Annotated in this window: 221 protein-coding genes, 2 pseudogenes and 2 riboswitches (2 of these 225 cut by a window edge); of the genes and pseudogenes, 117 read left to right on the plus strand and 106 right to left on the minus strand. The window is 63.4% G+C overall.

Going from position 1 to position 227,994, the window contains the following annotated elements; genetic code table 11:
• On the plus strand, positions 1-852 hold the 3' portion of the coding sequence (mutY, locus tag CKW40_RS04075; RefSeq protein ID WP_095198657.1) for an A/G-specific adenine glycosylase. The gene continues 267 nt to the left of window position 1, outside the view; the window shows 852 of its 1,119 coding nt (coding positions 268-1,119); its start codon lies beyond the left edge, outside the window; the stop codon is at positions 850-852.
• Between the two features lie 10 nt (positions 853-862).
• Positions 863-1,501, plus strand: a complete 639-nt coding sequence (locus CKW40_RS04080; protein WP_095198658.1) for an HAD family hydrolase — start codon at positions 863-865, stop codon at positions 1,499-1,501.
• 40 nt (positions 1,502-1,541) lie between these two features.
• Here the strand turns inward: CKW40_RS04080 and CKW40_RS04085 are convergent, their stop codons facing one another.
• On the minus strand, positions 1,542-2,675 hold the full coding sequence (locus CKW40_RS04085; protein ID WP_095198659.1) for a site-specific DNA-methyltransferase: 1,134 nt from the start codon (positions 2,673-2,675) through the stop codon (positions 1,542-1,544).
• Between the two features lie 177 nt (positions 2,676-2,852).
• Between CKW40_RS04085 and CKW40_RS04090 the strand changes: the two genes are divergently transcribed.
• Positions 2,853-3,542 (plus strand): HAD family hydrolase, encoded by a 690-nt coding sequence (locus CKW40_RS04090; RefSeq protein WP_095198660.1) that lies wholly within the window; start codon positions 2,853-2,855, stop codon positions 3,540-3,542.
• Positions 3,543-3,578: 36 nt separating this feature from the next.
• Here CKW40_RS04090 and CKW40_RS04095 read toward each other — a convergent pair whose 3' ends face one another.
• Positions 3,579-4,307, minus strand: coding sequence for a hypothetical protein (locus CKW40_RS04095; RefSeq protein ID WP_095198661.1), 729 nt, complete (start codon positions 4,305-4,307; stop codon positions 3,579-3,581).
• Between the two features lie 130 nt (positions 4,308-4,437).
• On the opposite strand from CKW40_RS04095, the gene thrC reads away from it, so the two are divergent.
• From thrC to CKW40_RS04115, 4 genes are read left to right on the plus strand one after another with little or no spacing between them, the layout of a single operon-like run.
• Positions 4,438-5,835, plus strand: coding sequence for a threonine synthase (gene thrC, locus CKW40_RS04100; RefSeq protein ID WP_095198662.1), 1,398 nt, complete (start codon positions 4,438-4,440; stop codon positions 5,833-5,835).
• A 14-nt stretch (positions 5,836-5,849) separates the two neighbouring features.
• A complete protein-coding gene (locus CKW40_RS04105; RefSeq protein ID WP_095198663.1) occupies positions 5,850-7,142 on the plus strand; it encodes a M16 family metallopeptidase in 1,293 nt (430 codons plus the stop codon).
• Positions 7,143-7,156: 14 nt separating this feature from the next.
• A complete protein-coding gene (locus CKW40_RS04110; RefSeq protein ID WP_095198664.1) occupies positions 7,157-7,753 on the plus strand; it encodes a GNAT family N-acetyltransferase in 597 nt (198 codons plus the stop codon).
• 3 nt (positions 7,754-7,756) lie between these two features.
• Positions 7,757-10,645 carry an EAL domain-containing protein gene (locus CKW40_RS04115; RefSeq protein WP_095198665.1) on the plus strand — a complete coding sequence of 963 codons (2,889 nt, stop codon included), beginning with the start codon at positions 7,757-7,759 and terminating at the stop codon, positions 10,643-10,645.
• Between the two features lie 24 nt (positions 10,646-10,669).
• On the opposite strand, the gene CKW40_RS04120 is transcribed toward CKW40_RS04115, so the two are convergent.
• Positions 10,670-11,278, minus strand: a complete 609-nt coding sequence (locus tag CKW40_RS04120; protein ID WP_027046619.1) for a YqgE/AlgH family protein — start codon at positions 11,276-11,278, stop codon at positions 10,670-10,672.
• Positions 11,279-11,448: 170 nt separating this feature from the next.
• On the opposite strand from CKW40_RS04120, the gene CKW40_RS04125 reads away from it, so the two are divergent.
• The 3 genes from CKW40_RS04125 to CKW40_RS04135 all read left to right on the plus strand — a co-directional run bounded on the left by CKW40_RS04125 (position 11,449) and on the right by CKW40_RS04135 (position 13,390).
• A complete protein-coding gene (locus tag CKW40_RS04125; RefSeq protein ID WP_095198666.1) occupies positions 11,449-12,255 on the plus strand; it encodes a protein-disulfide reductase DsbD domain-containing protein in 807 nt (268 codons plus the stop codon).
• 83 nt (positions 12,256-12,338) lie between these two features.
• The gene (locus CKW40_RS04130) at positions 12,339-12,821 is read left to right on the plus strand and encodes a peroxiredoxin (RefSeq protein ID WP_095198667.1); all 483 of its coding nucleotides are present in this window, start codon (positions 12,339-12,341) and stop codon (positions 12,819-12,821) included.
• Between the two features lie 92 nt (positions 12,822-12,913).
• On the plus strand, positions 12,914-13,390 hold the full coding sequence (locus CKW40_RS04135; protein ID WP_095198668.1) for a DUF2938 domain-containing protein: 477 nt from the start codon (positions 12,914-12,916) through the stop codon (positions 13,388-13,390).
• Between the two features lie 4 nt (positions 13,391-13,394).
• Here CKW40_RS04135 and CKW40_RS04140 read toward each other — a convergent pair whose 3' ends face one another.
• The 13 genes from CKW40_RS04140 to coxB form a co-directional block, all read right to left on the minus strand.
• Positions 13,395-13,979, minus strand: coding sequence for a histidine phosphatase family protein (locus tag CKW40_RS04140; RefSeq protein WP_095199127.1), 585 nt, complete (start codon positions 13,977-13,979; stop codon positions 13,395-13,397).
• 40 nt (positions 13,980-14,019) lie between these two features.
• Positions 14,020-14,553, minus strand: a complete 534-nt coding sequence (gene rnhA, locus CKW40_RS04145; protein WP_095198669.1) for a ribonuclease HI — start codon at positions 14,551-14,553, stop codon at positions 14,020-14,022.
• Positions 14,550-15,527 carry a homoserine kinase gene (locus tag CKW40_RS04150; RefSeq protein ID WP_095198670.1) on the minus strand — a complete coding sequence of 326 codons (978 nt, stop codon included), beginning with the start codon at positions 15,525-15,527 and terminating at the stop codon, positions 14,550-14,552. Before CKW40_RS04150 ends, rnhA begins: the two co-directional genes overlap by 4 nt.
• Positions 15,528-15,532: 5 nt before the next feature.
• Positions 15,533-16,543, minus strand: coding sequence for a 4-hydroxy-3-methylbut-2-enyl diphosphate reductase (gene ispH / locus CKW40_RS04155; protein WP_095198671.1), 1,011 nt, complete (start codon positions 16,541-16,543; stop codon positions 15,533-15,535).
• Between the two features lie 104 nt (positions 16,544-16,647).
• Positions 16,648-17,403, minus strand: coding sequence for an SURF1 family protein (locus CKW40_RS04160; protein ID WP_179297826.1), 756 nt, complete (start codon positions 17,401-17,403; stop codon positions 16,648-16,650).
• A complete protein-coding gene (locus CKW40_RS04165; protein WP_095198673.1) occupies positions 17,400-17,786 on the minus strand; it encodes a DUF983 domain-containing protein in 387 nt (128 codons plus the stop codon). Before CKW40_RS04165 ends, CKW40_RS04160 begins: the two co-directional genes overlap by 4 nt.
• A 21-nt stretch (positions 17,787-17,807) precedes the next feature.
• A complete protein-coding gene (locus CKW40_RS04170; RefSeq protein WP_095199128.1) occupies positions 17,808-18,299 on the minus strand; it encodes a L,D-transpeptidase family protein in 492 nt (163 codons plus the stop codon).
• 103 nt (positions 18,300-18,402) lie between these two features.
• The gene (locus CKW40_RS04175; protein ID WP_095198674.1) at positions 18,403-19,290 is read right to left on the minus strand and encodes a cytochrome c oxidase subunit 3; all 888 of its coding nucleotides are present in this window, start codon (positions 19,288-19,290) and stop codon (positions 18,403-18,405) included.
• 1 nt (position 19,291) lies between these two features.
• Positions 19,292-19,924, minus strand: a complete 633-nt coding sequence (locus tag CKW40_RS04180; protein ID WP_095198675.1) for a cytochrome c oxidase assembly protein — start codon at positions 19,922-19,924, stop codon at positions 19,292-19,294.
• The gene (locus CKW40_RS04185) at positions 19,924-20,088 is read right to left on the minus strand and encodes a cytochrome c oxidase system small membrane protein (RefSeq protein WP_179297827.1); all 165 of its coding nucleotides are present in this window, start codon (positions 20,086-20,088) and stop codon (positions 19,924-19,926) included. Before CKW40_RS04185 ends, CKW40_RS04180 begins: the two co-directional genes overlap by 1 nt.
• Positions 20,085-21,029 (minus strand): heme o synthase, encoded by a 945-nt coding sequence (locus CKW40_RS04190; RefSeq protein ID WP_095198676.1) that lies wholly within the window; start codon positions 21,027-21,029, stop codon positions 20,085-20,087. Before CKW40_RS04190 ends, CKW40_RS04185 begins: the two co-directional genes overlap by 4 nt.
• A gap of 75 nt (positions 21,030-21,104) precedes the next feature.
• Complete coding sequence (gene ctaD / locus CKW40_RS04195; RefSeq protein WP_095198677.1) at positions 21,105-22,757, minus strand: cytochrome c oxidase subunit I; 1,653 nt, start codon at positions 22,755-22,757, stop codon at positions 21,105-21,107.
• Positions 22,758-22,795: 38 nt separating this feature from the next.
• The gene (gene coxB, locus CKW40_RS04200) at positions 22,796-23,680 is read right to left on the minus strand and encodes a cytochrome c oxidase subunit II (RefSeq protein ID WP_095198678.1); all 885 of its coding nucleotides are present in this window, start codon (positions 23,678-23,680) and stop codon (positions 22,796-22,798) included.
• 376 nt (positions 23,681-24,056) lie between these two features.
• Between coxB and CKW40_RS04205 the strand changes: the two genes are divergently transcribed.
• From CKW40_RS04205 to CKW40_RS04230, 6 genes are all read left to right on the plus strand, one after another.
• The gene (locus tag CKW40_RS04205; RefSeq protein WP_095198679.1) at positions 24,057-24,617 is read left to right on the plus strand and encodes an invasion associated locus B family protein; all 561 of its coding nucleotides are present in this window, start codon (positions 24,057-24,059) and stop codon (positions 24,615-24,617) included.
• A gap of 78 nt (positions 24,618-24,695) precedes the next feature.
• Entirely contained in the window at positions 24,696-25,163 is a 468-nt protein-coding gene (locus CKW40_RS04210; RefSeq protein WP_179297829.1) for a YbjN domain-containing protein, read from the plus strand.
• 117 nt (positions 25,164-25,280) lie between these two features.
• Entirely contained in the window at positions 25,281-26,693 is a 1,413-nt protein-coding gene (gene tldD / locus CKW40_RS04215; RefSeq protein WP_095198681.1) for a metalloprotease TldD, read from the plus strand.
• Between the two features lie 76 nt (positions 26,694-26,769).
• Positions 26,770-27,045 (plus strand): AbrB/MazE/SpoVT family DNA-binding domain-containing protein, encoded by a 276-nt coding sequence (locus CKW40_RS04220; RefSeq protein WP_095198682.1) that lies wholly within the window; start codon positions 26,770-26,772, stop codon positions 27,043-27,045.
• Positions 27,032-27,421, plus strand: a complete 390-nt coding sequence (locus tag CKW40_RS04225; protein ID WP_095199130.1) for a type II toxin-antitoxin system VapC family toxin — start codon at positions 27,032-27,034, stop codon at positions 27,419-27,421. Before CKW40_RS04220 ends, CKW40_RS04225 begins: the two co-directional genes overlap by 14 nt.
• A gap of 152 nt (positions 27,422-27,573) precedes the next feature.
• The gene (locus CKW40_RS04230) at positions 27,574-28,278 is read left to right on the plus strand and encodes a transglutaminase-like cysteine peptidase (protein WP_439330967.1); all 705 of its coding nucleotides are present in this window, start codon (positions 27,574-27,576) and stop codon (positions 28,276-28,278) included.
• 214 nt (positions 28,279-28,492) lie between these two features.
• Here CKW40_RS04230 and CKW40_RS04235 read toward each other — a convergent pair whose 3' ends face one another.
• From CKW40_RS04235 to CKW40_RS04250, 4 genes are all read right to left on the minus strand, one after another.
• Positions 28,493-28,765, minus strand: coding sequence for a hypothetical protein (locus CKW40_RS04235; protein ID WP_095198683.1), 273 nt, complete (start codon positions 28,763-28,765; stop codon positions 28,493-28,495).
• Between the two features lie 238 nt (positions 28,766-29,003).
• Positions 29,004-31,481: a caspase family protein gene (locus CKW40_RS04240; protein ID WP_095198684.1), complete on the minus strand. Its 2,478-nt coding sequence runs from the start codon at positions 31,479-31,481 to the stop codon at positions 29,004-29,006.
• Between the two features lie 191 nt (positions 31,482-31,672).
• Positions 31,673-32,908 carry a class I SAM-dependent RNA methyltransferase gene (locus tag CKW40_RS04245; protein WP_095198685.1) on the minus strand — a complete coding sequence of 412 codons (1,236 nt, stop codon included), beginning with the start codon at positions 32,906-32,908 and terminating at the stop codon, positions 31,673-31,675.
• Complete coding sequence (locus CKW40_RS04250; protein ID WP_095198686.1) at positions 32,905-33,669, minus strand: TlyA family RNA methyltransferase; 765 nt, start codon at positions 33,667-33,669, stop codon at positions 32,905-32,907. The genes CKW40_RS04245 and CKW40_RS04250 overlap by 4 nt, the downstream gene beginning before the upstream one ends.
• A 207-nt stretch (positions 33,670-33,876) precedes the next feature.
• Between CKW40_RS04250 and CKW40_RS04255 the strand changes: the two genes are divergently transcribed.
• Positions 33,877-34,278, plus strand: a complete 402-nt coding sequence (locus CKW40_RS04255) for a GFA family protein (protein ID WP_095198687.1) — start codon at positions 33,877-33,879, stop codon at positions 34,276-34,278.
• On the opposite strand, the gene CKW40_RS04260 is transcribed toward CKW40_RS04255, so the two are convergent.
• The 6 genes from CKW40_RS04260 to CKW40_RS04285 form a co-directional block, all read right to left on the minus strand.
• Complete coding sequence (locus CKW40_RS04260) at positions 34,275-34,568, minus strand: hypothetical protein (protein WP_095198688.1); 294 nt, start codon at positions 34,566-34,568, stop codon at positions 34,275-34,277. The two genes, CKW40_RS04255 and CKW40_RS04260, sit on opposite strands and share 4 nt — an antisense overlap.
• Before the next feature lie 173 nt (positions 34,569-34,741).
• Entirely contained in the window at positions 34,742-36,655 is a 1,914-nt protein-coding gene (gene dxs / locus CKW40_RS04265) for a 1-deoxy-D-xylulose-5-phosphate synthase (protein WP_095198689.1), read from the minus strand.
• Between the two features lie 184 nt (positions 36,656-36,839).
• A complete protein-coding gene (locus CKW40_RS04270; protein WP_095198690.1) occupies positions 36,840-37,760 on the minus strand; it encodes a pirin family protein in 921 nt (306 codons plus the stop codon).
• A gap of 40 nt (positions 37,761-37,800) precedes the next feature.
• Positions 37,801-38,067 carry a DUF2277 domain-containing protein gene (locus CKW40_RS04275; RefSeq protein ID WP_027035955.1) on the minus strand — a complete coding sequence of 89 codons (267 nt, stop codon included), beginning with the start codon at positions 38,065-38,067 and terminating at the stop codon, positions 37,801-37,803.
• 98 nt (positions 38,068-38,165) lie between these two features.
• Complete coding sequence (locus CKW40_RS04280; RefSeq protein WP_095199132.1) at positions 38,166-38,417, minus strand: exodeoxyribonuclease VII small subunit; 252 nt, start codon at positions 38,415-38,417, stop codon at positions 38,166-38,168.
• A gap of 3 nt (positions 38,418-38,420) precedes the next feature.
• A complete protein-coding gene (locus CKW40_RS04285; protein WP_095198691.1) occupies positions 38,421-39,347 on the minus strand; it encodes a histone deacetylase family protein in 927 nt (308 codons plus the stop codon).
• Positions 39,348-39,468: 121 nt separating this feature from the next.
• Positions 39,469-39,648: riboswitch (cobalamin riboswitch) on the plus strand.
• Positions 39,649-39,821: 173 nt separating this feature from the next.
• Between CKW40_RS04285 and bluB the strand changes: the two are divergent.
• Positions 39,822-40,331, plus strand: a pseudogene (gene bluB, locus CKW40_RS44550) (5,6-dimethylbenzimidazole synthase); the annotation flags it as partial.
• Between the two features lie 164 nt (positions 40,332-40,495).
• Here the strand turns inward: bluB and CKW40_RS04295 are convergent.
• Positions 40,496-41,479, minus strand: coding sequence for a hypothetical protein (locus CKW40_RS04295; protein WP_244571083.1), 984 nt, complete (start codon positions 41,477-41,479; stop codon positions 40,496-40,498).
• A 151-nt stretch (positions 41,480-41,630) separates the two neighbouring features.
• Between CKW40_RS04295 and CKW40_RS04300 the strand changes: the two genes are divergently transcribed.
• Positions 41,631-42,188, plus strand: a complete 558-nt coding sequence (locus tag CKW40_RS04300) for a DUF4019 domain-containing protein (RefSeq protein ID WP_095198693.1) — start codon at positions 41,631-41,633, stop codon at positions 42,186-42,188.
• A gap of 67 nt (positions 42,189-42,255) precedes the next feature.
• Here the strand turns inward: CKW40_RS04300 and CKW40_RS04305 are convergent, their stop codons facing one another.
• The gene (locus tag CKW40_RS04305; protein WP_095198694.1) at positions 42,256-42,864 is read right to left on the minus strand and encodes a TetR/AcrR family transcriptional regulator; all 609 of its coding nucleotides are present in this window, start codon (positions 42,862-42,864) and stop codon (positions 42,256-42,258) included.
• Positions 42,865-42,983: 119 nt separating this feature from the next.
• Here CKW40_RS04305 and CKW40_RS04310 point away from each other — a divergent pair, with 119 nt between their 5' ends.
• Entirely contained in the window at positions 42,984-44,207 is a 1,224-nt protein-coding gene (locus CKW40_RS04310; protein ID WP_095198695.1) for an MFS transporter, read from the plus strand.
• Between the two features lie 36 nt (positions 44,208-44,243).
• Here CKW40_RS04310 and CKW40_RS04315 read toward each other — a convergent pair whose 3' ends face one another.
• The 3 genes from CKW40_RS04315 to aroC all read right to left on the minus strand — a co-directional run bounded on the left by CKW40_RS04315 (position 44,244) and on the right by aroC (position 47,125).
• Positions 44,244-44,786, minus strand: a complete 543-nt coding sequence (locus CKW40_RS04315; protein ID WP_095198696.1) for a GNAT family N-acetyltransferase — start codon at positions 44,784-44,786, stop codon at positions 44,244-44,246.
• Positions 44,787-44,821: 35 nt separating this feature from the next.
• Complete coding sequence (ribB, locus tag CKW40_RS04320; RefSeq protein WP_019856966.1) at positions 44,822-45,922, minus strand: 3,4-dihydroxy-2-butanone-4-phosphate synthase; 1,101 nt, start codon at positions 45,920-45,922, stop codon at positions 44,822-44,824.
• Positions 45,923-46,009: 87 nt separating this feature from the next.
• The gene (aroC, locus tag CKW40_RS04325) at positions 46,010-47,125 is read right to left on the minus strand and encodes a chorismate synthase (RefSeq protein ID WP_095198697.1); all 1,116 of its coding nucleotides are present in this window, start codon (positions 47,123-47,125) and stop codon (positions 46,010-46,012) included.
• A gap of 184 nt (positions 47,126-47,309) precedes the next feature.
• Here aroC and CKW40_RS04330 point away from each other — a divergent pair, with 184 nt between their 5' ends.
• Positions 47,310-47,570 (plus strand): DUF1344 domain-containing protein, encoded by a 261-nt coding sequence (locus tag CKW40_RS04330; RefSeq protein WP_095198698.1) that lies wholly within the window; start codon positions 47,310-47,312, stop codon positions 47,568-47,570.
• Between the two features lie 82 nt (positions 47,571-47,652).
• Positions 47,653-48,598, plus strand: a protein-coding gene (locus CKW40_RS04335; protein WP_179297830.1) for an IS630 family transposase whose coding sequence is annotated in 2 segments (ribosomal slippage) — positions 47,653-47,991 and positions 47,993-48,598 — 945 coding nt in all. Because the reading frame shifts where the segments join, the coding sequence is not laid out codon by codon here.
• Between the two features lie 137 nt (positions 48,599-48,735).
• Here CKW40_RS04335 and CKW40_RS04340 read toward each other — a convergent pair.
• The 4 genes from CKW40_RS04340 to CKW40_RS04355 form a co-directional block, all read right to left on the minus strand.
• The gene (locus CKW40_RS04340; protein ID WP_095198700.1) at positions 48,736-49,323 is read right to left on the minus strand and encodes a histidine phosphatase family protein; all 588 of its coding nucleotides are present in this window, start codon (positions 49,321-49,323) and stop codon (positions 48,736-48,738) included.
• Positions 49,324-49,375: 52 nt separating this feature from the next.
• Positions 49,376-50,197, minus strand: a complete 822-nt coding sequence (gene fabI, locus CKW40_RS04345) for an enoyl-ACP reductase FabI (protein ID WP_095198701.1) — start codon at positions 50,195-50,197, stop codon at positions 49,376-49,378.
• A 105-nt stretch (positions 50,198-50,302) separates the two neighbouring features.
• On the minus strand, positions 50,303-51,229 hold the full coding sequence (locus tag CKW40_RS04350) for a DnaJ C-terminal domain-containing protein (protein ID WP_095198702.1): 927 nt from the start codon (positions 51,227-51,229) through the stop codon (positions 50,303-50,305).
• 111 nt (positions 51,230-51,340) lie between these two features.
• Complete coding sequence (locus CKW40_RS04355; protein WP_095198703.1) at positions 51,341-51,802, minus strand: RT0821/Lpp0805 family surface protein; 462 nt, start codon at positions 51,800-51,802, stop codon at positions 51,341-51,343.
• Positions 51,803-51,842: 40 nt separating this feature from the next.
• On the opposite strand from CKW40_RS04355, the gene pdxH reads away from it, so the two are divergent.
• A complete protein-coding gene (gene pdxH, locus CKW40_RS04360; protein ID WP_095198704.1) occupies positions 51,843-52,460 on the plus strand; it encodes a pyridoxamine 5'-phosphate oxidase in 618 nt (205 codons plus the stop codon).
• Between the two features lie 69 nt (positions 52,461-52,529).
• On the opposite strand, the gene CKW40_RS04365 is transcribed toward pdxH, so the two are convergent.
• Together CKW40_RS04365 and CKW40_RS04370 are read right to left on the minus strand one after the other, a co-directional pair.
• A complete protein-coding gene (locus CKW40_RS04365; protein ID WP_095198705.1) occupies positions 52,530-53,279 on the minus strand; it encodes a crotonase/enoyl-CoA hydratase family protein in 750 nt (249 codons plus the stop codon).
• A 31-nt stretch (positions 53,280-53,310) separates the two neighbouring features.
• A complete protein-coding gene (locus tag CKW40_RS04370; RefSeq protein ID WP_095198706.1) occupies positions 53,311-55,080 on the minus strand; it encodes an acyl-CoA dehydrogenase family protein in 1,770 nt (589 codons plus the stop codon).
• Positions 55,081-55,294: 214 nt separating this feature from the next.
• On the opposite strand from CKW40_RS04370, the gene CKW40_RS04375 reads away from it, so the two are divergent.
• From CKW40_RS04375 to CKW40_RS04390, 4 genes are all read left to right on the plus strand, one after another.
• Positions 55,295-55,531 carry a hypothetical protein gene (locus tag CKW40_RS04375; protein WP_064983566.1) on the plus strand — a complete coding sequence of 79 codons (237 nt, stop codon included), beginning with the start codon at positions 55,295-55,297 and terminating at the stop codon, positions 55,529-55,531.
• 58 nt (positions 55,532-55,589) lie between these two features.
• Complete coding sequence (locus CKW40_RS04380; protein ID WP_095198707.1) at positions 55,590-55,877, plus strand: type II toxin-antitoxin system TacA family antitoxin; 288 nt, start codon at positions 55,590-55,592, stop codon at positions 55,875-55,877.
• Positions 55,874-56,377 (plus strand): GNAT family N-acetyltransferase, encoded by a 504-nt coding sequence (locus tag CKW40_RS04385; protein ID WP_095198708.1) that lies wholly within the window; start codon positions 55,874-55,876, stop codon positions 56,375-56,377. Before CKW40_RS04380 ends, CKW40_RS04385 begins: the two co-directional genes overlap by 4 nt.
• Positions 56,378-56,499: 122 nt before the next feature.
• Entirely contained in the window at positions 56,500-57,612 is a 1,113-nt protein-coding gene (locus tag CKW40_RS04390; RefSeq protein ID WP_095199133.1) for a glycoside hydrolase family 25 protein, read from the plus strand.
• Positions 57,613-57,629: 17 nt separating this feature from the next.
• Here the strand turns inward: CKW40_RS04390 and purD are convergent, their stop codons facing one another.
• Both purD and CKW40_RS04400 read right to left on the minus strand, forming a co-directional pair.
• Positions 57,630-58,907: a phosphoribosylamine--glycine ligase gene (purD, locus tag CKW40_RS04395; protein WP_095198709.1), complete on the minus strand. Its 1,278-nt coding sequence runs from the start codon at positions 58,905-58,907 to the stop codon at positions 57,630-57,632.
• Positions 58,908-59,062: 155 nt separating this feature from the next.
• Positions 59,063-59,884: a phytanoyl-CoA dioxygenase family protein gene (locus CKW40_RS04400; RefSeq protein WP_095198710.1), complete on the minus strand. Its 822-nt coding sequence runs from the start codon at positions 59,882-59,884 to the stop codon at positions 59,063-59,065.
• A gap of 90 nt (positions 59,885-59,974) precedes the next feature.
• Here CKW40_RS04400 and CKW40_RS04405 point away from each other — a divergent pair, with 90 nt between their 5' ends.
• Both CKW40_RS04405 and ubiA read left to right on the plus strand, forming a co-directional pair.
• A complete protein-coding gene (locus tag CKW40_RS04405; RefSeq protein ID WP_095198711.1) occupies positions 59,975-60,886 on the plus strand; it encodes a LysR family transcriptional regulator in 912 nt (303 codons plus the stop codon).
• A 68-nt stretch (positions 60,887-60,954) separates the two neighbouring features.
• A complete protein-coding gene (gene ubiA / locus CKW40_RS04410; RefSeq protein WP_179297851.1) occupies positions 60,955-61,938 on the plus strand; it encodes a 4-hydroxybenzoate octaprenyltransferase in 984 nt (327 codons plus the stop codon).
• 47 nt (positions 61,939-61,985) lie between these two features.
• Here the strand turns inward: ubiA and CKW40_RS04415 are convergent, their stop codons facing one another.
• From CKW40_RS04415 to CKW40_RS04430, 4 genes are all read right to left on the minus strand, one after another.
• Positions 61,986-62,915: an IS110 family RNA-guided transposase gene (locus CKW40_RS04415; RefSeq protein ID WP_095198713.1), complete on the minus strand. Its 930-nt coding sequence runs from the start codon at positions 62,913-62,915 to the stop codon at positions 61,986-61,988.
• Between the two features lie 407 nt (positions 62,916-63,322).
• Positions 63,323-63,889, minus strand: a complete 567-nt coding sequence (locus CKW40_RS04420) for a DUF6101 family protein (protein WP_095198714.1) — start codon at positions 63,887-63,889, stop codon at positions 63,323-63,325.
• A 184-nt stretch (positions 63,890-64,073) separates the two neighbouring features.
• Positions 64,074-65,504, minus strand: a complete 1,431-nt coding sequence (locus tag CKW40_RS04425; protein ID WP_095198715.1) for an FAD-binding oxidoreductase — start codon at positions 65,502-65,504, stop codon at positions 64,074-64,076.
• 9 nt (positions 65,505-65,513) lie between these two features.
• Positions 65,514-66,488 carry an L-threonylcarbamoyladenylate synthase gene (locus CKW40_RS04430; RefSeq protein WP_179297831.1) on the minus strand — a complete coding sequence of 325 codons (975 nt, stop codon included), beginning with the start codon at positions 66,486-66,488 and terminating at the stop codon, positions 65,514-65,516.
• 175 nt (positions 66,489-66,663) lie between these two features.
• Between CKW40_RS04430 and CKW40_RS04435 the strand changes: the two genes are divergently transcribed.
• Positions 66,664-67,113 carry a hypothetical protein gene (locus CKW40_RS04435; protein WP_095199134.1) on the plus strand — a complete coding sequence of 150 codons (450 nt, stop codon included), beginning with the start codon at positions 66,664-66,666 and terminating at the stop codon, positions 67,111-67,113.
• 179 nt (positions 67,114-67,292) lie between these two features.
• Complete coding sequence (locus CKW40_RS04440) at positions 67,293-67,682, plus strand: hypothetical protein (RefSeq protein ID WP_095199135.1); 390 nt, start codon at positions 67,293-67,295, stop codon at positions 67,680-67,682.
• An 82-nt stretch (positions 67,683-67,764) separates the two neighbouring features.
• On the opposite strand, the gene CKW40_RS04445 is transcribed toward CKW40_RS04440, so the two are convergent.
• Both CKW40_RS04445 and glyS read right to left on the minus strand, forming a co-directional pair.
• Positions 67,765-68,109, minus strand: coding sequence for an ATPase (locus tag CKW40_RS04445; protein WP_095198717.1), 345 nt, complete (start codon positions 68,107-68,109; stop codon positions 67,765-67,767).
• 111 nt (positions 68,110-68,220) lie between these two features.
• Positions 68,221-70,770: a glycine--tRNA ligase subunit beta gene (gene glyS / locus CKW40_RS04450; protein ID WP_095198718.1), complete on the minus strand. Its 2,550-nt coding sequence runs from the start codon at positions 70,768-70,770 to the stop codon at positions 68,221-68,223.
• A 195-nt stretch (positions 70,771-70,965) separates the two neighbouring features.
• On the opposite strand from glyS, the gene CKW40_RS04455 reads away from it, so the two are divergent.
• Positions 70,966-71,145: a hypothetical protein gene (locus CKW40_RS04455; RefSeq protein ID WP_095198719.1), complete on the plus strand. Its 180-nt coding sequence runs from the start codon at positions 70,966-70,968 to the stop codon at positions 71,143-71,145.
• Positions 71,146-71,202: 57 nt separating this feature from the next.
• Here CKW40_RS04455 and CKW40_RS04460 read toward each other — a convergent pair whose 3' ends face one another.
• The gene (locus CKW40_RS04460) at positions 71,203-72,123 is read right to left on the minus strand and encodes a glycine--tRNA ligase subunit alpha (RefSeq protein ID WP_179297852.1); all 921 of its coding nucleotides are present in this window, start codon (positions 72,121-72,123) and stop codon (positions 71,203-71,205) included.
• A gap of 230 nt (positions 72,124-72,353) precedes the next feature.
• On the opposite strand from CKW40_RS04460, the gene CKW40_RS04465 reads away from it, so the two are divergent.
• Entirely contained in the window at positions 72,354-72,815 is a 462-nt protein-coding gene (locus CKW40_RS04465; RefSeq protein ID WP_095198721.1) for a GNAT family N-acetyltransferase, read from the plus strand.
• Between the two features lie 68 nt (positions 72,816-72,883).
• On the opposite strand, the gene CKW40_RS04470 is transcribed toward CKW40_RS04465, so the two are convergent.
• The 5 genes from CKW40_RS04470 to CKW40_RS04490 all read right to left on the minus strand — a co-directional run bounded on the left by CKW40_RS04470 (position 72,884) and on the right by CKW40_RS04490 (position 77,859).
• A complete protein-coding gene (locus CKW40_RS04470; protein ID WP_095198722.1) occupies positions 72,884-74,659 on the minus strand; it encodes a tetratricopeptide repeat protein in 1,776 nt (591 codons plus the stop codon).
• A gap of 183 nt (positions 74,660-74,842) precedes the next feature.
• Complete coding sequence (locus CKW40_RS04475; protein WP_095198723.1) at positions 74,843-75,286, minus strand: DUF1284 domain-containing protein; 444 nt, start codon at positions 75,284-75,286, stop codon at positions 74,843-74,845.
• The gene (locus tag CKW40_RS04480) at positions 75,283-75,876 is read right to left on the minus strand and encodes a biotin transporter BioY (protein ID WP_095198724.1); all 594 of its coding nucleotides are present in this window, start codon (positions 75,874-75,876) and stop codon (positions 75,283-75,285) included. The genes CKW40_RS04475 and CKW40_RS04480 overlap by 4 nt, the downstream gene beginning before the upstream one ends.
• 191 nt (positions 75,877-76,067) lie before the next feature.
• The gene (locus CKW40_RS04485; protein ID WP_095198725.1) at positions 76,068-76,736 is read right to left on the minus strand and encodes a GntR family transcriptional regulator; all 669 of its coding nucleotides are present in this window, start codon (positions 76,734-76,736) and stop codon (positions 76,068-76,070) included.
• Between the two features lie 106 nt (positions 76,737-76,842).
• Positions 76,843-77,859 carry a polyprenyl synthetase family protein gene (locus CKW40_RS04490; protein ID WP_095198726.1) on the minus strand — a complete coding sequence of 339 codons (1,017 nt, stop codon included), beginning with the start codon at positions 77,857-77,859 and terminating at the stop codon, positions 76,843-76,845.
• 203 nt (positions 77,860-78,062) lie between these two features.
• Here CKW40_RS04490 and CKW40_RS04495 point away from each other — a divergent pair, with 203 nt between their 5' ends.
• From CKW40_RS04495 to CKW40_RS04530, 8 genes are all read left to right on the plus strand, one after another.
• Entirely contained in the window at positions 78,063-78,287 is a 225-nt protein-coding gene (locus CKW40_RS04495; protein ID WP_027041409.1) for a putative signal transducing protein, read from the plus strand.
• Positions 78,287-79,087, plus strand: a complete 801-nt coding sequence (locus CKW40_RS04500) for a tRNA1(Val) (adenine(37)-N6)-methyltransferase (protein WP_095198727.1) — start codon at positions 78,287-78,289, stop codon at positions 79,085-79,087. The genes CKW40_RS04495 and CKW40_RS04500 overlap by 1 nt, the downstream gene beginning before the upstream one ends.
• Positions 79,088-79,166: 79 nt before the next feature.
• Positions 79,167-80,027, plus strand: a complete 861-nt coding sequence (locus CKW40_RS04505; protein WP_095198728.1) for a S49 family peptidase — start codon at positions 79,167-79,169, stop codon at positions 80,025-80,027.
• Positions 80,028-80,167: 140 nt separating this feature from the next.
• The gene (locus tag CKW40_RS04510; protein ID WP_013896713.1) at positions 80,168-80,353 is read left to right on the plus strand and encodes a membrane protein; all 186 of its coding nucleotides are present in this window, start codon (positions 80,168-80,170) and stop codon (positions 80,351-80,353) included.
• Between the two features lie 26 nt (positions 80,354-80,379).
• Positions 80,380-81,267, plus strand: coding sequence for a 4-(cytidine 5'-diphospho)-2-C-methyl-D-erythritol kinase (locus tag CKW40_RS04515; RefSeq protein WP_095198729.1), 888 nt, complete (start codon positions 80,380-80,382; stop codon positions 81,265-81,267).
• A gap of 1 nt (position 81,268) precedes the next feature.
• The gene (gene moaB / locus CKW40_RS04520) at positions 81,269-81,823 is read left to right on the plus strand and encodes a molybdenum cofactor biosynthesis protein B (RefSeq protein ID WP_095198730.1); all 555 of its coding nucleotides are present in this window, start codon (positions 81,269-81,271) and stop codon (positions 81,821-81,823) included.
• Between the two features lie 142 nt (positions 81,824-81,965).
• Positions 81,966-82,169 carry a GFA family protein gene (locus tag CKW40_RS04525; RefSeq protein WP_095198731.1) on the plus strand — a complete coding sequence of 68 codons (204 nt, stop codon included), beginning with the start codon at positions 81,966-81,968 and terminating at the stop codon, positions 82,167-82,169.
• Entirely contained in the window at positions 82,145-82,405 is a 261-nt protein-coding gene (locus CKW40_RS04530; RefSeq protein WP_095198732.1) for a hypothetical protein, read from the plus strand. The genes CKW40_RS04525 and CKW40_RS04530 overlap by 25 nt, the downstream gene beginning before the upstream one ends.
• 6 nt (positions 82,406-82,411) lie before the next feature.
• Here the strand turns inward: CKW40_RS04530 and CKW40_RS04535 are convergent, their stop codons facing one another.
• Both CKW40_RS04535 and CKW40_RS04540 read right to left on the minus strand, forming a co-directional pair.
• Positions 82,412-83,386 (minus strand): hypothetical protein, encoded by a 975-nt coding sequence (locus CKW40_RS04535; protein ID WP_095199136.1) that lies wholly within the window; start codon positions 83,384-83,386, stop codon positions 82,412-82,414.
• 146 nt (positions 83,387-83,532) lie between these two features.
• Positions 83,533-84,060, minus strand: coding sequence for a glycosyltransferase (locus CKW40_RS04540; RefSeq protein ID WP_095198733.1), 528 nt, complete (start codon positions 84,058-84,060; stop codon positions 83,533-83,535).
• A gap of 150 nt (positions 84,061-84,210) precedes the next feature.
• Here CKW40_RS04540 and CKW40_RS04545 point away from each other — a divergent pair, with 150 nt between their 5' ends.
• Together CKW40_RS04545 and rnhB are read left to right on the plus strand one after the other, a co-directional pair.
• On the plus strand, positions 84,211-85,365 hold the full coding sequence (locus CKW40_RS04545) for a PA0069 family radical SAM protein (RefSeq protein ID WP_143748255.1): 1,155 nt from the start codon (positions 84,211-84,213) through the stop codon (positions 85,363-85,365).
• Positions 85,366-85,516: 151 nt separating this feature from the next.
• The gene (gene rnhB / locus CKW40_RS04550) at positions 85,517-86,212 is read left to right on the plus strand and encodes a ribonuclease HII (RefSeq protein ID WP_095198735.1); all 696 of its coding nucleotides are present in this window, start codon (positions 85,517-85,519) and stop codon (positions 86,210-86,212) included.
• Positions 86,213-86,471: 259 nt separating this feature from the next.
• On the opposite strand, the gene CKW40_RS04555 is transcribed toward rnhB, so the two are convergent.
• The 6 genes from CKW40_RS04555 to CKW40_RS04580 all read right to left on the minus strand — a co-directional run bounded on the left by CKW40_RS04555 (position 86,472) and on the right by CKW40_RS04580 (position 90,572).
• Positions 86,472-86,963: a F0F1 ATP synthase subunit B gene (locus CKW40_RS04555; RefSeq protein WP_095198736.1), complete on the minus strand. Its 492-nt coding sequence runs from the start codon at positions 86,961-86,963 to the stop codon at positions 86,472-86,474.
• 10 nt (positions 86,964-86,973) lie between these two features.
• Positions 86,974-87,555 (minus strand): F0F1 ATP synthase subunit B, encoded by a 582-nt coding sequence (locus CKW40_RS04560; protein WP_095198737.1) that lies wholly within the window; start codon positions 87,553-87,555, stop codon positions 86,974-86,976.
• 62 nt (positions 87,556-87,617) lie between these two features.
• The gene (locus CKW40_RS04565) at positions 87,618-87,842 is read right to left on the minus strand and encodes a F0F1 ATP synthase subunit C (RefSeq protein WP_010914827.1); all 225 of its coding nucleotides are present in this window, start codon (positions 87,840-87,842) and stop codon (positions 87,618-87,620) included.
• 63 nt (positions 87,843-87,905) lie between these two features.
• Positions 87,906-88,664 carry a F0F1 ATP synthase subunit A gene (locus CKW40_RS04570; RefSeq protein WP_095198738.1) on the minus strand — a complete coding sequence of 253 codons (759 nt, stop codon included), beginning with the start codon at positions 88,662-88,664 and terminating at the stop codon, positions 87,906-87,908.
• Positions 88,665-88,724: 60 nt separating this feature from the next.
• Positions 88,725-89,132 carry an AtpZ/AtpI family protein gene (locus CKW40_RS04575; RefSeq protein WP_095198739.1) on the minus strand — a complete coding sequence of 136 codons (408 nt, stop codon included), beginning with the start codon at positions 89,130-89,132 and terminating at the stop codon, positions 88,725-88,727.
• 255 nt (positions 89,133-89,387) lie between these two features.
• On the minus strand, positions 89,388-90,572 hold the full coding sequence (locus tag CKW40_RS04580; protein WP_095198740.1) for a cell wall hydrolase: 1,185 nt from the start codon (positions 90,570-90,572) through the stop codon (positions 89,388-89,390).
• Between the two features lie 314 nt (positions 90,573-90,886).
• Between CKW40_RS04580 and CKW40_RS04585 the strand changes: the two genes are divergently transcribed.
• Entirely contained in the window at positions 90,887-92,065 is a 1,179-nt protein-coding gene (locus CKW40_RS04585) for an acyltransferase family protein (RefSeq protein ID WP_179297832.1), read from the plus strand.
• Here the strand turns inward: CKW40_RS04585 and CKW40_RS04590 are convergent.
• Positions 92,030-93,364, minus strand: coding sequence for an MFS transporter (locus tag CKW40_RS04590; protein ID WP_095199137.1), 1,335 nt, complete (start codon positions 93,362-93,364; stop codon positions 92,030-92,032). The genes CKW40_RS04585 and CKW40_RS04590 overlap by 36 nt on opposite strands.
• 119 nt (positions 93,365-93,483) lie before the next feature.
• Between CKW40_RS04590 and CKW40_RS04595 the strand changes: the two genes are divergently transcribed.
• The gene (locus CKW40_RS04595) at positions 93,484-94,401 is read left to right on the plus strand and encodes a LysR substrate-binding domain-containing protein (protein ID WP_095198742.1); all 918 of its coding nucleotides are present in this window, start codon (positions 93,484-93,486) and stop codon (positions 94,399-94,401) included.
• A gap of 18 nt (positions 94,402-94,419) precedes the next feature.
• On the opposite strand, the gene der is transcribed toward CKW40_RS04595, so the two are convergent.
• Positions 94,420-95,859 (minus strand): ribosome biogenesis GTPase Der, encoded by a 1,440-nt coding sequence (der, locus tag CKW40_RS04600; protein WP_095198743.1) that lies wholly within the window; start codon positions 95,857-95,859, stop codon positions 94,420-94,422.
• A gap of 63 nt (positions 95,860-95,922) precedes the next feature.
• Positions 95,923-96,588 (minus strand): tetratricopeptide repeat protein, encoded by a 666-nt coding sequence (locus CKW40_RS04605; protein ID WP_095198744.1) that lies wholly within the window; start codon positions 96,586-96,588, stop codon positions 95,923-95,925.
• A gap of 216 nt (positions 96,589-96,804) precedes the next feature.
• Between CKW40_RS04605 and CKW40_RS04610 the strand changes: the two genes are divergently transcribed.
• Complete coding sequence (locus tag CKW40_RS04610; protein ID WP_095198745.1) at positions 96,805-97,806, plus strand: polysaccharide deacetylase family protein; 1,002 nt, start codon at positions 96,805-96,807, stop codon at positions 97,804-97,806.
• A 30-nt stretch (positions 97,807-97,836) separates the two neighbouring features.
• Here the strand turns inward: CKW40_RS04610 and sbmA are convergent, their stop codons facing one another.
• From sbmA to CKW40_RS04625, 3 genes are all read right to left on the minus strand, one after another.
• Positions 97,837-99,096, minus strand: a complete 1,260-nt coding sequence (gene sbmA / locus CKW40_RS04615; RefSeq protein ID WP_095199138.1) for a peptide antibiotic transporter SbmA — start codon at positions 99,094-99,096, stop codon at positions 97,837-97,839.
• Between the two features lie 114 nt (positions 99,097-99,210).
• Positions 99,211-100,368 (minus strand): YbfB/YjiJ family MFS transporter, encoded by a 1,158-nt coding sequence (locus CKW40_RS04620; RefSeq protein ID WP_095198746.1) that lies wholly within the window; start codon positions 100,366-100,368, stop codon positions 99,211-99,213.
• 116 nt (positions 100,369-100,484) lie between these two features.
• On the minus strand, positions 100,485-100,709 hold the full coding sequence (locus tag CKW40_RS04625; protein WP_095198747.1) for a hypothetical protein: 225 nt from the start codon (positions 100,707-100,709) through the stop codon (positions 100,485-100,487).
• A 96-nt stretch (positions 100,710-100,805) separates the two neighbouring features.
• On the opposite strand from CKW40_RS04625, the gene CKW40_RS04630 reads away from it, so the two are divergent.
• From CKW40_RS04630 to CKW40_RS04640, 3 genes are all read left to right on the plus strand, one after another.
• Complete coding sequence (locus tag CKW40_RS04630; protein ID WP_095198748.1) at positions 100,806-101,720, plus strand: LysR substrate-binding domain-containing protein; 915 nt, start codon at positions 100,806-100,808, stop codon at positions 101,718-101,720.
• Positions 101,721-101,905: 185 nt separating this feature from the next.
• Positions 101,906-103,162 carry an aminopeptidase gene (locus tag CKW40_RS04635; RefSeq protein WP_095198749.1) on the plus strand — a complete coding sequence of 419 codons (1,257 nt, stop codon included), beginning with the start codon at positions 101,906-101,908 and terminating at the stop codon, positions 103,160-103,162.
• Between the two features lie 22 nt (positions 103,163-103,184).
• Positions 103,185-103,541: a DUF488 domain-containing protein gene (locus CKW40_RS04640; RefSeq protein ID WP_095198750.1), complete on the plus strand. Its 357-nt coding sequence runs from the start codon at positions 103,185-103,187 to the stop codon at positions 103,539-103,541.
• A gap of 102 nt (positions 103,542-103,643) precedes the next feature.
• On the opposite strand, the gene CKW40_RS04645 is transcribed toward CKW40_RS04640, so the two are convergent.
• The gene (locus CKW40_RS04645; RefSeq protein ID WP_095198751.1) at positions 103,644-103,991 is read right to left on the minus strand and encodes an ArsC family reductase; all 348 of its coding nucleotides are present in this window, start codon (positions 103,989-103,991) and stop codon (positions 103,644-103,646) included.
• 168 nt (positions 103,992-104,159) lie between these two features.
• On the opposite strand from CKW40_RS04645, the gene CKW40_RS04650 reads away from it, so the two are divergent.
• Positions 104,160-104,516 carry an ArsR/SmtB family transcription factor gene (locus CKW40_RS04650; RefSeq protein ID WP_095198752.1) on the plus strand — a complete coding sequence of 119 codons (357 nt, stop codon included), beginning with the start codon at positions 104,160-104,162 and terminating at the stop codon, positions 104,514-104,516.
• The gene (locus CKW40_RS04655; protein ID WP_095198753.1) at positions 104,513-104,992 is read left to right on the plus strand and encodes an SRPBCC family protein; all 480 of its coding nucleotides are present in this window, start codon (positions 104,513-104,515) and stop codon (positions 104,990-104,992) included. The genes CKW40_RS04650 and CKW40_RS04655 overlap by 4 nt, the downstream gene beginning before the upstream one ends.
• A 96-nt stretch (positions 104,993-105,088) precedes the next feature.
• Here CKW40_RS04655 and CKW40_RS04660 read toward each other — a convergent pair whose 3' ends face one another.
• From CKW40_RS04660 to CKW40_RS04690, 7 genes are all read right to left on the minus strand, one after another.
• Positions 105,089-105,442 (minus strand): SnoaL-like domain-containing protein, encoded by a 354-nt coding sequence (locus CKW40_RS04660; protein ID WP_095198754.1) that lies wholly within the window; start codon positions 105,440-105,442, stop codon positions 105,089-105,091.
• A 130-nt stretch (positions 105,443-105,572) separates the two neighbouring features.
• On the minus strand, positions 105,573-106,094 hold the full coding sequence (locus CKW40_RS04665; RefSeq protein WP_244571084.1) for a 2'-5' RNA ligase family protein: 522 nt from the start codon (positions 106,092-106,094) through the stop codon (positions 105,573-105,575).
• Between the two features lie 243 nt (positions 106,095-106,337).
• Positions 106,338-107,423 carry an ABC transporter ATP-binding protein gene (locus CKW40_RS04670; RefSeq protein ID WP_095198756.1) on the minus strand — a complete coding sequence of 362 codons (1,086 nt, stop codon included), beginning with the start codon at positions 107,421-107,423 and terminating at the stop codon, positions 106,338-106,340.
• Positions 107,413-108,015, minus strand: a complete 603-nt coding sequence (locus tag CKW40_RS04675) for a cupin domain-containing protein (RefSeq protein ID WP_095198757.1) — start codon at positions 108,013-108,015, stop codon at positions 107,413-107,415. The genes CKW40_RS04670 and CKW40_RS04675 overlap by 11 nt, the downstream gene beginning before the upstream one ends.
• A 205-nt stretch (positions 108,016-108,220) precedes the next feature.
• Positions 108,221-109,291 carry an ABC transporter substrate-binding protein gene (locus CKW40_RS04680; RefSeq protein ID WP_095198758.1) on the minus strand — a complete coding sequence of 357 codons (1,071 nt, stop codon included), beginning with the start codon at positions 109,289-109,291 and terminating at the stop codon, positions 108,221-108,223.
• A 26-nt stretch (positions 109,292-109,317) separates the two neighbouring features.
• Positions 109,318-110,139 carry an ABC transporter permease gene (locus CKW40_RS04685; RefSeq protein ID WP_095198759.1) on the minus strand — a complete coding sequence of 274 codons (822 nt, stop codon included), beginning with the start codon at positions 110,137-110,139 and terminating at the stop codon, positions 109,318-109,320.
• Positions 110,136-111,020, minus strand: a complete 885-nt coding sequence (locus CKW40_RS04690; protein ID WP_095198760.1) for an ABC transporter permease — start codon at positions 111,018-111,020, stop codon at positions 110,136-110,138. Before CKW40_RS04690 ends, CKW40_RS04685 begins: the two co-directional genes overlap by 4 nt.
• Before the next feature lie 81 nt (positions 111,021-111,101).
• On the opposite strand from CKW40_RS04690, the gene CKW40_RS04695 reads away from it, so the two are divergent.
• The 8 genes from CKW40_RS04695 to CKW40_RS04730 all read left to right on the plus strand — a co-directional run bounded on the left by CKW40_RS04695 (position 111,102) and on the right by CKW40_RS04730 (position 119,408).
• Positions 111,102-111,293 carry a hypothetical protein gene (locus tag CKW40_RS04695; protein WP_143748249.1) on the plus strand — a complete coding sequence of 64 codons (192 nt, stop codon included), beginning with the start codon at positions 111,102-111,104 and terminating at the stop codon, positions 111,291-111,293.
• A 76-nt stretch (positions 111,294-111,369) separates the two neighbouring features.
• Complete coding sequence (locus CKW40_RS04700) at positions 111,370-112,527, plus strand: fumarylacetoacetate hydrolase family protein (protein ID WP_095198762.1); 1,158 nt, start codon at positions 111,370-111,372, stop codon at positions 112,525-112,527.
• Positions 112,528-112,629: 102 nt separating this feature from the next.
• The gene (locus CKW40_RS04705; RefSeq protein WP_095198763.1) at positions 112,630-114,162 is read left to right on the plus strand and encodes a sugar ABC transporter ATP-binding protein; all 1,533 of its coding nucleotides are present in this window, start codon (positions 112,630-112,632) and stop codon (positions 114,160-114,162) included.
• Positions 114,159-115,187, plus strand: a complete 1,029-nt coding sequence (locus CKW40_RS04710) for an ABC transporter permease (protein WP_095198764.1) — start codon at positions 114,159-114,161, stop codon at positions 115,185-115,187. The genes CKW40_RS04705 and CKW40_RS04710 overlap by 4 nt, the downstream gene beginning before the upstream one ends.
• 227 nt (positions 115,188-115,414) lie before the next feature.
• On the plus strand, positions 115,415-116,350 hold the full coding sequence (locus tag CKW40_RS04715) for a substrate-binding domain-containing protein (RefSeq protein WP_032929324.1): 936 nt from the start codon (positions 115,415-115,417) through the stop codon (positions 116,348-116,350).
• Positions 116,351-116,466: 116 nt separating this feature from the next.
• Entirely contained in the window at positions 116,467-117,453 is a 987-nt protein-coding gene (locus CKW40_RS04720) for an ABC transporter permease (protein ID WP_095198765.1), read from the plus strand.
• A gap of 3 nt (positions 117,454-117,456) precedes the next feature.
• Positions 117,457-118,248, plus strand: coding sequence for an ATP-binding cassette domain-containing protein (locus tag CKW40_RS04725; protein WP_095198766.1), 792 nt, complete (start codon positions 117,457-117,459; stop codon positions 118,246-118,248).
• 137 nt (positions 118,249-118,385) lie between these two features.
• Positions 118,386-119,408 carry a LacI family DNA-binding transcriptional regulator gene (locus tag CKW40_RS04730; RefSeq protein ID WP_095198767.1) on the plus strand — a complete coding sequence of 341 codons (1,023 nt, stop codon included), beginning with the start codon at positions 118,386-118,388 and terminating at the stop codon, positions 119,406-119,408.
• Positions 119,409-119,739: 331 nt separating this feature from the next.
• Here the strand turns inward: CKW40_RS04730 and CKW40_RS04740 are convergent, their stop codons facing one another.
• On the minus strand, positions 119,740-120,330 hold the full coding sequence (locus CKW40_RS04740) for a TetR/AcrR family transcriptional regulator (protein ID WP_095199139.1): 591 nt from the start codon (positions 120,328-120,330) through the stop codon (positions 119,740-119,742).
• Between the two features lie 244 nt (positions 120,331-120,574).
• Here CKW40_RS04740 and CKW40_RS04745 point away from each other — a divergent pair, with 244 nt between their 5' ends.
• Genes CKW40_RS04745 through CKW40_RS04755 form a run of 3 tightly spaced genes read left to right on the plus strand, consistent with a single transcriptional unit; the run spans position 120,575 to position 125,163 of the window.
• Positions 120,575-120,826: a hypothetical protein gene (locus CKW40_RS04745; RefSeq protein ID WP_095198768.1), complete on the plus strand. Its 252-nt coding sequence runs from the start codon at positions 120,575-120,577 to the stop codon at positions 120,824-120,826.
• The gene (locus tag CKW40_RS04750; RefSeq protein WP_095198769.1) at positions 120,820-123,996 is read left to right on the plus strand and encodes a multidrug efflux RND transporter permease subunit; all 3,177 of its coding nucleotides are present in this window, start codon (positions 120,820-120,822) and stop codon (positions 123,994-123,996) included. Before CKW40_RS04745 ends, CKW40_RS04750 begins: the two co-directional genes overlap by 7 nt.
• Before the next feature lie 15 nt (positions 123,997-124,011).
• On the plus strand, positions 124,012-125,163 hold the full coding sequence (locus tag CKW40_RS04755; protein WP_095198770.1) for an efflux RND transporter periplasmic adaptor subunit: 1,152 nt from the start codon (positions 124,012-124,014) through the stop codon (positions 125,161-125,163).
• A gap of 64 nt (positions 125,164-125,227) precedes the next feature.
• Here CKW40_RS04755 and CKW40_RS04760 read toward each other — a convergent pair whose 3' ends face one another.
• Positions 125,228-126,136: a LysR substrate-binding domain-containing protein gene (locus CKW40_RS04760; RefSeq protein WP_095198771.1), complete on the minus strand. Its 909-nt coding sequence runs from the start codon at positions 126,134-126,136 to the stop codon at positions 125,228-125,230.
• A 101-nt stretch (positions 126,137-126,237) separates the two neighbouring features.
• Here CKW40_RS04760 and CKW40_RS04765 point away from each other — a divergent pair, with 101 nt between their 5' ends.
• From CKW40_RS04765 to CKW40_RS04805, 9 genes are all read left to right on the plus strand, one after another.
• Entirely contained in the window at positions 126,238-127,026 is a 789-nt protein-coding gene (locus CKW40_RS04765) for a HalD/BesD family halogenase (protein ID WP_095198772.1), read from the plus strand.
• Positions 127,027-127,130: 104 nt separating this feature from the next.
• Positions 127,131-127,823 (plus strand): GntR family transcriptional regulator, encoded by a 693-nt coding sequence (locus tag CKW40_RS04770; RefSeq protein WP_095198773.1) that lies wholly within the window; start codon positions 127,131-127,133, stop codon positions 127,821-127,823.
• A 36-nt stretch (positions 127,824-127,859) separates the two neighbouring features.
• Positions 127,860-128,963, plus strand: a complete 1,104-nt coding sequence (locus tag CKW40_RS04775) for a mandelate racemase/muconate lactonizing enzyme family protein (protein WP_095198774.1) — start codon at positions 127,860-127,862, stop codon at positions 128,961-128,963.
• A 1-nt stretch (position 128,964) separates the two neighbouring features.
• On the plus strand, positions 128,965-130,149 hold the full coding sequence (locus CKW40_RS04780) for a mandelate racemase/muconate lactonizing enzyme family protein (protein WP_095198775.1): 1,185 nt from the start codon (positions 128,965-128,967) through the stop codon (positions 130,147-130,149).
• A gap of 262 nt (positions 130,150-130,411) precedes the next feature.
• Complete coding sequence (locus CKW40_RS04785) at positions 130,412-132,076, plus strand: ABC transporter substrate-binding protein (protein ID WP_095198776.1); 1,665 nt, start codon at positions 130,412-130,414, stop codon at positions 132,074-132,076.
• 135 nt (positions 132,077-132,211) lie between these two features.
• A complete protein-coding gene (locus tag CKW40_RS04790; RefSeq protein WP_095198777.1) occupies positions 132,212-134,572 on the plus strand; it encodes a molybdopterin-dependent oxidoreductase in 2,361 nt (786 codons plus the stop codon).
• Positions 134,573-134,574: 2 nt separating this feature from the next.
• Positions 134,575-135,528, plus strand: a complete 954-nt coding sequence (locus CKW40_RS04795; RefSeq protein ID WP_095198778.1) for an ABC transporter permease — start codon at positions 134,575-134,577, stop codon at positions 135,526-135,528.
• Positions 135,525-136,403, plus strand: a complete 879-nt coding sequence (locus CKW40_RS04800; protein ID WP_095198779.1) for an ABC transporter permease — start codon at positions 135,525-135,527, stop codon at positions 136,401-136,403. The genes CKW40_RS04795 and CKW40_RS04800 overlap by 4 nt, the downstream gene beginning before the upstream one ends.
• Complete coding sequence (locus tag CKW40_RS04805) at positions 136,396-138,438, plus strand: ABC transporter ATP-binding protein (protein ID WP_095198780.1); 2,043 nt, start codon at positions 136,396-136,398, stop codon at positions 138,436-138,438. Before CKW40_RS04800 ends, CKW40_RS04805 begins: the two co-directional genes overlap by 8 nt.
• 18 nt (positions 138,439-138,456) lie before the next feature.
• Here CKW40_RS04805 and CKW40_RS04810 read toward each other — a convergent pair whose 3' ends face one another.
• On the minus strand, positions 138,457-139,359 hold the full coding sequence (locus CKW40_RS04810) for a LysR family transcriptional regulator (RefSeq protein ID WP_095198781.1): 903 nt from the start codon (positions 139,357-139,359) through the stop codon (positions 138,457-138,459).
• 116 nt (positions 139,360-139,475) lie between these two features.
• On the opposite strand from CKW40_RS04810, the gene CKW40_RS04815 reads away from it, so the two are divergent.
• The 6 genes from CKW40_RS04815 (at position 139,476) to CKW40_RS04840 (ending at position 147,552) form a co-directional block, all read left to right on the plus strand.
• A complete protein-coding gene (locus CKW40_RS04815; protein WP_095198782.1) occupies positions 139,476-141,131 on the plus strand; it encodes an ABC transporter substrate-binding protein in 1,656 nt (551 codons plus the stop codon).
• A 246-nt stretch (positions 141,132-141,377) separates the two neighbouring features.
• Positions 141,378-142,175 (plus strand): DUF427 domain-containing protein, encoded by a 798-nt coding sequence (locus CKW40_RS04820; RefSeq protein ID WP_244571085.1) that lies wholly within the window; start codon positions 141,378-141,380, stop codon positions 142,173-142,175.
• A gap of 90 nt (positions 142,176-142,265) precedes the next feature.
• Positions 142,266-143,030, plus strand: coding sequence for an SDR family oxidoreductase (locus CKW40_RS04825; protein WP_095198784.1), 765 nt, complete (start codon positions 142,266-142,268; stop codon positions 143,028-143,030).
• 420 nt (positions 143,031-143,450) lie between these two features.
• Positions 143,451-144,425, plus strand: coding sequence for an ABC transporter substrate-binding protein (locus CKW40_RS04830; RefSeq protein ID WP_095198785.1), 975 nt, complete (start codon positions 143,451-143,453; stop codon positions 144,423-144,425).
• A gap of 77 nt (positions 144,426-144,502) precedes the next feature.
• Entirely contained in the window at positions 144,503-145,576 is a 1,074-nt protein-coding gene (locus CKW40_RS04835; protein WP_095199140.1) for a quaternary amine ABC transporter ATP-binding protein, read from the plus strand.
• Positions 145,573-147,552, plus strand: a complete 1,980-nt coding sequence (locus CKW40_RS04840) for an ABC transporter permease (RefSeq protein ID WP_095198786.1) — start codon at positions 145,573-145,575, stop codon at positions 147,550-147,552. The genes CKW40_RS04835 and CKW40_RS04840 overlap by 4 nt, the downstream gene beginning before the upstream one ends.
• Before the next feature lie 19 nt (positions 147,553-147,571).
• On the opposite strand, the gene CKW40_RS04845 is transcribed toward CKW40_RS04840, so the two are convergent.
• Positions 147,572-148,930, minus strand: coding sequence for a trimethylamine monooxygenase (locus tag CKW40_RS04845; protein ID WP_095198787.1), 1,359 nt, complete (start codon positions 148,928-148,930; stop codon positions 147,572-147,574).
• A gap of 262 nt (positions 148,931-149,192) precedes the next feature.
• On the opposite strand from CKW40_RS04845, the gene CKW40_RS04850 reads away from it, so the two are divergent.
• Positions 149,193-149,906: a helix-turn-helix domain-containing protein gene (locus CKW40_RS04850; RefSeq protein WP_095198788.1), complete on the plus strand. Its 714-nt coding sequence runs from the start codon at positions 149,193-149,195 to the stop codon at positions 149,904-149,906.
• Positions 149,907-150,117: 211 nt separating this feature from the next.
• Here the strand turns inward: CKW40_RS04850 and CKW40_RS04855 are convergent, their stop codons facing one another.
• The 4 genes from CKW40_RS04855 to CKW40_RS04870 form a co-directional block, all read right to left on the minus strand.
• A complete protein-coding gene (locus tag CKW40_RS04855) occupies positions 150,118-151,158 on the minus strand; it encodes a heme-dependent oxidative N-demethylase family protein (protein ID WP_095198789.1) in 1,041 nt (346 codons plus the stop codon).
• Positions 151,159-151,248: 90 nt separating this feature from the next.
• Positions 151,249-152,214 (minus strand): PDR/VanB family oxidoreductase, encoded by a 966-nt coding sequence (locus CKW40_RS04860; protein ID WP_095198790.1) that lies wholly within the window; start codon positions 152,212-152,214, stop codon positions 151,249-151,251.
• The gene (locus tag CKW40_RS04865) at positions 152,211-152,807 is read right to left on the minus strand and encodes a dimethylamine monooxygenase subunit DmmA family protein (RefSeq protein ID WP_095198791.1); all 597 of its coding nucleotides are present in this window, start codon (positions 152,805-152,807) and stop codon (positions 152,211-152,213) included. Before CKW40_RS04865 ends, CKW40_RS04860 begins: the two co-directional genes overlap by 4 nt.
• A gap of 101 nt (positions 152,808-152,908) precedes the next feature.
• Positions 152,909-154,042, minus strand: a complete 1,134-nt coding sequence (locus CKW40_RS04870; RefSeq protein ID WP_095198792.1) for an aminomethyl transferase family protein — start codon at positions 154,040-154,042, stop codon at positions 152,909-152,911.
• Positions 154,043-154,328: 286 nt separating this feature from the next.
• On the opposite strand from CKW40_RS04870, the gene CKW40_RS04875 reads away from it, so the two are divergent.
• The 16 genes from CKW40_RS04875 to CKW40_RS04950 all read left to right on the plus strand — a co-directional run bounded on the left by CKW40_RS04875 (position 154,329) and on the right by CKW40_RS04950 (position 171,744).
• On the plus strand, positions 154,329-154,616 hold the full coding sequence (locus CKW40_RS04875) for a hypothetical protein (RefSeq protein ID WP_095198793.1): 288 nt from the start codon (positions 154,329-154,331) through the stop codon (positions 154,614-154,616).
• 12 nt (positions 154,617-154,628) lie between these two features.
• Entirely contained in the window at positions 154,629-155,006 is a 378-nt protein-coding gene (locus CKW40_RS04880) for a hypothetical protein (RefSeq protein ID WP_019856864.1), read from the plus strand.
• Between the two features lie 33 nt (positions 155,007-155,039).
• Positions 155,040-155,201 carry a hypothetical protein gene (locus CKW40_RS04885; RefSeq protein ID WP_095198794.1) on the plus strand — a complete coding sequence of 54 codons (162 nt, stop codon included), beginning with the start codon at positions 155,040-155,042 and terminating at the stop codon, positions 155,199-155,201.
• A gap of 12 nt (positions 155,202-155,213) precedes the next feature.
• Positions 155,214-156,620: an APC family permease gene (locus CKW40_RS04890; RefSeq protein ID WP_095198795.1), complete on the plus strand. Its 1,407-nt coding sequence runs from the start codon at positions 155,214-155,216 to the stop codon at positions 156,618-156,620.
• Between the two features lie 45 nt (positions 156,621-156,665).
• Positions 156,666-157,355 (plus strand): hypothetical protein, encoded by a 690-nt coding sequence (locus tag CKW40_RS04895; protein WP_179297834.1) that lies wholly within the window; start codon positions 156,666-156,668, stop codon positions 157,353-157,355.
• Positions 157,352-157,681, plus strand: coding sequence for a hypothetical protein (locus tag CKW40_RS04900; protein ID WP_095198796.1), 330 nt, complete (start codon positions 157,352-157,354; stop codon positions 157,679-157,681). Before CKW40_RS04895 ends, CKW40_RS04900 begins: the two co-directional genes overlap by 4 nt.
• Before the next feature lie 85 nt (positions 157,682-157,766).
• Positions 157,767-158,663: a class II glutamine amidotransferase gene (locus tag CKW40_RS04905; RefSeq protein ID WP_095198797.1), complete on the plus strand. Its 897-nt coding sequence runs from the start codon at positions 157,767-157,769 to the stop codon at positions 158,661-158,663.
• Positions 158,664-158,667: 4 nt separating this feature from the next.
• Positions 158,668-159,399 carry a GltB/FmdC/FwdC-like GXGXG domain-containing protein gene (locus CKW40_RS04910; RefSeq protein WP_095198798.1) on the plus strand — a complete coding sequence of 244 codons (732 nt, stop codon included), beginning with the start codon at positions 158,668-158,670 and terminating at the stop codon, positions 159,397-159,399.
• A gap of 6 nt (positions 159,400-159,405) precedes the next feature.
• Positions 159,406-160,734 (plus strand): FMN-binding glutamate synthase family protein, encoded by a 1,329-nt coding sequence (locus CKW40_RS04915; protein ID WP_010914750.1) that lies wholly within the window; start codon positions 159,406-159,408, stop codon positions 160,732-160,734.
• A 34-nt stretch (positions 160,735-160,768) separates the two neighbouring features.
• Complete coding sequence (gene glnT / locus CKW40_RS04920) at positions 160,769-162,076, plus strand: type III glutamate--ammonia ligase (RefSeq protein WP_095198799.1); 1,308 nt, start codon at positions 160,769-160,771, stop codon at positions 162,074-162,076.
• Between the two features lie 36 nt (positions 162,077-162,112).
• On the plus strand, positions 162,113-163,366 hold the full coding sequence (locus tag CKW40_RS04925) for a sarcosine oxidase subunit beta family protein (protein WP_095198800.1): 1,254 nt from the start codon (positions 162,113-162,115) through the stop codon (positions 163,364-163,366).
• A 16-nt stretch (positions 163,367-163,382) separates the two neighbouring features.
• On the plus strand, positions 163,383-163,658 hold the full coding sequence (locus tag CKW40_RS04930; RefSeq protein ID WP_095198801.1) for a sarcosine oxidase subunit delta: 276 nt from the start codon (positions 163,383-163,385) through the stop codon (positions 163,656-163,658).
• The gene (locus CKW40_RS04935) at positions 163,658-166,639 is read left to right on the plus strand and encodes a sarcosine oxidase subunit alpha (protein WP_095198802.1); all 2,982 of its coding nucleotides are present in this window, start codon (positions 163,658-163,660) and stop codon (positions 166,637-166,639) included. Before CKW40_RS04930 ends, CKW40_RS04935 begins: the two co-directional genes overlap by 1 nt.
• The gene (locus tag CKW40_RS04940) at positions 166,632-167,252 is read left to right on the plus strand and encodes a sarcosine oxidase subunit gamma (RefSeq protein WP_095199142.1); all 621 of its coding nucleotides are present in this window, start codon (positions 166,632-166,634) and stop codon (positions 167,250-167,252) included. Before CKW40_RS04935 ends, CKW40_RS04940 begins: the two co-directional genes overlap by 8 nt.
• A gap of 158 nt (positions 167,253-167,410) precedes the next feature.
• The gene (locus CKW40_RS04945) at positions 167,411-169,780 is read left to right on the plus strand and encodes a trimethylamine N-oxide demethylase (RefSeq protein ID WP_095198803.1); all 2,370 of its coding nucleotides are present in this window, start codon (positions 167,411-167,413) and stop codon (positions 169,778-169,780) included.
• Between the two features lie 254 nt (positions 169,781-170,034).
• Entirely contained in the window at positions 170,035-171,744 is a 1,710-nt protein-coding gene (locus CKW40_RS04950; protein WP_095198804.1) for a trimethylamine N-oxide permease, read from the plus strand.
• 74 nt (positions 171,745-171,818) lie between these two features.
• On the opposite strand, the gene CKW40_RS04955 is transcribed toward CKW40_RS04950, so the two are convergent.
• The 5 genes from CKW40_RS04955 to CKW40_RS04975 all read right to left on the minus strand — a co-directional run bounded on the left by CKW40_RS04955 (position 171,819) and on the right by CKW40_RS04975 (position 180,568).
• Positions 171,819-173,174, minus strand: coding sequence for an LLM class flavin-dependent oxidoreductase (locus CKW40_RS04955; protein ID WP_095198805.1), 1,356 nt, complete (start codon positions 173,172-173,174; stop codon positions 171,819-171,821).
• A gap of 189 nt (positions 173,175-173,363) precedes the next feature.
• A complete protein-coding gene (locus CKW40_RS04960; RefSeq protein ID WP_095198806.1) occupies positions 173,364-176,504 on the minus strand; it encodes an efflux RND transporter permease subunit in 3,141 nt (1,046 codons plus the stop codon).
• A gap of 238 nt (positions 176,505-176,742) precedes the next feature.
• On the minus strand, positions 176,743-177,885 hold the full coding sequence (locus CKW40_RS04965) for an efflux RND transporter periplasmic adaptor subunit (protein ID WP_095198807.1): 1,143 nt from the start codon (positions 177,883-177,885) through the stop codon (positions 176,743-176,745).
• Between the two features lie 54 nt (positions 177,886-177,939).
• Positions 177,940-178,548: a TetR/AcrR family transcriptional regulator gene (locus CKW40_RS04970; RefSeq protein ID WP_095198808.1), complete on the minus strand. Its 609-nt coding sequence runs from the start codon at positions 178,546-178,548 to the stop codon at positions 177,940-177,942.
• A 379-nt stretch (positions 178,549-178,927) separates the two neighbouring features.
• Positions 178,928-180,568 carry an acyl-CoA synthetase gene (locus CKW40_RS04975; protein WP_095198809.1) on the minus strand — a complete coding sequence of 547 codons (1,641 nt, stop codon included), beginning with the start codon at positions 180,566-180,568 and terminating at the stop codon, positions 178,928-178,930.
• Between the two features lie 202 nt (positions 180,569-180,770).
• Here CKW40_RS04975 and CKW40_RS04980 point away from each other — a divergent pair, with 202 nt between their 5' ends.
• The 4 genes and pseudogenes from CKW40_RS04980 to CKW40_RS04995 all read left to right on the plus strand — a co-directional run.
• Positions 180,771-181,736: a sugar-binding transcriptional regulator gene (locus CKW40_RS04980; RefSeq protein ID WP_095198810.1), complete on the plus strand. Its 966-nt coding sequence runs from the start codon at positions 180,771-180,773 to the stop codon at positions 181,734-181,736.
• Positions 181,737-181,822: 86 nt separating this feature from the next.
• Entirely contained in the window at positions 181,823-183,877 is a 2,055-nt protein-coding gene (locus CKW40_RS04985) for a bifunctional aldolase/short-chain dehydrogenase (protein ID WP_095198811.1), read from the plus strand.
• A gap of 122 nt (positions 183,878-183,999) precedes the next feature.
• A complete protein-coding gene (locus tag CKW40_RS04990; protein WP_439330968.1) occupies positions 184,000-184,260 on the plus strand; it encodes a type II toxin-antitoxin system ParD family antitoxin in 261 nt (86 codons plus the stop codon).
• A 7-nt stretch (positions 184,261-184,267) separates the two neighbouring features.
• Positions 184,268-184,540: pseudogene (locus tag CKW40_RS04995) on the plus strand (type II toxin-antitoxin system RelE/ParE family toxin); the annotation flags it as partial.
• Between the two features lie 69 nt (positions 184,541-184,609).
• Here CKW40_RS04995 and CKW40_RS05000 read toward each other — a convergent pair.
• The 3 genes from CKW40_RS05000 to CKW40_RS05010 form a co-directional block, all read right to left on the minus strand.
• The gene (locus tag CKW40_RS05000; protein ID WP_095198814.1) at positions 184,610-185,662 is read right to left on the minus strand and encodes a substrate-binding domain-containing protein; all 1,053 of its coding nucleotides are present in this window, start codon (positions 185,660-185,662) and stop codon (positions 184,610-184,612) included.
• A 48-nt stretch (positions 185,663-185,710) separates the two neighbouring features.
• On the minus strand, positions 185,711-186,706 hold the full coding sequence (locus tag CKW40_RS05005) for an ABC transporter permease (RefSeq protein WP_095198815.1): 996 nt from the start codon (positions 186,704-186,706) through the stop codon (positions 185,711-185,713).
• A gap of 81 nt (positions 186,707-186,787) precedes the next feature.
• Entirely contained in the window at positions 186,788-188,299 is a 1,512-nt protein-coding gene (locus CKW40_RS05010) for a sugar ABC transporter ATP-binding protein (RefSeq protein ID WP_095199143.1), read from the minus strand.
• A gap of 136 nt (positions 188,300-188,435) precedes the next feature.
• Here CKW40_RS05010 and mtnK point away from each other — a divergent pair, with 136 nt between their 5' ends.
• Positions 188,436-189,710 (plus strand): S-methyl-5-thioribose kinase, encoded by a 1,275-nt coding sequence (gene mtnK / locus CKW40_RS05015; protein ID WP_095199144.1) that lies wholly within the window; start codon positions 188,436-188,438, stop codon positions 189,708-189,710.
• Positions 189,707-190,801 (plus strand): S-methyl-5-thioribose-1-phosphate isomerase, encoded by a 1,095-nt coding sequence (gene mtnA / locus CKW40_RS05020; protein WP_095198816.1) that lies wholly within the window; start codon positions 189,707-189,709, stop codon positions 190,799-190,801. The genes mtnK and mtnA overlap by 4 nt, the downstream gene beginning before the upstream one ends.
• A 43-nt stretch (positions 190,802-190,844) precedes the next feature.
• Here mtnA and CKW40_RS05025 read toward each other — a convergent pair whose 3' ends face one another.
• The 3 genes from CKW40_RS05025 to nanR form a co-directional block, all read right to left on the minus strand.
• Positions 190,845-191,699: a sugar phosphate isomerase/epimerase family protein gene (locus CKW40_RS05025; RefSeq protein WP_244571086.1), complete on the minus strand. Its 855-nt coding sequence runs from the start codon at positions 191,697-191,699 to the stop codon at positions 190,845-190,847.
• A gap of 6 nt (positions 191,700-191,705) precedes the next feature.
• Entirely contained in the window at positions 191,706-192,551 is an 846-nt protein-coding gene (locus tag CKW40_RS05030) for a phosphogluconate dehydrogenase C-terminal domain-containing protein (protein ID WP_095198817.1), read from the minus strand.
• 265 nt (positions 192,552-192,816) lie between these two features.
• Complete coding sequence (nanR, locus tag CKW40_RS05035) at positions 192,817-193,530, minus strand: transcriptional regulator NanR (RefSeq protein ID WP_095198818.1); 714 nt, start codon at positions 193,528-193,530, stop codon at positions 192,817-192,819.
• 360 nt (positions 193,531-193,890) lie between these two features.
• On the opposite strand from nanR, the gene CKW40_RS05040 reads away from it, so the two are divergent.
• The 10 genes from CKW40_RS05040 to apnL all read left to right on the plus strand — a co-directional run bounded on the left by CKW40_RS05040 (position 193,891) and on the right by apnL (position 206,879).
• Positions 193,891-194,913 carry an ABC transporter substrate-binding protein gene (locus CKW40_RS05040; protein ID WP_095198819.1) on the plus strand — a complete coding sequence of 341 codons (1,023 nt, stop codon included), beginning with the start codon at positions 193,891-193,893 and terminating at the stop codon, positions 194,911-194,913.
• Between the two features lie 68 nt (positions 194,914-194,981).
• The gene (locus CKW40_RS05045) at positions 194,982-197,453 is read left to right on the plus strand and encodes an ATP-binding cassette domain-containing protein (RefSeq protein ID WP_095198820.1); all 2,472 of its coding nucleotides are present in this window, start codon (positions 194,982-194,984) and stop codon (positions 197,451-197,453) included.
• Positions 197,450-198,481, plus strand: a complete 1,032-nt coding sequence (locus tag CKW40_RS05050; protein WP_095198821.1) for an ABC transporter permease — start codon at positions 197,450-197,452, stop codon at positions 198,479-198,481. Before CKW40_RS05045 ends, CKW40_RS05050 begins: the two co-directional genes overlap by 4 nt.
• A gap of 109 nt (positions 198,482-198,590) precedes the next feature.
• Positions 198,591-199,418 (plus strand): phosphogluconate dehydrogenase C-terminal domain-containing protein, encoded by an 828-nt coding sequence (locus tag CKW40_RS05055; RefSeq protein ID WP_095198822.1) that lies wholly within the window; start codon positions 198,591-198,593, stop codon positions 199,416-199,418.
• Positions 199,419-199,717: 299 nt separating this feature from the next.
• Entirely contained in the window at positions 199,718-200,659 is a 942-nt protein-coding gene (locus CKW40_RS05060) for a D-ribose ABC transporter substrate-binding protein (RefSeq protein WP_095199146.1), read from the plus strand.
• Positions 200,660-200,736: 77 nt separating this feature from the next.
• Positions 200,737-201,381 carry a DUF2291 family protein gene (locus tag CKW40_RS05065; protein ID WP_095198823.1) on the plus strand — a complete coding sequence of 215 codons (645 nt, stop codon included), beginning with the start codon at positions 200,737-200,739 and terminating at the stop codon, positions 201,379-201,381.
• Positions 201,378-202,943: a sugar ABC transporter ATP-binding protein gene (locus CKW40_RS05070; protein WP_095198824.1), complete on the plus strand. Its 1,566-nt coding sequence runs from the start codon at positions 201,378-201,380 to the stop codon at positions 202,941-202,943. The genes CKW40_RS05065 and CKW40_RS05070 overlap by 4 nt, the downstream gene beginning before the upstream one ends.
• Entirely contained in the window at positions 202,943-204,007 is a 1,065-nt protein-coding gene (locus tag CKW40_RS05075) for an ABC transporter permease (RefSeq protein WP_095198825.1), read from the plus strand. Before CKW40_RS05070 ends, CKW40_RS05075 begins: the two co-directional genes overlap by 1 nt.
• A 2-nt stretch (positions 204,008-204,009) precedes the next feature.
• On the plus strand, positions 204,010-205,044 hold the full coding sequence (locus tag CKW40_RS05080; RefSeq protein ID WP_095198826.1) for a Gfo/Idh/MocA family protein: 1,035 nt from the start codon (positions 204,010-204,012) through the stop codon (positions 205,042-205,044).
• On the plus strand, positions 205,041-206,879 hold the full coding sequence (apnL, locus tag CKW40_RS05085; RefSeq protein WP_095198827.1) for a D-apionate lactonase: 1,839 nt from the start codon (positions 205,041-205,043) through the stop codon (positions 206,877-206,879). Before CKW40_RS05080 ends, apnL begins: the two co-directional genes overlap by 4 nt.
• Before the next feature lie 4 nt (positions 206,880-206,883).
• On the opposite strand, the gene CKW40_RS05090 is transcribed toward apnL, so the two are convergent.
• The gene (locus CKW40_RS05090) at positions 206,884-207,597 is read right to left on the minus strand and encodes a transcriptional regulator NanR (RefSeq protein WP_095198828.1); all 714 of its coding nucleotides are present in this window, start codon (positions 207,595-207,597) and stop codon (positions 206,884-206,886) included.
• A 177-nt stretch (positions 207,598-207,774) separates the two neighbouring features.
• Between CKW40_RS05090 and oiaX the strand changes: the two genes are divergently transcribed.
• Positions 207,775-209,025 (plus strand): 3-oxo-isoapionate-4-phosphate decarboxylase OiaX, encoded by a 1,251-nt coding sequence (oiaX, locus tag CKW40_RS05095; RefSeq protein ID WP_095198829.1) that lies wholly within the window; start codon positions 207,775-207,777, stop codon positions 209,023-209,025.
• 8 nt (positions 209,026-209,033) lie between these two features.
• Positions 209,034-210,356 carry a four-carbon acid sugar kinase family protein gene (locus CKW40_RS05100; protein ID WP_095199147.1) on the plus strand — a complete coding sequence of 441 codons (1,323 nt, stop codon included), beginning with the start codon at positions 209,034-209,036 and terminating at the stop codon, positions 210,354-210,356.
• Here the strand turns inward: CKW40_RS05100 and CKW40_RS05105 are convergent.
• A complete protein-coding gene (locus CKW40_RS05105; protein ID WP_095198830.1) occupies positions 210,353-210,892 on the minus strand; it encodes an Lrp/AsnC family transcriptional regulator in 540 nt (179 codons plus the stop codon). The genes CKW40_RS05100 and CKW40_RS05105 overlap by 4 nt on opposite strands.
• A gap of 48 nt (positions 210,893-210,940) precedes the next feature.
• Here CKW40_RS05105 and CKW40_RS05110 point away from each other — a divergent pair, with 48 nt between their 5' ends.
• The 4 genes from CKW40_RS05110 to dhaL all read left to right on the plus strand — a co-directional run bounded on the left by CKW40_RS05110 (position 210,941) and on the right by dhaL (position 214,643).
• Entirely contained in the window at positions 210,941-212,116 is a 1,176-nt protein-coding gene (locus CKW40_RS05110; RefSeq protein ID WP_095198831.1) for an MFS transporter, read from the plus strand.
• A gap of 100 nt (positions 212,117-212,216) precedes the next feature.
• Positions 212,217-212,364: riboswitch (FMN riboswitch) on the plus strand.
• Positions 212,365-212,442: 78 nt separating this feature from the next.
• The gene (locus CKW40_RS05115) at positions 212,443-212,916 is read left to right on the plus strand and encodes a 6,7-dimethyl-8-ribityllumazine synthase (RefSeq protein ID WP_095198832.1); all 474 of its coding nucleotides are present in this window, start codon (positions 212,443-212,445) and stop codon (positions 212,914-212,916) included.
• 62 nt (positions 212,917-212,978) lie between these two features.
• Positions 212,979-213,992, plus strand: a complete 1,014-nt coding sequence (locus tag CKW40_RS05120) for a dihydroxyacetone kinase subunit DhaK (RefSeq protein ID WP_179297835.1) — start codon at positions 212,979-212,981, stop codon at positions 213,990-213,992.
• 15 nt (positions 213,993-214,007) lie between these two features.
• Positions 214,008-214,643 carry a dihydroxyacetone kinase subunit DhaL gene (gene dhaL / locus CKW40_RS05125; RefSeq protein ID WP_095198833.1) on the plus strand — a complete coding sequence of 212 codons (636 nt, stop codon included), beginning with the start codon at positions 214,008-214,010 and terminating at the stop codon, positions 214,641-214,643.
• Here dhaL and derI read toward each other — a convergent pair.
• From derI to CKW40_RS05140, 3 genes are read right to left on the minus strand one after another with little or no spacing between them, the layout of a single operon-like run.
• Entirely contained in the window at positions 214,640-215,080 is a 441-nt protein-coding gene (gene derI, locus CKW40_RS05130) for a D-erythrulose-4-phosphate isomerase (protein WP_095198834.1), read from the minus strand. The two genes, dhaL and derI, sit on opposite strands and share 4 nt — an antisense overlap.
• 27 nt (positions 215,081-215,107) lie before the next feature.
• Positions 215,108-215,866, minus strand: a complete 759-nt coding sequence (locus tag CKW40_RS05135) for a triose-phosphate isomerase (protein WP_095198835.1) — start codon at positions 215,864-215,866, stop codon at positions 215,108-215,110.
• Positions 215,867-215,912: 46 nt separating this feature from the next.
• Entirely contained in the window at positions 215,913-216,683 is a 771-nt protein-coding gene (locus tag CKW40_RS05140; protein ID WP_095198836.1) for a DeoR/GlpR family DNA-binding transcription regulator, read from the minus strand.
• Between the two features lie 271 nt (positions 216,684-216,954).
• On the opposite strand from CKW40_RS05140, the gene fba reads away from it, so the two are divergent.
• Positions 216,955-218,019 (plus strand): class II fructose-bisphosphate aldolase, encoded by a 1,065-nt coding sequence (gene fba, locus CKW40_RS05145; RefSeq protein ID WP_095198837.1) that lies wholly within the window; start codon positions 216,955-216,957, stop codon positions 218,017-218,019.
• A gap of 65 nt (positions 218,020-218,084) precedes the next feature.
• On the opposite strand, the gene CKW40_RS05150 is transcribed toward fba, so the two are convergent.
• The 9 genes in view from CKW40_RS05150 to CKW40_RS05190 are tightly spaced (at most 49 nt apart) and all read right to left on the minus strand, a layout consistent with a single transcriptional unit that may run on beyond the window.
• Entirely contained in the window at positions 218,085-219,026 is a 942-nt protein-coding gene (locus CKW40_RS05150) for a sugar phosphate isomerase/epimerase family protein (RefSeq protein WP_095198838.1), read from the minus strand.
• A 49-nt stretch (positions 219,027-219,075) separates the two neighbouring features.
• Complete coding sequence (locus tag CKW40_RS05155; RefSeq protein WP_179297854.1) at positions 219,076-220,134, minus strand: class II aldolase/adducin family protein; 1,059 nt, start codon at positions 220,132-220,134, stop codon at positions 219,076-219,078.
• Complete coding sequence (locus tag CKW40_RS05160) at positions 220,134-221,651, minus strand: glycerol-3-phosphate dehydrogenase (RefSeq protein WP_095198840.1); 1,518 nt, start codon at positions 221,649-221,651, stop codon at positions 220,134-220,136. Before CKW40_RS05160 ends, CKW40_RS05155 begins: the two co-directional genes overlap by 1 nt.
• Before the next feature lie 45 nt (positions 221,652-221,696).
• Positions 221,697-222,737, minus strand: a complete 1,041-nt coding sequence (locus CKW40_RS05165; RefSeq protein WP_095198841.1) for a 2-hydroxyacid dehydrogenase — start codon at positions 222,735-222,737, stop codon at positions 221,697-221,699.
• Positions 222,738-222,747: 10 nt separating this feature from the next.
• Positions 222,748-224,301: an FGGY-family carbohydrate kinase gene (locus CKW40_RS05170; RefSeq protein ID WP_095198842.1), complete on the minus strand. Its 1,554-nt coding sequence runs from the start codon at positions 224,299-224,301 to the stop codon at positions 222,748-222,750.
• Positions 224,301-225,425, minus strand: coding sequence for an ABC transporter ATP-binding protein (locus CKW40_RS05175; protein WP_095198843.1), 1,125 nt, complete (start codon positions 225,423-225,425; stop codon positions 224,301-224,303). Before CKW40_RS05175 ends, CKW40_RS05170 begins: the two co-directional genes overlap by 1 nt.
• Positions 225,422-226,540: an ABC transporter ATP-binding protein gene (locus tag CKW40_RS05180; RefSeq protein ID WP_095198844.1), complete on the minus strand. Its 1,119-nt coding sequence runs from the start codon at positions 226,538-226,540 to the stop codon at positions 225,422-225,424. The genes CKW40_RS05175 and CKW40_RS05180 overlap by 4 nt, the downstream gene beginning before the upstream one ends.
• 2 nt (positions 226,541-226,542) lie before the next feature.
• A complete protein-coding gene (locus tag CKW40_RS05185) occupies positions 226,543-227,400 on the minus strand; it encodes a carbohydrate ABC transporter permease (protein ID WP_095198845.1) in 858 nt (285 codons plus the stop codon).
• An 8-nt stretch (positions 227,401-227,408) separates the two neighbouring features.
• Positions 227,409-227,994 carry the 3' portion of a carbohydrate ABC transporter permease gene (locus CKW40_RS05190; RefSeq protein WP_023777019.1) on the minus strand. Its footprint extends 338 nt past the window's final position, so the window shows 586 of its 924 coding nt (coding positions 339-924); its start codon lies off the right edge, out of view; the stop codon is at positions 227,409-227,411.

Genomic DNA, 227,994 nt, shown 5'->3' on the forward strand with positions numbered 1-227,994 from the left:
GCGCCGACCGAGGACGTGATGAAGGCCTGGGCGGGGCTCGGCTACTATTCCCGCGCACGCAACCTCAAGGCCTGCGCCGATCTGGTGGCGGCGCGTGGCGGCCGGTTTCCCGATACCGAGGCCGGTTTGAGAGACCTGCCCGGCATCGGCGCCTACACCTCGGCGGCCATTACCGCGATCGCTTTCGACCGCCCCGCTGCCGTAGTCGACGGCAATGTCGAACGCGTCATATCGAGGCTGTTTTCGATCACGCCGCCGCTCAGCGAAGCCAAACCCGAGATACGTGCCCATGTCGAAGCCATGGTGCCGGCGGCAAGGCCGGGCGACTTCGCCCAGGCGATGATGGATCTCGGCGCCACGATCTGCACGCCGCGCCGTCCGCGCTGCATGCTGTGCCCGCTGCGGGACGGCTGCAGCGCCGTCGTCTTAGGCGACCCCGAAAATTTCCCGGTGCGGCTGCCAAAGGCCGACAAGCCGCAGCGGCGCGGTGCCGCTTTCGTCGCCGTGCGTGAGGACGGCGCCATTCTTCTGCGCAAACGGCCCGAGAAAGGTTTGCTCGGCGGCATGACCGAGGTGCCGACAACGGCCTGGACGGCGCGGGTGGACGGAGCCACCACGCAGGCGGCAGCACCCTTTCCCGGCGACTGGCGGCGTGCCGGGACAATCACGCATGTCTTCACCCATTTCGCGCTCGAGCTCGAAGTCTTTCACGCCCACATCAAAGGCGATGCGCCGGCAGGGCATTTCTGGTCACCCGCCCGTGAGATTTCAGGGGAGGCTCTGCCCACTGTCATGAAAAAGGCAATCGAGGCTGCGATACCCGGCGCGACGAAAAAGCAACGCCCGCATTGAAAGAGGCTTCATGACCGAGATCCGCCACATCGTTTTCGATATCGGCAAGGTGCTGATCCATTACGATCCCAACATTCCATTCAGCCGCCTCATTCCGGATGCCGAAGAGAGAAAGTGGTTTTTCGACAATGTCTGCACGCATGACTGGAACATCGAGCAGGACCGCGGCCGGACCTGGGAAGAGGCGGAGGCGCTGCTGATCGCGGACCATCCCGATCACGCGGAAAACATCCGCAATTTCCGCCGCCACTGGCACGAAATGGTACCGCACGCCTATGATGACAGCGTCGACATCATGCTCCGCCTGATCGAGAACGGCCACGATGTGACCATGCTGACCAATTTTGCCTCCGACACTTTGGCGGAAGCCCGCAAACGCTTCGATTTTCTTGATCGGCCGCGCGGCGTGACCATCTCCGGCGAGATCGGCAAGATCAAACCGGACCGGGATATTTATGACCATCACGTGGCTGCGTTCGGGCTCGAACCATCGGCGACGCTGTTCATCGACGACAGCCAGAAGAATGTCGACGGCGCCAAGGCAGCGGGCTGGCAATCGGTGCTGTTCACCGATGCCAGGACGCTTCAAGCAGATCTTGAACGCTTTGGAATCAAGGCGCGATCTGAATCGCTTGCGGCGATCCGCTGAGATTTTGATTCAACGCGATACGCGATAATTCGGCAGGGGGTCAGCCCCCTGCCCGCTCCATGCCGAGACGGGCAATGCGGCGCAGTTCGTCGATCGGGGTCAGCCCGCCGCTGCGTTCATAATGCCAGAAGGTCCAGCCGTTGCAGGCGTCCAGGCCCTGCACTTCGGCGCCGATCTTGTGGATCGAGCCAGCGCTGTCGCCGATCGCCACCGTGCCGTCGGCACGCACCTTGGCGGCCCAGCGCTTCTTGGCGTCGTAGAGCGTGGCGCCAGGCGTCATCAGCCCGGTGTCGATCAGGCTGACGAAGGCAACGCGTGGTTCGGCGCGCTTGCCGGTCAGCACCGTCAGATCGGCATCTTCCAGCGGCCGCACCGCATCGATACGCTCGTTGGCGGCGTCGATATAGGCCTGCTCGCGCTCGATGCCGACGAAATGACGGCCGAGGCGTTTGGCGACCGCACCTGTCGTGCCGGAGCCGAAGAAGGGATCGAGCACGATGTCACCCGGCTTGGTCGAGGCCATCATGATGCGGGCGAGCAACGCTTCCGGCTTCTGTGTCGGGTGCAATTTGTCGCCATTGTCGTTCTTCAGCCGCTCGCCGCCGGTGCAGATCGGAAACAGCCAGTCGGAGCGCATCTGGATGTCATCATTGGACGCCTTCAGCGCTTCATAATTGAAGGTGTAGCCCTTGCCCTTCTGGTCACGCGACGCCCAGATCATCGTCTCATGCGCGTTCTGGAAACGGCGGCCGCGGAAATTCGGCATCGGATTGGTCTTGCGCCAGACCACGTCGTTGAGGATCCAAAAGCCCAGATCCTGCATCTTGGCGCCGACGCGGAAGATGTTGTGGTAGGAGCCGATGACCCAGATGGTGCCGTTGGGCTTCAGCACGCGCCGCGCCGCCAAAAGCCAGGCGCGGGTGAAGGCGTCGTAGGCCTCAAAATTTTCGAACTGGTCCCAGTGATCGTCGACCGCGTCGACCTTGGACTGGTCGGGTCGGTGCAGATCGCCCTCGAGCTGCAGATTGTAGGGCGGATCGGCGAAGATGACGTCGACCGATTTTTCCGGCAGGCGGTCGAGCGCTGCAACGCAGTCGCCCTTGAGGATCGTGTCCAGCCATTCGGATTGCTGGGGAGCATGGGAAAGGTCGTCGAGAAGACGCACGGCAGACATTTTTACACCCAGGGCACGCGTTACTGTTTACTCCCCGTTATGGTTACCGATCAGCGTAAATATTCGGTGAAGGTCGAAGGAATCGCTCGCTCCGTTTGCGAAGGCCGGACCGTTGGTGTATGCCGCGCCGCCTGAGCCCATCGCGGCCTTCCTCCATCTTCCTTGTCCCGGATCACCATGCCCCAGCCAGACCTTGTCATCTTCGATTGCGACGGCGTGCTCGTCGATTCCGAAATCATTGCCGCGCGGGTCGAGGCTGAGCTGATAACGCTCGCCGGATATGAAATCTCCGCCGAGGAGGTCGCCGAGACCTATGCGGGCCTGACGTTCAAGGACATCCTGCTGCGGATCGAGGAGAAGTCCAAAATCCCGTTCCAGGCGTCGCTGATCGACCGTGCCGAGGAGCTCGTCGACCGGAAATTGCGCAGCGATGTTCGTGCCATAGAAGGCGTGCGCGAAGCGGTCGCCTCGGTCACGGCGCAACGCTGCGTCTGCTCCAACTCACGCTCGGAGCGGATAGAATTCATGCTGGAGAAGGTGCATCTGCTGCCGTACTTCGCCGGCCGCATCTTCTCGGCGCTGGAAATACCGAGCAAAAAGACCAAGCCTGCGCCGGACGTCTTCCTGCTGGCGGCGGAAAAACTCGGCGCGAACCCGGCCAACACCTTCGTCATCGAGGATTCCGTGCACGGCGTCACCGGCGCCAGGGCAGCCGGCATGCGGGTGATCGGCTTCACCGGCGCCAGCCACAGCTATCCCGGCCATGCCGACGCGCTGACCGAAGCCGGCGCCGAGACAGTGATCCGCCGCTGGGCCGAGCTGAAAAGCGTGATCGCGGCGCTCTCGGAATGGTCGGCCGACGCCTAAGGAACGTGCGCCAAGGCGCACGCTGTCCCTAAAATACTAGTTCGTGGCCGCAGCCTTCTTCCTGTGGGTCTTCTTCGGCTTGTCGGTCGTCGCCTTCGGCGCGGTTTCGTCATAGCCGGCATAGGCCTGATAATCCTGCGCGGTCGGTGCCGGCACGACGACATTGGAATCGGTGAAGACGAACTGGGTGGCGACCGAAGGATCGGTGACCTGGACCTGATACTGGTGAATCTGCGAATAAAGCACATCGGTGCCGTGCATCACCGCCGTGCGGATCGGCATGGTGATGGTGCCGGGTGTGAACTTCGGTCCTGGAACGATCTTGCCGGCGACCGCGATCTTCATCGTCAGCTGGCCGTCGGCGCGGCTGCAATCGCGGGTCACGTCGGCAATCGAGGCCTGGTAAATGATCCTCGCCGAATCGTCGGGCGGAGTGGCAGCGGCGGCGTCAGCCGCGGCCTGGGCAGCCGCATCCGCCTCGGCGTCGCCAGTCTTCTTGAGCTTTGGCTTGGGCTTCTTGACCTCGTTGACATAGGTGTTGAAGAAGGCCGTACCGTCGCGCACCGTCACCCTCGGGCAATAGGCGTTCAGCTGGCTGGCCAGAATCTTGGGATCCTGCGGCGGCGGTGGCGCTGTTGGGTCCTTCTTGCCGAAACCGAGGTTAAGGATGCCATTGTCGCCCGATTGGCAGCCGGCGGCGGCGAGCATAAAGCCGGTGAGCGCAAGACCCGCCAAAAAGCGACCACTTGATGTACGAAACGCCATGAAACTCCCACTTCCCTCTCGTAAAGCTGGTGACGTATATCAACGGCGCGGCAAAAATGCGACTGGAGCCGGCACAGAAATTAACCACCTTGTGGTGAACGGAAAAGCCAAGCGGCAACGGGACTGAGACATGCAATATGTGAGTACGCGCGGGGAAGCACCCGCGCTTGGATTTTCCGATGCCGTGCTGGCGGGGCTGGCCCGCGATGGCGGGCTTTACGTGCCGCGCGAGTGGCCGCAGTTTTCGCCATCCGAGATCCGCGCCATGCGTGGCCTTGCCTATCCCGATCTCGCGATCCGCGTGCTGACGCCGTTCCTTGGCGGTGAAATCGCCGCACCGGTCTTCGAACGCCTGGTGCGCGAAGCCTATGCCACCTTCCGCCACAAAGCCGTCTGCCCGCTGGTGCAGACCTGCTCCAATACCTTCGTCCTCGAACTCTTCCATGGGCCGACGCTGGCGTTCAAGGATGTGGCGATGCAGTTGCTCGCCCGGCTGATGGACCATGTGCTCGCCGAACGCGGCCAGCATGCCACCATCGTCGGCGCCACGTCAGGCGACACCGGCGGCGCGGCGATCGACGCCTTTGCCGGACGCAGCCGCACCGACATCTTCATCCTGTTCCCGCATGGCCGCGTTTCGCCGGTGCAGCAGCGGCAGATGACGACGTCGAAGGCCGAGAACGTCCATGCACTGGCGATCGAAGGCAATTTCGACGACTGCCAGGGCCTGCTCAAGGACATGTTCAACGACCACGCCTTCCGCGACCGGGTGGCGCTGTCGGGGGTCAATTCGATCAACTGGGCGCGCATCATGGCCCAGATCGTCTATTATTTCTCCTCGGCGCTGTCGCTCGGCGCGCCGGACAGGCCGGTGTCCTTCACCGTGCCGACCGGCAATTTCGGCGATATCTTCGCCGGCTACGCCGCCAAGAAGATGGGCCTGCCGATCGAAAGGCTGGTCATCGCCACCAACGACAACGACATATTGGCGCGCACCTTCGCGACCGGCGAATACCGCACCAAGGGCGTCTTTGCGACCACCTCGCCGTCGATGGATATCCAAGTGTCATCGAATTTCGAGCGCCTGCTGTTCGAGGCGTCGAACCGTGACGCTGCGACCGTGCGCCGCTACATGGACGGCCTGAAGCAGTCCGGCGCCTTCACCATAGAAGCCCGCGAAATCAACGGGATGCGGTCCGAATTCGACGCCGGTCGTGCCACCATGGACGAGGTCGCGGCCACCATCCGCTCGACGCTCGCGGCCAGCAACTACCTCCTCGATCCGCACACGGCGGCAGCCGTGCATGTCGCGGCGGGCAAAGCATCGGGCGCGGTGCCGATGGTGGTGCTGGGTACCGCCCATCCGGCAAAATTCCCGGCCGCCGTAGAGGCCGCCAGCGGGGTCTCGCCCGTCCTGCCCGCATGGCTAGGGGGATTGATGACATTTGAGGAAAAATACACGGTACTTCCATCCGACCTGAAAATGGTGGAAGATTACGTCAGCCGCCGCGCGCGGGCGGCGCGTTAGGGAGTACGAGCCATATGGGTGTTGAGGTAAGCCGTCTGTCGAACGGCCTGACAGTCGCCACCGAAACCCTTCCAAGCATCGAATCGGTTGCCCTGGGGGCCTGGGTCAAGTCCGGCGCCCGCAATGAACGTGACGAGGAGCATGGCATGGCCCATCTGCTCGAGCACATGGCGTTCAAGGGTACGAAGCGGCGGACGGCCTTCGAAATCGCCTCGGAAATCGAGGATGTCGGCGGCGAGATCAACGCTGCCACCAGCGTCGAGACCACCTCCTACTATGCAAGGGTGCTCAGCGATGACGTACCGCTGGCAGTGGATATTCTCGCCGACATCCTGCAGGAGTCCGAATTCGACCCGCAGGAACTCGAGCGAGAGCAGCACGTCATCCTGCAGGAGATCGGCGCCGCGCACGATACGCCAGACGATATCGTCTTCGACCGTTTCACCGAGACGGCCTTTCGCCACCAGACCATCGGCCGCTCGATCCTGGGCACGCCGGAAACCGTCAAATCCTTCACTTCGAAGCAATTGCACGATTTCATCGAACGCCAATATGGCGCCGAGCGGATGGTCATCGTGGCTGCTGGCGACATCAAGCACGACAATTTCGTGCGCGAGGTCGAGAAGCAGCTTGGCGGCTTCCGCAGCAAGGCCGACAGCACCATCCCGCAATATGCGCAATATGTCGGTGGCGATTTCCGCGAGGACCGCGACCTGATGGACGCGCAGATCGTGCTGGGCTTCGAGGGCCGCGCCTATCATGTGCGCGACTTCTACGCCTCGCAGGTGCTGTCGATGATCCTTGGCGGCGGCATGTCATCGCGCCTGTTCCAGGAAGTCCGCGAGAAGCGCGGCCTGTGTTATTCGGTCTATGCCTTCCATTGGGGCTTTTCCGACACCGGCATTTTCGGCGTCCACGCCGCGACCGGGCAGAGCGACATCGCCGAACTCGTGCCTGTCATCATCGACGAACTGCAGAAAGCCGGCGAGAACATCCTGCAGGAAGAACTCGACCGCGCGCGCGCCCAGTATCGCGCCGGGTTGATCATGTCCGCCGAAAGCCCGGCCAGCCGCGCCTCGCAGATCGCAAGGCAGCTGCTTTTGTTCGGCAGGCCGATCGCCAAGGAGGAATTGATGGAGCGCCTGTCGGCGCTGACGGTGGAGCGGCTGACCGACCTGTCGTCGCGGATGTTCTCGACCAAGCCGACGCTTACCGCTGTCGGGCCCGTGGGTACGCTGGCACCATATGAGGCGATCCTCGATTCGCTTCCGGGCACGCAGACCACGGCCCGCAGGCTCGCCGTCTAAGTCCCCCAAGCGTCGTGTTCGCGCTCCCTTTCTTTCGCCGTGACCTGCCGGCGCTGAAGGGTGATCTCGTCACGTTGCGCGTGCCATTCACCAATGACTTCCGGGAATGGTCGATATTGCGCGGTGAAAGCCGCGCCTTCCTGGAGCCGTGGGAGCCACGCTGGACTCCCGATGAACTCGACCGCGCGGCATGGCGCCTGCGCATCAGCCGCTACCGCGAAGACTATGCGCAGGGAACGGCGATCGCCTTCTTCATCTTCGAGAAGTCGAGCGGCAAGCTGGCCGGCGGTATCACGCTCGGCAACATACGCCATGGCGTCTCGCAAAGCGGCCATGTCGGCTACTGGATCGGCGAGCGCTTCGGCGGCCGCGGGCTGATGACCGACGCGGTCAAGGTCGTGGCCCGCTTCGCCTTCGATACGCTGAGGTTGCACCGGATCGAGGCGGCCTGTATTCCCGACAATATCAGGTCGATCCGCGTGCTTGAAAAAGCCGGATTCCGGCGCGAAGGACTGTTAAGATCCTATCTGAGGATCAACGGCATCTGGCAGGACCATTACCTCTACGCCCGGATCGCGGACGATCCGCCGGCCGCAGGAACGAAGGACTGATTTTTGACGAATTTCCTGCGAAACGGGCCGCTGTTCGCCTTTGTCCTCGCGGCAATCCTGACGCTGTGCGCGGCTTCGTCGGCCTTTGCCGTCGAACCGATCAAGATTGCCCGCGACGACGTCGCGCTCGACCTGTCGCGCGCCTTCGAGATCTACCGCAACCAGGGCGAAAACTTCCAGGTTTCGACCGCGCCCGGGCCGGACGGCATCGTGCGGCGCATCGAGGTCGAAGCCAATGACGCGCGCTCGACCGGCGACTGGGCGGTGTTCGCGCTGGCCAACACCACCGACCAGCAGCTCGACAGGCTGATCGTCGCGCCGCATTTCCGGTTGGTCAATTCCGGCATCTTCTGGCCCGATCTCGGCGCCACCCGCATTGCCGCGATCACGCCCAGCGAGGGCTTCGCGCTCGACCGCCAGACCAGCCCCGACGCCGACGTGTTCCGGGTGACGCTGAACCCGGGAACGGTGATCACCTTCATCGCCGAACTCGCCTCGCCCAAGCTGCCGCAGGTCTATCTGTGGGAACCGGAGGCCTACAAGGACTCGGTCAACTCCTACACGCTGTTTCGCGGCATCGTCATCGGCATCGCAGGCCTTCTGGCGCTGTTCCTGACCATTCTGTTCGTGGTCAAGGGGACCTCGATGTTCCCGGCGACCGCAGCCCTTGCCTGGGCGGTGCTTGCCTATATCTGCGTCGATTTCGGCTTCCTCAACAAGATCATCGAAATCTCGCCCGGCAATGAGCAGATGTGGCGAGCGGGAACGGAAGTGGCGCTTGCGGCGACCTTCGTGGTGTTCCTGTTCGCCTATCTCAACCTCAATCGATGGCACGGGCATTTCAGCTATGGCGCGCTGGTCTGGATCCTCGGGCTGGTGCTGATTGCCGGCGTCGCCATCGTCGATCCTGCGGTTGCCGCCGGCATCGCCCACATCTCCTTTGCCGCCACCGCGCTGACCGGGCTCGGCCTGATCATCTTCCTCGGGATTCGTGGTTATGACCGCGCCATCATGCTGGTGCCCAGTTGGGTCATGGTGCTGTTGTGGCTATGCGGGTCGTGGATGGCGATCACCGGCATGCTTGACAACGACATCGCCCAGCCGGCGCTCGGCGGCGGGCTGATCCTGATCATCCTGTTGATCGGCTTCACCGTCATGCAGCACGCCTTTGCCGGCGGCGCGCTGCATCAGGGGCTGTTCTCCGACCTCGAACGCCAGGCGCTGGCGGTTGCCGGATCGGGCGACACGGTGTGGGATTGGGACGTGCTGCGTGATCGCGTCGTCACCAAGCCCGATGTCAGCATCCAGCTCGGCCTCGCGCCCAACAGCCTGGGTGGTGCCGCGCGCAACTGGCTGCCGGTGCTGCATGCCGACGACCGCGACACCTTCCGCACGACGCTCGACGTGGTGCTTGAACACCGCCGCGGCCGTGTGTCGCAGAACTTCCGCCTGCGCGGCGCCGACGGGCATTATCACTGGTTTTCGCTGCGCGCGCGGCCTGTCATCGGATCCGACGGCGAGGTCATCCGCTGCGTCGGCACCATGGTCGACGTCACCGAGCAGAAGAAGTCCGAGGAGCGGCTGCTGCACGACGCCGTGCATGACAATCTGACCGGCCTGCCGAACCGCGAATTGTTCATGAATCGGCTGGAAGCGATCATCTCGATCGCCCGCACCGAAGAGAAGGTGCGCCCGACCGTCTTCGTCATCGACATAGACCGCTTCAAGCAGGTCAATGACGGGCTCGGCATCTCGGCCGGTGACACCATACTGCTGACCATAGCGCGCCGCCTGCACCGGCTGTTGAAGCCGAAGGATTCGCTGTCGCGCTTTGCCGGCGACCAGTTCGCGCTGATGCTTTTGTCCGAACAGGACCCTGCCCGCATCGCCGGCGTGGCGGATGCCATCAAGCATGCGATCAACAATCCGATCACCTTCGCCAAGCGCGAGATCGTGCTGACCGCCTCGATCGGCCTGATCACCTGGACCTCGGCGCAGACCTCGGCCGAGGACATGGTCAAGGACGCCGAGCTTGCCATGCATCAGGCCAAGCGCTTTGGTGGCGACCGGATCGAGCCGTTCCGCCCGGCCTTCCGCACCGTCGGCACCGACCGGCTGCAGTTCGAATCCGACCTGCGGCGCGCCATCGAGCGGCGCGAATTCACGCTTGCCTACCAGCCGATCGTGCGGCTGGAAGACGGCAGCGTCGCCGGCTTCGAGGCGCTGCTGCGCTGGGACCATCCGCGCCGCGGCATGATCCCGCCGGCGGATTTCATCCCGGTCGCCGAAAGCTGCGGGCTGATCGTGCAGCTTGGGCTGTTTGCCATGCAACAGGCGGCCGAGGACCTTGCCGGATGGCAAAAGCAGATCGGCGACGCGCCGCTGTCGGTCTCGGTCAACTTGTCCAGCCGCCAGCTCATCCGCCGCGACCTGGTCAGCGATGTCCGCTCCGTCATCGCGCGGGCCAATCTGAAGCCGCGCTGCTTCCGGCTCGAACTCACCGAGTCCCTGGTCATGGACAATCCGGAGCAGACGGCGCATGTGCTGACCAAGCTGAAGCAGCTCGGCATCGGCCTGTCGCTGGACGATTTCGGCACCGGCTATTCCTCGCTGGCCTATCTGACAAGGTTCCCGTTCGACACCATCAAGATCGACAAGAGCTTTGTCGACGACAGCACGCCCAAACGCGCTGTCCTGCTCAAATCCATGGTCAACATGGCGCATGAGCTTGGCCTGTCGGTGGTCGCCGAGGGCATCTCTGACGAACGCGATGCGCTAGAGCTGCGCCAGATGGGCTGCGAATATGTGCAGAGCTTCATGTTCGGCGCGCCGATGCCGGGCGACCAGGTGCTGAAGACGCTGAAGGAGCAGTATCCGCTGACGCAGGCTTAGAGGCCTCCGCGTCGGCTTAATGGGTCAGGCGTGTCCGGCGGCCAGGCTGAGATGGGCGAGATCGATGCCGATCGAGGCGAGGATGCGATCGTATTTGCGCTCGATGTCGGCGTCGAACAGAAGCTCGGGACTGGCCGGGCAGGTCAGCCAGCCATTCTCGGCGATTTCGGTTTCCAGCTGGCCGGCACCCCAGCCGGAATAGCCGAGCGCCATCAGCGCGTGACGCGGGCCGCGGCCCGACGATATGGCGCGCAATATGTCGACCGTCGCCGTCAGGCAGATGTCGTCGGAGACGGTCAGCGACGATTCCACGCGGTAGTCGCCAGAATGTAGGACGAAGCCCCGGCTGCGATCGACAGGGCCGCCATTGCGCACGACGAAATCGCGCGCTTGCGCCGGCAGGCGGATCGCCTCCTGCTCGTTCATGATGCCGAGTTGCACCAGAAGGTCGGGAAACAGCATCTGCTGTGTCTGGTTGATGATCAGGCCCATCGCGCCTTCATCGCTGTGCGCGCAGATGTAGATGACCGAGCGCGTGAAACGGTCGTCCTTCATGCCGGGCATGGCAATCAGGAACTGATCGTCAAGAAAGCCGCGTCCAGCAGCCGTCTTTTTGTGGCGCAACAAATCCATTCAACGAAGGTACCGTGTTTCCCGGGCGCCGAAAAGATGCGCCGCGCCGGATTCGACCAAAGCCCATGGTGCCAGGCCGCCATGGCTTGCCCGCGAAGGTCACGCAAATATGATATCAACAAAGCCGTGAAAACATTGCGAAGCCACGAACGGACGATCAAATCACCGCCATGCAAAGCTTGAAAATCCTGCTGCTCGGCGCCGCCATCGGAACGGCGGCGGTTCTCCCCGCCTCCGCCTCCTCGTCCGCTTGGTACAACAGCGAAGGCGGCAAGGTGCGGTTGGTGACATCAGGCAAACCCGACGAGGCCGGCCGCATCCAGGGCGTTCTCGACATCGCGCTCAAGCCAGGCTGGAAGACCTATTGGCGCGATCCGGGCGACGCCGGTGTGCCGCCGCAGCTCGATGTTTCGGCCAGCACCAACATCGCCGATGCCACGCTCTCGTTTCCGGCACCGCAACGCCACGACGATGGTTATGGCAAATGGGCAGGTTACAACTATCCGATTTCGCTGCCTGTGACCTTCACGCTGGCAACACCGAACCAGCCGGCTGTCATCGATGCCGATATCTTTCTCGGCATTTGCGAGACGATATGCATCCCCGTACAGACACGGCTGACCGTCGACCCCACTTCCGATCCTGACAATGCCGACGACGCCGCCCTGGTGAAGGCGAGTTTCACGGCGTTGCCGGCGCCGGCAAAGCCTGATTTCGGCATCAACGTGCTGCCGGGCGATCACGAGACTCTGGTCGTCGAGGCGAGCTTTCCCGGTGACCCGGAGGCAGCGGATTTCTTCGTTGCCGGCGAGCGGGACTACATGTTCGGCACCCCTTCCCGCAGCGAGAAGGATGGCAAGCTGATCTTCACCGTGCCGATCCTCGACCGCCCTTCGACAACGCCCACGGATGGCGGGCTTCACTACACGCTGACGAGTTCGGCGGGCGCGGTCGAAGGGCTTTTGCCTTTCCCTTGATCCAGCTTGCCCGAACGGTTGCAGGACGCCGCTGAGTTCGCTACGCAAGCATGCATCCTTCCCATTCCCCAAGCGAGGAACTCATGACCATTTCCGTTGGCGACAAGCTGCCCGAGGTAACCTTCAAGACGATGACCGCCGACGGCGCCAAGGCGATCACGTCGGCCGAGATTTTCCCGGGCAAGAAGGTGGTCCTGTTCGGTGTTCCCGGCGCCTTCACGCCGACCTGCAGCAACAACCATCTGCCCGGCTACCTCGAAAACCATGACGCCATCCTGGCGCGTGGCGTCGACACCATCGCCGTCGTTTCGGTCAACGATGTCCATGTCATGGGCGCGTGGGCGCACTTCACCGGCGGCGAAGGCAAGATCCTGTTCCTCGCCGACGGCAGTGGTGATTTCGCCAAAGCGGTCGGGCTCGACAACGACCTTTCCGCAGCCGGCATGGGCCTGCGCTCGAAGCGGTTTTCGATGATCATCGACGACGGCAAGGTCACCGCGGTCAATGTCGAGACCAAGCCCGGCGTCGACGAGTCCGGCGCGGCTCACATTCTCGGACAGCTCTGAGCCTCAACGACGGCGTCGGACGAGGCCGCAACGGCGGGCCTCGCCGACAACCGCTTGCGCTCCAGAACTGCCGGCTTTCGGGGGATCCAGCAATGTTTGACGTCATCTGGCGCGCTACCACAATCGGCATCGGCGCCACGGTGCTGATGGATCTCTGGGCCCTCTTTTTGCATAAAGCCTTCGGCCAGCCACGGCCGAACTGGGGACCTGTCGGTCGCTGGGTCTGGCACCTCACCGACAAGGTCTTTCACAACGATATTGGCGAGGCAGAGCCTTACGCGCATGAAGTGGCGCTCGGCTGGGCGTTTCACTATTTCGTCGGCATCGTCTACGGCATCATCTTGGTCGTGGTGGCCGGTGCGGGCTGGCTTGCCGCGCCAACCTTCCTGCCGGCCTTCATCCTCGGCATCGTCACCGTCGGCGCCGGCTGGTTCCTGCTGGCGCCGGGCATGGGTGCCGGATGGGCAGCCTCGAAGCGGCCCAATCCGATGCAGATCCGGGCGCTCAACCTCGTCTCGCACACGGTGTTCGCGCTCGGACTTTGGGGTACGGCGCTGCTGATCCGCTAAGGGTTCAGGGCTGTTCCGATCTATCGATCGGCCGCCATCCATGCATGACACGGCGCGCGCCGATATCGTAGGCAAAATAGTTGCCCCCTCCCGCCGGCTGATCCGCTTCGCGGCTGATTTCCCGTCCGCTGAGACACAGCAGCAGGAGCGTTCCAACGCCTCCATGGCCAATGATAGCGACGTCGCAGGCCTCATCGCCGTCGAGCACGGCTGTGACCTCGCTCACGATACGGTGCTGGGCGTCGATGGCCCGTTCCCATCCGCGAACGCTTTCATGCGGATTGGCGAAGAACTGGTCCGCGACTGCTTCGAACTCCGGCGGCGGCAAAAAGCCGGTCGCTGAGCGGTCATTCTCATGCATGCGTTGCCTAACCTCGACCGCAAGGCGGAGATGGCTTGCGAGGATCTGAGCGGTTTCTATTGCCTTGCGTTCGGCCGACGAAACGATGCGCCGGATAGATCCGACCCATGGCTGATCGAGCATGGCGACAGCCCTCGCCCGTCCGATATCGGACAGCCCCCATTCCGGCACGGGAATGGCGGCGTCGATCTGAACCTGGGGATGCGTCACATAGTAGAGGATCGGCATGATCAAGGTTCCCGCCTGAGCGCCGACCAGCTGCCGGAAATCAATAGCTCTGGGTCGAACGACGCGCCTTCGTAGCTGGCGGCTGCTTCTGCGGGACATCCGGCTTTGGCGATAACACCGCAGGCTTGAATGAGCCTTTCTTGAACGGTGCCATGCCTTCCCTTGCCAATTCGTCGGCACGCTCGTTCTCTGTATGGCCAGCGTGTCCCTTGACCCAGTTCCAGGTGACCTTGTGGCGCCGGTTGGCCTCATCCAGCGCCTGCCACAGCTCGCCATTCTTGACCGGCTTCTTGTCGGCGGTCTTCCAGCCGTTCTTCTTCCAGCCATGGATCCACTTGGAAATGCCGTCCATGACATATTTGCTGTCGGTGTGAAGCTCGACCGTGCAAGGCTCCTTCAGCGCATTCAGCGCCGAGATGGCGGCCAGCAACTCCATGCGGTTGTTGGTCGTTTCGGCCTCGCCACCGGAAAGCTCCTTAGTGGTGCCGTTGAAGCGCAGGATGGCGCCCCAGCCGCCAGGGCCGGGATTGCCCGAACAGGCGCCGTCGGTGAAAATTTCAACCTGTTTGCTCATGATACCCCGTATTCGGCCAATCCATATTCCGAAGCCGATTTGATTGCCCGATGGAACCGCATCCGCCTGATGTATTCGGTCGGATCGCGTTTCATCACCAGCCCGCCATCGGGAACGGTCAGCCAGTCGTAGAGCCGGGTCAGCATGAAACGCAACGCCGAACCGCGCGCCAGCATCGGCAATGCCGCCTTTTCCTCTCCGCTTAAGGGGCGCACGCTCTGATAGCCGGCGAGCAGGGCCTTGCCCTTGGTGAGGTTGAAGGAAAAGTCCTTCTCGAAACACCAGGCGTTAAGGCAGGTCGCGACATCGTAGGCATAGAGATCGTCACAGGCGAAATAGAAGTCGATCAGGCCGGACAGTTTTTCGCCGAGGAAGAAGACGTTGTCCGGAAAAAGATCGGCGTGGATGATGCCTGCTGGAAGGTCCTTCGGCCAGTTGCGCTCGAAATCGGCGAAGTCGGCGTCGACCTCGGCCGCGAGGCCCGGCTCGACCTCGTTGGCGCGGTCGCGGGCCGCGTTCCAAAGCTTGCGCCAACCGTCGATGGCGAGCGCATTCGGGCGGGTCATCGGAAAATCGGCACCTGCCAGATGCAGGGCGGCCAGCGCCTTGCCGACCTCGGCACAGTGCGTTGCCGTCGGCCGCCGCAGCGAGAGCCCTTCGAGGAAGGTGATGATGACCGCCGGCCGGCCGGCCAGCGTGCCGATGACGCTGCCGTCATGCGCGGTCACCGGCAGCGGGCAGGACACGCCCTTGTTGGCGAGATGGCCCATCAGCCCGAGGAAAAACGGCAGATCCGCCTTGTCGACCCGCTTCTCATAGAGCGTCAGGATGTAGGAGCCGCTGAAGGTGTGCAGCAGGAAGTTGGAGTTTTCCGTGCCCTCGGCGATGCCCTTGTAGGACAGGAGATCGCCGACCGGATAGTGCTTCAGGAAAGCGCCGAGTTCGCCCTCCGCAACGTCGGTATAGACCGCCATCTGCCTTACGCGGCCCCATTGACGAAGGCCATGTCGGCCGGCGTCAGTTCGACATCGCGCAGTACCCGCATGACCGGAAAATCCTCTGTTTCGGTGGCCGTGACGGCCAGGTCGATGGTGACATCGAAGCGCTGGCGGAACGCGTCGATGATCTCGTCGACGATGATCTCCGGCGCCGATGCCCCGGCCGACAGGCCGAGCGTCGAAATGTTGCCGATGTCATTCCACGGAATCTCGGCGGCGCGCTGCACGAGAAGCGACATGGTGGCGCCGGCACGCTCCGCCACTTCGACGAGGCGCCGCGAATTGGAGGAATTGGGGGCGCCGACGATCAGATAGAGATCAGCACCCGGGGCGGTATCCTTGACTGCTTCCTGGCGGTTGGTGGTGGCGTAGCAGATCGATTCCGCTGCCGGCGCCTGCAGGTCGGGAAAGCGGTCCTGCAGCGCACGGATGATGCCGGCGGTGTCCTCGACCGACAATGTGGTCTGGGTAACGAAGCCAAGCGCCTTCGGATCGGCGGGCACCAGCCTGGCGGCATCAGCCTCGGTCTCGATCAGCGTGACCGCGCCTTCCGGCAATTGCCCCATCGTGCCGATCACCTCGGGGTGTCCGGCATGACCGATCAACAGCACATGGCGGCCAAGCCGCTGATGGCGCATCGCCTGCTTGTGGACCTTGGAGACCAGCGGACAAGTGGCGTCGAGGTAGAAAAGGTTGCGCGCCTGGGCATCCGCCGGCACCGACTTCGGCACGCCATGCGCCGAGAAGACGACCGGCGACTGCCGGTGTTCGGCCGGGATTTCGGAAAGCTCCTCGATGAAGACCGCGCCGAGGCTTTGCAGCCCCTCGACGACGTAACGGTTGTGCACGATCTCGTGGCGGACATAGACCGGCTTGCCGTATTTCTTCAGCGCCAGCACGACGATCTGGATGGCGCGGTCAACTCCCGCGCAAAAGCCGCGCGGCTGGCAGAGCCGGATCGTCAGAGGAGGCTTGGCGATTGTCTGAAGCATTGAATCCTGGCCGGTTCGTCAGCGCCGAAATGAGGTGCCTACCCCTGTTCTGTCAAGAGCGAGCCCTGTCAAGGGTGTCGGTAGAAAGGGGGCGTTGCTTGCGTTCATTCCTCTTTCGCGGGACGGCGAAGCCGCAGGATGAGCACGGCGGCGAGTGCCGCGGCAAGCCCATACCAGGTGACAGCATATTGCAGGTGGCTGTTCGGCAGGTCGATGATGGTGACGCCGCCGATCGGCAGACCGCCGGGATTCGGCGTCTTGTCGGCATCGATGAAGATCGGCACCAGCGTGAACCCGGCCGGCAGGCCGGCGCTCGCCGCCATGATGTCGCGGTCCTTCCAGTAGAAGATGTTCTTGGCCACATCATTGTCGGGAAGCATCATCGACGGCTTTGCCGGCAGCGGATTGCGGGCAAGCCCGGTGATGGTGACCCTCCCCGTCACTTGGCCCTTGGCACGCTTGGCCGGGTCTTTCAGATCATAGGGGATGAAGCCGCGATTGATCAGTACGAAGCGGCCGTCATCAAGCGCCAGCGGCGTGTAGACGTTGAAGCCGGCGTCACCTTCCCAGGTCGCATAAAAATGCCGCTCGCCCGAATGCAGGAGCGTGCCGGAGACCGTGACCGGCGTGTAGTCGACGTCGCCGGTCGAGGCGAATTGCTTCTCGACCTCGGTCAGCGGCAGCGGCGCGGAGTGGGTGCGCTGGTCGATGGTCTCCAGGAGACCTTCCTTCCAGTGCAGGCGCTGGACCTGCCAGGTGCCGAGCACCAGCAGGATCGAGAGCAGCACCAAGCCAAGGCCGAGCAGCAATGCCGATCGTGGCCGTGAACGGCCGCCGCTCCTGATGGATGCTTCGCTCATTCGCCGCGGTCCAGCCGGCCTTCGGCCGCCTTGTTGGCATATTGCAAGGTGAGCAGCACGCCCTTGATCAGCCGCAGCGCCGTCAGGCACAGAACCAGGGCCAACGGGATCCAGATCAGCAGATGCAGCCACAGCGGCGGGCTCAGCGTCACTTCGACCCAGAGCGCCAGGCCGACGATGATGAAGCTGATGATCAGGATGACGAAGACCGCCGGTCCGTCGCCGGCATCGGCGAAGGAATAGTCGAGACCGCAATTGACACAGCGTTTGCCGACGGCGAGGAAGCCGGAAAACAGCCGCCCCTCGCCGCAGCGCGGGCAACGGCCATGCAGGCCGGCCGAAATCGGATCGATCGGCGGCCAGATCGCCTTATCTTCAGTCATGGATAGGGCCTTCACTCATCGCTATTGCTCGATCTCAATCGGTATCCCATCGGCCACCATTGTCCAGATTTCGTCCATGTCGGAGTCCGTAACGGCAATGCAGCCGTCGGTCCAGTCGACCAATTGAAGCAGCCAGCCCCACCAGCCGAAACCATTCGGCTGGCCGTGGATCATGATCATGCCGCCGGCATCGACATTGCGCGCCTTCGCCGCCGCCAGATCGTGGGCATTGGGATAGGAGATGTGGATCGATCTGTGCGCGATGCTGTCGGGGTTGCGCCAGTCGAGGATATAGCGCCCCTCGGGCGTGCGCTGATCGCCCTCCTGGTGCTTGTGGCCGATAGGATCCCCGCCGAGCGCAATGCTGTAGCTGCGCAGCACCTTGCCGTCGCCGATCAGTTCCAGTCGCCTTTCCGCCTTGTGGGCACGCACCAGATCGACCTTCTCAGCCGCAAGGGCCGGGAATGCCAGGAAGATGAATGCGCAAATCGCCCAGGGAATTGTCAGCCGCATCGGCAATCGATCGGCGATCATTGCGCCGAAAAGAAGAAGGCGGCCGCGTCGCCGCGGCCGCCCTCCTTGAAATCAAATTGAAATCAAAGTCCCAAAGACTGGATCAGTGGCCTTCGATCACCGCGCCGGCAGATCCCCAGACATAGATCGCAGAGAACAGGAACAGCCAGACCACGTCGACGAAGTGCCAGTACCAGGCGGCGGCCTCGAAGCCGAAATGCTGCTTGGGGGTGAAATCACCCTTCATCGCCCTGACCAGGCAGACCAGCAGGAAGATGGTGCCGATGATGACATGGAAGCCGTGGAAGCCGGTCGCCATGAAGAAGGTGGCGCCGTAGATGGAATCCTTGAAGCCGAACGGAGCGTGGATGTACTCGTAGGCCTGCACCATGGTGAACAGCATGCCGAGGCCGACGGTCAGCACCAGACCGTTGACCAGGCCCTTGCGGTCGCCATGGATGAGCGAATGGTGCGCCCAGGTGACCGTGGTGCCCGACAAGAGCAGGATGATGGTGTTGTAGAGCGGCAGGTGGAAGGGATCGAGAACCTCCATGCCCTTCGGCGGCCAGACACCACCGGTAAATGTGTGGCGCGCGTAGTTCTGGACCTCACCGGCAAAAAGGCTGGCGTCGAAATAGGCCCAGAACCAGGCGACGAAGAACATCACTTCCGAGGCGATGAACATGATCATGCCGTAGCGCAGATGCAGCGACACGACGCGCGTGTGATGGCCCTCATGCGCTTCCTTGATGGTATCCGACCACCAGGCGAACATGGTGTAGAGCACGATCGCAAGACCGATGAAGAACAGCCACGGATTGGCGATGTTGTGGCCGAAGATCGGGAAGGTCCCAAGTTGGGGATTGAGATACCGTATTAGGCAGATGCCGCCGATCGCCATGACCAGCGCCCCTACCGATCCCAGGAAGGGCCACGGGCTCGGGTCGACGAGATGATAGTCGTGTTGTGGTTTTGCGTGCGCGTCTGCCATATCAACCCCCGAGATTTGCTTCGGTATCTGAAATTGTCTTGCTGGTGCCCTGGACCGGCTCCGAGGAGGCGACGGGCTTGTTCTTCTCGACCGGGAACATCGTATAGGACAGCGTGATCGTCTTCACGTCCTTCAGTTCCGGCACATTCACGATATCGGGATCCACATAGAACAGGACCGGCATGTCCAGCGTCTCGCCGGGCTTCAGCGACGTATCGGTGAAGCAGAAGCACTCGACCTTGTTGAAATACGGGCCTGCCAGTTCCGGCTGCACGTTGAAGGTGGCGCGGCCGGTCACGGGGCGATCGAACTTGTTGGTCGCCTGATAATGCGCCTGCACGGTCTCGCCGATCTTCATGGTCATCGAGCGCTGGACCGGCTGGAACTCCCACGGCACGCCGGCAATATTTGCGTCGAAGCGGACGGTGATCTCACGGTCAAGCACGCGGCCGGCATACTGCTTCTCGGCACGTTGCGTCTTGCCGCCATAGCCGGTCGCCTGGCAGAACATCTTGTAGAGCGGCACGGCGGCATAGGCCATGCCGATCATGCCGGTGAAGAAGGCAAGGCAGACCGCCGCGACGATGGCGTTGCTGTTCCTGCCGGCCGGCTTCTTGGAGATCTCGACGCTCATCACATCGTGCCCAGATTGTGGCCGAACTTGACGATCGTGGCGATGTAGAAAATGACGACCAGCACCGCCAGCGCCACGCCGATGGCAACTGAACGGCTGCGCTGAGCCTTCTTCTGGCGCTCGGTCAAGGTGACCGTTTCGAGCTTTTCCTCGACCATGATCATGCCCCACCCATGGCAAGTGCGCGTTCGACGACGCTGTCGGCCAGATAGGCAGCGAAGATGGCGAAGAGATAAAGCAGCGAATAGGCAAACAGCGCCTTGGCCGGCTTCATGACGCGGTCGTCGTCGGCCATGCCGAGCACTTTCCACGCATACCAGACAAAGCCAGCCCCAAGCAGCACGGCGGCCACGCCATAGAAAGGCGTGGTGTAGCCGAGCAGCCATGGCAGCACGCCGACCGGGGCGAGCACCAGCGCATAGGCGAAAATCTGACGGCGGGTCGACGCCTGACCGGCGACATTGGGCATCATCGGGATGCCGGCGCGCCCATAATCCTCGGACTTGAACAGCGCGAGTGCCCAGAAATGCGGCGGCGTCCACAGGAAGATGATCAGGAACAGGACGATGCTTTCGAGGCTGACCGACCCGGTCACCGCGGCCCAGCCGATGACCGGCGGGATCGCACCGGCAGCACCACCGATGACGATGTTCTGCGGCGTCGAGCGCTTCAGCCACATCGTGTAGACGACGGCATAGAAGAAGATGGTGAAGGCCAGCAGCGTCGCCGACAGCCAGTTGACCAGCACGCCGAGCGTCATCACCGACAGCACCGAGAGCACTAGGCCGAAGCTGAGCGCCTCGTGCGGCTGAATGCGGCCGGACGGCACCGGACGGCTGGCCGTCCTGGTCATCACCGCGTCGATGTCGGCGTCGTACCACATGTTGAGCGCACCTGAGGCGCCGGCGCCGATGGCGATGGACAGGATGGCGATCACCGCCAGCAACGGGTTGATGGTCACAGGTGCGGCGACCAGTCCGACAAAGGCGGTGAACACCACCAGCGACATGACGCGCGGCTTCAGCAGGGCGAAGAAATCGCCCGCCGTCGCTTCCGACATGCGGAAGCCCGCTTCGTCAATGCTGGTTTCGTCGACTAGGGCCATGCGTACTTAAGTCCATCATTCCGTTGGCCAAAACCGCCGGCGGACCGGCGGTTTCGTATTCGGGCGGGAGCCGCCTTACTTGATCTTCGGCAGCTGCTCCCACTGGTGGAACGGCGGCGGCGAAGGCAGCTGCCATTCGAGCGTGGTAGCGCCCTCACCCCATGGGTTGGCACCGGCAATCCGCTTCTTCTGGAAGGCTTCGAACACGCCGTAGAGGAAGATCGCCACACCGACGGCCGAGATATAGGAGCCGATCGACGACACATAGTTCCAGCCGGCAAACGCGTCCGGATAGTCGATGGTGCGGCGCGGCATGCCGGCGAGGCCGAGGAAATGCTGCGGGAAGAAGATCAGGTTGACGCCGACGAAGGTGACCCAGAAGTGGGTGTTGGCGATGACAGGCGAGTACATGTAGCCGGTCATCTTGGGGAACCAGTAGTACCAGCCGGCGAAGATCGCGAACACCGCACCCAGCGACAGCACGTAGTGGAAGTGGGCGATGACGAAATAGGTGTCATGCAGCGAGCGGTCGAGGCCGGCATTGGCCAGCTGAACGCCGGTGACGCCACCGATGGTGAACAGGAAGATGAAGCCCAGCGCCCACAGCATCGGCGTCTTGAACGAGATCGACCCGCCCCACATCGTCGCGATCCAGGAGAAGATCTTCACGCCCGTCGGCACCGCGATGACCATGGTGGCGAAGACGAAGTAGCGCTGCGTGTCGAGCGACAGGCCGGTCGTATACATGTGGTGCGCCCACACGATGAAGCCTACAGCGCCGATCGCGACCATGGCGTAGGCCATGCCGAGGTAACCGAAGACAGGCTTCTTCGAGAAGGTCGAGATGACGTGGCTGATAATGCCGAAGCCGGGCAGGATCAGGATGTAGACTTCCGGATGACCGAAGAACCAAAACAAATGCTGGAACAGGATCGGGTCGCCGCCACCATCGGGAGCAAAGAAGGTGGTGCCGAAATTGCGGTCGGTGAGCAGCATGGTGATGCCGCCGGCCAGAACCGGCAACGACAACAGCAGCAGGAAGGCGGTGACCAGCACAGACCAGGCGAACAGCGGCATCTTGTGCAGCGTCATGCCAGGGGCGCGCATGTTGAAGATGGTGGTGATGAAGTTGATGGCGCCGAGGATCGACGAGGCACCGGCGATATGGATCGACAGGATCGCCAGATCCATCGCCGGTCCGGGCTGACCCGAGGTCGACAGCGGCGGATAAAGCGTCCAGCCGCCACCGACGCCATAGGCACCGGGGGCGCTCGGCATGAACATCGAGGTGAGCAGCAGGATGAAGGCCGGCGGCAGCAGCCAGAAGGAGATGTTGTTCATGCGCGGGAACGCCATGTCGGGCGCACCGATCATGATCGGCACCATCCAGTTGGCAAAACCGCCGATCAGCGCCGGCATGACCATGAAGAAGATCATGATCAGCGCATGCGCGGTGGCAAAGGCATTGTACATGCTCTTGCCGCCGTCGATCGCGGCGTCACCGTTCATGCCATAGACCATCTGCGCCAGACCGCTGAAGATCTGAATGCCAGGCTCCTGCAGTTCCATGCGGATGGCAACCGACAGCGCGCCGCCGATGATACCGGCCATGATCGCGAAGATCAGGTAGAGCGTACCGATGTCCTTGTGGTTGGTCGAATAAACCCAACGCACCCAGCCATGATAAGGCTTGTGGTCGTGCCCGTCGTGAGCTGCAGCGTCTGCCATGTTCCGCTCCGTTCCCTAAATCTTGCTAACCCGCGGCATCAATTGCCGGCGGCCGCTACCTTGTTCTGGCCATCGACCTCGGCCATCAGCGTCTTGTTGGCGCCGGGCAGATCGGTCTTGGCCGCAGCCAGCCAGGTCTTGAACTGCGCGTCGGAGACGACGCGGATGGCGATCGGCATGAAGGCGTGGTCCTTGCCGCAGAGCTGCGAGCACTGACCATAATAGAGGCCTTCCTTCTCCGCCTTGAACCAAGTTTCGTTAGTGCGCCCTGGAACGGCGTCGATCTTGATGCCGAAGGACGGCATGGCGAAGGAATGGATCACGTCGGTCGCGGTGACAAGCACGCGCGTCATCGTGTTGACCGGCACCACCAATTCATTGTCGACGGCGAGCAGGCGCGGATAGACCTTGCGATCCTCCTTGCCAGCCTTGGCGCGATCGCCATCCTGGAGGATGGCCGAATTGAAGGTCAGCGTATTGTCGGTCTGGTATTCGTAATCCCAGTTCCACTGGTTGCCGGTCGCCTTCACGGTCAACTTGGCTTCTTCCGGCGGCGTATACTGCGCGGTCAGAAGCTGGAACGAGGGAATGGCGATCAGGAGCAACACGACGACGGGGCCAACCGTCCAGATCACCTCGATCAGCGTGTTGTGGCTGGTCTTCGAAGGAACCGGATTGGCGCTCGCCCGAAACCTTACGATGCAATAGGCGAGGAGGAACAGCACCAGCAAGGTGATGATCACGATGTAAACGAAGGTGTAGTTTCCGAACCACTCGATCTGCCGCATCATGTCGGTCGCAGGCGCCTGGAAGCCCGTTTCCCAGTTGACGGGCTGATCGGCATGGGCGGATGTGCTCGCGAAAAACGCGATGGCAGCCCCAGCACTTGCTAGAAACTTGGCGTTTGCTAGGAAATTTCTCATCGCCCTCTTCGTCTCCCAGTTCCTCGCGGCTGCGCCAACGAGAATAACGAACAATGCCGGGACGGGAATCCCGACAGTCTCAAGGAGGTTCAAACCATACTCTTTTTCCCTCCGCAAGAAAGGAGCGGAGGAAACTGTGCGGCATTTTTGCGCGCAAGCTGACACGGCTGTTCCGGGGCAGCGGCCACGGTGACGAATCGCGTATGTTCGGCAGGTTGCCTGCCTCATGCCGGCGGGGTGCGCGAAGCGTCGTAATTCAGGCGAATTTGGCAGGGAAAAGCGCTGTATTGCCTGTTTCGGGACAGTTCGGCCGTGGTCTCGTCCTTTACTTGGCATTGGCGCGGCTTAAAGTGCCGTGATTCGCAATGGAGCCGTCATGAACTCTTGGCTTTCGAGACTGAGGCATACGAGACTGGGACTTTCGATCACCTTGGCGAAAGCCATTTTTGTCGTTGCCCTGTCCGCGGCCGGTCTGCTGGTCGCCAGTCAGGCCAATGCCGCGCAGCCCAGCGGCACGGTGCGCTCGACGCATGGCGCCTGGTCGATCATCTGCGACACCCCGGCCGGTGCAACTTCTGAACAATGCGTGATGATGCAGAATGTCGTCGCCGAGGATCGTCCGGAGATGGGGCTGTCGGTCGTCGTGCTGCGCACCGCCGACAACAAGGCCGAGATCCTGCGCGTGCTGGCGCCGCTCGGCGTGCTTTTGCCGAACGGGCTCGGCCTCAATGTCGACGGTAAGGACATCGGCCGCGCCTATTTCGTGCGCTGCTTCCAGGATGGCTGCTATGCCGAGGTCATCCTCGAAAAGCCGCTGCTCGACACGCTGAAGACCGGCACGTCGGCGACGTTCATCGTCTTCCAGACGCCTGAAGAAGGCATCGGCATCCCTGTCGACCTCAAGGGTTTTGCCGACGGCTTTGCCGCCCTTCCCTGACAAGCGGGACGCTTGCGAAAAAATCGACCCTGACGCAGAATTCCCATGGGACGCGGGTTTTTGGCGGTGGGGATCATCATGCGCTCGTTTTCATTGCTTCTGTCCGCTGGTCTGATTTTGACCGGCGCGGTTTCCGTTGCGTGGGCGGAAGACACCGAAATCATCACGGCGCCGGATCCGGCCGCAATTCTTGACATTGCCAAGGGTTACGGCTCGGCCAAGCTGGACAAGGACGACGGTGGCGACCCCATGGTCTCCGGCAGGCTCGAGGGTATGAAGTACGTGATCTACTTCTATGGCTGCGAAAACCATGAGAAGTGCAAATCGATCCAGTTTTCCTCGGGCTACACCGACGCGTTCACGGTCGAGCAAGCCAACGAATGGAACAAGAAGTATCGCTGGGTGAAGGCGTTTTCCGGCGACGGTTCCAACTTCAAGATGGATGTCTCCTTCATCGGCGGCATCACCAAGGCCAATCTCGAGGAACAGTTCTCGAACTGGGATTCGATGACCACCAACATCAAGGATTTCATCAACCAGAAGTGACGCCGGCGGCCTGCCGGCGATCGCATTTGCCGTCACGGCGCGTCGGGACGATTGTCTCGGCGCGGCTTCGCGCCTACATCGGGGGAAACAAGCTCTCTTCCCACGAACGGATGCGCCATGAACAGCCTGATCGGCCAATTCGACATTTCAGACGATCGTATCAAGCAGATCGTCGCCGACACCATCAACGGCGCCGACGACGGCGAACTGTTTCTCGAATACAGCGAGAGCGAAGCGCTGATGTTCGACAATGGCCGGCTGAAGACCGCCAACTTCAACACCGACCAGGGTTTTGGCCTGCGCGCGGTCGCGGGTGAAGCCAGCGGCTACGCCCATTCGAGCGACCTGTCCGAGGCCTCGCTGCTGCGCGCGGCCGCTGCCGTCTCGACCGTCAAGGGCGGCTATTCCGGCACGCTTGCCGCCGCACCCGCCCGCACCAACCGCAATCTCTATGGCGACGAGAACCCGATCCCCTCGCCCTCCTTCGAGGCCAAGGCAAAGCTGCTGCAGGAAATCGACGCCTGGCTGCGCGCCGAGGATCCGCGCGTGCGCCAGGTGACGGCCTCGCTCGCCGCGTCCTGGCAGCACGTCGAGATCGTGCGCGCCGACGGCCAGGTGGTGCGCGATATAAGGCCGCTGGTTCGCATCAACGTCTCGGTCGTCGTCGGCGACGGCGACCGCCAGGAAAGCGGCTCCTATGGCATGGGCGGACGCAAGGCGTTCGGCGACTTCCTGATCGAGGACAGTTGGAGGCACGCGGCCAAGGAAGCGCTGCGGCAAGCTCTGGTCAATCTCGAGGCCATCCCCGCCCCGGCCGGCACATTCGACATCGTGCTGTCCAGCGGCTGGCCGGGCGTCATGTTGCACGAAGCCGTCGGACACGGGCTGGAAGGCGACTTCAACCGCAAGAAGACCTCCGCCTTCGCCGGCCTGCTGGGTAGCCAAGTCGCGGCCAAGGGCGTCACCGTCGTCGACGACGGCACCATCCCCGAGCGGCGCGGCTCGCTCACCGTCGACGATGAAGGCACGCCTTCGGCCCGCAACGTGCTGATAGAGGACGGCAAACTGGTGGGCTACATGCAGGACCGGCAGAACGCCCGGCTGATGGGCATGAAAGCAACCGGCAACGGAAGGCGCGAAGGCTATGCGCACCAGCCGATGCCGCGCATGACCAACACCTACATGACATCTGGCGACATGGAGCCGGACGAAATCATCGCATCGGTCAAGAACGGCATCTACGCCGTCTCCTTCGGCGGCGGCCAGGTCGACATCACGTCGGGCAAATTCGTGTTCGGCTGCACCGAGGCCTACATGATCGAGAACGGCAAGGTGACGCAGCCGATCAAGGGCGCGATGCTGATCGGCAACGGGCCTGACGCCATGCACCGCGTCTCGATGGTCGGCAACGACATGAAACTCGACAATGGCATCGGCATGTGCGGCAAGGCCGGACAGGGCGTGCCGGTCGGCGTCGGCCAGCCGCATTTGCGTATGAACCAGATGACGGTGGGCGGCACCCGGGTTTGAGGCAGAGACCCTATAGCCTTGAAATCGGCGTCACTTTCGACTATCTTACGCTTGTCTTACATTGAGGCAAGCGACAATGGCCGGCTCCGAAAAACTCACCACCACCGTCTCGACCAAGGGGCAAGTGATCCTGCCGAGCGCGATCCGCAAACGCAGGGAATGGGGCGCCGGCACCCGCCTGGAGGTCGAAGACACGCCGGCGGGCGTTCTTTTGAAGCCAGCACCTGCCTTCGCCGCAACCCGGCCTCAAGACGTCTTTGGTTTCCTGCCCCATAACGGCAGGCCGAAGACGCTTGAAGACATGGACGCGGGTGTTCTCGCCGAAGCGCGGCGGCGCCATGCTCGCGATTGATACCAATGTTGTCGTTCGGTACCTGACGAACGACCATCCCGAGCAATCCCCGCGCGCCCGGCGCGTCATCGATGACCGACAGGTATTTGTCGCTGTGACGGTTATCCTAGAGGCCGAATGGGTGCTGCGCAGCGCCTACGGCTATGACCAGGCCACTGTCGTCAAAGCTTTGCGGGCGTTCGGCGGCCTTCCCACGGTTGAAATCGAAGACGCGGCAATTGTCTCTTCCGCGCTCGATCTTGTCGAGGCCGGTGTGGATTTCGCGGATGCGCTACACCTCGGCAAGTCCGCGCATTGCACGGGATTTGCGACCTTCGACCGCAAATTGATCAAGACCGCGCAAGCCGCCGGGTTTGGGGACGTGCAAGAAGCATAGTGACGCCGGCCTGTCGCGGTGCCTTGTGCCGGCGCCATGGCGCGTTCGCAGAACGCGAACACGAACATGTTAACGCCTTCTTAAATGTTTAATTGATCGTGCGCCGTCACCACATTACCGTTGATCGGTGCTCTCGTACGGTGGTGTTGCCAGTGCTGCGTTCCCTCGGCATCCTGACTTCCTCGTTCCTGCTTGGTAGTGTTTCGCTGATTGGCGTAACTTCGTTGGATGTCGGTTCGGCTTCAGCGCAATCCACCTTACTCAAGCAGTCGACATTGCTCAGGAAGACGCAACCATCCGCGGATGCCTTGCGCTTCGCCTCGGTTGGAGGACGTACCAGCGTTCCTTACGGCTGGCTCGATTTCTGCCATCGCCGACCAAAAGAGTGCAAGGTGCCCGTTCTGCCGGCCACGAACGTCAAGCTGACCGCGCAGAACCTGCGCATCCTCAAGCGGATAAACCTCAAGGCAAATAACGACATCAAGCCCGTCAGCAATTTCGAGCACTGGGGCACGATGGCGGACCACTGGGATTACCCGGTTGACGGCAAGGGCGACTGCAAGATCTACGCACTCTACAAGCGCAAGCTTCTTCAGGAGGCTGGATTCCCCCGGCAGGCGCTGCTGATGACCGTGGTCCACGATCTTGACAATGAAGGCCACACCATCCTGACGGTGAAAACCGACAAGGGCGATCTCGTCCTCGACAATCTGGTCGACGAAATCAGGCCCTGGAACGCGACCGGCTACTACTTCCTGAAACGCCAGTCGCAGCAGAACCCGAATATCTGGCTGTCGATCAACCAGCGGGGTGGCACGCCGAAGACCGTCACAGATGTTGCCAAACTCGTAGACTGAGAGACTGTCAGGGCCGCAGCGGTCCAGCCGCCACAGATGGTCGGTGCGTTTTCAGCGCTCGGGATGGAAGATCTCGCGACCGTCTCATCCGCCCTTGACCGAGCCTAATAGACCTGGCTTCAGACGGAAGCCCGGTTTCACATTCTTCCGGAACTACCGCCAGCCTCCCCGGCGGGGCTGGCTGGCGGCGAACCTCCGCCGCGAAGGCGGTCGATCAGGTGGGTTTGCCGCCGTTCTTCTTGCAGTCGGCCCGGAATTTCGCGCGCGCTTTGCCGTGCAGCTTCTTGGCATCGGCAAGGGCTGAGCATTGCTTCGAAATAGCGGTTTTCTCCGGCGTCATGGCGGTCGCCTGCGCCTTCTTCATGGGGGCGGCCGTGGTGGCGGCCGGCGCAGTGGTCGTCGTGGCTGCTGTCGTCGCTGCCGCGGCGGCTCCCGTCGCAATGAAACCGGCCACGGCGATAGACGTCAGAACGCTTGCAATCCTCATTATGGTTACTCCCTTGAGGTCCCCCGGCACTGACTGGGTATCAGCGAGCCGGGGCGCCGCGCAATCTTGGCTGTGGCCAACCACGCAGTTGTGATCTGATCGCGGGTTGCCGCAGCGGCCGGCCATGTTTTGCCGCCAGCCCGGCACAGCCGCCTCACCTCACACAACGCGACCGGCGATGCGTTTCAAGCCTTGCGCATGTCGCGACCCAAGCCGGGCCACCTGCGGGCGACATGTACTATTTCTTGCAAGCAGGCTCATTGGGATGCCCGCAAGACGGCTTCTTGACAGCTGGCGGCTGCGGCGGCCTTGGCTGCGCCTGCGGCTGCCGGTGCACCTGCTGGATCTGCTGCTTCGGCTGGGCGTGGAACTCGGGCCTCTGCGGCTTCGGCTGACCCAGCACCTTCAGCTGCGGATTGCCATTGTTGACCTTGAATTTCTGCTGGACATTGCCACCACCGTTTCCGTTGGCGGGCAGCTTGTGGAATTTGGGACCGTTGCCATTGCCCTGTGCCCCATTTCCTTGCCCATTGGCCTGGCCGTTCGTCTGGCCACTGCCCTGACTGTGAAGCTTCTTGAACTTGCCATTGGGCGGATTCTGGCCTGAATTCTGGCCATTCAGCGCCGATGCGTTGTTCGCTCCATTCGCCCCAGGCGTGCCGTTGGCGCCAGGGATCTTGCGGAGCTTCTTGCCAGTCTTGCCGGTACCGTTCTGGCCCTGCCCATTGCCCTGGCCATTGGCCCCGTTTTGCCCATTCACCACCGGGTTGCCGGTCACGGCGTTTCCACCTGTCGTGACCTGCTTGTTCAAGAGCTTCTTAGACTTGTTGTTGGGTAGGATCGGGTTGTTGGGCAGGTTCTGTCCATTCAGCACCGGGTTCCCGGTCACGGCGTTTCCACCTGTCGTGCCCTGCTTGTTCAACAGCTTCTTAGACTTGTTGTTGGGCAGGTTCGGGTTGTTGGGCAGGTTCTGTCCATTCAGCACCGGCTTGCCATTGACGAGCGGCAGCGTCTTGCCGTCGGCGCCGGGCAAGGCATGACCTGTCAGCTTGTCGGCAGGCAAGGTCTTCGACAGCGGCGTGGCACCTCCGGGCTGCTGGCCACCCTGCCCCGGCTTCAGCGGCAGGCCGCCTGGGTTCTGCTTGGACAGCACGGCTTCTTTCTTCTGCAGAAGAGCTGGCAGCGCCACCTTGGTCGCCAGTGCGGCCGCACCCAGGCCCACGGCGCCGGCGGTCAGCTTCTGGCCCGTGGTGAGGCCACCGCCCTGGCTGTTGTTCTCGTTGATCGTCGTGTTGTTGATGATCGTGGTGTTGTGGATGTTGTTGAAGATGACATTGTCCGGCGGTGGGAAGATGTCATGCGGCGGGTTGACCCACGCCGGCACGGGCACAAAGACCGGCGTCGGCAGAAGGAAGATTCCGACTGGCGGCGGCGGTGGCGGCAGTTCGATGAAGTCGCGCGGCCGCGGCGGCAGGAAGATCACCGTCACGGGCGGCGGCGGATCGAAATCGAAATCGGGGTCGTCGAAATAGAGTACGGGACGGTCGACGTAGACGATTTCCTCCTCCGGCGGCGGCGGCACGTCATAGGCGTAGACGGTGAAATCGTCCGGGGGCTCCAGGGCCGCTTCGAAATGCTCGAGCCGGCGGCGGGCATCCCAGGCATGCGGGCCATGCGGGTAGCGCCGGAGATATGACCAGTAGGCTTCCGGCGTGTCCCGTAGCCAGGTTTCGCGCCAAGTGATCGCCTCGCGCCGCGCTGCGATGATGGCGCGCACGCGCTTGGCCATCGGATCGTGCGGATAGGCGCCGACGAAATCCTCATAACCGCGCAGCGTATCGCGATCGAGCGCCGCTACATAAGCGTCGTGGGCATCGAAGTCGCGGATTTCCCTGGTCCGGTTGGCCTGGGATTCGGCCTCCGAAACCTTCGGCGCGGGCGCATCCGGGGCACGATCGAAAAACACGAAGGGCGCGCTGATCTTCGAGGCGTTCCAAGGCACTTCGGCCCCTTGCGTCACTTCGTTGACGCGCAGGCGCGTGCGGTCGAACACATCGTCGAGCGACAGGCCGCCGTCGCGCATCATCTCGGCCAGCGCCTGGGCATAGGCGCCGTACGGGCCCTTGCCTTCCAGCGCGACGGTGCCCGGGGCGGCGTTGAAGGCGATCAGCATGTTCGGGTCGGGATCGACCAGTGCGAGGCCGCCGGCCAGCGGCTGGTTCGTTTGCGGGAATGCATTCGGTCGCGCCGCGTCGAGCACGACGATGTTGACCTTCGTCGGCAGGCCAGCCAGCGACTTGGTGACGTCGGAGAGCCGCATCGCCTGGAGCGGGACGTCGGCTGGATTGGCGATCTGGGCATCGACCGGCAGGAAGTAGTTCTCGCCTTCGAACTGCACACCTTGGCCGGCGAGGTAGACGAAGACGACCGCGTCGGGTCCGGCGGCGGAGACCTTGCCGAGGAAGTCGCGCAGCGCGCCGCGCAGCGACTCCTGATCTACATCACGGGCGCCGACCACATCGAAACCGGCAGCCTGCAAGGTCTGCGCGATCAGTCCGGCGTCGTTGGCGGGTGTCACCAGCGCGCCGGACGGATAGGCAGCGTTGCCGATGACGAAAGCGAGGCGTTTTTGCTGTTGCGCGAGCGCGCCCGTCGCCGAGGCGGCGACGACAAGCAAGAGGACGAATAAACTGAGGAATTTCTGGAGCATCCGCATTTCAGGCCACCATGGGTAAAGAGCCGACGCTGTCGAGGCCCTTCCCCTCCTCCAGCGATCTGGACTAGATGGGCGCAAAGAGGCGGCTTTGCGGCGCGATCTCGGCAGGTTGGGATCGAGTATAGCCCAACTGGCGATTTCAAGGAAAAGTGATCGCTTTCTGTCCGCGCGGCAGTCGAACCGAGATCCGCCTACCGGCGCTTCTTGGGCTTTTCCAGTAGCGCGACAGCCTCGACATGGGGCGACCACAGGAACTGGTCGATCGGCGTCACGCTTTTCAGGGTGTAGCCACCGTCGGTGAGGATGCGCAGGTCGCGCGCCAGCGTCACCGGGTTGCAGGACACCGCGGCAACGAAGGGAACATCCGAGCGGGCGATCTGCTTCGACTGATCCTCGGCACCTGCCCGCGGCGGGTCGAAGACAAGGCCGTCGAAGGCATTCAATTCCTTGAACGTCAGCGGCCGGCGAAACAGGTCGCGGCGTTCGCCCGTCACCCGCTTCAGGCCGGTGGCGAAACGTGCCCCCCGGTCGAGTGCCGAGAGGGCAGCCGCATCGCCTTCCACCGCATGGACTTCCGACTTCGCGGCCAACCGCAAGGCAAAGCTGCCGCAACCGGCGAAAAGATCGGCGACCTTCTTGGCGCGCTTCAGATGTGTGCCGACAATCTCGGCCATGGTCTGTTCGGCGGCCTCGGTCGCCTGCAGGAAGGCGCCAGGCGGCACGGCGACGGCAACGCTGCCGAACATGACCACCGGCTTCCTGGGCTCGATGATGATCTCGTCATCGATGGACAATCTGGCAAAGCCTTGCGCCAGGACAAAATTCGAAGCGATGCGGCGCTGGTGTTCGCCGAGCTTGCCGGACTCATGCACCGCGACGTCGAGGCCGGAACCGGTCACGGTGACCGCCATCCGGAACGATTTGGTGGTGGCGCATATCAAATCGGCCAGCGATCTCAACCGGTCGAGTGCTGCGACGATCTCGGGCAGCGAGATCGGGCATTCGGATATGGAAATGATTTCCGGCGACAGATGACGATTGAAGCCGAGCAGCATGCCGGCATCGCTGCGCCGGGCTGCAAGCACGACACGGCGGCGCGTGTGCGGCGCGCAGGCGACCAGTGCATCGATGTCGCAATCGATGCCCTTCAAGGCATGCACCACCTTCTCGCGTTTCCACTGGCGATAGGCCTCGGCCTCGAAATGCTGGAGGGCACAGCCGCCGCATTCGGTGAAATGGCGGCAGGCGGGTTCGATGCGCAGCGGCGAGGTATCCAGCACCGCCATCAAAGTGGCGCGATCCCTTTCGCGCGCGGCGGTGACGGTCTCGCCGGGCAGCGTGAAGGGAATGAACAGGTCGCCGCTTTCGGTCTCGGCGATGCCGTCGCCCTGGGCGCCAAGCTTTTTGATGGTGAAGCGCGCGCTCATCGATCCTTGATCCCACCGAGCAGGAATTCACGATTGCCGTCGCCGCCTTCGATCGGCGACAGATGCAGGCCGAGCGAGCGCCAGCCGGGAACGGCATCCAGCCAATCCTGCAGCAGGCCGGCGACACGGGCGGCATCGAAGGGATCTTTCAACACACCGCCCTTGCCGATCGCCTCGCGACCCGCCTCGAATTGCGGCTTGACCAGAAAGATCGCGGCGGCACCAGGCTCGGCAATCGCCAGCGCCGGCGGCAGCGCCAGTTTGAGCGAAATGAAGCTGACGTCGGACACGATGAAATCCGGAATGCGGCCGGCAAGATCCGCAGCGGTGAGATCGCGGGCGTTCAGCCCCTCGATGACCGTCACGCGCGGGTCCTTGCCGACATCGGGATGCATCTGGCCATGACCGACATCTATCGCGGTAACGTGGGCAGCGCCGCGTTCCAGAAGCACCTGGGTAAAGCCGCCGGTCGAGGCGCCGATGTCGAGCGCCGCGCGGCCGGCCGGATCGAGGCTAAAGTGGTCGAGCCCGCCGATCAGCTTCAGCGCCGCGCGCGAGACATAGCCCTGCGCCGGATCATCGATGGCAACAAGGCATTGCGGCGAAACGCTCTGACCGGGCTTGCGGGCAATGGTGCCGTCAACCGTCACCGTGCCGCGTTCGACCGCGTCGCGGGCACGCGAGCGGCTGGCAAACAGGCCGCGCTGGACGAGCAGGTCGTCGAGCCGCTGGCGGGTGCTGGCTGGCAGAGGCGAGTTCATCGGCCTTCATGGCGAAAGCCGGCAGCGAAGGCAAGGACATTGGGGCGGAACAAGGAAAGAGCGTCGAGCGCATCAAGCCCCCGTAGCGGCTCGCGTGGAGACGCGTAGCGGCTTGCGTGGAGACGCGTAGCGGCTTGCGTGCATCGCATCGGGTCCGGCAAAATGGTAGTAGGAGAACCTCCATCGTCGCAACGCGGGGGAGAACGAATGCTGACGGGAACCTGCCACTGTGGCGCAACCCACTGGACCCTGGAAGGCGATCCCGGGCCGGTGACGGCTTGCAACTGCACGCTTTGCCGACGCTACGGCACGCTTTGGGCCTATGACTATGTCGACGAACGCATCCGCATTTCCGGACCGATGACCAGCTATACACGCGCCGGAAAGGATACGCCGTCGCTCGAAATCCTGTTCTGCCCGACCTGCGCCTGCGTGCTCGCCTGGCGCGGCTTGCACGCCGGAAAGTCCGGTCGGACACGCATCGCCGTCAACGTGCGGCTGGCGCCGCCCGAGGCCGTCGCCGACCTGCCGATCGACCATTTCGACGGCCTCGACACCTATGACGACCTGCCGCGCGATGGCCGCTGCGTCCGTGATATGTGGTTCTAGAAGATAGTGCGCGACACCTGGCGCTCGACGGCTGGAGACAAACCGTCGTCTCGCTCCCCCGAAGCTTGCTCACGTGGACGCTCAGCTGCAACCGGAGGCGCAGGCGCGGGGTCCGGCACGACCACGAGCTGCGGCACCTGCTTGTAGGAAAAGCCGCCGCGGATGTCCCCCATCTTGCCGGCGACAATGCCCAGCGCCGCTTTTTCGAGATTGCGATCATAGCGCGTCTCGGCGGCGGCCGGCGCGATTATGATGGCCGATAGGGCCACGCCGCACAGAAGCGTCTTCATTCCAATTGTCTCCCTGCCTGACAACTGATCTAGCAGGGCGCCGTTGAAAAACGGCCAAGGGACACGGTAAGCAAAACGCCAAACGGCAGTGTTAACAATGCGTTACGAAATTGAGCCGGCAAACTGATTCAAGCGCTTGAGGTTTTGAGTCAAGCGCTGAGCGCGATTTTAGTTCAGGCGCGCTGGGCGCGAGCCGTATGCCCGAGCGCCGTGAAAACGGTGCGCACGATGCCGGCGGCATCGAGGCCGGCATCGGCGTACATTTTTTCCGGCTTGGCATGGTCGGTGAAGACGTCGGGCAGCACCAGAGGGCGCACTTTCAGGCCGCTTTCCAGCAGGCCTTCATGAGCAAGGAACTGCAGCACATGGCTGGCGAAGCCGCCAATGGCGCCCTCCTCCACCGTCACCAGAACCTCGTGCGAGCGGGCCAGCCGCCGGATCAGATCCTGGTCGAGCGGTTTGGCGAAACGGGCATCGGCAACGGTGGTGGAAAGCCCGGCCGCGCCGAGTTCCTCGGCGGCGATCAGGCAATCCTGCAAGCGCGTGCCGAAGGACAGCAGCGCCACCTTTGTGCCTTCCCGCACGACGCGGCCTTTGCCGATTTCGAGAACCGAGCCACGCTCCGGCATGTCGACGCCGACGCCATTGCCGCGCGGATAGCGGAAGGCGATCGGGCCGCCATCATAGGCTGCCGCGGTGCGCACCATGTGGCGCAGTTCCGCCTCGTCGGCAGCCGCCATCACGACAAAGCCCGGCAGGCTCGCCAGGAAGGTGATGTCGAACGCGCCGCAATGGGTGGCGCCGTCGGCGCCGACGAAGCCGGCACGATCGATGGGAAAGCGCACCGGCAGTTTCTGGATCGCAACGTCATGGACGACCTGGTCGTAGGCGCGCTGCAGGAAGGTCGAATAGATTGCCGCGAACGGCTTGTAGCCTTCCGTCGCAAGACCGGCGGCGAAGGTCACCGCATGCTGTTCGGCGATGCCGACATCGAAGGTCCTTGACGGGAAGACTTCGCCGAACAGGTCCAGCCCCGTGCCGCTCGGCATGGCGGCGGTGACGGCGACGATGCGGTCGTCCTCACGGGCCTCCTGGATCAGGCTTTCGGCGAACACCTTGGTGTAGGCCGGTGCGTTGGCCGGCGCCTTGGCCTGTGCGCCGGTGATGACGTCGAACTTGTTGACGCCGTGATATTTGTCGGCGGCGGCTTCCGCCGGCGCGTAGCCCTTGCCCTTCTGGGTGACGACATGGATCAGCACCGGGCCTTCGCCATTGTCGCGGACGTTTTTGAGCACCGGGATCAGATGTTCGAGATTGTGTCCGTCGATCGGGCCGATGTGATAGAAGCCGAGCTCTTCGAACAGTGTGCCGCCGGTGACATAGCCGCGCGCATGCTCGACCGCGCGGGTGATGGCACGATCGGCGCGCTTGCCGAGATAGGACGTCAACTTCTTGCCGAAGTCGCGCAGGCCGGCATAGGCCTTGCCCGAGGCGAGGCGCGCGAGATAGGCGCTCATGGCACCGGTCGGCGGCGCAATCGACATGTCGTTGTCGTTGAGGATGACGATGAGCCGGGCGTCGAGCGCACCGGCATTGTTCATCGCCTCATAGGCCATGCCGGCCGACATGGCGCCGTCGCCGATGACGGCGATGACATTGTTGCGGCCGCCGGAGAGGTCGCGGGCGGCGGCCATGCCGAGGCCTGCCGAGATCGACGTCGAGGAGTGGGCCGCGCCGAAGGGATCGTACTCGCTCTCGGCACGGCGGGTGAAGCCGGACAGGCCACCTTCCTGACGCAGCGTGCGGATGCGGTCACGCCGGCCGGTCAGGATCTTGTGCGGATAGGCCTGATGGCCGACGTCCCAGATCAGCCGATCATCCGGCGTGTTGAAGACATAATGCAGCGCCACCGTCAGTTCGACGACGCCAAGGCCGGCGCCAAGATGGCCGCCGGTGCGGGACACCGCGTCGACCAGCTCGAGGCGAAGCTCGGACGCCAGTTGCGGCAGCTCGCTCTCGTCAAGCGCGCGCAGATCCGCCGGAATGCGGACCTTGTCGAGAAGCGGCGTATGCGGCGTTGCGTTCACGGGTGCTCAGGCTTTCTGTTTAACGGCGGGATAGGCCGCCGGCCTGTGAAAGTAAATGCGTGTCAGTGACGCGGGCCTGCTGCCAAAAGGTCAGCGCGTCGAAACAGTCTATGCCCGCGCTTTCAAGTCCTTGTTTTCATGCACATCGTGGTCCCGAAACCGGGCCGCTTTTGGGCGACATTCCTTAGTTTTCGGGCAGCGGGATGAACTCTTCCTCATCTCCAGGAACGATATCGAAGCGGCCCGTCTTCCATTCCTGCTTGGCTTGTTCGATGCGCTCCTTGGACGAGGAGACGAAATTCCACCAGATGTAACGCTTCGAGCCGAGCGAAGCGCCGCCGAACAGCATGAAATGCGCACCGGTCTGCGACGATATGATGATCTCGTCACCAGGCCGGAACACCAGCAGCCGTTCAGCCGGGAAGACATCACCCGAAATCGCAACCTCGCCTTCCAGCGTGTAGATGGCGCGCTCCTCCGCATCGGCCGGGATTTTCACGCTGGCGCCAGGCGCCAGCCTAAGGTCGGCGTAGAGCGTCTCGGTGTCGGCCCGTACCGGGGAGCGCAGTCCCTGGAAATCGCCGATGACGATGCGGCCGCGGACGCCTTCGGCGTCGATCTCGGGCAGCCGCAAGGCAGCGGTGTTCTCGAAGACCGGCGCCACTTCCTCCTTGCCATCGGGCAAGGCCAGCCATGTCTGCAGGCCGGAGATCGACATCGGCGCGCCGCGCAACTCCTCGGGCGTGCGCTCGGAATGAACGATGCCGCGGCCGGCGGTCATCAAATTCACGTCGCCGGGCTGGATGACCATTTCGGTGCCGAGGGAGTCGCGATGCCTGATCATGCCGTCGAACAGATAGGTCACCGTCGACAGGCCGATATGCGGATGCGGACGGACATCCATCGCCTGGCCGCCGCGCAGGATCGCCGGTCCCATGCGATCAAAAAAGATGAACGGCCCGACCAGCCGCCGCTTGGCGGTCGGCAGAGCGCGACGGACCTCGAAGCCGCCAATATCTTTGGCGTTCGGGATGACCATCAGCTCGATCTGATCGCTGGCGAAGGCGTCGCCGGCTTCAGGGTCTTTCCCGGGAAAGAAGCTCATGGGCTCTCCTTGTCAGCGGCCGTGGACCGCTTTGGCAGCATCAGGCAAAGCGGATCGCCGCCTTTGCCCGCAGTTTGGCCGCCACCTCTTCGCGATTGCGCGGATGCTGATGGGTTTCGAGTGAATCGAGAAGCTCGCGCGCCGATGCCGCGATGGCCTCGACGGCGTGGTCGAACGCATGCTGGTTCTGTTTCGACGGCCGTGTCGTTCCGCTCAGCTTGCGGACGAACTGAAGGGCTGCGTCGCGCACTTCGTCATTGGTTGCCGGCGGATCAAAATTGAACAGGGTCTTGATGTTTCTGCACATCGCTTCCGTATCTCCTCTTGTCCAGGGCGCCATATCAACGGCGACGAACTCTATCCTCAATCACGATGATGTCCAAAACTCGGTGAATGGCTCGCGCCTCATTCCGCGTCGAGCGGCTCGGTTCCGACTGGCTTGCCGTCGCGCGACAGCCTGATTTTCTCGACCTTGTCCTCGGCGGCCTTCAGCAGCCGGTCGCAATGCGCCTTCAGCGCCTCGCCGCGCTCGTAGATCTTGATCGACTGGTCGAGCGGCACGTCGCCACGCTCCAGATCATCGACGATCTTTTCCAAAGCGTCGAGTGCCTGCTCGAAGCTCATCGCCTTGACGTCTTCGTTGGTTTCACCAGCCATCATTCATCCTTTCATCAGTCGCCCGACATGGGCGGCGACCGAAAATGCCAGTCCCTGCAGATCGTAGCCGCCCTCGAGCAGGCTGACGAGCCGGTTGCCGCTGTGGCGCGCGGCGCGCTGCATCAGCTGGCCGGTCGCCCAGTCGAAATCGTCCTCGGTCAGATTGATCTCGGCCAGCGGGTCACGGTGATGCGCGTCGAAGCCGGCCGAAATGATGATCAGATCGGGCGCGAAATTGTCGAGCGCCGGCAGCACCCGCGACAGGAAAGCATCGCGAAACGCCTCGCCGCCGGTCTGTGGCGCCAGAGGCGCGTTGACGATGTTGCCGGCGCCGGTCTCGTTCTTCGCGCCGGTGCCGGGATAGAGCGGCATCTGGTGCGTCGAGCAATAGAGCACCGAAGGATCGTCCCAGAAGATATCCTGCGTGCCGTTGCCGTGATGGACATCCCAGTCGACGACAGCGACGCGCTCGGCGCCATGCTTCTTCTGCGCATAGCGGGCCGCGATCGCCGCCGTGTTGAAGAAGCAGAAGCCCATGGCCGTGGTCTTTTCGGCATGGTGGCCGGGCGGGCGGGCGGCGACGAAGACATTGTCGGCGCGGCCGGCAAAGACGTCGTCGACGGCAGCGTTGGCGGCGCCGATCGCGGTGATCACCGCCTGCCAGCTCTTTGGGCTGGCGGTGGTGTCAGCATCGATACGGGCAAGGCCCTCTTCGGGAATGGCGGCGCGCACGCGGGCGACGAAATCGGCGGGATGCGCGTAGAGGATGGTCGCTTCATCGCCCTCCGGCGCCTTGACGCGGTCGAGCGCGGCGAAGGCCTCGTCATCGAGCACGCGCTCGATGGCGCGCAAGCGGTCCGGCCGCTCGGGGTGACCGGGCGGGGTGATGTGTTCGAGAAAGATCGGGTGGGTGTAAAGACGGGTTGTCATGCTCCCTATCTAGTGCCCCGGCGCCGCGATGGCCATGCGTTGCCGCTCGATCGCTGGGGAAAATCACGCCTGCGTCCATTGGCGTCGCTGCGGGGATTGGCGCCGCGGCGACTTCGGCGTAAGGTCGCCGCCACTGCCTGGTGCCCGCTGTAAGCGGGAGAATCGGGAACACGGTTGAATTCCGTGGCGTGCCCAACGCTGTAAGGGGGACCGCGCCGGTAAATGCCACTGTCGATGACGGGAAGGCACCGGACGCGGGTTGATCCCGAGCCAGAAGACCGGCCTGGCAGGCATCGTCATCCGCATGGTCAGGCGGCTGGCATCAGAGCGACGTGCGTCCAGTTGGACGCACAAAGTACGCTCTGACGATGTGAAACCATAGCGATCGCAAGGGGACAAGCGATGCCGGAAGATATGACCGCTCCTGTGAGCGACGGATTTGACCAGATGGCGCGTGACGCGGTCTACCGCGCCATGTTCACGCGGCGCGATGTGCGCAGCCATTTCCTGCCCACCGCACTCGACGACGAGGTGTTGGCACGGCTGCTGCTCGCCGCCCATCACGCGCCGTCGGTCGGCTTCATGCAGCCGTGGAATTTCATCGTCATCCGCGATGCCGCCCGACGGGCGCAGGTGCGCGACCTGTTCCTGGCCGCGCGCGAACAGGAACTGCCTGAAATCGAAGAAGAAAGACAGGCGCTCTACCGCAAGCTCAAACTCGAAGGCATCTGCGAAAGCGCCCTCAATGTCTGCATCACCTGCGACCGCCAGCGCTCGCAAGGCTCGCCACTGGGGCGTTGGCACAATCCGGAAATGGATCTCTACAGCACGGTCTGCGCGGTGCAGAATTTCTGGCTGGCGGCGCGCGCCGAAGGCGTCGGCGTCGGCTGGGTCAGCATCATCGAGCCGCAAGCGCTGAAAAGCCTGCTGTCCATTCCCGACCACGTGACACCGATCGCCTATCTCTGTGTCGGCCGGGTTTCCGAGTTCGCGCCCAAACCCGACCTTGAAACACATGGCTGGGGCCGGCGGCTGCCGCTGCCCGAGCTGATCATGAGCGAGATTTTTTGCGGGCAAGGCGAGGCATCGCTTAAATCGGCAGTGGCGTGCCTCAACACCGTTGCTGTCGCGCCCGCATGTCCCGCCGATCAGCGCGTTGCGCCGGCCGTGCCCCAGCGCGAGCCGCCAAAGGAGGCCAGCGCCTTGTCCCTCAATTCCCGGAACTTCGACGACGCCTCGGCCAGCCGGGCATCCCAGGCGGGATCAGGCACCTGGCCGGCGATGGTCTTGAAATAGACCTGCATCAGGCAAGCGATTGCGAAGGGTTCGATGAAGGCCGCCTTGAAGGCCCAGGCGAAGACGATGGCCAGCACGAAGGCCCAGCCGGCGAGTTGCCCGGGCATCATGAATAAAATGGCGGCGGCCGGGGCCAGCATCAGCAGGAAGATGACGAAGGAAACGCCCCACATGATGACCGCCAGCCAGACGGCGTTCTTGACCATGGTCTTGCCGTTCTGGGCGTAGAGCACGACGCCTTGGCGCGCCGTCTCGAAGGGCGAGGACGAATTGATGCGGATGTTGTAGCCGAGGATGATCTCGTCGACATAGGTCAGCGACAGGCGGATCACCGTGTTGATGAAGGAAACAAGGCCGCTCAGGCCCGGAATGGGCAGGAAGGCGGCGATACCGCCGAGCAGGCCGGTGATGGCGCGGATGGCGCCCTTGACCAGTTGATCGACGACGAAAAGGATGTTGGCCTCGGCGAAACGCTCCGTCACGACCTGCCTGGCATAGGCGATCTGGTTCTGGCCGTCGGGGACATCCCGGCCATCGATCAGATGGACCATGACGGCGATATGGCCGGCCTTGACGACATAGAGGATGTATTCGCGGATCCAGTAGACGGCGATCGAGACGACGCCGAAGCCGACCACGCCGCCCCACAGGGCGAAGGACATCGGCCCGTCGGGATCGGTGGAGATATGGCCGACGCCGTAGCCGACCGAAGCACCGGTGCCGGTCGCCACGATGTAGGCCAGCGTGATGCCGAAATAGACGATCATGCGAAAGACAATGAAGGGCCAGGTCCGCATCATGATGGACACCGACCTGCCGATCTCGAAATCCCACATGTCCGAATCTCCCCTCAGAGATGGCTGGGGAGGATGCGCTCACCCCAAGGATTGTCAATCGTGGGCGACCGGTGGTGGGTAGTTTTAGATTATGAGCTATCGACCTTGATGGGTTGCTGCCCGTAAAAGAGGCTGCGAGGACGGCCCGGTGATGCGTACAGCTATAGCTCTTATTGCATTAGCCGTTTCGACTTTGATCGGAGCCCAATCTACACGTTCGCAAGAGTGGACGCCGTCTCAAAGTCTGGTTCTGGATGCGACACGAGCAATTGATCGCTATTTCTCCTTGCTCGACCACGGCGAGCCCAAGCGGGCCTATGAAATGATGAATGATGCCGCCAAGGCGTCAATCCCGCTGACCGCTTTCACTGAGCAAAACGAACGGTTCCATGCTCAGGCTGGTCCGCTGCTGGAGCGGCGATTACTCAAATTCACCTGGTTCAAAGACCCGGCGAACGCTCCCTTTCCGGGCATTTATGCGGCGGTCGATATAGCCACGAGATTTGAGAAGATCGATCGGCACTGTGGATACATAGTGCTCTATCAGCAACCTTCAGGGGGAGCTTTCCAGGTCATGCGCGCCGAAGGCAACTTCATCGACAACGCGACAGCGAATAAAATTGAGACAACCCAGTCAAAATCTGAACTAGACAAGGCATGGGCGGAATTATCGCGCAACTGTCCCAACTTCCCGACGGCCAATCCTTGAGCGTTTAAGCGAGCTGCTTCTTGTATGGCCCACGCATCTAGCTGCTACCACTAAACGCTGGTGAGGTTCAGACCGGTTGCTGAGCCGGTTTTCTAAGCAGGCCCTCGAGCAGTTGCTTGAACGCCGCCACCACCATCTTCGACGTCGCTTTGGGGTCATTCGAATTGGCGATCCGCTGCGCTGCCTGGCTGCTCGCGCCATTAATCAGCCGCGCGGCGGTCTCGGGGTCGACGCCCGGGACGACCACCCCTTCCCCCTGCAGCGCGGTCAGATGATCGGTCATTGAACCAACGCAGGCGCTGGCATTCGGCCATTGCGCCGGATCGCCCAGCACGGCCGGACCGTCCCGGAACATGATGCGCTGGATTTCCGGCTCCAGCGCCATTTCGATATAAGTCGTGCATTCGTCGACGAAGTGTTGCCAGCGGGTCGGCGCTCTCGACGCAACCTCATTCACCCGGGCCGCCATTTCCGCGTCGATTTCAGCGATAACCGCCTGCAGCAGCCCCTTCTTGTCGCCGAAGTGATGATAGAGCGCGCCGCGCGTCAGCCCGGCGGATGCGGTGAAATCATCCATCGAGGCTTCCGCATAGCCTGTCGTGCCGAAAGCCTGGCGGGCCGCGGCGATCAGCTTGGCGCGCGTCTCGGCAATCATTTCCTTGCGGGGTCTGTGCATTTCCGTCTGGCCCTATCCACATACGTCTCGTATGCCAATTGACATACGCCACGTATGATCTATCTATTTCTCATACGCTTCGTATGTAATTGTCAAATCGCCCTTTGTCGAGGAACCCCATGCAAAACCCCTATTCGGAAATCTTCCGCGCCCCTGGAGCCAAGGGCTTTGCAGTCGCCGGCTTCATGGCGCGCCTGCCGATCGCCATGGCTCCGATCGGCATCGTGGCGATGCTGTCGCAGACGCGCGGCGAATACTGGCTGGCGGGCGCTGTCTCGGCGACATTCGCGCTGGCCAACGCCTTCCTGGCACCGCAAATATCAAGGCTGGTCGACCGCCAGGGCCAGACGCGGATCGTCGTGCCCACGACAATCGTCTCCGTGCTCGCATTCATCACGCTGGTTGCGGCCGCCAATCAGGATTGGCCGGTCTGGACGCTGTTCGTGTCGGCGCTGCTGGCGGCGGCCATGCCCAGCATGCCGGCCATGGTGCGCGCGCGCTGGACCGAGCTTTTCCGCGGCCGGCCGGAGATGAACACCGCCTTCGCCTTCGAATCTGCGGCGGATGAACTGGTCTATATCGCCGGCGCATCGCTGTCGGTCGGCCTCAGTGCCGCCCTGTTCCCGGAAGCGGGCATGCTGGCGAGCACATTGTTCCTTGCCTTGGGCTCGACGGCCTTCATCCTGCAGCGATCGACCGAGCCGCAAGTGCGGCGGATAGACCACGGCGCGAGCGGCTCGGCGATCCGCCTGCGGCCGGTGCAGATCATCACCTTCGCCCTGATCTTCATCGGCGCGACCTTCGCGACGACGGAAGTGAGCACCGTCGCGATCACCAAGGAGCTCGGCCAGCCCGGCGCCGCCAGCCTCGTCATCGGCGTCTACGCGCTGGGGTCGTTCGTGCTCGGCATCATTGTCGGCGCGCTCAACCTGAAGGCACCGCTGCAGCGCCAACTCGCCATCGCGGTCGCCCTGGTCGCGCTCGGCACGCTGATGCCGCTCACCGCCAACAGCGTATCGCTTCTGGCGCTGACCGTCTTCATCAGCGGCGTGGCGATCTCGCCGACCTTCATCACGGCCTTCGGGCTGATCGAACGGCATGTGCCGGAAGCGATGCTGACCGAGGGCATCACCTGGGTGACCACCGGGATCGGCATCGGCATGGCGCTGGGCTCCTTCGCTGCCGGCGCGGTGGTGGATGCATTCGGCGCCCAGAACGGGTTCTGGGTCTCGGTGGCATCAGGCACGATCGCGCTCGCCACCGTGCTGCTCGGCCAGCGCATCCTGGCCACTCATAAATGCGAGTTGGATGGGTGCGAGGCGGCTGCCGTTCCCGCGGAATAGCGCGCTCGGCCCCTGCTAGGGGCCGGGCGTTCCGCTCTACGCGGCAGGATCGGAAATACGCACCCAGTGCGGCCGTGCCAGCGCAAAGAGCATTGTTGGGGCGCCGTGCAACATCACCTCCCGCTCGAAGGCAAAGCCGCATTTTTCCAGCACGCGCCGCGATGCCGGGTTGGCGGCGCGGGCGAGGCCAATGACCCGGTCGGCTTGCAGAGGACCGAACGCGGCACTCAGCGCCTGCGTGACCAGTTCCGTGGCATAGCCATGTCCCCAGCTCTGGGGATGAAGATGGTAGGACAGGTTCAGGCCGTCGAAATCCGCCGATACAGTGACGCCGCCGAAGCCGACCGGCTTTCCATCGGCCTCGACCGCCCAGCGGCCGAAGCCATATCTGTCCCAATGGCCGATGTCGCGGGCCAGTCGCGCGGCGCTCTGCTGAGGCGTGTCCGCAACGGGATCGGGGCGATGAGCGACAAGTTCATGGCGCGAGAAGAGATCGACCAGGAAATCCAGATCGGCCTGCGCCGGCCGGCGCAGCAAAAGCCGTCCCCTTTGCTGGCTCAAAGGCAATGACGCGTTCATATCGTCATTTCGCGGCAAAGGGGGCGGTTAGCCCTTCACAGGATCTCGGTCTTGGCGATGTGGATGCCAAAGCCTTCGAGGCCGACATAGTGGCGCTCGCGGGAGGCGATCAGGTTGATCGAAGAAATGCCGAGGTCCTTCAGGATCTGCGCGCCGAGGCCGATTTCGCGCCATTCATTCTCGCGACGGCGGGCCTCTTCGTGATCCTCGCGGTCACCGCTCAGCGGCCGCTTGCGCTCCTGATGCGCGACACCCACCGAACCTTCTCTGAGATAGACGATGACGCCGCGCTTGCGCTCGCCCATCGCCTTCATGATGCCGTCCAGACGATGGCTGGTGCCGAAGACGTCGGTCACCACATCCTCGGAATGCAGCCGCACCGGCACGTCCTCGCCGTCGCGGATATCGCCGAAGACGACGGCGACGTGATGCATCGTGTCCCAGGGCAGCGTGTAGGTGAAGACCTGCGCCTTGCCGCCAAGCGTGTCGATATCGGAGCAGGCGACGCGTTCGACCAGCGTTTCCTTGCGCTGACGGTAGGCGATGAGGTCGGCGACCGAAACCTGCTTGAGACCATGCTCCTCGGCGAAAGCCTGCACTTGCGGGCCTCGCTTGACGGTGCCGTCATCATTGACCAGCTCGGAAATGACGCCGATCGGCGGCAGGCCGGCGAGCTTGCAAAGGTCGACCGCCGCTTCCGTATGGCCCGAACGCATCAGCACGCCGCCTTCGCGCGCGATCAGCGGGAAGATATGGCCGGGGCGGACGAAATCGGAGGCGCCGACATTGCCGTTGGCGAGGTTGCGCACGGTCAGCGTGCGGTCGTCGGCCGAAATGCCTGTCGTCGTGCCGTGCTTGAAATCGACGCTGACGGTGAAAGCGGTGGTGTGGGCGGAATCATTGTCGGCGACCATTGGCTGCAGGTTGAGCCGCTTGGCTTCCTCGCGCGGCATCGGCGTGCAGACGATGCCCGAGGTGTTTCGCACGATGAAGGCCATCTTCTCCGGTGTGCAATGAACAGCGGCGACGATCAGGTCACCCTCGTTCTCGCGCCCGTCATCATCCATGACGACAACGATCTCGCCACGTTCGAAAGCACGGATGGCTTCGACAATCTTCTTCTGGTCGTAAGGCATGGGCGGCTCGCTTTGCTCGCGGGGAATAGGGAGTAGGCAGTAAGGCAGTAGGTAAAGGAGAAAGGCTGTATCGGGCCGGCCTACTGCCTATTCCCTACTGCCTATTCCCTTCCCCGTCTGTCCCCTATGCCGCAGATAGTGATCCGCGATCGCGCAGGCAACCATCGCCTCGCCGATCGGCACGGCGCGGATGCCGACGCACGGGTCGTGCCGGCCCTTGGTCATCACCTCGACATCGTGGCCGTCCTTGTCGATCGACTTTCGCGGCGTCAGGATCGACGAGGTCGGCTTGACGGCGAAGCGCGCAATGATCGCCTGGCCGGTCGAGATGCCGCCGAGGATACCACCGGCATTGTTGGACAGGAACACCGGTTTGCCGTCATTGCCGATGCGCATCTCGTCGGCATTCTGTTCACCGGTGATGCGCGCGGCCTCGAAACCGTTGCCGATCTCGACGCCCTTGACGGCGTTGATCGACATCAGGCCCGACGCGATGTCCTGGTCGAGCTTGGCGTAGATCGGCGCGCCGAGCCCCGGCGGAACGCCGTCGGCGACGATCTCGATCACCGCGCCGACCGAGGAACCGGCCTTGCGGATGCCGTCGAGATACTGCGTGAAGACCGGAACCGAAGCTGGATCGGGGGTGAAGAACGGGTTTTCCGCGTCGCCTATGAAATTCCAGTTCCAGTTGGCGCGGTTGATCGACTTTTCGCCCATCGACACCAGCGCGCCGCGCACCACCATGCCCGGCACCACCTTGCGGGCAAGCGCGCCCGCGGCGACCCTGGCCGCGGTCTCGCGGGCCGAGGAGCGGCCGCCGCCACGATGGTCGCGTATGCCGTATTTGACGTCATAGGTGTAGTCGGCATGGCCCGGCCGGTACTGGCGGGCGATCTCGCCATAGTCCTTCGAACGCTGGTCGACATTCTCGATCAGCATCGAGACCGGCGTGCCGGTGGTGATCATCGTCTCACCGTCCTCGTCAAGCACGAAGCCCGACAGCACCTTCACTTCGTCCGGCTCGCGGCGCTGGGTTACGAAACGCGACTGGCCCGGCCGGCGCTTGTCGAGTTCGGCCTGGATTTCGTCGCGCGTGAAGCGGATGCCGGGCGGGCAACCGTCGACGACGCAGCCTAGCGCTACGCCATGGCTTTCACCCCAGGTGGTGACGCGGAAAAGGTGGCCGAACGTGTTGTGAGACATGGAAAATTGCCCTGCCCGGCAGCGGAGCCGGTTGAAGCCTGCCTTCTATTGGCGTTTTTTGCGGTGGTCAAACTGTCATCCCCGCCGTTTAAGTTTTGACACATTCGGCTGGTTTCTGCTTTCTTCCATCCGCCGTTGAGGATCCGCCGCCACAGTGCCGGCGCAATGACCAAAGAGGACGATTATGCGTACCCTGATTGGCGCTGTTGCCGCCACGCTGCTCTTTTCCACCGCTGCTTTCGCCGGCCAGACCGAGGGCCTGATCAAGAAGATCGACAAGGACGCGCTGACCCTGACGCTGGACGACGGCAAATCCTACAAGCTGAACGCCGAAACCGATCTCGACGCGCTCAAGCCAGGCATGGACATCGTTATCGCCTTTGATGTGACCAATGGCGAGAACGTAATCACTGACATGCAGTTGCCGGACGGCGACACGAACTAGAGCGGTTCGCGTTTGTCTGAATCGGGATTCCCAAGATTGAGCAAATCAGATTCGATGTTCTGACCGTTGGAGGTCGGGACAGATGGCCAAGCCTTATTCGATGGATTTGCGAGAAAGGGCACTGGCTCGCCTTGAAGAAGGCGAGACGAGCCGAGAGGTGGCTGCGGCGCTGAAGGTGGCAGTGTCGAGCGTGATCAAGTGGGCGGCGCGCAAGCGTCGGTTGGGCAGTGCGGCACCCGGCAAGATGGGCGGTCACCGACCCTATCTGATTGACGGGGAGCATCGTGCTTTCGTCCTGAGCGAGGTCGAGCGGGATGCCAACATAACGCTTCATGAATTGACGGCCGCACTGTCTGAACGGGGTCTCATCATCCACCCTGCCAGCGTCGGCCGCTTCCTGCATCGCGAGGGCAAGAGCTTCAAAAAAAACCGTTCTGCCGGCTGAGCAGCTCAAGCCGAAGCTGATGCGTCGGCGGGCGCAATGGATGCGCTATCAGACCCGCATTGACCCAACGCGCCTGGTCTTCCTGGATGAAACGTGGGTCAAGACCAACATGGCGCCGTTGCGCGGCTGGGGTGTGCGCGGCAAGCGGCTGATGGCTCACGCGCCATATGGTCATTGGAAGACGATGACCTTCATCGCCGCGCTGCGGCATGATCGGGTAGAGGCGCCTTGGGTCATTGACGGACCCATCAATGCGCAGACCTTCCGTGTCTATGTCGAAACCGAACTCATTAAGACACTGAAGCCGGGCGACATTGTCATTCTCGACAATCTCGGGTCTCACAAGGGCCAAGCCGTCCGCGACATCGTCAGGGCCGCCGGAGCGCGGCTCTTCTTCCTGCCGCCCTACAGTCCAGATCTCAATCCAATCGAGAAGCTCTTCGCTAAGCTCAAGCACTGCATGCGACGTGCCGCCAAACGAAGCATCCAGGCCGTACACAACGCTATCGCCCGCACCCTCGACATCGTCACCTCAAATGAATGCAACAACTACATCGAAAGCGCGGGCTATAAGTCAACCTAAATGCGAACCGCTCTAAAGCTTCCGACCCAAATTGGATACGTGCCGTCGGTTCGACATTCCGCCGAGCCGGCCCAGCCGTCTGTTATGCAATTGCGGCCGCAAACTGCCGTGACATTTCCCGGGCCATTGCAGGCGGCCTAAAGCCACTCCAGGCTCTTGCCTTCAAGTTTGAGCACGCGATCCTGCGGTATCTCCAGGTTCGCGGCCTCGTCCTCGGCCATATCAAGCACGAAGCGAAACAGGGTGCGCATGACGCCGCCATGTGTCACACAGACCGTCCTGCGGTCGATCCCGTCGAAATAGGGTTTCACCCGTTCGAGCAGCATCTGGTAGCTCTCCGCACCGTCGCCGGGCGGCTGGAAGTTCCATTTGTCTTGCGCGCGTGACCGCTTTGCTCCAGGAGACTGCGTCTCCAACTCGGCAAAGGTAAAGCTCTGCCAGTCACCGAAATTGACTTCAATCAGTCTGGGATCGGTTCGATAGGCGAGCGGATCGAGCTTCATCGCGGCACGGATGCGTTCCATCGTTTCGCGCGTGCGCCGCATCGGGCTGGCGACGAAATCGAAATCCCTGACATCACCGACAAGCTCGGCCAGCCGAAGCCCGTTTCCGGTCGCCTGCTCGCGGCCAAGACCATTGAGGTCGGTATCGGCCTGACCCTGAAGCCGGGCCTCGGCGTTCCACGCGGTCTGGCCGTGGCGCACGATATAAACCAGCGGGTACATCAGGTCTTCCGGAGGTCGGGCCTGGGCCTGGACGGAGGATAGGCGGAGGGAATTAATCCTTGACCGTCGAAATGTCGGGCGCGTCGACCGCCTTCATGCCGACCACGTGATAGCCGGAATCGACATGATGCACTTCGCCGGTGACGCCACGCGACAGGTCGGACAGGAAATAGACGCCGGAATCGCCGACCTCTTCCTGCGTGACCGTCTGTTTCAGCGGCGAATTGTATTCGTTCCACTTCAGGATGTAGCGGAAATCGCCGATGCCGGAGGCGGCCAGCGTCTTGATCGGGCCGGCGGAGATCGCGTTGACGCGGATCTTCTTGGCGCCGAGATCGACAGCGAGGTAACGCACGCTGGCCTCGAGCGCGGCCTTGGCGACGCCCATGACGTTGTAGTGCGGCATCACCTTCTCGGCGCCGTAGTAGGTCAGCGTCAGCAGCGAACCGCCATCGGTCATCAGCGCCTCGGCGCGCTTGGCAATGGTGGTGAAGGAATAGACCGAAATGTCCATGGTGCGCAGGAAATTGTCGCGCGTCGTCTCGACATAGCGGCCGGTCAGCTCGTCCTTGTCGGAGAAGGCGATGGCATGGACGAGGAAGTCGAGCTTGCCGCCCCAATGCTTGGCGACATTGGCGAAAACCTCGTCGAGGCTCGCCGGGTCTGTGACATCGCAATGGCCGGCGACATAAGCGCCCAGTTCCGCCGCCAGCGGCTCGACACGCTTCTTGAACGCCTCGCCCTGGTAGGTCAGCGCAATCTCGGCGCCATGATCGACGCATGCCTTGGCGATGCCGTAGGCAATCGATCTGTTGTTCGCGACGCCAAGAATCAGGCCGCGCTTGCCGGCCATCAGGCCCTGTCCACCCGCCATGTGAGCGCTCTCCGCAAGGTTTCTGCTTTGTGGAGTGCCTATCGCACAGGCACAGAGCCCCTTCAAGCGCTCAAACCGGACAGTTCGGGGGACAAAAGCGCTGGATCAGCCTTTTTGGCCACGCAGCAACGCTTCGAGCGCGCTGTCGCCGCCTTCCGGCAGCATGATGCGGACATGGGCATAGAGGTCGCCATGGCCGCCGGCCTTTTCCGGCAAGCCCCTGCCCTTGAGCCGCAGCACCTTGTCCGAACTCGACCAGGCGGGAACATTGACCGCGAGCCTGCCGGTCGGTGTCTCGACCGGCACCTTGGCGCCGAGCACCGCATCCGCCAGCGACACCGGCAGATCGGCATGCAGGTCGCGGCCCTCGATGCGGTAGCGCGGGTGCCGGCGTATATGGATCTTGACCAGCGCGTCACCAGGCTGGCCCGGCCCCTGCTCGCCCTGCCCCTTCAACCGGATGGTCTGGCCATCCTCGACAAAGGCCGGCAGTTTGACCGCCACCTTGCGGCCATCGGGAAACATCGCCGTCACCTTTTCGGCGGTCGCCGCTTCCTCGATGGTGACGTCGAGCGTGACATTCAGATCGGCTGCGGTCGCCGGCTGGCGGCGGTCGCCCGCACCGGCACCGCGCGCGCCCGAAAAGGCGTCGCCGAAAATCTGACTGAAAATATCGCTGTTGCCGTCGAACGGATCACCGCCCGGGCGCCCCGAACGGAATTCGAATCGCGAACCGCCGGCGCCTTGCTGGCGGCGAAACCCGCCGAAGGGGTCGCCACCGGCAGCGCCTTCAAAACCCTGGAAGCGCGGCTTGCCGTCGGCGTCGATCTCGCCGCGATCGAAAGCGGCACGGTTCTTCTCGTCGCCGACGATCTCATAGGCCTGGTTGGCCGCGGCAAAACGGTCCTTCGCCTTGGGATCATTCGGATTCTGGTCCGGATGATGTTTCTTGGCGAGTTTCCGGTATGCCGATTTTATGTCCTTGGCCGATGCGTTCTTTGCAACGCCCAGGACCTCATACGGGTCGCGCATGCTTCCTGCCCTGGAAATGAGTTGAGTCCATACTTGCCTCCTATATGCGCTCGCATAGGAAGAAATTCCAGTAGCGGAGCGTCATATCAAAGGCGGAAAATCAGATCAGGCTCAGAGCGCCTTGAAGCCCTGCATGCGCCAGCCGCCGGCGCTGGCCAGGCAGAGTTCACCCTCGAACATGGCGACGCCGTCAAAGCTTTCGCGTGAAGCCTTGAAGCGGCGGCATGTCTGGCCCCTGTCCTTCAATTCCGCCAGTTCGGTGATGGAGCCGCGTGAGCCGGTGCCGGCATTGGCCCAAGGCACCGCCTGGCCGCCGAGTTGCTCGATGTCGGCGGAGGACACCGCATTGCCGATCGTCGTCTGGTCGGAGTCGCGATCCGAATCGGTAGGTGCCGATGGGGTCTGCGTGCTGCTGGTCAGGATCGAGCGATCGACTTCGGCCTTTTCCAGGCTGAAGCCACCCGCGCCGCAGGCGGCAAGTGGCAAGGCGGCCGCCACGATCGCCGCTTTCGCGCTGGCCGAAGCGATAACGCCCCATTGCCTGCTGTCAAAAGCTTGCGCGATACGCGACAATCGGCAACCTCCCTGATCTCGTGACAATTTGAGAAAAACTATGAGTGACACAGAGTTAACAACCAGTGACTTTACCGAAGCGGCCGAGCCGTTTCGCCTCTTTGCCGCATGGCTTGACGACGCCACCAAGAGCGAAATCAACGACGCCAATGGCGTGGCACTGGCGACCGTCGATGCCGAAGGCATGCCGGATGTGCGGATGGTGCTGCTGAAGGGGTTCGATGAAGGCGGCTTTGTTTTCTACACGAATTTCGAAAGCGCGAAGGGCCAGGAGATTCTTGGCAGCATGAAGGCGGCGATGTGTTTCCACTGGAAATCGCTGCGCCGCCAGGTGCGCATCCGCGGTCCGGTGGAGATCGTCAGCGACGCCGAAGCCGACGCCTATTATGCGACACGGCCGCGCGGCAGCCGCATTGGCGCCTGGGCGTCGAAACAATCCCGGCCGCTGGAAAGCCGCTTCGCGCTGGAAAAGGCGGTCGCCGAATACACAGCGCGTTACGCCATCGGCGAGATCCCGCGGCCCAAACACTGGTCGGGTTTCCGCATCGTGCCGAAGACGATCGAGTTCTGGCACGACAGGCCGTTCCGGCTGCATGACCGGGTGGTCTTTTCCCGCAACGTCAAAGGCGGCTGGGACAAGACACGGCTTTATCCCTGACAAGTCGGCGCTTCACCCCACCCGGCCCTGCGGGCCGACCTCCCCATCGAGGGGAGGTGGGGGGCCAAGCTACTTCTTCCTGGTCATGAACGCGGTGAGCGCCGCGCGCGCCTCGTCCGATTTCAGCCGCTCGCGGAAATGCGCGCTTTCCTCGCCAATGCGGGCGAGGAGGTGGTCGCGCGAGCCACGCATGAGGTCGCGCGCGATCTTCAGCGCCTGCGGCGGCTTGGTGGCAATCTGGCCAGCGGCCGCCAGCACCGAGGCTTCCAGCGCGCCCTCCTCGACCACTTCGTAGATCAGCCCAGCGGCCTTGGCGCGTTCGGCGGAAAAGCCCTCGCCAAGACCAAGCAAGGCGAAAGCACCTTGCTGGCCCAGGATGCGCGGCGCCAGCAGGCTCGATCCCGCTTCGGGCACCAGGCCGAGGTCAACGAAAGGCGTCCTGAAGACGGTGCGCGGCGTGGCGAAGGTCAGGTCGCAATGCAGGTTGATCGTCGTGCCGATGCCGACCGCGATGCCGTCGACGCCGGACACGATGGGTTTTTCGACCCTCGCCAGCGCCATCAAGAAATCCCAGACTTCCGTGCCGCCATCGCCGCCGGTGGCGACAACCATGAAATCGGCAAGGTCGTTGCCGGAGGAGAAGGCGCCGGGCACGCCGAGGAAGACGTGGACGCGGATTGCCGGATCGGCGTCGCCTTCGGCCAGGGTTTGGGACATTTTCGCGTACATGGCGCGCGTCAGCGCGTTCTTCTTGTCCGGGCGGTTCATGCGGATGATCTGGATGGCGCCCTGGCGCTCGACGAGGATATGGTCTGTCACGGTCTTTTTCCCTGGTGAGCGCTGTAAGAATTCAGCCTGATATCAGCGACTTGCCGGCGGCAGCGAGGCTCTCCGCGCCGTCGATGACGCGTTCCTTCAAGGTGCGTGCCTCGCCAAGCAGGTTCTCGGCGAAGAAGCGGCAAAGGGCGATGCGGCCCTGGTCAGCCAGCGCGCCTCGCGCCAGATAGGCTCCGCCGGCGGCAAGCGAGATCAGCCGCAGATACGGCGTCGCACCCGCCAGCGCCTCTTCCATCCGGCCGTCGGCCGACAGTTTCTGCAGGAAACGCGTCGCTTGCGTCAAATCGGCAAGCGCTGCGTCGAGCGCATCGGCGGTGCGGCCAAAACCTTGCAGGTTGGAGGTGCGCACGGCGTTGGCGACGGCAGCCAATTCGCCGATGAAGCCATGCACATGTTTGCCGTCGCCGAGCGGCAGCTTGCGGGTGACCAGGTCGATCGCCTGGATGCCGTTGGTGCCCTCGTAGATCGGCGCGATGCGAGCGTCGCGGTAGAAGGCCGCAGCGCCAGTCTCCTCGATGAAGCCCATGCCGCCATGCACCTGGACCCCCAGAGAGGCGACGTCGACGCCGACATCGGTCGAAAATGCCTTGGCCAGCGGTGTCAAAAGATTGGCGCGGTCGCGCCAATGCGCTGCCTGATCACCCTCCGAGACCCGTGCCATGTCGATGGCGTGGGCGCAGGAATAGCTGATCGCCCGCGCCGTCTGCGTCAGCGCCTTCATGGTGAGCAGATTGCGCTGCACGTCGGGGTGATGGACGATCGGCGCCATGCCGGCGCCGGCGTAACTCGCCGCCTTGCCCTGGCGCCGCTCATTGGCGTAGGCGATTGCTTTCTGGGTGGCGGCTTCCGCGACCGCGACACCCTGCATGCCGACGCAAAGCCGCGCATTATTCATCATGGTGAACATGCAGGCGAGGCCCTTGTTCTCCTCGCCGATCAGCCAGCCGATGGCGCCGGGCCTGGTGCCCAGGAAACCGTCGCCATAGATCATGGTGCAGGTCGGCGAGGCATGGATGCCTAGCTTGTGCTCGAGGCCGGAACAGAAGACATCGTTGCGGGCGCCGAGCGAGCCATCGTCGTTGACGAAGAACTTCGGCACCAGGAACAGCGAAATGCCGCGTGTGCCGGCGGGAGCATCCGGCAGCCGCGCCAGCACCAGATGGATGATGTTGTCGGTGAAATCGTGCTCGCCATAGGTGATGAAGATCTTCTGGCCGAAAATGCGGTAAGTGCCGTCGCCGGCGGGCTCGGCGCGGCTGCGCAAGGCGGCGAGATCGGACCCGGCCTGCGGCTCGGTCAGGTTCATCGTGCCCATCCATTCGCCCGAGACGAGCTTGGCGAGATACTTGGCCTTGAGCGCTTCGGAGGCGTGCTTGTCGAGCGCTTCGACCGCGCCCATGGTCAGCGTCGGGCCGATGCCGAAGGCCATGGCGGCCGAGTTCCACATTTCGAGCGCGGCGACACCGAGCATGGTCGGCAGCGCCTGGCCGCCATACTCTTCCGGCCCGGACAGCGCGTTCCAGCCGCCATCGATCCAGCGGCGATAGAGGTCTTTCCAGCCAGGTGGCGTGGTGACGGCGGCGTCTTTCAACACGGTACCGTGCTCGTCACCGATCTTGTAGAGCGGCGCCACCTCCTCGGTGGCGAAACGGCCGGCCTCGCCAAGGACAGCATCGACCAGATCCTCGCCTAGATCGCCGAAGGTGCCGGCATCGAGAGCGGATTTCATGCCGGCAACGTGCTTCAGCGTGAATGCGATATCCTCGACCGGTGCCCGATACATGCCGCTCGATCCTCCTGATGCATCGGCCTCGCCGACCCTAGAGCCGGAGCTGCCGCAAAACCATCCGCCTTTGGGCGGTCTCCCATCTTCTTTTTACGTAAACGTCAAATTTTGTCACGCGGATTTTGCAATCGCGCCGGCCTGTATTAAATTCGAACGACGCCGCATCAAGTCGACCGGCGACAGACCAGAACCAGCCGACCGGAACCAGCCCATGCTCGCCAGACCCGACGCCTATCGCTGCATCGAATGCGGCTTGCCTTACCGAGCAACGGGGTTCTGGCATCATGGCGGCCAGCTGGAACACGGCGCCGCCTACTGGTCGGATCGCGGCATATTGTGCTCGCCGCAATGTTCGCTCGCCCACCACCGCAAGCGCGCCGCCGAAGGCACGCTGCAGCAAGAGCCCGCGCCGGATCCGTTTGAGTTTCAGCCGTTCAGCCGGCGGTGAGCGCGGCGCTTGATATGTACGGGCAAAGACCGTACATATTGCGCTAGAGGTGATAGCGATGCCAAACCAACAGACCCGTACCGCCCGTCTCGAAGCTCGGATCTCACCGGATATGCTGAGCGTGGTGAAACGTGCCGCCGAAATCCAGGGCCGCAGCGTCAGCGACTTCGTGGTCTCCGCAGCGCAGGAAGCTGCACAACGCACCATTGAGGAAACCGCTATCATCCGCCTTTCCATCGAGGATCAGCGCGCTCTGGTAGAGGCCATTCTCAATCCGCCCGAACCCAATGAAGCGCTGCGCAAAGCCGCCGACGCCTACAAGCGACTTGTCACCGAATCCCGGTGAGTCTCGACCTGATCATCGAGCCGCTGGGCGGGTCGCATGATCGTAAGGCATTCAGCTGTGGCGTGGTGGCACTCGACCATTATCTGCGCGAGCAGGCGAGCCAGGACGTCAAACGCCGAATCAGCAACTGCTTCGTCGCTGCAGACCGTAATGTCGATCTGATTGCCGGATATTACACTCTTGCAGCATCGAGTGTGCCCATCGCTTCTCTGCCGGACGACCTGACAAAACGCCTACCGCGCTATCCAGTTCTGCCCGCCATATTGATCGGGAGGTTGGCGGTCGATACCCGATATCAAGGACTACGAGTTGGATCGATACTTGTCGTGGATGCGCTTCGGCGCTGCGCCCAAGCTGCTCCCGCCTCCTTCGCACTGATCGTCGACGCTAAGGACGACAAGGCTGCCGCTTTTTATCGCAAGCATGGTTTCACGCCATTTCAAGGCCGCCCGTTGTCGATGTTCCTGTCAGTAGCAACGGCATTGAAGCTGTTCGGCTGACGCATTGCCTCGAAGCATTTCCTTAACCATACCGGTTCACCATCGGTGTTTGATCAACGGGGACCCCCTGTTTGAAAACGCCGGCGCATCTTCTTCGCCGCTCAGCGATCGCTCTCGCGGCGATGATGGCGCTGATATCGGCGGCCAAGGCCTCGGACTTTTCCGAGCCGTGGAAGAGTGCCGACCGCGCTTTGGTCGTCGACGCCTACGAATACAATTCCATCGACTGGGCGCAGCTTGCCACCGACAAGCGCATCGTCGCCTTCATCAACAAGGCTTCCGACGGCATGCCGCCGCCCTATTTCTGTTTCGGCAGCGACACCGACGTGAAGCTCTGCAAAGCGTTGTGGAAGCGCCATGCGGTGACGCGCGAACTGTTCCAGACGCGCCGGGTCGTGGCCAAGGCACTCGGCCTGAAATGGGGCGCCTATCATCTCGCTCGTCCCGGCAATCCGGTAGAGCAGGCCAACAATTTTCTCGACTTCGCCGACCCCGCGCCGGACGATCTCATGGTTCTCGACATCGAGGGCATCGATCCCTTGCAATGGATGTCGCTCGACGATGCCGAGGAGTTCGTGCGCCAGGTGCATCGGCGCGTCGGCCGCTTCCCGGTGCTCTACACCAACGGCAAGACCGCCCAGTATATCGCCGACAACCGCTACAAATACCGGCTCCTGTCGCGGCTACCGCTTTGGTACGCACGCTACAAGCCTGACATCGACGTGCATTTTCCGATGGGCAACTGGCGGAGCTACGCACTCTGGCAATTCTCGGCGCAGGCCAATTGCGGCCGTTTCCGTTGCCCCTACAGGGTTGCCGGCACGCCTAACGATATCGACGTCAACGTCGCGCCGACGGATGCCGCCACACTGCGCCAGCAATGGCCCTTTGGCGGGCTGATCGATGTGCCATCCGACTATCTTGCCAGCGTGCCGGTGCCGCTGTCACGCGAGGCAGCGCTCGCCGGCAAGACCACCCTCATCTATGCCGATGTGGCAACGCCGCCGACCTTCGAGGAAATGGTCGCGGTGCTCGGCTCGCGCTGGTCCAAATTCCGCGACGGGTTCCGTATGCCTGTGGTGAAGACGGTGCCGCGCAGGCCGGGCTTCGGCATCGTGCAATATGTCGCCTGGAAGCGGACCGGGCAACGCTCGCCCGAGCAGTTGGACGCCGCCTTCGCCGCTGCCGACCCCGTCAGCACCGGCTCGACCGAAATCGATCGCGGTCAGCCGTAAGCCGCCGTTCCAAAATCTCAGCTCGCCCGCTCGCGCGCCACAGCCTGCCAGCCGATGTCGCGGCGGCAGAATCCGTCCGGCCAATCGATCCGGTCGAGCGCGGCATAAGCCCGCTTCTGCGCCTCGCCGACCGTGGCGCCGGTCGCGGTGACATTGAGGACACGGCCGCCATTGGCGACCAGCGCGCCGCCATTGATGGCGGTGCCGGCGTGGAAGATCTGGACGCCTTCGCCCGCCGCGTCCTCGACGCCGCGGATGACCGAACCCTTTTCCGGCGTGCCGGGATAGCCCCGCGCCGCCATCACCACGGTGAGCGCCGCCTCGTCGCGCCAGCGTATGGACGTGTGCGCCAGCTGACCGTCCACTGCTGCATTGAGCAGCACCAGCAGATCGTCCTTCAGCCGCATCATCAGCACCTGGCACTCGGGATCGCCGAAGCGGGTGTTGTATTCGATCAGCTTCGGCCCCTTGTCCGTGATCATCAGCCCGGCGAAGAGAATGCCGGCGAAGGGCGCGCCAAGTTCGGCCATGCCGCGCATGGTCGGCTCGATGATTTCGCGCATGGTGCGCTCGATCATTTCCGGCGTCATCACCGGCGCGGGCGAATAGGCGCCCATGCCGCCGGTGTTGGGGCCGGTGTCACCGTCGCCGACACGCTTGTGGTCCTGCGCCGTGCCGAAGGGAAGTGCTGTCGTGCCGTCGCAGAGGCAGAAGAAACTCGCCTCCTCGCCGGTCATGAATTCCTCGACCACCACTTCCGCGCCGGCGGCACCAAAGGACCCTTCAAAACAGGCGTCGAGGGCCGCCTGCGCCTCGTCCAGCGTCATGGCGACGGTGACGCCCTTGCCGGCGGCGAGCCCATCGGCCTTGATGACAATCGGCGCTCCCGTCCTTTCGACATAGGCCTTGGCGGAGGCCAGGTCACCGAAACGGCCATAGGCGGCGGTCGGGATGTCGTATCGGGCACAGAGGTCCTTGGTGAAACCCTTAGAACCTTCCAGCCGCGCGGCGGCCTTCGAAGGGCCGAAGACTCGGATGTCTTCGGCACGCAGATCATCCGCGATGCCGGCGACCAGTGGCCCTTCCGGACCGACGACCACGAGGTCGATCTTTTTCTCCCGGCAGAAGGTGGCAACGGCAGCGTGATCGATGATGTCGAGCTTCACCAGTTCTGCCTCGGCGGCAATGCCAGGATTGCCTGGGGCCGCGTAGAGCTTGGTCAGCAGCGGTGAGGCGGCAAGCTTCCAGGCAAGCGCATGTTCGCGGCCGCCGGAGCCCAGAAGAAGAACGTTCATGGCCACCTCTTGATGCAAACCCTGGAGAGCACCCGCTATTGCTCTCCGGGCGACGGGTCAAGGCATCAGGGTGTTTTGATCGAAATTGCGCACGGGAACGTTATCCCAGCCGAAAATCGGCGACGGTCATCGCCGCCGATTTTCTGGCAATTCGATTAGGCGGGGAAAACGACCGGGAACCAGTCCTCGCGCAATTTCTGGCCCGGCCGCATGCCATGGCCATGATAGGGTGGCGAGGTGCGGCCCGGCCGCTCGACATAATGGGCATCGTCGCCGACCCAGCGCAGCGACAGCGCCCGGCGCCGTGCCGCGGTCAGATTGCCGCGCGCACCATGCGCGGTCCTGAAGTCGAACAGGATGGCGTCGCCCGGCTCCATCTCCCATTCGAGCACCTTCAACGACGGATCGTTGTCGGGATCCGGCACCGGCAGATAGTCGCCCTCGCCAGCATAGAAATTGCCGTCGTCGAGCCAGCGCACCGGCAGGATCATCTTGTCCCATTTGTGCGAGCCGGCGATCAGCCGCAGTGTCGCCTCCTTCACCGGGTCGATGGGGATCCAGAAGCTGACTGTCTGCTGGCCATCGACGAAGTAATAGGGAATGTCCTGATGCCAGGGCGTCGGCTTCTGCGTGCCCGGCTCCTTGACCAGAACATGATCGTGAAAGAACTGCGCGGTGCGCGATTGCATCACCGCCGCCGCGAGTTCGGCGGCCGGCGACTTCCGCACCACCTCGACGAATTCAGGAATGCGCTCCCAGTTGCAGTAATCGTCGAAGAAACTGCCCTTGCCATTGGCGATGTCGGACGCCGTGGCGCTGCGGTTTTCAATGTTGCGCTCGATGCCGGCGGCGATCGTGTCGACCCAGCCCCTGAAAGCGCCGCGGATGCAAACGGCGCCATCGCGCTGGTAGTCGGCGATTGTATCCGCGTCGATGATGTCGGTTTTGATTGCACGGGTAGCAGTCTGGGAAGCCATAGTGTCCTCCTTTCAGGATCGGGACGACTATCGCAATCCGCATTCATTCAGTAAAATAATAACTTATCATCTGACACATAGAACAAAACTATGAGCCTGAGCCTCACGCAATTGCGTTATCTTGTTGCGGTCGCCCGCCACGGCAGCGTCACTGGCGCGGCCAGGGCGCTGAACATTTCGCAGCCCTCGATTTCGGTGGCGATCGACGCAATCGAAAAGGATTTCGGCCAGAAACTGTTCGTGCGCCAGCGTGGAAGCGGCGTTTCGCTGACCTCCTTCGGCCGCGTCGTCGTGGCCAAGGCTAAACAGGTTCTTGCCGAGACGGATGAACTGATGAGCCTGGGGGCGGGCAATTCAGCCGTCGGCGGCGAGCTGGTGCTTGGATGTTTCGAGGATCTGGCGCCCTATTTCGCGCCGGGTCTGATCCGGGCCTTCTCCGAGCGCCATCCAGACGTCGCTGTCATCGTTCGCGACGAGACGTTCGAGACGCTCAGGCGGCGTCTGGCGGACGCCGCCATCGATCTTGGCCTTAGCTACGATCTCGGCCTGCCGTCGCATTTCGCCCGCATCCTGCTGCACGAGCTGCGGCCACATGCGCTGTTGCCGGCTGGCCATGCGCTGGCGGACCGTCCCGAGGTCAGTCTGGCCGATCTGGCCGCCTATCCGCTGATCACGACGGACCAGCCGCAGAGCTGGCAGCACATGCTCGACCTGTTCCGCAGCCGCGGTCTCTCACCGGTGGCCGACAGGGCGACAAGTTCATTCGAACTCCAGCGCAGCATGGTGGCGAACGGGTTTGGCGTCGCCGTCAGTTACACCCGGCCACATGGCGACCGCAGTTATGACGGGCTGCAGCTGATCTGCAAGCCGCTGTCGGATCCGCTGCCGATGCAGCGCATCATCCTCACCTATGACACGCATCAGCGCGTGTCGAACGCAGCGCTCGCATTCGTCGAGACGGCGAAAGACTGGTTTTCCACGCGCGACATCTTCACCTCTTGAGGGGTCGGCAGCAGCCCCGCATCCGCTTGCCGCTTGACGGTTTCCGCGGCTGCTGCCACTCCATGGATATGGAACCTATCCAGTCGAAAGTGGCCCAGGGCCGTGTCGCCGATGCACCGAATGGCCATTGGGTCTACCGCGTGCTGCCGCGCGCGATTTGGCCCTATGCGCAGCTTGCGCGGTGGGACAGGCCGATAGGCTGGCAGTTGCTTTTGTGGCCATGCTGGTGGTCGGCGGCGCTCGCAGCGAGTGCCTATCCCCGCCCCGGCGACCCGCTGCTCTCGCTGCTGCCGGCGCCATTGTATCTCGTGCTGTTCCTGGCCGGTGCCATCGCCATGCGCGGCGCCGGCTGCACCTACAACGACATCGTCGACGAGAACGTCGACAACCAGGTCGAACGCACCCGCTCGCGCCCACTGCCGTCGGGCCAGACCACGCGCCGGCGGGCCTGGCTGTTTCTTGTGCTGCAAGCCCTGGTCGGCCTGGTGGTGCTCCTGCAGTTCAACAGCTTCGCCATCCTGCTCGGCATCTGCTCGCTGGCGATCGTCGCCATCTATCCATTCATGAAGCGGATAACCAACTGGCCGCAACTGTTTCTCGGCCTTGCCTTTTCCTGGGGTGCGCTGATGGGATGGGCGGTCGAGTTCGGCGATCTCGATGGCCCCGCCATCATGCTCTATATCGGCTCGATCCTGTGGGTGATCGGCTACGATACGATCTACGCGCATCAGGACAAGGAAGACGATGCCATCGTCGGCGTCCGGTCGACGGCACGGCTGTTCGGCGACAACACCAAGGCGTGGCTGGTCGGACTTTATGGCGGCACGCTGATCTGCTTCGCCATCGCCTTCGCCTCGGCGCAGGCGCCAGTGGTGGCGCTGGCCGGATTGATCGCCGCCGGCGCCCACATGGCGCGTCAGATCGCGGTGCTGGACATCAACGATCCGGACCAATGCCTTAGACTGTTCCGGTCGAACAACCAGGTCGGCTGGCTGATCTTCCTCGGCCTGATCGGCGGCGCGCTGTGGGTGGCACTGAAGCCGCTGGTCTAGCCTTCCTTCTCCCCGTCACTTTACGGGGAGAGCGACTGTCTTGGCAGTCAAGCGGCTTGCCATGGTTTTTGGTCCCGGATCATTGCGTTGAGTATTGTGAGCAGCTTTCGCATTGTGGCGACGACGGCGACGATCTTGGGTTTGCCAGCTTCGACGAGGCGGTCACGGAAGGCTTTGAGCACAGGGTTGTGACGTATGGCGACGAGGGCAGCCATGAACAGGACGGCGCGTACGCGACTCCTGCCGCCGCCAATGAAGCTCTTGCCCCGCCATTTGCCGGACTGCCTTGTCCATGGCGCGAGGCCGGCGAGCGCGGCGATCTGGCGGCGGTCGAGACTGCCGAGCTCTGACATTTCAGCGATCATGGTACGGGCAACGACGGGGCCGATGCCTGGCACCGAGGAAAGCAGCTTTTCCCTGACCCGCCAGACTGGAGACTTGCGGATATGATCATCCATGTCGGCATCAAGGCTTGCCAGTTCGCGCCGCAGTGCGGCGAGCAGGCGCTTGATGCTTTTGTGCGCCTGTTTGGCGGTGACAGTGCGCGCACGGTTCTCCTCGGCCACTATCATCTGCACAATCTGACGCCGGCGGGCGACGAGATCGGCCAAGGTTCTGGTCTCGGCATCACGCAAAGGCCGCAATTCCGGCTTGGTCGCGGCGACGAAGGCCGCGATGACAGCCGCATCGAGAGGATCGGTCTTGGCCCGCTTGCCAAGTGCATTGGCATAGGCGCGCACTTGCGCTGGATTGACCACGACAATCGCCAAGCCAGCGCCAGCCAAAGCAGCCACCGCCAGATTCTCGAAGCCCCCAGTTGCCTCCAGCCCGATAGCGGTAGGGGAAAGGGCTGCCAGCCGTCGAACCAGGTCCTCTACCCCGGCGTGGTCATTGCCCAGCCAGAAAGCCTCTGCGGACGGCGCGATATGCACGTCGAGGCGGTCTTTCGAAACGTCGATGCCAACGATGATTTCCATCCTGTCCCATCCTTGCCTAATCGGGCTTCGCTTGCGGCCCAGGCGACTGTTCGGGTTCGATGGAACGGCGGACGAAGACCCAAGCTCTCCCGCGGGCTCAAGGGCCCAAAGATGGTTCGGCCTTCCGCCCGCCACCGCACATGCATCAATAGCAGAGTCGGCACGCAGCAAGTTACAAAGGTGGCGGCAGCCGGATGAGGGGCAGCGCCGACCTTGGAGGCGAGGCGAGAGGTTCAGCGGCGACCCAGCGCACACTCAATTAAGTCTTAAGGTGGCCAAACACTTAGGTCGGCGCTGCCCCTCATCGCCCTGCCGGGCGTTCGTCACTCGAAAAGCCAAGCAGTTGGCTTTTCGTCCGCTTCGCGGACCGCTCCTCAACCCCCCGTATAGTGACGGGGAGAAGAAGGCTAATCGCGAGAAATGATCTCCTGGCCGTCGATGACCAGCCTGAGACCGAGATTGCCGGCCCTGCGGCGGGCGAGGAAGCGCGGGCGGCGCGTGTGCGAAACGCGGCCCTTGCGGCGATCCTGCGGCGGCAGCGTCTTGATGGCGGCACCGAGCGATTCTTCCAGCGTACGGGCGACGCCGTCCGATTCGATCAACAGCATCGGCAGGCGATAGGCATCGGCCCAGGCGCGCCAGTCGGCGGCGACATCGTCGAGATCGTCGGCCACCAAAAGCGGCACCGACAGCATCGGATCGTTGTGCAGGAGTTCCAGGGTTACCGTGACATTGCCTTCCGGATCCTCCATTGCGCGGGCGGCAACGCCGCGGAACGCATTGGCCGGCAGGGCGATGATCGCCGGCACGCCGCTCATCTCGAGCATGCGGCGGATCACGGCGCCACGGTGGTCGATGGTAAACGTCACGTCGCCGTAGTCGTCGCGCGTGGCGTAGCTGACCATCTGGGGCAGTCGGAATGGGTCGAGGCGCATGTTGCGTCCCGCCCAGACTGGCTTCAGTCCGGTGTTCATAGAGTGCCTTCCTGTCTGTCTCCTGAGAGCCGGTGTCCGGTTCTCTCCGGGCCAGTTTTCCCGGCCTCGTTATGGGGAAACAGTAGCGTGGGCTCCTTACCGCCGCGCTTAAGAAAGTCGGTTAAATTTTGCTGATCTCAGGGATGGTTATCGGAATGCCACCGACCACTAGATGTTGAAAGGATCAGATAACCTTACCGGGATTCATGATACCGGCTGGATCGAAGGCGGCTTTCACCCGGCGCATCAGATCGATGGCCATCGGCGGTGCGGTGGCGATCAGTTCGTCACGCTTCAACTGGCCGATACCGTGCTCGGCCGAGATCGAACCGTGGAAAGACCGCACGACATCGTGCACGGCATGGTTCATGGGATGGTAGAGGGCGAGGAACGCCTCATCCTGCCAGTCCACGGGGCGCGAGATGTTGTAATGCAGATTGCCGTCGCCCATGTGGCCGAAGCAGACCACGCGCGCGCCGGGGCAGACCCCTTCCACCACGCCGGCCGCCTTGTCGATGAACTCCGGGATCGCGGCTGTCGGCACCGAGATGTCGTGCTTGATCGAAGCGCCCTCGGGCTTCTGGCACTCTGGCAGCGTCTCGCGGAAATTCCAGAAGGCATCGCCCTGGGCAAGGCTTGCCGAGACCACTGCGTCGCCGATGATGCCTTGCTCGAGCGCTTCGGCCAGGATCTCCTCGATCAGCGCCCTGCCGTCTTCCTCGGAACGTCCTGAAGAGACCTGCATCAGCACATACCAAGGCCAATCATCGGCCAGCGGCCGCGTGATGCCTTGTCCATGCTTCAGCGTGAAGTCGTAAGGCCTTTTGCCGATCAGCTCGAAAGCGGTGAGCGAGGCGCCGGCCCGGTCCATCGCCAAGGTAAAGAGCGACAGCGCCGCCTTGGGCGACGACATGCCGGCAAAGGCGACCTCCCTGCCCTTCGGCCTCGGGAAAAGTTTCAAGACAGCGGCAGTGATGATGCCGAGCGTGCCTTCGGCGCCGACGAACAGGTTCTTCAGATCGTAGCCGGTGTTGTCCTTCTTCAGCTTGCGCAGATCGTCGAAGACCTCGCCTGTCGGCAGCACCACTTCGACGCCGAGGCAGAGTTCGCGCGCGTTGCCATAGGCCAGCACGCCGGTGCCGCCGGCATTGGAGGAGAGGTTGCCGCCGATCTGGCAGGAGCCTTGTGCTGCGAGCGACAGCGGAAAAAGCCGGTCGGCGGCATCGGCCGCTTCCTGCAGTGTCTGCAGGATGACGCCGGCCTCGACCGTCACCGTATTCGACAGGACATCGATCTCGCGGATGCGGTTCAGCCGCGACAAGGACAGGATGACCTCGCGGCCGGATTTGTCCGGCACCTGGGCGCCGACAAGACCGGTGTTGCCGCTTTGTGGCACGATCGGCGTTCCCGTCTCGGTCGCCAAGCGCATGATGCGGCTGACCTCGTCGACGCTGCCCGGCCGCAGCACCAGCGACGTCACGCCATGCCAGAGCCCGCGCCGCTCGATAAGGTAAGGCGCGATGTCCTGCTCGTCGCGCAGCGCGTATTTGTCGCCGACAATCGCCGCGAAGCGATCGATGAGAGCGGGGTCAAGTTTTGCTGAAATTTCGGTCATGCGGGAAAACTACGGTGTGGGCTCAGTGTTGTCACGAGGGGCGGCGGCGCGCGAGAGCCGGTCGTTGATGGCCTCGCCAAGCCCGTCGAAAGGAATATTCTCCACCGCGATGGTGCGCGCACCACTGCGGTCGAGTTCCTGCATATAGGCGAAAAGATTGCTCGCGGCTTCGCGCAGATCGCCTGATATGGACAAATTGAGGAAGGCGGCTGCATGACGCCAGCCTTCAGCACGCTGACCGCCGAAGCCAAGCAAGGCTTCGTCTTTGCCAACCGCTCCAGCATTCAGCCGCATCGCGGCACCCGGCGCATAATGCGAAGCGAGCATGCCCGGCGCCTCGACGCCGGCAGCACCGCCGCGCAACAGAGCCATGCCGAGGGCCGCCTCGATCTCTTCGGCGGCGATGCCGCCGGGCCGGAGCAGACGCAGCCTCTCCCCTTCGGCCTTGACGATGGTCGATTCCAGCCCGACCGGCGTCGCACCGCCGTCCACCACCAGCTTGATGCGCGCGCCGAGATCGTCCGCCACCGCTTGCGCCGTCGTCGCGCTGATCCTGCCGGATGAATTGGCGCTGGGTGCGGCAAGCGGCCGGCCGAGTTTTGCGATGAGATCGCCGCCAAAGCCCCTCGGCATGCGCAGAGCGATCGTGTCGAGCCCGGCCGTGACCAGCGGATGGATGCCGTTGCCGGGCCGCTGCGGCAGCACCAGCGTCAGCGGACCCGGCCAGAACGCCTCTGCCAGTCTCTTCGACAACGGATCGAACACTGCGATGCGCTCGGCCATCGCCATGTCGGCGACATGGGCGATCAGCGGATTGAAACGCGGCCGGCCCTTGGCTTCGAAGATACGCGCCACGCCGATGCCGTTGGTGGCGTCGCCGGCAAGCCCGTAGACGGTCTCCGTCGGGATGGCGACGACATCGCCGCTTTCGAGCAGCGCCAGTGCCCGCTCCAACGCCTCGCCGGCGGCAAGTATCTCAGCCACTCTCGTCACCTCGCAGATGCCGGCTGCGTAGTACGATGGCGGCTGTTGGGCAAGTCGCTGTTCGGCAAGAGAGGCCTTGGCGATTTATCAATCCCTAAAATGCTACGTTTCCGCGAAAGCCGGCATCAATTCCGGTCGACTACCATTCGGGCTTGGGCGAAGGGGAGTGGTCATCGTGTCTGTGCGTATCCTGCTGGGTCTCACCCTGGCTGCGTTGAGCGGTGGAGCTCAGGCCTCGTCCCTGGCCTTTCCCGGCGCGCCGGCCACAACGCCCTCCATCCTGATCCTGAAGGCGGACGACACGAAGGCAAGCGATGTGGTGTCCGTCGTTGCGCTCGGCGAGCCCGATGTCACCTATGAGAAGGTGGCGGCGATCCCTAACGCGCCCGAGGCACGGCACGGTTTCATGCCAGGCCCGATGATCATTCGCGGCGGCGTCGTCGGCGGCGACTTCTCGACACCGGTGCAAGGCAAGGCACCGGCCCAAGGCAAGGCGCCGGCCGCGACCACCACCCCTGCTCCTACTCCAGCCAAGGCGACCGCCTCGGCCGCTCCGGCATCGAACACGCAGAAGAAACCGGCCGCATCAACCATGCCCGCTTCCGGCGTCGGCAAGGTCAAGTAGCGGCCGGCGAACGGCCGGACTGGCCAGATCGTTGACAGCTTGACGCCGCCCGGCGCACCATTGCCGCACGAGCTCGGGCGGCACATCTTACTGGACGCCGCCGCCCGAATTTGGCCAAGTGATTCAGGCAAAGGGGCGGCTCTGGCAGACGGGCTTCGTCGTTTCAAAGGGGGTTGATCATGAGACTATCCAAGACCATTACCGTGGCCGGGCTTCTGCTGGCGTCGCTGCTGGGGGCCAGTGCGGCGCAAGCCGATGACATGCTGGGGTCCTATGTCGCGCGCATTTCCGATCGCGATCATCAGGCGAGCGACGGCTATGCGCTGGACAGCGCCGCGCAAATGGTGCGGCAGGACCGCGCCAACTGGCACAAATTCCATCGCCGCGACAGAGACGACCAGGGCGATGAGTGGTTCACGACCAACGACGCGCGCGCCGACCTGCAGCGCATGCTGGAGCGTCCCGGCGCGATGAGTTCCTCGACCAAGCGCGCCATCGTCAATGGCGAACCGCTGATCCAGGTCGACGTCTACGAAAACAGCGTGCGCGTCAGCATCCTGGAGGACTGACAAAGTCAGCATCCGGGACCGTGGACAAAAAAAGGCGGCGCTGATGCGCCGCCCCCTCTTCTCGACAGACCGGATTGAAATCTCAGGCCGCTTCTTCCTTGTCGTCGTCTTCTTCGGACTCGCCGTCTTCGGATTCTTCTTCGCTTTCGGCCTCATCGCCTTCCGCCTTCACGGCGTCATCGGCGTCGTCTTCGTCCTCATCTTCGTCTTCATTGTCATCGCCCGAGGCCGTGGCGGCTTCGGCGTCCTCGTCAGACTCTTCGCCGTCTTCGTCGTCGCCTTCTTCTTCGTCGCCGTCCTCGTCGTCAGAGTGATCGGCGGCTTCGACCGCGGCAGCGGCGTCGTGATCGGTTTCGGAAGCGGATTCAATCGCCTCGGCGGCTGCCGAGGTTTCTTCAGTCACTTCGATTTCGTGATCGGAATTCATGGAAGCCTCCGTTGGGTTGGGGGAACATGTCCCTTTTGCCACGGAGAGATCATCGTCATATGACTGTAAGCCGGCTCGAATGGCCGGCTCGCAGATATTTTTCCTGGGCTCTCAACCGGCGATTTTCGAGAAATCCGCGACCTGACCTGTGGCCGTGCGAATGCGCGTGAGAAGCGCCAGACGGTTGGCTCGCACCGCCAGGTCTTCATCATTCACGAGAACACCCTCAAAGAATGAATCAACGGGTTCGCGCAACGCGCTAAGCGCCAGCATGGCGGCGGAAAAGTCTTCGTTTTGAATCGCTTCGCCGGCTTGCTTCTCGGCCTGATTCACCGCCGCAAACAGCAATTTCTCGGCATTCTCCTTGAACAAAGCCGGCTCAACGGTTTCGGCGACCGCCGTCTTCTTCTTCTCCTCGGCAGCCAGGATGTTGGCCGCGCGCTTGGTGCCGGCGAGCAGGTTCTTGCCGTCCTCGGTGTCGAGGAACGAGCCGAGCGCTTCGACGCGGCGGACGATCTGCAGGAGGTCGTCGGATTGCGGCGTGATCACCGCGTCGATTAGATCGTGGCGGGCTCCTTGGTCGCGGAGGTAGACTTTGAGGCGGTCATGGAAGAAGGCCAGGAGGTCGGCAAGAATTTTGGCAGGAGGGTTTAGAAGGACCGGCGCACCCGAATAATAACCATCATATTGCCTTGAATTGAATACGTCTGCATCCAACTCGGATACGGGGGCGAGTACGAGGAACCGATCATAGAACTCGAAATCTTCGAACTCTTCGTCTGTCTCGATCTGAATGCCTTCAATCGAAATGAACGCTCCTTCCTCGAAAGAGATATTTGATACTGGATCAAATCGCGCCGGTTGTACGAACAGAAGCCGCCGCCTGAAGTACGATCGAAGCCAAGTCAGGAGAGTTCGATTTAGTGCCAATGGTGAAGCGATCTTATTCTCGACTAGGATCCTTACTACCCCCAGCGCAGCTCTTCGTAACGCATAGGGGTCTTTGGATCCCGTCGGCTTCTCATTGATGGCCCAGAAGCCGACCAGCGTATCCAGCTTGTCGGCGAGCGCGACGGCGACCGAAACCGGATCGCTCGGCACATAATCGGACGGGCCCTGCGGCTTGTAGTGCTCCTCGATGGCCGCGGCCACGGATGGGTTGTCGCCCTGCAGCAGTGCGTATTTGCGGCCCATGGCGCCCTGCAGCTCAGGAAACTCGCCGACCACTTCGGTCTGCAGATCGGCCTTGGCGAGAACGGCGGCGCGAGCGGCGAGCGCGGGAATCTCCCCCCTTGAGGGGGAGATGTCGCCAAAGGCGACAGAGGGGGTCGGCACGACCGGACGCGACGCCCTATCGCCGACAGAGGATGCCGGCGCTTCACGCGAGGCGACCCCCTCTGGCCTGCCGGCCATCTCCCCCTCAAGGGGGGAGATCGACTGCGCCACCGTTGGCGCCAGTTCTTCGGCGAGCCGCCTGATCCGCTCCACCCGCTCTCCCTGCGTGCCGAGCTTGGCATGGAACGTCACGCCGAGATGGTCGAGCCGGGCCATGCGCTGGTCGAGCGGCTTTTTCAGATCGAGTCCGAACTTCTCAGCCGATGCCTCGAGCTGGTCGAGATCAGGCAGATCGCCCTGGTCGGTCGTCCAGAAATAGAGCGCGTCGGAGAGACGGGCGCGCACCACCTTGCCGTTGCCGTGCGCGATCTCCTTGCCGCCGTCCTTGGCCTCGATGTTGGCGGTGAGAATGAAGCGGTTGGACAGCGCATCGCTCTCACCTTGCGGCCGCGAGACAAAGCACTTCTGGTTGGCGCGGATGGTCAGCCGGATCACTTCGGCCGGAATGGCCAGGAAATCCTGCTCGAACTCGCCCATCAGCACGACAGGCCATTCGACCAGCCCGGAGACTTCCTCCAGCAGCCCTTCGTCCTCGACCAGGTCGAGCCCGTTGGCGAAAGCGAGGTTGCGGGCGTCGGCAAGGATAATCTCCTTGCGCCGGTCGGCGTCGAGCACGACCTTCGCGGCCTCCAGCTTGCTCACATAATCGTCGAAGCGACGCACGGTGATTTCAGCCGGTGCGAGGAAACGGTGGCCGTATGTGATGTTGCCGGAGCGGATGCTGTCGATCTCGAAATCGACCACGACGGGCTCCTCGGTCTCCGGGCCGAAGGTGCACAGGATCGATTGCAGCGGCCGCACCCAGCGCAGCGAGCCGGGCTTGGCCGAGGCCGGCCCCCAGCGCATCGATTTCGGCCATGGGAAATTGCGGATGATGCCCGGCACCAGTCCGGCGATGATCTCTTCAGCCGCCCTGCCAGGCTTCGAAATGTGGGCGACATAGAAGTCGCCCTTCTTCGGGTCGGAATGGACATGCGCCTCGGCGATCGAAGACAGCCCGGCCTTGCGCAGGAATCCCTGGACCGCCTGCTCGGGGGCTGATGTCGACGGCCCCTTGATCTCTTCGCTTATATCCTTCGAGCGTGCGGTCAGCCCCCTGATGTCGAGCGTCAGGCGCCGCGGCGTCCAGTACTCGCGCGCCGCCTCATAGGTCAGCCCCGCCTCGACCAGACCGTCGGTCAGCATCTTCTTGAGATCGCCCGCCGCCTTGCGCTGCATGCGGGCGGGGATTTCCTCGGAGCGAAGTTCTAGAAGCAAGTCAGGCATTGGGGTCAGCTCGTGCGGGAGAGTGGTCCGGGCGGGGCATAGCAACTCGGCTGGCCGCTGTCACCCTTTCCAGAAATTTTGGCCGCCCTGTCGGGTCGAGACGATCCAGCCCGTCCTTGGATCAAAGATTTCCATGAACCAAACGCAGCGCTGAAGCGACACACGCTCAGGCAGGGAACACTTGGCTGAACGACGATGAAAACGGCATCCAGACTTCTTCAGATCCTCGCGCTCAGCGCCTGCTTCACCGCGCAGGTCCACGGCGCCTTCTCGATGCCGGGCGTACGGCAGGCGCTGCGGACCATCGACGGTGCCAGCAGTCAGAGCACGCTGCCAGTCAGTACAGCCGCCATATTCCTGAAAGCCGTTGGCTAGACTCTTTGTTTTGACGCAATTCCAGGAAAACCGCTTCGCACTTTTCCTGGAATTGCTCTAGGCCGCCAACCCACCCGCCTGCGTCTTCAAAAACGCCTCGCCGCATGCTTTCGCCAGATTGCGCACCCGCAGGATGTAGCTCTGCCGCTCGGTGACCGAGATCACGCCGCGCGCGTCGAGCAGGTTGAAGACATGGCTGGCCTTGATGCACTGATCGTAAGCCGGGAAGACCATCTTGTGCATCGGCAGATTGTCGTTCGATGCCGGCGCGCCGGCATCGAGCAGCGCCTTGCACTCGGCCTCGGCGTCCTCGAAATGCCTGAGCAGCATCGCCGTGTTGGCGTATTCGAAATTGTGGCGCGAATATTCCTGCTCGGCCTGCAGGAAGACGTCGCCATAGGTCACCTTGTCGGCGCCCTCGCGGCCGTTGAAGTTGAGGTCGTAGACATTGTCAACGCCCTGCACATACATGGCCAGCCGCTCCAGCCCATAGGTCAACTCACCCGCCACTGGCGCGCATTCGATGCCGCAGACCTGCTGGAAATAGGTGAACTGCGAGACTTCCATGCCGTCGCACCAGCATTCCCAGCCGAGCCCCCAGGCACCCAGCGTCGGGCTTTCCCAGTCGTCCTCGACAAAGCGGATATCGTGCAGCAGCGGGTCGACGCCGATCGCCGCCAGCGAGCCGAGATAAAGCTCCTGCAGGTTCGGCGGGTTCGGCTTCAGGATCACCTGGTACTGGTAATAATGCTGCAGCCGGTTCGGGTTTTCGCCATAGCGGCCATCCTTGGGGCGGCGCGAGGGCTGGACATAGGCGGCGTTCCAGCGCTTCGGCCCGAGCGCGCGCAGCGTCGTTGCCGGATGAAACGTGCCGGCGCCGACCTCCATGTCGTAGGGCTGGAGGATGACGCAACCATAGGCCGCCCAGTAATTGTGCAAGGTCAGGATCAGCCCCTGGAACGAGCGGCTGGGATGCATATGGGCGGGGATTTCAATCGTCACGGGTGGCCTCGACAGCAAAGGCTAGCTTGCCGGCACGTCCTAGAGACACGACGGCAAAGCGTCAAGCAAAGCGCGCGGGATGCCGGCCGCCATGAGCACGCTGCGTGGTGTTGAAGACTTTGCCGGAGACTGGCCCATTGCCGGCCTCGGGAGCCTGCGGTCTGTTTCGCCCCTTGCAGCCCATAGCAACGACGACAGGTCCAGCAATGTCCAGTTCCATCATCATCCGCCCGGTCACTCGACAGGATTTCGACCGATGGCTGCCGCTGTGGGATGGCTACAACGCGTTTTATGGCCGCTCGGGCGAGACGGCGCTGGCGAGCGAGATCACCGCGATGACATGGTCGCGCTTCTTCGATGCCTATGAGCCGGTCCATGCACTGGTTGCCGAAAGCGAGGGACAACTCCTCGGCCTCGTGCACTATCTCTTTCACCGCAGCACGACCGCAATCGCGCCGAACTGCTATTTGCAGGACCTGTTCACCACGCAGGCGTCGCGCGGCAAAGGCATCGGCCGGGCGCTGATCGAAGGCGTCTATGAGCGTGCCCAGGCCGCCGGCTCCGGCCGGGTTTACTGGCTGACGCACGAAACCAATCAGACCGCGATGAAGCTCTACGACAAGGTCGGCGAACGCTCCGGCTTCGTCGTCTACCGGAAGCTTTTCTGAAACTTCGCGCCGCTCCAAACGAAAACGGGGCTCCGAAAGGAGCCCCGTTCGCATTCAAAAAGCCTACTTCACCCCTTCGGGGCGGGCACCGGCTCGGGCTTGACCTTGGGGGTCTCCTGCGCCGTGTTCGACTCGATCGGCGGCAGGCCCTTCATCAGCTTCTGCTGCAAGGTGGCCAGCACGTCGGGATCGGGCTTCAGGTCGCGGGCCTGGTTCCACTGGAAGGTGGCTTCCAGCTTGCGGCCGACGCGCCAGTAGGCATCGCCGAGATGGTCGTTGAGAACCGGATCTTCCGGCTTCAGCGATACGGCGCGTTCCATCTCGCGCACCGCGTCGTCGAACCTGCCAAGGCGGAAATAGGCCCAACCCAGCGAATCGACAATGTAACCGTCGCTCGGCCTGAGATCGACGGCCTTCTGGATCATCGCCAGGCCTTCCTTGAGATTGGTGTTCATGTCGACCCAGGAATAGCCGAGATAGTTCAGCACCTGTGGCTGGTCCGGCTGCAGCTCCAGCGCCCTGCGGAAATTCGGCTCCGCCTTCGGCCATTCCTTCAGCCGCTCATAGGCGATGCCGCGCTGATAGAAGATGTTCCAGTTGGCCGCGGTCGGCGTCTTCAGCACCTCGACGGCCTTGTCATAGAGATTGGCGGCCGAGCGGAAATCATCCTTCGAGGAATAGACCCCGCCAAGCGCCAGATAGGCGCGCATGTCGTTGGGATGGGCGTCGACGAAGGCCTTCAGATGGGTAATCGCCTCGTCGTGGCGGTCGAGATCGGCGAGGTTGAGGCCGAGCTGCAGGTCAGAAAGCTCCTTCAGCGGCGAAGAATCAGGGATTCGCCGATAGAGCGCGATGGCGCCCTCGCCGTCCTTCAGCTGTTCGGCGACGGCGGCGAGCTGCACGAGGGCCGCGTCGCTGTCCGGCCGCAGAGCCAGCGCATATTGCAGGTAAAGGCGGACGAACGGCTCGCCGCCGCCACGGTTGAGCGCGGTGGCAAGATCGAGCAGGATTTCGGAAGCGCCGTCGGACGGGCCGGAAACGAAGGGCGCGATCTTGTCGCCCTTGGCGATCCTGTCGCGCAAGGCGACGATTTCCAGCTTGCCGGGCGAAAACGCCTCGGCCTGGTCGAGCACCGAGATCGCCTTGGCCTTGTCGCCCTTGCGGGACAGGAACGAGGCATAGGCCTGCGCGTTGCGCATCCAGGTTTCGGGCGCGGCGCCGCCGGCGGTCGTGTCCTGCAGCGTTGCGGCGTAGATCGCCTCGGCCTTTTCAGGCATGCCGGATGCATCGGCGATCAGGGCGCGATGGAAGGCTTTGAACAGGCCGAACCAGTCCGGGCCCTGCAGCTTGTCGATGGAAGCCATCGCATCCGTGGCTTCACCGGCGCCTTGCTGCGCCCAGCCGGACATGACGCCGGAGATCAGCCGGTCAAGATCGGATTCCAGCGACAGCTTGAGCCAGTATTGCGCCTTGGTGAAATCCTTCTTGTGGAAGGAATCGACGGCCAGTGCCAGGCGCGAGAAGCGCTCGACGTCGGGCACCTCCTTGAGCTTGTCGGCATAGACGAGGGATTCGTCGAAGCGGCCTTGCGCGATCAGCGACAGCATCAGGCTCTGCTGCAGCCCGGTGTCACTCGGATCGAAGGCCAGGGCCTGCTTGTAGTAGGCGATGGCGCTGTCGAGATCATTGTCGCCTTCGGCGATCCGGGCGGCCAGATAGGCGCCCGAGAACGACGAGATCTTGACCGGTTCGGTGGATTGCTTGGCGTAGGCCGGCAGAGCCGAGATCGCCATGCCCGTCACAATTGCCAGCCTTGTCAGCCAGCGCGCACGTCCTTGCTGCATCGTATCCCTTTCAGCCAGGCGCCATCTCCGCGTCAGCGGGATCGACGTAGACTCGATCTTTCCGGACAAAGCATGGCCTTTTTGGGGTCGCGCTTCAATCCGCCTGAAATTCACAATCGGGTCAGCCGATTAACAAACCATGGCTGAAGGGGACTTTCGACCGCGGAAAAGCCCGCGTCAAGGTCATCGCTCTCCCGGCGCGACGGATCGCTGCACCTTCGTATCGGCAAAGCTGTCGGCCGCTATCGCGCTGCACAGCTCGTTCCATTCGCAGCCGTCGCAAGCCTTGCGCACGCCACCGACAGAAAACGCCTGTCGCATCCGCGCCAGGATTGCCGCGTCGAGATCGAGGCGCACGCCCGCCTGGATCGACCGCGCCAGCAGATCCCCGACATCGCGTGCGGCAAGCCGGTCCCGTTCGATGACGCTCTCGTTGAGACAATGCGGTTCCGGCTCATCGAGCAAAGGCGCGCAGATGTCGTCCGGGCCGGAAACGAGGAGAATATCCTCGCCCCGGCTCAGGCGCTCCGCGACCGCGTCATAATTGGCGGTGAAAGCGGGGCTGTATCCCTTGCCCACATAGGTGAGCAGGCAAAGGAGGTGGTGGGCGCGCAGCCTGATCGTCACGAATTGGCCGGCTTCTCCTTGCCGCCGCGAAGCGCCATCAGCGTCGCGGCTCCAAGTGCCGACTTCAGCAAGCCACCGACGATGAACGGCAGGAAGCCGAAGGTAATGGCCTTCTCAGTGCCGATCATGACGGCGAGCCATGCCGTGCCGAGCACCAGACAGGCAAGATTGCCGAGCAGCATGGCGGCGAAGGCAAGCAGCACCCTGTTGCCGTTCCAGCCGCGTTCGGCGAGCCAGCCGACCAGCGCGCCGGTGACCGGGAAGGCGAAGAGATAGCCGCCGGTCGGGCCGACGAAATGCGCGACGCCGGCAGCGCCACCAGCCAGCACCGGAAAGCCGGCAGCACCCTCGACAAGCCACGCCGCGATGGTGACCGCGCCAAGCCGCCAGCCATAGAGCGCGCCAATGAGCGTCACGGCGAAGGTCTGCATGGTCACGGGGACAGGCACCATCGGCACTTCGATGTAGGACGACAGCGCCAGGAACAGCGTGCCGAGCACGACGGCTCCGACCTGCCAGGCGAACGAACGATCCTGAAGCCGGAGCGGGCTGAAGGACGGCTTGCTGGACGTAAATGCGATGTCTGTCATGAGGATTCCTTCGCTCGATTTGAAATTATAGATAATTTCTGTTTTCGATCTATTATCGAATCCACATTTTCGCTGGGATAGCAAGCCTTCCCACGACAAAGACCGTCTGACCTGCGTCGCGACCCGCTTCAGATCATTGCTTTATGCATGTCGTTCTCCCAAAACCGGGGGCCACTTTTGGGCGACGTGCATCAACCCACGATCGCGAAGGCTTCGCGCGTCGCTCCGGAGGCTGTCCGGACCGGCTTGCGGCCAATCCATTGGACATGCCGGCCCAGCGTCGCAGCGGCCGATTCGGCGTTCCCTTGCCGCAAGGCGGTCAGGATCGCCCGGTGGTCCTGGTCGGTGCGCGTCTCCCACTCCGAACGCCATGCCGCGAACAGGAAGCGGGCGCTGGCCGCATGCAGATCGTCGATGGTGGCGAGCAGGCGCGGCATGGCGCATGGCGCCAAGATCAGCCGGTGAAAGGCGCGGTTGGCTTCCTCCCAGGACCTGACGTCGCGGGATTTGTCGCCGGCCTTGGTGGCTTCCTCGGCAAGATCGAGAATGGCTGACGTCAGATGCGGCGCGGCATGGCGCAGCGCCAGCACTTCGAGGGCGGCCCGCATTTCAGCCACTTCCTTGACTTCGCCAAGATCAAAAGCCGCGACGCGCACGCCGCGGCGCGGCTCGCTGACGGCCAGGCCTTGCGCCTCCAGACGGCGGAACGCCTCGCGCACCGGAACGTGGCTGGTGTGGAACTCCTCGGCGACATGATCCTGGCGCAACCGTGCACCAGGCTCGATCGCGCCCGAGATGATGCGGTCCGCCAGCACCTTGCTGATGCGCACCGCGATGGTGTCGTCCGTGCCCTTTGCCATGTTTTATAGATAATTTGCGGAAGGGCAGCTTGTCGAGACGGCGAAACCGTCTTCGCCGACGTTCTCCCCAGTACAAGCTGGAGGAGACTCCGGAGAAAAGCCGGTCTCAGTTCACCCGGCTGATGCAGAAATCGATGACGTCGATCAGCGCCGATTTCTGCGACGTTTCCTCCAGCGGCGCCAGCGCGTCGCGGGCGATCTCGCCGAAATGCCGGGCGCGGCCGATCGTGTCGGCAATGGCGCCGTGACGGGTCATCAGGCCGATCGCCTTTTCCAGGCCGGCGTCGTCGACGACATTGTCCTCGATGGCGCGCTTCCAGAAGGTGCGCTCGGCCTTGGTGCCGCGCCGGTAGGCGAGAATGACCGGCAAGGTCACCTTGCCCTCGCGGAAATCGTCGCCGACATTCTTGCCCAGATCCTTGCTGGTGCCGCCATAGTCCAGCGCATCGTCGATGAGCTGGAAGGCAAGGCCGAGATTCATGCCGTAGGAGCGAAGTGCGGCGCGATCATTGCGGGTCGCCTGGGCGATGACGGGGCCGACTTCGGCAGCGGCCGAAAAAAGTGCTGCGGTCTTGGCCTTGATAACGGCGAAGTGCTCGTCCTCGGTGGTTTCGAGGTTCTTGGCGGCGGCAAGCTGCATGACCTCGCCCTCGGCGATGATCGAGGCCGCACTCGACAGGATGTCAAGCGCTTCGAGCGAACCGACATCGACCATCATGCGGAAGGCCTGGCCGAGCAGGAAGTCGCCGACCAGCACGCTCGCCTGGTTGCCCCAGATCATGCGGGCGGTCTTCTTGCCGCGCCGCATGCCGCTCTCGTCAACGACGTCGTCATGGAGAAGCGTCGCCGTATGCATGAACTCGACCGAGGTGGCGAGCTTGACGTGGCCTTCGCCGGCATAGCCGAACATCTGCGCCGCGGCCAGCGTCAGCATCGGCCGCAGCCGTTTGCCGCCGGACGAGATCAGATGGTTGGCGACCTCCGGGATCATCTCGACGTCGGAGCCGGCCTTGGACAGGATCAATTCGTTGACGCGGCCCATATCGGCCGCCGTCAGATCGATCAGATCCTTGATGGAGGCGGGTTCCCGCTTCCCGTTTTCGATGTTGAGAACGACACCCACGACAATCACTCCCGTCTTGGTATAACGCGTGCGACGGCACCCTTAGTCCCGATACGGACTCTAGGGCGGCGGACACGGCCACGGCAAGTGGCGAATTGGCGCGGCGTCGGTGACAGCTTGTTAACGATCCGGCAGGGAGCGTGGCGCTGCCACGGAATCCCCTGCCCGTTTACATCAATAGCGCAAACTGCGAGTTTCATACGATGATAGAGCTTGTCCGCACCAACGATGCCGTGATCATCTCCTTCGTCGAATCGCTGATGCGCGACGCCGGCATCGCCTGCTTCGTCGCCGATCAGAATATGAGCATTCTCGAAGGGTCGATCGGTCTTTTGCAGAAGCGCGTCATGGTCGACGCTGACCAGGCCGATGCAGCAAGGCGCATCCTCAGGGATGCCGGCATCGCCAACGAGATCCGCACAAAATAATGTCGGCCGCGCCCGCCACCCTCGCCCCGGAGACGCCGGCCCATACGGTCGATGCCTTCCATCGCGGCCGCTTCTGGCTGGTGCAGCCCAAGCATGGCGGCCACCGCGCCGGCATGGATGCGATGATGCTGGCGGCATCCGTGCCATCCTCGTTCGACGGGCGCCTAGCCGATTTCGGCGCCGGCGCCGGTGCTGCCGGCCTGGCGGTGCTGTCGCGCTGTCCGGCAGCTCATGCCGTGCTGGTCGAACGCGCACCGGAAATGGCGGCCTTCGCATCAGCCACCCTTGCTCATCCCGGCAATGCCCATCTCAGCAATCGTGCCTCCGTGCTTATCACCGATGTCACGGTATCCGGCCGGGCGCGAGCGGCAGCCGGACTCGCTGATAATGATTTCGACTACGTCATCATGAACCCGCCCTTCAACGCTGCCCGGGACCGCGCCACGCCTGACCGGCTGCGGAAGGAAGCCCATGTCACGGAGGACGGCCTGTTCGAAAGCTGGATCCGCAGTGCGGCGGCGGTGGTCAGGCCGCGCGGCGGGTTGGCCGTCATCGCGCGACCCGAACAGCTCGGCGCCATTCTCGACGCGATGTCAGGCCGTTTCGGCGATGCCGAGATGCTCGCCGTGCATCCTCGCCCCGACGCAGCCGCGATCCGCATCATTGTGCGGGCGGCGCTCGGCGCGCGCGGAAAGCTTGCCATCCGCCCGCCTTTGATGCTTCACGCGCAATCGGGCAATGGCCCCGACGAGCGCAGCGAAATGATCACCAACGGTCTCGCCTCGCTGTTCGGAGATTGAGCTATTCCTGGCCGGCTCATTGCCGTTGGCCGGGAAATCCCTACATGCCTGCAACCTATCGACCGGAGACCACGCCCTCGTGAAACGCCTTTTCAACCGCCTGCTGCCGAAATCCTGGCGCTCCACCGTCGTCACCATTCCGGTCATCCGGCTGCACGGCACCATCATGGCTGGCGGCCAGTTCCGGCAGAACCTGTCGCTGGCCTCCACCGCCGGCCTTATCGAGAAGGCGTTTTCCTTCGACGCGCCGGCGGTCGCCGTCTCGATCAATTCGCCCGGCGGCTCGCCGGTGCAGTCGCGGCTGATCTTCAAGCGCATCCGCGACCTGGCGGTTGAAAAGAACAGACAAGTTCTGGTCTTCGTCGAGGACGTCGCGGCCTCGGGCGGCTACATGATCGCGGTCGCCGGCGATGAGATTTTTGCCGATCCGTCCTCGATCGTCGGTTCGATCGGCGTGGTTTCGGCCTCGTTCGGTTTCCCGGAGCTGATGAAGAAGATCGGCATCGAGCGCCGTGTCCACACCGCCGGCCAGAACAAGGCGGTGCTCGATCCGTTCAAGCCCGAGAAGAAGGAGGACGTCGAGCGGCTGAAGGCGCTGCAGCTCGAGGTGCACGACACCTTCATCGATCTGGTCAAGGAGCGGCGCGGCACGAAGCTGAAGGACGATCCCGACCTGTTCACCGGCCTGTTCTGGACCGGCAAGAAGGGCCTCGAACTCGGCCTCGTCGACGCGCTCGGCGACATGCGCACGGTGCTGAAGACCCGGTTCGGGGCGAAGACCCAACTCAGGCTGGTCACGGCGCCACGCGGTTTCCTCAGCCGTTTCGGCCTGTTCGGCTCAAGCAAGGGCTTTTCGGCGCCCGATATCGCCGCCGCTGCCGCGAGCGGCGTCATCGATGCGGCGGAAGAGCGCGCATTGTGGTCTCGCTTCGGGCTTTGAAAAACCGGCAAAACCGTCTAGCATGAAGGCTTGAAGTCCTATGCATGTCGTTTTCCCAAAACCGAACACAGTTTTGGGCGACACGCATTAACCGACCCGACCGGCCGCCTTCGCCGGCCCAGCGTGGTAGGAGTTGTGACATGCCGCAGATCATTTTCTTCACCGTCGTTGGCGTCGCCGCCTATTTCGGCTACCGCACCTTCGTGCGCGAAGCTGAGCGCGTGACGGCCAAGGTGCGGCGCACCGAAAAGCAGGCGGCCAATGGCGCGATGGGAACGCTGGTCAAGGATCCGAAGACCGGCGAATACCGGCTGGCCAAGGACTGAGCATCATCCCCCATACGACTGACGCCGTGGACACCGAGATCGGTTCGCGTACCTGGCACGCGTATGCCAAGATCAATCTGGCGCTGCATGTCACCGGCAGGCGTCCTGACGGCTATCACCTGATCGACAGCCTTGCGGTGTTCACGCGTTTTGGCGACCGGGTCGAGATCGCGCTCGCCGACAGCGACGATTTTACTGTGTCCGGCCGCTATGCGCCGGCAGTTCCGCTCGACGCCGGCAATCTTGTGCTCAAGGCGCGCGATGCCTTGCGACGGGAGGCCGGCCCCGAGCGCACCCCGTCCGTCGCCATAAAGCTGGAAAAGAACCTGCCGGTCGCCTCCGGCGTCGGCGGCGGGTCGAGCGACGCGGCGGCCGTGCTGCGCGGACTGGCGCAGACATGGGGCCTGGACATCGATGGCGCCGAACTGGCGCGGATCGGTCTCTCGCTCGGCGCCGATGTGCCGATGTGCCTGGCGGCAAAGCCGCTGGTGGCGCGCGGCATCGGTGAAGAGCTGTCGATGGTGCCGGATTTTTCGGCGTTGGGACTGGTGCTGGTCAATCCCGGCACGCCGGTCTCCACGGCCGACGTGTTCGCGGCCCTTTCCCGCCGCGACAACGAGCCCCTGCCGCCGCTGCCGCGCAGCATCGATTTTCACAGCCTGCGCAACTGGCTGGAGGTCACCCGCAACGATCTCGAACCGGCGGCCCTTGCCATGCAGCCCGCCATAGGCCGGGCGCTGTCGTGGCTTGATAAGGCCGGATCGGGATTTTCACGCATGTCCGGATCGGGCGCGACCTGTTTCGGCCTGTTCGAGACCGGCAATGTCGCCAAGCGCGCGGCGGCCGAAATCCGCGGCCGCCAGCCCGACTGGTTCGTCGCGGCGACGCGCAGCATGTCATCGGAGGCTGAGTGAAATGGCTGGGATCAACGAAAGCCGTTCGTTCATTCCGGTGCGCATCGCGGTGCTGACGGTTTCCGACACACGCAGCCTTGCCGACGACAAATCCGGCCAGACGCTGGCCGACCGCATCACCGAGGCCGGCCACATCCTGGCCGCCCGCGATATCGTCACCGATGACCGCGAGAAGATCCGCGACACGGTGCTGGCGTGGTCGCGCGACAAGAACATCGATGTCGTTATCACCACCGGCGGCACCGGCTTCACCGGGCGCGACGTGACGCCGGACGCGCTGGAGCCGATCTTCGAAAAGCGCATGGACGGCTTTTCGGAAGTGTTCCACCGCATCTCCTACGACAAGATCGGCACGTCGACGATCCAGAGCCGGGCGACCGGCGGCGTCGTCAACGCCACCTTCGTCTTCGTGCTGCCGGGTTCGCCCGGCGCTTGCAAGGACGCCTGGGACGGCATCCTCAAGGCGCAGCTCGACTACCGCCACATGCCCTGCAACTTCGTCGAGATCATGCCACGCCTGGATGAGCATCTGCTGCGCGGCAAGTCGACTCCCTAAGAGCCAAGGGGAAAGCCCCGGTTCACGCCGCGTTTGCCAGGCGGAACGACGCTGATGCCTTCGAAAGGCCATTCCAAACCGGATGCCGGAGAAAGTACCGTCTCGTGGAAGGGCAATAGCCGATCCCGACGAGGAAAATGCGATGAACGAGCATGCCGGCGGATGCCATTGCGGCAACATAGGCCTTCGATTTTCAACCGAGCTCGATCCCTCGCAAATCGAAGTCCGCGCCTGCCAATGCTCGTTCTGCATCAAACATGGCTCGCGCGCCGTCGCCGATCCGGACGGCAGGCTGACCATTTCGGTGAGGACGCAGAGAGATTGCGCAAATACCGGTTCGGGCTGAGGACGGCCGACTATCTGATTTGCCGTGACTGCGGTGTCTATGTCGCCGCAATCGCCAGGGACGATGTGATCGCCGGAGAGGACGACGCGAGAGCAATCGTCATCATCAATGCCCTGAATGATCAAAGCGCGTTCAGCCGGGAACCGGTCCCTGTCGACTTCGACAGGGAAAGCAGAGAGCAACGCCGGGCCAGGCGCCGCCTTCGCTGGATGCCGGTCGAGATGCGCTTCGACTGATCTCGCTCAGCGGATGACTGGTTCGCCATGAAAGCGCCGACGCGAGGGGCGCGAAACGCCGAAGCCGACTTCCATCATCAGCCGCGGCGTGCGCGCCGGCACGGTGCCCATGTGGAAACCGAAGGGATCCTCGACGAAGCCGAGGCCGGCTTCGCCGGTCAGTGTCACCGGGCTTTGCTCGCCATAGACATCCAGCACTTCCTGGGCGGGATGGCCGACCAACAGGGTCAGCTGATGCTTGATGGCGCGGCGCCTGTGGCTGCCCCTGACATAGACATGCGGACCGGTATCGACGTCGACAGGCTTGAGGTAGAAGAAGAATTTCAGCATGCGCCAGTCGTCGAGGTCGAAATGATACTTGCCGAGCGAGGCAAGGTTCTTGTCGGCGTCCGATGCTTTGCCGGTCGGAAAGCTCCACCAGACACGCGTCGTGATCAGTTTCGCTTGGGCGCCGAGATAATGCGCGGCAATGTCGAGAAGCAGCGGATCGCGTTGGATGGCGAGTGCCGCCGGACAGTCGAGGATGCGCTCGAAATAATGCCCGCTGAGCAGCGAGCGGCCGAAGCTTTTCTCAGCCTGCGCATGCTCGCCCGGCATGAATTCGAGACGGCGGTCGAAATTGCCGAAGCAAGGCGTGCGCCCTGCGAAATCCGCGATCTCCTCATGGATCTCCGATGGCAGGACCAGGCCTGAAAACAGGCCGTCGGAACGCAGCGCATCGACCACCGCCGCCCGCTCGACACCGGAAAACGTCGTATCCCCAGCATTGTCGGCGGGACTGGCGCGTTTTGCACCCAGCCAATGCATCCGGCGCCCAGGCATGGTGCGCGCCAGCATGAACATCGGCAGCCAGGCAGGGTTTTCGCGCAGGTCCGTGAGATAGGTCGGAATGCGCACGGCGATGCGCCGCAACAGGCTGCCATTGCGCGCAATGGCCTCGAGACTGGCGGCGCCGGATTTGTCTGATGTTGAAAGGCTCATCGGGTCCTCTTCCATGAGGGTGACACCCGATGCCGCGTCGGTGCTCACCACTCGTATGACCCAAACCCAATTCACCCACCTCGGGCGAAGGCTAACCCCGCGTCAGGTTTTGTGCAATGCACAATGGACAGAGCAGATGCAAAAAATCACTTTGGGGCGCGGTGCTGCTGCTTCGGCGGCGCCACCCAGATCTCGGCATCGAGCTTCTTTGTCGCCAGGCCGCGCGCCAGAGCCTCGGCGCTGCCGGCGCTCTTCGACAAGGAAGTGGCCTGCCGCTTGCTGATCACCAGCCCGTCGGCGAGCGCGCGATTTCCCGAAAAGACCCGGGCCAGGAACGGCGTGCGGCTGCCGCGTGCGCGAGAAAATCGCGCCGCTATGGTTTGCTTCGCCGTGTGGACGGCGACCGCTTCGATCCAGCCCTCCACCAGCCGCGCGCCCGGCTCCAGCAGCAGCAGCCAGTCACCCTTGGCCTGCCGGATGCCGGCGGCGATGCCGCCGCTCGCCACATAGTGGCAGCCGGCATGCTCGGCGACATGATGCGTCTGGTCGGTCGAGCCGGTGTCGCAGACGATGACGTCGCGCACCACCCCCTCCACCGCGCCGCCAATCAGCGAGGCGAGCGTGCGGGCGAGAGCCTCCTCGTCATTGCGCGTTTCGATGAGAACACTGAGCATATTTAGCCGAATAGCGGAAAGCCGCGCACAGCGCCAGTTTTTGCGGCGCAGCATAAAAAGTTCTTGCTTTGTTCTCATCGGCAAAATAGGAATAATTTCATGAACAGAGCGATTCGAAACAACATGGACAGTCCCTGGGAGCGGGCCAAGATGGAACCGATCATGCGTGCCGACATTGCAGCCTTCGGGGCAGGACGAGCCGAAATGGCCAATGCGATGATCGAGCAGAGTGGCATGCGTATCCGTCCCGACCGCAACCGCGGCCGGTCGGCGGGCATCAATCCGTCCGGCCGCTTCGAACCCGTCAGCCGGCATGTCTTCGACGATGGCTGGAGTTCGCTGGAGGAACTGCCGCCGTTCAAGACCGAGGTGCAGGTGGAGAAGCCGCGCACCATCATCACCCGCAACGAATCGCCCGATATCTCCTTCGACCGGTCGATCAACCCCTATCGCGGCTGCGAACATGGCTGCGTCTATTGCTTCGCGCGGCCGACGCATGCGTTCATGGGCCTGTCGCCTGGCCTGGATTTCGAATCCAAGCTGTTCGCCAAGCCAGATGCGGCGCGATTGCTCGACAAGGAGCTGTCGAAGGACGGCTACCAGCCGCGCACCATCGCCATCGGCACCAACACCGATCCCTACCAGCCGATCGAAAAGCAGTACCGGATCATGCGCGAGATCCTCGAAGTGCTGGAAGCGCGCGGCCATCCGGTCGGCATCGTCACCAAATCCGCTCTGGTGACGCGCGACATCGACATCTTGTCGCGTATGGCCGAACGCGGACTGGCCAAGGTGGCGCTGTCGGTGACGACGATGGACCGCATGCTGGCCAGAACGATGGAGCCCCGCGCGTCGACGCCGACCAAGCGGCTCGAAGCGATCCGGCAGCTTTCGGATGCCGGCATTCCGACTTCGGTCATGGTGGCGCCGATCATCCCCGGCCTCACCGACCAGGAGATGGAGCGAATTCTCGATTCGGCACGAGCCGCCGGCGCGCGCGAGGCGGGTTACGTTGTGCTGCGCCTGCCGCTGGAGGTCAGCCCGATCTTCAAGGACTGGCTGCTGCGCCACTATCCCGACCGCTATCGCCACGTGATGTCGCTGATCCGCTCGATGCGCGATGGCAAGGACTACGATTCGGAATGGGGCAAGCGCATGAAGGGCGCCGGACCCTACGCCTGGCAGATCGGCCGCCGCTTCGAGATCACCGCCAAGCGGCTCGGCCTCAATGCCGAACGGCGCACGCTGCGCACCGACCAGTTCGTCGCCGCAGGAAAAGACCAGGAACAGTTGATGCTGCTCTGAAAATGCAATTCGCCGTGGCGTTTTGACCTGCCACGGCAAAAAATCCCGTCCGGCCTGCCCCGGCCTGCAGACGGTGCCCTCCCGGTCCGGCGCCCCACCCGACCCGGAGGGACTTGCGGAGAATCGGAGCCGATGCGAACCTCGCCGCAACATGGCTCGCGCGCGTTCCGATTCTCCGCTTCTCTTCGAAATCGTCGAGAAACCCGATTTCTCCTTCGAGACGAAGGCGATGGCCGATGGCTTGTGGCCGGTCGCCGGGATGGACGAGGCCGGCCGTGGTCCGCTGGCCGGACCGGTCGTCGCCGCGGCTGTCGTGCTCGACCCCGCCAACATCCCTGAAGGCCTCGACGATTCCAAACGGCTCAGCCATTTGCAGCGCGAGGCACTGTTCCTGCGCATACTTGGTTCGGCGCAGGCAGTTTCGATGGCCTCGATCAGCGCCGAAGGCATTGACGGCAGCAACATCCTCAAGGCGAGCCTCGAGGCGATGCGCCGCGCTTTGGTCGGGCTGTCGGTTCGGCCGAAGCTCGCGCTTGCCGACGGACGCGACGTACCGCCGGGATTGCCGTGCGACGGACGCGCGCTGATCAAAGGCGACCAGCGCTCGCAGTCGATCGCCGCCGCCTCGATCGTCGCCAAGGTCATGCGCGACCGCATGATGTGCGGCTGCGGCAGCCACCACGACCGCTACGGCTTCGAGGTGCATATGGGTTACGCCACCGCCCGCCACCGCACGGCCATCGAGGCGCATGGCCCGGTCGCGAGGCTGCACCGCGTGTCCTTCGCGCCGTTCAGGCTGGGCGGGGCCGAGGTGGTTGAAGAAGAGAACTTCGCCGGGCTGGACTGAGTTGAGCGGATAATCTCCCCCCTCGAGGGGGAGATGTCGCCGAAGGCGACAGAGGGGGTCGCTTCGACTGGGCTCGACGCCCTTTGATGGACGAAAGATGAGGCCAGCGCTTCACGCGCGGCGACCCCCTCTGGCCTGCCGGCCATCTCCCCCTCAAGGGGGGAGATTACGCGCTTCGCCGCCTTCGCTAATCTCCGCCGCTCAACAAAAAAGCCGCCAGGTTGCCCGGGCGGCTTTTTGATTTCCAAATGTTGTCAGCTCAGTTCAGCTTGGCCTTCACATCCGCGAGCGAAACCTTGAACAGGTCGGCTCCGGCCTTGACATCGACCTTGGCGGCGAGCAGCGCGCGTGCTGCCTCGACTGCGATGTCGACAGCGCTGGCGCGCACTTCGGCGACCGCATCACGCTCGGCCTGGCCGATCTTCTGCTCGGCCAATGCGGTGCGTCGGGCGACATAGTCTTCGGTCTTCTTGTGCGCTTCGGTGGCTAGCATTTCGGCTTCGCGCTTGGCGGCCGCGACGATGTCGGCAGCCTCCTGCTCGGCTTCCTTGCGCTTCTTCTTGTACTGGCCGAGCAGTTGCTGGGCCTCGTCGCGCAGCTTGCGTGCCTCGTCGAGCTCGCTGCTGATCCTGGTAGCGCGGGCATCGAGCGCCTTGGCGATCAGGCCGGGCACCTTGATGTAGATGGCGACACCCAGGAAGATGATCAGGGCAATCGTGGCCCAGAGCGTTGCGAGAGATGTAGCGTCCATGATGCGCTCCTCACCGGGCCACGGATTTGACCGCGGCCGCGATCTCGGCCTTGCTGGCCTTGCCGCCAACCAGGGCCTCGACGATCGCCGAAGCGGTGTCCTCGGCGATGCTGCCGACTTCCTTCATGGCGTTGGCCTTGATGGAAGAAATGCGCGCCTCGGCCTCGCCAAGCTTCTCGTCAAGCGCGGCCTCGATCTTCTTGCGTGCGGTCTCGGCTTCCGCCTTGGCCGCATCCGCGGCCTGCTGGCCGATCGAGTTGGCGTTCTTCTTGGCTTCCGCCAGCTCCTGCTCGTAAGCAGCAACGGCGGCGTCGGCCTCGCCCTTCAACTTGCTCGCCTGATCGAGATCCTGGCTGATGCGATCGTTGCGGACATCGATGATGCCGCCAATGCGCGGCATCGCTACCTTCTTCAAGAAGAGGTAGAACAGCCCGAAGGTGATCGCCAGCCACAGAAGCTGCGACGGGAACGTCGCCGGATCGAATGGCGGGAACGTGCCATGCGCTTCGGCAGGCACGCCGGTGCCGGAATGCGTGTCGCCTTCCGTCGCGGCGGGCGCGGTCTCTTCCGCAAAGGCAGATGTCACGAACATCTCATTCCCCTGTCCATAAGGTAAGGTCGCACCATGCGCCCCCCTTCGTCAGCCTGTGTTTCTTACTTGAACACCAGGAGGAGCGCGATCAGGAGCGAGAAGATGCCCAGAGCTTCGGTCACGGCGAAGCCGAAAATCAGGCGGCCGAACTGGCCATCGGCAGCCGACGGATTGCGCAGCGCGCCCGAGAGATAGCTGCCGAAGATGTTGCCCAGGCCGATGCCCGCGCCACCCATGCCCAGGCAAGCGATGCCGGCGCCGATTGCAGCTGCTGCATTTACTTCCATGTCAAACTCCTTGTGGTTCCATTGTCGTTGCAGTTTGTAATTGGCGTCATGCGCCGGTGAAATTTAGTGACTAGGGTGCAGGGCGTCGTTGAGGTACATGCAGGTCAAAACCGCAAAGACGTAAGCCTGCAGGAAGGCGACGAGCAGTTCCAGCGCCGTCAGCGCCACCGCCATGGCCAGCGGCAGGATCGAGCCCGCCACGCCGACCGCGCCCAGCGCGGAGAGGCTGACGACGAAGCCCGAAAACACCTTCAGCGTGATGTGGCCGGCCAACATGTTGGCGAACAGACGAACCGAGAGGCTGATCGGGCGCGAGACGAAGGAAATCACCTCGATCGGAACGACAAGCACCATCATCACGAGGGGCACGCCTTTCGGCACGAACAGCTTGAGGAAGCCAAGGCCATGCTTCATGAAGCCGTAGACGATGACGGTGCCAATCACCAGGATGGCCAGACCGAAGGTAACGATGATGTGGCTGGTGATGGTGAAGAAATAGGGGAACAGGCCGAGCAGGTTGGCGACCAGCACGAACATGAACAGCGAAAACACAAGCGGGAAGAACTTCATGCCCTGAGTGCCGGCGGCATCACGCAACATGTTTGCGACGAATTCGTAGGCCATCTCGGAGACCGACTGAAGCCGGCCAGGAACCAGGCTGCGGCTCGATGTCGTGAGGAACAGGAACGCAGCCGCGACGACCACGGTCGCGACCATGAACAGTGCCGAATTTGTGAAGGACAGGTCGTAGCCGCCGATGTTAATCGGAATCAGCTTGATGATATGGAACTGGTGGATCGGATCGACCTTGTCAGCTGCCACGTTCTAACCCCGTCAATGCCGCATAGGTACGGCCAAATTACCATTGCCGCACGAGGGCGGCTATTTGCTGTCGTCCCGGCCAGAGCGCGATTTATCGCCCTGTCCGAATTCTGCCACAACGCCCGCTGAACGCATGACATTGAGTATACCGGCGCCAAAACCAAGCAGCAGGAAAACGATCAGACCCCACGGCGATGACCCCGCCATACGGTCGATGATCCAGCCGATGCCGGCGCCCACCACCACGCCAGCGATAAATTCGCTGGAGAGTTTGACCGCCTGGCCATATCCGGCCGCACTGCCCGCTTTCGCGTCGTCTTTCCCCTCGAGCCGGTTCGGCAGCCTTGTCGCAAGCGATGCTTCAAGTTCACGCCGACGTCGCTCAAGATCCTCGTCGCGGATGCCGGTTTCATGCTGCTTGCCGCGGCCGGTTTCTCCGGTTCCGTCTGGCCCATTCTTGTCGGCCATCGCAACCCCCCTGCCCGGTCAGACCGTCACCGTCCGTCCGCTTCTAAAGTCGCCGGCAACATAGTTAGAGGGTTTGCGCCCGTCAAGCCACGGGCGGAAGATCATTGTCATGTATTTTAGACAATAAAATCAACGCATTAGAGAGGTGCGACATCGTGCCCGCCGCGAGGATGGGGATGCGTTGCACGAATCCCCCCGGCAATGGCCGCCTGATCGAGCCTGCGGCCGGTGAAAAAGACCAGCGGCCGACCGCGCTCAGCTCCAGCCGCCACCATAGGTGCGGTAGAAGATATGCAGGCCGATCTTGGTCATCTTCTGCATCGTGCGCGCCCAGCCCGGATGGACATATTGGGCATAGTAGTGGGTCGACGATCCGACCTCGGGGATGAAGATCTTGCCGGCGGTGACCGCCATGGCGATGTCCTGCGCGGTCTTGTAGGCGGCCGGGCTGTCGATGCGCTTCTTCCTGCCGTCGCAAGCGAAGGAGAACTGGCAGCGGTTGAACCAGCTGTCGTTCTGGTAGACGACGCCGCAGATCGAATTGGGATAGGCCGGATTGCGGACGCGGTTGAGGATGACCTGGGCAACGGCAGCCTGGCCGCGCACGGATTCGCTCCTTGCCTCGAAATAGATGCCATTGGCCAGGCACTTTTGCTCGGCCTTGGAGAAGACGCTGGCCGGAAGCGGGTTCTGGATCCACCAATGGTCGCCCTTGGCCATCGGCGGAATGAAGCGGCCGCTGTTGGGCTGCTCGTCCTGCAGCAGGGCTTCGAAGGGCGAGGCCTTGGCATAGTCCGGCTCGGATTGCGCATAGGCCGTCGCCAGAACATCCGGATGGTCGTTGTTGACCAGGGCGGCAAGCATGGTCGGCACGCCGGGATCCGGCTTCTTGTCCTCACGCGCATGGAATTCCGCGGCGATCTGGATTTCCTTGCCTTTGATCTGCGGCTTGGCGAAGGCCATTTTCAGGCCGCCGTCCATGCTCGGCCGCATCAGGGACGAGGTCCGCTGGAAAATCGAACCGGCGTTGAAGTTCTTCGGCGGCGCGACGGGAGACACCTGGACGATGCGGCCCTTCTTGTCGGCACGCATCACGCGATCCTCGTCGGGCGAGCCGCTGACCTTGCCGCCCTTGCCACGAAACGACACGTTGCCGACGCCTGCCAGGTGAATGCCTGATCCGGAGATCGAGCCGGTGACGTCGGAATCGACGAAGGGCATCTCGGCGGCATGGGTCGAGCCCGCGACGGATCTCTCGACATAGGAATTCCAGCGCGCGGTCGGCGATTCGAGGCCGGAAACGAGGCTGGTCATGTCCTGGTAGGCGGCGACGGTCGGGAAGCCGATCCAGATGCCGAGGCCGATGATGAACGGAGATACGAAGCTGCGTTTCTTCTCACCGGCGGCGGCAACAAGCCGCTTCAACACACGTCGATGCACGGAACACTCTCCAGGAACGCCACTGACCCCACTGGAGAGCAAAATGATGCATTAACCTTGATGGGACGTTAACGGGATCGATCGGGTTTTCTCAGTCGGCTCAAGGCCATGGTTTCGAAGTCGGGCGGTTTTACGGCCGACCAGGGTACGCCGCGCCGGACGACCAGACGTTGGCAGGGCAAGGGAGCTGCGGGTCTGCTGCTCCAGGGGAGGAGCTTAACGGGATATCCATATTCCAACCGCCATATGGCAGTTGGTTCCAAACAGCGGTTCGGCACAGCGGACGGATGACAACGATCGCGGGAAATATTGCCGTGGATGACGCCCAATTGGCGGAAGCAACAGCACGCCCAACGCTTCTCAATCTGACCGCGCTGCGCGCCTTCGCAGCTCTGTCGATATTTATCTACCATCTGACGGAACTGGGAATCGATGCATCCCGATCCATTCGGGACATGTATCTCGGCTGTGCCGTTTCGTTCTTCTTTGTCCTGTCAGGGTTCGTGCTGGCGTACAGTTTCTCGGGGCGTTTCCTTGGCTGGCGCGACATAAGAAACTTCATCTTGCAGAGATTCTTCCGGTTGTGGCCCGTCCACATGCTATGTTTCTTCCTTGCCCTTGTGGCGCGTCATCCTCCAACCAGTCTCTTCACCGCATACCTGGCAACCACGCTGCAGAGTTCCTGGTTTCCAACCTACGGTACGGCTTACGCGTATAACGGCGTTTCGTGGTCGATATCGGTCGAACTGTTTTTCTATCTCGCCTTGCCGTTCATTCTGATCTTGCGGCCAAATCAGATTATGCTGGTGGTCTGTAGCTGGACAGTTGCCGTCCTTGGTCTGATCGCTCTCACAGCGACTTTACCCGAGCCTGTATTTCCGCCCCCCTCCGAAAAGCCTTGGCTGGACCTCTACGTCACGGATGCGTCGCTGGTTCACCTCTTCCCGCCCGTGCGCATGGTGGAATTCCTGTCCGGGATAGCCGTCTACCGACTGTTCAAGAGCCGGCGCATTTCCGATGACTGGGTGACGATCTGCCAGGTCGCCGCAGTCGTGTGCCTGGCGCTTTGGGCATGCGTACATGCCGAGATCACGCTATTTTTTGCGGATCATGCATCGCTCATGGCGTCCATCGCCTATCGCGAATTTGGGTTGTATCCACTCTTCGCTGCCATCGTCTACGTCTTCGCACATCAGTCAGGCTCATTGACGCGCATCCTGTCTTGCCGTGTGCTGGTTTTCTGTGGGGAGATCAGCTTCGCATTCTACATGATCCATCAGGTCGTCATCCACGTCCTGGCTTACAATTTCGAGATCAGGCAGCATTGTGGTCCGACAGTCGCCGCGATCTCGGCAGGCATACTAAGCCTCGGTTTTTCAATTGTTCTCCATCGAACGGTGGAAACACCGGGTATGGACTGGGCCAGGCAAAAGTTCCCGATGACCAGGCGGGCACCTTTATCGGCGCATGTTACTGTCGGCGCCCTCGCCTGACGTTGTATCCGCCCGCCGCAGGAAGATCGGCCACGCGATCACAGCGCAGATAGCAGCCGACAGCCAGACCCCGGCCCATGACCAGAGGTGCAGCAAGCCTGGAATGGCCACCGGCACCAGGAAGAAGCCAACGAAAACAAAGGTGTTGGCTAGGCTGAGCGCGGTTCCGACATGGCCGGCGCCGGCAAGCGTGGCAAGCTCGGTATAGGCGACGCCGTGCCAGGCCGAGACCGAGATGCCTGCGACAATCAGCACTAAGGGTAGGACGGCAACCAGTAAAGACTGGCCGCCCGGCATTGCGGGGCTGGCCAGGACCATCAGCCAAAGCACAGCGAAGGCCAACGCGCTGAGCGCACTGCATGCGCGTAGAAACTGGCGCCGGTTGCCATGGCGGTCGGTAAAGCGGCCGCTCCAAACGCGCATGACCATGGCGCCGACCTGCACGGCGGCGAGGCTCGCGCTGATCGCCGCCGTCCCCAGCCCGGCGAAGTCGTGCAGGAACACCGATGCGAAAGTGAGCACCGCCACCTGCGGGAAGCAGAGCAGGCCGATGGCGGTGGCAATGCGCCAGACCTCAATGTTGCGCAGCGGCGCCGGTCCGGCTGCGGCCGACGCAACGACGTGACCCGCCGTCGGCGGCTCGCGCAGCCAACGCCAGGCAAACACGGCGGAGAGAGCGGATGCGCCAGCCAGGAGCCCGAACACCGCGGAAAAGCCGAAAGCGAGCGCAAGCGACGGCAGGACGAGCGCGCCGAGGCCACCGCCAAGCGGCACCGCCGTCTGCCTGATGCTCATGGCAAAGCCGCGCTCGTTTTCCCGGAACCACCCCATGATGGCGCGGCCGCTCGAGCCGTTGACGCTGCCGCCGAGCAATCCGGTGAGGAGCAGACTTGCCGACAGCAGCATGACATCGGGAACGCCTGACCTTGTCGGCACGACGAGCATGGCCATGGCAAGAAGCCACACCGCCGTCGCGCCAAGCCCGATCAGCAGCACGCGGCGATCGCCCCAGCGATCGGTGAGCAGGCCCCAAGGCAATTCGCTGAGCGCAACGCCCAGGCCAAGAAGGCCGAGCGCCAAGCCAAGTTCGGCATTGCTCAGATGATAGCCCTGACGGAGCACGACCGCCGTTGCCGGTATGCTGGAGAAGGTGGCCGAGAAGCTGGCGTTTGCGGCGACACCAATGCCCAGGACCTTCCAGCGGTGGCCAGGGCTGAACACCCTTCCGGCGGGGCCGGCAGCACTGCCTCCGAGGAGTTTCTGCGTGTCTTGGTCGGTGCAGTCGACAATGGCGGACATGGTTTCATTCCCGTGATGGTCCAGTCGCCTGGACCTTGACGGCATCTCTGTAGCGCCATAAGTTCATCCTTAAAATCAGGAAGTTTTTGACTATTAATCCTGAAAACCAGGACATTTCTATGCAGCGCGTGACCTTCGACCTCGACGTTCTCCGCAGTTTCGTCACCGGCATAGAGCTCGGCAGCTTTGCCAAGGCCGCCGACCGGCTTGGCCGGTCGACCTCTGCGGTCAGCGCGCAATTGAAGAAACTGGAAGAGCAGGCGGCGACGCCGATCTTCCGCAAAGCGGGGCGCGGCCTCGCCTTGACGGAGGCCGGCGAAACCATGCTCGGCTATGCGCGCCGGCTGCTCGAGCTGAATGACGAGGCGGCGGCGGCGATCCACGATGTCGAACTGGAAGGCTGGGTGCGGCTTGGCCTGCAGGAGGATTTCGGCGAGGCGGTGCTGCCCGACGTGCTCGGCCGCTTCGCCCGCGCCCACCCCAAGGTCAAGATCGAGGCCAGGATCGCACGCAGCCACGACCTTGCCGAAAGGGTGGTGTCGGGCAGCCTCGACATCGCGCTGGCCTGGCACAGTGGCCAGACGCTGCCCTACAGCGAGCATGTCGCCGATGTTCCGATGCGCTGGATCGGTCCGGCAAAGCGCATCGAGACCAGCCTGCGCGACGGCGAGCCGCTGCCGCTGGTGGCGCTCGAGGCGCCGTGCCTGTTGCGTACGGTGGCGACGGAAACGCTCGACCGTGCAGGCCTGCCCTGGCGCATGGCCTTCTCCAGCCCGAGCCTGGGCGGCATCTGGGCGGCCGTGGCGGCTGGGCTGGGGCTGACGATCCGCACCGATATCGGCCTGCCCGCCAGCGTCAGCGCGATGACACCGGAGATCGCCGGGCTGCCGGCGCTGCCCAAGATGGCGCTGTATCTGCATCGCCGGGATGCCGAACCCGAGCCGGTGGCGGCTCGGCTGGCCGACATCTTGCTGGAGGCGGCGCGGCAGGCATTGCCGGGCAATGCGCGGACTGCCGGCTTGCGTGCCGTGGCCTGATCAGACGAGGGTTGGAGCTCAGTTGCGCTTCTTGGCCCGGCCGGCGAACGGATTGTCCGAAGTGCGCAGCGCGATGCGGATCGGCACGCCCGGCATGTCGAAGGCTTCGCGCAGGCTGTTCGAGAGATAGCGCACATAGGATTGCGGCATCGCATCCGGACGCGAGCACTGGACCACAAAACCCGGCGGCCGCGTCTTGGCCTGGGTGACATATTTGACCTTGAGCCGGCGCCCGGCAACGGCGGGCGGCGGGTGGTGCGCCAGTATGGCTTCGAGCCAGCGGTTGAGCTTGCCGGTCGAGACACGGCTGTTCCAGACCTTGTGGGTCCTCAGCACCGCATCCATCAGCTTGTCGAGGCCGCGCCCGGTCTCGGCCGAGACCGGCACCGCCTGGATGCCGCGCACCTGCGGCAGCAGCCGCTCGGTCTTCTCACGCAGTTCGGCCAGCAGCTCCTGCGGATGATCGATCAGATCCCATTTGTTGAAGGCGATCACCGGCGCCCTGCCTTCGCGGATGATCAGGTCGGCGATCTGCAGATCCTGCTTCTCGAAGGGAATGGTGGCGTCGAGCACGATGACGACGATCTCGGCAAAGCGGATGGCGCGCAAGCCGTCCTGCACCGACATCACTTCCAGCTTTTCGTGGATCCTGGCCTTGCGGCGCATGCCGGCCGTGTCGAACAGTTTCAGCCGACGGCCATGCCAGTCCCAGTCGACCGAAATCGAATCGCGGGTGATGCCGGCTTCCGGTCCGGTCAGCAGCCGCTCCTCGCCTATCAGCGCGTTGATCAGCGTTGACTTGCCGGCGTTCGGGCGGCCGACGACAGCGATGCGCATCGGCTTGGTGTCGTCGTAGGTGTGCACATCCTCGGCATCAGGGTCGGCGATGTCCTCGCCGATCAGCACCTCGGTGACGGCGACCTCATCGTCTTCGCCCTCTTCCTCTTCACCAAAGGCGCGCGCCTCGCCGAGCGCGGCAATCACCGCATCGCGCAGATCGGGCATGCCTTGGCCATGTTCGGCCGAAACCGGGATCGGCTCGCCCAGCCCGAGTTCCCAGGCCTCCAGCATGCCACCTTGCGCACCCTTGGCCTCGGCTTTGTTGGCGACCAGCACGACCGGCTTGCCGGATTTGCGCACGATCTCGGCAAAAGTCCTGTCGTCGGGCAGCAGGCCGGATTTGGCATCGATGGTGAAGAAGATCAGGTCGGCTTCGCGGATGGCGATCTCGGTCTGCACGCGCATGCGGCCGGGCAAGGTCGAGGCACCGGCGTCCTCGAAGCCGGCGGTGTCGATGACATCGAAATGCAGGTCGTAGAGCTTGGCGGCATGGACGCGACGATCGCGGGTGACACCCGGCGTGTCGTCGACAAGCGCCAGCTTCCTTCCCACCAGCCGATTGAAAAGGGTCGATTTGCCGACGTTAGGTCTGCCGATGATGGCGACTTTGAAGGTCATACGGTCCCACAATCATGCATGTCGTTGTCCCAAAACCGCTGCACACTTTTGGGCGACATGCATTTACGAGGCATTGCCAGAGCCGCGGATCAGCTCGGACATCAGCGTTGCCCGCTCGCGGGTGTTGCGCGGGGCGCCGTCATCGGCGGCGATCTGGTCGAACAGCTTCAGCGCGTCCTGGGTCTTGCCTTCCTTCCAGGCGGCAAGGCCGAGCGCCTCACGCGCCGTGTGGCGCAGCGTGTTGGTGTCCGATGTCAGCGCCTCGACGCGGCTGGAGACGTCGGCGAAGGAGCCGTGATCGACGAGCAGGAGTGCTGCCCGGAGCCGCGCCATGTCGCGAATGCCCTGGGGGATAGCGGTGTCGGCGGCAACGTTGTCGAAATCCTTGACGGCCGCATCGGTATCGCCCTTGCTCGCCTTGACAGTGGCGGCACGCATGCGGGCGAGCAGCGGATAGGCGCCGTAGCCGTCCTTCTCCAGCTGATCGAGTGCGGCCAGCGCATCGTCGTTCTTACCGTCATTGGCAAGCTTCAGCGCCTGCGAGAAGGCATCGCCGGAGCGGTTGGCGCGGGTCTCGTCCCAATAGCGATAGCCGACGAAGGCGGCGGTGCCGACCACCACCAGGATCGCAATGACAAGCAAGGCCGGGCCGAAACGGTCCCACAGCTTCTGCGCCTGTTCGCGACGCATCTCGTCGTTGACTTCACGGATAAAACTGTCGTCGGACATCAATCAAAACCACTTTTGCCCCGGGCCGGGGCGGTTCATGAGCCCGCGTTTTAGCGAAATTTTGTCGGCATGGAAGGGGTTGAAGCGGAAAATCGCCGGTTTGCCCGGGGCAAACGGATGTTTGCCCCGGGCAAACCGGCAAAAAGCCCAACCGCACCCACGCCACATTTCGGGGATAGCCGGCTTGCTGACCGCCAGGAGCCTGTAAGTTTGCCGATGCCTTGTTTGTCTCGCGTTGTTGCGTTTGCGCTTGCCTCGCTGGCCACTGCCGGCGCGGTTCAGGCCGATCCGCCCGCGCCACCAATGCCGGCAAAGCCGAAGCAGGTGGTCATCATCTCGTTCGACAGCGCCCGCGACATCTCGCAGTGGAAGCGCAGCCGCGCGCTGGCACAGCGCACCGGCGCGCATTTCACCTATTTTCTCTCCTGCGTGTTCCTGCTGTCACCGGACACGCGCAAGGAATACACCGCGCCCGGGAAGACAGCTGGCAAATCCAACATCGGCTTTGCCGCTTCCAAACAGGAAGTGACTGAGCGGCTCGAGCAGATCGGTCTTGCCGCGCATGAGGGCCACGACATCGCCAGCCACGCCTGCGGCCATTTCGACGGCAAGGACTGGAGCAAGGCCGACTGGCTGAAGGAATTCGGTTCGTTCAAGCATATTGTCGAGAACGCCTATGCGATCAACGGCATCGCACCCGAACCCGATGGCTGGCGCGATTTCGCCCGGCATGCGGTGGTCGGTTTTCGCGCGCCCTATCTGTCGGCAAGCAAGGCGCTCTACGAGGCCTTGCCAGCCGCCGGCTACCAGTTCGACGCCAGCGGCGTTTCACAAGGCCCTGCCCTGCCGCCGACCGTCGGCGGCATCACCCGCTTTTCACTGCCGCAAATCCCGGAAGGTCCGAATTCCAGGCCGGTGATCGCCATGGATTACAATCTCTATGTCAGGCATTCCGGCGGCTTCGAGCGGCCGAGCAAAGCGGGCGAATTCGCCGACCGGACCTATCAGGCGTTTCGCGCCGCCTTCGATACGCAGTACCAGGGCAAGCGCATTCCGCTGGAACTCGGCTTCCACTTCACGCTGATGAATGACGGCGCCTACTGGAACGCGCTGGAGCGCTTCGCCGGCGAGGTCTGCGTCAAGGCCGATGTCGAGTGCATCAGTTTTCGCGATTATGTTTCGCGGCAGGATGCCAAGCAAGCTTCGGTTGGCGGCTAAGCCGCCAACCCAGTTCGCATCAAGTTTTTCTTAGGCCGGATCTTCGGCACCCTGCCTTGCCAGGTAGCGCTGGTCGATATCAGGCAACGGCTCGCCTTGCAGCGTCGCTTCGAAGGCGCGCAGGCGCTTGTGGACCGACTGCAGCTCGACGATAGTCGACCAGGAGGTGAGCAGGAACTGCAGCGAACCTGTCACCTTGCCGAATGCGTTCGAGATCTGGTTCAGCGCGCCGAAGGTTATCTTGTGTGCAACCAGCGACGGACCCAGGATCAGCAGCGAGAAAATGTTGTCTGCCTGAAGGTAGGTGTACCGGACAACGTTGAAATAGATGTAGTGGAAATAGAGCCTGAAATAATTGTGCCGGACATTGGCGAACAGCTCGGCAGTGGTCGCGGGTTGCGCCCTATCCGCATGGTCTTCGCCGTAAACCAGCTCCTTCCGGTAAGCGGCTTCGACGCGCTGGTTGCGGAACTGCAGCCCCGGAAGCTTCAGCCCGGCAATCATCACTGAGATCGTGCCGAACAGACACCAGGCAAGTGCCGCGACCACCAGGGGCTGCGGGACAGCGCCGATGATCGGCAATTCGCTGATATGGGCCTGCAACTGAATCATGACCGGCAGGAAAGCGATCAGGGTCATGATCGACTGGACGAAGCTGGAGCCGAGATCCTCCATGATCTGCGAGAACCGCATCGTGTCTTCCTGGATTCGCTGCGAAGCACCCTCGATATGGCGCAGCCTGCCCCAGTTCTCGATGAAGTAGTTGTTCATCGCCGTGCGCCAGCGGAAGATCCAGTGGCTGACGATGAAGGCGTTGACCACCTGCACATTCATGCCGACCAGCGCGAGCCAGGAAAAATCGGCCAATCCGGTGTAGAATTCACCGTTGGTCGATTTTCCGGTCCCAGACATCAGGCCTTGCACATAGTCGAAGAAGGGTCCGTACCAGGCGTTGACGGCGACGCTGACCTGCACATTGAAATAGATGAAGAACAGGATGACCGCCGTCATCAGGATCGACCAGCGCTGCCAAGGATGCGGCGAATACCAGCTCCAGAACGCGTAGAAGACGAGCACGCAAAACGCGAAGTAGAGATAGAACCACAGAAACGGCTTCGATAAGAGGATGGCGATGCCGATGATCGGTGGCGCGTCGGCGGCGGCTGGCGGCATCCCGAAAACGGCGCCCAATTGCTCTCCGCCGAAAAACCAGAACAGGATTGCCGCAAGGCTCCAGATAGCGGCCGAAGAGAAAAACAGCTTCGGCTGCGGGAAGAAGGATACGAACACTGTGGTGAATTCCTTGCTCAATGGGCAAATCAGCTGACTTCGGCGGGCATAAAGTCACACATTAGGGGGAAAGAAAATGCCTGCCCGATGCCCGGCGCAGAGCAAGACCACAAATCATGGCGATTTTGGCGCGGCCGACCATGTGATGGCGCCGGAGACCACCAGCATGGCCGCAGCGACGATCGAAGCGAGGAAGAAATCGCCTGACATTTGCGCCAAAAGGCCGGCGGCGATCGGCCCGATGATCTGGCCAAGGCCGAACGACGCCGTCATCAACGCAAAGATGCGCCGGGGCGCCTTTGGCGCCTGCTGCCGCGCGGCCTGCAAGCCAAGTGCCGTGATGGCGATGAAAGTGCCGCCGAGCAACAGACCGCCCAGCAGTGGCCCTAAATATCCGCCAAGCGCCACGCTGGCGGTAACGCCGATCACTTCGATGAAACATGCCAGCGCATAGGCGGCGTAGAGCCCGATCCGTCCGGCGATCTTCTGCCACAGCCAGGTCGAGGGAAAACCGGCAAGGCCGGCGACCAGCCACACCATGGCCTCGAAGACGCGGCTGCCGCCACCTTGGCGGACGATGGCGACCAGGAATGTTGCCGTCACCACATAACCAAACCCGAACAGACCATAGGCGACGATGACCTTCATCAGCGACCGGCCTTTCGGCAGCGCCGGCTCACGGACGGCTTCACCGTTGGCGAGCGGGCCTTCGTTGGCCAGCAGCGCCACGACGACGAAGCCACACGCCGAAATCGCCGCCGACCACAGCCAGCCCGCCGCCCAGCCGGCGTGCTCGGTGACCAGCACCGCCATCATCGCCGCCGAGATCGCGATGCCGAGGCCAACGCCGCCAAAATGCCAGGCCTGCAGATCGCCACGACCGGCAGCATTGATATGGCTGAAAACGATGCTGGCCATGAAGACCATGACGAAGGCGCTGGCCAGACCGGCCAGAAAGCGGATGACGAGAAAGGCGACCATCGCGTCGGTCAGCCCCATCAGCGCGGCCAGGACGGTGCTGGCACCGAGACCAGCCAGCATCAGCAGATGCTCGCGCCCATGCGCCCAACCGCCCGCCGCAGCAAACGCGCCGACGAGGTAGCCGAGATAATTGGCGGAAGCGATCCATCCGGCATTGGCCGGCGACAGATGCAGCTCTTCCATCATGCCGGGCAGGATCGGCGTGTAGACGAAGCGGCCGATGCCCATGGCGACCGCCATGGCGATCATGCCGGCGAGGGTGAAACGCAGCGCTGTTGAGGCCGATGTCATTGCAGCGCACAATAAATGCAGGGATCGCTGAAACAATCAGCCATCTGTTGGGCCAGCGCCACAAGGCGACCCGCTCGCCTCGACTCTTTCCTTAAGCCCGAAAGCGTGAAGTGCGTTCAGCAGCGCCCACCGAAACCGGCATGCAAGGAAGCGGTCTCGTGCACCGTCCGGCGCGCCGTCAGCCTGAACGGCACGTCGCCAAGTTCGCGCTCCGACATGGTGTTCAGCACGGGATGCGACAGCGGATCGGTCAGCCACGTCTGCGTATCGCCCTGCGAGCGCGACCCCGACGGCGTGCCCACGGCGAACAGAACCTTCAGCGATGACAACAGCCTTAACATTTCTGGCTCCACGGGTCTGGCTCCCATCGACAAAATCTGCCGTTTCTGCGCGTCTTTCAATTGAGATTTCAGCCGGAGCAGTTTAGAAAATCTCAAATGGCCATGCTCAACCGCGTCCATCTCAACGGCCTTCGCGCCGTCGAAACCGTTGCCCGTCTCGGCTCGCTTGCAGCGGCCGCCGGCGAGCTCAACGTTTCCGTCAGTGCCGTCAGCCAGCAGATCAGCCGCACCGAAAAGCAGCTCGGGCAGGCGCTGTTCGAGCGCACGGCGAGCGGTCTGGTGCTGACCGAATTCGGCGCCGTCTTCGCGACCCGCCTTGGGGCCGGATTTCGCGAGCTTGCCCAGGCCGTGGCGCTGGCCGACGAGGCGACGCAATGCACGTTGGTCGTCTCGGCCGCACCGGCCTTCGCTTCGAAATGGCTGCTGCCGCGATTGTCGCGTCACTTCGACCGCCATCCCAACGTGCTGCTGCGCATCGACGCGTCGGTGCGGCTGGCCAATCTCGACCATTCCGACATCGACATCGCCATCCGGCTTGGCGACGGCAAATGGCCGGGCGGGCAAGCGGAACTGCTCCTGGCGCAGGAGGTCTTCCCGGTCTGCGCGCCGGTGATTGCCAGGAAACTGAGCTCGATCGAGGACCTTGCCCAGACCTGTGCCATCACCGACGAGCGGGCGATGATCAACTGGGAAAGCTGGTTCGCGGCCGCCGGTGTTGCGCCCGTCACCTTCCAGAAAGGCGCGCGCTTCACCGACCCGATGCTGTGCCTGGAATCGGCGATTGCCGGCCATGGGGTGATGCTAGGCTGGCAATTGCTGACGGCGGATGCACTGGCCGACGGGAGGCTGGTGGCGCCGTTCGGGATCCGCGCCCAGAGCGGCCTCGGCTATTGGCTGGTGACCGCGTCGGCCAAGACGGAAAGCCGCAAGGTCCGGGACTTCAAGGCCTGGATCAAGGAAGAGATCGAGGCGACGATGGCGCAGTTCGGGTCTCTGGAAAGCGCGGCCTAGAGCCTGTTCCATTCCCGATAGAATCGGGATGGGGCTCTGTCTCTTTTGGTTGACCATGATCTTTTCCGAAAACCGGTTGCCACTTTTCGGGATCATGGCCTGAACTGGCCCAGCGCAATCGCGGTGGAAAGGATGCCGGCTGCGGTCTATGTAAGATCAGATCAAACATCACGGCAGGCAGGATCATGACCACACATTCGCGCGGCGTTTCCGCAACGATCGACCCGGTGAAGCTCGACAGGCTAGCGGAAGTCGCCATCAAGGTCGGACTGCAATTGCAGCCCGGACAGGATCTGGTGCTGACCTCTTCCATTGGCGCCCTTCCGCTGACCAGGCGCATCGTCGAGCATGCCTACAAGGCCGGTGCCGGTCTGGTGACACCGATCTTCAACGATGACGAGATGACGCTGGCGCGCTACCGCTTCGGCGCCGACGCCGGTTTCGACCACGCCGCTGGCTGGCTCTATGAAGGCATGGCGAAGGCTTTCTCCAACAATGCGGCCAGGCTTGCCGTGCGCGGCGAGGATCCATCGCTGTTGTCGGCGCAGGACCCGGCGAAAGTGGCGCGCGCCAATAAGGCGAATTCCATGGCCTACCAGCCGGCGCTGGAAAAGATCACTGGCTTCGACATCAACTGGAACATCGTCGCTTATCCGGACCTCGCCTGGGCCAAGCAGGTTTTTCCCGATGACGCCGACGATGTCGCGGTGGCCAAGCTCGCCGATGCCATCTTCGCCGCTTCGCGAGTCGACGTGGAAGACCCGATCGCAAACTGGAAGGCACACAATGCGGCGCTGCGCGGCCGCACCGAATGGCTGAACGGCCATAATTTCCACGCGCTGCATTTCACCGGACCGGGCACCGACCTGACGGTCGGGCTGGCGGATGGCCATGAATGGATGGGCGGCGCCTCGACCGCCAAGAACGGCATCACCTGCAATCCGAACATCCCGACCGAGGAGGTCTTCACCACACCGCATGCCAGGCGGGTCGAAGGCCACGTCTCCTCGACCAAGCCGCTCTCCTACCAGGGCACGCTGATCGACGAGATCTCGGTGCGTTTCGAGGAAGGCAGGATCGTCGAGGCCAAGGCTTCGAAGGGCGAGGATGTGCTGAAGAAGGTGCTCGACACCGATGAGGGAGCGCGCCGTCTTGGCGAAGTGGCGCTGGTGCCGCATTCCTCGCCGATCTCGGCCAGCGGCCTGTTGTTCTTCAACACGCTGTTCGACGAAAACGCCGCCTGCCACATCGCGCTCGGCCAGTGTTATTCGAAGTGCTTCGTCGACGGCGCCTCGCTCAGCCAGGACGAGATCGCCGCGCGCGGCGGCAACAAGAGTTTTATCCACATCGACTGGATGATCGGCTCGGACAAGATCGACATTGACGGCGTCCACAAGGACGGCAGCCGCGTGCCGGTGATGCGCAAGGGCGAGTGGGCCTGAGGGCAGAGTTGCGGAGGGTCCGGTGGCCTTCGACATCGCGGTCAAGCGCATCTATGAAACACCCGCTGCCGAGGATGGGCAGCGCGTATTGGTCGATCGCATCTGGCCACGTGGCGTCAGCAAGGAGCACGCCGCGCTGGCGTTGTGGCTGAAGGAGATCGCGCCGAGCGATGAGCTGCGAAAGTGGTTCGGACATGAGCCGGCGCGCTGGGCGGAGTTTCGGGAGCGGTACGGGACCGAATTGGATGGGAATGGTGAGGCGGTGGCGCAACTGCGCGGCCTGCTCGGCCACGGCAAGGTGACGCTGCTCTACGGTGCGCATGATGAGGTGCACAACAATGCGGTGGCGTTGGCGGGGTATTTACGCGGGACCGGCTGAGGCGGCCGGAACCTCTGAGGCTGGCGGGACAGCGCCCCCCTCTGTCCTGCCGGACATCTCCCCCACGAGGGGGGAGATCGGCAGCTTCAACGGCTTCGCTGCCTACTTCACCGCCGCCTCATAAGCCTCCGGCTTAAAACCAACCAGAAGCCTGTCGCCAACCTCAAGCACCGGCCGCTTGACCATTGTCGGCTTGGCCAGCATCAGCGCCTTGGCCTTTTTCTCGTCGAGGCTTTGCTTGTCCTTGTCCGCCAATTCGCGGAACGTTGTGCTGCCCTTGTTGAGCAGCTTTTCCCAGCCGACCTTGCCGACCCAGCCATCCAGCCGCTTCGCGTCCAGCCCCTCGGCGCGAAAATCGTGAAAGCGATAAGGCACATCATGGCTCTCCAGCCAGACGCGTGCCTTCTTGACCGTGTCGCAGGTGGTGATGCCGTAGATCGTAATCGTCAAAGCGCGCTTCCCTTGGGCTGACAGCCGAATCCGTCGCACAGCCTAAAACCGCCCCTCCCGCTTTGCCAGCGCCCAAGCCCGCATCGCCAGAATTTTCGGACTTGCCAATACTAAGGAATTTTCCTAAGTATTTTTGAGCCGCCTTAAACGGCACCCCAGGATCGACCAATGACAAGCCTCCAGACCGCCAATCCGAGTCCTCCGCCGATCGACGGCATCTTCCGCGCGCTTGCCGATCCGACGCGACGGCGCGTGGTCGAGCGCCTCAACCGCAGCCCGGCCTCGGTCAGCGAACTGGCGCAGCCTTTCGAGATGGCGCTCCCGTCCTTCATCGAACATCTCAAGGTGCTGGAAGGCTGCGGGCTGGTACGATCGGAAAAGATCGGCCGCACCCGAACCTACCAACTGGCGCCCGAACCGCTGAAGCTCGCCGAGAACTGGCTGGCCGAACAGCGGACGCTGTGGGAGCGCCGCCTCGATCAGTTCGACGCTTATGTGATGAGCCTCAAGGAGCAGGAAAAATGAGCTACCCTTTCAAGCCGGATCCCAGGCTGGACCTCGTGCTGGAGCGCGTCATCGACGCACCGCGCGAGCTGTTGTGGCGGGCGTGGACGACGCCGGAGCATGTCAAGCAGTGGTTCACCCCAAAGCCATGGCTGATCACCGATTGCGAGATCGATCTCAAGCCAGGCGGGTTGTTCCGGACACGCATGCAGTCGCCCGACGGCAAGGAGGTCAACGACCGTCATTGCTGCTATCTCGACATCGTGCCGAACGAGCGGCTGGTGTGGACCGATGCGCTGCTGCCGGGCTATCGGCCGTCAGGCGAGCCCTTCATCACCGCGGTCATTTCCCTCCAGCCGGATGGCCGGGGCACGCGCTACACCGCAACCGCCATCCACCGCGACGAGGCCACCCGCAACAACCATGAGGAGATGGGCTTCTTCGATGGCTGGGGCACGGTGGCCGACCAGCTTGCCGCGTATGTGAAGACGATTTGAGCACCACATGGCGGCCAGGACACCGTCCCGGCCGCCATGCTTGTTTCTTGATCCTGTAGCGAAGAGCAGGTTGCGAAGCCGGAGGTATTTCCTGCCTCAGTAGTAAAAGCGCTCTTCGGTGATCTTGCCGTTCTTGACCGTGTACAGGCCGACCTCATCCATGGTGACACGCTGGCCGGTGGCCTTGGGCGTTACGTCGAACTTGAAGCGCACCGCGAACTGGTCGCCGTTGACATAAGGGCCCTCGACCGAGCCACCGTGGACTTCGTGGTTCTCTTGCCACCATTGGCCCTTTTGCTTGAGAGCCTCTTTGCCATGGGCCACGGCCATCGGCCCTTCCATGGCTTCGTAGCTGACGATATCGTCGGCATTGTATTTCTCGCCAGCACCGGCGTGATCTCCCTGCTGGAGCAGTTCGGTGAAATCCTTGGCAATGTCCGCGATGGTCATTTTGTGTTCCTCCTGTTCAGACGCACTCGAAGTAGGGACGTAATTGCCGGCCCGCCACCTTTGCCCCGCACGACAGCTGACAAGGCGTGTCAGGACGATAGATATAGCGCCGCTGTGTGACGACGATTTCTCACATGCCGGCCAGGGAATCGTCCTGGCCGGTCAATTGCCAGATCGCTGGACATTCGTATTCGCCCTGATAGCTGCGGATCAGCGCAAAGCTGCGCACCGTCCAGGACATCGGCTCAACAATCTGTTCCCTTACTTTCGGCACGCCTCGTCTGTCACGAAGCAGCGTAACATGTGGCTCCAACGAGCTCGTGACGAACGGCTGCAGCGGGCTGTCGGCGATCACAGCGGAGAGCTTGCGCCAGAAGGCCTGCAGGGCCGGCGAATGGTTGCTGCTGCGAAACACCAGCGCCCCGCCACCGAAAGCCGACAGGCGATCGAAGCAGACATCGAATGGCGCGGCCTGTATCAGCAAGCCGACATGGCGGGCGATCTCCACCACACGCTTCTGTTTGCCGTCGCCAAGGCCCATCAGGGTTATGTGTATTTGATCGATTGGCGTCAGCCACCCTCGCAACCCCAGTTCCTGATTATAGTGCTCGGCCCTGTGCCGCAGCATCCCGTTGACCGGGGCTTCGACCAAGAATGCGTAGAACAGATGCGGCTCCCGGACCGGGCTCGGTTCCTCAAATGGGAAAAAGGTCTGGCCGTTCTTGGCGGTTCCGAATGCAGGTCGCCCACTCATAACTGAACTCGATCGGCAAATTGTATCCGGTCGAGACCTATAGAACAAAAAGAGAACACATCAAGCGAAAACGGGGCGAACACCGGTCCTTCCCGCATGTGCCCGCGCAGCCGTGCGGCGACCTTGCGAAGGTGGATCAGGCTAGCTCGGCAGCATAGGGCAGTTGGCGCCACGGCGCAGACTGATATGCGCCACGTCGCCGACGTTGAATTGAAAACCCTCGGCCTGGCGTGGTGCATCGATCACCACCGGCAACCCCTGCCCCAGCTCAGCATGCAGCCGCAAGGTGCGGCCGTGGAAAACGATGCTGTTGACGCGCGCCGGCGCGGTTCCTTCGGTCGCCTCGGTGGCCGCCAGCAAGTCCTCCGGGCGCACGCCGATGGTGCGCATCTCGCCTTCGCCGGGTGACTGGCCGGTTTCAGAGATGGCTTCCAGCGGCAAGGTGCTGGCCGTGAAGCGCAGGCGATCGCCATCGCGGCCGACAAAATACGACTGCAGGAGATTCATGGTGCCGATGAAGCTCGCCACGAACTTCGTGGCCGGCCGGTCATAGAGTGTCGCCGGCGGGGCGATCTGCTCGATGCGGCCCTTGTTCATGACGACTATGCGGTCGGAGATCGACAAAGCCTCGGTCTGGTCGTGGGTGACCATGACGAAGGTGGTGCCGAGCCGCGATTGCAGCCGCTTCAACTCTACCTGCATCTGTTCGCGCAGATGCGCGTCCAGCGCCGACAGCGGCTCGTCGAGCAGCAACACGCGCGGCTCGCAGACGATGGCGCGGGCGAGCGCAACGCGCTGGCGCTGGCCACCGGAGAGTTCCAAGACGCGGGCGCCAAGCTTGTCGGCGAGACCGACCATGTCCAGGGCTTCGCCGACGCGCTTGGCCTGCTCGGCGCCGGACAGTTTGCGCAGGGACAGGCCGAAGCCGACATTTTCGGCGACGTTCATGTGCGGAAACAGCGCGTAGTCCTGGAACACGGTGTTGACGGGCCGGTCGAAGGGCCGAAGCGCCGTGATGTCGCGCCCGTCGAGCAAGACCTTGCCGCTCGACGGGCTTTCGAAACCGGCAATGACGCGCAGGCTGGTGGTCTTGCCGCAGCCCGACGGCCCAAGCAGCGTGATGAACTCGCCGCTGATGATGTCGAGATCGACGGCATCGAGCCCGACAATTCCGCCAGGAAAAACCTTCGAGACCGCCTGCAACCGGACGAGTGGATCAGGCGCCATCGCGAACCTCGGAGGGTTTTGTAGTGTTGACCCAGAGGATCTGGCATTGCTCGGCGCCGGGATTGCGGAAGGCATGCAGAAGCGTGCTCTTGAAGGCAAAACTGTCGCCGGTCTTCAAGCCGTATTTTGTCGAATCCACCACCAGCTCGACCTCGCCCGCAAGCACGTAGCCGAATTCATGGCCGGCATGGGCATAGGCTTCAGCCGTGCCGCCTCCGGCTTCCACCGTCACCAGCATGCCGGTCAGCGTCGCGCCCGGCGGCGAGAGCAGCGCCTTGGCGATGCCTTCGGATTTCACCGGGATGGAGCGCCGCTTGTCGGCGCGCACGCAGTAGAGATCGTTGACGGCATCGTTGCCGTCGGCGATCAACGCCGACGGCTCGATGTCCAGCGCAGCGGCGAGCGGCCAGATCACCTTGACGCGCAGCGAGGACATGCCGCGTTCGATCTGGCTCAGCGCACCGATCGACACGCCTGCCCTGGCCGCCAGTTCGGCCAGCGACAGACGCCGCTCCAGCCGCAGCGCCCGCACACGCCTGCCGACGCGGATGTCGGCGTCGTCCTTCGGCTTCGCTTCGTCAAGCATGTCCATACATTCGTCCTCGTTGCAGTCACTTCACTGGCGCGGTGCTTCGCGGTTCTGCCTTCTCCGCTTGTGGGAGAAGGTGGATCGGCGCGCAGCGCCGAGACGGATGAGGGGTGGGTGACGGATCGCCGTCGGCGCCAAGCTGGAGCACCCCTCATCCGTCGCCTTCGGCGACACCTTGTCCCACAAGGGGAGAAGGGAAGGCCGCAGCTTATCCGCCAGCCTTCACCTTCTCGAACATCTTGGCCACATCGTCATTCTGCTTCATCGGCCCGGTGAAGATCGTGCTCTTCAGCATCACCTCCGGATCGGACGGCAGTTGCAGCTTCTCCAGTTCATCCTTCGCGACGCCGGCGAAAGCAGTGCTCAGCGAACTGCCATAGCCGTAGGACTGGATCAGGAATTTGCCCGAATCGGCGTCGAGCCGGCTGTTGATGAAGTCGTAGGCGAGATCGACATTCTTGGCGTCCTTCAGCATGACGAAGCCGCAGGCCCAGGTCAGCATGCCTTCCTTCGGCTTCATGAACTCGACCGGCACGCCCTGCTTCTTCAGCGACGTGGCCGATGCGTTCCAGGTCATGGCGGCGACCAGCTGGCCGCTGGCCAGCGCCTGCTCGACCGACGTCATGTCGGTGGTGTAGCTGGAGAGTAGCGGCCGCTGCTCGCGCAGTTTTGCCGCGACCTTGTCCATCTCAGCGGGCGTCATGTCGAAGGGGTTCACGCCGGCCAGAAGTGCGGCGACGATCGGCGTGTCGTGGACGGCGTCGATGGTCGCCATGCGGCCGGCATATTGCTTGTCCCACAGAAGGTTCCAGCTCGCCTCGGGGTTCTTCACCAGGTCGGTGCGATAGAGGATCGAGGTGTTGCCCCAGTCCCACGGCACCATCCAGACCTTGCCGTCGCCGGCCTGCAGATCAGGCAGGTTCTTGAACACCGGGAAGATCGAATCCCAATTCTTGATGCGCTTGGTGTCGATCGGCTGCAGCAGGCCTTCCTTGTTCCAGCGCGCTACCTTGTCGTAGCAGGGATGGGCGATGTCAGGACGGAAGCCGGCCTTGACTTTCGTGAAGGCATCGTCGTCGTCGCCGAAGATCGAAGCCTCGACGCCATCGGGGTGCGCGGCGAGGAAGCTCTTGTTGAAATCGGGCAGTTCGTAGCCCGACCAGGTGAAATATTGCAGCTTCTCGGCGGCCAGCGCCACGGTCGACGACAGTGCGAGCGCCAGCGCGGCGAGACCGGCGCGGGCTTTGTGTCCGGTTATCGATTTCAGGTGGAAGGTCATTTTCGTTCTCCTCTTCTTTGTTGTGGTCAGGCTGGATTGCGGCGCGCGGCGCCGAGCCCGCGATGGCGCAGGATCTCGGCGGTGCCGGCGATGATGAAGGACACGGCCAGGATCACCGTCCCCAGCGCCATGACGGTCGGCAGTGAGCGGGGAAAGCGCAACTGGCTCCAGATGTAGAGCGGCAGGGTCGGCTCAGTTCCGGCAAGAAAGAAGACAACGATGAATTCGTCGAAGGAGATCAGGAAGGCCAGCATGAAGGCCGACAGCACGGCCGGCAGGCTGAGCGGCAGCATGACGCGCCGGAACGTCGTCCAGTCGGAGGCGCCAAGGTCGAGCGCCGCCTCGCGAACGGTTTTTGGGATGGCGGCGAAACGGCTGCGCATGACGACCACTGTCGTCGGCAGCGCCACCAATATGTGGCCGAGCACGATGGCGACGCGCGATGGTCCGAGGCCGATGAGGTTGACCAGGATCAAGAGCGATATGCCGACGATGACGCCGGGAATGAGGATCGGCAGCCGGGCGATGGCGCTGATGGTGGCGGCAAGCGGCGAGCGGCCATAGAGGTCCATATAGGATACGGTGATGCCGCACAGCGTGGCGCCGGAGGCAGCGACGGCGGCGATGACAAGACTGTTCAAGAGCGCGCCCGACAGCACCGGATTGCCATAGAGCGTCTGGTACCATTGCAGCGTGAAGCCCTGCAGCGGAAACGCCGCCTGGATGGAATCGTTGAAGGAAAACAGCGGGATCAGCAGGACCGGCAGATAGAGGAACACCAGATAGGCAAGCACGTAGACGCCGAGCCAGCTTCCATCCCGTTTCGTGCCGGCGCGTTCGGCTTTCATGTGCGGCTGCCAAATCTGCGGTCGGCGCCGCGCGCGACAAGCACCACGACGAGGATGACCAGCATGACGCAGACCGAAAGGGCCGCGCCGAACGGCCAGTCATTGGCCTTGCCGAACTGCGACTGGATCAGCGTGCCGATCATGGTGCTGGCCGGACCGCCGACCATGGCCGGCGTGACATAGTCGCCGACCGTCGGCACGAAGACGACGAGCGCAGCCGCCAGCACGCCCGGCATCGAGTTTGGCAGCACGACACGGCGGAACGCGGTGAACGGCCGCGCGCCGAGGTCGGAGGCAGCCTCGAGCAGCGATTTCGGGATGGTGTCCAGCGCCACATAGATCGGCAGGATGGCGAAGGGCGCATAGGCGTGGGCGAGCGTGACGACGACAGCGGCCGGCGTGTTGAGAAAGGCCAATGTCGGCTCCGACCAGATGCCGCTTTCGATCAGCGCCGAGTTCAAGACGCCGTTATAGGCAAGCACGATCTTCCAGGCGAAGACGCGCAGGAGATAGCTGGTCCAGAACGGCAGCGTCACCAGGAAAAGCAGCAACCCACGCCGCCGCCCAGCGTGGAAGGCGAGATAGTAGGCGACGGGATAGGCGGTGACGACGGTTGCCAGCGTCACCAGGCCGGCAATGACCAGCGAGCGTAGCGTCACCGTCCAGTAGAGCGGATCGGTGGCCACTGTGACGAAGTTTTCGACGGTCAGCCCAATGCCGAGCAGCGAGCCGTCATTGCCGCGGAAGGCGAGGAACAGCACCAGGCCAAGCGCAAACAGGATCAGCAGGAAAGTGACCAGCGCCCCCGGCAGCAGCATGGCGAGCCGGAAGCCCGATGAAGACCGGGCCTCGGGCACATCTGCAGCAACTAGGGTCGACATCGACCTGCTCACCTAAAATTTGAAATTCGCCAAGAATTTTTCATATTCATGAAACTGTCAAGCGGAATCCCGTCGGAGAGAATGGTTGTGATCAACGTCTCGATCCATCGGGCCCAAGACGATATGGATTGGATGTGCCGCATGAAAATCCACCGAAGGTTTCATAGCTTTGAAAATCCCCTGCTTTCCACCGCTTCTGACGCGGGCACCACCGTCAGCAAGCCGGAACTTCACAGCCAGAACACAGCACCTTGGATCACTTCAATGGGATAGACCTTTGAGCGGAATCCGGTGAAAGTGCCGCGCCGATCCGGCAAGCCGCATTGTCAATAATCAGAGGACCGCACGCATGACGAACCCGACGCATCTGCCTACTGAGGGCCTCTTTGTCGGTCGCGCCAGGAGCGGCGATGCCTCGCATCCCCTGATCGTTACGGTGCGTGACGGCACCGTCTTCGACATCACCTCGAGCGCGGCGCCGACCGTGCGCGACATCTGCGAGATGGCCGATCCGGCAGGGCATGTGCGCTCGGCCAAGGGCAAGCCGATCGGCTCGCTCGACGCCATCGCGGCCAACAGTTTCGAGGCAGCGCGCGATCCGGCGAAACCCTATCTCCTCTCCCCGGTCGACCTGCAGGCGGTCAAGGCGTCGGGCGTGACCTTCGTCGTCAGCCTGCTGGAGCGGGTGATCGAGGAACAGGCACGCGGCTCGGCGGAGAAGGCCGACGCCATCCGCGCCGACATTGCCGGGCTGATCGGCCATGATTTGTCGAAGCTCAAGCCCGGTTCGCCGGAAGCCATGGAGATCAAGGCCAAGCTGATAGCGCGCGGCGCCTGGTCGCAATATCTGGAAGTGGGCATCGGCCCCGACGCCGAGATCTTCACCAAGTGCCAGCCGATGGCCTCGGTCGGTTTCGGCGCCGATGTCGGCCTGCACCCGGTGTCGACCTGGAACAATCCAGAGCCTGAGATCGCCATGATCGCCGCCTCAAGCGGCAGGATCGTCGGCGCCACCATCGGCAATGATGTCAATCTGCGCGACGTTGAAGGGCGCTCGGCGCTGCTGCTCGGCAAGGCCAAGGACAACAACGCCTCGGCCTCGCTTGGACCCTTCATCCGTCTGTTCGACGAGACGTTCTCGATCAAGGATGTCAAGCAGGCGGTGGTGCGCCTCAAGGTCGAGGGCGAGGACGGGTTCTCGCTGGAGGGCGCGAGCTCGATGGCCGAGATCAGCCGTTCGCCGGAAGAGCTGGTTGCCGCCGCGATGGGCCCGCACCACCAGTATCCGGACGGGCTGGCGCTCTATCTCGGCACCATGTTCGTGCCGTCGAAGGACCGCGGCGAAAAGGGCAAGGGGTTTACCCACAAGGTCGGCGACATCGTCACCATTTCGTCGGAAAAATTCGGCGCGCTGGTCAACCGGGTTCGGCTGTCGCCCGATTGCCCGCACTGGACCTACGGCGCCAGCCATCTCATGCGCGACCTGGCGAAGGCCGATTTTATCTAGAATCTGTCCAAAACGGTCGAAATCAACACAATTTGTGCGGAATTCCAGTGACGGCGGACGCAAAGCGTTTCAAGATCGCGGTGCGGTCGGGGGGCCGTTCCGATGTCCGATTCGCCGATTCTGTTCGTGCGCAACGTCGCCAGGCGCTTTGGCGGCACAGTTGTTCTCGATGACATGAACCTTGTGGTCGAGCGCGGCTCGATCCACGCGCTGGTCGGCGAAAGCGGCGCCGGCAAATCGACGCTGACAAAGGTGTTGGCCGGCATTGTCCGGCCAGACCGCGGCGTCATCGAATTTGACGGCAAGGTCGCGACGATCGACAGTCCCAACGCGGCGCGCAAACTGGGTATCGGCGTGGTCCTGCAACAGCCGGGGCTGTTTCCCGAGCGCCCGGTGCTGGCCAATCTGTTCGTCAACCGCGAGCCGGTCCACAACGGGCTGATCTCGCGGCGCGAAATGGAGGCACGCAGCCGTGACCTGCTTCGCCAGCTTGGCCTTGATGTCGATGTCCATGCCCCGCTCGGCGATCTCGGGCCCGGTGAACGGCAGCTGGTCGCGATCGCCCGCGCGCTTCTGGAAAACCCGAGGCTGCTCCTCCTTGACGACCCGAATTCGGCGCTCGACCAGCGCCAGAGCGAGCGGCTGTTCGCGGTGCTGCGAGGGCTCAAAGCCAGGGGCATGAGCATGCTCTATGCGTCGAACAGGCTGGGGGACGCGCTTGCCATTGCCGACCAGTTGACGGTGATCCGCAACGGCCGCGACGTGCTGTCAAAGGCGCGGCAGGAGCTGACAGCGTCCGAGGAAGCGATGATCGGGCAGCTGCGCCAGTCGCTGTTCCCGCTGCCGCTCAGAGCCCTGCCGACGCTTGCCGGCACGTTGCGGCCGCAGATCACCATTGACGGGCTCGGCGGTGGTATTCTCTCCGCTGTCAACTTCACGGCGCGCGCGGGCGAGATTCTCGGGCTTGCCGGTCCCGGAGCGCGGGACCTGCTTGCCTTGCTGTTCGGGCTGCGCAAACCGCGCCGGGGCAAGGTGCGTTTTCCCGATGGCGACGGCTTGCCGAGGACGCAGATGGAGGCGGCGCGGCGTAATATCTGCATGATCTCAGGCGAGCGCGGCAATGGGCTGATGCCCAACAAGTCCATCGCCTTCAACATGGCGAACGTCGTCGTCGGCGCACGCAACTGGGGATCGCGCTGGTATTCACCCCAAGCGGCGCTCGGCCGCGCCGCGCGGCAGATCGAGGCGCTGCACATCAGGAGCGCGCCGGAGATGCCGGCAGGCTCGCTTTCGGCCGGCGGCCAGCAGAAGGTGATCATCGCCAAATGGCTGGAGATCGGCCCGCAAGTGGTGCTGCTCGACGAGCCTGCCCGCGGCATCGACATCGGCAGCAAGCAGGAAATCTACGCGCTGATCCGCCAGATGGCGGCCAGCGGCTGCATCGTGCTGCTGCATTCCAGCGAACTGTCCGAACTGACCGGGCTCTGCGATCGCATCCATGCTTTCCATCAGGGCAGGCTGGCCGGCGAAATCGCCGGCGACGAAATGGACGTGGCAAGGCTTCTGACGCTGATCACGTCGGGCAAGCCCGTGGACGAAAACCGTCGGAGCAATCGGGAGAGTAGTGCGGCATGACCAGGACCGAGACCGCGCCGCCGCTTGCCGGGTCAGCGACCCATCAAACCAGACGCAGCGTCCGGCTGCCGGCCGAGACCGGTGCTGCTGTTGCGCTTGCCGCCCTGGTTGCACTGCTTGGCTGGCTGAGCCCCTCCTTCCTCGAACCGGCCAATCTGCTCTCGGTGCTGGGCCAGGCCGCCCTGCCCGGCCTGCTGGCGATCGGCATGGTGTTCGTGCTCGCCACGCGCGAAATCGATCTTTCGGCCGGTGCGGTGTTCCATCTTGCAGCGACCTTCACCGCCTTGCTGATGGTTGCCGGAGTGGACCCCTGGCTTGCCGCGCTGGCGGGTGTCGCGGCCGGCGCCGGCCTTGGCCTGATCAACGGCCTTCTGGTGATCGCGCTGCGTCTGCCGGCTCTGCTGGTGACGCTCGGCACATGGTGGATGATCCAGGGCCTGTCGCTGGTCGCCGGCAAGGGACAAACAACTGCGCCGCCAGGCGCGGATGTCTTGGCCACGCTGTCGGGCAAGGCGTTCGTCGTGGTGCCGGCGGCAGGCGTCATCTTCGTCGTGCTGGCGCTGGCACTGCATGTCGTCCTCCACCGCACCCGCTTCGGCTACCGGGTCCAGGCCGTGGGCAGCAATCCGCAAGCTGCCGCCCATGCCGGTATTCCAACCTCCAAAGTACGGCTGCTGACGCTGGTGCTGATGGGTGCGATGGCCGGGCTTGCCGGCGTGATCCATATCGGCGCCCAGGGCGCCGTTGCCCCCGGTGACGGCGGCACGTTTGCACTGCTGGCGATCGCGGCGGCCATCATTGGCGGCACATCGCTTTCGGGCGGCAACGGCAGCGTCATCGGTGCCGCCATCGGCATGCTCATCCTCCAGGCGATACTGAGCGCCATGACCTTGCTTGGCGTGGATGCTATCTGGGCCGCTTTCGCCACCGGTGCTCTGGTCGTGCTTGCCTTGGCGGCCGACCGGCTGGTCAGGCTGTGGCGCAACCGGCGTGCCGGACACAGCGGGGACAATCCGCTCGGCTGAGCCTCACCGCCAATCATCCGACTGCCCTAAAAAAAGTCACCGCAACTGATGCAATCTGATGGGTCCGGTGATGGCGCCGCGTCAGGCGCCAACTACATCTGCAGATGGAGGCTTGCCATTCGTCGAAAAAGGGAATGCTCTGAGGCATCCGAGCGGCGCTGGCAAAAGACGCAATCCGGCCGGAGCCGGAACAAGGGACGGATCATCTTCAACCGGGAGGAAATCAAATGCTGACAAGACTGAGACTTGTGCTCTACGGCCTGCTGGTCGCGCTGACGGTCATTCCGGCAGCGGCGCAGGCCAAGACCTTCTACTGGATTTCACATGGCGGCCCGGCCGATCCGGTCTGGACCTACTTCCTGGCCGGCGCCAAGCAATGGGCCAAGGACACCGGCAACACCGTCAACACCTCGTTCCACAATGGCGACGTCGCGTCCCAGCAGGAAGCGGTTCGTGCCGCGCTCTCGGCCAAGGCCGACGGCATCGTCACCACCAGCCCCGATCCGGGCAGCCTTGTCGAGATCGTCAAGGAAGCCCGTGCGGCCAACATCCCGATCATCAACTTCAACACGCCCGATCCCAAGGCCAACTTCAATGCCTATGTCGGCGGCGACAACGTCACCTTCGGCAAGCATTGGGCGCAATATCTGGTCGACAAGGGCCTGGTGAAGAAGGGCGACTTCGTCTGGATGCCGGTCGAGGTCCCCGGCGCCACCTATGGCGTCCAGGAAGAGGAAGGCATCAAGAGCGTGTTCGGACCGCTCGGCATCACCTATGAGGTGACCGAAGCGACGCTCGACCAGGCCGAGGTGATCAACCGCATGGTCGACTACCTCACCGCCCACAAGGGCAAGGTCAACGCCATCATCGGGCTCGGCGACCTCGTCACCGGCTCGATCAAGCGGGTGTTCGACCAGGTCGGCGTCAAGCCGGGCGAAATTCCGGTCGTCGGCTGGGGCAATTCGCTCGACACCACGCAGGAAGTGCTGAACGGCTATGTCAATGCCGGCCAGTGGCAGGACCCGCAGGCGACCAGCTATGTCGCGCTGTCGCTCGCCAACATGGCCGCGTCAGGCATTCCTCCGGGCTTCAACGTCATCACCGGCGCGCTCTACGAGAAAGACACCGCCGGCGTCTACGACAAGATCCTGTCCGGCAAGTAACCCGCGATCCCTGGCGCCGCGCCCATTTGGCATGCGGCGCCAGATATCTTGCGCCGCGACCTGTCCATCCGAGGCGGGGAGATCGTGGCCCGTTCCAACCGTGTCGCGGGTTCCCAGTGGAAAATCATTCGCTTGTCCAACGCCTGATCGCGCGGCCTGAATTTGGTCCCTTCGTGCTGCTCGTCATCGAGATCGGCGTTTTCTGGGGCTTCAACCACGATTTCCTGTCGCCGCAGAACATCTCCAACACGCTGGCCTTCACCGTCGAACTCGGCCTGATCGCGCTGGCGATGACCTTGCTGATGACATCAGGCGAATTCGACCTGTCCGTCGGATCCCTGTTCGGCTTTTCGCCGGTGCTGATGTGGACGCTGTTCAACGGCGGCGTCACGTCGCTGGAGATGGGCTTCGTCGTCGCGCTGCTGGTCGCCGCCTTGATCGGCCTGATCAATGGCTGGTTCGTAACGCAGCTCAAGATCCCGTCCTTCCTGGTGACGCTCGGCATGCTTCTGGTGGTGCGCGGCAGTGCCCTTTTCATCACTGACGGTTTTCCGCAGCGCACCTGGAGTGCTGAGGGCAGCTGGCTGGCGGAAGCGCTGGTCGGCGATTTCTTCATCGGGCCATTCCGCATCTACATGTCGCTGTTCTGGTTCATCGCGGCTGCGATCGCGCTCGGCTATGTGCTGACGCAGAGCCGGACCGGCAACTGGATCCAGGCGGCGGGCGGCAATCCCAACGCGGCGCGGGCGCGCGGCGTCAATGTCAACCGCGTCAAGATCGGCCTGTTCGTCCTGTCGTCGCTCATGGCCTCGCTGGCCGGCGTCATCTCCTCGCTGCGCACCTCCGCCGCCAACCCCAACAGCGGCACCGGCTACGAGCTCGAAGTCATCGCCATGGTGGTGATCGGCGGCACGGCGCTGACCGGCGGACGCGGCACCATCATCGGCACGGTGCTCGGCATCCTGATCCTGCGCGTGATGCGCAACGGCATCGTGCTGATCGGCGTGCCCGGACTTGCCTACAACATCTTCATCGGCGCGATCATCCTTGGCATGATGGCGCTCCACTCATGGCTGGAACGCCGGCATCAGGCAGGGACTTGAACCATGGCCGAGCCATTGATCCGCATGCAGAACATCCGCAAATCCTATGGCCGCGTGCAGGCGCTGGAGGATGCCAATTTCCATGTCAACGAACGCGAGATCGTCGGCCTGCTCGGTGACAACGGCGCCGGCAAGTCGACGCTGATCAAGGTACTATCGGGTGCCGTGCCGCTGACCAGCGGCGACATCTTCATCCGCGGCAAGAAGGTCACCTTGCGCAGCACCAGCGACGCCATCGCGCAGGGCATCGAGACGATCTACCAGGATTCCGCGCTGGTCACCCAACTGTCGATCGCCCGCAATTTGTTCCTCGGGCGCGAGCCGATCAAACCGCCGCGCTTTCTCAACCGCATGGACCAGGAGGCGATGAACACTGTCGCTCGCGACCTGCTCAAACAGGTAGGCATCTCGAAGAACATTCCGCCAACGACGCCGATCGGCTCGCTGTCGGGCGGCGAGCGCCAGGCGGTGGCGATCGCGCGCGCCATGCATTTCGACAGCGACCTCATCATCCTTGACGAACCGACCAACAATCTCGGCGTCGCCGAAACGCAAGGCGTGCTGAGCTTCGTGCGCAGCGCCCGCGATTCCGGCCATTCCTGCATCTTCATCGCGCACAACATCCATCACGTCTTCCAGGTGGTCGACCGTATCGTCGTCATGCGGCGGGGCAAGGTGGTCGCCGACGACATCGACCCGAAGAAAACAACCGTGACGGAAGTCGAGCGGATCATCACCGGCATGTCGGACAAGGAAATCCGCGACGCCATCGCCGACGGCAAGCCGCCGCACTGAGGATGGGCTGAAGCCGTCTTGTCGAAGCAGGCGAATGCGTATCGCGGTGATGGGTGTCGATCAGACATCCCTCACATCACATCGCATGACACATCACTCGTCTGGCGCGCCATCGCATCGGCGCATAGGGTTGCGGCATGAAGGCCACCGTCTCCGACATTGCCAGGAATTGCGGGCTCTCGACCGCGACGGTCGACAGGGTGCTCAATAACAGGTCCGGCGCCAGCGCGGCCAATCGGCAACGCGTCATGGAGGCCGCCAAGCAACTCGGCTACCTGCCGGTCGCGGACCAGGTGACGCTTCCCTCGAAGCCCGCGCACCTCGAATTCTTTCTGCCGATCGGCAGCAACGCCTTCATGCAGGATCTGGCAAGGCACATCGAGGACTATGCATCGCGCTTACCACTCGTCGCTTCCTGCCGGATCCACAACCTCGCCGGCATCTCGCCGAGCGCGCTGCAGAGCGCCGTCGAAAACCTGTCGCTGAGAGCCAATGGCGTCGGTGTCATCGCCGTCGACCACCCCCGAACCCGCAACATCCTGCGCGACATTGTCGAGGCCGGCATCCGCCTGGTGACGCTGGTGTCCGATATTCCGGCCGCTCCCCGCTCGGCCTATGTCGGCATCGACAACCGGGTGGCGGGGCGGACGGCGGCGCTTCTCATGGGGCGCTTCCTCGGCGGTCGTGAGGGCCATCTGGCGATGGTCGTCGGTTCGCGCTCCTATCGCGGCCATGAGGAGCGTGAAATGGGCTTTCGCTCCGTGCTCGGCGAGGAATTTCCCAATCTCACCGTGACCAGCGCCGTCGAGATCAATGACGAGCCGGATGCCAGTTACGCCGAGACCATCAAGGCGCTGCACAACGAGCCGGGACTGCTCGGCATCTATTGCGTCGGCGCCGGACGCTCCGGCGTCGCGAAAGCCATCCGCGAAGCGCGGCCCAACCGCAAGCCGGTGTTCATCTGCCATGACCTGACGAGGGAGACGCGCGGCTATCTCGTCGACGACCTCGCCGACGTCGTCATCGACCAGAATGCCAGGCTGATCGCCGAACAGTCGGTCATCCGCTTGCTCGGCTCCATCGCCTCATCGGCGCCCTACCTGACGCGAAAATTCATCGAGCCGCGCCTGATTTTTCGGGAAAACGTGCCGGTGCAATGAGGCGGCACTGCCTGGTGATGCTGGTTTCCCGGATTTGTAGGATAATTGACACGGCAAATCTGCACAGCTGCTATGCACAATTCATTGTTGCCGAATCATTGGGCAACTCGTAGGTTCTGGTTGTCGGCCATCTACTCCTCCCAGATGCGATGCCGACGCTGAATGGGGTGCACCTCCTCCCGCGCCACATTCGAAATCGAGCCCGCTGCCACCTCCTCCCGGCAGCGGGCTTTTTTCGTTCAGGCGTCGGAAATTCCTGTGCCGCCCGCGCCAAAGGGCGCGCACTGTCGCGGTCATACGACCGGTAAATCGCCAACAGTCGCAGCGGGCTTCAACCGGCGGCAGTGCCTCGGAAGGAAACGATCAGCCCTTCGGCCATGCGCACGAACTGCGTACTCGGCCCTTCGGTGCCCACCGTCTGCACGCTGACACGCGCGCCTTCGAACAGCAGCGACAGTGTGTCGGCAAGCAGTTCGGCCTGACCAATGCCCGCATCTCGGCACAACGCCACGAGGCGCTCGCGCTGGGCCTCCTTGAGTTCCTTGATCACCAGCCTGGCCGGATGGTCCGGCTCGGTCAACTCAGCGGCGGCATTGGCCATGTCGCAACCGCGGCCGTCAGCCTTGAGCATGACCGCGGCCTTGCGAACCCAGGCATGCAGCTGCGCGAGCTTGTCGCCGGGAAACTCCGTTTCGAACCCTTCCCACATGGCGCCGGCCTTGGCCGCATTGGCGCGCAGGCATTCGACGATCAGTTCGTCCTTGGATTCGAAGTGACGATAGAGCGTCATCTTGTTCGTGCCGGCAGCTTCGGTGATGGCGTCGACGCCGACGCCCTTGATGCCGTGCTTGTGGAACATGTCACGCGCCGTCTCGAGGATTCGATCCCGGGGACGCGAGCGCTCCACGACGCCGTCTGTCATCATGATCTCCTTTCGTTTCCTAAAAACCACGGCCACCTCTTGACTAGGGTGTTACCGGTCTGTAACTATGCAAATGTTACTTACTGGTAACACCTATGTCGCCTTCCGTCAATAACAAGGCCGTGAACTGGTCCTGCCAGATGGGGATGAGCGAAAAACTGCAGTTCATGCGGCTCCGGCCGGTGAAGAGATGAAAAACGGTTCGCGAGCATGGGCTGTGAATCGACAGACAAGGAGCCGGCCAATGCCACAGCGCCGCGATCTTACCATTGATGAGGCCGTCCGGGATCCGATGATCCGGCTGGTCATGAAAGCAGATGGGGTCGACCCCCGCGCCTTCGAGAAGATGCTTCGCTCGCTTGCCGATGGGCAGCGTCGTGAGGTGCCGTTGCTGCGCTCACGGGAAGCCTCCCGTGACGGGCACGGCCAGTTGTCCAGGCTTGCCAGCGCCTTCGGGCGGGCAACAGCAGTCGGCGAGGCATGTGTGTCGTGGTAAACTTCTTCATCCACCGTCCGATCTTCGCCTCGGCGATCGCCATCATCATGGTGCTCGCCGGGACGATTTGCTATTTCCTGCTGCCGGTTTCGCAGTTCCCAGACATCACGCCGCCCCAGGTCGTGGTCAGCGCCCACTATCCGGGCGCCAGCGCGCAAGTCGTCGCCGACACGGTGACGACGCCGCTGGAGCAGCAGATCAACGGCGTGCAAGGCATGACCTACATGTCGTCGACGAGCTCCAATGACGGCTCCTCGACCATCACCATCACCTTCGATGTCGGCTATTCCCTGAGCACCGCCGCCGTCGACGTCCAGAACCGCGTCTCGCAGGCGGCGTCGTCGCTGCCGGCGATCGTCAACCAGGGCGGCGTGACGATCAAGAAGCAGAACCCGAACTTCGTCCTGATCGTCAACCTCACCTCGCCCGACAAGTCCGTCGATCCGGTGGCGCTGTCGAACCTTGCCTATCTGCAGGTCGTCGATCCGTTGAAGCGCCTGCAAGGCGTCGGCGACGTGCAGATCTTCGGCGAGCGGCGCTATTCGATGCGCGTCTGGCTCGACCCGGACAAGCTCGCCAATCTCGGTATCACCGCCGTCGATGTGCAGAATGCCATCGCCGAGCAGAACGTCCAGGTGGCTGCCGGCAAGATCGGCCAGTCGCCGGCACCGGCCGGCACGGCTTTCGAGATGCAGGTCAACGCCGTCGGCCGCCTGAGTGACCCGAAGGAGTTCGGCGATATCGTCGTGCGAGCCAACACCGACACCGGTTCGCTGGTGCGGCTGCGCGACGTCGCGCGCATCGAGCTCGGCGCGCTGCAATATTCGTCCTCGGCCTTCTTCGGCAAGGACCCGACCGTCGTGCTCGCCGTCTACCAGATGCCTGGTTCCAACGCGCTCGACCTTCAGCAGCGCGTCAAGGACAAGATGCAGGAGCTGTCGGCCCGTTTTCCGAAGGGCGTCTCCTACGCCATGCACTACGACACGACGCGCTTCGTCTCGGCGTCGATGCATGACGTTCTGATCACGCTCGGCGAAGCGCTGGTGCTCGTCGTTGCCGTGGTGTTCGTCTTCCTGCAGAGCTGGCGCACAACGATCATCCCGACCATCGCCATTCCGGTGTCTTTGGTGGCGACGCTCGTCGTCATGGAGATGATGGGCTTCTCGCTCAACATGCTGTCTTTGCTCGGCATGGTGCTGGCGATCGGCCTCGTCGTCGACGATGCCATCGTGGTGGTCGAGAATGTCGAACGACAGCTCGAGGCCGGGCTGAAACCATTGGCGGCGACCAAGGCCGCCATGGCCGAAGTCACCGGTCCGATCATTGCCACCACCGCCGTGCTGATGGCCGTGTTCGTGCCGGTCGCCTTCATTCCCGGCGTTTCCGGCAAGCTCTACAACCAGTTCGCGCTGACGGTGGCGATTTCGGTCGGTATTTCCGCCTTCAATTCGCTGACGCTCAGCCCGGCGCTCAGTGCCGCCTTCCTGCGCCATCGCGGCGAGACGCAGTTCGTGCTGTTCCGCTGGTTCAATACAGGTTTCGACAAACTGTCGCATGCTTACGCTCATGGTGTGCGCATTCTTATCCGCTTGCGCTGGATCATGCTCGGCCTGTTCGCGGCCGGCCTGGTTGCCACCTATTTCGTTTGGCAGAAGCTGCCCTCGACCTTCCTCCCGGTCGAGGATCAGGGCTATTTCTTCGTCGTCATCCAGCTGCCGGACGGTGCCTCGCTTGAGCGCACCGACGCGGTGGCCCAGAAGGCGCGCGACATCCTCCAGGCAACCCCCGGCGTCGACATTGTCGGCTCGATCAGCGGCCTGAACTTCCTGACCAGTGCCGCGCAATCGAACTCGGCGGTCGAGTTTGCCATTTTGAAGCCCTGGGAGGAGCGTACTCCCGACCAGAGCGCCTCAAAGCTCGTTGCCGATGTGCGCGGCAAGCTGTTGCAGATACCGGAAGCCTTTGCGTTGAGTTTCGATCCGCCTTCGATACCGGGTATCGGCACCACGGGCGGCTTCGAATTCGTCGTCGAGGATCTCACCGGTCGCGGCAGCACGGCCCTCAACGACGCGACGCAAGCCGTGATCGCCGAGGCGCGCAAGCAGCCGGAAATCAATCCGCAGCAGCTGTTCTCGCCGTTCTCGACCTCGACGCCGCAGTTCAACTACGACCTCGACCGCAGCAAGGCCAAACTGCTCGGCCTGAATCTGCCCGACGTCTTCAACACGCTGCAGATCTATCTCGGCTCGCTCTACGTGAACGACTTCAACCTGTTCGGCCGCACCTTCCGGGTGACCATCCAGGCCGACAAGGATGCACGTGCGGGCGCGGCCGACATTTCGCGGCTCTATGTGCGCAATGCCTCCGGCGGCATGGTGCCACTCAGCACACTGGGCAAGCTCGTGCCCTTCGTCGGTCCGGAGACCGTGCCGCACTACAACAACAACGCGTCGGCCTCGATCAATGGCGGTGCCGCACCGGGCTTCTCCTCGGGCCAGGCGGTTGCCGCCATGGAACGGGCGGCTGCCACCGCGCTGCCCAGGGATTTCGGTTTCGAATGGACCGGCATCACCTTCCAGGAACTGAAGGCAGGATCGATCGCGTCCGTCGTCTTCGGCCTCGCCATCGTCTTCGTCTTCCTGATCCTGGCGGCGCAGTATGAGAGCTGGGCGATGCCGTTCATGGTGCTGCTCGCCGTGCCGCTCGCACTGTTCGGCGCGTTTGCCGCACTGTGGGTGCGCGGCATGCAGATCGACGTCTACTCGCAGATCGGCTTCGTCATGCTGATCGGCCTGGCAGCGAAGAACGCCATCCTGATCGTCGAGTTCGCCAGACGGCGGCGCGAGGAAGGCCTCAGCATCGTCGAGGCGGCGATGGAAGCCGCGCGGCTGAGACTCCGGCCGATCCTGATGACGGCCTTCGCCTTCATCCTCGGCGTGCTGCCGCTGATGTTCGCGACAGGCGCCGGTGCGGCAAGCCGCCAGTCGATCGGCACCACGGTGTTTGGCGGCATGGTCGCCGCGACCATCCTGTCGCTGGTGTTCGTGCCGGTCTTCTACGCGGTCATCGAACAGTTGCGGGAGCGCCGCGAAAGCGGCGAGCCCGCCTCCAAGCATACTGAACCAACTGCCGAACCCGCCTTCCCTCCCCTGGCGGAAGCGGCCGAATAAGATTGGAGAAATATTATGCGTAAATGGAAAATTGCGTTGGGAACGGCGGTCGCGCTGGGTGCGATCTCGGTGGCGAGCGTCCACCTGCTCGACATGGGCAATCTCAGGCTGAGCGCCAGCACGGCTGGGGCTGCGCCCGCTCCTGCGGCATTCGTGATGCCGGTGCCGGTGGCAAACGTCGTCAAGAAGACGATCCCGATCTATCTCGACTATGCCGCCCGCATCGAGCCTATTCGCAGCATCACGCTGCAGGCCCGCGTGCCTGGCTACCTACAGGAACAGACGGCGCAAGACGGCGCCGATGTCCGGCAAGGCGACATTCTCTACAAGATCTCGCCTGACGACTTCCAGGCCGCGCTCGACCAGGCAAAAGCCCAGGTCCAGCGCGATACGGCGACGCTCGACTATGCGCGGTCCAATCTCGGCCGCGGCACCGAGCTCGCCAAGAGCGGTTATCTGGACAAGGACAGCTTCGACCAGCGCACCAGCACCTTGCGTGAAGCGCAGGCGTCGCTGGCGCTCAACCAGGCGGCCGTGCGCACGGCGGAGCTCAATCTGAGCTACGCCGAGATCCATGCTCCGTTCACCGGGCGCCTGGGTCGCAATCAGGCTTCGGTCGGCACGCTGGTCAGCGTCGCCGGCACGGTGCTCAACACGCTGGTGCAGCTCGACCCGATCTATGTCACCTTCAATCCGAGCGAGACGGATCTGGCCGAGATCGAGCAGGCCCGCGCGGCCGGCCCGATCGATGTCGAGGTTCTGCTTCCGGGTGAGACCGAGTCGACCCAGAAGGGTGAACTCACCTTCATCGACAACACAGTCGACCACTCGACCGGCACGATCACCGCACGCGCCACAATCGGCAACGCCAAGTTCATGCTGATGCCGGGCCAGTATGTTCGCGTGCGGCTGCATATCAGGCAACAGCCCGATGCGCTGATGGTGCCGCAGACGGCACTGGGTTCGAGCCAGCTCGGCAAATATCTCTACGTCGTCGGCAAGGGCAACACGGTCGACCAGCGGCTGGTCTCACTCGGCCCGACCAGCGGCGATCTGGTGGCCATCCTGAGCGGCGTTGCCGAAGGCGACCAGGTTATAACTGGCAATCTGCAGAAGATCGGACCTGGAATGCCGATCTCGCCACTGCCACAGAAACCGGCTACCTGAATCCCCCGCAGGCCCGGTTTTTGCGCGGCGCCCCGGCCTTCCCACAGGTCGGGGCGCCATTTTTTCAAGTCGTGGGCGCCGCTTTCACGAGCAGGCCGACAAGAGCGGCGACATCGGCGCGGTCGGCCTTGGCCGGCGGCATGAAGGCGCAATAGGGGTGACCGAGGCGCACCGAAACGGAGGACAGCGCAATCAGGCGGCCGGCCTCCAGATCGGCCTGCGCCATCACCCGCTGGCCGAGCGCTACCCCCAGACCCAGTCTCGCTGAAGCGATCGCCAGACTGGACAAGCCAACACGGCGTCCATGCGACGGGTCGGGCGAGCGGCTGCCGCCGCATGCAGCGAACCAGTCAGCCCATGTCGGGTGCGAGGCATAGTTCGGGCCCCAATTGGTGTGGATGAACAGGCTCTCGTGCAGCTCCGTGAGCTCCGGATCGCCATTGCCGTGCCGGTGCCAGAATTCCGGCGCGCAGACCGGCAGCACGTCGTCATGGACGAGGCGGACCATCCGCAGGCCGGGATAGTGATAGTCGCCATAGGAGATGCGCAGGTCGACATTTTGGCGCATCAGGTCGATCGGATCGTCTTCCGCCCGCACATCGATCGCCATATGCGGGAAGGCCTCGAGAAGCGCCGCCAGCCTCGGCGCCAACCATAGCTCGGCCAGCGAAAACGGCACGCTGACGACAAGGCGCGTTCGCAAGCCGCCTTCCAGCATGCGCTGGCCAATGGCGGCGATGTCGCCCAGCGCACGCGCGGTCTGCGGATAGATGGCATGGCCGGCATCTGTCAGCGTGATGCGGTTGCCCGTGCGCACGAACAACTGCTTGCCGAACCAGCTTTCGAGATTGCGGATCTGCTGGCTGACCGCCGCCGAGGACACGCCAAGCTCGCTCGCGGCCAAAGTGAAGCTGCCGGCGCGGGCGGCCACCTCGAAGGCCTTGATCGCGTTCAGCGGCGGCAGTTTCTCCACGCCAGGCTCCACAAGTTTTTCTTGGGCAATCCTAATAATTTTCCCCGTTGAGAGAAAGAATTTTTTGCCATCTTCTGTACCCAACCTATGGAGCACGCGACATGAAAGACATTCTCGATCTCGACCGCTATCCGCTCGACCGCGAAGGCAGCGCCGAATGGAAACGCCTCGTCGAACAGTCGATTGAAGCCCTCAGAGCCGACGGCATGTTCAACCTCGAAGGCTTTTTGCGGCCCGGCGTCGCCGAACAGGCGGTGCGGGAAATCAAGCCGGTGATGGACACGCAGTCCCATGTCCACAAGCGCATGCACAACATCTACTTCAAGCCCGATATCCCCGAACTCGCACCTGAGCATCCCGCGCTGCGCAAGGTCGAAACCATCAGCCACACTGTCTGCGCCGACCAGATTCCCGGCAGCACCGTGCTTGCCATCTACGAGTATGAACCGCTGGTGCGGTTCCTGGCAGCGACGATGGGCAAGGAAAAACTGCATGTCATGCAGGATCCGCTGGCCCGCACCAATGTCATGGCCTATCGCGCCGGCGAGGCGTTGAACTGGCATTTCGACCGTTCGGAATTCACCACGACGCTGCTGCTGCAGCAGGCGGAGCGCGGCGGCGACCTCGAATACCGCACCGATCTCAGGTCGGATGACAACCCGAACTATGAGGGCGTCGCGCGGTTGCTCGAAGGCCGTGATCCCGACGCAAGAATCCTGCGCATGAAGCCGGGCACGCTGAATGTCTTTCGCGGCAAGAACACCGCGCACCGTGTCACCACGGTCGAAGGCGAGCGCGAACGCATGATTGCGGTGTTTTCCTACTATGAGAAGCCGGGTGTGATGTTCAGCACCGAAGAGCGCGTCGGCTTCTACGGCCGGGCAGCCTGAGCCGTCCCAACTCATCGACCGGGTTGAAAAAATCCGAAAATGCCATCTTGTTAGATTGTCGACAATCTGATTGTCTTGCCTTCTGTTCTCGCTGGAGTGGCCGGATGGTGAAGACGGATTTCAGCCCGATTGCCGACACGACGCGCCGCGCCGAAATCGTCGCGCTGCTGCGGCGCGCGATCCTGACCGGTCAGCTGGAACCCGGCCAGAAGCTCAACGAGCTCAGGATTTCCGAGCAGATGCGGGTCAGCCGCGCGCCATTGCGCGAGGCGATGCGCGAGTTGGTGCAGGAAGGTCTCCTGACCAGCATTCCCTATGCCGGCACCTTCGTCATCGATGTCACCGCCAAGGACATCGACGATGCCTATTCGCTCAACCAGGTGCTGGACGAGTTCGCTATCGAGCGCACATGGCCGCTGCGCGACCAGCGTTTCTTCGATGAACTTGACCGCCGCCACGAGGCGGTGAAGCAGGCGACACGCAACCTCGACACCACAAGGCAGATCGAAACGGCGCTGCAACTGCATGGGCTGATCTATGAATGGGCCGACAATTCCGTGCTGCTGGAAACCTGGCAGCGGCTGACCAGCCGGCTGCAGATGTATTTCGCGCTGCACCAGCATGCGCGCAACGAGCCGGTGCCGGCCGAAGACGTCCACGAGACTTACGTGCAACTGATGAAGGGCACCGACATGCGCGCTGCCCAGCGCCATGCCCGCGAGCATATCCACCTCGATTTCGAACAGCTGCTTTCTTACGCACGCGGCCTCGAACAGCGCCCATCAAGGGGCGCCTGATCAATTCCCCAGACATTGTAGCCAGCGGACAGACACGTGCAGATCAAATCCATCAAAGCCTACCATGTCGTGCAGCCCTTCGTGGATGGGCCCTACCGGATGTCCAAGGGGCGCCAGGCCGACGCCTTCGACGCGGTGATCGTGGCCATCACCGCCGACAGCGGTCTGACCGGCTGGGGCGAGATGGCGCCGCTCGGCAATTTCTACTCGGCCGCCTTCCCGGCCGGCGCCCGCGCTGGCGTACCGGAAATCGCGCCGCATCTCATCGGCCACGATCCGCGCGGCCTGGCCAGCATCGGCCGGCTGATGGACACGGTGTTCAAGGGCCATCCCTACATCAAATCGGCGCTCGACATGGCCTGCTGGGATCTCGCCGCGCGCGCCGCCGACGTGCCCCTGGTGACCATGCTCGGCGGCCGCGAGAGCGATATGGCGGAGACCTACCGGGTCGTCACCCACGGTACGCTCGATCAGATGGCGGCACTGGCAAAAAGGATCATCGCAGAGGGCTGTCGCCGTTTGCAGGTCAAGGTCGGCGGCAATGTGCACGACGACATCGAGCGGGTAACGACAGTCGCCTCGGTCGTGCCGAAAGGTACGGTGATTTTCTGCGACGCCAATGCCGGCTGGACACCGTATCAGGCACGGCAGTTCGCCGATGCCACGCGTGGCATCGACTACACGTTCGAGCAGCCTTGCATGACGATCGATGAGAACATGACGGTGCGCCGCATGCTCGACAAGCCGATGGTGCTCGACGAATCCGTGACGTCGCTGGAAGAGATGCTCGAGATTCACCGCCTGGGTGCGGCCGACGGATTGACGCTGAAAATCTCGCGGCTGGGCGGCGTGACCAGGACCCGGCAGATCCGCGACGTTGCCGTTGATCTTGGCTTCATGATCACTGTCGAGGACACGGGCGGCGCAGAGATCGACACAGCGGCGATGGCACATCTATCGCTGTCTACGCCGCAAGAGCGGCGATTGCATGCCATTGCCTTCCATGAATGGGTGACGGTGCGCACGGCCTTCAACGCCCCGCCGGCCACCGGCAGCCATATGGGCATTCCGGATGGGCCTGGCCTCGGCATCGACGTGGACCCGAGCCTGCTCGGCAAGCCTTTCTTCGAGATCGGCTGAGATGAAAATCCGCAGCATCAAGGCCACGCCGATCAATCTGCGCCTCGAAGCGCCCTATGGCTGGGTCTTTGGCGAACTCGACGGCTTTTCGCAGACCATTGTCGAGGTCGAAACCGAAGATGGGCTGATCGGCCTCGGCGAGGCGCCGACGCCGGCGGCGGCCGCGATCATCAATGGTGTTTTGGCCGAGCGCCTAGTCGGCCGCGATGCTTTCGACATTGCCGGCGCCGAGCATGTCTGCCTGCCCTACTGGACCGGTGTGCAGTCGATCAACGACCGCACGCGCATCATGGCCTTCGGCGCGATAGAGATGGCTCTGTGGGACCTGCGCGGCAAGGCGTGGAACCAGCCGCTCTATCAGCTGCTTGGCGGCGCGGTGCGCAAGGACATACCGTTCACCGATTATTTCTCGCTGCGCGGCGACGGACCCAAGGTGAAAGGCGAGACGACGCCGGAGGAAGTCGCCGACTATTGCGTCGAACTGCACGAGACGCATGGCACGACCTTCTTCGAAGGCAAATTCTCGACCGAAGACCCGAAAATCTCGCTGAGAATGGTCGAGCTGATCCGCGAAAGGCTCGGCGATGAGGCGATGATCCGCATCGATTCCAACCAGGCCTATTCGCTGGCGACGGCGCGGCGGCTGGCGCGGCCGCTCGAAGATCTCGGCGTGCGCAACTGGGAAGATCCGGTGGCGACCATCGAGGAGATGCGCCAGTTGCGGCAGCATTGCTCGATCCCGTTCTCGACCCACAACATCGACATTGCGCGCGCCATGGACCTCAAGGTTCCCGACGCCTTCGTCGGCAATCCGACGACGCATGGCGGCATCGGCCGCCTGCTGCGCTTCGTCGGCGCCTGCGAGCACGCCGGCGTCGATTTCTGGTGCTACAGCGGCGACAGCGGCATCGGCAGCGCCGCCTACCTGCATCTGTGTGCAGCGCTCGGCTGGATCCGGGAGCCGAACCAGTCGCTGTTTCGCATGCAGCCCATGGACATCACCGAGGAAGGGCCGTTTTCGCCGAGGAACAATGTCGTGCGCGTGCCGGAGGGACCCGGTCTCGGTGTCACGCTGTCGCAGAAAAACCTCGCGGCCTGCCATCGCGATTTCACCGAGAACGGCCCGTGCAACAAATATCATGACCCGGCAAGGCCCGGCACATATCGCCGCCTGCCGGTGAACTAGAAGACAGAGAAGGAAAGGAGACCAGCCAACAACAAAGGTCCGCCGCAGCGATCTGGATCGCCACGGCAGGATCTGACGGGTGGAAGCATTGCCTCAAGAAATCTGACCCCTGCGCCGCAAGGATCGGATGGACCAGAAAAGACAGCATGCTACAGTCCGGGTCGACCGACTTCGTTGATGGCCGGGACAGGAGAACTCCTCGGAATTACGTCAACCGGAAGTGCATCTTCAGCCATAAGAAACAGGGGAAAGGGTTAAACCCATGAGCAAGAACTATCGCATTCTCGACCTGATCCGGCGCAATCGCTCGCCGCTCGAAAACCATCTCATCGACGGTCTCGTCGACGGCCGTGTCAGCCGCCGCGACTTCATTCGCCACGGCAGCCTGCTCGGCCTGTCGCTGCCGCTTCTGGGCGGCATCACCACGGCTGCCGGCTTTGGCGGCATGCCGTCGCTGGCGCGCGCCGCGGGCGCAGCCGGCGCCACCATCCGCGTCGCCAGCAGCGTGCCGGCGGCAGCCATCGACCCGGTCACCATCGCCGACGCCGGCGGCCTGCTGGTCATGCAGCAGGTTGCCGAATTCCTCTGCGTCGATGGCCCGGACCTCGTGCTCAAGCCGGCACTGGCCGAGAGCTGGAAGCCGAACGACAACGGCACTGTGTGGACCTTCAAGCTGCGCAAGGGTGTGAAATTCCACTCGGGCGGCGAGATGAAGGCCGACGATGTCGTGGCCAGCATCGACCGTCTTGCCGACCCGGCAAACTCGTCCAACGCGCTGTCGGTGTTCACCGGCATCCTGCAGAAGGGCGCCACCAAGAAGGTCGACGACTACACGGTGGAATTCCACCTCGACGCGCCGAACGGCAACTTCCCCTACATGGTGTCGTCGGACAATTACAACGCCGTCATCATCCCGGCGAGCTACAAGGGCGACTACGAGAAGAGCTTCGACGGCACCGGCCCGTTCAAGATCGAAAAATACACGGCCAAGGTCGGCGCCTCCTTCGTCCGCAACGACGACTATTGGGGCGAGAAGGCGCTGCCGGATCGCACCGAGTTCACCTTCTTCACCGATGTGCAGCCGATGATCCTGGCATTGCAGGGCGGACAGGTCGACATCATCAACCAGATGCCGGTTCTGGCCGGCGTCGCCCTGCTCAACGATCCGAGCGTCGACATCATCAGCCTGAAGTCGGTCGCGCACCAGCAACTGCATCTGCGCTGCGATTCCGATCCGTTCAAGGATCCGCGCGTGCGCCGTGCTATCGCTCTCAGCCTCGATCGCGACAAGCTGGTCGCCGGCCTGATGAAGGGCCGCGCCTCGCCCGGCAATGACAGCCCGTTCGCGCCTGCCTATCCCTCGACCGATACCAGCGTGCCGCAGCGCAAGCAGGACATCGCACAGGCCAAGCAGCTGATGGAAGCGGCCGGCGCCGGCAAGGGCTTCAAGGTGACCCTGACCACCGAGCGTTACCTGGAAATTCCCGAATACGCCCAGCTCATCCAGAACTGGGTCAAGGAGATCGGCATCGAGCTCGAGCTCAACATCCTCGACCAGGGCGCCTATTACGGCGACGCGGTGTTCGGGAAATCGAACTGGCTGGATTCGGTGATGGGCATCACCGACTATGGTCACCGCGGCGTGCCGAACGTGTTCCTTGCAGCACCGCTGAAGAGCGACGGCACCTGGAACGCCGCGCACTTCAAGAACAAGGACTACGACACGCTGGCGACCAGCTACATCGGCGCGCTCGACCTCGAGGCGCAGAAGGCCGACGCCGGCAAGATCCAGAAGCTGCTGCTCGAGGAAACGCCTGTCATCTTCGGCTATTTCTACGACTACCTGACGGCGACGGCGAAGGGCGTGGCCGGCGTGCAGCCGACCGCCATGTCGCAGCTGTTCCTCGACAAGGCATCGAAGGCCTAAGCGGAGGCAGACAAGGCCCATCCCGCAACTGCCAGCCCCTCCGGGGGCTGGTGCTTTCGCTGTCAGGCCGAGTCAAGGCGCTGCGCGCCGGCCTGACGCGGAGCCTCGCGTTGCGGGACGATTGATCATTGTCCCATGGAGTCCGAGACCCTGCTCACCACCATGCATTGGGGGACCTACGAGATCCGTGCCGAGAACGGCAGGCTCGTCGGCGTCGAGCCATGGAGCGGCGACCCCGATCCATCGCCGATCGGCAAGTCCATGCTCGGCACGGTGCAGGGCGACTTGCGTGTCTCCCGTCCCGCTATCCGGCGCGGCTGGCTGGAGGGGGACAGGTCCGGCGGTAAGGGCGGGCGCGGCAGCGAGGCTTTTGTCGAAGTCTCCTCGGAGACGGCGCTGGACATCGTGGCGGCCGAACTCGACCGTGTCCGCGTCGAGCATGGCAACAGCGCCATCTATGCGGGCTCCTATGGGTGGGCGAGCGCGGGGCGATTCCACCATGCGCAAAGCCAGATCCACCGCTTCCTCAACACGATCGGCGGCTATACGAGTTCGGTGCTCAGCTATTCCTACGGCGCGGCCGAGATCATCCTGCCGCATGTGCTTGGCGGAACCGATGGCCTGACGGGCAATCATTCCACCTGGGACGGGATCGAGCGGCACAGCCAACTGATCATCGCCTTTGGCGGCCTGCCCTGGCGCAACGCGCAGATACAGGGCGGCGGCGCGGCCCGTCACGAGGCGGCGGCGGCCCTGCAAAAGGCCGTCGCCAACGGCGCCCGGCTGATCAATGTTTCGCCCGTGCGCGACGACGCACCGCGCGGCGTCGAGACCGAATGGCTGCCGCTGCGGCCGAACAGCGACACCGCCTTGATGCTGGCCCTGTGCCATGTCCTCCTCAGCGAAGGGCGTCATGACGAGGCATTCCTGGCGCGCTACTGCAGCGGTTTCGAGGCTGTGCGGGCCTACGTCCTGGGAGAAACCGACGGCCAGCCGAAGGACCCGGTATGGGCTGCCGCCCTGAGCGGCGTGGCACAGGACAGGATCGTCGCGCTGGCCAGGGAAATGGCCGCCAAGCGCACGATAGTGATGGTCAGCTGGTCGCTGCAGCGCGCCGACCATGGCGAGCAGCCATACTGGGCGGCGATCACGCTGGCCGCACTGCTCGGCCAGATCGGGTTGCCGGGCGGCGGCCTTGGCTTCGGCTATTCGTCGACCAACGGCGCCGGAAGACCGGAGATGGGATTCCGCTGGCCGTCCGTGCCGCAAGGCAGGAACCAAGTGTCGGACTTCATCCCGGTCGCGCGGATGGCCGACATGCTGCTCAACCCGGGCGGTTCCTTCGACTTCAACGGCGCCGCGCTGGTCTACCCCGACATCCGGCTTGTCTACTGGGCCGGCGGCAATCCCTTCCATCACCACCAAGACCTCAATCGCCTGGTCGAGGCTTGGCGGCGGCCTGAAACGATCATCGTCAACGAGCCTTTCTGGACGGCGACGGCACGCCATGCCGACATCGTGCTGCCGGTCACCACACCGCTGGAGCGAAACGATCTCGCCTTCTCGAACCGCGAAAACCTCGTCGTCGCCATGAAGCAAGCGATCGACCCGGTTGGGGAAGCACGCGACGATTATCGGATCTTTGCCGACCTGTCGGCGCGGCTCGGCACCGGTGAAGCTTTCACCGAAGGGCGCGGAGCCAGCGAGTGGATCCGGGTGCTTTACGACCAGGCCAGGGACAGTGCGGACGCGGCCGGGGTCGAGATGCCGCCCTTCGACCGTTTCTGGCATGACGGCCACGCCGACCTCGCCCGGCAGGTGACGTCGCAGACTTTGCTCGGTTCCTTCCGCGCCAATCCGGAGCGGCATCGGCTGGCGACGCCATCGGGCCGCATAGAACTGTTCTCGCCGACGATCGATTCCTTCGGCTATGACGACTGCCCCGGTCACGCTGTCTGGCGCGAGCCGCGGGAATGGCTGGGCAGCGAACTTGCCAGCCGGTTCCCGCTGCATCTTCTTTCCCCGCAGCCGGCCGACAAGCTGCACAGCCAGTACGATCATGGCTCGGTCAGCCTGGCGGGCAAGGTGTCGGGCCGCGCACCGCTGTGGATCAACCGGGCCGACGCCGCCGCGCGCGGCATCGTGGACGGAGCGATCGTGCGCGTCTTCAACGATCGCGGAGCGTGCCTGGCGGGCGCCGTGCTGGCGGATGGCCTGATCCCGGGCGTCGTCCAGCTGCCCACCGGTGCATGGTTCGACCCCTCCTCGCCCGGACAGCCGAACAGTCTGGAAAAGCATGGCAATCCGAATGTGCTGACGCCCGACCGGGGGACGTCGCGCCTTGCCCAATCGCCGACCTGCAATTCGACGCTTGTTCAGGTGTCGCGATTTGACGGAGCCGTTCCCCCGGTGACAGCGTTCGATCCGCCTGCCACAGTGCGTTTAGCCGACGTGCCCGGCCTGGCCGGGCCGCAGCCCCATCATAAGGAGGCTTAGCCATTCTCTCCTTCTTTGCCAGGCGTGTTTCCCTGTCGCTCGTGACGCTGTTCCTGCTCAGCATCATGGTGTTCCTGGGCGGCCAGGTGCTGCCCGGCAATGTCGGGCGTGCGATCCTTGGTCCGTTTGCCGACCAGCGCGCGGTCGACGCGCTCAATCATACGCTCGGCGTCGATCGCCCGCTGCTCACCCAATATGCCACCTGGATCTGGAATTTTATCCGCGGCGACATGGGCACGTCCTACATCTTCCGCTCGCCGGTGGCGCCGTTCGTCATCGATGCCTTGGGCAATTCGATGAAGCTGGCGGCTGTCGCCTTCGTGCTGGTGGTGCCGATCGGCATTCTGGGCGGGGTGATAGCGGCGCTCAACCTCAACCGCCCGCTCGACCGCATCATCAGTCTGGGCGGCCTGTCGGTGACGGTGCTGCCGGAATTCGTCACCGGCATCATCCTGATCCTGATCTTCGGCGTCTGGCTGCGCTGGCTGCCGATCTCGGCGGCATGGCCCAAGGATGCCGGCTTCTTCACCCAGCTCTACTATCTGATCTTGCCGTCGCTGCCGCTGTTCCTGGTGCTGTTCGGCTACATCGCGCGCATGGCGCGTTCCGGCATGGTCGAGGCGCTCGATTCCGATTATACGCGAACGGCCGTGCTCAAGGGTCTGCCCTGGCGCACGGTGATCTGGCGCCATGTGCTGCGCAATGCGCTGCTGCCGACCATCACCGTCATCGCCACCCAGACCGGCTATCTCATCGGCGGCCTGGTGGTGATCGAGACGCTGTTCCGTTACCAGGGCATTGGTTCGCTGATCTTCACCGCCGCGCGCGGCAAGGACTTTCCGATGCTGGAATCCGGCATCCTCACCATCGGCATCGTCTATGCCGTGGCGACGTTGATCGCCGACTTCCTCTATTCCGTGCTCAATCCGCGCATCCGCCTGGGGTCAGACCAATGAGCGCCGTCCCGACCACTTCTCCCCCGCAAGACGACACGCGCCGGCGCAGTCCCCTGGCGGAAGTCCTTTTCTCGCTGCTGCGCTCGCGGACCTTCCTTGTCGGCCTGTTCATTGTGCTGTTCTGGGTGGCCTGCGCGCTGTTCGGCGAGCACTTCGCGCCCTATGACCCGCTCGCCGACGACATCATCAACGCGCTGGCGCCGCCTTCGGCCGAACACTGGTTCGGCACCGACCAGATTGGCCGCGACGTCTTCTCGCGCGTCATCGTCGGCTCGCGCGACATCCTCACCGTCGCCCCGCTAGCGACACTGCTGGCGACGGTGGCCGGTACCGCACTTGGCCTGCTCACCGGCTATTTCCGCGGCATCGTCGACGATGTCGTCAGCCGTATCCTGGAAGCCTTCATGGCCATCCCCGTGGTCATTGTCGCGCTGCTCGCCATCGTCGCGCTCGGCACCTCCAAGGCCACCGTCATCGTCGTCATTGGCCTGAGCTTCGCGCCGATCATTGCGCGCACCGTGCGCTCGGCGGTGCTGGCCGAGCGCGAACTCGATTATGTCGCCGCCGCCCAGCTCAGGCACGAAAGCGCGCTCCACACGATGTTCGTCGAGATCCTGCCCAACGTCATCCCGCCGATCCTGGTCGAGACCACCGTGCGGCTTGGCTACGCCATCTTCGCGGTCGCGACCCTCTCCTTCATGGGCTTCGGCATCCAACCGCCGTCGCCCGACTGGGGGCTCTCGATCTCCTCGAATTACGGCATGATCGGCGGCGGCTTCTGGTGGACGGTGCTGTTCGACGCACTCGCCATCGCCTCGCTGGTGATCGGTGTCAACCTGGTGGCCGACGGCGTTCATGGAGCGCTCAATGACTAGTTCCGCAAAGGCTGAAAACGCCCTCGAACTCCGCGATCTGTCGGTCGCTTACCGGGTGGCCGGACGCAACCGCGCCGTGCTGCGCAATCTCAGCCTCAACATCAGGCAAGGCGAGGCCTATGGGCTGGTCGGCGAGTCCGGCTGCGGCAAATCCACCGTGGCGCTCACCGTCGTGCGTTATTTGCCGAGGAACGGCTCGATATCGGGCGGCGTGATCTCGCTCGACGGCCAGGACGTCATGAAGCTCGATGCAGAAGCGCTCAGGCGCGCCCGCGCGGAAAGCGTCTCGATGGTCTATCAGGATCCGGGCAAGGCGCTGAACCCGTCGATCCGTATCGGCCGGCAACTGACCGAGATCTTCGAGCTTGGCGGCATAACGGGCCAGGCGGCGACCGATCGGGCGATTGCCATGCTCAACCGCGTGCGCATCTCCGATCCGCCCAGCGTCATGCAGCGCTATCCGCACCAGCTCTCCGGCGGCATGCAGCAGCGCGTGGCGATCGCGATGGCGCTGGCCAACGACCCCTCGATGCTGATCCTCGACGAGCCGACCACCGGTCTCGATGCGACGGTGGAGGCGGAGGTGCTCGACCTCATCGCACAGCTCAGGCAGGAACTCTCGGCCTCGATCCTGTTCATCAGTCACAATCTCGCTGTCGTCTCCAACATGTGCGACCGGGTCGGCGTGCTCTATGCCGGCATGCTGGTCGAGGAAGGGCCGACGGAAGTCGTCTTCAACGACCCGCGCCATCCCTATACGGTAGCACTCCTGCGCTGCCTGCCGCGCGGCGGCCAGCGCAAGGACCAGGGCCGGCTCGACACCATTCCGGGCTTCCTGCCCGGCATTGGCGCCGACATCAAGGGTTGCGCCTTTGCCGACCGCTGTGCGCTCGCTGACGATCGCTGCCGCACCGAATTGCCACCGCTCTATGATCTGAGCGACGAGCGCGGCAAGCGTCTGTCGCGCTGCTTCCATCACGACAAGGCGCAAGCCCTGCCGCGCGCCACACCGAGCGATGTTGCGACGGCGCCCAAGCCGGCAACCGCACCGGTGCTGCGTGTCGCCGGGCTGAACAAGACCTATGCCAGCCACGGCCATCCCTTGCGCGCGGTGAAAGATGTCTCGCTCGATCTCAGGCCCGGCGAGACGCTGGGACTGGTCGGCGAATCCGGCAGCGGCAAGACCACCTTCGCCAGGCTGTTGCTCGGCCTTGTGCCGCCCGATGACGGCGGCACCATCGAGCTCGAGGGCAAGGCGCTGGCGCCGAAGCTGGAGAACCGTGGCGACGACCAGGTCAAGGCGATGCAGATCGTCTTCCAGAACCCGGACTCCGCGCTCAACCGCTCGCATTCGATCCGCCACATCCTCGGCCGCGCCTTGAAGCGGCTGGCCGGCCTCTCCGGCAAGGCGCAGGAGGCGCGCCTCGACGACCTCGTCCGCTCGGTGCGCCTCACCGACCGGCATCTGGCCGTCAAGCCGCGCCAGCTGTCAGGCGGCCTGAAGCAGCGCGTCGCCATTGCGCGCGCCTTTGCCGGTGATCCGCGCATCGTCGTCTGCGACGAGCCGACCTCGGCACTCGACGTCTCCGTCCAGGCGGCGATCCTCAACCTGCTCGCCGACCTGCAGTCGAAGGAGGATGTCAGCTACATCTTCATCTCGCACGACCTTGGCGTGGTGCGTTACCTCTCCGACAAGATCGCCGTGCTCTATCTCGGCCGCATCATGGAGATTGGGCCATCGGAGGAAGTCTTCTCCGGCCCGCATCATCCCTATACCGAGGCACTGCTGTCGGCCGTGCCGAAGCTCGACCAGACCGAGACGGCACGCATCCGGCTCGACGGCGAGATTCCCAGCGCCACCAACCCGCCCCCGGGCTGCGTCTTCAACACACGCTGCCCGCGCAAGATCGGCCCGATCTGTGAGCAGCAGGAGCCGCCGCTGGCCGAGGCGCAGCCAGGCCATTCGATCCGCTGCCATATCCCCTACCCGGAACTGGCGAGGCTGCAGAAAGCGGCGGTGACCGAACCGGCATAGCAAGGCATCGCCGGCCGGCTACCTCAGGCCGGCGATGCCCAGGGAGCGGTCGCCCTCTGAGAAACCCTGTTCGCTGGTCCAGTTCCTGGCCAGCGAGCGCAAGCCCGTCAGCGCGACGTCGAGCACGTCGGACGAGACGGGGTTCGAAGGATAGGCAAGATAGATCGGCCGCTGGAACACCGGCGCGTTGTCGATGCGCCGCATCTCGCCGCGCTCGATATGGCCGCTGACGGCGCTAAGCGGCAGGTAGGCGGCCGCTTGCTGTGACAGCACATGCTGCAGGCCGATGAAGACCAGCCCCGCCGAAATGGCCGGCTTGACCATGCCGGCAAAAGCGCGGTCGTGCTCGATGCGGAATTCGAGCCCCCAATCCATCAGGATATAGTTTTCGGTCCATGGCTTGGTCTGCGCTGCGTGCTGGACGAGCACTACCTGATCGACAGCAAGCGTCTCATAGACGATGCCGGGATGCGGCCGCGGCAGATAGAGGATGCAGATGTCGAGCAGGCCTTCGGCCAGCTGATCGATCGCCAGGTCCGGAAAGCTGCCTTCGAGCCGCAGCGCCACGTTCGGCCGCCTGGCGCGCATCCACTCGACCCATGGCGAGGTGATGCGCTCCCACAGATAGGCGGGAGCGGTCAGCCGCAGCAGGCTCTCATAGCCATCGGGAACGGCGATGTCCTGCCTCGATTGCTCCCAGGTGCGGGTGATGGAGGAGGCGTGCGGCAGGAACTGCCGGCCGGCCGGCGTCAGCGTGACGCCGTCGCGGTCGCGCACGAAAAGCCGGCGCCCCAACTGCTCCTCCAGCCCCCTGATCCGCGCACTGACAGTGGATTGCGCAAGGTTGAGCCGGCTGGCTGCAACGGTGAAGCTGCCATGTTCGGCAACCTCCAGGAAACTGCGCAGGTTCTCGGTATCCATCGCCTACACCTTGCATCGAAAATTTCGATGACCCCTATCAAAAAATATCGCTTTCCGGTCGCGGTCAACAATGACCTAAATGGCCGATCCCCCAAGGGCAAGCGAGGAATGCAGCCATGCCAAGGCCTTTCATGACGATCGACGCCGCTCGCAAAAACCTGACGGCAATCGAAAATTCCGCTGTCGACGAATTGCTGGCCGGCAGGCTCGACCGCCGCGATTTCCTGCGCCACGGCAGCGTGCTCGGCCTTTCCCTGCCGTTCCTGGGCAGCCTTGTGACGGCTGCCGGTCTCGGCATGCAAAAGGCCCGCGCCGAGGGCAAGCCGGGTGGCACGGTGCGCGCCGGTGTCTCCACGCCCGGCGGCGCCATCGATCCCGTCACCTACTATGACAGCGGCAGCTACCAGCTGGTTTTCCAGACCGCCGAATTTCTCTGCATCACCCAGCCGGATCTCACCTTGAAGCCGGTGCTGGCGGAAAGCTGGTCGCCGAACGCGGACGGCAGTGTGTGGACCTTCAAGCTGCGCAAGGGCGTGAAATTCCACAATGGCGAGGATTTTAAAGCCGACGACGTCGTCGCGACCTTTGATCGGCTCGCCGATCCGAACGGCGCCTCGAACGCGCTTTCCGTGTTCAAGGGCCTGCTGTCGAAGGGCGGCACGCAGAAGGTCGACGATCACACCGTCGCCTTCCATCTCGATGCGCCGAACGGCAGCTTTCCCTATTCGGTGTCGATCGACAATTACAACGCCGTCATCCTGCCGGCGAGCTACAAGGGCGACTACGAAAAGACCTTTGAAGGAACCGGGCCGTTCCGGCTGGAGAGCTATACGCCGAAGGTCGGCGCGACCTTCGTGCGCAATCCCGATTATTGGGGTGAAAAGGCGTTGCCCGACCGCCTCGAATTCAAGTTCTACGGCGACGTGCAGCCGCGCATCCTGGCGCTGCAGGCCGGCGAGGTCGACATCCTCGACGCGGTGCCGCTCGATGTCAGCCAGGTGGTGCTGAACAGCCCCGACATCACGGTGCTGCGCGTCGCCTCGACCGCGCACCGCCAGCTCCATATGCGCTGCGACACCGGTCCGTTCACCGACAAGCGCGTGCGGCAGGCGCTGGGGCTCAGCATCGACCGCTCCAAGCTGGTGGACGGCCTTTGTCGCGGCATGGCGGCGACCGGCAATGACAGCCCGTTCGCGCCGGCGTTTCCCGCCACCGACAAGTCGGTTCCGCAACGCGTCCAGGACATCGCCAAGGCCAAGCAACTGCTCGAGGCGGCAGGCCTCGCCAGTGGCTTCGACATAACGCTGACGACGCTGCGCTATTCCGACATTCCGGGCTATGCGCAGCTGTTCCAGAACTTCGCCAAGGAGATCGGCGCCCGCATCGCGCTCAACATCGAGGACCAGGACAAATATTACGGCAAGGCGGTGTTCGGCCAGTCGGACTGGCTGGACAGCCCGCTGGGGATCACCGACTACGCGCATCGCAGCGTGCCGAATGTCTTCCTGAAAAGCCCGCTGGTCAGCGACGGCCCGTGGAACGCGGCGCATTTCAAAAGCCCTGCCTATGACGGGATGGTCACCTCCTATCTGAAGGCGCTCGATATCGGCGCACAGCGCGCCGCGGCCACCGACATCCAGAAGCTGCTGCTCGACGAAACACCTGTCATCTTCAGCTATTTCCCTGACCTGCTGGTGCCGGTACGCAAGAATGTCAGCGGCCTGCCGCCGATCGCCGCCGGGCTGCTGCTCGATCGTGTGTCGCTGGGATAGAGGCCGGGTTGGACAATTCCGCTTTTCGGGCGGTGAGGCTATCGCTGGCAGGGCTGTGAAGAGCGATGGGGGGCCATCGTTCGAGCGGCTCGGTGCAAGGGAAACCCGCCGCCCGGAAACCCTCTCCGGCACCATCGTTCAATCCAGGTTCATCTCGCCGTGCGCCAACGCTCGATGACAAAACAAAAGAAACGGGAGACTACCATTCGCAAGCCTCATTTGCGCGGCCGTGGGCCGCATTTCCCCTTGCTCGACGCCATCGTACAGTACGAGTTCGAGCCGGGCTATGTCGCCTTCACCATGCCGATGCAGAAGCGGCTGCGCGTGCAGGTGGGATCGATGATCGTCGCCGACACGACCAAGGCACTGGTGCTCTACGAGAGCGACCATCTGCCGGTCTATTACTTCCCGATCAGCGATGTGCGCGAGGAGTTCCTGCTGCCGAGCACCACGACGACCGAGAGCCCGTTCAAGGGCGTCGCCACCCATTATTCGCTGAACACCGGCATCACGCTGGTCGAGGATGCCGCCTGGCGCTATCTCGATCCGATCAAGGGATCGCCTGACCTGTCGGATTACATGTCCTTCTATTGGCCCAAGATGACGCACTGGTATGAGGAGGACGAAGAGATCTTCGTCCACGCCCGCGATCCGTTCCGCCGGGTCGACTGCCTGCCCTCCTCACGGCGGGTGCAGGTCATCCTCGACGGCGAGCAGGTCGCCGATTCACGCCGTGGCGTGTTCCTGTTCGAGACCGGCCATCCGGTGCGCCACTACCTGCCGATCTCCGACACGCGGCTCGATATGTTCACGCCCAGCCGCTACATTTCGCGCTGCCCCTACAAGGGCATCTCCAGCTACTATCACGTGACGACGCCCAAGAAGCGGCACGAGAACCTGGTCTGGTACTATCCCGAGCCGGTGCACGAGGCCGAGCGCATCAAAGGGCTGGTCTGCTTCCACCACGAACTGGTCGACAAGATCCTGGTCGACGGCATCGAAATTCCGAAGGAATTCACCGCCGCGTCCAGCGGCTATTTCTAGGCATAGCCGCTCCCTTGGTCGGCCCGCGCGCTGAGTGCTTGATCGAAACATGGCTCAGCGCATACCTTCCCCGAAACGGGGAGGCTATCGATGGATCTTTTCAAGCTGAACGGCGATGTCGCACTGGTCACTGGTGCCGGCAGCGGCATTGGCCAGGCAATCGCGATCGGACTGGCCGAGGCAGGGGCCGACGTCGCCTGTTTCGGTCATGCATCGAAAGGCGGGCTGGAGGAGACCGCGCAACGGATTACGGCACTTGGCCGCAAGGCTTTGGTGCTGACCGGCACAGTCACCTCAGAGAGCGATCTGGCAACGGCAATCGATCGCGTCGAGAGCGAACTCGGGGCGCTGACCGTCGCCGTCAACAATGCCGGCATCGCCGGGTCGGAACCGGCCGAGACCCTGTCGCTGGAGACATGGCAGAAGGTGCACGAGGTCAACGTCGCCGGCGTGTTCCTGTCCTGCCAGGCCGAAGCCCGCAAGATGCTGGCGCGCCGCAAAGGCTCGATCATCAACATCGCCTCGATGTCCGGCACCATCGTCAACCGCGGGCTGACGCAGGCGCACTACAATTCGTCGAAAGCCGCCGTGATCCACATGTCGAAGAGCCTGGCCATGGAATGGGCGGATCGCGGACTGCGCGTCAATGTCGTCAGTCCCGGCTACACGCTGACGCCGATGAACAAGCGGCCGGAGGTGGCGGAGGAGATCAAGATCTTCAAGCGCGACACGCCGATGGGGCGCATGGCAGCGCCGGAGGAAATGGTCGGACCGACGGTGTTCCTGGCCAGCCGCGCATCGAGCTTCGTCACCGGCCTCGACCTGATCGTCGATGGCGGCTACGTCTGCTGGTAGGACCGCATCTCGCAGAACTTCGCCTGCAGTCTGAATTTGTGCATCCGCGAAGCGTTAGTCGTTGCGCGAGATGAACGTTGGTATATATAATTTCATCCTATGAAACGGTTTGGCGAGACGGGGCTTGCCATGCCGACAGCCGAGATCATGGGACCTTGATGGCTTGCACCTTGCAGGGCGCCGCAAGACTGGCAATTGATCCGCGGGTGATCGCTCCAGCAGCGATCCATCGGCAGCCATGAACCCGACAGCCTATTCCATCATCACGAGAATTGAGCACCATCTTGCCTGCGCTGGCCAAGCCAGGGCGACAATTATGGCGCCGACGGCCTTGCGCAACGAACCGCCTTTCCAACACAATCAAGAAAAGCCGCAAGAAGGGAACGACCGATAACCGTCACAGCTTGAAGGAGAACAAGCATGTCATTTCGCAGTCGAGTTTCGAAACTATCGATGGGCGCCGTCGCGCTCGCGACACTAAGCCTGCTGACACCTTCCGCCCAAGCCGCCGCACCGGAATCCAACGACCCGATCAAGATCGCGCTGTTCGACTGGACCAGCGTCAACCTCAACGCCAAGATTCTTGGCGGCATCCTGGAAAAGCTCGGCTATACCGTCGAATATCCGACCGCCGACTACCTCTCCAGCCTGACCACCGGCCTCACCAATGGCGACCTCGATGTCGGTCTGGAGTTCTGGGACACCACCGCCGGCGAGGCGATGAAGGCGTCCGATGCGACCGGCCAGACCGAACGGCTCGGCAAGCTCGGCCCCAAGGCCAAGGAAGAGTGGTGGTTTCCCGAATATATGAAGGAGAAGTGCCCGACCTTGCCGGACTGGCATGCGCTGCTCGACGCCACATGCGCCGCGTCGTTCTCGACGGCGGAGACGGCGCCGAAAGGGCGCTATCTCGGCGGTCCGGTGACCTGGGAAGGCTTTGACGACGAGCGCGTCGCGGCGCTGAAACTGCCCTTCACCGTGATCCATGCCGGCACCGATGCGGCGATGTTCGCGGAACTCGATTCCGCCTATCAGCGCAAGGCGCCGATCATGCTGTGGATCTATTCGCCGCACTGGGCGCCGGCCAAGTATAAGGGCGAATGGGTGCAATTCCCCGAATACACGCCCGAATGCTACAACGACCCGAAATGGGGCACCAACCCCGACGCCAAATATGATTGCGGCAAGCCGCATGGCGAGATCTGGAAATACTCGTGGTCCGGCATGAAGGACAAATGGCCTGTCGCCTACAAGGTCGCCAAGGCCTACACGATCGACACCGACGAACTCAACAAGATGAGCGGCGAGATCGACCTCAACGGCAAGACGCCGGAAGACGTCGCCGCCGCCTGGATCGCCGCGCACGAGGCCGACTGGAAAGCCTGGGCGCAGTGACCCTTCCGACTGGAAAAATGGGACCTGGCCGTTGATCGGCCGGGTCTCAAGTCTTGATGTTCCAGAAGGACGATTGGATGACGGACGGGACTGAACAGGGATCGACGCAACCGGGCACAAACGACCGCCCGGTAAAACTTGCCTGCCGCAATGTCTGGAAGCTGTTCGGGGCGAACGCGGCCAATTTCATCCGCGAGCGCGACGGCAAGGCCAGCATGGCCGATGTCACCGCCGCCGGACTGGTCGGGGCGGTGCGCGCCGTCGATCTCGAAATCCGCCAGGGCGAGATTTTCATCATAATGGGCCTGTCCGGCTCCGGCAAATCGACATTGGTGCGCTGCATGTCGCGGCTGGTCGAACCGAGCCACGGCAAGGTCGAGTTCGAAGGCAAGGACCTGCTCAAGATTTCCGATGCGGCACTGATCGAACTCAGGCGCCACCGCATGGGCATGGTGTTCCAGAATTTCGCGCTGCTGCCGCACCTCAACGTGCTCGACAACATCGCCTTTCCCCTCAGCATCCAGGGGCAGAATCGAGCAACACGCGAGGCGCGGGCGCGCGAGGTGATCGAGCTTGTCGGACTGCGCGGCCGCGAGCATTTCTATCCGCGCGAATTGTCCGGCGGTCAGCAGCAGCGCGTCGGCATCGCCCGGAGTCTCGCGACCAAACCGGAAATCTGGTTCCTCGACGAACCGTTCTCGGCCCTCGATCCGCTGATCCGCCGAGAGATGCAGGACGAGTTGATGCGGCTGCAGACCATGCTGCACAAGACCATCGTCTTCATCACCCATGATTTCGACGAGGCCATACGGCTCGCCGACCGCATCGCCATCATGAAAGACGGCGAGGTCATCCAGATCGGCACGCCGGAGGAACTGGTGGTCAATCCGGCGACCGACTATGTCGCCGAATTCACCCGCGACGTCGATCGCGCCAAGGTGATCTCGGCGCGCAGCCTGATGCGCGCCTGCGACGGCGCCGAGCATGGCGGCACCGTGGCGCCGGAAGCCAAGATCGCCAGTTTCTCGGCCAGCATCGTTTCCGCCGGCAAGCCCTTCGCGGTGGTCAACGGCACCGGCAAGCCGATCGGCGAAGTCACGCCGCAAGCAGTCATCGACCTGCTGGCCGGCATCGAGAGAGCTGGCGCATGACGGTAACGGCAAGCGCCAGCGAGACGAGGCCACCGCTTCAGCGCTGGCACCTTGTCTGGATACTCGCCCTTGCCGCCGTGCTCGTGGTGTTCCTGCTTCAGGACAGCGTCCCTTGGGCCGTCAACTATCCGGCCGATGCGGTCGTGCCGGTCGCCGACTGGGTCAGCGCGCTGATGCGCTGGATCAAGTCGAACCTGTCATGGCTGACGCGTTCGATCACCGCGGTGCTCGGCGTGCCGCTCGACTTCGCGCTCAATCTCTTGGCCAAGAACTTCAAGATCGGCCACGGCGTCGACATCGTAGTCCTGCCGCGCCTGTCCTGGGTCGGGGTGTGCGCTGTCGCCTTTCTGGCCGGCCATGCCGTGGGTGGTCGCAAACTCAGCCTGCTGGTCGGCGGCTGTTTCCTCTACATTGCGCTGTTCGGCCAATGGACCAGCGCCATGCTGACGCTGGCGCTGATCTCCATCGCCGTGCCGTTCTGCATCGTCACCGGCCTGTTGGCCGGTATCTGGGCCTGGCGCAAGCCGTGGGCGGAAAGGCTCATCGTCTCCCCTGCCCTCGACCTGATGCAGACGATCCCGACCTTCGCCTACCTCATCCCGATGCTGCTCCTGTTCGGCAACAGTCCGGTGTCGGCGATGATCGCCACCGCCATTTTTGCAACGCCGCCGATGGTGCGGGCGACGATGCTCGGCCTGACGCGGGTGCCGGTGGAGATCGGCGAATTCAGCGACATGGCCGGCTGCACGGCGCGGCAGAAACTGTGGCGGGTGCTGCTGCCCTCGGCGCGGCCGACGCTGATGGTCGGCGTCAACCAGGTGATCATGCTGGCGCTCAACATGGTTATCATCGCCTCGATGATCGGCGCCGGCGGCCTCGGCTACGACGTGCTTCTGGCGCTGCGCGCGCTGAAGGTCGGGGAAGCGATGGAAGCCGGTCTCGCCATCGTGGCGCTGGCGATCGCGCTCGACCGGCTGAGCCAAGCCATTGCGCACAAGCAGGCGAAGGGCCACGTCCATCAGGAATCGAGCCCGGCTCTTTGGCGGCGCTACCCCAATCTGACGCTGGCCATCGCCATCCTTGCCGTTACCACGCTGCTCGGGCTGTTCGTGCCGGCCTTCGCGGCGGTGCCGAAGGCGATCACCTTCACCACCGCGCCGCTGTGGAAGGCGGCGGTGAACTGGGTGACGATCAACTTCTTCGACATCATCGAAGCGTTCCGCGTGGCGCTGATCCTCAATGTGCTCAACCCGGTGCGTGCCTTCTGCGAGGGCTTTCCGTGGCTCGGCGCAGTGTTCCTGCTCGGCCTTGCCGGCTATCAGCTCTCAGGCATGCGCCTGGCGGCCCTGGTCGCCGCGCTCACCGCCTTCTGCGCCATCACCGGCCTGTGGGAAAAGACCATGGCGACGGTCTATCTCTGCGGCATCTCGGCCTTCATCGCCTGCCTGATCGGCATCCCGATCGGGCTGATGGCGGCGCGCAGCGACCGCTTCGAGAAGATCGTCACGCCGATCATCGACACGCTGCAGGTGCTGCCGTCCTTCTGCTTCATCATTCCGGTGGTGATGCTGTTCCGCGTCGGCGATGTCACCGCCATGATCGCAACGATAGCCTTCGCCGTGGTGCCGGCGATCCGCTACACCAATCACGGCATCCGCCAGGTGCCGCCGGCGCTGATCGAGGCGGCGAAGGTGTCGGGCTGCACGCCGCGCCAGACATTTTTCCGCGTGCAACTGCCTCTGGCGCTCCCCGAGATCATGCTGGGCGTCAACCAGACCATCCTGATGGCGCTGGCGATGATCATCATCTGCGCCATGGTCGGCACACGCGATCTCGGTCAGGAGGTGTTCATCGCCCTGTCCAAGGCCGATTCCGGCCGCGGCATCGTCGCGGGTCTGGCAATCGCCTTCATCGGCATCGTCGCCGACCGGCTGTTCAACGCCTGGACGGCGAAGGCACGGGCAAGGCTGGGATAGGCAGGAAGATGCGCCGCGGCTACTCCGCCGCGACGCCCTTCACCTCGAGATAGCTCTCCATGGAATCGTCCAGCGCCTGCAGCCACGGCGTGTGGTGCAGCGGCGCCATGGTACCGGTCATCAGCGAGCGGTAGGCGTGATCGCGAAAACTCATAATGTCTTCCGCCTTGTGGTGCTCCCACTCCATGAAGGTCTGGTTGACCGCTTCGACGTCGAAGCCGGGATAGTCGGTCTGATCCATCAGTTCCTTGGTGTAGTCGCCCTGGAACCAGATCATCTGCTCGGCGTCTTCGAGCGTCTCCTCGCGGGCGCGCCATTTGGCGCTGTGCTCGGCCATCGCTTGGGCTGACGGCAGCTTGATGCGGCCCATGATGACGTCGCGGGCGAACCAGGCCTGCGCGTCGAACATGTTGAAAGTGTAGAACTGGTCCTGCATGCCGATATACGACAGTTTTGGGTTCTTCTCCCAGACGACGCCCTCATAGAGGTCGAGCGGCCACATGCGGTTGGCGGTCTTGAGCTTGAGGTCGTCGGTGAGGAACGGGAAGGAATGAAGATAGCCGGTGCACAGGATGATGGCGTCGACATCCTTGGTGGTGCCATCCTTGAAGTGCGCGGTCTTGCCGACGACCTTCTGCAGCAGCGGCACTTCTTTCCAATTCTCCGGCCATTTGAAACCCATCGGCTTCGAACGGTAGCTGGAGGTGATGGATTTGGCGCCGTATTTGTAGCATTGCGAGCCAATGTCCTCGGCGGAATAGGAGCGGCCGACGATCAGGATGTCCTTGCCCTTGAATTCCATCGCGTCACGGAAATCATGGCTGTGCAGGATGCGGCCGTTGAAGGTGGAAAAACCCTCGAAATAGGGGACGTTGGGCACCGAGAAATGCCCGGAGGCGACGACGACGTTGTCGAACTCTTCGGAATAGGTGACGTCGTTGGTGCGGTCATGCGCGGTGACGGTGAATTTCTTAGTCTCGTCCGAGAAGGTCACCATGCGCACCGGGCTGTTGAAGCGCACCCATTTGCGCAGGCCCGATTTCTCGACACGGCCCTTGATGTAATCCCACAGCACGGCGCGCGGCGGATAGGAGCCGATCGGTCGGCCGAAATGCTCCTCGAACGTGTAGTCGGCGAATTCCAGGCATTCCTTCGGTCCGTTCGACCAGAGATAGCGGTACATCGAGCCGTGCACGGGATCGCCATGTTCGTCGAGGCCGGTGCGCCAGGTGTAGTTCCACAGGCCGCCCCAATCCGACTGCTTTTCGAAGCAGACGATTTCGGGAATGTCGGCGCCCTTGTCGGCAGCCGACTTGAAGGCCCTGAGCTGTGCCAGTCCGGACGGTCCGGCGCCGATGACGGCAACGCGAGTTTTCATTTCCAGGGCCTCCTCATTTTTGATTTCCCCAGCGAAACAAATTTCACTGACAGTGACACTAATTGGCCCTTCCGTGCTGTCAACAGACATCTGCGGGCACGGCGTTTGCGTGCAAAGGATTCCCAGCGAAAAACCTTCGCTGGCAGAAATCATGGGATCGTCAGGTGGGACTTAAGACGGCTTGCCGACACCGCCGCGCTGCTGTATCGCCACCTCTGATGTTCACCTTGAGTGAAATAAATCCGCGACGTCCGGGGGCGACATGGCGAAAGACAGTTCCAAGGCCGGGCTTGCCGGCGTCAAGCCGAAGCCCCAACCAAAGGTCTCGGCGGACGGCAAGACCATCCGCGCACCGCTGACGCAGAACCCACACGCCATCCGCGACACACGCGAGAAAGTGCTGGAGGTGGCGATCGGCCGCGAGGTGCGGGCGTTCCGCAAGAAGCTCGGCATCACCGTCGCCGATCTCGCCGTCGCCACCGACATTTCGCTTGGCATGCTGTCGAAGATCGAGAACGGCATCACCTCGCCATCGCTGACCACCTTGCAGGCGCTGTCGCGGGCGCTCGGCGTTCCGGTTACCGCCTTCTTCCGCCGCTTCGAGGAGGAGCGCAGCGCCGTCTTCGTCAAGGCCGGCGAAGGGCTGGATGTCGAGCGCCGCGGCACGCGCGCCGGCCATCAGTACAACCTGCTCGGCCATATCGGCTCCAACACCAGTGGCGTCGTCGTCGAGCCCTATCTGATCACGCTGACCGAGGATTCGGATGTGTTCCCGACCTTCCAGCACGAGGGCATGGAGTTCCTCTATATGCTGGAGGGCGAAGTCGTTTACCGGCACGGCAGCAATCTCTACCCGATGAGGCCCGGCGACAGCCTGTTCTTCGACGCCGACGCACCGCACGGACCGGAGCAACTGACGAAACTGCCGATGCGGTATTTGTCGATTATCTGCTATCCGCAGAACAGCGCTGGGTGAGTTCAGCGATCTCCCCCCTCGTGGGGGAGATGTCCGGCAGGACAGAGGGGGGCGCTGTCCCGCCGACTTATCAATCAATCGTAGCCGCGACCTTCGATCGTTTGCGGCCTTTGGGCCGAGGATGAGCAAGGTTTGCGTTCCTTGGCGCCCCCCTCTGCCCTGCCGGGCATCTCCCCCACGAGGGGGGAGATTGGCAACTTCACCGGCAGCTTCAATCCGGCCCAAACCCCGGGCTGGTCGCGCTCCCATCATCCAGCTTCGACAGCCATTCGACCAGCGTCGGCCTATACCGCGTCAGACCCTTATAGGTGGCGAGTTCCTCCGGCAGGTCGCGGATCACCCGGTGCAGACGCCTTGCCCATTTCGGCTGCGTCACCAGCTCGTCCATCTTGATCAGATAGCAGCGGATCGGGAAGACGATGCCGTTGGAGCGCGGCAGGCGCCAGAAGCTTTGCAGTTCGACGCGCAGATGCACCTTGTCGCCGACATTCTCGGGCGTCACCGTGGTGCGGTCCGGTCCCCATTTGTGGTAATTTTCCGGGCTGGTGTCGAGGCGCGGATTGATGGTCATGGTCCAGTTCAGACGCCGCGCCGGCTTGCCTTGCTGGATGTTGGTGAGGAATTTCAGCGCCCTTGTGAAAATCCCCTTCTCATGCGCCAGCGGCACTGGCGCGTGCCACTCGAAGAAATTCATGCCGATGTCGAAATCGAGCGACCAGTCGGCCTGGGTGGTGACCATGCCGGCATCCATCCACAGATTGCCGTCGCGCTGGTCGAGGATGCAGAAATCGCCCTGGCTCTGCCGGGTGATGTATTCCATCGGGCCGTAAGGCAGGGTCGAGGTGTCGCCGAAAGTAAAGGTGTCGTCGATGCCGAGCGGCCGGTTGATCCAGCGCCAGCGGTCGCCGTCACGCGTCAGCGTGAAATGCTCGGGATAGCCCAGCGCCTGCTGCTCCATCAAAAGCTCAAGCAGGTCCCAGCCGGCAAGCGTCATATGCGGCAGCGACTGGCAGCGCAGCGGATCCTCAGCCAGCACCAAAGCGCGGTCCTGCATCTCGGCGACATAGTGCTCGTCGACGTCGATCAGGTTCTCCAGCACGCTGCCCTTCGGACCGACGACGTGCGGCTCGATGTTGACCGCATACATGTAGGCGTCTTCATGGAACGGGAATGGAAACCGCCTGATGTGCTCCGGGCTGTTCTTGAAGGTGAAATCGTCGCGGAACGTTTCCTTGCGAAAGGTGATGCCCATGATTTCCTCCTAGAGCGGGATGCCCGCTCTATCTCTTTGTTTAGCCGCATTTCTGCGACGCCAAATGTATCCACTTGGCTGCAAAATGCTCTACCGCTCCAGCACCAGAGACCGGCCCTCGAAGCGCGAGACGCACGGCATGATCTTGCAGCCGGAGCGATGGTCTTCCTCGCTCAGCCAGTGGTCGTTGTGGATGAACTTGCCATCGTAAGAGATGACGTTGGTCTCGCACTGGCCGCAGACGCCGCCACGGCAGAGATAGGGCGGATCGACACCAGCCGCCTCGATGGCTTCGAGCAGGCTCTGCTGCTCGTCGACGCGGATCGTCTTGCCGCTGACGGCCAGCGTCACGTCGAAAGGCAGGCCGGGTTGGGGGGCGGCGAAATGCTCGAAATGCACGGCTTCCGACGGCCAACCCAAGGCGGCCGCACGGTCGCGCACCCAGTTGATCATGCCGGCCGGACCGCAGACATAGAGATGCGTGCCGAGCGGCTGTGTCGACAACAGCCGGTCGAGATCGATACGCTCGTCACGGTCGTCATGATAGAGCCTGATGCGCCTGTTGTAGCGCTCCCGTAGCACATCGGCATAGGTTCCCAGCGAAGCGGTGCGGCAGGTGTAATGCAGCTCGAAATTGCCGCCCTCCCCCGCCAGCTGTGCGGTCTGTGCCATGAAGGGCGTAATGCCGATGCCGCCGGCCAGCATCAGGTGTTTCTTGGCGCGCAGGTCGAGCGAGAACAGATTGACGGGATAGCTGATCACCATCTCCAGGCCTGGCTTGACCGACCGGTGCATGAACAGCGAGCCGCCGCGGCCGACATCGTCGCGCCGCACCGAGATGGTGTATTCGCGCGTGTCGAGCGGCGAACCCATCAGCGAATAGGGATTGAGCCTTGTGCGCTCGCCATCGCGCATTTCGACCACGACATGGGCGCCGCCGGAAAAGGTCGGCAACAGTTCCCCATCGCGCCGGCGGAAATGGAAGCGGGTGACCAGTTCGTTGACCGGAACGACATCGCTGACGACGACATCGAGTTTTGTGGTGCCGGTGCTCATGGGAAGGCCTCCTCGATCGGAGGAATCTCCGAGCGATCCTCGGCGTTGATGCAGACGCCCTGGAAAGCCGCCAGCCGCCGCGAATAGTGATCGCGCACCAGAAGCAGCAGGCCGCAATGCGCGCAGGTGGCGGGCTGCGTCGTCACGTTCTCGGTGATGCCTTTGCAGTGCACGCACTGCATGCGCCGCGCCAGCGAGCCGCGATGCTCGGTTTGCATGGAGGTGTGATCGATGCCGGCCTCGAGCGCCACCTGCATAGCCTGGCCGATCAACCCTTCGGTGCCACTGAGATAGAGGCGCAGGCCCATATGGGCGTTGCTCAGCGTCTGCTTCAGGCGCGGCAGCAGGCTGGCGAAGGACGGCGCGAGATGAAACTGCGCCGGCCTCAGCGCTTCGAGGGCGGCGACATGCTTGCCGTCGGGGCCTGGGATGAAGACGATCTCGGCGCCGCCGAAGAAACCGGGCGGAGCCGTCTTTGCCATATCAACGATCGCCAGCGCGCCTTCGGCATCGGCCAGGAAAAGATGGTGCTTGCCGGGCTGCGGAGACAAGGTTCCGTAAATGGGCCGGCTGATGATGGTCTTGGCTGCCATTCTCTCTTAGATCAGTTGGAGCATGATCTTGTCCGAAAACCGGTTCCCACTTTTCGGGATCATGCTCTAGTGCCTTAAAACCCCTGGCTGTTGATGATGCCTCAACCCTTGGCCGTGCGCTTGGTCTTTTTCGGATCGTCGAACGGCAATGGCTGCGCCGTCGCCTTGATCGACCCGCTCTTGTTGCGGATTTCGAGCTTGGTGTCCTTGACCGCGCAGTCGACGTCAAGGCGGGCGATGCCCATCGATTTCTTGACCAGCGGCGAATACATGGCGCAGGTCACCACGCCGACCTTCTTGCCGTCGCGATAGACCGGTGCGCCCTCATCGGCCGGCTCCTTGCCGTCGAGCAGCACACCATAGATCTTGAAGCGCTCCTTGCCCTTCAGCCGATAGTGCTCTTCGGCGCCGCGGAAGCCGGTCTTGCCGGGGCTGACGGTGAAGTCGAGGCCGAGCTCCCACAGCGTGTCGCCGGGGCCTTCATTGTCGAACGGATATTTCTGGGAATTGTCGTAGGGATAGAACAGCAGATAACTTTCGACCCGCAGCATATCGAGCGTGGTGAAGCGGCACGGGATGATGCCGGCGCTCTTGCCCTCGTCGAGAATCCTGTCCCAGATCGTGCCGGCATCCTGGCCGCGGCAGAAGATCTCGTAGCCGCGCTCGCCGGTATAGCCGGTGCGCGAGATCATGACGGGGAACCCGAAGAGCTGCGTCTGCATATGGTGGAAATAGTTGAGGTCGCGGATGCCCGGTACATGCTTGGCGAGATAGTCGACTGACGTCGGCCCCTGCAGCGACAGATCGTGCAGATTGTCGTCGAAGCGCAGCGAGACATCGCGGCCCATCGCGGCGCGCTGCAATTCCTCATGGCCGGTGCCCGAACCATGCACGACCATCCAGCTGTTCGGGCCGGTGCGGTAGAGGATGCAGTCGTCGGTGAATTTTCCCGCCTCGTTCAGCATGCAGGCATAGGCCGACTTGCCGGGGTAGATCTTTTCCACGTCGCGTGTGGTGGCGAGGTCGATGAGATGCGAGGCATGCGGCCCTGATATGTGCACCTTCTTCAGGCCCGACACATCCATCAGCCCGGCCTTGGTGCGGATGGCGATGTATTCTTCGTCGGCGTCCTTGTCGTAGGTCCAGGCGGTGCCCATGCCGCTCCAGTCTTCGAGCTTCGAACCCAGCGCGCGGTGGCGATCCGCCAGGGTCGAAAATCTCCAGGATGCCGTCATCCGCTCGTCCTCCGTTCAAAAATTCCATTGTTCCCTGCTCCTTGGCGCGAGGCCGGAGCTTTGGCCCGAATATTGATCGCAAACGTGGGAGGGCCGCAATCCCCTGAAAGCAAATAATTTCATTGTCAGGCAAAATCGACAGCCTCGAGCAAACGGTTAACTCAGCGTAAATTCGTCTTGACAATTGCGGTAAACGGTCTGAATTTATGAAAAAAATTTCACTCTCTTGAAAGAGAGCGGCGGGCGGTGGATTCGGAACCGGACGTCGGAAAAAAGGGGAAAACCGATGTCAGACCTGCAGCAGCGCATCGAAGCGCTGTACCGTTCCGACTTGCGCGGATCCGCGCTGCTGATCATCTGCCTGTGGGCGACGATCCTGTTCGTTCTCTTCATGACATGGCCGTACATTCCCGACAGCGGCATCAAGGCCGTCGTCGCGATTGCCGCCACCGCCGTGCTGATCTTCAACACCGCCGCGATCCTGGCGATGGTCAAGCACTACAAGGAAGACAAGGACTTCATCTACGGCCTCGATATCAAGAACGCCGACGCATCCCGCAACCGCAACTCCTGAAGGGTACAAGAGATGTCGCGCTATACGCCGCCGGAGCAGAGCAAGGCCGGCCAGGTTTTCGATATCGTCGTCGTCGTGGTCGCCATCTTCGTGGCGCTGTGGCTGCCGCTGAAGCTCGGCCTTGCGGGTGCTGCCAAATCCATCGACGCGCTCGACGCCAAGACCTGGGAAGCGCTTGGCCAGAACCCGACCATGGCCGCGATCTGGGAGAAACTCGGCTACACGCCCGAGACCGCGCATGACGTCATCCAGAACCGCTTCCACTACGTCATCGACTGGCCGACGCTGATCATCATGGCGGCGGTGCTGATCGGCTATTTCGTCTTCCTGTTCCGCGCATCCGACCGTGAATACCGCGACGTCATCAACGAAAAGTTCGACGACAAGTAAGAGTTCCGAAGACAAGCAATCGGGAGACGCACCATGTGGATTTCACTCTCTTACGCATGCTGGGGCATCTCGGTCGTGCTCGCTTTGTGGATGCTCTACGACTGGTTCAAGGTCGATACGACCTATTCCGAGGACGTTCTGACCTCGTCGCGCGAAGGCGAGCTTGAAGCCGTTTCCGAAAAACACCGGATCTGAGTGGGGACTGACATGACGGCTGCGGTTGAAACGGCACAAACGACGACAATCCACGGCGACAGGGTCTCGCTGCTGCGGGTGCTCGGCCCCGCCCATGTCTGGGCGCTCGGCGTCGGCATCGTTCTGGTCGGTGAGTTCACCGGCTGGAATTTTTCCGCCGACAAGGGCGGCACGCTGGCAGCCCTTATCGTATGCTGGGTCGTGGGCCTGCTTTACACATCCGTCGCCATGATCGATTCCGAGGTTACGTCGACCGTTGCCGCCGCTGGCGGCCAATACGCCCAGGCCAAGCACATCGTCGGACCGCTGATGGCGTTCAATGTGGCGCTGTTCCTGGTCTTTGCCTACACCATGCTTGAGGTCTCGGACGCCATCCTGCTCGGCCAAACAATCGTCGCCAAGGCCGGCATCCCAGATATGAGCTATAACTCCTTCATCGCCGCCACCATCGTCGTGCTGGCGTGGCTGAACTATCGCGGCGTGCTGATGACGCTCAACGTCAACTTCGTCATCACGGCAATCGCCTATGTCTCGATCGTCATCCTGTTCTTCTCGGTCAGCCCGTGGACGCAAGGGGCGGTGCTGAAGCTCAATGAACTGGTGACGCCGGGCAATGCGCTGCCCTACGGCTGGATCGGCGTCATCGCCGCTTTCCAGTTCGGCATCTGGTACTATCTCGGCATCGAAGGCACCACGCAGGCGGCCGAGGAAGTGCGTTCGCCAGCGCGCTCGCTGCCGTACGGCACCATGGCCGGCATGATCACGCTTTTGATCGCCGCCGCCATGACCTGGTATGTCTGCGCCTCGCTGATGCCGTGGGAATATCTCGGTATCACCCCTTATCCGCTGTGGGACGCCGGCAAGCTGACGGGCAGCCCACTGCTGGAAAACCTGCTGTTCATCGCGACGCTGCTTGCCGCTTTGGCCTCCGCGAATGGCTGCATCAACGATGCCGCGCGGGCCTGGTTCTCGCTTGGCCGCGACCGCTATCTGCCGAGCTGGTTCTCGGCGGTGCATCCGAAATACCGCACGCCCTACCGCTCGATCCTGTTCCTGCTGCCGATCGCGCTTGCCTTCGCCTTCATCGCCGACCTCAACCAGGCGATCACCTTCTCGATCCTGTCGGGCGTGCTGCAATACACCTTCATGAGCATCAACATCATGATGTTCCGCAAGAAGTGGCCACTGGGCACGATCCGCCGCGGCTACACGCACCCGTTCCATCCGCTGCCGGCGATTGTGCTGTTCTGCCTGTGCGTGGTGACATTCTTTGCGATCTTCCTCGGCTTCGGCTCGCAGCTGAGCGCCATGGTCGCCTTCTATTTCCTGATCTCGCTGTGGTTCCATTTCTACCGCTACAAATTCGTGCGGCGCGGCGACCAATTCACCATGCCGTGGCCGAAACCGCAGGGCTATTGATGGGAGACGGCCCGCCCCGATCCTTGGCGGGCCGGACATGACAAAATGTCCGAAGTGACATCAGCACTGCTTGTCGGGGCCATCGTCCTGGCTCTCGCCCTCCATCTTGCGTGGCTGGCGCGGCGCAGCCGCTACAGGGCATTGGTGGCGCTCGCCGCCGACGAGGCTGGCATTCGAGCAGTCATCGCCGACGCCGCCAATGTTTCGGACGGCACCGCCGGCGTCGTCACATGGGAAGGCTCGTGGAACGGCCAACGCGTTCAGCTGCGCACCATCGTCGATACGCTGGCGACGCGAAAACTGCCGGCGCGCTGGCTCAGCGTTTCGATCACCGAGAAGGTCGCGGTGCCAGCAACGTTCGACATGATGATGCGGCCGGGCTCGCCGACGACCTTCTCCAATTTCGATCATCTTCAGCACACGCTGCCCAAGGCTCCGGGATTTCCCCTCGAAGCGGTGCTACGGACAGACCGCCGCGGCACACGGTTCCCGCAAGGCATCATCGCCGAGCATCTGGAACCGTTTTCGGAGGGGCGCGCCAAGGAGCTGCTGATCACGCCAAACGGGGTGCGCATCGTCTGGCTGCTGGCCGAGGCCGAGCGGGCGCGCTACGGCGTTTTCCGGCAAGCCGCGTTCGGTGACGCGCAGATCGATCCGACGCTGATCGAGCGGCTGCTCACCTCTCTCTCGGCGCTGCGCGACGCCATCAACAAAAGCGAACGGCAAGCCGCATGACCAGTTCGAACACACAGCCGGCGCCGGTGAGCCCCTATCTCGTCCTCGGCGCGGCAATCGTGCTGCCGGCAAGCGGCCATGTCATTCTGGGCGTGCCGGTGCGCGGGCTGCAGTTTCTATTCTTCACGGTGATCCTGGCGTGGGTGACCGCCAAGATCGCGCCGCCCGACGCCAGCTTCATCGGCCGTCACGCCGGCGGCTTCCTGATCTATGCGCTATCGGTCCTCGACGCCTACAAGCTTGCCCGCATCCGCCATGCGCTACGGGTTCACAATGCCGCGCAGAGCAGTGACAATTCGCAGGGCGGCATCACGCCGCATACGTAACTACAGGAAAATTTTTTTCATGTGATTGAATTCAGGCAACGCATTCGGTACATCATCTCTTAGCTACAAACGCCGGGAGGCTGACATGTGTGGAATTGTCGGACTGTTTTTGAAGGACAAGTCGCTGGAGCCAAAGCTCGGCGCGATGCTGTCGGAAATGCTGGTCTCGCTCAGCGATCGCGGCCCCGACAGCGCAGGCATCGCCATCTATGGCGCGCCTTCCAGGAATGAAGCCAAGATCACCATCCAGTCGGCCAAGCCCGCACGCGATTTTCGCGATCTCGATACCGAGCTTGCCAAGGCGATCGGCGCGCCGGTGAGAATCGCGGTGAAGTCGACTCACGCGGTGGTCAGGACCACGCCGGCCAAGATCGACGAAGCGCGCGAGGCGATCCAGGCACTGCGTCCCGACATCCGCATCATGGGCGCCGGCGACGTGGTTGAGATCTACAAGGAAGTCGGCCTGCCGGAAGCGGTGGTCGATCGCTTCGACGTCCGCAAGATGACCGGCACGCATGGCATCGGCCACACCCGCATGGCGACAGAATCGGCGGTGACAACGATGGGCGCGCATCCCTTCTCGACCGGCGCCGACCAGTGCCTGGTGCACAATGGGTCTCTGTCCAACCACAACAATGTCCGCCGCGAACTGATCCGCGAAGGCATGAAATTCGAGACCGAGAACGACACCGAGGTTGCGGCCGCCTATCTCTCCTCGCAGATGGCGCATGGCAAGAACCTCGGCGAAGCGCTGGAAGGCACGCTCTCGGACCTCGACGGCTTCTTCACCTTCGTCGTCGGCACCAAGAACGGTTTTGGCGTGGTACGCGACCCGATCGCCTGCAAGCCCGCCGTGATGGCCGAGACCGACCAGTATGTCGCCTTCGGCTCGGAGTATCGCGCGCTGACCAAACTGCCCGGCATAGACAATGCGAGGGTCTGGGAACCGGAGCCCGCAACCGTCTATTTCTGGGAGCATTGAGTTCATGCCGGCAACCAAACTTTCAAAGGCGGCGGCGCACGACCACGCCTCTCGGGTGTTCGACCTCGACCAGATGTCGCTGCGCGAGCTCAACCAGGCGCTGCACAATCTGACGCCCGGCTCGAACGAAACGGCATGGGAAGTGCTGCACCCGAAGGGCAGCCATTCGGTCGCCGTCGGCGTCGACCAGCCCGTGACGATCGATGTGCGCGGCAGCGTCGGCTATTATTGCGGCGGCATGAATTCCGGCAGCACCATCACCGTGCACGGTTCGGCCGGACCCGGCGTCGGCGAGAACATGATGTCGGGCGCTATCATCGTGAAAGGCGACGCCAGCCAGTATGCGGGCGCCACCGGCAAGGGCGGACTGCTGGTCATCGAGGGCAATGCCTCTTCGCGCTGCGGCATCTCGATGAAAGGCATCGATATCGTCGTGCACGGCAATATCGGCCATATGTCCGCCTTCATGGCGCAGTCCGGCAATCTGGTGGTGCTGGGCGATGCCGGCGATGCGCTGGGCGATTCCATCTATGAGGCGCGGCTGTTCGTGCGCGGCAAGGTCGACAGCCTGGGCGCCGACTGCATCGCCAAGGAGATGCGGCCCGAGCACCTGGAACTATTGCAGGGCCTGCTCGACCGCGCCGGCGTCACCGGCGTCAAGCCGTCGGAGTTCAAGCGCTACGGTTCGGCGCGCACGCTCTACAATTTCAATATCGACAACGCCGACGCGTATTGAGGCAGCATGACCTATCGCAACCCGCCGACGACGCCGCGCAAATCCGCGACCTTCGACGACTACACGCTTTCCGAAATCCGCCGCGCCGCGGCGACCGGCATCTATGACATCAGGGGCGCCGGCGCCAAGCGCAAGCTGCCGCATTTCGACGACCTGCTGTTCCTCGGCGCCTCGATCTCGCGCTATCCGCTCGAGGGCTACCGCGAGCGCTGCGACACGTCGGTGGTGCTGGGATCACGCCATGCCAAGAAGCCTATCGAACTGAAAATCCCGATCACCATCGCCGGCATGAGCTTCGGCTCGCTGTCCGGCCCGGCCAAGGAAGCGCTCGGACGCGGCGCGACGCTGTCGGGCACCTCGACCACCACGGGCGATGGCGGCATGACCGAGGAAGAGCGCGGCCATTCCAAGCAGCTGGTCTACCAGTATCTGCCGTCTCGCTATGGCATGAATTTGCGTGATCTGCGCCGCGCCGATGCGATCGAGGTGGTTGTCGGCCAGGGCGCCAAGCCTGGCGGCGGCGGCATGCTGCTCGGCCAGAAGATCTCCGACCGCGTTGCCGAGATGCGCACGCTGCCGAAAGGCATCGACCAGCGCTCGGCCTCGCGCCATCCCGACTGGACCGGCCCGGACGATCTCGAGATCAAGATCCTCGAACTGCGCGAAATCACCGACTGGGAGAAGCCGATCTACGTCAAGGTCGGCGGCGCCCGCCCCTATTACGATACCGCGCTTGCGGTGAAGGCCGGTGCCGATGTCGTCGTCGTCGATGGCATGCAGGGCGGCACGGCGGCAACACAGGAAGTGTTCATCGAGAATGTCGGCCAGCCGACGCTGGCCTGCATCCGGCCAGCGGTGCAGGCGCTGCAGGATCTCGGCATGCACCGCAAGGTGCAGTTGATCGTCTCCGGCGGCATCCGCAACGGCGCCGACGTCGCCAAGGCACTGGCGCTCGGCGTCGACGCGGTCTCGATCGGTACCGCCGCCCTTGTCGCGCTCGGCGACAATGACCCCCGCTGGGAGGCGGAGTACAACGAGCTCGGCACCACAGCCGGCGCCTATGACGACTGGCATGAGGGCCGCGACCCCGCCGGCATCACCACGCAGGATCCGGAGCTGATGAAGCGCGTCGATCCGGTTGCCGCCGGTCGAAGGCTGGCGAACTACCTCAAGGTGATGACGCTGGAAGCACAGACCATTGCCCGCGCCTGCGGCAAGAACAGCCTGCACAATCTCGAACCCGAGGACCTCGTCGCATTGACGATCGAAGCCGCCGCCATGGCCGGCGTGCCGCTGGCCGGCACCAACTGGATACCGGGGAAAAACGGCTTCTAAAAACAGCATCCAAAGACATAAGCGAGGAATTATAATGGGGAACGATCTCGCCGCATTCGCCAAAGAGAACGGCGTCAAATATTTCATGATCTCCTACACCGACCTGTTCGGCGGCCAGCGCGCCAAGCTGGTGCCGGCACAGGCGATATCGGACATGCAGAAGGACGGCGCCGGCTTTGCCGGCTTCGCCACCTGGCTCGACCTGACGCCGGCGCATCCCGACATGCTGGCGGTACCGGATCCGGATTCGGTCATCCAGCTGCCATGGAAAAAGGAGGTGGCCTGGGTCGCCGCCAACTGCGTCATGGACGACAAGGAGGTCGACCAGACGCCACGCAACACGCTGCGGCGGCTGATCGCGGAGGCCGCCGGCGACGGCATGCATGTCAAGACCGGCGTCGAGGCCGAGTTCTTCCTGATCTCGCCCGACGGCAGCGTTATCTCAGACCAATATGACACGGCCTCGAAGCCCTGCTACGACCAGCAGGCGGTGATGCGCCGCTACGACGTCATCGCCGAGATCTGCGATCACATGCTGGCGCTCGGCTGGGGCCCCTACCAGAACGACCATGAAGACGCCAACGGCCAGTTCGAGATGAACTGGGCCTTCGACGACGTGCTCGCCACCGCCGACAAGCACTCCTTCTTCAAATTCATGGTCAAGTCGGTGGCCGAGAAGCACGGCTTGCGCGCCACCTTCATGCCAAAGCCCTTCCAGGGCCTGACCGGCAATGGCTGCCATGCCCACATTTCAGTGTGGGACAAGGCGGGCAAGACCAACGTGTTTGCCGACAATTCGATGGAACTCGGCCTGTCGGCCAAAGGCAAGAATTTCCTAGGCGGCATCATGAAGCACGCCTCCGCGCTTGCCGCGATCACCAACCCGACGGTCAATTCCTACAAGCGCATCAACGCGCCGCGCACGATTTCGGGCGCGACCTGGGCGCCGAACACGGTGACCTGGACCGGCAACAACCGCACCCACATGGTGCGCGTGCCTGGCCCCGGCCGCTTCGAACTGCGCCTGCCCGACGGTGCCGCCAACCCCTATCTCTTGCAGGCCGTGATCATCGCCGCCGGCCTCGACGGCATCCGCTCCAAGGCCGATCCCGGCAAGCGCTACGACATCGACATGTACCAGCACGGACACACGGTGAAAGGTGCGCCGAAACTGCCGCTCAACCTGCTCGACGCCTTGCGCGAGTTCGACAAGGACAAATCGCTCAAGGCGGCGCTGGGTGAGGAATTCTCGTCGGCCTACCTAAAGCTGAAGCACCAGGAATGGAATTCCTATGCTTCGCACTTCACGCAATGGGAGCGCGACCACACGCTGGACATCTGATGTCCGGCGTGAGGCGAGCGACCTCGGAATGAACGTATGAAATACTCGATCTTCTCGCTCGCACGCGCTGCCCTTTCCGGCCACAAGAACTGGCAGCGCACCTGGCGCGACGCCACGCCGAAGGACCGCTACGACGTGGTGATCATCGGCGGTGGCGGCCATGGCCTGGCCACCGCCTGGTTCCTCGCCAGCGAATACGGCATCAGGAACGTCGCCGTACTGGAAAAGGGCTGGATCGGCTCCGGCAATGCCGGCCGCAACACCACCATCATCCGCTCCAATTACGGCCTGCCCGGCAACACCGGCTTCTACGAATTGTCGATGAAGCTGTGGGAGCGGATGGAGCAAGACCTCAACTACAATGCGATGGTCAGCCAGCGCGGCGTCATCAACCTCTATCATTCCGACGCGCAGCGTGACGCCTATGCGCGGCGCGGCAACACCATGCGCATCAACGGCATCGATGCCGAACTGCTCGACCTCGCGGCGGTCAAGAAGATGATGCCGTTCCTGAACTTCGACAATCCGCGCTTTCCCGTGCAAGGCGGATTGCTGCAGCGGCGCGGCGGCACGGCGCGGCACGATGCCGTTGTCTGGGGCTACGCCCATGCGGCGAGCGGGCTCGGCGTCGACATCATCCAGAATTGCGAGGTGACCGGCTTTGTCACGGACACCAACGGCAAGGTAACCGGTGTCGAAACCTCGCGCGGCAGGATCGGCGCCGGCAAGGTCGGCATGGCGGTTGCCGGCTCCTCGTCGCGCGTCGCTGATATGGCGGGCTTGCGCCTGCCGATCGAAAGCCATGTGCTGCAGGCCTTCGTCTCCGAAGCGATCAAGCCGCTGATCCCGGGAGTGATGACCTTCGGCGCCGGCCATTTCTATGTCAGCCAGTCCGACAAGGGCGGCCTGGTCTTCGGCGGCGACATTGACGGCTACAATTCCTACGCCCAGCGCGGCAACATGCCCGTGATGGAGGATGTCTGCGAAGGTGGCATGGCGCTGATGCCGATGATCGGCCGTGTGCGGCTTTTGCGCCAGTGGGGCGGCATCATGGACATGTCGATGGATGGTTCGCCGATCATCGACAAGACGCCGGTCGACGGTCTCTACCTCAACGCCGGCTGGTGCTATGGCGGCTTCAAGGCGACGCCCGGCTCGGGCTTTGTCTTTGCCCATCTGCTGGCCCGCGACACGCCGCACGAAGAAGCTGCAAGGTTCCGCCTCGACCGCTTCCGGACTGGCGCCATGATCGACGAAAAGGGCCAAGGCGCCCAACCGAACCTGCACTGAGGACGGCCAGAAAATCATGCGAATTGTCTGTCCCTTCTGCGGCGAACGCGAACTCGGCGAGTTCACCTATCTCGGCGACGCCAAGCCGGTGCGGCCTGCGGCGGATGCCGGTGAGGATGCCGTCTACGACTATGTCTATCTGCGCGATAACATCGCCGGCATGATGAGCGAGAACTGGTACCATGGCGGCGGTTGCCGGGCGTGGCTGAAGGTCACCCGCAACACGCTGACACATGAGATTTCCGCTGTCGAACCGGCAGCGGGCGCCGGTGCGGCGAAGGTTGGCGCGTGATGGCCGGCGTGCAGACAAACCGGCTGGACAGTGGCGGCCTCATCGACCGCTCGGCACCGCTGAATTTCCGCTTCGACGGCAAGAGCTTTTCCGGCTTCCAGGGCGACACGCTGGCGTCGGCGCTCGTTGCCAATGGCGTCAAGCTGGTCGGCCGCTCGTTCAAATACCATCGCCCGCGCGGCATCCTGACCGCAGGCTCGGAAGAGCCCAACGCGCTGGTCGAACTGCGCACCGGCGCCCGGCGCGAGCCGAACACCAAGGCGACGACGGCCGAGCTTTATGAAGGGCTCGAGGCCGCCAGCCAGAACCGTTGGCCGTCGCTGCGCCACGATGTGATGTCGGTGAACCAGCTGTTCGCGCCGATCTTCGTCGCCGGCTTCTACTACAAGACCTTCATGTGGCCGGCGAAATTCTGGGAAGCGATCTACGAGCCGGCGATCCGCCGCGCCGCCGGCCTTGGCCGCGCTGCGGGCGTTGCCGATCCCGACCACTACGACAAGGCCTGGGCGCATTGCGATGTGCTGATCGCCGGTTCCGGCCCGGCCGGTCTGGCGGCAGCATTGGCCGCCGGCCGCAGCGGCGCCCGTGTCATCCTGTGCGAGGAAGATTTCACGCTTGGCGGCCGCCTGCTCTCCGATGGCGGCATGATCGATGGCCTGCCGGCTGCCGAATGGCTGGTGCGGACGCAGGCTGAGTTGGCGGCAATGCCCGATGTCCGCATCATGACGCGCACGACGCTGTTCGGCGTCTATGATGGCGGTACCTATGGCGCGCTGGAGCGGGTCAACGACCATTTGCCCTCGGCGCCCGAACATCAGGTGCGCCAGCGGCTGTGGCGGGTCGTGGCCAAACGCTGTGTGGTCGCGGCCGGCGCCCTCGAACGTCCCATCGTCTTTGCCGGCAACGACACGCCAGGCGTGATGATGGCGTCGGCGATGCGAACCTATGTCGGGCGCTATGCTGCCGTTCCTGCAAAGCGGGTCGCACTGTTCACCAACAACGAGGATGGCTGGCGCACAGTCGAGACAACGCTCGCAGCCGGGCTGCAGATCGCGGCGGTGATCGACGCACGGCCAGACGTTTCGCCGGCGCATCGTTCGCTGGCCTCCAAGAATGGCTTCACAGTGCTGCATGGCTCGGTCAGCGGCGTCGACGGCGGCAAGGATGGTGTCAGGAAAATCGCGGTGTCGCTGACCGGCGGCGCGCGCGCCGAAGTCGAAGCCGACGGGCTTGCCGTTTCCGGCGGCTGGAACCCGGCCGTCGGGCTGACCTCCTATCATCGCGGCCGGCCGAAATGGCGCGATGACATCGCCGCCTTCGTGCCCGACGGCGCGCCTCCCGGCATGGTCGCAGCGGGTGCCGCCAACGGCGATTTCGGCCTCGGCGCCTGCCTGAGCCAGGGGTTTGCCGCCGGGGCGGCAGCGGCACATGATACCGGACATGGCGGCGAGGCAGGCACCGCGCCAGTCGCTGACGACGAAGCTTTCGCGCTGACGCCGCTCTGGCATGTCGCCGGCAAGGGCAAGGCCTTCGTCGACTACCAGCACGACGTCACCGCGTCCGACATCGAACTCGCCCAGCGCGAGGGTTTCGAATCGGTCGAGCATCTGAAGCGTTACACGACGCTCGGCATGGCGACCGACCAGGGCAAGACCTCGAATGTCGCCGGCCTCGCCATCATGGCAGCGGTGAGCGGCCGCTCCATCCCCGAGACCGGAACGACGATCTACCGGCCGCCCTACGTGCCGGTCGCCATCGGCGCCTTTGCCGGCCATCATCGCGACGAGACCTTTCACGCGACACGGCTGACGCCTTCGCATCACTGGGCCGCCGAACAGGGCGCCGTCTTCGTCGACACAGGACTCTGGAAGCGGGCGCAGTGGTACCCCCGCGCCGGCGAGAAGGACTGGCTGGAATCGGTGACCCGCGAGGTCACGGCGGTGCGCGGCGGCGTCGGTTTCTGCGATGTCTCGACGCTCGGCAAGATCGACGTGCATGGCCCGGATGCCGGCGCCTTCCTCGACCGCGTCTACATCAACACCTTCTCCAACCTCGCCGTCGGCAAGGCGCGCTACGGGTTGATGCTGCGCGAGGACGGCATCGTCTATGATGACGGCACGACGTCGCGGCTGGCCGAGGACCACTATTTCCTGACCACTACCACGGCCAAGGCCGGACTGGTGATGCAGCATCTCGAATTCTGCCGGCAGGTGCTGTTTCCCGAGCTCGATGTGCAGTTGACTTCGGTCTCCGACCAGTGGGCGCAATTCTCCATCGCCGGCCCCAAGACCCGCGATCTGCTGAAGGAGATCGTCGACCCGGCGGAGGACCTTTCCAACGAAGGTTTTCCGTTCATGGCCGCGCGCGAAGTCGCTTTGCGCGGCGGTATCAGGGCGCGGCTGTTCCGCATCTCCTTCTCCGGCGAGATGGCGTTCGAGATTTCGGTGCCGGCCCGCTACGGCGAGGCGATGGCGCGCAATCTGATGCTGGCCGGCAAACAATTCGGCGTCACACCCTACGGCACCGAGGCACTCGGCGTGATGCGCGTTGAAAAGGGTCACATCGCCGGACCGGAACTGAGTGGCACGACGACCGCGGCCGATCTTGGCCTCGGCAAGATGATGTCGACCAAGAAAGATTTCATCGGCCGCGTCATGGCCGGCCGCGAAGCGCTGGTCGCGCCGGATCGTCAGGTCGTGGTCGGCATCAGACCAACGGACAGAGCGCGCCGGCTGCGCTCCGGTGCGCACATCATCCCGAAAGGGCAGACACCCGGGCCGGGTAACGACCAAGGCTATGTCACCTCGGTCTGCTTCTCGCCGACATCCGACCAGTGGATCGGGCTGGCGCTTGTCGAGCACGGCCGCGAACGCATCGGCGAGATAGTCCACGCGCATGACCCGATACGCGGCGAGGACTATGACGTCGAACTCTGCAATCCCGTCTTCTACGATCCGGATGGAGGGCGCCAGCGTGGCTGAGTTTTCCTGGGACATCCGCAGTCCACTCGAGCGGGCGCTTGTATCGGGTGCTTATGGTGCGCCGGGCGATGCCGGCGTGGCGCTGACTGAAATCCGCAATTTCGACCTGGTGCAAGTGATGGCGCGGCGCGGCAAGGCGGCGGAGATGAGCAAGGCTGCGAAGGGTAGGTTCGACGTCGCTGCGCCGGAAACGCCGAAGGTGGCCCGTACAGCCGACGCAACACTGATCTGGTCGGGACCAGATCAGTTTTTCGTCCTGTCGAAAGGCGGCAAGCACGGGATTGGAGCGCTTGGCCAAGCCTTCGCGCAATCGGCGTCGCTGTCCGACCAGTCGCATGCGCGAGTGCTGATCAGCGTATCCGGCACCAAGGCGCGGGCGATGTTGGCCAAGCTGTCGTCGATCGATCTGCACCCCGATGTGTTCGCGATTGGCGCGGCTGCCGCGACCTCGATGGACCACACCAGCGTCACGCTCTGGCGGAGCGCTGATCGGGATGGATTGGCCGTGTTCAGCGTTCTGGTGTTCGCGACATTCGCCGAGAGCCTGTGGCATACGATGCTGGACTCGGCTGCGGAGTATGGCTTGGCGATCAATCATTCCGAGGATCTTTAACTCGCCAAACTCGGAAGATAAGGCTGAGCAACGAACTCACACCTTGTTCACATCCGGCCCGCCCACCTTCGCCTTGCCAAACGCGATCCCCCTGCTATTCTTGCTGCTAAAATAATTTCACACACAGGCAAACTTGTTTCTCGAACCGCAAGGCTGAGATGAGCCAGTCGCCCTACCCCACGGTCACAGCCGGACCGCCGCGCCCGAGCCTCATCCTGAGGCCCGGCCAGATCGCGCTGCCGCCAGGCATGCAGCGTTACACGATCCAGGGCAATGGTGCGGTGCTGATCGAGGTCGAGGCGGGCGATACGATCACGGTGCGCAATGTCGAAGGCGGCCAGGCTTGCGAGTTGCTGGCCTGGGACGCCACAGGTGCCACCGATCCCTCCATCTTCGGTGAAAAATCGAACAGCAATGCCGCCGGCATCAAGGCACTGCTCACCGAGGGCGACGACAGTATCGGCGCGTTGCGGCGCGGCATTGCGCGCCGGCAGGTGGTGCTCGATCAGGCAAAGGCCGTGCGCGTGTTCGGCGCCGCGACACCCGCCGGGACGGAGCAGAGTTTCACCATCGCGCGCGACGGCTCGATGATCGTAGCCGCGCCAGGCGGCCCAATGCTCGTCGACGGCCATGACACGGCAACGCCGCTCGCCGTCATCGTTCGACGCGCCACGATCCGCCTGAAGACAAAATCGCAGCTTGCCGATCCGCTCGCCGATCCTGTGCTCGACCTGCGCGTCCATTCAGCGACGGCCGAATCCTACTTCGTCAAGGCCGGCGACTATCTGCAGATCATCGATGTCGATGGCCGCCAGTGCACCGATTTCCAGTGCTTCTCGGCGCGCAAGCTCGACAAGGGCCTCGACCATCCACTCGACGTGACGACGACCCGCACGCTGATGGGGTCGAGCTATCCGATGCCCGGCCTGCACTCGAAATATTACGACCAGGACATGGAGCCACTGGTCGAGGTGGTGCAGGACACATGCGGCCGGCACGATGCCTTCGCGCTCGCCTGTGCCGCCAAATATTACGACGACATCGGCTATCCCGGGCACACCAACTGCTCGGAGAATTTCAACGGCGCGCTGGCCGGCAAGGGCGTCAATCCGCGCGCCGGCTGGATGGCGATCAACTTCTTCTTCAACACCGCCATCGACGCGCATGGCGTCATGGTCTCGGACGAGCCGTGGTCGCGGCCCGGCGACTATGTGCTGTTGCGCGCGCTGACCGACATCGTCTGCGTGTCCTCCGCCTGCCCGGACGACACGACACCGGCCAATGGCTGGGATCTCACCGACATCCATGTGCGGAGCTATTCCGGCCAGCACAAATTCTCGCGAGCGATCGCCAGACGCATGACGCCCGATTCGGAACCGAAAATGACCCGCGAGACCGCCTTCCATTCGTCCTTCGCCAAGCACACCCGCAATTTCTCGGAATACAGGGGCTACTGGCTGGCCAACTCGTTCGCCAAGGACGGGCCGATCGCCGAATACTGGGCCTGCCGCCAGGATGCCGTGATCATGGACCTGTCGCCGCTCAGAAAATTCGAGGTCACCGGCCCGGATTCCGAAGCACTGCTGCAATACACGCTGACCCGCGACGTGAAGAAACTCGGCGTCGGCCAGGTCGTCTATTCGGCCATGTGCTACGAACATGGCGGCATGATCGACGACGGCACGCTGGTCAGGCTCGGCAAGGACAATTTCCGCTGGGTCGGCGGCGATGATCTGTCCGGCGAATGGCTGCGCGAAACCGCGAAGAAACTCGGCCTCAACGTGCTGGTACGTTCGTCGACCGACCAGATGCACAATGTCGCCGTGCAGGGGCCGAAGAGCCGCGATATCCTGAGAGAAGTGATCTGGACCTCGCCGCTGCAGCCGTCGATCGACGAGCTCGAATGGTTCCGCTTCGCCGTCGCCCGCATCGGTGGCGGCAACGGCATTCCGGTGGTCGTCTCGCGCACCGGCTATACCGGCGAGCTCGGCTACGAGATCTGGTGCCATCCGCGCGACGCGGAAAAGGTGTTCGACGCGATCTGGGAGGCCGGCCAGCCGCATGGGCTGAAGCCGATGGGCCTGCAAGCGCTCGACATGGTGCGCATCGAGGCCGGGCTGATCTTCGCGGGCTATGAATTTTCCGACCAGACCGATCCGTTCGAGGCCGGCATCGGCTTCACCGTGCCGCTGAAGACCAAGACCGACGATTTCATCGGCCGCGACGCGCTGATCCGGCGCAAGGAAAACCCGCAAAACAGACTGGTCGGGCTCGACATCGACAGCAATGTCGCGGTCAGTCATGGCGATTGCGTCCATGTCGGCCGCGCCCAGATTGGCGTCGTCACCTCGGGCACGCGCTCGCCGGTGCTCGGCAAGAACATCGCGCTGGCCAGGCTCGACGTCACCCATGCCGCCATCGGCACGGAGGTCGAGATCGGCAAGCTCGACGGCCATGCCAAACGGCTGCCGGCGCGAGTCGTCGCCTTCGCCCATTACGATCCGCAGAAGACCAGGCCGCGCTCCTGACTGCTGCCTTCCGCACAGCCAAAACCGCGCGCCGGCAGCGCCGCGAAGCGTATTGTGGCGTGCGCGCGTAAGCGTGATGTGCACGGCGTCACAAAACGCTTGACGTGAAAGCGCGCCGGATCAATCTTCACTGCTAAGAAAAAAATGCGACTGAGTGGAAACACCGGAGTCGTGCGGTCAAGTGCCGGGGAGCAAGCTTCGCAAAGCCGAGGCATCGCCGGCGGGGAACACTTACAAAAGGGGAAGTCACTGACATGAGCACCATTAGCACGGCCCTCGAGCAGCCTGCCGAAAGCAAGCTGCTCAGGCATATCGACTGGCGCGGCGCCTTCTGGGTGGCAAGCGGCGTTCCGGCGCTGGTCCTGTTTTCGATCGGCGGCATCGCCGGTACGACCGGAACGCTGGCCTTCCTGATCTGGACGGTGTCCATGATCATGGGGTTCCTGCAATCCTTCACCTATGCGGAGATCGCCGGCCTGTTCCCGAACAAGTCGGGCGGCGCCTCGATCTACGGCGCCACGGCCTGGCTGCGCTACTCCAAGTTCATCGCGCCGCTGTCGGTGTGGTGCAACTGGTTCGCCTGGTCGCCGGTGCTGTCGCTCGGCTGCTCGATCGCCGCCGCCTATATCCTCAACGCGCTGGCGCCGGTGCCGCTGTTCACCGAAACCTCGGCGGAAGTCGTCGCCTATATCGCGGCGCATGCCGGGACGGCGCCCGGCGATGCGATTGCCGCGGTGACGACCGCCGCGACACCGGCGATCCGCAACTGGACGCTGTACAGCCACACGCTGGGTCCGGTCTCCTTCACCTTCAATGCGACCTTCTTCATCGGCGCAGTGCTGATGCTGATCATCTTCTCGATCCAGCATCGCGGCATTCTCGGCACCGCCAATGTGCAGAAATATATCGGCCTGCTGGTCATCATCCCGATGCTGATCGTCGGCGTCGTGCCGATCTTCACCGGGCAGATCAACTGGGCCAACTTCTCGCCGCTGGTGCCGCTGGCCGCCGCCTATGCGCCGGACCCCGGCTCCTGGAACATCGCCGGCTGGACGCTGGTGCTTGGCGGCATGTTCATCGCCGCCTGGTCGACCTACGGTTTTGAAACCGCTGTCTGCTACACCTCCGAGTTCAAAAACCCCGGTACCGACACCTTCAAGGCCATCTTCTATTCCGGCCTGCTGTGCATGCTTCTGTTCATCCTGGTGCCTTTCACCTTCCAGGGCGTGCTGGGCCTCAACGGCATGCTGGCGACACCAATCGTCGATGGCTCCGGCGTGGCGGACGCGCTGGCCGGCATGGTCGGCGGCGGCAAGATTATCCACAGCCTCTTGGTGATGCTGATGATCCTGGCGCTGGTGCTGTGCATCATGACGGCGATGGCCGGCTCCTCGCGCACGCTCTACCAGGGCTCGGTCGATGGCTGGCTGCCGCGCTATCTCAGCCACGTCAACGAGCATGGCGCGCCGACCCGTGCCATGTGGACCGACCTCTGCTTCAACCTGATCGTGCTGGCCATCGCCTCGGCCGATGCGACGAGCTTCTTCTTCATCCTCGCCGTGTCGAACTGCGGCTACATCATCTTCAACTTCCTCAACCTCAATGCCGGCTGGATCCACCGCATCGACAACGGCCATATCGCGCGGCCCTGGAAGGCGCCGAGCTGGCTCCTGGGGATCGGGGCGATCTTCGCCTATGTCAATGCGATCTTCATGGGCGCCGGTGCCAAGGTGTGGAATCCGATGGCGCTGTGGGCCGGGCTGATCACGGCGGCGCTGATCATCCCGGTGTTCTGCTTCCGCCACTACATCCAGGACAAGGGCAAGTTCCCCGACCACATGCTGGCCGATCTCGGCATGACGGGAGCCGACCTCGCGGTGAAGAAAGCGGGCATGCTGCCTTATCTGACGCTGGTTGCCGGTGTTGTGGTGATGCTGCTCGCCAACTGGCTGTTCGTCATCTGACAGGCCGACTTAAAGAAACATCGGGCGCGCTTCGGCGCGCCCGATCCTTTTCCGCCACCGGCCGGAGCTTCGCGTCAACCGACCTTGCGGACCGCCGCCTTCGGGTCTTCGAAAAACCGGTTGGGCGGCCGCTTCAGGCCGAGATTCTCGCGCAGCGTCGAACCCTCATACTGCCGCCTGAAGATGCCGCGCCGCTGCAGCTCGGGCACCACCTTCTCGACGAAATCGTCGAGCCCGGCGGGCAGATAGGGAAACATGATGTTGAAGCCGTCCGATCCCTCGGTGACCAGCCATTCCTCCATCTCGTCGGCGATGGTCTGCGGCGTGCCGACGAAGGCGAGGCCGGAATAGCCGCCGAGCCTCTGGGCAAGCTGGCGGACCGTCAGATTTTCATTCCGGGCGAGCTCAATGACACGCTCGCGGCTGCTCTTCGAGGCATTGGTCTCCGGTATGTCAGGCAAAGCGGCATCGGGATCAAAGGCCGATGCGTCGTGTCCAAGCGCGATCGACAGCGAGGCAATGCCGCTCTCGTAATAGACCAGGCTGTCAAGCTTCGCCCGCTTGGCCCGGGCGTCCTCGACACTGTCGCCGACAATGACGAAGGCGCCAGGCAGGATCTTGATGTCGTCGCGCGAGCGGCCGAGTTTTTGTGCCCTGCCCTTGACGTCGGCAAAGAAGCGTTGCCCTGCGGCAAGATCACCATGGGCAGCGAAAATCACCTCCGCCGTCTCGGCGGCCAGTTGCCGCCCGGCCTCCGAGGCACCGGCCTGGACGATAACCGGCCAGCCCTGCACCGGCCGGGCTATGTTGAGCGGCCCACGCACCGAAAGGTGTTCGCCCTTGTGGTCCAGCACATGCAGCCTGGCCGGATCGAAATAGAGCCCGCTTTCGGCATCGCGGATGAAGGCGTCGTCGGCAAAGCTGTCCCACAGGCCGGTGACGACATCGTAGAATTCCCGCGCCCGGTGATAGCGCTCGTCATGCTCGACATGTTCGTCCAGCCCGAAGTTCAGCGCCGCATCGGGATTGGACGTGGTGACGATGTTCCAGCCGGCGCGGCCGCCGCTAATGTGGTCGAGCGACGCGAAGCGGCGGGCTATGTGATAGGGCGCATCGAAGGTCGTCGATGCGGTGGCGACCAGCCCGATATGGTCGGTGACGGCAGCCAGCGCCGACAGCAGCGTGAACGGCTCGAACGAGGTGACCGTGTGGCTGCGCCGCAGCGCCTCGATCGGCATGTTGAGCACCGCCAGGTGGTCGGCCATGAAGAAAGCGTCGAACTTCGCCGCCTCCAGCGTCTGCGCGAAACGCTTCAGATGCGCGAAGTTGAAGTTGGCGTCGGGATAGGCGCCGGGATAGCGCCAGGCGCCGGTGTGCAAGCTGACCGGGCGCATGAAGGCGCCGAGCCGCAATTGCCGTTTTTCTGCCATGGGAAGACACCTTGATGAGGACGAGCGTTGCCGCTCCGGTGCCGCTCAGCATGGAACTGCTTCGCCGCCCTGGGAAGGAATTCTGTTTTGCAAAACCGGCACTGCTGAGCATTTTCATCGGCGTGATGGCTTGCCCATCAAGCCGCATCATCCGCCTTCGCCGGCGGCGGATGATGCGATGTAACCGCTCTATTCCGCGGCCAGGGCCAGTTGCGGCCGCTCGGTGGCCAACTCTGGTTCGGGCGCCTGCTCGCTACTCACCACCTTCTTCGGCTCGCGGCCGAAGAACAGGGCGTAGCCTGCCGGCAGCACCAGAATGGTCAGCACGGTGGCGACCACGATGCCGCCCATCATGGCATAGGCAAGCGGCCCCCAGAACACGGCGCGCGAGATCGGGATCAGCGCCAGCACCGCCGTCATCGCCGTCAGCACGATCGGTCGGAAACGGCGCACGGCCGAGCCAATGATGGCCTCGGAGCGTTCCATGCCTCTGGCGATGTCCTGGTCGATCTGGTCGACCAGGATGATCGAGTTGCGCATGATGATGCCGAGCAGCGCGATGACGCCGAGAATGGCGACGAAGCCGAACGGTGCGCCGCTGATCAGGAGGGCGGCGGCGGCGCCGATGATGCCGAGCGGACCGGTGGCCAGCACCAGCATCGCCTTGCCGAAGTTCTGCAGCTGGATCATCAACAGCACGACGATGATGGCCAGCATGATCGGCGCCTTGGCGGCGATGGACGCCTGGCTTTCGGCCGAATCCTCGGCACCGCCCTGGATCTCGATCTTGTAGCCGGGCGCCAGGCCGTCGCGCAGGCCCTGGATGTCCTTGTACATCTTGGTGACGACATCGTTGGACTGCACGCCGTCGGGCAGCGTCGCCCGCACGCTGATGGTCGGCAGGCGGTCGCGGCGCCACTCGATGCCTTGCTCCAGCACCGGCACCACCTTGGCCACCTGCGACAGCGGCACGAAGCCGCCGAAATCGGTCGGGATGTAGACCGAGTCGACCGAGGACAGCAGGCTGCGGCTGGCGTCCGGCTCGCGGGCGACAATCGAGACCGTCTCTTCGCCGTCGCGGAAGTTATCGAGCGGCGCGCCGGACATGGTTGCCTGCAGCATCTGGCGGATGCGCTGTGAGGTGACGCCGAGCGCCCGGGCACGATCCTGGTCGATCACCAGCTTCATTGCCGGCACGGGTTCGAGCCAGTCGTCATGCACGGCGCCAAGCAGCGGGTTCTCCTGGAATTTCGCCTTCACCTGGTCGGCGATGCGGCGTACTTCCTGGCGATCGGGACCCATGACGCGCATCTGCACCGGCCAGCCGGTCGGCGGGCCGAGGAACAGGCGATCGACCTTGGCGCGGATCGAGGGGAAATCCTCGGCCAGAACCGTGCGCAGCTTGACGATCAGCCGCTCGCGCGCCGGTTCGTCATTGGCCATCACCAGCATCTGGGCAAAGTTCGGATTGGTGAGCTGCTGATCGAGCGGCAGGAAGAAGCGCGGCGCGCCTTCGCCGATATAGGTGGCGATGAAGCGCTTGTCCTTGTCGTCCATCATCTTGGTTTCAAGCGCCTTGGCCTGCGCTTCGACCTCCTTGATGCTGGTGCCTTCCGGCAGCCAGAGGTCGACCAGGATTTCCGGCCGTGACGATTGCGGGAAGAAGTTCTGCGGGATGAACTGGAATGCCCACAGGCTGGTGCCGAAAGTCACCAGCGTCATGACCAGGACGATGATGCGATGGCGCACCGCCCAACCGACGGTCGAGCGCAGCCGGCGATAGAAGCGCGTGTCGAAGGCATCGTGATGGGTGCCGGCATGCTTGCGTTGCTTGAGGATCATGTGCCCAAGCCACGGCGTGAAATAGACCGCGACGAACCACGACACGATCAGCGCGATGCCGACGACATAGAACAGGGTGCGCACATATTCGCCGGCGGTCGAGGCAGCGAAGCCGACCGGGATGAAACCGGCGGTGGTGATCAGCGTGCCGGTCAGCATCGGGAAAGCCGTCGATGTATAAGCGAAGCTCGCCGCCTCGATCTTGACCAGCCCCTCCTCCAGCTTGCGCTCCATCATCTCGACGACGATCATGGCGTCGTCGACGAGCAGGCCGAGCGCGATGATCAGGGCGCCGAGCGAAATGCGCTGCAGGTCGATGCCGAGTTCGTACATGATGGCGAAGGTGGCGGCCAGGACCAGCGGAATGGCGATGGCGATGACCAGGCCCGAACGCCAGCCGATCGACAGGAACGAGACGACGAGCACGATCAGCAGTGCTTCACCGAGCGCATGCATGAATTCGGCCACCGCATCGGTGACGACGCCCGGCTGGTCGGAAATCTGGTCGACCGACACGCCATAAGGCAGCGCCTCCTCGAAGCGCTTGTAGGTCGCCTCGACATCCTTGCCGACATCGGTGACCTTGAAACCCTTGGCCATGACGACGCCAAGCTGCACGCTGTCATGACCGTTGAAGCGGTATTTGCGCTGGAAGGGATCTTCGAGCCCCGAGGTGACGGTGGCGATGTCGCCGAGCCGGGTGACCTGGCCGCCCGCACGCAGCCGCAATTCCCTGATGTCCGCGGCCTTGGTGACGTCGCCTTCGACCGAGATGCGCACCGAATTGACGCCGGTATCGACGGCACCGGCCGGATCGACATTGTTCTGGCCCTTGATGGCGTTCTGCAGGTCGGTCAGCGTCAGGCCGCGTTCGGCCAGCGCCTTGGACGAGACGTCGATATAGAGCTTTTCCGGCTGGTCGCCGATGATGACCGCCTTCTCGACGCCGGGCGTGGTCAACAGCATATCGCGCGCCTGGATGGCGAATTTCTTCAACTCGGGATAGGAGAAGCCGTCGCCGCTGATCGAATGCAGGGTGATGAAGGTGTCGCCGAACTCGTCGTTGAAATAGGGGCCGAGCAGGCCTTGCGGCAGGTCGCCGGAGATGTCGCCGACCTTCTTGCGCACCTGATAGAAGGCGTCCGTCACCTCGGCGGCGTTGGTATCGCCCTTGATCTGCACGGTGATGATGGCACTGCCAGCGCGGGTGAAGGAGCGCACGAAGTCGAGATGCGGCGTTTCCTGCAGCTTGCGCTCGATCTTGTTGACGACCTGGTCCTCCATCTCCTGGATCGAGGAACCCGGCCAGATCGCCTGCACAACCATGACCCGGAAGGTGAAGTCGGGGTCTTCCTTCTGGCCCATGCGCATCAGGCCGAGCGCACCGGCGATGATGATCAGCCCGAACAGGAAGCGCGCGATAGAGGGATGGCCGATGGCCCAGCGCGACAGGTTGAAGGGCCGCTTTTCTTCAGTGGAATTGGTCATCGATACTCGTCCACTTTGCTTGTTACCGGCGCCTGATGCTTGGGAAAGCGCGGCGCGCGAAACGAAATCATCTTCGATCTGGCTTCCGGGCGGCGAGGCCTTCCAAGTGGAGAGACACTCATCGCGGTGGGACGCTAGGATCGATGCGGGGGTACATCGGGCCCTTGACGTCTCGACCTTCGGGGCGCTCGCCGCCCGGAAACCTGCGGCCGCGGGAACGCGCGGCCGACTATCTGTGTCAGCGCAGCCGGCTGGCGTCTTCGCCCTCAGCGGAGGCGGACTGCTGCGCCACGCCGCCGGCGAGCTTCACCTTCAGATTCTCGGTCATGAACTGCGTGCCGGCGGCGACCACGATATCGCCGGGCTTCAGTCCTTCGGCGACACGCACGCCATCGGCGGCGAACTCGGCGACCTTGACCGGGCGGGCATGAACAGTGTCGGCGCCACGATCGACGGTCCAGACGATCGCCTGGCTGTCCTGCTTCGCCAACGCGCTCAGCGGGATCGATACGAGTTGCTTTTCGTTGGCGGCCGAGGCCTCGATATTGGCGGTCATGCCGAGCAGCACGCGCGGATCGTTGGGCAGGCTGACACGGACGGCAAAGGTACGCGACTGCGTATCGGCGCTGCCGGCGACCTCGCGGACCTTGCCGTCGAGCGTCAGCGTGCTGTCGGACCAGAAGCCAGCCTTGACTGACTTGCCCGGCTTGAATTCAGCGACCTCCATTTCCGGCACCGCGATCAGCACTTCCTTTTCGCCGTCGACGGCGACGGTGACCACCGGCGTGCCGGAGCCGACCACCTGGCCGACATCGGCATTGACCGCGGTGACGATGCCGTCCCGGTCGGCCTTGAGATCGGTATAGCCGACCTGGTTCTTGGCCTGGTCAAGCGACGAGCGGGCGGAGTCGCGCGTGGCAACCGCCTGGTCATAGGTCAGCGTCGCCTGTTCGAGCTGCGATTTCGGCGAAAAATTCTTGGCGAAAAGCTGTTCGGCGCGCTTGCGCGCAAGCTCCGTCGTCTCGACCTGCCGTTCGGCGGCATCAAGCGCTGCCTGCGCGCTCTTGACCGAGAGGTCGTAGTCGGTGGGATCGATGCGGGCGAGCACATCGCCCGGTGCCACATGCTGGCCGATGTCGACAAGGCGCTCGGTGATCTTGCCGTTGACGCGGAAAGCCAGGGCGCTTTCGGTGCGGGCACGCACCGAGCCGGAATAGGAGAGCATGCGGGTGTCATGCGCCTGGGCGATCTCGACGACCTTGACCGGGCGGATGATGTCCTTGACTTCGGCTTTCTCCTGGCTGCAGCCGGCGAGAGCGAGCGCCGCAACGACCAGGCCCGCGACCGGCAACCGGCGGATAATGGAATTGGACAAAGACACCTTGGCACTCCCGAACTGGAGATGAACTGTCGACCGGCGCCCGGCGGGCGGCGGCTATTTTTTCAGGGCCTTGATCGCATAATCGATAAGGTCGTCGGGCATCGCCCGGTTGGTCTTGGCAAGGCACTGCGCCACCATCTGCGGATGGCAAAGGATGATTGTAGCGGCGCCAAAGCAGCGTGAGGCGATCACCGGATCCTGTTGCCTGAACTCACCGGCCTCGATGCCGTCGCGGATCACCTCGGCGAACAGATCGTGGATGCTGTCGACGTGCCTGTCGATGACGCCCCAGTCGCGTTCGAGCGCGACGATGACCATCTCATGAACCTTCTGCTCATCGAGCATGGTCTCGAGCGTCATCTTGTACTGCGCATGGATGTAGCGACGCAGCCGCTCCTCGGCGCTGATCGGCAGGTGCATGATCTCGTAGGCCATCTTGTAGCTGGCGCCGAGCATCCGGCCGCAGACCGCCTGGTGGATTTCGACCTTGGAGGCGAAGAAACGGTAGATGTTGGCCGGCGACATGCCGAGGTCGCGTGCAATGTCGGCAACATTGGTCTTGCCGTAGCCATAGTGCCGGAACAGACGCTCGGCGCAGTCGAGAATGCGCGTCACATTCTCCTGTCTGGCGGCATCGGCCACTATGTTGGCGGCTTCGGACATGGCTCTTTCGTTTGACAAGTGACGAATTTCAATTTTCGTCAGTCGTAAATTGAAGAGGGCGGGATGTCAACGCGAAATCGACGTACGCGTATAATTGGTGACAGATGGTGACAGTGGGCGGGCGCGACAACTGGCCTCGCGATTGGCGACCGGCTCCGGTGAGTTCGTCATCCTAGGGCGAAGCAAGGAGCGTAGCGACCCGGCGCAGACCTCCAAGGGCCATTCCGGGACTCCGGTCAAAGAATGTGGTTAATCAATGGTTTACGCCCCTAAGCGGTGAACCATTCTCAACCGTTGGAGCACGGCCGGGAGGTCGCGGATAGATCCTAGGGTTTCCGCAACGTCGCTTCGCGACTGCTCCACCGTAGGATGACGAAAGTTAGGTACCCTTCGCCATTTCCCGCAGCCGGAACTTTTGGATCTTGCCCGTCGATGTCTTCGGTATCTCCGCGAAAATCACCGCTTTCGGCACTTTGAAGCGGGCAAGCAGCGCGCGGCAGTGCTCGATGATCTCGGACTCGCTTGCCGTCTTGCCGGGCTTCAGCTCGACATAGGCAACCGGCACTTCGCCCCATTTGTCGTCTGCGCGGGCGACCACACCACAGGAGGCGACGGACGGGTGCTTGTAGAGCGCGTCCTCGACCTCGATCGAGGAGATGTTCTCGCCACCCGAGATGATGATGTCCTTGGAGCGGTCCTTGAGCTGGATGTAACCGTCGGGATGCATGACGCCGAGATCGCCGGAATGGAACCAGCCGCCAGCGAAGGCTTCGTCGCTCGCCTTGCGGTTTTTCAGATAGCCCTTCATGACGATGTTGCCGCGGAACATGACCTCGCCGATGGTCGCGCCGTCGGCCGGCGTCGTCTGCATCGTCTCGGGGTCCATGACGGTAAGCCCTTCGAGCGCGGCGTAGCGCACGCCTTGCCTTGCCTTCTTGGCGCTGCGCTCGCCCTTTGCGAGACTGTCCCATTCGCCGTGCCATTCGTTGACCACGGCAGGACCGTAGGTCTCGGTCAGGCCGTAGAGGTGGGTGACGGCAAAACCTGCATCGGCCATGCCCGACAGCACGGCTTCCGGCGGCGGCGCGGCCGCGGTGTTGAAGGTCACCGTCTGCGCGAACGCGCGCTTGTCCTCGTCCCGGGCGTTGATGAGCACCGACATCACGACCGGCGCGCCGCAGAGATGGGTGACGCCATGATCGGCGATGGCATCGTAGATCGGCTTCGGCCGCACCCAGCGCAGGCAGACATGGGTGCCGGCCTGGACGGCCAGCGTCCACGGAAAACACCAGCCATTGCAATGGAACATCGGCAGCGTCCAGAGATAGACGGCGTGCTTGGCCATGCCGGCATGGATGGTGTTGGTATAGGCCATCAGGGCGGCACCGCGATGATGGTAGACGACGCCCTTGGGGTTGCCCGTCGTGCCTGAGGTGTAGTTGAGCGAGATGGCGTCCCATTCGTCGTCGGGCATCGACCAGGCGAAATCCTCGTCGCCGCCGGCAACAAAATCCTCGTAGTCGAGCGCGCCGACCCGCTCGCCCTTCGGATAGGGTGCGTCGGCGGCGTAATCGGGATCGTCATAGTCGATGACCAGCGGCTTGACCTTGGCCAGATCGAGCGCCTGCCGGACGACGCCCGAGAATTCGCGGTCGACGATCAGCACCTTGGTTTCGGCATGGTCGAGTTGGAAGGCTATGACCGCGGCATCGAGGCGGGTGTTGAGCGAATGCAACACCGCCTTGGTCATCGGCACACCGAAATGCGCCTCCAGCATGGGCGGCGTGTTGGACAGCATCACGGTAACCGTGTCGCCCTTGCCGATGCCACGCTGTTGCAGCGCCGAGGCAAGCTTCAGCGAGCGGCGCCAGAAATCACGATAGGAGATGCGCTGGCGGCCGTGGATGATCGCGATGTGGCCAGGATAGGTCTTTGCCGCGCGCTCCAGATAGGTGAGCGGCGTCAGCGGCTGGTGGTTGGCCGCGTTCCTGTCGAGATCCTGTTCGTAAGGGTTGCCCATCCCGTCCTCCCCAAAGTCCTTTTCGAGCTTTCTAACCTTAGGTCTCGCGTCAGGCCATCCCCCTGAATGGCCGAAAATACTATGCTATCCAGGCTTTGTAGAATGGCGATCCCGTATGCGCCTTGCCGAGAGGCGATCGCGCTCACACATCCAAATTTGACTTTTGTCGAGAGCCGTGACTAATGTCAGCCGAGGAGACGGCATGGCGATCCGACCGGCAGAACAAATCATTCACAAAGCCGCCTGGCTCTATTATGCGCATGGCCTGCGGCAGGACCAGGTTGCAAGCCAGCTTAACATTTCGCGCGCTTCGGTGGCGATGTATCTGCGCAAGGCGCGTGAGACCGGCATCGTCAACATCTCGACCTCGACCCAGCTGTTCACCGACGACGTGATGGCGCGCAAGCTCGAGGACGCCTTGAAACTCGACGCGGTGTGGATCGCGCCGGAGAACGGCCATATCCCGGACCCGTCGACAGACATCGCCGTGCTGGCGGCGAGCGTCTTTCTAGAACTGGTCAAGAAGGGCGACCGCATCGGCGTCGCCTGGGGCCGCACCGTCTACATGATCGCCGACATCATGTCCTATGCCGACCTGCAGGATGTCACGGTGGTGCAGCTCTGCGGCAATCTCGGCGCGCCCTACTCCTACCGGCCCGACCAGTGCACCATGGAAATCGCCCGCCGGCTGAACGCCAAAGGGTTGAACTTCTACGCGCCGTTGGTACTGTCGACGGAAGAGCTGGCGCGCGCGCTGCGCGCCGAGCCGGTGATCCGTGAACAGCTGGCCGGTATCAGTGATTGCAATCTCGCGCTTTTTTCCGTCGGCACCGTCGATGCCGACAGCCATGTCGTCAAATGCGGCGCGCTGAACCCCGACGAAATGGCCGCGCTGCGCGGCATCGGTGCCGCGGGCGTCATCGCCGGACAGATCATCGACGCCAAAGGCGAGGCACTCGACTGCAGCTACAACCGCCGGGTCATTTCGGCTGAACTCGCTTCGCTCGGTGCCATCGAAAAACGCCTGATGGTGGTGCAGGAGGACAGCAAGTTCGAACCGCTGCTCGCAGCACTTGACGGCGGGCTTTGCACGCATCTGGTGGTCGGCGCGCGTATGGCGCAGCGGCTGCTCGATCATGCCGGAGCGGCGTCACAAAAAGCATCCTGAAAAGCAAACTTTCGCCGGCGCATTGTCATCAAGGCGTCGCGGCATTCCTGTTTCACCACCCAAGACAGCAACTGGACGAAGCGAACATGAAGAATCTGTGGAACGACGACGCGGCCGAGAAACTCGTCGCCGACTATGCGAAGAAAGGCGTCGGCCGCGACCTCGCGCTGCGCGTCTACACGACGCGGCTCTTGGGCGGCGTGCCCCAGCTGGTCCTGCATGGCGGCGGCAACACATCCTGCAAGATCAAGGCGACCGACCTTGTCGGCGATGAATGGGATGTGTTGTGCGTCAAGGGCAGCGGCTGGGACATGGCCGTCATCGAGCCGCAGGGCCTGCCGGCGGTCAAAATGGGCGCCCTGCTTAAGGCGCGCGCGCTGGACAGGCTCGCAGACGAGGACATGGTGGCGCTGCAGCGGGCGAACCTGATCGACCCGTCCTCGCCCAACCCTTCAGTCGAGACGCTGCTGCATGCCTTCCTGCCCCACAAATTCGTCGACCACACGCATTCGACCGCCATCCTGGCTATCGTCGACCAGGAAGACTCGAAGCCGCTGGTGAAGACGGTGTTCGGCACCAAGATGGGCTACGTGCCCTACATCATGCCGGGCTTCGACCTCGCCAAGGCGGCGGCCGATGTGTTCGATGCCGATCCGACCGTTGAGGGCCTGATCCTCGACAAGCACGGCATCTTCACCTTCGGCGACGATGCCAAACAGGCCTACGACCGGATGATCCACCATGTGAACGTCGCCGAGGAGTATGTCGCCAAGCATGCCAAGCCGAAGGCAGCCAAGGTGGCGCTGCCGGCGAAGCTTGCGACACCGGCTTCGATCGCGCCGATGCTGCGCGGCGCCGTTGCGGTGGCACGCGGCGAAGGCCGCTTCGACCGCATGATCTCTGACTTCCGCACCTCGGATGCAATTGTCGATTTCATCAACTCGGCAGGGATTGCCGACTATGCCGGACGCGGCGTGTCGACACCGGATCTGTCGATCCGCATCAAGACCGGCCCGATGGCGGTGCCGGCGCCGGACGCCGAGAAGGCCGGCGACTACAAGGCCGTCATCAAGAGCCATGTCGACGCCTTCGCCAAGGATTACCGCGCCTATTTCGAGACCAATGACGCGCTCGACGACGTCAAGCGCACCATGCTCGACCCGATGCCGCGGCTGACGCTGGTGCCGGGGCTCGGCATGTTCGGCCATGGCCGCACACTGAAGGATGCCAGGATAGCCTCCGACGTCGGCGAGATGTGGATCGAGGCGGTGCGCGGCGCCGAGGCGGTCGGCCGTTTCCATCCGCTCTCCAAGGCTGATTTGTTCCCGCTCGAATACTGGTCGCTGGAACAGGCCAAGCTTGCCTCCAACAAGCCGAAGCCGCTGACCGGCCAGGTGGTGCTGATCACCGGCGGCGCCGGCGCGATCGGTGCTGCAACCGCGAAGTTGTTCGCAGACAATGGCGCCCATGCGGTCGTCGTCGATCTCGATGCCGAAAAGGCCGCAGACGCCGCGAAGAAAGCCGGCAACAATTCGATCGGCGTCGGCGCCGACATCACCGACCCGGCCCAGGTACGCGCCGCTTTCGACAAAGCGGTCGCCGTGTTCGGCGGCGTCGATATTCTCGTCTCAAATGCGGGTGCAGCCTGGGAAGGCCGTATCGGCGAGCTCGACGATGCGCTGCTGCGCAAGAGTTTCGAGCTCAATTTCTTCGCCCACCAGTCGGTGGCGCAGAACGCCGTGCGCATCATGCTCGAACAAGGCACTGGCGGCGTGCTGCTGTTCAACACCTCTAAGCAGGCGGTCAATCCGGGTCCGAAATTCGGCGCCTATGGCGTGCCGAAGGCGGCGACCCTGTTCCTGTCCAGGCAATACGCGCTCGACTACGGCGCCCATGGCATCCGCTCCAACGCCGTCAACGCCGACCGCATACGCTCGGGCATTTTGACCGACGCCATGATCGCCAGCCGCTCCGGCGCGCGCGGCGTGTCGGAGAAGGAATACATGTCCGGCAACCTGCTCGGCCAGGAAGTGACGGCGCAGGACGTGGCGCAGGCCTTCCTGCATCACGCGCTGGCCGAACGCACCACCGCTGACGTGACGACGGTCGACGGCGGCAACATCGCGGCGGCGCTGCGGTAGGCAAAACTTGCCTTGTGATCCCCTGCCGCAAGGCAGGGGATCAAGACACGGATGCCAGAATCCTAACAAATATTGTTAGTTCTTGTGATGCGTGATATAGGATCGGCATGAAAGCCGAACCGATGCGCACCCTCACCATCTCGCTGACCGCGAAGCAGAGTGCTCTCCTGCAAAGCGCCATCGAAGGCGGAGCATATGCCTCCAACAGTGAGATTGTCCGCGACGCTCTTCGTCTGTGGGAGCAGCGTGAGGAGTTACGCGCTCTTGAACTCGAGCATCTGAAACGCGCCTATGCCGAGGGCATGGCCAGCGGCAAGCCGGTGGAGATCGAACCCGCTGAGTTCCTAAGCAATCTGAAGGCAGAACGCCGCGCCCGCGGCTAGATATCGGCTTACACCGCGTGCCTCGCAGGATTTGCGCGATATCTGGCACACCATCGCAATCGACAATGAAAAGGCAGCGGACAAGCTGCTGATGCGCATCTTTGACAAGCTGGACCTGGCGGCACGGCACCCCAAGATGGGGACGGCCCGGCCTGAGTTAAGCGTGACTGCCCGTGTGCTCATCGAAGGCCGCTATATTGTCATCTACGAACCGCAGCCGGACGGCGTCCTGGTCGTGGCTGTCGTCCACGGGATGCGCGATCCGGAACGTTGGCTATAAAAGCGAAAGGCTGTATCCATATGAAAAGGGCGGCTCGTGGCCGCCCTTTCGCTTTTGTCAGATCCGCGCCTACTTCGCGTTCGGGTTCGGCATCCAGGCCGGCATGGCGACATCGGCATGGGCGAACTGCGGCAGCTTGGCCGACAGGTCTTCCATGTTCTTGATGTCCTTGTCGATCAGCTCCTTCTGGGTGATCAGCGTCGGCGGCACGATGACGTTGTGGCCGGGGTCTTCGCCGGCGAGCAGCTGCGCCAGCGCGCGCACCGAGACCTGGCCGACGACGGCCGGGTTGGTCGCGGCGGTCGCCGCCCAGGCGCTGTCGGACTCGCGCATGGCTGATATGTCCGAGGTCGAGATGTCGGCCGAGTAGATCTTGATGCCCTTGTTCAGGCCAGCTTCGTCTACGGCGATCTTCACGCCCTTGGCGAATTCGTCATAGGGGGCGAACATCACCTTGATATCGGGATGAGCCGACAGCACCGAGCGCGCCTGGTTGGCGACGGAGTTGGCGATCGGGTTGTCGAGCGTGCCGAACATCGCGACTTCCTTGATGCCGGCATACTTCTTCTTGACGTCCACCCAGGTTTCGTTGCGGCGGTCGAGCGGCGCGATACCAGCGACATAGACATAGCCGGCGTTCCAGCTTTCGCCATTGTCCTTCACCGCCTGCTCGAGCGCCAGGCGCGCAAGGTCTTTGTCCGACTGTTCGATCTGCGGGATCTTGGGGTTTTCGACATTGACGTCGAAGGCCACCACCTTGATGCCGGCGTCGACCGCGCGCTGCGCGGCGTCCTTCATCGATTCCGTCAGGCCGTGCTGGATGATGATGCCCTGCACGCCAAGCGCGATGGCCTGGTCGACCATGTCCGATTGAAGGGCGGCATCCTGGCGGCTGTCGAGCACGCGCAGGTCGATGCCGAGCGCCTTCGACTGTGCCTCGACGCCCGAGAGATAAGCCTGGAAGAAGTCGCCGGTCGAGAGATAGCGCACCAGCGCGATCTTGACGCCGGGCTTGTCGAACGGCGCCGGCTTGTCCGCGGCCAGCGCCGGGACCTGCATCAGCATGGTTGCGCCGGCCAGCCCGAGCGCCACCTTCCCCAGAAGTCTTCTTGTGATGTTCACCTTGTTTCCTCCACTCTTGTTGAACTCGAAAATCCTATCCGGTCGAAACTATCCCCTGCCCCTGCCCGAAAGGGCAAAGGTGAAGACAAGGGCGACGACCAGAACCACGCCCTTGACGAAATCCTGCGTGTAATAAGGCGCGTTCATCATCGTCAGACCTTGCAGCAGGATGCCGACGAACAGCGCACCGATGGCGGTGCCGAAGGCGTTTGGCTTGGCAGCGCCCAGCACCGCGTAGCCGATCAGGGCCGCGGCGACCGCATCGAGCAGCAGATTGTTGCCCGAGGCGATGTCGCCTCGCCCAAGCCGGGCGGCGAGCAAAATGCCGCCGATCGAGGCAAAGACGCCTGAAATGACGTAGGCCCAGATCTTGTATGCCTTGACCGGCGCGCCGGCGAGTTCGGCGGCGCGCTCATTGGAGCCAACCGCATACATCATGCGGCCGAAGCGGGTGTATTCCAGGAAGAACCAGATCAGCACGGCCAGCACCAGCAGCACGACAACCGACACCGGAATGAGGTTGGGGATGAAGAAGTCGAAGCGGTGGCGGCCAAGCGCCAGGAAGGCGTCGCCGAACTTGCCATTGGCGACCGAGCCGTCCGGCATGGTCATGCCGGTGGCGATCGAGCGGCCTTCGGTGGGGATGCGCTGCAGGCCGACCAGCAGGAACATCATGCCGAGCGTGGCTAGGAGATCGGGCACGCGCATATAGACGATCAGCCAGCCATTGATCAGGCCGACAATGGCGCCGATGAGCAGGCAGACGACGACCGCGACGACGGCGTTCTGCTCCAGCACCACCATGACATAGGCCGCCGCCATCATGGCTGATGTCGCGACCGAGCCGATCGACAGGTCGAAGCCACCGACGACCAGCGTGGCGGTGACACCGAGCGCCAGCACGCCGGTGATGGCGACCGACTGGAAAATGAAGACGGCGCTTTGCGGCGAGACGAAACCGTCCGCGGCGATCGCGAAATAGGCGACCAGCCCGAACAACAGGACAATGAAGCCGTAGCGGATGGCGTAGTCGCGCAACGTCATTCAGCGCACCCGCGCGACGCGACCATTCTTACCCAACTCGAACCCATAGTCTCTCCATTCCAATTCTATCGACCGCCACGCTCAGGCCGCGCTGTGCAGCGGCCCGCCGGCGACCTCGGCCAGCAAGCGGTCGAGATCGACTTCGGCGTTGCGGTGTTCACCGACGATTGTGTGCTCCGACATCACCAGGATGCGGTCGGCCGTCTCCAGCGCCTCGTCGAGTTCGGTGACGAACAAAAGCGTCGCGCGGCCATGGGCGCTTGCCCTCAGCTTGGCGGCGATGTCGCGCCTGGCTGAGATGTCGACGCCCTGAAACGGTTCGTCGAGGATGAACAGCGCGGCATTCTGCGCCATCCAGCGGGCGACCATGACCTTCTGCTGGTTGCCGCCGGACAATGCCGACATCTCGTCCTTCTCGGAACGGCAGACGATGCTGAGTTCCTCGATCTGCCGGCGCGCGGTGGCGCGTTCGAGGCGGCGTTTGAGCACGGTCAGATTCGACATCCGCTTGAGGAACGGCAGGCTGACATTGCGTTCGATGTTGAAGCCGCCGACGATGCCGCTGGTGGCGCGATCCTTGGCGACGAGGAACACGCCGGCGGCGATCGCATCACCGGCCGAGCGCGGTGCATAGGGCTTACCATTCATCGTCATGGTGCCGGCGAGCGGCTTGCGCACGCCGAACAGCGTTTCGGCAAGCGCCGTCTTGCCGACGCCGACGAGGCCGGTGATGGCAACGACCTCGCCATCGCCAAGCGTCAGCGAAATCGGCCTGGCACCCTGCGCGATGCGCAGGCCTTCAACGGTCAGGACCGGTTTGGCAGAACTTCTGGCAACGATCTGGTCGAGATGGATCTTGCGGCCGAGCATAGCATTGACCGCGCCTTCATAGTCGAGCGGCTTGGTGTCGAAGACGCCCGAAATGACGCCGTCACGCATCGAGACGATGCGATCGGCAAGCCGCCTGATGTCCGACATGCGGTGCGAGATGTAGAGGATCGCCACGCCTTGCTCGCGCAGCCGGTCGACCAGCGCGAACAGCCGATCGGCCTCGGCGCTGGAGAGCGAGGAGGTCGGCTCGTCGAGGATCAGCACCTTTGGTTGGTGCGCCAGGGCACGCGCGATCGCCACCATCTGGCGGTCGGCAAGCGAAAGATCGTTGACGCGGGCCTTGAGATCGATGGCCAAACCCATGCGGTCGGCGACGGCCTTGGCCTCGCGGCGCACGCGGGCGGGATTGAACAGGGTCGGCGCGCCCCGGCCGCTCAGCCGGTCGAGCGTCAGATTGGTGGCGACATCGAGGTCGGCGACCACGCCGTCATTGATGTTCTGGTGCACGGTGACGACGCCGGCGCGGATCGCTTCCGCCGGCGTGTTCGGCGCAAAATCCAGGTCGGCGAGAGTCATGGTGCCACCGCCGCGTTCGTAGACGCCGGAGATGATCTTGACGAGGGTGGATTTGCCGGCGCCGTTGGCGCCCATCAGCACGGTGACTTCGCCGGAATGCAGCTCGAGCGAGATGCCGCCAAGCACCTCGTTGCGACCAAAGGATTTCCTCAGTCCCTCTACGCGGAACACGGCATTGCCGATCATGCGTTCCTCCCTGACCATGACGCTATGGGCTATGTCGGCAATTGTCAACACGATTGACAATTGCCAGATCGCTTCCTAGCTTGGCCCGGCCGCCATGCCTCCGTTATGTTCGGAGTGCATAAGCGAGAGGATGACGATGACTGGAAAATTGCCGTTCGAAGCACTGTCGGTGGAGACGCTTGCAACGCGCCTCGGCACGAACGAGGCGCTATGCGCCAAGATCGGCCGGGACACGACACACTGGAAGGTCCGTGAGGTCGGCGACGGCAACCTGAACCTCGTCTTCATCGTCGAGGGCGCCAGCGGTGCCGCTGTAGTCAAGCAGGCCCTGCCCTATGTCCGCCTGGTCGGCGACAGCTGGCCGCTGCCGCTGAAGCGCTCCTTCTTCGAATATCATGCGCTGACCAGACAAGAGGCGCGCGCGCCCGGCTCCGTGCCGGCGATCTATTACTTCGATGAAGGCCAGGCGCTGATCATCATGGAGTACCTGGCGCCGCCGCACATCATTCTCAGGCGCGCCCTGATCGACGGGCGCCAGTTGCCCAACATCGCCAGGAATATCGGCCTGTTCATGGCCCGCACGCTGTTTCGCGGTTCCGACCTGTCGATGGTGACCAGGGACCGCAAGGCCGATCTGGCGCTGTTCGCCGACAATGTCGAGCTCTGCGGCATCACCGAGGACTTGGTGTTTTCCGACCCCTATTTCGACGCCAAGTTGAACCGGCATACCAGCCCGCAGCTCAACGGCCTGGTTGCCGAACTGCGCGCCGATCGCGACCTCAAGGTCGAGGCGCAGCGGCTGAAGCACATTTTCGCGGCCAATGCCGAGACGCTGCTGCATGGCGATTTGCATTCCGGCTCGATCATGGTCACCGACCAGGAGACCCGGATGATCGATCCGGAGTTCGCCTTCTACGGACCGATGGCCTTCGATGTCGGCATGCTGCTCGCCAATTTCTGGATGTCGTTCTTCTCGCAACGCGGGCATGAGCAGACGGGCAAGCGCGACGCCATGCGTTCCTATCTGCTCGGGGTCACGACGGAGACTTGGGGCGTATTCCGCGCCGAGTTCTCGCATCTGTGGCGCACCGAACGGACAGGGATGCTCTACCAAAAGAGCCTGTTCGAGGATCAGGGCGACAGGCTGGGCTCCGAGCAGGCGCTCGACCACGTGCTGCATCAGATCTGGACCGACCTGCTCGGCTTTGCCGGCATCGAGGTGCACAGGCGCATCCTCGGCCTCGCCCACAATGCCGACTTCGAGACCATTGCCGATGAGGATCTGCGCGCTTCCTGCGAGGCGAAGGCACTGAAATTCGGCCGTCACATCGCCGTCAACCGGCGCCAGATTCACAGCATCGACGAGGTCAACACTCTGGCCGCGCTGATCGAACAGGAGAACAGCATTTGAACGTCGGCGAGCGCCACTATCGCACCATCTGGCTGAGCGACGACGGCCGTTCGGTCGACATCATCGACCAGCGCTGGCTGCCGCATGATTTCCGCATCGAGACGATAGGCACGGTTGCCGGGATCGCCACCGCCATTCGCGACATGTGGGTGCGCGGCGCGCCGCTGATCGGCGTCACCGCCGCCTATGGTGTCGCCATACAGATGGCGGACGATCCGTCCGACGAAGCGCTCGACGGCGTCTGGGAGACGCTGCACGAAACACGCCCGACAGCGATCAATCTGCGCTGGGCGCTCGACGAGATGCGGCGCTTCCTCAAGCCGCTGCCGACAGCACAACGCGCCGCGGCAGCTTATCGGCGCGCCGGTGAAATCGCCGACGAGGATGTCGGGCTGAACCGCGCCATCGGCGAGAACGGCCTCGCCATCATCAAGGCGATCGCCGCGCGTAAAGAACCGGGCGAGACGGTCAACATTCTCACTCACTGCAATGCCGGCTGGCTGGCGACGGTCGACTACGGCACCGCCACCGCGCCGATCTATCTGGCAACCGAGGCCGGCATCCCAGTCCACGTCTATGTCGACGAGACGCGGCCGCGCAACCAGGGCGCCCAGCTGACCGCCTGGGAGATGGCCGGCCATGGCGTCCCGCACACACTGATCGTCGACAATGCCGGCGGCCATCTGATGCAGCGTGGTGCGATCGACATGGTCATCGTCGGCACCGACCGTACCACCGCCGACGGCGACGTCTGCAACAAGATCGGCACCTATTTGAAGGCGCTCGCCGCCGCCGACAATGACGTGCCGTTCTATGTCGCGCTGCCCTCGCCGACCATCGACTGGACGGTGCATGACGGGCTGGCCGAAATCCCGATCGAGCAGCGTTCGGCCGACGAGGTTTCGCTTGTCTGGGGCAAGACCGCCGACGGCGAGATCGCCCAGGTGCGCATCTCGCCCGAGTCGACGCCGGCCGCGAACCCGGCCTTCGACGTGACCCCGGCGCGGCTGGTGACCGGCTTGATCACCGAACGCGGCATCGCCAAGGCCTCGCGAGAGGGCCTGAAGGCGATGTTCCCCGAACGCGGATAGGCGTCTATGCGCCGGGCTCGTGAGCGCAGGGCCAATTCGGAGTTCAGAAAGCGCTGATCCTCGCGGTTTCCAGCAAGTTGACGAAATGCAATGAGCGCCGCAGCGCGCGACGAATGGTTGCGACATCGACAGGTGTGTTTCGCCGTTGGGGATCACGGCGCTGCGGCCGCTCCAGTCGCAAGGGCAGTTCGATGCTGATCGGCAGTGTTGGCGGAAGGACGGCCCAGTACGCTTCGTAGTCGACCGAGCCGTCGCCGACGGCGCAGAATGCCCACCCTGCGTCGGTGCTGATGACGTCCTTCAGATGAGCATGACCGACCGCATCGAGGGCCGCCGCGATATCCTGCGCGGGCTGTGTCGCCTCGTCGCTATAGGTGAAGACATTTCCGGCGTCGTGGTTCAGACAGACATGCCGCGATCCGATTTCACGGATGAAGCTCGCCCCCAATCGAGCGTTGCCAAGCAAATCGCCGTTGCCCTGCCCAGGGTTCTCGAGCGCGAGGACGATGCCGGCCTGTTCCAGCCTCGGCAGGATGGCATCGATCGTCCCGCGGATGTCAGCCCGATTTGTCATCGGGCCGGCATTGGTCATCAGGAACTTTGCGCCAAGCCCGGCCGCAAAGGTCACTCGTCGCGATAATGCATCCAGCGCATCCGGGCCTGATAGGTCGAGATGACCCGACACGGCATTGATCCCAAGCCCGGCATTGTCTGCTGTCTGACGCAGCTTCGAAGCTTCACTGTCGGCAAACATGCTTTCATCGAAATCGACATAGCCGCGAATGAAGGCCGGTTCGACATAGCCGCCGCCAGCCGCCGCGATCTCCTTGATGGCCAGTTCCATGGAATAGCCATCGAAGAGGGCGGTCGATACCGATATGATCCGTGGCGACGACAACGGCGCTCAGGCTCCCTTGCCGTAGACGATCAGTTCGGACGCTTCCTTCACCTTGGCTGGAGACAGCGCCTCGCGCCAATCGTCGCGGACCACGACGCCCTTGGCGAAACGCATCAGGCGCAGTGCGGCATCGGACGGCACTTTCGGGGAGAAGCCGAACCACATGGCGATCTCGACATTGAGGTGGCCAATCAGAAAGTCGAGGGCGGCCTTTCTGGGAATGCCGTATTTGCGCTCGCATTCCTCGACGGCCTCGACCATGGTGTCGACGAAGGGCATGGCAACCATCTCGGACAGGCCCGGCTCAAGGATCGCCAGCTGTTCGACCGTGACGCGGTGGCTATCGATGATCGGCGACCACATCGCCTTGCACACCTCTTCACCAAGCGCGTAATGCTCTTCCGGGCCCTGCATCAGGGCGCAGACGATCGACTGCCTGGCGATGCCGCCATGATAATCGCGGCGCGCCGCCCACTCCGTCTCGTCGCCGAACAAAGGCGGATGGCAGGGATGGCCGACAAAATAGGTCAGATCCGGCCGATCCTTGGGCAAGTCGCCAGCATAAGGTGCGGCGGCATCGAGGATGAGAAGCATGGTGCCTTTGGCGAGCATCGGCGAGATCTGCCGTGCGATCTGGCCGATGATATTGTCCGGCAAGGCCATGACCACGACCTTGGCACCGGGCACGCCCTCTTCCATGGAGACGGCGCTGATGCCGGCCTCCGACAGCCGCTTGCGGCCGGCCTCGCCGACTTCCACGGCACGGACATCGTAGCCCGCTTCGATCAGCTTGCGCGCCACGCGGAAGCCCATCTTCCCGCCAGCTCCCAGCAGCGCCACGGATATTGTCATTCGTATCTCTCCCAATTGTCTTGATGGTGCGCCTGTGGCGCGCCGATTCAGCCGAACCCTCGCTGCGCGGCCTCGATCTCCGGATATGTGACGGTCACACACGCCCGCCGCAGCGTCGAAGCCATCGCGCAGGCCACAGAGACCCGGCCGGTCAATGCAGCGTCCACGCTGGACGGACATTCATGGAGACGAGCGTTAGCACCAAAAAGATATCATGTCATCACATGAGTTTTGGCACTCAAAAATTTTTGGGCGATCCGAATATTCAGCCGGCCTCGCCGCCTATCAGTTTCGAATAGAGCTCATTGGCGCGGCCGATATGTTCGGCCATGGCAAGGCTCGCGCCTTCCGGATCCCCGCTGGCGATCGCCTTGTAGATGCGCTCGTGCTCCTCGACGGTCAGGCGTTCAGCACCTTTCACCGCCACAAGGTCGCGCTTGAAGCGGGACAGCCATTCGAGCATTCCCTTCGCCACCGCCGCTATCATCGAATTGCCGCTCATTTCGGCAATCACTTCGTGGAATTCCATGTCGGCGGCGACAAATCGCGCCTGGTCACCCCGGGCATCCCGCAGCTGGCGCAAGGTCTCGGCAAGTCGTTCCAGGCTCTTGGCGGTGGCGCGCCGGGTGGCTATCCGCACCAGGCCGGTTTCCAGCAAGAGCCTGACTTCCTTGAGTTCTTCGAGGCCACGCGAGTTTGTCGCCAGCATCATGACCATCGCCGCGGAAACCTGATCGACGATCACCTCGGGTGTCGGATTGATAACGCGCGCACGTTCTCCATGGGAAATCTTGATAAGCCCCATCTGCTGCAGCGTCAGCATGGCTTCACGGATCGACGGCCGTCCCACGCCGATCATCGTCATCAGTTCCTTTTCCGACGGCAATTGAGAGCCAGGCGGAAACTCGGATGTCGAGATCGCCGCCATCAGCCGGTCCAGCACTTCCACATACAGCTTCTTCTTCTGGACCGGTTCCATCCATCCCTCCGCCATCACTCCTGGGCATATCGACCTCAAGTCGCAGCGACAGGCAAGGCCCCATGACCAATTGACATTACATATATGATGACATAATTTCTGCCTGCGGTCGACGCTGGTAGGCTACGCGACCGGCAAACGGGTTTACCGGCGCGAACCGGCCCGACTGGCCAAAGGCAAGAAAGACGAAACGATCGGCCGCGTTTCGCTCTCGTCAATGCATCAAGTGAGTTCTGGTACCGGCTTGCCTATTTGGTATGCTGGTATAACATGTAGATGGTATGGTGTCTTTCGCGAGACGCCATCATGGGATGGCATGCAAGCCGACCATGCTGGTCGGTGTTTTTGGGAGGAAGTATCATGAAGTTTGCAATCGTGGCGGCGCTTGCCAGCGCCGCGGTGGGGAGTGTGTTTGCGCTGCCGGCAGCAGCGTCATCGGATGCACCGGTGATCGCGCTGACCAACGCCTATTACGGCAACACCTGGCGGCACCAGATGGTCGAGGCCTTCGAAGCCTCGGCCAAGGAAGCAAAGGCGGCTGGTCAGATCGCCGACTACATCGTCATGAACGGTGATGGCTCGGTGGCGCAGCAGAACAGCCAGATCGCTGAGTTGATCCTCAAGAAGGTCGACGTGCTCGCCGTCGACGCCGCCTCGGAAACCGCGGTCAACGGCATCATCGAAAAAGCCTGCAAGGCCGGCATCATCGTCGTCTCCTTCGATTCGGTCGCCTCGGCGCCTTGCAACTATCAGCTCAATTTCGACTTCAAGGGCTACAAGGCGACCCAGGCAGAGGCCGTGTTCAAGATGCTCAACGGCAAGGGCAACGTCATCCAGGTGCGCGGCGTGAAGGGCTCGGCGCCCGACAATGACATGTTCAATGCGCAGCAATCGGTGCTGGCGAAATATCCCGATATCAAGGTTGTCGCCACCGTCTATGGCCAAGCGACGGCCTCGGTCGCACAGGCAGCCATCGCCAATGTCCTGCCCTCGCTGCCGCATGTCGATGCGGTGCTCGGCCAGGGCGGCAGCGACGATGTCGGCATCGCCCAGGCCTTCGTCCAATATGGTGGCGACTATGCCGGCAAGATGCCGATCATCGAGGGCGGCGGCGGTACCGACTTCGTCAAATGGTGGGCCGACGAAAACGCCAAGAATGGCTACCAGACGGTGTCGATGAACACGACACCAGGCATTGGCGGCGCCGCGTTCTGGCTCGGCCTGTCCTTGCTCAAGGGCGCCAAGGCGCCAAAGATGATGATCATGCCTGTGGCAACGGTCGACGCCAGCAATCTCAAAGAGTACGCCAAGCTGCCGGGCGGCCAGATCATCAGCCCCAGCTATTCGCTCGATTGGGTTAAGCAAAACCTGCTGAGCAAGTAACGCGACCAGCACAATGGATCGGACGCCGAATGGCGCCCGATCCTTGGCCGTGAAGAAACGGAGGACGAATGTCCCACCTTGCCGTTGCCGATCAGAAGGGGGCAGCCGTCATAGCACCCGCCGCTCGGCAGGAAATCGTCTCGCTTTCACAGATCACCAAGAGTTTCGGGCCGACGCTGGCGAATGCCGAGATCGATCTCGCCGTTTCGGCCGGCGAGATCATCGGCCTCGTCGGCGGCAACGGTGCCGGCAAGTCGACGCTGATGCGCATTCTTTGCGGCACGATGTGGCCAACCCTGGGCTCGATCGCTTTCGCCGGCCAGGCGCTTGACTTCACCGACTACAACACGGCGGAAGCGCAACGGCGCGGCATCCGCATGGTGCATCAGGAACTGTCGCTGTGCGCCAATCTGTCCGTGGCCGAGAACTTCTTTCTGGAGACGCCGCAGGACGCGGCAAGCCGGCCGGGCTGGCGGACGCTTTACAGAGGCCGCGCGCGCTCGGCGCTCGATGCCGTCTTTCCCGGCAACGGCATCGATGTGAACGCGGAAGTCAGCCAGCTCTCCATCGCCGAACGGCAGATGGTCGAGATTGCACGCGCCGCCGCCACGCCCGGCGTCAGGCTCATCGTTCTCGACGAGCCGACCTCCTCGCTCGATCTCGATCGCTCCAGGCAATTGCGGGCTTTCATCCGCGAGCGGGCCAAGGCCGGCCTGGCCTTCATCTTCATCAGTCACAAACTGCAGGAGATCATCGACATCGCCGCGCAGGTTGTCGTGCTGCGCAACGGACGCACCGCCTGGCGCGGCGAGGTGGCGGATACGTCGATCGGCAAGCTGGTACAGTTGATGGGCGGCGACGCCAACTCGATCCACCAGCATGGCGTCACCGTCGCCAGCAGCGGAGGCGCATTGGTGCGGCTGTCCGGGGCGCTGACATTCGAACTCGGCCGCGACATCGAGATCGCGCGCGGTGAGATCGTCGGACTGGCGGGGCTCGAGGGCAGCGGCCAGAAGGAGCTGCTGCATGCCATCTTCAAGCCCGGAAAGGATGCCGCCGTCACCCGGACCGGCGAAGCCGGCTTCATCGCCGGCGACCGCCAGAAGGAAGGCGTGTTCCCGCTGTGGAGCGTGCTGGGCAACATCTCCATCGGCAGCCTTGCGCGCCGCCCGGCGCTGGGCCTGATCTCGGATCGGGTCAACCGCGAGGCCGCGGCCGACGCCGCCGGACGGCTGCGGCTCGATGAAAACCGCTTCGGGTCCAACATTCTGGAGCTGAGCGGCGGCAACCAGCAGAAGGCGCTGGTTGCCCGCGCACTCGTTGCCGATACGCCGATCATCCTGCTCGACGATCCGACGCGCGGCGTGGACATCGCCACCAAGCAGGATTTCTACCGGCTCTGCAACGACATCGCGCGCAGCGGGCGGACACTTGTCTGGCACACGACCGAGGACGCCGAACTGCTGGCCTGCGACCGCGTGCTGGTCTTCGCCGGCGGGCGGATCGTCAAGGAGTTGACCGGCGAGGCGATCACCGAAGCGGCGATCGTCGGGGCATCCTTCGTCCAGCAAGCGGACAAGCGCGCCGACGCAGCGCAGAGTAAAGTCGGCGCCGCCGGGCTTGCCCGCAGACTGGTGAACGCCGCTCCCTTCATCGGCCTCGCCGTCGTGCTGGCGGTGATGATCTCGGCGAATCCGGCGGTCGCCTCGATCTTCGGGCTCGACCTGCTGCTGATGCCGGCGCTGTCGCTGGTGCTGGTGACGGCGGCGCAGATGTTCATCGTCGGCGGCAGCGAAATCGATCTCGGCGTCGGTGCCTTTGCCGGCCTGGTCAGCGTGCTCAGCGCCACGCTGCTCTACGATCAGCCATGGCTCGGCGCGCTTGCCCTTGCAGCGGCGGTGGCCGCCTATGCCGGTCTTGGCGGGTTGATCCAGGCGCGCAAGATCCCGGCCATCGTCGTCACGCTCGGCGCCTCCTTCATCTGGGTGGGGTTGGGCTATGCGCTGCAGCCGACACCGGGCGGCGCCAGTCCTGAATGGCTGACGGCGCTGTTCGGCTGGTCGCTCGACTTCCTGCCAACATCCATCATCCTCATCGCGGCGGTCGCCCTGGTGGTGCTGGTGATCGACCGGCTGCCGCTCGGCGTGGTGCTGCGCGGCTTCGGCAACAATCCCACCGCAATGATCCGCTCGGGCTGGTCGCCGACACGCTACGCGCTGGTGCGCTATTTCATCGCCGGGCTGTTCGCGGCGTCCGCCGGCCTTTCGCTGACCGCGATCAACACGGCGAGCGACATCAATTCCGGCAATTCGTTCACGCTGCTCAGCGTCGCCGCCGTGGTCATGGGCGGCTGCTCGCTGCTTGGCGGCATCGTCTCCCCGGTCGGCGCCATTGCCGGCGCAGTGACATTGTCGCTGATCGGCGCGCTGCTCGGCACGCTCAATGTGAGCAGCGACTACAACGCCGCGACACAAGGGCTGATCCTCATCGCGCTCCTGACGCTGCGCGGCCTGACCGCGGACCGGGGGAGCGAACAATGAACGCGCTGTCCGCCTTCACTTTCTGGGCCCAGAAAAACCGCTGGATTTGGGCCGCCATCGGCGTGCTCCTGCTCTGGTTTGACCTTTCGGTGGTGACCAACCGCTTCAGCCTCTCCAGCCTGTCGGGCATCATCCTGTCGGCCTCGTTCCTGACGGTCGTCGGCATCGGCCAGATGTTCGTCGTCACCACGGGGCGCGGCAATATCGACCTCTCCGTCGCCTCCGTGATCACGCTCAGCGCCTTCGTCGCGCTGCTCACCATCAAGGGCCAGGATGCCAACCTCGCCATTGGCGTTGCCACTGCCGTCCTGCTCGGCCTCGCGGTCGGCCTGCTCAATTCGCTGCTCGTCGTCGGCCTCGGCATTCCGGCGATCATCGCGACGCTCGCCACGGGCTATGTGCTGGCGACCGCGACGCTGCTGTCGAACAAAGCGATCCCCGGCTTTGCCGTCAGCCCGGCGCTCAAGGATCTGGCGACCGGCCGTATCTCGGGCGTTCCGATCATGGCCATCATCGCCATTGTCGGCGTGGCGATCGCCTCCTTCGTGCTGCGCTACACCGTGTTCGGGCAGCTTCTGTCGGCGGTCGGCCAGAACCGGACCGCTGCCCGGCTCGCCGCCATCAACAACGGCCGGGTGATCGCGGCGGCCTTCATCATCTCGTCAATACTTGCCTCGCTCGACGGCCTGCTGCTCGGCGCCTATATCGGCGGCGCCTTCCTCGAAATGGGCCAGCCATATCTGTTGCAGTCGATCGCCGCCGTGGTGCTCGGCGGCACGCTGATCTTCGGCGGTTCGGCGACCGCGCTCGGCACCCTGTTCGCCAGCATCCTGCTCATCCTGATCGTTACCACCATGCAGATCATTGGGCTGCCTCCCGGCGCCCAGGACATCGTTCAGGGCATCGTCGTCATCTTCGTGCTGGCACTTGCCGGACGACAGGCATTGGCGCGCCGTGCCGCGGTCGATCCCACGGACGCTGCGGCGGCGAAGACAGGGCCAGGCGCTGCCGCGCCCCTGTCGAAGTGACGAACACAAAACCAATGATTCCTCTTGCCAAATTCTGGTAGAGTGATCATACCAGTGCACAAGATGACGATCGCTGGACGATCGCCTATGGATTAGGGAGCAAGGTCAGATGACAACGATTGCGCTGTTCGGTGCGGGCGGGAAAATGGGCTATCGCCTGTCAACCAATTTTCGCGGATCGGACTATACGATCCGCCATGTCGAGATCAGCGAAGCGGGCAAGGAGCGGCTGAAAACCGGTCTGGGCTTCGACGCGGTCGGCGTCGATGAGGCGCTAGACGGTGCCGAGGTCGTGATCCTGGCCGTGCCTGACACGCATATCGGCAAGGTCGCCGCCAGCATCGAAAGCAAGCTGGCCCCTGGCACGATGGTGATCGTGCTCGATGCGGCGGCCCCGTTCGCCGGTCATTTGCCCGATCGTCCCGACCTTACCTATTTCGTCACCCATCCCTGCCATCCACCGATCTTCAACGACGAGACCGACATGGCCGCCAAGAAGGACTTCTTCGGCGGCGTCAAAGCCAAACAGCATTTCGTCAGCGCCCTGATGCAAGGGCCGGAGGAAGACTACGCCAAGGGCGAGAAGATCGCCCAGATCATCTGGGCGCCGGTGATGCGCTCGCACCGCGTCACGGTCGAGCACATGGCGCTGCTGGAGCCCGGCCTTTCGGAGACGGTGTGCGCCTCGCTGCTCGTCGTCATGAAGGAAGCCCTCGACGAGGTCGTGGCGCGCGGCGTCGATCGGCAGGCCGCGCTCGATTTCCTGCTCGGCCACATGAATGTGCTCGGCGCCGTCATCTTCGGCGAGACCAAGGGCGTATTCTCCGATGCCTGCAATAAGGCCATCGAATTCGGCAAACCGGTGCTGATGCGCGACGACTGGAAGCGCGTCTTCGAGCCGGAAGAAATCGCCGCCAGCATCCAGCGCATTACCTGAGAGGGCTCCGTCCTTCCTTCTCGCCTGCGGAGAAGGGAGAGCCACGGCAACTGTCAGATACAGATCACCTTAATTAGTGATTGACTCATCATACCAGTTAGCTAAGCTGCTCTCGCGCTCGGATTGAAGCCGGGACGAGCGGAGGATGGCGAGGAACGGGGAGCGAAAATCGGTTCGGTTGGAAAGTCGGCAAGCGGCTTTGCCTGACCAAGCGCGTGCTGCCCGCACTGCCTGATGAATTCAAATGCAGACAATGGCCTCGGTTGGTCGAGGCGATGTCTTTTCAACGGGAGGACTTCATGAAACTCACTCGCAGAATGACGCTTGCGGCTTTCGCCGGCGTACTGGCACTTGGCACGGCGGCGCCGGCCTTCGCGGCCGACCTGATCGCCATCATCACCCCCTCGCACGACAATCCGTTCTTCAAGGCGGAAGCCGTCGGCGCCGAGGCAAAGGCCAAGGAGCTCGGCTACGAGGCGCTGGTGCTGGTGCATGACGACGACGCCAACAAGCAGTCCGAACTGATCGACACCGCGATCGGCCGCGGCGCCAAGGCGATCATCCTCGACAATGCCGGCGCCGACGCCACCGTCGCCGCGGTGCAGAAGGCCAAGGACGCCGGCATCCCCTCCTTCCTGATCGACCGCGAGATCAACGCCACCGGCGTTGCCGTGGCGCAGATCGTCTCGAACAACTACCAGGGCGCCCAGCTCGGCGCGCAGGAGTTCGTCAAGCTGATGGGTGAGAAGGGCAATTATGTCGAGCTGGTCGGCAAGGAATCCGACACCAATGCCGGCATCCGCTCCAAGGGCTATCACGACGTGATCGACGACTATCCGGACCTGAAGAAGGTTGCGCAGCAGTCGGCCAACTGGAGCCAGACCGAGGCCTACTCCAAGATGGAATCGATCCTGCAGGCCAATCCCGACATCAAGGGCGTGATCTCCGGCAACGACACGATGGCGATGGGCGCCTATGCGGCGCTCGCCGCGGCGAACCGCAAGGATGTCATCGTCGTCGGCTTCGACGGCTCCAACGACGTGCGCGACTCCATCACATCTGGCGGCATCAAGGCGACGGTACTGCAGCCGGCCTACGCCCAGGCGCAGATGGCGGTCGAGCAGGCCAACGACTTCATCAAGAACAAGAAGTCGCCCGAGAAGGAAAAGCAGCTGATGGATTGCGTGCTCGTCAATGGCGACAATGCCGCCAAGCTGGAAACCTTCGCGCTGAAGAACTGAGCCGGCGCAATGCAATCCGCGAGGGGCGAACCTAGGGTTCGTCCCTCGTCTCCATTTCCCTGGGATGCTTGACCGCGATGCCGAAGAAGTTGACCTGGCTGACCCTTGTCGCGCTCGCCGGCCTTAGCCTCAGCGCCTGCAAGATTCTGCCGACGCCCTCCGCGCAAGGCGGCGCCAATGCGTCCGGCTTCAACCCGGACAAGATGGTCGAGGAGATCTGGGTGGCGAAGGTCATCCCGTACCTGCAGCAGAAGGCCGGGCCGTTCGCCGAGGTCCATGCGCTGGCGAAGACCGATCAGGCGGCAGCTGGTGCCAAATACGGCAACCCGAAGAAGCAGGCGAATTCGCCATGGACCTTCGCGGTCCGCGTCGAGGGCAAGATCATCGCCGCCAACACACAGTCGCGCGCGGTAACGATGGATATCGACGTCGACGGCGACGGCAAGGCGGATGCGCGGGTGCAGATCGGGCCGGCGATGCGCGGAACCGCACTGCGCGACAGCCTCGATTTCGTCCAGTTCAACGATTTCACCAACCAGATCGACTTCGCCCAGTTCGGCAAGGCGTTCAACGCCTATGCCGACAAGACCGTGCTGTCCAAGCTGCCGCGCGAGGCGCTGGAGGGCCGCACCGCCAAGGTGCTCGGCGCCTACACGATCGAAGGCGGCCAGGACCTGCCATTGGTGACCCCGGCGGAGGCCGAGATCGGGCCGAAGCCATGAACACGGTGCTTAGCCAAGACGTCATCCTCAAGCTGGAAGACGTCTCCAAAGTCTCTGCCGGCACCGTCGCGGTCAAGCAGGCCAATTTCGAGGTGCGCAAGGGCGCGGTCAATGTGCTCGTCGGCGAGAATGGCGCCGGCAAGTCGACGCTGATGAAGATCATCGCCGGCGTCGAGCAGCCGACGGCCGGGCGCATCCTGCTCGACGGCAATGAGGTGTCCTTCTCCTCCTCCGGTGACGCGGTGAACCGCGGCATCGGCATGGTGTTCCAGGAATTGAACCTGTTCGGCAACATGACGGTCGCCGAGAACATTTTTGCCACGCGCGAGATCACCAACCGGTTTGGCAAGATCGACCGCAAGGAACAGGAACGGCGGGCCGGTGAATTCCTCGATCGGCTCGAAGCCGGCACCCGGCCGGACATGCTGGTCGAGGATCTGCGCATCGGCCAGCAGCAGCTGGTCGAGATCGCCAAGGCTGTCTCGCTCGACGCTCGCATCCTGATCATGGACGAGCCGACTTCGGCGCTGAGTGCGTCCGAAGTCGAGATCCTGTTCAAGGTGATCGCCGACCTCAAGGCGCGCGGCGTGGCGATCGTCTACATCTCGCACCGGCTCGAGGAGCTGATTCGCATCGGCGACTACATCACCGTGCTGCGCGACGGCCGCATCACCGGCCAGGAGGAGATGAGACACGTCGACACGCAATGGATCGTGCGGCAGATGATCGGCTCGGATGCCAAGGATTTCGCCAAGGCCGACGACCATGTACCGGGCGAGGAAATCTTCCGCGCCGAGGACATCTGCCTGCCGCGCGCCACCGGCGGACTGGCGGTCGATCACGTCTCGCTGTCGCTGCGCGCCGGCGAGATTCTGGGCATCTACGGCCTGATGGGCGCCGGGCGCAGCGAGCTGTTCGACTGCATCATGGGCCGCCACGGCCATGCCAGCGGCAAGATCTTCATCGACGGAAAACATATCAGGGAACGCGACACGACGCGGCGCATCCGGCGCGGCCTGGCGCTGATCCCGGAAGACCGCCAGCGCGAGGGCCTGGTCTCAATCCTCTCGGTCGCCAGCAATTTGACGCTGGCGAGCCTGTCGCGCTTCGTGCGCCTGTTCCACATCCGTGGCGGCGACGAGCGGCAGGCTGTCACGGAGATGGTGCGGGAGCTTTCGATCAAAGTCGCCGACCCGGCGCAGGAAGTCTCGTCGCTTTCCGGCGGCAACCAGCAGAAGGTGGTGATCGGCAAGGCACTGCTCACCGGACCGAAGGTGCTCTTGATGGACGAGCCGAGCCGCGGCATCGATGTCGGCGCCAAGGCTGACGTCTTCCGCACCATGCGCAAACTGTCGCGCGATGGGCTCGGCATCCTCTTCGCCACATCCGACCTCGACGAGGTGATGGCGCTGTCCGACCGGATCGCGGTGATGAGCAATGGCAAACTGACCGGCATGTTCGACCGCGCCGAGGCGACCGAGGCCGCGATCGTCGCCGCATCGGCGCTCGGCCACGGACCGGCCCTCGCACGTCTTGCCCCAGAACATGGAGAGCAACGCTGATGACTGACATTCCGGCCAGAGCGGCTCACGCATCGGCCTCCAGCGGCTCGGCGCTGCTGACGCTGATGAAGCTCCGGACCTTCATCGCGCTGATCGCCGTGCTGGTGTTCTTCTCCATCGCAGCGCCGAACTTCCTGTCGGCCGCCAATCTGATCCTCATGGCCAAGCATGTGGCGCTCAACGCCTTCCTCGCCATGGGCATGACCTTCGTCATCATCACCGGCGGCATCGACCTTTCGGTCGGCTCTATCGTCGGCCTGTGCGGCATGGTGGCCGGCTATCTCGTGCTCAACGGCATCGATCTGCAGATCGGCTACACCATCTATTTCAACGTGGTCGAGATCGCATTGATCACCCTGGCGGTCGGCATATTGATCGGCGCCGTCAACGGATTGCTGATCACCCGGCTCAATGTCGCACCCTTCATTGCCACGCTCGGCGTCCTCTACGTGGCGCGCGGCCTGGCGCTGCTGTCGTCCGACGGCCGCACCTTCCCCAATCTGGTCGGCAAGCCGGAGCTCGGCACCACAGGCTTCGGCTTCCTCGGCGCCGGCCGGCTCGTCGGCCTGCCGGTGTCGATCTGGATCCTGATCGTCGTGGCGCTGGGAGCCGCCTATCTCGCCCGGTACACGCCGCTCGGCCGCCACATCTTCGCGGTCGGCGGCAACGAGCGCGCGGCACGGATTTCCGGCGTGCGCGTCAACATGGTCAAGATGTTCGTCTACATGTTCTCCGGTTTCTGCGCGGCGATCGTCGGCCTCATCATCTCGTCGGAACTGATGGCCTCGCATCCGGCGACGGGCGAGAGTTTCGAGCTGAATGCCATTGCGGCCGCGGTGCTTGGCGGCACCTCGATGTCGGGCGGCCGCGGCACGATCGGCGGCACCATTGTCGGCGCCTTCGTCATCGGCATACTGTCGGACGGGCTGGTGATGATGGGCGTGAGTTCCTTCTGGCAGATGGTGATCAAGGGCCTCGTCATCATCGTCGCCGTCGTCGTCGACCAGGCGCAGCGCCGGCTCCAGCAGCGTGTGACCCTGATGCAGATGGCAAAGGCGGGTTGAGCATGGTGAATTTGAGCGGAGCGCTGATCGGCTGCGGCTTCTTCGCCGTCAACCAGATGCATGCCTGGCGCGACATCGACGGCGCCTCGATCATCGCCATTTGCGACCGCGATCCGGAGCGGCTCAGGATTGTTGGCGACCAGTTCGGCGTCGAGCGGCGCTATACCGATGCCGCGGCGCTGTTCGCCGCCGAGACGCTCGACTTCGTCGACATCGCCACCACCGTCGCCAGCCATCGGCCGCTGGTCGAGATGGCGGCCGCCCACCGCGTTCCGGTGATCTGCCAGAAACCCTTCGCGCCGACGCTCACCGACGCCAAGGCGATGGTCGCGGCCTGCGCCAAGGCCGGCGTGCCGCTGATGGTGCATGAGAATTTCCGCTGGCAGTCGCCGATCCAGGCGGTGCGCGCCGTGCTCGACAGCGGCGCGATCGGCACGCCCTTCTTCGGGCGAATCTCCTTCCGCTCTGCCTATGACGTGTTTTCCGGCCAGCCCTATCTGGCGACGGGCAAGCGTTTCATCATCGAGGATCTCGGCATCCATATCCTCGACATTGCGCGTTTTCTCCTCGGCGACGTGTCGAGCCTCACCGCCCGCACCGCGCGCATCAATCCGGCCATCGCCGGCGAGGATGTCGCCACCATGCTGATGGATCACAAAAGCGGCGCCACTTCGGTGGTCGATTGCAGCTATGCAACCAGGCTTGCCGTCGAGCCATTTCCCGAAACGCTGATCGAGATCGACGGCAGCGACGGGACCGTGCGGCTGGCGCAAGGATACCAGCTCACCGTCACCGGCAAGAGCGGCACAATTGTCAGGGATATCTCGCCGCCGCTGCTGCCCTGGGCCTCGCGGCCATGGCACAACATCCAGGAGAGCGTGCTGGCGATCCAGCGGCACTGGGTCGACTGCCTTGCATCAGGCAAGGAGCCAGCTACCTCGGGCGCCGACAACCTCAAGACATTCGCGCTGGTCGAGGCGGCCTATTCCGGCGCCGCCAGCCGGCAGCCGGTGCAGATCGACGACCTGCTGAAATGACCGTCGATCGCTTCCTCCACTGCGGCACACGTGCAGTGGAAGCCGAACCGGTCCGGCTCAGCGCCGGGCCACTCAGCGCCGATTTCGTCAACGGCAATCTGCGCACCATCCGCCACGGCGGCACGGAGGTGCTGCGCGCCATCGCCTATATCGTGCGCGACCGCGACTGGGGCACCTACGAGCCCGCGCTGACGGACCTTGTCATCGACCAGGGCGCCGATGCTTTCTCGGTCGGCTACACGGCGAGTTGCACCGGACCGGGCGGAAGCCGGCTCGCCTTCCGCGCTATCATCAAAGGCTGCTCTGACGGCCGACTGGTGTTTGATGTCAACGCGCTGGCCGAAAGCGATTTCGAGACCAACCGCTGCGGCTTCTGCATCCTGCATCCGATCTCCGGTCTCGCCGGCAGCCCGGTGACGGTGGAGCACACGGACGGCAGCGTGGTGGCGACGAAACTGCCTGACCTGATCGACCCTTGGCAGCCTTTCAAGGATTTGCGCGCCATCACGCATGAGGTGCGTCTCGGCATCAGCGCCGAATGCCGCATGGACGGCGACATTTTCGAGATGGAGGACCAGCGTAACTGGTCCGATGCCTCCTACAAGACCTATGTGCGGCCGCTGGCGCTGCCATGGCCCTATGTGTTGCCGGCCGGCGAAACCAATCGCCAGACGATCAGCCTGCGCATTGCCGGCAACGGCAAGCCGCCGGCAGTCGCCGAGGCGTCCGGTGCGGTCCGCGTGACGCTTGGCGAGCCCGGTCCGGCGCTGCCGGACGTCGGCGTGATCGTCTATCCCGGCGATGTCGAGACGGTGCTGGCGAACCTTTCGGCGCTCGGCATGCTTGGTCCACAGCAACTGCTGTTCCACTACGATCCGACGCGCGGTCACGGGCTCGACGCCTTGCGCGCTTTCGCCCGGCTCGCCGGCGTCTATCCTGCCCGCACAACGCTCGAATGCGTGGTCGCCTGCAGTGGCGATCTCGATGCCGAGCTCTCCGATATCGCCGGCCTGGTGCGCCGCGCGGGCCTGCGGCTCGATGCCATAGCGGTGTCGCCGTCCGTCGACCGCCAGTCGACACCGCCGGGCAGTGCCTGGCCGCCCTGCCCGCCGCTGGAAGATGTCTATGCCGCGGCACGACGCGCCTTTCCCGACATCCGTCTCGGCGGCGGCATGTTCAGCTACTTCACCGAACTCAACCGCAAGCGCGTTCCGGCCGGGCTGCTCGATTTCGTCACCCATTGCACCTGCCCGATCGTGCACGCAGCCGACGATCTCAGCGTCATGCAGTCGCTGGAGGCGTTGCCGTTCATCACCCGGTCGGCGCGGGCGATCTTCGGTGACAAGCCCTACCGGATCGGACCTTCGACCATTGCCATGCGGCAGAACCCCTATGGCGGCGCGACCAAGGACAATCCGCAGGGACAGCGCATCGCCATGGCGAACCGCGATCCGCGCCACAACGGCCTGTTCGCCGCCGCCTGGACCATCGGCTATGCCGTAGGTGTTGCGTCGGCCGGGCTGGAGATGCTGACGCTGTCCGGCTTCACCGGGCCGTTCGGCGTGCTGGCGGCATCCGGGGAACCGACCGTCGAAGGATCTCCGCGGCCGATCTTCCAAGCCATCAAGGGGCTTTGCGAATTGGCTGGTCTCGCGCATATCTCCGCCAAGACGAGCGACAAAACGCGGATAGCGGCGCTGGCCGGCCGCTCCACCTCGGGCGAGACCATCGTGTGGCTGGCGAACCTGACGGCAAACGATGTCCCGGTCGACGCTTCGGCGCTTGGCCAGGGTCATCTCGTCATGTCGCCCTACGCCATTATCCGGATCGGTTAAGAGCCTACTTCTCGGAGTTCATCACATAGAGCGCGCGCGAGCGTTCGAGGTGCTTGATCATCGACTTCTCGGCACCGTCGGCATCCCTGTGCTCGATGCGGTCGACGATCTCCTCGTGCTCGGTCAGCGTGTACTTTTCCTTGCCGGTCCAGATCAGCATCTCGGTGTGATATTCCTTCAGCCAGCCGAGCATCGCCTCGCTGACGGCGACATAGATCGGGTTGCCCGATATCGCCGCGATCTGGGTGTGAAATTTCATGTCGGCGGAAATGAAGGCGTCGGAATCGCCGCGCGCGGCACGCTGCTCGGCGACGGTTGCCTTGAGCCGCTGCACGTCCTCGACGGCGGCCTTCTCGGCGGCTTCCCTGACCATGCCACGCTCGAAGAAGATGCGCGCGGTCTTGAGGTGCTCGAGCGTGTCCCTCGACGACGACAGGATGATCTTGGCCGCGCCGTCGACCTGTTTGATAATCGACTTGGCGGTGAGCTGCAGCACCTTGGCCCGCTCGCCATGCGAAATCGCGACAAGGCCCATATTGCTCAGCGCCTGCATCGCCTCGCGGATCGCCGGCCGGCCAACCTCGAAGCGCTCCATCAATTCGCGCTCCGACGGCATGTCGTCGCCCGGCTGCAGCTCGCCGCTGGTGATCAGCCGCTTCAGCCTTGCAAAGACTTCGTCGGAAAGTTTGCGCCGGACGATCGGCTCCGAACGGTTCATCGTGACGAATCACTCCCTGGCCCGGTTCCTGTTTAGCATTCCCGGCGCGATTCCCGGAATGCCTGCGCCTTGACCGCCCCCGTTGCGCGAACCGGGATATTTGCTTGCAATACTTATGTACTCATTATACCAGATTTGGAGCACAACAAAACTTTTTTCGGACGCTTTCGACCGGCCATGATCACAGTCACCTATCGCATCGAAACGCCTGACAGCATCGAAGCGCTGGCGGCCAAGATCGCCAGCGACCAGTCGACCGGCACCTTTGTCGCCCTGCCCGGCGAGACCGAAGAGCTGAAGGCACGCGTGGCGGCGCGGGTGCTGGCGATCCGGCATCTGCCCGATGCGCAGCTTCCGTCCATTCCCGAGGCTGGCACCGGACCTTTCAAACGCGCCGATGTCGACATCGCCTTTCCGTTCGACGCGATCGGCACCGACCTGTCGGCGCTGATGACCATCGCCATCGGCGGCACCTATTCGATCAAGGGTCTGTCTGGCATCCGCGTCGTCGACATGAAGCTGCCGCAAGAATTCAGGGGCGCGCATCCAGGCCCGCAATTTGGTGTCGCCGGCAGCCGCCGGCTGACCGGCGTTGAGGGCCGCCCGATCATCGGCACCATCGTCAAGCCGGCGCTGGGCTTGCGGCCACCCGAGACGGCCGCGATGGTGGGCGAGTTGATCGAGGCCGGCGTCGATTTCATCAAGGACGATGAGAAGCTGATGAGCCCGGCCTACTCGCCACTGGCGGACCGGGTGAAGGCGATCATGCCGCCGATCCTCGACCACGAGCAGAAGACCGGCAAGAAGGTGATGTATGCCTTCGGCATCTCGCATGCCGATCCCGACGAGATGATGCGCAACCACGATCTGGTGCTTGCGGCCGGCGGCAATTGCGCGGTCATCAACATCAACTCCATCGGCTTCGGCGGCATGGCATACCTCAGAAAGCGCTCCGGCCTGGTGCTGCACGCCCACCGCAATGGCTGGGACATCCTCACCCGCCACCCCGGACTCGGCATGGATTTCAAGGTCTGGCAGCAGTTCTGGCGGCTGCTTGGCGTCGACCAGTTCCAGATCAACGGCATCGCCTCGAAATACTGGGAGCCGGACGAGTCTTTCGTCCGCTCCTTCGAGGCGGTGACGACGCCGCTGTTTTCGCCCGACGATTGCGCGCTGCCTGTCGCCGGTTCCGGCCAGTGGGGCGGACAGGCGCCCGAGACCTATGAGCGCACCGGGCGGACGGTCGATCTCCTCTATCTCTGCGGCGGCGGCATCGTCAGCCATCCGGATGGCCCGGGTGCCGGCGTGCGCGCCGTGCAGCAGGCCTGGCAGGCCGCCGTCGCGGGCATTGCGCTGGCGGACTATGCCAGCAGCCATGCCGAGCTGGCGCGCTCGATCGAAAAGTTCGGCGACGGCAAGGCGGCATGAGCGCAGCCATGCAGAACCTGCTGCTCAGCTATTATGGCGATGACCTCACCGGTTCGACCGACGTCATGGAGGCGCTCGAGCTTGGCGGCGTGCCGACCGTGCTGTTCATGCGCCAACCCGAGCAGCCCTTGCTGGCGCGGTTTTCGCAATGCCGCGCCGTGGGACTGGCCGGCACCAGCCGCAGCGAAACGCCGCAGTGGATGGACGACAATCTGGCGCCGGCCTTCGAATGGCTGAGCGGGCTGCAAGCGACGGTTTGCCACTACAAGATCTGCTCGACCTTCGATTCCAGCCCGGCGATCGGCAGCATCGGCCGCGCCATCGAGATCGGCCGGCGCGTCTTCGACCAGAAGAGCGTGCCAGTGGTTGTCGGGGCGCCTCAACTCAAGCGCTACACAGCGTTCGGCAACCTCTTCGCGGCGTTTCGCGGCACCTATTTCCGCATCGACCGCCACCCCGTCATGAGCCGGCATCCGGTGACGCCGATGAACGAGGCCGATCTGCTCGTCCACCTCTCGCGTCAGACCGATCTCGGTTCCGGCCTAGTCGATCTGGCGGCGCTGCAGGCGGATGATCTTCCGCAAACGGTCGATCATGCCCTGCAGGGCAAGGAAATCGTCCTGTTCGACGTCGAAAGCCGCCAGACGCAGACACGCGTGGGTGAGCAGATATGGCGGATTTGCAAACAAGGCCATGGTTTCGTCGTCGGGTCCTCGGGCGTCGAATATGCGCTGCTTGCCGAATGGGCCGGCAAAGGCATCGCAGCGGGGCACGCATCCTTCGCGCCGCCCGGTCCGGTGGACCGGCTCGCCGTGGTCTCGGGCAGTGTGTCGCCGACCACCGAGAAGCAGATCCGCTTCGCGCTCGCCCATGGCTTCGACGGCATCCAGATGGATGCCATGCAGTTGGTCTCGGGCGGCGCCGGCAAGGCGATCGAGGGCGCTATTGAAAGTGGCCTGGCGAGCCTCGCGGCAGGGCGCAGCGTCATCCTCTACACCGCCCTTGGTCCGCAGGCCGACCGCAGTGCCGAGATCGACCATATCGACGGCGCGCGGAACAAGCTCGGCCGGGCACTGGGGGACATTCTGCGCCGGCTGGTCGTCGAGCAGAAACTCAAGCGCGCGGTGATCGCCGGTGGCGACACTTCCAGCCACGCGCTGGGGCAATTGTCGATCGATGCGCTGACCGTGCGCATGCCGCTGCCACAATCACCGGGTTCACCGCTTTGCCTTGCCCATGGCGGCGGCGAGATCGACGGTCTCGAAATCGCGCTGAAGGGCGGCCAGGTCGGCACCGACGCCTATTTCGAGACGATCCGGCTGGGCAGTTAATACAGCGGCTTGCTCATGTGGTTGGGCGTCGGCCACGTCTCGGTGACGCCGGGTTGCACCGGGCGCTCGAGATAGGTCGACAGCACCACGTAGCTGCGCGTTGAGGTGACGCCGGGCGTTTCGTACAGGCGAGCAAGCAGGCCTTCCAGCGCTCTCGTATCTTCGGTGCGGACCTTCAGCAACATGCAGGTGTCGCCGGCGACGGTGTGGATCTCCTCGACTTCCGGATATTGCGAAACCGCCATCAGCTCCGGGGTCTTGCCCCAGCCCCTGGTGTCGATATGCACGAAAGCGAGCAGCGGCTTCTTAACCGCCTTGGGGTCGATGATGGCCATGGTGCCGCGAATGGCGCCGCTGCGCCGAAGGCGCTTGACCCGTTCATGCGCGGCAGGCGGCGAAAGGCCGACCCGATCGCCGAGTTCGGCATAGCTGACCGTGGCGTCGTCGACGAGGACGCCTAATATTTTTCGGTCAATCGCATCGATATCGCGGGGCGCTGGCGTGTTCCGCAGAATGCCATCTGTTTCTTCATCCATATCGACAATCCTGATTGCCACGGAATTTAATACGGCCATTATGGTCATATGTCGAACAGCAATCAAGCCACAGCCCTGACAGCCGATGCCAGGCCGCCGATCCCGGCCCTCGCCTATCTGCTGACCGGCTGCATCGCCGTGATCGGCTCGAATTCGCTGGTCCTGGGCCCGATAGCCCCGGCCGTCGCTTTGTCGTTCGGAACAAGCGTGCCAGTGGTGATGATCGCAGCGGCCGCCTTCGGCCTCGGCACCTCGGCAAGCGCCCTGTTCCTGGCCCGCTACATCGATCGGCTCGGCGCACGTCGAATGCTGCAAGGGGCATTGCTGTTGCTGGCGCTTGCGCTGGTCGCCAGTGCCGTGGCGCCGACGGTGATCATGCTGGTCGCGGCGCAGCTCGTCGCCGGCATCGCTGCCGGCGTCGCCATGCCGGCGATCTATGCCAGTTCGGCGGCGATCGCGCCGCCCGGCCGCGAAAGCGGCACCATCGGCGTCGTGCTGACCGGATGGACGCTCAGCATGGTGGCCGGCGTTTCGCTGTCGGCCGTGCTTGCCGATCTTGTGCATTGGCGCGCCGTCTTCGCCGCCGTCGCGGTGCTGGCACTGCTTGCGCTGGCCAGCCTCACGATGACGTCACTGAGCGACATCAGGAAGAGCGGCCCGGCACCGACGCCGCTGGCAGCGCTCGGTATTCCCGGCATTGTGCCGCTTCTCGTCGCCTGCGCGGCCTTCATGACCGCCTTCTACGGTGTCTATGGCTATCTCGGCGACCACCTGCACAGCGGACTGGGCAAGCCGGTGAGCGCCAATGGCTGGGCCGCACTCGCCTATGGCATCGGTTTCGGCACTGCTGCTCTGCTCGACGGCGTGATCGACCGGCTTGGTGCGCGGCGCGTCATGCCGTTCGCCTATCTTCTCGTCGCCGCCGTCTATGTCGCCATTGCCGCGACGAGCAACAGTTTCGGCCTGACGCTGGCCATGGTGGTGGTGTGGGGACTGGCCAATCATTTCGGGCTGAATGTCCTGGTGATGCGCCTCTCGGCACTCGATCCCTCACGGCGCGGCACGATCATGGGCCTGAACAGCTCGGTCACCTATCTGGCGGTCTTTATCGGCACCACCGGCTTCGGGCCTATCTATTCCAGCTTCGGCTTTGCGGTCTGCGCGATGGTTGCGGCGTTGCTGATGCTGGTTGCCGCTTCGGCGGCGGCGTGGCGCACGCGATAAACCGACTGCTTCCGGGAATTGCTCCAGTCGACAGAACGTGATTGGCCACCGGCCTGGCGCGGTTGACAGCAGCACCCCTGCCCTTCCATACAAAGCCCGTTAATGTTCTCAGGGCGGGGTGAAAGTCCCCACCGGCGGTAAGGATCTCGATCCAAGCCCGCGAGCGCTTTCCGGCAAAATCGGAAAGGTCAGCAGATCTGGTGTGATTCCGGAGCCGACGGTTAGAGTCCGGATGAAAGAGAACGAAACGGAAAACGGACCGCTCCGGCGGGCCGGATTTTCGTATCGTGCGTCCTGATTCTGGTTCGAAACGGAAGGATGGACCCATGAATCAGCATTCCCACAAAGACTATGAAACTGTTCGCATCGCCGTCATCAGAGCGCGCTGGCATGCGGACATCGTCGACCAATGCGTAAGCGCTTTCGAGGCGGAACTGGCCGGCACCGGCGGCGACCGCTTCGCCGTCGATGTCTTCGACGTGCCCGGCGCCTACGAAATCCCGCTGCACGCCAAGACCTTGGCTGAGACCGGCCGCTATGCCGCGATCCTCGGCACGGCGTTCGTCGTCAATGGCGGCATCTACCGGCACGAATTCGTCGCCAGCGCCGTCATCGACGGCATGATGAACGTGCAGCTGTCGACCGGCGTTCCGGTGCTTTCGGCGGTGCTGACGCCGCATAACTACCACGATAGCGCCGAGCATCACCGCTTCTTCTTCGAGCACTTCACGGTCAAGGGCAAGGAAGCGGCCAAGGCGTGCGTGGAAATTCTCGCCGCACGGGAAAAGATCGCGGCATGAAATCTTCCCGGCCGGGTGGAAATCGCGATAACACCCGGTAGTATTTGCAGAAAGTCGGGAGGATGCCGGTGCAGACCAAGAAGATCATCAATGACGGCAACCGCGCCGTCGACGAGATGCTCGAAGGGATCCTCGCCGCGCATCCTCGCCACCTCAGGAGCGCGGACGGCAGCCCGCGCTCGATCATCGCCCGCGACGGGCCGCGACCTGGCAAGGTCGGCCTCGTCATCGGCGGCGGTTCCGGCCATGAGCCGACCTTTCTCGGCTTTGTCGGCAAGGGGCTGGCGGACGCGGCAGCGATCGGCAATGTCTTTGCCTCGCCGCCGCCCGATCCAATCCTGGAATGCGCCAAGGCCGTCAGCGGCGGCGCTGGTGTATTGTTCATGTACGGCAACTATGCCGGCGACGTGATGAATTTCGACATGGCGGCCGAGATGGCTGCGATGGACGATATCGAAGTGCGCACCGTGCTGACCACCGATGACGTCGCGTCGGCACCGCAAGATCAGCGGCAGAAGCGGCGCGGCGTCGCCGGCAATTTCTTCATCTTCAAGGCGGCCGGTGCGGCCTGCGACCTCATGCTCTCCTTGGACGAAGTCGAACGCATCGCGCGCAAGGCCAACGACCACACCTTCACCATGGGCGTGGCGCTGTCGCCCTGCTCGCTGCCGCAGACAAGGCGGCCGAATTTCGAGATCGGCGCGGACGAGATGGAGATCGGCATGGGCATCCATGGCGAACCCGGCATCGCCCGCGGCAAGCTCAGGACCGCCGACGAGATCACAGACGAGATGCTGGACAAGATCCTCGCCGAGATGGCGCCGGCGCGTGGCGACAAGGTCGCGGTGCTGGTCAACTCGCTCGGCTCGACGCCGCTGATGGAGCTCTACATCATGAACCGAAGGGTCAAGCAGCGGCTCGACGATATCGGTGTCTCCATCCACGCGACCTGGGTCGGCAATTACTGCACGTCGCTGGAAATGGCCGGCGCCTCGGTGACGCTTTTTCATCTCGACGAGGAGTTGCAGACCATGCTCGACCACCCCTGCGACTGCGCCATGTTCCGTGCCGGCTGATCAAAGAGCGTTCCCGTGACCATCGACGCCGCCGACCTGAAAAGAATGTTCGACGCCATCGCGGTGGCGATCGAAGCCGACAGGGACAGGCTCTGCCAGCTCGACGGCGTCATTGGCGACGCCGACCACGGCATCGCCATGGCGCTCGGCTTCGGCGCGGTGCGTGATGCGCTGGCCTCGCTCGACCTTGCGGCAATCGAGCCGACGGCGCTGCTCAACACGGCGGCGAAGTCCTTCCTCAATGCCGTCGGCGCTTCGTCAGGCCCGCTCTATGCGACGGCTTTCATGCGCGCCGCCGCCGCCGTCAAGGGCAAGGCGACACTGGCGGACGCGGACTTCATCGCCCTGTTCCAGGCCATGGCACAAGGCATCAAGGATCGCGGCAAGGCGGAGCCGGGTGAAAAGACGATGGTCGATGCCTGGCAGCCGGCGGCCGAAGCGGCCGCCGCGGCCAGCATAGCCGGCAAGACCCTGGCTGAGAGCCTCGATGCGGCCCTAGCCGCAGCCGAGTCTGGTGCGGAAGCAACCAAGGAGATGATCGCCGCCAAGGGCCGCTCCTCGCGCCTCGGCGAGCGATCGCTTGGGCACATGGACCCGGGCGCGGCGTCGGCCGTCACCGTCATCGACGCGATAAGTAAGAGCTTGAGCTAGCGCTTTGCCGCATCAAGCCTGTCGATCGCCTGGACATTGCCGGCCGACGGCCCCTTCTCGTCGAACTCGGAGGCCAGCCAGGTATCGACAATCGCCTTGGCCAGTTCCGGGCCGATGACGCGGGCGCCCATGGTGATGATCTGCGCGTTGTTGGATTTCGCCGCTCGCTCGGCCGAATAGGTGTCGTGGGTGAGTGCAGCACGAATGCCCGGCACCTTGTTGGCCGAGATCGAGACCCCGATGCCGGTGCCGCAGAACAGAATGCCGCGATCGTTCTCGCCGTCGATGATGGTCTGTGCAAGTTTTTGCGACAGATCGGCATAGTAGCCGGCCTGGCTGAGATCGCTGACCGTCAGGCCGGATTTGGTGGCGAGGTGTGCGGCGATGACATCGAGCAGCGGCTTGCCGGCGCTATCGGCTCCAATGGCTATTTTCATGTCTTTCCCTTTCCTGATCGGATGATTTCAGATCGCCGCCGAGGCGCGGCCGAGGATGTCGATGTAGCCGTCCGCCTGCCAGGCGGAGCGGCCGATGAAGAGGCCGTCTATGTTGGGCTGGCCGACGAGCTCGGCGGCATTACCGGGGTTGACGCTGCCGCCATAAAGCACCGGCGGCACCGCCGGCAGCAGGCCGCCAGCCACCGTCTTGATCAATGCCTGCTGCTTGTCGGCATAATCGGCGCTGGCCGGAATGCCCTTGTCGCCGATCGCCCAGACCGGCTCGTAGGCGAACAGGATTTTCGCGCGCTTCGCCTCGCCTTCGAGGAATTGCAGCGCGCCCTCGACCTGGGCGCCCAACACGGCATCGGCCCTGCCACTTTCGCGCTCGACCAGCGTCTCGCCGACGCAGATCAACGGTATCAAGCCGTGCTTCACGGCGGCCGCCGTCTTGAGGCCGACGGTGCGGTCGGTCTCGCCAAAGTGCTCGCGCCGTTCGCTGTGGCCGAGTTCGACCAGATCGAGTCCGCAGTCGGTCAGCATCAGCGGCGAGATCTCGCCGGTCCAGGCGCCGGCATCGGCCCAATGCATGTTCTGGGCGCCGACCTTGATGCGCGTCGACGACAGCGCCTGCTTGACCTCGCGCGCCGCCGTGAAGGACGGGATGACGAAGGGCTGGATGCGGTCGTCGAAACCGGGAATGAAGCCGGCGAGGCGCTGTGCGAAATCCAGCGCCTCGGCGAGCGTCTTGTTCATCTTCCAGCTTGTACCGACCCAGTAAACCACGCGTACTGCTCCTAACTCTGTTGATCACGATCTGCCGATTTCCGGTTCATGATCCTTTGTCGATCACCGTGAGCGAAACGCCGGCTGCATCCAGCGCCGCGCGCATCCCCGGTTCGGGCTCGCGGCCGGTGAAGACCGTGTCGAATGCGCTCAGATCCGTCAGAAAATGCAGTGCCGTGCGGCCGAACTTGCCGTGATCGACCAGCAGATATTTGCGGGTCGCCGCCGCCATCATCAGCCGCTTGGCCTGCACCACCTCCTGGTCCTGGTGGAAGGCGGAAGCGCCATGGATGGCCGAAGACGACAAGAAGGCGACGTCGGCGCGCAGCGATTTGAGCGAGGCCTCGGCGAGCAGGCCGAAGAAGCCATGGAACTTCTTGCTGTATTGGCCGCCGAGCGCGATCAGGTTGATGCCGCCGGCGCCGGACAGGTCCTGGATGACGGAGAGATTGTTGGAGATCACCGTCAGCGGCCGCAGATCGGCGAGATGGCGCGCAATGCCGCCCGCCGTCGAGCCGTCGTCGATGATCACCGTCTGGCCGGGTTCGATCATGGCCACGGCGGCTGCCGCCAGCCGCTGCTTTTCCTCGGTCGCCTGCTTCTGCCGGTAGCGGAAATCGCTTTCGAACAGGCTGCTCGGCTGGATCGAAGCACCGCCGCGCACCTTGCGCAGGAAACCGCTTTCCTCGAGCTCGTCGAGGTCGCGGTGCACGGTCATTTTCGAGACGCCAAAGCGCAAGGCGAGGTCATCGACGCCGGCCTGACCGGCGTCCATCAGAAACTCCATGATGCCTTGCCGCCTGATGTCGCTCTTCATCGCCGCTGACCGCTAGCCGAAGCGTGGCTCCTTGATGGGGTCGAAGATATAACAGCTATCGTCGCAAAAGTATCAAATATTTTGTGATAATGGGATAATTTCTTGGGATATTCAGCTTGCCCCGATCGCGGCGCTGTAACAAGAATTGCGGCCGGGACGGTCTGTCACGGTTGCGGTTGTGCCGAAATCCGGCCAGAAGCATCGGTGGGCTGGACGATGCGCGGACAGTCCGCAACCACCAGGTTTGAAACCAGATACGGGAGACTATTCGTTGGCTCGCATCACACTGAGACAATTGCTCGATCACGCCGCCGAACACGGCTATGGCGTGCCGGCCTTCAACATGAACAACATGGAACAGGGCCTCGCCATCATGGAGGCGGCGGAAGAGACCAAATCGCCTGTCATCCTGCAGGCAAGCCGCGGTGCGCGTGCCTATGCCAATGACGTGGTGCTGGCCAAGCTGATCGACGCGCTGGTCGAAATCCACCCCGACATCCCGGTCTGCATGCATCTTGACCACGGCAACAACGAAGCCACCTGCGTCACCGCGATCCAGTACGGCTTCACCTCGGTGATGATGGACGGCTCGCTCAAGGAAGACGGCAAGTCGCCGGCCGACTACGCCTACAATTCGGGCATCACCAAGCGCGTCGTCGACATGGCGCATTGGGGCGGCGTGTCGGTCGAAGGCGAGATCGGCGTGCTCGGTTCGCTGGAAAGCGGCGGTGGTGAGCAAGAAGACGGCCACGGCGTCGAAGGGGCGATCAGCCACGACCAGTTGCTCACCGATCCGGAACAGGCGGTGGAGTTCGTCAAGGACACGCATGTCGATGCGCTGGCAGTGGCCATGGGCACAAGCCATGGCGCCTACAAATTCTCGCGCAAGCCCGATGGCGCGGTGCTGGCGATGAACGTCATCGAAGAGATCCATCGCCGCCTGCCGAACATGCATCTGGTCATGCACGGCTCGTCTTCGGTGCCGGAGGACCTGCAGGAGATCATCAACAAATATGGCGGCCAGATGAAGCCGACCTGGGGCGTGCCGGTGGAAGAGATCCAGCGCGGCATCAAGCATGGCGTGCGCAAGATCAACATCGACACCGACAACCGCATGGCGCTGACCGGCGCGATCCGCAAGGTGCTGACCGAAAACCCGAGCGAGTTCGATCCGCGCAAATATCTGACGCCGGCCATGGCGGCGATGCGCAAGCTCTGCAAAGAGCGCTTCGAACAGTTCGGCACCGCCGGCAATGCACCGAAGATCAAGCCGCTGCCGGTCTCGGAAATGGCCAAGCGCTACAAGTCGGGCAGTCTCGATCCGAAATTCGGCTGAGTCTCCGACGACTTCAAATCTGCAGAGTTCAACGGGCAGGAGCCGCATCGGCCCCTGCCCGTTTTTCATTCGGCCTTTGGCAGAAGACCGGACCTGCCGGCGTCGATGAACGGCGCCCAGTAATCCACGGACTCGCGGATCATGGCGACGACCTGATGGTCGACCGGCTCGCGCTCGCGGAACGACAGTTCGAGGCAGATCTCGTTGTCGGTGCCGCCACCGCGCCGCACCGTCTCCAGCAGTTTTTCGGGCGTGATGCGGCCGTCCTTGTTGTAGGCTGATGTGAACGGCCAATGGCCGCCCTTGTTCATCGACGATTGCTTGATGTGGATGATCGGCGATTTCCTGGGAAAGGCCTCGGCCCAGGCATAGGGATCGATGTCGGCGGGATTGCTTGATGTGACGTCGCCATGATCGATGTCGACCATCATCTCCAGCGGAATGGCCATGCCGGCGGCGTCGATCTCGCCTTGCAGCATCCGGCAGTTGTCGATGGTATGGCCGAACTCGCGGCCGACCGACATCGGTTCCCAGAACAGGTAGGTCAGGCCGGCCGCCCTGGCGTGCTCGGCGACCTCGCGCCAGCAGTCCAGCGCGATGTCGAACAGCCGTGCGCGGCGCTCGGCGTCGTCAAAGTCGCGATGGGTGAAGATGGCGAATTGCGTGCCCATGCCGCTGGCGCCAAGCTCGGCCGAGATGTCGGCGAAGGTCTTGAACCAGTCGACATAGTAGCGGCGCACATCGGCGTCGGGATGGCCGAAATGATTGAGCCGGCCGTAAGGACCGGTCATGCCGGACGTGACACGCACGCCGGTGCGGGCGAGTGCGTTACGGAACAGGCGGATGAATTTGACGATCGTCGCCGCGGGCCAACCCGGATTGACGAATTCATGCGTGAGCTGCACGTCGCGGATGCCGATGTCATAGGCGATGGTGTCGACCAGATCGTCCGGATCGGCAAAGCGGTTGACCAGCGGATTGGTGTTGAGGGAGAGCGTGAAAGCCAAGGCCGCTATCCCTCCCACAGCCACGGCACGATGGTGGAGCGGAATGCCGTCATTGCAGCGTCGCCCCCTCGCGGTTGAGTTGCTGGCGGTATTTTTCGGCGTCCCAGTTCAGCAACTCGGCATTCTCCTTCGGGCTGAGATAGTTGACGCGCGCCGTGCCATCGATGCGCTGGGCGACGTCGGCCAGGCAGCGCGCCATCGCTTCGGCGCCGGCATTGGCATCCCTGCGCATCAGCACGCCCTTACCGGGAAAGAGAATGGAGGTCGGCGCCGTACCGATGCGGGTGACGATCGCTGCCGCATTCTCGCCGGGGCCGGCGATCACCGAGCCGACGCCGAGGAAGATGACATGATCCGGGTAGAGGCTGCCTGAGGCGGCGATGCGACAACTGGCGAGATCGGTGGCGACGGCATGCGCAGCGGCCGAGGCTGGCAGCCGGTAGTCGCTGCCGGCGGCGAGCCTCAGCAGCGCGTCGAGATCAGGTGGCGGGGTCGGTCGCGGCGGTCGCGCCAGCAGCCCGGTCACCCGTTGCAGCAGCAAGGCTGCTTCGCCGACCGTCTCGGCGGCGACCACCAGCCCGTGATTGCCAAGCACGAGCACGTTGGTCGCGGGCTTCAGCCGCTCGGCGATCGCCTGCGCCAGCGGCAGGCCGGGCCGGCGATACGGCACGAAGGCCCAATCGAGACCACGCAGGCGCTCCTCCAGCAGCGTTTCGGCATTGGCCTGCACGGCGATCGAGATCGTCTCGACGCAATGGACGTGGACGACGATCTTCTGCGGCAGCAGCGCGTGCACCGTCGTCTCGATGGAGGGCCGCAGCTGGCGCGGGTTGAGATCCGCCAGGGTGAACTGACCGGCCGTCTCCGCCGCCGGGCTGCGCTGCGCCACGGCATCGAGCAACGGCGCCAGCGCGACCGGCACCATGATTTCATCGTCGCGCGCGTTCTTCAGCCAGGTGCCCGAGGCTTTGATCCACAGCACGCCGGCCTGCTTGATGGAGGTGTTGCCGCCGGCGCCCTGGACCAGCAGCGGGTCGGCGCCGATGCTGGCCGACAAGGAGCGCAGCATGCAGAATTCGCTGGAGTGATTGTCGCCCGAATGCGCCATCAGCCCGCCCTCGCCAGCCGGTTCGCGCACCAATGCTCGAAGGCCGCCCTCTCCTCGGCGGACAGATGCAGGCCATGCTTGGTGCGCCGTTCGAGAATGTCGGCTGACGTCACAGCCCATTCCCGGTCGAAGAGATAGTTGGCCTCGCGCTCGAAGAAATCCTTGCCGAAGCAGCGGCCAAGTTCATCGAGCGAACGGGCCGCGCCAACCAAAGCCCGTGTCCTGGTGCCGTACAGCCGGCCGTAGTGCTTGAGCAGCGATGCCGGCATCCACGGATATTCGCGCCCGAGGTCGCCGAGAAACTGTTCGAAATCGGCATTGGCGATGTCGCCGCCCGGCAGATGCGCCCTCGCGGTCCACGGCTTGCCCATTTTGGGAAAGAACGGCGCGATCCTGTCCAGCGCATGCTCGGCCAATTTGCGGAAGGTGGTGATCTTGCCGCCGAAGACGGAGAGCAGCGGCGCCCGCGCGTCCGGCGCGTCGAGCTCGAAAATATAGTCGCGGGTCACCGCACTTGGGTTGTCGGCATTGTCGTCATAAAGCGGCCGGACGCCGGAGAACGAATAGACGACATCGCCGCGTGCAAGGCCGCGCTTGAAATAGCGGTTGACCACCTTGATCAGGTAATCGATCTCGCTCTCATCCGCCGCCACGTCCTCGGGCCGGCCCTCATAGGGGATGTCGGTGGTGCCGATCAGAGCGAGATCGTTCTGATAGGGGTTGATGAAGATCACGCGTTTGTCGCTGTTCTGGATGAGATAGGCCTGCCGCCCTTCCCAGAATTTCGGCACGACGATGTGGCTGCCCTTGACCAGGCGCACATTGCGCCTGGAGTTTTGGCCGGCAACGCGGTTGACAATGTCGTTGACCCAGGGGCCGGCGGCATTGATCAGCGCGCGCGCCCGAACCACCGTCCTGATGCCCGTCCTGCCATCCTGGATCTCGACAACCCACAGGCCGTTCTCGCGGCGGGCAGCGGTGCAGGCGGTGCGGGTGAAGACCCTGGCACCGCGCTCGGCGGCGTCGAGCGCATTGATGACGACGAGGCGGGCATCGTCGACCCAGCAGTCGGAGTATTCGAAGCCGCGCCGGAAGACATCCTTGATCGGCGCACCCTCGGGCGCCGTGCGCAAATTGAGCGTGCGGGTCGCCGGCAGCCGCTTGCGGCCGCCGAGATGGTCGTAGAGGAACAGGCCGAGCCGCACCAGCCAGGCCGGCCGGTCGTCGGGGCTGTGCGGCAGCACGAAGCGCATCGGCCAGATGATGTGCGGCGCCGATTCCAACAGCACCTCGCGCTCGATCAGCGCTTCGCGCACCAGGCGGAATTCGTAATATTCGAGGTAGCGCAGGCCGCCATGGACGAGCTTGCCAGAGCGGGAGCTGGTGCCTTCGGCGAGATCGTCCTTTTCGCACAGGATGACGGAAAGGCCGCGGCCGGCGGCATCGCGCGCAATGCCGGCGCCGTTGACGCCGCCGCCGACGACGAAGAGGTCGACTATTTCAGGGCCGCCGTTCATGTCGCCGTGGCCTCGCTGCCGATTTGATGCGTCATGGCCACTGCCTCAGCACGGATTGACCGGAGGCAGGCCGGCGAGGTAGCGGCGCACCTCTTCGGCGGCCTGTTCGGCGGCATAGGTGACGGTGCGCAGCGAAGCGCCGGCGATGTGCGGCGTCAGCGTCACATTGGCAAGCTGCAGCAGCGGCCAGTCCGATGGCACCGGTTCGACGGCGAAGGTCTCCAGCATGGCGCTGGCGATCTGGCCTGAAACCAGCGCCTCGTAGAGCGCGTCATAGTCGACCAGCGGCCCGCGCGCGGTGTTGACGAAGATCACGCCGGGCTTCATCCGCGCGATGGTGTCCTTGCCGATCAGGCCGCGCGTCTCCTCGGTCACCCGCGAATGCAGCGTGACCACGTCGGAGCGGGACAGCAGATCGTCCAGCGCGACCAGTTCGACGCCGGCATTTCGGTCTTCGGCGCTCAACTGCACATAGGGATCGCTGACCAGGACGTGGCAGCCGAAGGCCCGTAGCAGGCGCACCACCTTGGTGCCGATATTGCCATAGCCGACGACGCCGACGGTCATTTCGCTGAGTTCGCGGCCGGTGCGGTCGGCACGGTAGAGATCGCCGCGCCATTCGCCCTTGCGCAAGGCCTCGTGGCCGACCCGGATCAGCCGCGTCTCGGCGAGGATGGCGCCGATGGTGAACTCGGCGACGGCACTCGCGTTGCGGCCGGGCACGTTGACCACGGTGACGCCGTGCGCCCTGGCGGCAGCCATGTCGATGTTGATCGGACCGCCGCGCGAAACCGCGACCAGCTTGAGCGCCGGCAGGCGCTGCATCATGCCTTCCGACAGGGGGGCCAGCTGGGTCACCAGGATCTCGGCATCGCCGATGAAATCGACGACCTCGTCGGGATGGCCGAAATACTCCTTGACCTTGTCGAGGCCGAGCGCCGGATTGCCGAATTCCATCGGCTCGTCGGGCCAGGCCGTCTGCAATGTCCTGATGTCGAGGTCGCCGCTCGCAACCTTCTCGATTTCTGCGCGAAACACCTGCGGAAGCATGAAGTTGTCGCCAATGATCGCTATTCTTTTACGCATACTCGACTTCTCAATTTGCCTGCGATGCCGCCATTGCACGCCAGACCGGCCGCAGCGCCTGGTGTGCCAACATGTAGGACGGGGTCATCTTGTCGTAGATCGCGGCGAGGTTCCGGTCGCTCGGCTCGGCTTCGCCAAGCAGCGGCGTCACCCATTCGCCAACGCATGCATCCATGGACGGGTACAGGCCGACGCAGACCGCGGCGATCATCGCGGCGCCCGCCGCGCCCGCCTCCTCGCGCGCGCTGGTGCGAATGTCGGCGCCCACCGCCGCACCCAGGATCTTGCGCAGCGCCGGGCTTCTGGCGGCACCGCCGGTGAGGCGGACTTCGCGCGGCAACGGCCCCATGGCGGCGTAGCAATCGCGCGCCGCGAAGGCCAGGCCTTCGAAGACGGCGCGGACGAGGTCGGCATAGCCGTGCCGTGAGGAAATGCCGACGAAGCCGGCCCTGGCATTGGCATCGACGAACGGCCCCCGCTCACCCGCCTCCGACACATAGGGCTGATAGAGCAACGAGGCCGGCTGCGCGGCCGCGATCCAGGCATCGACCAGCGCGATCATCTCGCCATTGCTGCGCGAAATGCCTTGCGAGGCGAGAATGCCCGAGGCGAGCCCAAGCACCCAGTCTATGTTGAGCGTCGCCGCCATGTTCGACTGCATCTGCGCGAACACGCCGGGGGCCGGCATCGCCATGGTATAGCCGGTCGCCGCTTCGTTGAGCTGCACATCCTCGGGGGTTTCGGCCAGCCGCATATGCATGCCGGTGGAGCCGATGATCGAGCAACCGGGCTTGCGCTCGCGGTCGAGCAGGCCGGCGCCGAGCGCGGTGCAGACGACGTCGACATAGCCGAGCACCACGGGCGTGCCGGCCAGCATGCCGGTGGCGTCGGCGGCTGCCTGCGACAGCGCGGTGCTGTGCCTGGTGCCGTCGACGATCGGCGGCAGCAGATGCCTGAGATCGGTGACGCCGAGCACGTCGAGCACCTCGTCGCTGTAGTCGCGGGTGTGGAAATCGCCGAAGGTGAAGGTGCCCTCCGACGGATCGGTGGCGCGTTCGCCGGTCAGCTTGAAATAGAGCCAGTCCTTGCAGTGGAAGGCGGTTGCCGCCTTGCCGAGCATTTCGGGCATGGTGCGCTTCATGAAGACGAATTGCGACCCCTGCTGACAGGCGGCGAGACCGCTGCCGGTCTTTTCGAAGCGAAGCCGGTCCTCGGGCCGCGCGCGGATCTCTTCCACGACGGCGGCGGCGCGCGCGTCGAGCCAGAGCCAGCCCTTCGCCACCGGCTCGCCCTTGCTATCGATTAGCCAGGTGCCATCGCCTTGCCCGGTCACCGCGATCGCCACGGTCCGGCTGGCGAGATTGGGCACCTTGTCGGCGAGCTGGCGCAGGGTTGTGGCGGCATCGCTCCATGTGCGCGAAAGATCCTGTTCGGCGCCGCCGCCCGGCAGCGTCTCATAGTGGTTCGGCAGCGCGGCGGCGGCGATCTGCCGGCCCGCTATGTCGAAGGCGATGGACTTGATGACGGAGGTGCCGGCATCGATGCCGATCAGTATGTCACGCATCAGGCAAGCTCCATGCCGTGCGAAATCGCCTCGCCGCTCGCCTGGTCGAAAACATGCAGGTTTTTCGGATCGATGCTGACATTGATCGGCGCACCCAGATCGAGACGCGTGCGGTCATGCTCGACCAGCACCAGCGAACCACCGGCAAAGTCGGCGGCGATATGGGTCTGGTCGCCGAGCCATTGGTTGGCCGAAACCCTGGCGGGAACGCCTTCCTTCGAGCGCCGGACGGCATAGGGCCTGATGCCGATGACGACCCGCTCCCGGCTGAGCAGTTGGTCGCGGACCGGAGCGCTGAAGGCGTCCTTGTCGTAGTCGAGCGACAGTCCGTCGGGCAGCCTGAGATTGATGCGGCCTGCGGACGTGCCGACATAGGCCTCGAAGACGTTCATCGGCGGCTCGCCGACGAAGGTGCCGGTGAACAGGTTCGCCGGGCGCTCCTTGATCCGGTCCGGCGTGTCGAACTGCTGCAGCACGCCGCCTTCCATCACCGCGATACGGTCGGCAAGCGCGTTGGCCTCGGTCTGGTCGTGGGTGACCAGGATCGCGGTCAGGCCGCGCTCCTTGATGAAATGCTTGATGCGGCCGCGCAGCACGGCGCGCAGCTGCGGCTCGAGCTGCCCCATTGGCTCGTCCAGCAGATGCAGGTCGGCCTCGCGGATCAGCGCCCGGCCGAGGCTGGCGCGTTGCTGCTGGCCGCCGGAGATTGAGCTGGGGTAGCGCTCCAGTATGTCCTCGATCTCGAGCAGCTTGGCGATGCTGGCGACCTTGGCGTCGACCTCGCTCTTCGGCAGCCGCGCCGCCTTGAGCGCGAAAGCCATGTTCTCGCGCACGGTGAGCGGCGGGTAGAGCGAATAGCCTTCGAAGGCCATCGCCACATTGCGCTTGACCGGCGCCAGAGTGTGCACCTTGCGGTCGGCAACCGCGATCTCGCCGCGCGACACGTCCTCGAAACCGGCGATCATGCGCAGCGTCGAGGTCTTGCCGCAGCCCGACGAACCGAGCAGGGCGACGATCTCGCCCTTGGCGATGTCCATCGTCAAGTTCTTGACGGCGTGCACGCCCCGGTCGATCGGACCATAGAACTTGTCGACACCTGAAATGGTGAGCGCGCTCTGGCTCATGCCGCTTCTCCATTGCGCAAGGCGACGACGTTTTTCGAACCTATGCGGTCGCCGCTGGCGTGATCGAACAGCAAGGCGCTCTTGCCGTCGACGGCGATATGGGCCTTGCCCTCGCTGCGCCCCGGCGTTCCGGCCGGGCGCGAAACCAGGATCTCGCGGCCGCGCACAGTGCGCACCAATGTGACGATCTTTTCGTTGAGCGGCGTCTCCGCCTCGACAGTCACCGGAATGGCGCCGGGGGTGCTTTCCTCGACGAAGCTTAGCGCTTCGGGCCGAAGGCCGATCACGCAGTCGCGGCCGACCGCCGTGTCGTAAGCACCGGCGAGATGGACCTGGACATTGGACAGGCCGACATAGATGCCCCTGCTATCCCGCGCGGGCTTGACGTCGAGCAGGTTGATGGTGGGGTCGCCGAACAGCCGCGCGATCTCGATATTGGCCGGCTCGCGATAGATCTGCTCGGGCGTGCCGAGCTGCCTGATGACGCCTTGCGACATGACAGCGATGCGGTCGCCGAGCGCCATGGCTTCCTTGTAGTCCTGGGTGACGTAGACGACGGTGGCGCCGCGATCGGCGAGCAGGCGAGGCAGTTCGAGCCGCATCTCGAAGCGCAGCTTGGCGTCGACATTGCGCAAGGGATCGTCGAGCAGCAGAAGCGGCGGCGAGCCGACCAGCGCACGGGCAAGTGCTGTGCGCTGCTTCTGGCCATTGGAGAGCGCGCGCGGCTTGTGGGAGAGCACATGGGCGATCTTCAACAGCTTGGCGACGCTCTCGACACCGGCCTTGATCGTGCCCGGCGAGGACCGCTTGGCCTCCAGCGGCGTCGCGATGTTGTCGAACGCGCTCATATGCGGAAACAGCGCGAAATTCTGGAACGCCATGCCGACGCCGCGGAATTCGGCATCGACATCGGTCATATCCTCGCCGCCGATGAATATCTTGCCCTCATCCGGATCGATGACACCGGCAACCAGCCTGAGCAGCACCGTCTTGCCGGCGCCGGACGGGCCGAACAGCACGAGGGTTTCGCCGTCGGCAACCGTCAGCGACAGATTGTCGAGGACGGTCTGGCTCTTGTAGCGCTTGACGATTTTTCTGAGTTCGAGGCTGGCCATGTCTATCCTTTCACCGCGCCAAGCGAGAGGCCTTCGACGAGATAGCGCTGCGCATAGAGGGCGAGCGCCAGCGTCGGCGTGATCGAGAGCACGATGGCCGCCGAAATCTGGCCGTATTGGATGCCCGATGAGGTGATGAAGGCAAGCGCGCCGACCGTCACCGGCTGCTTGTCGGCCGAGGCCAGCACCAGCGCGAAGACGAAATTGTTCCAGGCGAAGATAAAGGCGAGCAGGCCGGCGGCGGCGATGCCGGGGCCGGCAAGCGGCAGCGCGATCTTACGGAAGGTGGCGAACCAGGAATGGCCGCCGATGCGATAGGCATATTCGATGTCGGCCGGAATATCCTCGAAATAGCCGCGCACGATCCACAGGATCAGCGGCAGGCAGATCAGCTGGTAGACCCAGATCAGGCCGATATAGGTGTTGGCGAGCCCCAGTTTCTGGAAATAGAGGGTGAGCGGCAGCAGCACCAGCAGCGCCGGCGCGAATTTGAACGACAGCAGCGTGAAGGCGATGTCCTCGGAGCCACGGAATTTGTGCCGGGCGAAGGCGTAAGCCGCCGGCACGCCGAGCAGCAGCGAGACCGCGACCGAGGTCACCGACAGGAACACCGAATTCCCGAGGTTGCGCATGAAGGCGATGTCGAGCGTGCCGGCGGCGGTCATCAGCTTGCCGGTGATGAGCGCCGTGTAGTTGGCGAGCGTCGGTTCGAAGATCAGCTGTGGTGGGATGCGCAGAATGGTCTCGTTGGTCTGGAACGACATCATAAAGATCCAGACGATCGGGAACATGAAGAAGATCACGACCAGCGTCAGCGCCACGCCGCGCAGGATGCGTTCGAGAAGCGAGGTGTGTTCCATCCGGCCTCCTATGCCTGGCCACGGGCGCGTTCGCGCAGCCGCAGCCAATTCTTGATGAATATGTTGGAGAGAAAATAGGTGATCGCCCACAGGATGATCATCAGCGCCGCCGAGCGGCCGACATTGGTTGACTGGAAGAAGTTGAGATAGGCCTCGACCTGGAAGACGGTCAGCGTGTCGCCCGGCCCACCCTGGGTCATCGCATAGATGATATCGAACTGCTGGATGGAATCGAGCAGGCGGAACAAAGTCGCCGTCAGGATGTAGGGCGTCAGCATCGGCAGCGTGATGCGGAAGAACACAAAACTCCGCGGCACACCATCCAGCGCCGCCGCTTCGAAGGGCTGCGTCGGCAGGCTGCGCAGGCCGGCAAGCAGCAGGATCATGATGAAGGGCGTGTAGACCCAGATGTCGACGAGCACGACTGTGAACAGCGCCGTCGACGGCGACGAGGCCCAGCGGAAATCCTGCAGCCCGATCAGGCTGGCGAGATAGCTCAGCACGCCGAAGCCGGGATTGGTCATCAGCTTCCACATGAGGGCGGCAAGCGCCGGCGCTGTCATCAGCGGCATCAACAGCATGATCGAGATGAAA

It is taken from the genome of Mesorhizobium carmichaelinearum, from assembly GCF_900199455.1.
GTDB classification, from domain to species: Bacteria; Pseudomonadota; Alphaproteobacteria; order Rhizobiales; family Rhizobiaceae; genus Mesorhizobium; species Mesorhizobium carmichaelinearum.

Coding starts and splice junctions, on each gene's coding strand:
- ispH (WP_095198671.1), bottom strand. CDS start 16,543: ATGCTTCAGACAATCGCCAAGCCTCCTCTGACGATCCGGCTCTGCCAG.
- CKW40_RS04860 (WP_095198790.1), bottom strand. CDS start 152,214: ATGAGCACCGGCACCACAAAACTCGATGTCGTCGTCAGCGATGTCGTT.
- CKW40_RS04835 (WP_095199140.1), top strand. CDS start 144,503: ATGACGGACGGGACTGAACAGGGATCGACGCAACCGGGCACAAACGAC.
- CKW40_RS04815 (WP_095198782.1), top strand. CDS start 139,476: ATGCCAAGGCCTTTCATGACGATCGACGCCGCTCGCAAAAACCTGACG.
- CKW40_RS05010 (WP_095199143.1), bottom strand. CDS start 188,299: ATGATCGGCAATGCCGTGTTCCGCGTAGAGGGACTGAGGAAATCCTTT.
- CKW40_RS04715 (WP_032929324.1), top strand. CDS start 115,415: ATGCTGACAAGACTGAGACTTGTGCTCTACGGCCTGCTGGTCGCGCTG.
- CKW40_RS04125 (WP_095198666.1), top strand. CDS start 11,449: ATGCAAAGCTTGAAAATCCTGCTGCTCGGCGCCGCCATCGGAACGGCG.
- CKW40_RS04375 (WP_064983566.1), top strand. CDS start 55,295: ATGCTCGCCAGACCCGACGCCTATCGCTGCATCGAATGCGGCTTGCCT.
- CKW40_RS04415 (WP_095198713.1), bottom strand. CDS start 62,915: ATGGAAATCATCGTTGGCATCGACGTTTCGAAAGACCGCCTCGACGTG.
- CKW40_RS04990 (WP_439330968.1), top strand. CDS start 184,000: ATGCGCACCCTCACCATCTCGCTGACCGCGAAGCAGAGTGCTCTCCTG.
- CKW40_RS05075 (WP_095198825.1), top strand. CDS start 202,943: ATGACTGACATTCCGGCCAGAGCGGCTCACGCATCGGCCTCCAGCGGC.
- CKW40_RS05090 (WP_095198828.1), bottom strand. CDS start 207,597: ATGAACCGTTCGGAGCCGATCGTCCGGCGCAAACTTTCCGACGAAGTC.
- CKW40_RS04525 (WP_095198731.1), top strand. CDS start 81,966: ATGAACGAGCATGCCGGCGGATGCCATTGCGGCAACATAGGCCTTCGA.
- moaB (WP_095198730.1), top strand. CDS start 81,269: ATGGCTGGGATCAACGAAAGCCGTTCGTTCATTCCGGTGCGCATCGCG.
- CKW40_RS04555 (WP_095198736.1), bottom strand. CDS start 86,963: ATGGACGCTACATCTCTCGCAACGCTCTGGGCCACGATTGCCCTGATC.
- CKW40_RS04140 (WP_095199127.1), bottom strand. CDS start 13,979: ATGCCGATCCTCTACTATGTGACGCATCCCCAGGTTCAGATCGACGCC.
- CKW40_RS04390 (WP_095199133.1), top strand. CDS start 56,500: ATGATGGCGCTGATATCGGCGGCCAAGGCCTCGGACTTTTCCGAGCCG.
- CKW40_RS05175 (WP_095198843.1), bottom strand. CDS start 225,425: ATGAGCCAGAGCGCGCTCACCATTTCAGGTGTCGACAAGTTCTATGGT.
- CKW40_RS04800 (WP_095198779.1), top strand. CDS start 135,525: ATGAGCGCCGTCCCGACCACTTCTCCCCCGCAAGACGACACGCGCCGG.
- CKW40_RS04160 (WP_179297826.1), bottom strand. CDS start 17,403: ATGAGCGAAGCATCCATCAGGAGCGGCGGCCGTTCACGGCCACGATCG.
- CKW40_RS04510 (WP_013896713.1), top strand. CDS start 80,168: ATGCCGCAGATCATTTTCTTCACCGTCGTTGGCGTCGCCGCCTATTTC.
- CKW40_RS04260 (WP_095198688.1), bottom strand. CDS start 34,568: ATGAAGACGCTTCTGTGCGGCGTGGCCCTATCGGCCATCATAATCGCG.
- CKW40_RS04850 (WP_095198788.1), top strand. CDS start 149,193: ATGGCGAAAGACAGTTCCAAGGCCGGGCTTGCCGGCGTCAAGCCGAAG.
- CKW40_RS04340 (WP_095198700.1), bottom strand. CDS start 49,323: ATGTACCCGCTGGTTTATATCGTGCGCCACGGCCAGACCGCGTGGAAC.
- fabI (WP_095198701.1), bottom strand. CDS start 50,197: ATGGCGGGTGGACAGGGCCTGATGGCCGGCAAGCGCGGCCTGATTCTT.
- CKW40_RS04180 (WP_095198675.1), bottom strand. CDS start 19,924: ATGAGCGTCGAGATCTCCAAGAAGCCGGCCGGCAGGAACAGCAACGCC.
- CKW40_RS04245 (WP_095198685.1), bottom strand. CDS start 32,908: ATGAGCGCGCGCTTCACCATCAAAAAGCTTGGCGCCCAGGGCGACGGC.
- CKW40_RS04705 (WP_095198763.1), top strand. CDS start 112,630: ATGTCCGATTCGCCGATTCTGTTCGTGCGCAACGTCGCCAGGCGCTTT.
- CKW40_RS04225 (WP_095199130.1), top strand. CDS start 27,032: ATGCTCGCGATTGATACCAATGTTGTCGTTCGGTACCTGACGAACGAC.
- derI (WP_095198834.1), bottom strand. CDS start 215,080: ATGAAAATAGCCATTGGAGCCGATAGCGCCGGCAAGCCGCTGCTCGAT.
- CKW40_RS04675 (WP_095198757.1), bottom strand. CDS start 108,015: ATGGACATGCTTGACGAAGCGAAGCCGAAGGACGACGCCGACATCCGC.
- pdxH (WP_095198704.1), top strand. CDS start 51,843: ATGAGTGACACAGAGTTAACAACCAGTGACTTTACCGAAGCGGCCGAG.
- CKW40_RS04915 (WP_010914750.1), top strand. CDS start 159,406: ATGACCTATCGCAACCCGCCGACGACGCCGCGCAAATCCGCGACCTTC.
- glnT (WP_095198799.1), top strand. CDS start 160,769: ATGGGGAACGATCTCGCCGCATTCGCCAAAGAGAACGGCGTCAAATAT.
- CKW40_RS05185 (WP_095198845.1), bottom strand. CDS start 227,400: ATGGAACACACCTCGCTTCTCGAACGCATCCTGCGCGGCGTGGCGCTG.
- CKW40_RS04560 (WP_095198737.1), bottom strand. CDS start 87,555: ATGTTCGTGACATCTGCCTTTGCGGAAGAGACCGCGCCCGCCGCGACG.
- CKW40_RS04590 (WP_095199137.1), bottom strand. CDS start 93,364: ATGTCCGCCATTGTCGACTGCACCGACCAAGACACGCAGAAACTCCTC.
- CKW40_RS05120 (WP_179297835.1), top strand. CDS start 212,979: ATGCCGGTGCAGACCAAGAAGATCATCAATGACGGCAACCGCGCCGTC.
- CKW40_RS05110 (WP_095198831.1), top strand. CDS start 210,941: ATGTCGAACAGCAATCAAGCCACAGCCCTGACAGCCGATGCCAGGCCG.
- CKW40_RS04970 (WP_095198808.1), bottom strand. CDS start 178,548: ATGTCCGAAGCCGCCAACATAGTGGCCGATGCCGCCAGACAGGAGAAT.
- CKW40_RS05170 (WP_095198842.1), bottom strand. CDS start 224,301: ATGCGTGACATACTGATCGGCATCGATGCCGGCACCTCCGTCATCAAG.
- glyS (WP_095198718.1), bottom strand. CDS start 70,770: ATGCCTGACTTGCTTCTAGAACTTCGCTCCGAGGAAATCCCCGCCCGC.
- CKW40_RS04305 (WP_095198694.1), bottom strand. CDS start 42,864: ATGCACAGACCCCGCAAGGAAATGATTGCCGAGACGCGCGCCAAGCTG.
- CKW40_RS04185 (WP_179297827.1), bottom strand. CDS start 20,088: ATGATCATGGTCGAGGAAAAGCTCGAAACGGTCACCTTGACCGAGCGC.
- apnL (WP_095198827.1), top strand. CDS start 205,041: ATGACCGTCGATCGCTTCCTCCACTGCGGCACACGTGCAGTGGAAGCC.
- CKW40_RS05055 (WP_095198822.1), top strand. CDS start 198,591: ATGACAACGATTGCGCTGTTCGGTGCGGGCGGGAAAATGGGCTATCGC.
- mtnK (WP_095199144.1), top strand. CDS start 188,436: ATGACTGGAAAATTGCCGTTCGAAGCACTGTCGGTGGAGACGCTTGCA.
- CKW40_RS05040 (WP_095198819.1), top strand. CDS start 193,891: ATGAAGTTTGCAATCGTGGCGGCGCTTGCCAGCGCCGCGGTGGGGAGT.
- CKW40_RS05045 (WP_095198820.1), top strand. CDS start 194,982: ATGTCCCACCTTGCCGTTGCCGATCAGAAGGGGGCAGCCGTCATAGCA.
- CKW40_RS04315 (WP_095198696.1), bottom strand. CDS start 44,786: ATGAACGCGTCATTGCCTTTGAGCCAGCAAAGGGGACGGCTTTTGCTG.
- CKW40_RS04755 (WP_095198770.1), top strand. CDS start 124,012: ATGCGTAAATGGAAAATTGCGTTGGGAACGGCGGTCGCGCTGGGTGCG.
- CKW40_RS04725 (WP_095198766.1), top strand. CDS start 117,457: ATGGCCGAGCCATTGATCCGCATGCAGAACATCCGCAAATCCTATGGC.
- CKW40_RS04295 (WP_244571083.1), bottom strand. CDS start 41,479: ATGTGGGATTTCGAGATCGGCAGGTCGGTGTCCATCATGATGCGGACC.
- CKW40_RS04610 (WP_095198745.1), top strand. CDS start 96,805: ATGCCTTGTTTGTCTCGCGTTGTTGCGTTTGCGCTTGCCTCGCTGGCC.
- CKW40_RS04565 (WP_010914827.1), bottom strand. CDS start 87,842: ATGGAAGTAAATGCAGCAGCTGCAATCGGCGCCGGCATCGCTTGCCTG.
- CKW40_RS04670 (WP_095198756.1), bottom strand. CDS start 107,423: ATGGCGCCTGATCCACTCGTCCGGTTGCAGGCGGTCTCGAAGGTTTTT.
- CKW40_RS04405 (WP_095198711.1), top strand. CDS start 59,975: ATGAGCCTGAGCCTCACGCAATTGCGTTATCTTGTTGCGGTCGCCCGC.
- nanR (WP_095198818.1), bottom strand. CDS start 193,530: ATGGAACCGGTCCAGAAGAAGAAGCTGTATGTGGAAGTGCTGGACCGG.
- purD (WP_095198709.1), bottom strand. CDS start 58,907: ATGAACGTTCTTCTTCTGGGCTCCGGCGGCCGCGAACATGCGCTTGCC.
- CKW40_RS04660 (WP_095198754.1), bottom strand. CDS start 105,442: ATGACCATCGCGGACATTGCCAAGGATTTCACCGAACTGCTCCAGCAG.
- CKW40_RS04330 (WP_095198698.1), top strand. CDS start 47,310: ATGCGTACCCTGATTGGCGCTGTTGCCGCCACGCTGCTCTTTTCCACC.
- CKW40_RS04840 (WP_095198786.1), top strand. CDS start 145,573: ATGACGGTAACGGCAAGCGCCAGCGAGACGAGGCCACCGCTTCAGCGC.
- CKW40_RS04470 (WP_095198722.1), bottom strand. CDS start 74,659: ATGCAGCAAGGACGTGCGCGCTGGCTGACAAGGCTGGCAATTGTGACG.
- CKW40_RS04380 (WP_095198707.1), top strand. CDS start 55,590: ATGCCAAACCAACAGACCCGTACCGCCCGTCTCGAAGCTCGGATCTCA.
- CKW40_RS04275 (WP_027035955.1), bottom strand. CDS start 38,067: ATGTGCAGAAACATCAAGACCCTGTTCAATTTTGATCCGCCGGCAACC.
- CKW40_RS04925 (WP_095198800.1), top strand. CDS start 162,113: ATGAAATACTCGATCTTCTCGCTCGCACGCGCTGCCCTTTCCGGCCAC.
- CKW40_RS05050 (WP_095198821.1), top strand. CDS start 197,450: ATGAACGCGCTGTCCGCCTTCACTTTCTGGGCCCAGAAAAACCGCTGG.
- coxB (WP_095198678.1), bottom strand. CDS start 23,680: ATGAGAAATTTCCTAGCAAACGCCAAGTTTCTAGCAAGTGCTGGGGCT.
- CKW40_RS04605 (WP_095198744.1), bottom strand. CDS start 96,588: ATGTCCGACGACAGTTTTATCCGTGAAGTCAACGACGAGATGCGTCGC.
- CKW40_RS04130 (WP_095198667.1), top strand. CDS start 12,339: ATGACCATTTCCGTTGGCGACAAGCTGCCCGAGGTAACCTTCAAGACG.
- CKW40_RS04845 (WP_095198787.1), bottom strand. CDS start 148,930: ATGAAAACTCGCGTTGCCGTCATCGGCGCCGGACCGTCCGGACTGGCA.
- CKW40_RS04135 (WP_095198668.1), top strand. CDS start 12,914: ATGTTTGACGTCATCTGGCGCGCTACCACAATCGGCATCGGCGCCACG.
- CKW40_RS04960 (WP_095198806.1), bottom strand. CDS start 176,504: ATGACCAATTCCACTGAAGAAAAGCGGCCCTTCAACCTGTCGCGCTGG.
- CKW40_RS04250 (WP_095198686.1), bottom strand. CDS start 33,669: ATGAACTCGCCTCTGCCAGCCAGCACCCGCCAGCGGCTCGACGACCTG.
- CKW40_RS05065 (WP_095198823.1), top strand. CDS start 200,737: ATGCCGAAGAAGTTGACCTGGCTGACCCTTGTCGCGCTCGCCGGCCTT.
- CKW40_RS04745 (WP_095198768.1), top strand. CDS start 120,575: ATGCCACAGCGCCGCGATCTTACCATTGATGAGGCCGTCCGGGATCCG.
- CKW40_RS04400 (WP_095198710.1), bottom strand. CDS start 59,884: ATGGCTTCCCAGACTGCTACCCGTGCAATCAAAACCGACATCATCGAC.
- CKW40_RS04165 (WP_095198673.1), bottom strand. CDS start 17,786: ATGACTGAAGATAAGGCGATCTGGCCGCCGATCGATCCGATTTCGGCC.
- CKW40_RS04105 (WP_095198663.1), top strand. CDS start 5,850: ATGGGTGTTGAGGTAAGCCGTCTGTCGAACGGCCTGACAGTCGCCACC.
- CKW40_RS04950 (WP_095198804.1), top strand. CDS start 170,035: ATGAGCACCATTAGCACGGCCCTCGAGCAGCCTGCCGAAAGCAAGCTG.
- ubiA (WP_179297851.1), top strand. CDS start 60,955: ATGGAACCTATCCAGTCGAAAGTGGCCCAGGGCCGTGTCGCCGATGCA.
- CKW40_RS04370 (WP_095198706.1), bottom strand. CDS start 55,080: ATGTATCGGGCACCGGTCGAGGATATCGCATTCACGCTGAAGCACGTT.
- CKW40_RS04465 (WP_095198721.1), top strand. CDS start 72,354: ATGTCCAGTTCCATCATCATCCGCCCGGTCACTCGACAGGATTTCGAC.
- oiaX (WP_095198829.1), top strand. CDS start 207,775: ATGATCACAGTCACCTATCGCATCGAAACGCCTGACAGCATCGAAGCG.
- CKW40_RS04090 (WP_095198660.1), top strand. CDS start 2,853: ATGCCCCAGCCAGACCTTGTCATCTTCGATTGCGACGGCGTGCTCGTC.
- CKW40_RS04120 (WP_027046619.1), bottom strand. CDS start 11,278: ATGGATTTGTTGCGCCACAAAAAGACGGCTGCTGGACGCGGCTTTCTT.
- CKW40_RS04205 (WP_095198679.1), top strand. CDS start 24,057: ATGAACTCTTGGCTTTCGAGACTGAGGCATACGAGACTGGGACTTTCG.
- tldD (WP_095198681.1), top strand. CDS start 25,281: ATGAACAGCCTGATCGGCCAATTCGACATTTCAGACGATCGTATCAAG.
- CKW40_RS05030 (WP_095198817.1), bottom strand. CDS start 192,551: ATGACAATATCCGTGGCGCTGCTGGGAGCTGGCGGGAAGATGGGCTTC.
- CKW40_RS05005 (WP_095198815.1), bottom strand. CDS start 186,706: ATGACGTTGCGCGACTACGCCATCCGCTACGGCTTCATTGTCCTGTTG.
- CKW40_RS04270 (WP_095198690.1), bottom strand. CDS start 37,760: ATGAGCTTCTTTCCCGGGAAAGACCCTGAAGCCGGCGACGCCTTCGCC.
- CKW40_RS05080 (WP_095198826.1), top strand. CDS start 204,010: ATGGTGAATTTGAGCGGAGCGCTGATCGGCTGCGGCTTCTTCGCCGTC.
- CKW40_RS04150 (WP_095198670.1), bottom strand. CDS start 15,527: ATGGCGGTCTATACCGACGTTGCGGAGGGCGAACTCGGCGCTTTCCTG.
- CKW40_RS04170 (WP_095199128.1), bottom strand. CDS start 18,299: ATGCGGCTGACAATTCCCTGGGCGATTTGCGCATTCATCTTCCTGGCA.
- CKW40_RS04655 (WP_095198753.1), top strand. CDS start 104,513: ATGAGCTACCCTTTCAAGCCGGATCCCAGGCTGGACCTCGTGCTGGAG.
- CKW40_RS04905 (WP_095198797.1), top strand. CDS start 157,767: ATGTGTGGAATTGTCGGACTGTTTTTGAAGGACAAGTCGCTGGAGCCA.
- CKW40_RS04980 (WP_095198810.1), top strand. CDS start 180,771: ATGGCGATCCGACCGGCAGAACAAATCATTCACAAAGCCGCCTGGCTC.
- CKW40_RS04880 (WP_019856864.1), top strand. CDS start 154,629: ATGTCGCGCTATACGCCGCCGGAGCAGAGCAAGGCCGGCCAGGTTTTC.
- CKW40_RS04240 (WP_095198684.1), bottom strand. CDS start 31,481: ATGCGGATGCTCCAGAAATTCCTCAGTTTATTCGTCCTCTTGCTTGTC.
- CKW40_RS04455 (WP_095198719.1), top strand. CDS start 70,966: ATGAAAACGGCATCCAGACTTCTTCAGATCCTCGCGCTCAGCGCCTGC.
- CKW40_RS04900 (WP_095198796.1), top strand. CDS start 157,352: ATGACCAGTTCGAACACACAGCCGGCGCCGGTGAGCCCCTATCTCGTC.
- CKW40_RS04285 (WP_095198691.1), bottom strand. CDS start 39,347: ATGACAACCCGTCTTTACACCCACCCGATCTTTCTCGAACACATCACC.
- CKW40_RS04235 (WP_095198683.1), bottom strand. CDS start 28,765: ATGAGGATTGCAAGCGTTCTGACGTCTATCGCCGTGGCCGGTTTCATT.
- CKW40_RS04190 (WP_095198676.1), bottom strand. CDS start 21,029: ATGGCCCTAGTCGACGAAACCAGCATTGACGAAGCGGGCTTCCGCATG.
- CKW40_RS04625 (WP_095198747.1), bottom strand. CDS start 100,709: ATGTTAAGGCTGTTGTCATCGCTGAAGGTTCTGTTCGCCGTGGGCACG.
- CKW40_RS04575 (WP_095198739.1), bottom strand. CDS start 89,132: ATGGCCGACAAGAATGGGCCAGACGGAACCGGAGAAACCGGCCGCGGC.
- CKW40_RS04220 (WP_095198682.1), top strand. CDS start 26,770: ATGGCCGGCTCCGAAAAACTCACCACCACCGTCTCGACCAAGGGGCAA.
- CKW40_RS04890 (WP_095198795.1), top strand. CDS start 155,214: ATGACGGCTGCGGTTGAAACGGCACAAACGACGACAATCCACGGCGAC.
- CKW40_RS05105 (WP_095198830.1), bottom strand. CDS start 210,892: ATGGATGAAGAAACAGATGGCATTCTGCGGAACACGCCAGCGCCCCGC.
- CKW40_RS04685 (WP_095198759.1), bottom strand. CDS start 110,139: ATGAAAGCCGAACGCGCCGGCACGAAACGGGATGGAAGCTGGCTCGGC.
- CKW40_RS04545 (WP_143748255.1), top strand. CDS start 84,211: ATGGAACCGATCATGCGTGCCGACATTGCAGCCTTCGGGGCAGGACGA.
- CKW40_RS04930 (WP_095198801.1), top strand. CDS start 163,383: ATGCGAATTGTCTGTCCCTTCTGCGGCGAACGCGAACTCGGCGAGTTC.
- CKW40_RS04765 (WP_095198772.1), top strand. CDS start 126,238: ATGAAAGACATTCTCGATCTCGACCGCTATCCGCTCGACCGCGAAGGC.
- CKW40_RS04480 (WP_095198724.1), bottom strand. CDS start 75,876: ATGACAGACATCGCATTTACGTCCAGCAAGCCGTCCTTCAGCCCGCTC.
- CKW40_RS04635 (WP_095198749.1), top strand. CDS start 101,906: ATGACCACACATTCGCGCGGCGTTTCCGCAACGATCGACCCGGTGAAG.
- CKW40_RS04310 (WP_095198695.1), top strand. CDS start 42,984: ATGCAAAACCCCTATTCGGAAATCTTCCGCGCCCCTGGAGCCAAGGGC.
- CKW40_RS04700 (WP_095198762.1), top strand. CDS start 111,370: ATGACGAACCCGACGCATCTGCCTACTGAGGGCCTCTTTGTCGGTCGC.
- CKW40_RS04175 (WP_095198674.1), bottom strand. CDS start 19,290: ATGGCAGACGCGCACGCAAAACCACAACACGACTATCATCTCGTCGAC.
- CKW40_RS05100 (WP_095199147.1), top strand. CDS start 209,034: ATGCAGAACCTGCTGCTCAGCTATTATGGCGATGACCTCACCGGTTCG.
- CKW40_RS04865 (WP_095198791.1), bottom strand. CDS start 152,807: ATGGCAGCCAAGACCATCATCAGCCGGCCCATTTACGGAACCTTGTCT.
- CKW40_RS04910 (WP_095198798.1), top strand. CDS start 158,668: ATGCCGGCAACCAAACTTTCAAAGGCGGCGGCGCACGACCACGCCTCT.
- CKW40_RS04280 (WP_095199132.1), bottom strand. CDS start 38,417: ATGGCTGGTGAAACCAACGAAGACGTCAAGGCGATGAGCTTCGAGCAG.
- CKW40_RS04350 (WP_095198702.1), bottom strand. CDS start 51,229: ATGCGCGACCCGTATGAGGTCCTGGGCGTTGCAAAGAACGCATCGGCC.
- CKW40_RS05140 (WP_095198836.1), bottom strand. CDS start 216,683: ATGAAGAGCGACATCAGGCGGCAAGGCATCATGGAGTTTCTGATGGAC.
- CKW40_RS04695 (WP_143748249.1), top strand. CDS start 111,102: ATGGTTGTGATCAACGTCTCGATCCATCGGGCCCAAGACGATATGGAT.
- CKW40_RS04955 (WP_095198805.1), bottom strand. CDS start 173,174: ATGGCAGAAAAACGGCAATTGCGGCTCGGCGCCTTCATGCGCCCGGTC.
- CKW40_RS04875 (WP_095198793.1), top strand. CDS start 154,329: ATGTCAGACCTGCAGCAGCGCATCGAAGCGCTGTACCGTTCCGACTTG.
- rnhA (WP_095198669.1), bottom strand. CDS start 14,553: ATGAGCAAACAGGTTGAAATTTTCACCGACGGCGCCTGTTCGGGCAAT.
- CKW40_RS04595 (WP_095198742.1), top strand. CDS start 93,484: ATGCAGCGCGTGACCTTCGACCTCGACGTTCTCCGCAGTTTCGTCACC.
- CKW40_RS05165 (WP_095198841.1), bottom strand. CDS start 222,737: ATGCGTAAAAGAATAGCGATCATTGGCGACAACTTCATGCTTCCGCAG.
- CKW40_RS04440 (WP_095199135.1), top strand. CDS start 67,293: ATGAGACTATCCAAGACCATTACCGTGGCCGGGCTTCTGCTGGCGTCG.
- CKW40_RS05070 (WP_095198824.1), top strand. CDS start 201,378: ATGAACACGGTGCTTAGCCAAGACGTCATCCTCAAGCTGGAAGACGTC.
- CKW40_RS04945 (WP_095198803.1), top strand. CDS start 167,411: ATGAGCCAGTCGCCCTACCCCACGGTCACAGCCGGACCGCCGCGCCCG.
- CKW40_RS05115 (WP_095198832.1), top strand. CDS start 212,443: ATGAATCAGCATTCCCACAAAGACTATGAAACTGTTCGCATCGCCGTC.
- CKW40_RS04895 (WP_179297834.1), top strand. CDS start 156,666: ATGTCCGAAGTGACATCAGCACTGCTTGTCGGGGCCATCGTCCTGGCT.
- CKW40_RS04935 (WP_095198802.1), top strand. CDS start 163,658: ATGGCCGGCGTGCAGACAAACCGGCTGGACAGTGGCGGCCTCATCGAC.
- CKW40_RS04780 (WP_095198775.1), top strand. CDS start 128,965: ATGAAAATCCGCAGCATCAAGGCCACGCCGATCAATCTGCGCCTCGAA.
- CKW40_RS04805 (WP_095198780.1), top strand. CDS start 136,396: ATGACTAGTTCCGCAAAGGCTGAAAACGCCCTCGAACTCCGCGATCTG.
- CKW40_RS04210 (WP_179297829.1), top strand. CDS start 24,696: ATGCGCTCGTTTTCATTGCTTCTGTCCGCTGGTCTGATTTTGACCGGC.
- CKW40_RS04085 (WP_095198659.1), bottom strand. CDS start 2,675: ATGTCTGCCGTGCGTCTTCTCGACGACCTTTCCCATGCTCCCCAGCAA.
- CKW40_RS05060 (WP_095199146.1), top strand. CDS start 199,718: ATGAAACTCACTCGCAGAATGACGCTTGCGGCTTTCGCCGGCGTACTG.
- CKW40_RS04785 (WP_095198776.1), top strand. CDS start 130,412: ATGAGCAAGAACTATCGCATTCTCGACCTGATCCGGCGCAATCGCTCG.
- CKW40_RS04855 (WP_095198789.1), bottom strand. CDS start 151,158: ATGGGCATCACCTTTCGCAAGGAAACGTTCCGCGACGATTTCACCTTC.
- CKW40_RS04460 (WP_179297852.1), bottom strand. CDS start 72,123: ATGCATCCCAGCCGCTCGTTCCAGGGGCTGATCCTGACCTTGCACAAT.
- CKW40_RS04870 (WP_095198792.1), bottom strand. CDS start 154,042: ATGACGGCATCCTGGAGATTTTCGACCCTGGCGGATCGCCACCGCGCG.
- CKW40_RS04095 (WP_095198661.1), bottom strand. CDS start 4,307: ATGGCGTTTCGTACATCAAGTGGTCGCTTTTTGGCGGGTCTTGCGCTC.
- CKW40_RS04630 (WP_095198748.1), top strand. CDS start 100,806: ATGGCCATGCTCAACCGCGTCCATCTCAACGGCCTTCGCGCCGTCGAA.
- CKW40_RS04495 (WP_027041409.1), top strand. CDS start 78,063: ATGATAGAGCTTGTCCGCACCAACGATGCCGTGATCATCTCCTTCGTC.
- CKW40_RS04680 (WP_095198758.1), bottom strand. CDS start 109,291: ATGACCTTCCACCTGAAATCGATAACCGGACACAAAGCCCGCGCCGGT.
- CKW40_RS04690 (WP_095198760.1), bottom strand. CDS start 111,020: ATGTCGACCCTAGTTGCTGCAGATGTGCCCGAGGCCCGGTCTTCATCG.
- CKW40_RS04710 (WP_095198764.1), top strand. CDS start 114,159: ATGACCAGGACCGAGACCGCGCCGCCGCTTGCCGGGTCAGCGACCCAT.
- CKW40_RS04790 (WP_095198777.1), top strand. CDS start 132,212: ATGGAGTCCGAGACCCTGCTCACCACCATGCATTGGGGGACCTACGAG.
- CKW40_RS04445 (WP_095198717.1), bottom strand. CDS start 68,109: ATGAATTCCGATCACGAAATCGAAGTGACTGAAGAAACCTCGGCAGCC.
- CKW40_RS04300 (WP_095198693.1), top strand. CDS start 41,631: ATGCGTACAGCTATAGCTCTTATTGCATTAGCCGTTTCGACTTTGATC.
- CKW40_RS04885 (WP_095198794.1), top strand. CDS start 155,040: ATGTGGATTTCACTCTCTTACGCATGCTGGGGCATCTCGGTCGTGCTC.
- CKW40_RS04420 (WP_095198714.1), bottom strand. CDS start 63,889: ATGAACACCGGACTGAAGCCAGTCTGGGCGGGACGCAACATGCGCCTC.
- CKW40_RS04810 (WP_095198781.1), bottom strand. CDS start 139,359: ATGGATACCGAGAACCTGCGCAGTTTCCTGGAGGTTGCCGAACATGGC.
- CKW40_RS04985 (WP_095198811.1), top strand. CDS start 181,823: ATGAAGAATCTGTGGAACGACGACGCGGCCGAGAAACTCGTCGCCGAC.
- CKW40_RS04540 (WP_095198733.1), bottom strand. CDS start 84,060: ATGCTCAGTGTTCTCATCGAAACGCGCAATGACGAGGAGGCTCTCGCC.
- ctaD (WP_095198677.1), bottom strand. CDS start 22,757: ATGGCAGACGCTGCAGCTCACGACGGGCACGACCACAAGCCTTATCAT.
- CKW40_RS04770 (WP_095198773.1), top strand. CDS start 127,131: ATGGTGAAGACGGATTTCAGCCCGATTGCCGACACGACGCGCCGCGCC.
- rnhB (WP_095198735.1), top strand. CDS start 85,517: ATGGCTCGCGCGCGTTCCGATTCTCCGCTTCTCTTCGAAATCGTCGAG.
- CKW40_RS04650 (WP_095198752.1), top strand. CDS start 104,160: ATGACAAGCCTCCAGACCGCCAATCCGAGTCCTCCGCCGATCGACGGC.
- CKW40_RS04620 (WP_095198746.1), bottom strand. CDS start 100,368: ATGACATCGGCCTCAACAGCGCTGCGTTTCACCCTCGCCGGCATGATC.
- CKW40_RS04080 (WP_095198658.1), top strand. CDS start 863: ATGACCGAGATCCGCCACATCGTTTTCGATATCGGCAAGGTGCTGATC.
- CKW40_RS04730 (WP_095198767.1), top strand. CDS start 118,386: ATGAAGGCCACCGTCTCCGACATTGCCAGGAATTGCGGGCTCTCGACC.
- CKW40_RS04825 (WP_095198784.1), top strand. CDS start 142,266: ATGGATCTTTTCAAGCTGAACGGCGATGTCGCACTGGTCACTGGTGCC.
- CKW40_RS04535 (WP_095199136.1), bottom strand. CDS start 83,386: ATGAGCCTTTCAACATCAGACAAATCCGGCGCCGCCAGTCTCGAGGCC.
- CKW40_RS04740 (WP_095199139.1), bottom strand. CDS start 120,330: ATGACAGACGGCGTCGTGGAGCGCTCGCGTCCCCGGGATCGAATCCTC.
- CKW40_RS04425 (WP_095198715.1), bottom strand. CDS start 65,504: ATGACCGAAATTTCAGCAAAACTTGACCCCGCTCTCATCGATCGCTTC.
- thrC (WP_095198662.1), top strand. CDS start 4,438: ATGCAATATGTGAGTACGCGCGGGGAAGCACCCGCGCTTGGATTTTCC.
- CKW40_RS04830 (WP_095198785.1), top strand. CDS start 143,451: ATGTCATTTCGCAGTCGAGTTTCGAAACTATCGATGGGCGCCGTCGCG.
- CKW40_RS04500 (WP_095198727.1), top strand. CDS start 78,287: ATGTCGGCCGCGCCCGCCACCCTCGCCCCGGAGACGCCGGCCCATACG.
- CKW40_RS05160 (WP_095198840.1), bottom strand. CDS start 221,651: ATGAACGGCGGCCCTGAAATAGTCGACCTCTTCGTCGTCGGCGGCGGC.
- CKW40_RS05180 (WP_095198844.1), bottom strand. CDS start 226,540: ATGGCCAGCCTCGAACTCAGAAAAATCGTCAAGCGCTACAAGAGCCAG.
- CKW40_RS04975 (WP_095198809.1), bottom strand. CDS start 180,568: ATGGGCAACCCTTACGAACAGGATCTCGACAGGAACGCGGCCAACCAC.
- CKW40_RS04485 (WP_095198725.1), bottom strand. CDS start 76,736: ATGGCAAAGGGCACGGACGACACCATCGCGGTGCGCATCAGCAAGGTG.
- der (WP_095198743.1), bottom strand. CDS start 95,859: ATGACCTTCAAAGTCGCCATCATCGGCAGACCTAACGTCGGCAAATCG.
- aroC (WP_095198697.1), bottom strand. CDS start 47,125: ATGTCTCACAACACGTTCGGCCACCTTTTCCGCGTCACCACCTGGGGT.
- CKW40_RS05155 (WP_179297854.1), bottom strand. CDS start 220,134: ATGGCGCATTCGGGCGACAATCACTCCAGCGAATTCTGCATGCTGCGC.
- CKW40_RS04255 (WP_095198687.1), top strand. CDS start 33,877: ATGCTGACGGGAACCTGCCACTGTGGCGCAACCCACTGGACCCTGGAA.
- ribB (WP_019856966.1), bottom strand. CDS start 45,922: ATGCCTTACGACCAGAAGAAGATTGTCGAAGCCATCCGTGCTTTCGAA.